General features: G+C 57.4%; 211 protein-coding genes and 4 tRNA genes (2 of these 215 running past the window's edge). 142 read left to right on the top strand and 73 right to left on the bottom strand.

Annotated features, from left to right (window positions below; all coding sequences use genetic code 11):
* The 10 genes from tsaE to KXD86_RS05470 form a co-directional block, all read left to right on the top strand.
* Window positions 1-361, top strand: partial view of a tRNA (adenosine(37)-N6)-threonylcarbamoyltransferase complex ATPase subunit type 1 TsaE gene (gene tsaE / locus KXD86_RS05515; protein WP_218635052.1) — the 3' portion only. The gene continues 137 nt to the left of window position 1, outside the view; 361 of the gene's 498 nt are visible here — the last part of the coding sequence; its start codon lies off the left edge, out of view; it ends in the stop codon at window positions 359-361.
* Between the two features lie 69 nt (window positions 362-430).
* Window positions 431-1,753, top strand: coding sequence for an N-acetylmuramoyl-L-alanine amidase (locus KXD86_RS05510; RefSeq protein ID WP_228739475.1), 1,323 nt, complete (start codon window positions 431-433; stop codon window positions 1,751-1,753).
* Between the two features lie 20 nt (window positions 1,754-1,773).
* Window positions 1,774-3,690 carry a DNA mismatch repair endonuclease MutL gene (gene mutL, locus KXD86_RS05505; RefSeq protein ID WP_218635050.1) on the top strand — a complete coding sequence of 639 codons (1,917 nt, stop codon included), beginning with the start codon at window positions 1,774-1,776 and terminating at the stop codon, window positions 3,688-3,690.
* Between the two features lie 6 nt (window positions 3,691-3,696).
* Entirely contained in the window at window positions 3,697-4,740 is a 1,044-nt protein-coding gene (gene miaA / locus KXD86_RS05500; RefSeq protein WP_228739327.1) for a tRNA (adenosine(37)-N6)-dimethylallyltransferase MiaA, read from the top strand.
* A 33-nt stretch (window positions 4,741-4,773) separates the two neighbouring features.
* Window positions 4,774-5,025 (top strand): RNA chaperone Hfq, encoded by a 252-nt coding sequence (hfq, locus tag KXD86_RS05495; protein WP_218635049.1) that lies wholly within the window; start codon window positions 4,774-4,776, stop codon window positions 5,023-5,025.
* Between the two features lie 115 nt (window positions 5,026-5,140).
* Complete coding sequence (gene hflX / locus KXD86_RS05490) at window positions 5,141-6,439, top strand: ribosome rescue GTPase HflX (protein ID WP_218635048.1); 1,299 nt, start codon at window positions 5,141-5,143, stop codon at window positions 6,437-6,439.
* A 79-nt stretch (window positions 6,440-6,518) separates the two neighbouring features.
* Window positions 6,519-7,703, top strand: a complete 1,185-nt coding sequence (gene hflK, locus KXD86_RS05485; protein WP_218635047.1) for an FtsH protease activity modulator HflK — start codon at window positions 6,519-6,521, stop codon at window positions 7,701-7,703.
* 2 nt (window positions 7,704-7,705) lie between these two features.
* Complete coding sequence (hflC, locus tag KXD86_RS05480; protein WP_218635046.1) at window positions 7,706-8,581, top strand: protease modulator HflC; 876 nt, start codon at window positions 7,706-7,708, stop codon at window positions 8,579-8,581.
* 178 nt (window positions 8,582-8,759) lie between these two features.
* Complete coding sequence (locus KXD86_RS05475; protein WP_218635045.1) at window positions 8,760-9,941, top strand: ATP phosphoribosyltransferase regulatory subunit; 1,182 nt, start codon at window positions 8,760-8,762, stop codon at window positions 9,939-9,941.
* Between the two features lie 83 nt (window positions 9,942-10,024).
* A complete protein-coding gene (locus KXD86_RS05470) occupies window positions 10,025-11,320 on the top strand; it encodes an adenylosuccinate synthase (RefSeq protein WP_218635044.1) in 1,296 nt (431 codons plus the stop codon).
* Window positions 11,321-11,376: 56 nt separating this feature from the next.
* On the opposite strand, the gene cmoB is transcribed toward KXD86_RS05470, so the two are convergent.
* Genes cmoB through KXD86_RS05445 form a run of 5 tightly spaced genes read right to left on the bottom strand, consistent with a single transcriptional unit; the run spans window position 11,377 to window position 14,987 of the window.
* A complete protein-coding gene (gene cmoB / locus KXD86_RS05465) occupies window positions 11,377-12,369 on the bottom strand; it encodes a tRNA 5-methoxyuridine(34)/uridine 5-oxyacetic acid(34) synthase CmoB (protein ID WP_218635043.1) in 993 nt (330 codons plus the stop codon).
* A gap of 16 nt (window positions 12,370-12,385) precedes the next feature.
* Window positions 12,386-13,141: a carboxy-S-adenosyl-L-methionine synthase CmoA gene (gene cmoA, locus KXD86_RS05460; RefSeq protein WP_218635042.1), complete on the bottom strand. Its 756-nt coding sequence runs from the start codon at window positions 13,139-13,141 to the stop codon at window positions 12,386-12,388.
* Window positions 13,134-13,499: a PA3694 family proteiin gene (locus KXD86_RS05455; protein ID WP_218635041.1), complete on the bottom strand. Its 366-nt coding sequence runs from the start codon at window positions 13,497-13,499 to the stop codon at window positions 13,134-13,136. Before KXD86_RS05455 ends, cmoA begins: the two co-directional genes overlap by 8 nt.
* A 33-nt stretch (window positions 13,500-13,532) precedes the next feature.
* Window positions 13,533-14,549, bottom strand: a complete 1,017-nt coding sequence (locus KXD86_RS05450; protein ID WP_218635040.1) for a serine/threonine protein kinase — start codon at window positions 14,547-14,549, stop codon at window positions 13,533-13,535.
* 12 nt (window positions 14,550-14,561) lie between these two features.
* A complete protein-coding gene (locus KXD86_RS05445; protein ID WP_228739326.1) occupies window positions 14,562-14,987 on the bottom strand; it encodes a hypothetical protein in 426 nt (141 codons plus the stop codon).
* A gap of 155 nt (window positions 14,988-15,142) precedes the next feature.
* On the opposite strand from KXD86_RS05445, the gene KXD86_RS05440 reads away from it, so the two are divergent.
* The gene (locus KXD86_RS05440; protein WP_218635039.1) at window positions 15,143-16,252 is read left to right on the top strand and encodes an NAD(P)/FAD-dependent oxidoreductase; all 1,110 of its coding nucleotides are present in this window, start codon (window positions 15,143-15,145) and stop codon (window positions 16,250-16,252) included.
* On the opposite strand, the gene KXD86_RS05435 is transcribed toward KXD86_RS05440, so the two are convergent.
* A complete protein-coding gene (locus KXD86_RS05435; protein ID WP_228739325.1) occupies window positions 16,249-16,992 on the bottom strand; it encodes a ComF family protein in 744 nt (247 codons plus the stop codon). The genes KXD86_RS05440 and KXD86_RS05435 overlap by 4 nt on opposite strands.
* Before the next feature lie 41 nt (window positions 16,993-17,033).
* Here KXD86_RS05435 and bioB point away from each other — a divergent pair, with 41 nt between their 5' ends.
* The 8 genes from bioB (at window position 17,034) to KXD86_RS05395 (ending at window position 25,844) form a co-directional block, all read left to right on the top strand.
* Window positions 17,034-18,110: a biotin synthase BioB gene (gene bioB / locus KXD86_RS05430; RefSeq protein WP_218635038.1), complete on the top strand. Its 1,077-nt coding sequence runs from the start codon at window positions 17,034-17,036 to the stop codon at window positions 18,108-18,110.
* Between the two features lie 20 nt (window positions 18,111-18,130).
* Window positions 18,131-19,306 carry an 8-amino-7-oxononanoate synthase gene (gene bioF, locus KXD86_RS05425; RefSeq protein ID WP_218635037.1) on the top strand — a complete coding sequence of 392 codons (1,176 nt, stop codon included), beginning with the start codon at window positions 18,131-18,133 and terminating at the stop codon, window positions 19,304-19,306.
* A complete protein-coding gene (gene bioC, locus KXD86_RS05420) occupies window positions 19,303-20,169 on the top strand; it encodes a malonyl-ACP O-methyltransferase BioC (protein ID WP_218635036.1) in 867 nt (288 codons plus the stop codon). Before bioF ends, bioC begins: the two co-directional genes overlap by 4 nt.
* Window positions 20,170-20,191: 22 nt before the next feature.
* Window positions 20,192-20,884: a dethiobiotin synthase gene (gene bioD / locus KXD86_RS05415; RefSeq protein WP_218635035.1), complete on the top strand. Its 693-nt coding sequence runs from the start codon at window positions 20,192-20,194 to the stop codon at window positions 20,882-20,884.
* A gap of 51 nt (window positions 20,885-20,935) precedes the next feature.
* Window positions 20,936-21,181 carry a flagellar biosynthesis protein FlgE gene (locus KXD86_RS05410; protein ID WP_218635034.1) on the top strand — a complete coding sequence of 82 codons (246 nt, stop codon included), beginning with the start codon at window positions 20,936-20,938 and terminating at the stop codon, window positions 21,179-21,181.
* A 9-nt stretch (window positions 21,182-21,190) separates the two neighbouring features.
* Window positions 21,191-21,787, top strand: a complete 597-nt coding sequence (locus tag KXD86_RS05405) for a putative metalloprotease CJM1_0395 family protein (RefSeq protein ID WP_312846256.1) — start codon at window positions 21,191-21,193, stop codon at window positions 21,785-21,787.
* A 250-nt stretch (window positions 21,788-22,037) separates the two neighbouring features.
* Window positions 22,038-23,837, top strand: a complete 1,800-nt coding sequence (locus tag KXD86_RS05400; RefSeq protein ID WP_218635033.1) for an acyl-CoA dehydrogenase C-terminal domain-containing protein — start codon at window positions 22,038-22,040, stop codon at window positions 23,835-23,837.
* Window positions 23,838-24,047: 210 nt separating this feature from the next.
* Complete coding sequence (locus tag KXD86_RS05395; protein ID WP_218635032.1) at window positions 24,048-25,844, top strand: acyl-CoA dehydrogenase C-terminal domain-containing protein; 1,797 nt, start codon at window positions 24,048-24,050, stop codon at window positions 25,842-25,844.
* A gap of 76 nt (window positions 25,845-25,920) precedes the next feature.
* On the opposite strand, the gene KXD86_RS05390 is transcribed toward KXD86_RS05395, so the two are convergent.
* The 5 genes from KXD86_RS05390 to leuS all read right to left on the bottom strand — a co-directional run bounded on the left by KXD86_RS05390 (window position 25,921) and on the right by leuS (window position 31,301).
* A complete protein-coding gene (locus KXD86_RS05390; RefSeq protein WP_218635031.1) occupies window positions 25,921-26,556 on the bottom strand; it encodes an endonuclease in 636 nt (211 codons plus the stop codon).
* A gap of 192 nt (window positions 26,557-26,748) precedes the next feature.
* Entirely contained in the window at window positions 26,749-27,012 is a 264-nt protein-coding gene (locus KXD86_RS05385; RefSeq protein WP_218635030.1) for a hypothetical protein, read from the bottom strand.
* Between the two features lie 110 nt (window positions 27,013-27,122).
* On the bottom strand, window positions 27,123-28,130 hold the full coding sequence (holA, locus tag KXD86_RS05380; protein WP_218635029.1) for a DNA polymerase III subunit delta: 1,008 nt from the start codon (window positions 28,128-28,130) through the stop codon (window positions 27,123-27,125).
* The gene (locus tag KXD86_RS05375) at window positions 28,127-28,714 is read right to left on the bottom strand and encodes an LPS-assembly lipoprotein LptE (RefSeq protein ID WP_218635028.1); all 588 of its coding nucleotides are present in this window, start codon (window positions 28,712-28,714) and stop codon (window positions 28,127-28,129) included. The genes holA and KXD86_RS05375 overlap by 4 nt, the downstream gene beginning before the upstream one ends.
* 1 nt (window position 28,715) lies before the next feature.
* On the bottom strand, window positions 28,716-31,301 hold the full coding sequence (gene leuS, locus KXD86_RS05370; protein ID WP_218636735.1) for a leucine--tRNA ligase: 2,586 nt from the start codon (window positions 31,299-31,301) through the stop codon (window positions 28,716-28,718).
* Window positions 31,302-31,506: 205 nt separating this feature from the next.
* On the opposite strand from leuS, the gene KXD86_RS05365 reads away from it, so the two are divergent.
* The gene (locus KXD86_RS05365) at window positions 31,507-32,055 is read left to right on the top strand and encodes a zinc ribbon-containing protein (RefSeq protein WP_218635027.1); all 549 of its coding nucleotides are present in this window, start codon (window positions 31,507-31,509) and stop codon (window positions 32,053-32,055) included.
* Here KXD86_RS05365 and lnt read toward each other — a convergent pair.
* The 5 genes from lnt to miaB form a co-directional block, all read right to left on the bottom strand.
* A complete protein-coding gene (gene lnt / locus KXD86_RS05360; protein ID WP_218635026.1) occupies window positions 32,024-33,586 on the bottom strand; it encodes an apolipoprotein N-acyltransferase in 1,563 nt (520 codons plus the stop codon). The genes KXD86_RS05365 and lnt overlap by 32 nt on opposite strands.
* Window positions 33,576-34,421, bottom strand: coding sequence for a CorC family transporter (locus KXD86_RS05355; protein ID WP_218635025.1), 846 nt, complete (start codon window positions 34,419-34,421; stop codon window positions 33,576-33,578). The genes lnt and KXD86_RS05355 overlap by 11 nt, the downstream gene beginning before the upstream one ends.
* Window positions 34,418-34,891, bottom strand: a complete 474-nt coding sequence (gene ybeY, locus KXD86_RS05350; protein ID WP_218635024.1) for an rRNA maturation RNase YbeY — start codon at window positions 34,889-34,891, stop codon at window positions 34,418-34,420. The genes KXD86_RS05355 and ybeY overlap by 4 nt, the downstream gene beginning before the upstream one ends.
* A complete protein-coding gene (locus tag KXD86_RS05345; RefSeq protein ID WP_218635023.1) occupies window positions 34,888-35,871 on the bottom strand; it encodes a PhoH family protein in 984 nt (327 codons plus the stop codon). Before KXD86_RS05345 ends, ybeY begins: the two co-directional genes overlap by 4 nt.
* Window positions 35,872-35,950: 79 nt before the next feature.
* Window positions 35,951-37,297 carry a tRNA (N6-isopentenyl adenosine(37)-C2)-methylthiotransferase MiaB gene (gene miaB, locus KXD86_RS05340; RefSeq protein ID WP_218636734.1) on the bottom strand — a complete coding sequence of 449 codons (1,347 nt, stop codon included), beginning with the start codon at window positions 37,295-37,297 and terminating at the stop codon, window positions 35,951-35,953.
* A 180-nt stretch (window positions 37,298-37,477) separates the two neighbouring features.
* Between miaB and trmH the strand changes: the two genes are divergently transcribed.
* From trmH to KXD86_RS05325, 3 genes are all read left to right on the top strand, one after another.
* Window positions 37,478-38,188, top strand: coding sequence for a tRNA (guanosine(18)-2'-O)-methyltransferase TrmH (trmH, locus tag KXD86_RS05335; RefSeq protein ID WP_218635022.1), 711 nt, complete (start codon window positions 37,478-37,480; stop codon window positions 38,186-38,188).
* 131 nt (window positions 38,189-38,319) lie between these two features.
* Window positions 38,320-40,347 (top strand): T6SS phospholipase effector Tle1-like catalytic domain-containing protein, encoded by a 2,028-nt coding sequence (locus tag KXD86_RS05330; RefSeq protein WP_218635021.1) that lies wholly within the window; start codon window positions 38,320-38,322, stop codon window positions 40,345-40,347.
* Window positions 40,348-40,349: 2 nt separating this feature from the next.
* On the top strand, window positions 40,350-40,946 hold the full coding sequence (locus KXD86_RS05325; protein ID WP_228739323.1) for a DUF2931 family protein: 597 nt from the start codon (window positions 40,350-40,352) through the stop codon (window positions 40,944-40,946).
* A 20-nt stretch (window positions 40,947-40,966) separates the two neighbouring features.
* Here KXD86_RS05325 and KXD86_RS05320 read toward each other — a convergent pair whose 3' ends face one another.
* The 7 genes from KXD86_RS05320 to gatC all read right to left on the bottom strand — a co-directional run bounded on the left by KXD86_RS05320 (window position 40,967) and on the right by gatC (window position 48,756).
* Window positions 40,967-41,983 carry a nucleoid-associated protein gene (locus tag KXD86_RS05320; RefSeq protein ID WP_218635020.1) on the bottom strand — a complete coding sequence of 339 codons (1,017 nt, stop codon included), beginning with the start codon at window positions 41,981-41,983 and terminating at the stop codon, window positions 40,967-40,969.
* A gap of 81 nt (window positions 41,984-42,064) precedes the next feature.
* Window positions 42,065-43,723: a sulfate adenylyltransferase subunit CysN gene (cysN, locus tag KXD86_RS05315; protein WP_218635019.1), complete on the bottom strand. Its 1,659-nt coding sequence runs from the start codon at window positions 43,721-43,723 to the stop codon at window positions 42,065-42,067.
* A gap of 1 nt (window position 43,724) precedes the next feature.
* Window positions 43,725-44,633, bottom strand: coding sequence for a sulfate adenylyltransferase subunit CysD (gene cysD / locus KXD86_RS05310; RefSeq protein WP_218635018.1), 909 nt, complete (start codon window positions 44,631-44,633; stop codon window positions 43,725-43,727).
* Window positions 44,634-44,802: 169 nt separating this feature from the next.
* Window positions 44,803-45,213, bottom strand: coding sequence for a PilZ domain-containing protein (locus tag KXD86_RS05305; protein ID WP_218635017.1), 411 nt, complete (start codon window positions 45,211-45,213; stop codon window positions 44,803-44,805).
* Window positions 45,214-45,507: 294 nt separating this feature from the next.
* Window positions 45,508-46,959 carry an Asp-tRNA(Asn)/Glu-tRNA(Gln) amidotransferase subunit GatB gene (gene gatB, locus KXD86_RS05300; RefSeq protein WP_218635016.1) on the bottom strand — a complete coding sequence of 484 codons (1,452 nt, stop codon included), beginning with the start codon at window positions 46,957-46,959 and terminating at the stop codon, window positions 45,508-45,510.
* Window positions 46,960-46,981: 22 nt separating this feature from the next.
* A complete protein-coding gene (gatA, locus tag KXD86_RS05295; RefSeq protein ID WP_218635015.1) occupies window positions 46,982-48,439 on the bottom strand; it encodes an Asp-tRNA(Asn)/Glu-tRNA(Gln) amidotransferase subunit GatA in 1,458 nt (485 codons plus the stop codon).
* Window positions 48,440-48,468: 29 nt separating this feature from the next.
* Window positions 48,469-48,756 (bottom strand): Asp-tRNA(Asn)/Glu-tRNA(Gln) amidotransferase subunit GatC, encoded by a 288-nt coding sequence (gene gatC / locus KXD86_RS05290; protein WP_218635014.1) that lies wholly within the window; start codon window positions 48,754-48,756, stop codon window positions 48,469-48,471.
* Window positions 48,757-49,127: 371 nt separating this feature from the next.
* On the opposite strand from gatC, the gene KXD86_RS05285 reads away from it, so the two are divergent.
* The 7 genes from KXD86_RS05285 to KXD86_RS05255 are packed head-to-tail and all read left to right on the top strand — an operon-like array spanning window position 49,128 to window position 58,307.
* Window positions 49,128-50,168 (top strand): rod shape-determining protein, encoded by a 1,041-nt coding sequence (locus tag KXD86_RS05285; protein ID WP_218636732.1) that lies wholly within the window; start codon window positions 49,128-49,130, stop codon window positions 50,166-50,168.
* Window positions 50,169-50,197: 29 nt separating this feature from the next.
* Window positions 50,198-51,091, top strand: coding sequence for a rod shape-determining protein MreC (gene mreC / locus KXD86_RS05280; RefSeq protein ID WP_218636731.1), 894 nt, complete (start codon window positions 50,198-50,200; stop codon window positions 51,089-51,091).
* Window positions 51,091-51,567, top strand: a complete 477-nt coding sequence (gene mreD, locus KXD86_RS05275; RefSeq protein WP_218635013.1) for a rod shape-determining protein MreD — start codon at window positions 51,091-51,093, stop codon at window positions 51,565-51,567. The genes mreC and mreD overlap by 1 nt, the downstream gene beginning before the upstream one ends.
* 2 nt (window positions 51,568-51,569) lie before the next feature.
* A complete protein-coding gene (locus KXD86_RS05270; RefSeq protein ID WP_218635012.1) occupies window positions 51,570-52,172 on the top strand; it encodes a Maf family protein in 603 nt (200 codons plus the stop codon).
* Entirely contained in the window at window positions 52,169-53,647 is a 1,479-nt protein-coding gene (gene rng, locus KXD86_RS05265) for a ribonuclease G (RefSeq protein WP_218635011.1), read from the top strand. The genes KXD86_RS05270 and rng overlap by 4 nt, the downstream gene beginning before the upstream one ends.
* 40 nt (window positions 53,648-53,687) lie before the next feature.
* Entirely contained in the window at window positions 53,688-57,455 is a 3,768-nt protein-coding gene (locus KXD86_RS05260; protein WP_218635010.1) for a YhdP family phospholipid transporter, read from the top strand.
* 12 nt (window positions 57,456-57,467) lie between these two features.
* Window positions 57,468-58,307: a carbon-nitrogen hydrolase family protein gene (locus KXD86_RS05255; RefSeq protein ID WP_218635009.1), complete on the top strand. Its 840-nt coding sequence runs from the start codon at window positions 57,468-57,470 to the stop codon at window positions 58,305-58,307.
* A 19-nt stretch (window positions 58,308-58,326) separates the two neighbouring features.
* Here KXD86_RS05255 and yjgA read toward each other — a convergent pair whose 3' ends face one another.
* The 12 genes from yjgA to KXD86_RS05195 form a co-directional block, all read right to left on the bottom strand.
* Window positions 58,327-58,857: a ribosome biogenesis factor YjgA gene (gene yjgA / locus KXD86_RS05250; protein ID WP_218635008.1), complete on the bottom strand. Its 531-nt coding sequence runs from the start codon at window positions 58,855-58,857 to the stop codon at window positions 58,327-58,329.
* Window positions 58,858-58,892: 35 nt separating this feature from the next.
* Window positions 58,893-60,254, bottom strand: coding sequence for a magnesium transporter (gene mgtE, locus KXD86_RS05245; RefSeq protein ID WP_218635007.1), 1,362 nt, complete (start codon window positions 60,252-60,254; stop codon window positions 58,893-58,895).
* Window positions 60,255-60,369: 115 nt separating this feature from the next.
* Window positions 60,370-60,639 carry an HPr family phosphocarrier protein gene (locus KXD86_RS05240; RefSeq protein ID WP_218635006.1) on the bottom strand — a complete coding sequence of 90 codons (270 nt, stop codon included), beginning with the start codon at window positions 60,637-60,639 and terminating at the stop codon, window positions 60,370-60,372.
* Between the two features lie 7 nt (window positions 60,640-60,646).
* Window positions 60,647-61,531, bottom strand: coding sequence for an RNase adapter RapZ (gene rapZ / locus KXD86_RS05235; RefSeq protein ID WP_218635005.1), 885 nt, complete (start codon window positions 61,529-61,531; stop codon window positions 60,647-60,649).
* Window positions 61,532-61,559: 28 nt separating this feature from the next.
* The gene (gene ptsN, locus KXD86_RS05230) at window positions 61,560-62,030 is read right to left on the bottom strand and encodes a PTS IIA-like nitrogen regulatory protein PtsN (protein WP_218635004.1); all 471 of its coding nucleotides are present in this window, start codon (window positions 62,028-62,030) and stop codon (window positions 61,560-61,562) included.
* An 86-nt stretch (window positions 62,031-62,116) separates the two neighbouring features.
* On the bottom strand, window positions 62,117-62,425 hold the full coding sequence (hpf, locus tag KXD86_RS05225) for a ribosome hibernation promoting factor (RefSeq protein WP_203300215.1): 309 nt from the start codon (window positions 62,423-62,425) through the stop codon (window positions 62,117-62,119).
* Between the two features lie 112 nt (window positions 62,426-62,537).
* Window positions 62,538-64,061 carry an RNA polymerase factor sigma-54 gene (locus KXD86_RS05220; protein WP_228739322.1) on the bottom strand — a complete coding sequence of 508 codons (1,524 nt, stop codon included), beginning with the start codon at window positions 64,059-64,061 and terminating at the stop codon, window positions 62,538-62,540.
* Between the two features lie 158 nt (window positions 64,062-64,219).
* Window positions 64,220-64,945, bottom strand: coding sequence for an LPS export ABC transporter ATP-binding protein (lptB, locus tag KXD86_RS05215; protein WP_218635002.1), 726 nt, complete (start codon window positions 64,943-64,945; stop codon window positions 64,220-64,222).
* Complete coding sequence (lptA, locus tag KXD86_RS05210; protein ID WP_218635001.1) at window positions 64,923-65,480, bottom strand: lipopolysaccharide transport periplasmic protein LptA; 558 nt, start codon at window positions 65,478-65,480, stop codon at window positions 64,923-64,925. Before lptA ends, lptB begins: the two co-directional genes overlap by 23 nt.
* Complete coding sequence (lptC, locus tag KXD86_RS05205) at window positions 65,464-66,114, bottom strand: LPS export ABC transporter periplasmic protein LptC (protein ID WP_218635000.1); 651 nt, start codon at window positions 66,112-66,114, stop codon at window positions 65,464-65,466. The genes lptA and lptC overlap by 17 nt, the downstream gene beginning before the upstream one ends.
* Window positions 66,111-66,680 (bottom strand): KdsC family phosphatase, encoded by a 570-nt coding sequence (locus KXD86_RS05200; protein ID WP_218634999.1) that lies wholly within the window; start codon window positions 66,678-66,680, stop codon window positions 66,111-66,113. The genes lptC and KXD86_RS05200 overlap by 4 nt, the downstream gene beginning before the upstream one ends.
* Window positions 66,680-67,660: a KpsF/GutQ family sugar-phosphate isomerase gene (locus KXD86_RS05195; RefSeq protein WP_218634998.1), complete on the bottom strand. Its 981-nt coding sequence runs from the start codon at window positions 67,658-67,660 to the stop codon at window positions 66,680-66,682. Before KXD86_RS05195 ends, KXD86_RS05200 begins: the two co-directional genes overlap by 1 nt.
* 237 nt (window positions 67,661-67,897) lie before the next feature.
* Here KXD86_RS05195 and KXD86_RS05190 point away from each other — a divergent pair, with 237 nt between their 5' ends.
* From KXD86_RS05190 to KXD86_RS05140, 11 genes are all read left to right on the top strand, one after another.
* The gene (locus KXD86_RS05190) at window positions 67,898-68,710 is read left to right on the top strand and encodes an ABC transporter ATP-binding protein (protein ID WP_218634997.1); all 813 of its coding nucleotides are present in this window, start codon (window positions 67,898-67,900) and stop codon (window positions 68,708-68,710) included.
* Window positions 68,707-69,489: a lipid asymmetry maintenance ABC transporter permease subunit MlaE gene (mlaE, locus tag KXD86_RS05185; protein WP_218634996.1), complete on the top strand. Its 783-nt coding sequence runs from the start codon at window positions 68,707-68,709 to the stop codon at window positions 69,487-69,489. The genes KXD86_RS05190 and mlaE overlap by 4 nt, the downstream gene beginning before the upstream one ends.
* A 35-nt stretch (window positions 69,490-69,524) precedes the next feature.
* Window positions 69,525-69,974: an outer membrane lipid asymmetry maintenance protein MlaD gene (gene mlaD / locus KXD86_RS05180; RefSeq protein ID WP_218634995.1), complete on the top strand. Its 450-nt coding sequence runs from the start codon at window positions 69,525-69,527 to the stop codon at window positions 69,972-69,974.
* 35 nt (window positions 69,975-70,009) lie between these two features.
* Window positions 70,010-70,663 (top strand): MlaC/ttg2D family ABC transporter substrate-binding protein, encoded by a 654-nt coding sequence (locus KXD86_RS05175; protein ID WP_218634994.1) that lies wholly within the window; start codon window positions 70,010-70,012, stop codon window positions 70,661-70,663.
* The gene (locus KXD86_RS05170; protein WP_218634993.1) at window positions 70,660-70,980 is read left to right on the top strand and encodes an STAS domain-containing protein; all 321 of its coding nucleotides are present in this window, start codon (window positions 70,660-70,662) and stop codon (window positions 70,978-70,980) included. The genes KXD86_RS05175 and KXD86_RS05170 overlap by 4 nt, the downstream gene beginning before the upstream one ends.
* A gap of 112 nt (window positions 70,981-71,092) precedes the next feature.
* Entirely contained in the window at window positions 71,093-71,335 is a 243-nt protein-coding gene (locus tag KXD86_RS05165) for a BolA family protein (protein WP_218634992.1), read from the top strand.
* A gap of 28 nt (window positions 71,336-71,363) precedes the next feature.
* Window positions 71,364-72,626, top strand: coding sequence for a UDP-N-acetylglucosamine 1-carboxyvinyltransferase (gene murA / locus KXD86_RS05160; RefSeq protein WP_218634991.1), 1,263 nt, complete (start codon window positions 71,364-71,366; stop codon window positions 72,624-72,626).
* 29 nt (window positions 72,627-72,655) lie between these two features.
* The gene (hisG, locus tag KXD86_RS05155) at window positions 72,656-73,303 is read left to right on the top strand and encodes an ATP phosphoribosyltransferase (protein WP_218634990.1); all 648 of its coding nucleotides are present in this window, start codon (window positions 72,656-72,658) and stop codon (window positions 73,301-73,303) included.
* Between the two features lie 83 nt (window positions 73,304-73,386).
* Entirely contained in the window at window positions 73,387-74,694 is a 1,308-nt protein-coding gene (hisD, locus tag KXD86_RS05150) for a histidinol dehydrogenase (RefSeq protein WP_218634989.1), read from the top strand.
* Window positions 74,695-74,729: 35 nt separating this feature from the next.
* Window positions 74,730-75,782, top strand: coding sequence for a histidinol-phosphate transaminase (gene hisC / locus KXD86_RS05145; protein ID WP_218634988.1), 1,053 nt, complete (start codon window positions 74,730-74,732; stop codon window positions 75,780-75,782).
* 164 nt (window positions 75,783-75,946) lie between these two features.
* The gene (locus KXD86_RS05140) at window positions 75,947-76,690 is read left to right on the top strand and encodes a Nif3-like dinuclear metal center hexameric protein (RefSeq protein ID WP_218634987.1); all 744 of its coding nucleotides are present in this window, start codon (window positions 75,947-75,949) and stop codon (window positions 76,688-76,690) included.
* Between the two features lie 4 nt (window positions 76,691-76,694).
* On the opposite strand, the gene KXD86_RS05135 is transcribed toward KXD86_RS05140, so the two are convergent.
* Window positions 76,695-77,126 (bottom strand): Z-ring associated ZapG family protein, encoded by a 432-nt coding sequence (locus tag KXD86_RS05135; RefSeq protein ID WP_218634986.1) that lies wholly within the window; start codon window positions 77,124-77,126, stop codon window positions 76,695-76,697.
* Between the two features lie 231 nt (window positions 77,127-77,357).
* On the opposite strand from KXD86_RS05135, the gene zapE reads away from it, so the two are divergent.
* From zapE to KXD86_RS05110, 5 genes are all read left to right on the top strand, one after another.
* Window positions 77,358-78,455 carry a cell division protein ZapE gene (zapE, locus tag KXD86_RS05130; RefSeq protein WP_228739468.1) on the top strand — a complete coding sequence of 366 codons (1,098 nt, stop codon included), beginning with the start codon at window positions 77,358-77,360 and terminating at the stop codon, window positions 78,453-78,455.
* A gap of 54 nt (window positions 78,456-78,509) precedes the next feature.
* Window positions 78,510-79,694: a thiolase family protein gene (locus KXD86_RS05125; RefSeq protein WP_218634984.1), complete on the top strand. Its 1,185-nt coding sequence runs from the start codon at window positions 78,510-78,512 to the stop codon at window positions 79,692-79,694.
* Window positions 79,695-80,060: 366 nt separating this feature from the next.
* A complete protein-coding gene (locus tag KXD86_RS05120) occupies window positions 80,061-81,959 on the top strand; it encodes a DUF1302 domain-containing protein (protein WP_218634983.1) in 1,899 nt (632 codons plus the stop codon).
* 34 nt (window positions 81,960-81,993) lie between these two features.
* Window positions 81,994-83,355, top strand: coding sequence for a DUF1329 domain-containing protein (locus KXD86_RS05115; protein ID WP_218634982.1), 1,362 nt, complete (start codon window positions 81,994-81,996; stop codon window positions 83,353-83,355).
* 272 nt (window positions 83,356-83,627) lie between these two features.
* Complete coding sequence (locus KXD86_RS05110) at window positions 83,628-86,318, top strand: LuxR C-terminal-related transcriptional regulator (RefSeq protein WP_218634981.1); 2,691 nt, start codon at window positions 83,628-83,630, stop codon at window positions 86,316-86,318.
* A gap of 12 nt (window positions 86,319-86,330) precedes the next feature.
* Here the strand turns inward: KXD86_RS05110 and yihG are convergent, their stop codons facing one another.
* The 12 genes from yihG to pilB form a co-directional block, all read right to left on the bottom strand.
* Window positions 86,331-87,224: a 1-acylglycerol-3-phosphate O-acyltransferase, YihG family gene (gene yihG, locus KXD86_RS05105; RefSeq protein WP_218634980.1), complete on the bottom strand. Its 894-nt coding sequence runs from the start codon at window positions 87,222-87,224 to the stop codon at window positions 86,331-86,333.
* Window positions 87,225-87,263: 39 nt separating this feature from the next.
* The gene (locus KXD86_RS05100; protein ID WP_218634979.1) at window positions 87,264-88,190 is read right to left on the bottom strand and encodes a glucosaminidase domain-containing protein; all 927 of its coding nucleotides are present in this window, start codon (window positions 88,188-88,190) and stop codon (window positions 87,264-87,266) included.
* A 90-nt stretch (window positions 88,191-88,280) separates the two neighbouring features.
* Window positions 88,281-90,461: a hypothetical protein gene (locus tag KXD86_RS05095; RefSeq protein WP_218634978.1), complete on the bottom strand. Its 2,181-nt coding sequence runs from the start codon at window positions 90,459-90,461 to the stop codon at window positions 88,281-88,283.
* A 131-nt stretch (window positions 90,462-90,592) separates the two neighbouring features.
* Window positions 90,593-91,153 (bottom strand): YfaZ family outer membrane protein, encoded by a 561-nt coding sequence (locus KXD86_RS05090; protein ID WP_218634977.1) that lies wholly within the window; start codon window positions 91,151-91,153, stop codon window positions 90,593-90,595.
* Window positions 91,154-91,263: 110 nt separating this feature from the next.
* Complete coding sequence (gene yacG, locus KXD86_RS05085) at window positions 91,264-91,452, bottom strand: DNA gyrase inhibitor YacG (RefSeq protein WP_218634976.1); 189 nt, start codon at window positions 91,450-91,452, stop codon at window positions 91,264-91,266.
* 47 nt (window positions 91,453-91,499) lie between these two features.
* A complete protein-coding gene (locus tag KXD86_RS05080) occupies window positions 91,500-93,824 on the bottom strand; it encodes a response regulator (protein ID WP_218634975.1) in 2,325 nt (774 codons plus the stop codon).
* A gap of 70 nt (window positions 93,825-93,894) precedes the next feature.
* The gene (gene tsaA, locus KXD86_RS05075) at window positions 93,895-94,638 is read right to left on the bottom strand and encodes a tRNA (N6-threonylcarbamoyladenosine(37)-N6)-methyltransferase TrmO (RefSeq protein WP_218634974.1); all 744 of its coding nucleotides are present in this window, start codon (window positions 94,636-94,638) and stop codon (window positions 93,895-93,897) included.
* Window positions 94,639-94,640: 2 nt separating this feature from the next.
* A complete protein-coding gene (locus tag KXD86_RS05070; protein WP_218634973.1) occupies window positions 94,641-95,738 on the bottom strand; it encodes a hypothetical protein in 1,098 nt (365 codons plus the stop codon).
* Complete coding sequence (coaE, locus tag KXD86_RS05065; protein WP_218634972.1) at window positions 95,731-96,330, bottom strand: dephospho-CoA kinase; 600 nt, start codon at window positions 96,328-96,330, stop codon at window positions 95,731-95,733. Before coaE ends, KXD86_RS05070 begins: the two co-directional genes overlap by 8 nt.
* A gap of 3 nt (window positions 96,331-96,333) precedes the next feature.
* Window positions 96,334-97,209, bottom strand: a complete 876-nt coding sequence (locus KXD86_RS05060; protein WP_218634971.1) for a prepilin peptidase — start codon at window positions 97,207-97,209, stop codon at window positions 96,334-96,336.
* A 66-nt stretch (window positions 97,210-97,275) separates the two neighbouring features.
* Window positions 97,276-98,496, bottom strand: a complete 1,221-nt coding sequence (locus KXD86_RS05055) for a type II secretion system F family protein (protein ID WP_218634970.1) — start codon at window positions 98,494-98,496, stop codon at window positions 97,276-97,278.
* Window positions 98,497-98,498: 2 nt separating this feature from the next.
* Window positions 98,499-100,217, bottom strand: a complete 1,719-nt coding sequence (pilB, locus tag KXD86_RS05050) for a type IV-A pilus assembly ATPase PilB (RefSeq protein WP_218634969.1) — start codon at window positions 100,215-100,217, stop codon at window positions 98,499-98,501.
* A 377-nt stretch (window positions 100,218-100,594) separates the two neighbouring features.
* On the opposite strand from pilB, the gene KXD86_RS05045 reads away from it, so the two are divergent.
* From KXD86_RS05045 to KXD86_RS05035, 3 genes are all read left to right on the top strand, one after another.
* Window positions 100,595-101,020, top strand: a complete 426-nt coding sequence (locus KXD86_RS05045; protein ID WP_218634968.1) for a pilin — start codon at window positions 100,595-100,597, stop codon at window positions 101,018-101,020.
* Between the two features lie 85 nt (window positions 101,021-101,105).
* Window positions 101,106-103,133 carry a sulfatase-like hydrolase/transferase gene (locus KXD86_RS05040; RefSeq protein WP_218634967.1) on the top strand — a complete coding sequence of 676 codons (2,028 nt, stop codon included), beginning with the start codon at window positions 101,106-101,108 and terminating at the stop codon, window positions 103,131-103,133.
* The gene (locus tag KXD86_RS05035) at window positions 103,078-104,829 is read left to right on the top strand and encodes an O-antigen ligase family protein (protein WP_218634966.1); all 1,752 of its coding nucleotides are present in this window, start codon (window positions 103,078-103,080) and stop codon (window positions 104,827-104,829) included. Before KXD86_RS05040 ends, KXD86_RS05035 begins: the two co-directional genes overlap by 56 nt.
* A 42-nt stretch (window positions 104,830-104,871) precedes the next feature.
* On the opposite strand, the gene KXD86_RS05030 is transcribed toward KXD86_RS05035, so the two are convergent.
* Window positions 104,872-106,233 carry an MBL fold metallo-hydrolase gene (locus tag KXD86_RS05030; RefSeq protein ID WP_218634965.1) on the bottom strand — a complete coding sequence of 454 codons (1,362 nt, stop codon included), beginning with the start codon at window positions 106,231-106,233 and terminating at the stop codon, window positions 104,872-104,874.
* Between the two features lie 90 nt (window positions 106,234-106,323).
* Between KXD86_RS05030 and cysQ the strand changes: the two genes are divergently transcribed.
* The 27 genes from cysQ to KXD86_RS04895 all read left to right on the top strand — a co-directional run bounded on the left by cysQ (window position 106,324) and on the right by KXD86_RS04895 (window position 136,412).
* Window positions 106,324-107,082 carry a 3'(2'),5'-bisphosphate nucleotidase CysQ gene (gene cysQ, locus KXD86_RS05025; protein ID WP_218636730.1) on the top strand — a complete coding sequence of 253 codons (759 nt, stop codon included), beginning with the start codon at window positions 106,324-106,326 and terminating at the stop codon, window positions 107,080-107,082.
* 357 nt (window positions 107,083-107,439) lie between these two features.
* Window positions 107,440-108,381, top strand: coding sequence for a glycosyltransferase family 2 protein (locus tag KXD86_RS05020; protein ID WP_218634964.1), 942 nt, complete (start codon window positions 107,440-107,442; stop codon window positions 108,379-108,381).
* 4 nt (window positions 108,382-108,385) lie between these two features.
* The gene (gene rfbB, locus KXD86_RS05015) at window positions 108,386-109,444 is read left to right on the top strand and encodes a dTDP-glucose 4,6-dehydratase (RefSeq protein WP_218634963.1); all 1,059 of its coding nucleotides are present in this window, start codon (window positions 108,386-108,388) and stop codon (window positions 109,442-109,444) included.
* Window positions 109,441-110,340, top strand: a complete 900-nt coding sequence (gene rfbD, locus KXD86_RS05010; RefSeq protein WP_218634962.1) for a dTDP-4-dehydrorhamnose reductase — start codon at window positions 109,441-109,443, stop codon at window positions 110,338-110,340. The genes rfbB and rfbD overlap by 4 nt, the downstream gene beginning before the upstream one ends.
* Window positions 110,341-110,342: 2 nt before the next feature.
* A complete protein-coding gene (rfbA, locus tag KXD86_RS05005; RefSeq protein ID WP_218634961.1) occupies window positions 110,343-111,224 on the top strand; it encodes a glucose-1-phosphate thymidylyltransferase RfbA in 882 nt (293 codons plus the stop codon).
* Window positions 111,224-111,772: a dTDP-4-dehydrorhamnose 3,5-epimerase gene (gene rfbC, locus KXD86_RS05000; protein WP_218634960.1), complete on the top strand. Its 549-nt coding sequence runs from the start codon at window positions 111,224-111,226 to the stop codon at window positions 111,770-111,772. Before rfbA ends, rfbC begins: the two co-directional genes overlap by 1 nt.
* A complete protein-coding gene (locus KXD86_RS04995) occupies window positions 111,769-112,608 on the top strand; it encodes an ABC transporter permease (RefSeq protein WP_218634959.1) in 840 nt (279 codons plus the stop codon). Before rfbC ends, KXD86_RS04995 begins: the two co-directional genes overlap by 4 nt.
* Complete coding sequence (locus tag KXD86_RS04990; RefSeq protein ID WP_228739321.1) at window positions 112,598-113,956, top strand: ABC transporter ATP-binding protein; 1,359 nt, start codon at window positions 112,598-112,600, stop codon at window positions 113,954-113,956. Before KXD86_RS04995 ends, KXD86_RS04990 begins: the two co-directional genes overlap by 11 nt.
* Window positions 113,949-116,795, top strand: coding sequence for a glycosyltransferase (locus tag KXD86_RS04985; protein WP_218634958.1), 2,847 nt, complete (start codon window positions 113,949-113,951; stop codon window positions 116,793-116,795). Before KXD86_RS04990 ends, KXD86_RS04985 begins: the two co-directional genes overlap by 8 nt.
* A gap of 15 nt (window positions 116,796-116,810) precedes the next feature.
* Complete coding sequence (locus KXD86_RS04980; RefSeq protein ID WP_218634957.1) at window positions 116,811-117,758, top strand: glycosyltransferase family 2 protein; 948 nt, start codon at window positions 116,811-116,813, stop codon at window positions 117,756-117,758.
* A gap of 24 nt (window positions 117,759-117,782) precedes the next feature.
* A complete protein-coding gene (locus tag KXD86_RS04975) occupies window positions 117,783-118,121 on the top strand; it encodes an EamA family transporter (RefSeq protein WP_218634956.1) in 339 nt (112 codons plus the stop codon).
* Between the two features lie 29 nt (window positions 118,122-118,150).
* Window positions 118,151-119,911, top strand: a complete 1,761-nt coding sequence (locus KXD86_RS04970; protein ID WP_218634955.1) for a hypothetical protein — start codon at window positions 118,151-118,153, stop codon at window positions 119,909-119,911.
* A gap of 42 nt (window positions 119,912-119,953) precedes the next feature.
* Window positions 119,954-121,009: a UDP-glucose 4-epimerase family protein gene (locus tag KXD86_RS04965; protein WP_218634954.1), complete on the top strand. Its 1,056-nt coding sequence runs from the start codon at window positions 119,954-119,956 to the stop codon at window positions 121,007-121,009.
* Between the two features lie 6 nt (window positions 121,010-121,015).
* Complete coding sequence (locus tag KXD86_RS04960) at window positions 121,016-121,564, top strand: sugar transferase (RefSeq protein ID WP_218634953.1); 549 nt, start codon at window positions 121,016-121,018, stop codon at window positions 121,562-121,564.
* A gap of 49 nt (window positions 121,565-121,613) precedes the next feature.
* Window positions 121,614-123,554 (top strand): nucleoside-diphosphate sugar epimerase/dehydratase, encoded by a 1,941-nt coding sequence (locus tag KXD86_RS04955; protein WP_218634952.1) that lies wholly within the window; start codon window positions 121,614-121,616, stop codon window positions 123,552-123,554.
* 147 nt (window positions 123,555-123,701) lie between these two features.
* On the top strand, window positions 123,702-124,700 hold the full coding sequence (gene pseB / locus KXD86_RS04950) for a UDP-N-acetylglucosamine 4,6-dehydratase (inverting) (RefSeq protein ID WP_218634951.1): 999 nt from the start codon (window positions 123,702-123,704) through the stop codon (window positions 124,698-124,700).
* Window positions 124,701-124,703: 3 nt separating this feature from the next.
* Window positions 124,704-125,864, top strand: coding sequence for a UDP-4-amino-4,6-dideoxy-N-acetyl-beta-L-altrosamine transaminase (gene pseC / locus KXD86_RS04945; RefSeq protein ID WP_218634950.1), 1,161 nt, complete (start codon window positions 124,704-124,706; stop codon window positions 125,862-125,864).
* A complete protein-coding gene (gene pseF / locus KXD86_RS04940; protein ID WP_218634949.1) occupies window positions 125,861-126,565 on the top strand; it encodes a pseudaminic acid cytidylyltransferase in 705 nt (234 codons plus the stop codon). The genes pseC and pseF overlap by 4 nt, the downstream gene beginning before the upstream one ends.
* Window positions 126,555-127,655: a UDP-2,4-diacetamido-2,4,6-trideoxy-beta-L-altropyranose hydrolase gene (gene pseG, locus KXD86_RS04935; RefSeq protein ID WP_218634948.1), complete on the top strand. Its 1,101-nt coding sequence runs from the start codon at window positions 126,555-126,557 to the stop codon at window positions 127,653-127,655. The genes pseF and pseG overlap by 11 nt, the downstream gene beginning before the upstream one ends.
* A 20-nt stretch (window positions 127,656-127,675) precedes the next feature.
* Complete coding sequence (gene pseH / locus KXD86_RS04930; protein ID WP_218636728.1) at window positions 127,676-128,161, top strand: UDP-4-amino-4,6-dideoxy-N-acetyl-beta-L-altrosamine N-acetyltransferase; 486 nt, start codon at window positions 127,676-127,678, stop codon at window positions 128,159-128,161.
* A gap of 15 nt (window positions 128,162-128,176) precedes the next feature.
* Window positions 128,177-129,229 (top strand): pseudaminic acid synthase, encoded by a 1,053-nt coding sequence (pseI, locus tag KXD86_RS04925; protein ID WP_218634947.1) that lies wholly within the window; start codon window positions 128,177-128,179, stop codon window positions 129,227-129,229.
* Window positions 129,230-129,306: 77 nt separating this feature from the next.
* Complete coding sequence (gene tviB / locus KXD86_RS04920; RefSeq protein ID WP_218636727.1) at window positions 129,307-130,569, top strand: Vi polysaccharide biosynthesis UDP-N-acetylglucosamine C-6 dehydrogenase TviB; 1,263 nt, start codon at window positions 129,307-129,309, stop codon at window positions 130,567-130,569.
* A 171-nt stretch (window positions 130,570-130,740) separates the two neighbouring features.
* Window positions 130,741-132,153 carry an undecaprenyl-phosphate glucose phosphotransferase gene (locus tag KXD86_RS04915; RefSeq protein ID WP_376770967.1) on the top strand — a complete coding sequence of 471 codons (1,413 nt, stop codon included), beginning with the start codon at window positions 130,741-130,743 and terminating at the stop codon, window positions 132,151-132,153.
* A 168-nt stretch (window positions 132,154-132,321) separates the two neighbouring features.
* Entirely contained in the window at window positions 132,322-133,566 is a 1,245-nt protein-coding gene (locus KXD86_RS04910) for a lipopolysaccharide biosynthesis protein (RefSeq protein ID WP_218634945.1), read from the top strand.
* A 74-nt stretch (window positions 133,567-133,640) separates the two neighbouring features.
* The gene (locus tag KXD86_RS04905; protein ID WP_218634944.1) at window positions 133,641-134,600 is read left to right on the top strand and encodes a polysialyltransferase family glycosyltransferase; all 960 of its coding nucleotides are present in this window, start codon (window positions 133,641-133,643) and stop codon (window positions 134,598-134,600) included.
* Window positions 134,601-134,723: 123 nt separating this feature from the next.
* The gene (locus KXD86_RS04900) at window positions 134,724-135,851 is read left to right on the top strand and encodes a DUF1972 domain-containing protein (protein ID WP_218634943.1); all 1,128 of its coding nucleotides are present in this window, start codon (window positions 134,724-134,726) and stop codon (window positions 135,849-135,851) included.
* 192 nt (window positions 135,852-136,043) lie between these two features.
* Window positions 136,044-136,412 carry a histone-like nucleoid-structuring protein, MvaT/MvaU family gene (locus tag KXD86_RS04895; protein WP_218634942.1) on the top strand — a complete coding sequence of 123 codons (369 nt, stop codon included), beginning with the start codon at window positions 136,044-136,046 and terminating at the stop codon, window positions 136,410-136,412.
* A gap of 35 nt (window positions 136,413-136,447) precedes the next feature.
* On the opposite strand, the gene KXD86_RS04890 is transcribed toward KXD86_RS04895, so the two are convergent.
* Together KXD86_RS04890 and KXD86_RS04885 are read right to left on the bottom strand one after the other, a co-directional pair.
* Entirely contained in the window at window positions 136,448-137,431 is a 984-nt protein-coding gene (locus tag KXD86_RS04890) for a sensor domain-containing diguanylate cyclase (protein WP_218634941.1), read from the bottom strand.
* Window positions 137,432-137,434: 3 nt separating this feature from the next.
* Window positions 137,435-138,472: a response regulator gene (locus tag KXD86_RS04885; RefSeq protein WP_218634940.1), complete on the bottom strand. Its 1,038-nt coding sequence runs from the start codon at window positions 138,470-138,472 to the stop codon at window positions 137,435-137,437.
* Window positions 138,473-138,788: 316 nt separating this feature from the next.
* On the opposite strand from KXD86_RS04885, the gene KXD86_RS04880 reads away from it, so the two are divergent.
* Window positions 138,789-139,667: a DUF6160 family protein gene (locus KXD86_RS04880; RefSeq protein WP_218634939.1), complete on the top strand. Its 879-nt coding sequence runs from the start codon at window positions 138,789-138,791 to the stop codon at window positions 139,665-139,667.
* 47 nt (window positions 139,668-139,714) lie between these two features.
* Window positions 139,715-141,160: an exodeoxyribonuclease I gene (gene sbcB / locus KXD86_RS04875; protein WP_218634938.1), complete on the top strand. Its 1,446-nt coding sequence runs from the start codon at window positions 139,715-139,717 to the stop codon at window positions 141,158-141,160.
* A 3-nt stretch (window positions 141,161-141,163) separates the two neighbouring features.
* Here sbcB and KXD86_RS04870 read toward each other — a convergent pair whose 3' ends face one another.
* Both KXD86_RS04870 and KXD86_RS04865 read right to left on the bottom strand, forming a co-directional pair.
* Window positions 141,164-143,164, bottom strand: coding sequence for a tetratricopeptide repeat protein (locus KXD86_RS04870; RefSeq protein ID WP_218634937.1), 2,001 nt, complete (start codon window positions 143,162-143,164; stop codon window positions 141,164-141,166).
* A 30-nt stretch (window positions 143,165-143,194) separates the two neighbouring features.
* On the bottom strand, window positions 143,195-144,358 hold the full coding sequence (locus tag KXD86_RS04865; protein WP_218634936.1) for a flagellin: 1,164 nt from the start codon (window positions 144,356-144,358) through the stop codon (window positions 143,195-143,197).
* A 367-nt stretch (window positions 144,359-144,725) separates the two neighbouring features.
* Between KXD86_RS04865 and KXD86_RS04860 the strand changes: the two genes are divergently transcribed.
* The 6 genes from KXD86_RS04860 (at window position 144,726) to KXD86_RS04835 (ending at window position 151,736) form a co-directional block, all read left to right on the top strand.
* The gene (locus tag KXD86_RS04860) at window positions 144,726-146,825 is read left to right on the top strand and encodes a motility associated factor glycosyltransferase family protein (protein WP_218634935.1); all 2,100 of its coding nucleotides are present in this window, start codon (window positions 144,726-144,728) and stop codon (window positions 146,823-146,825) included.
* Window positions 146,826-146,987: 162 nt separating this feature from the next.
* On the top strand, window positions 146,988-147,812 hold the full coding sequence (locus KXD86_RS04855; protein WP_218634934.1) for a flagellin domain-containing protein: 825 nt from the start codon (window positions 146,988-146,990) through the stop codon (window positions 147,810-147,812).
* Between the two features lie 76 nt (window positions 147,813-147,888).
* Window positions 147,889-148,326 (top strand): flagellar protein FlaG, encoded by a 438-nt coding sequence (locus tag KXD86_RS04850; protein ID WP_218634933.1) that lies wholly within the window; start codon window positions 147,889-147,891, stop codon window positions 148,324-148,326.
* 196 nt (window positions 148,327-148,522) lie between these two features.
* Window positions 148,523-149,932: a flagellar filament capping protein FliD gene (fliD, locus tag KXD86_RS04845; RefSeq protein WP_218634932.1), complete on the top strand. Its 1,410-nt coding sequence runs from the start codon at window positions 148,523-148,525 to the stop codon at window positions 149,930-149,932.
* Between the two features lie 30 nt (window positions 149,933-149,962).
* Window positions 149,963-150,361, top strand: coding sequence for a flagellar export chaperone FliS (gene fliS, locus KXD86_RS04840; RefSeq protein ID WP_218634931.1), 399 nt, complete (start codon window positions 149,963-149,965; stop codon window positions 150,359-150,361).
* A gap of 163 nt (window positions 150,362-150,524) precedes the next feature.
* Entirely contained in the window at window positions 150,525-151,736 is a 1,212-nt protein-coding gene (locus KXD86_RS04835; RefSeq protein WP_218634930.1) for an argininosuccinate synthase, read from the top strand.
* A gap of 2 nt (window positions 151,737-151,738) precedes the next feature.
* Here KXD86_RS04835 and KXD86_RS04830 read toward each other — a convergent pair whose 3' ends face one another.
* Both KXD86_RS04830 and KXD86_RS04825 read right to left on the bottom strand, forming a co-directional pair.
* Window positions 151,739-152,758 (bottom strand): AraC family transcriptional regulator, encoded by a 1,020-nt coding sequence (locus KXD86_RS04830; RefSeq protein WP_218634929.1) that lies wholly within the window; start codon window positions 152,756-152,758, stop codon window positions 151,739-151,741.
* Between the two features lie 299 nt (window positions 152,759-153,057).
* Complete coding sequence (locus KXD86_RS04825; RefSeq protein ID WP_218634928.1) at window positions 153,058-154,029, bottom strand: response regulator; 972 nt, start codon at window positions 154,027-154,029, stop codon at window positions 153,058-153,060.
* A 151-nt stretch (window positions 154,030-154,180) separates the two neighbouring features.
* Between KXD86_RS04825 and KXD86_RS04820 the strand changes: the two genes are divergently transcribed.
* The 3 genes from KXD86_RS04820 to KXD86_RS04810 are packed head-to-tail and all read left to right on the top strand — an operon-like array spanning window position 154,181 to window position 156,403.
* Window positions 154,181-154,663, top strand: coding sequence for a YajQ family cyclic di-GMP-binding protein (locus KXD86_RS04820; protein WP_218634927.1), 483 nt, complete (start codon window positions 154,181-154,183; stop codon window positions 154,661-154,663).
* A 9-nt stretch (window positions 154,664-154,672) separates the two neighbouring features.
* A complete protein-coding gene (locus tag KXD86_RS04815; RefSeq protein ID WP_446685651.1) occupies window positions 154,673-156,091 on the top strand; it encodes an AmpG family muropeptide MFS transporter in 1,419 nt (472 codons plus the stop codon).
* 3 nt (window positions 156,092-156,094) lie between these two features.
* A complete protein-coding gene (locus tag KXD86_RS04810) occupies window positions 156,095-156,403 on the top strand; it encodes an MGMT family protein (RefSeq protein WP_218634926.1) in 309 nt (102 codons plus the stop codon).
* 178 nt (window positions 156,404-156,581) lie between these two features.
* Here KXD86_RS04810 and KXD86_RS04805 read toward each other — a convergent pair whose 3' ends face one another.
* Window positions 156,582-157,343: an SDR family oxidoreductase gene (locus tag KXD86_RS04805; protein WP_218634925.1), complete on the bottom strand. Its 762-nt coding sequence runs from the start codon at window positions 157,341-157,343 to the stop codon at window positions 156,582-156,584.
* A gap of 164 nt (window positions 157,344-157,507) precedes the next feature.
* On the opposite strand from KXD86_RS04805, the gene KXD86_RS04800 reads away from it, so the two are divergent.
* The 6 genes from KXD86_RS04800 to gspD all read left to right on the top strand — a co-directional run bounded on the left by KXD86_RS04800 (window position 157,508) and on the right by gspD (window position 164,078).
* On the top strand, window positions 157,508-158,050 hold the full coding sequence (locus tag KXD86_RS04800; RefSeq protein ID WP_218634924.1) for an FxsA family protein: 543 nt from the start codon (window positions 157,508-157,510) through the stop codon (window positions 158,048-158,050).
* Between the two features lie 199 nt (window positions 158,051-158,249).
* Entirely contained in the window at window positions 158,250-158,537 is a 288-nt protein-coding gene (gene groES / locus KXD86_RS04795; RefSeq protein WP_041341247.1) for a co-chaperone GroES, read from the top strand.
* Window positions 158,538-158,615: 78 nt separating this feature from the next.
* Window positions 158,616-160,268 carry a chaperonin GroEL gene (gene groL, locus KXD86_RS04790; RefSeq protein WP_218634923.1) on the top strand — a complete coding sequence of 551 codons (1,653 nt, stop codon included), beginning with the start codon at window positions 158,616-158,618 and terminating at the stop codon, window positions 160,266-160,268.
* A 165-nt stretch (window positions 160,269-160,433) separates the two neighbouring features.
* On the top strand, window positions 160,434-161,225 hold the full coding sequence (gene gspN / locus KXD86_RS04785) for a type II secretion system protein N (RefSeq protein WP_218634922.1): 792 nt from the start codon (window positions 160,434-160,436) through the stop codon (window positions 161,223-161,225).
* Between the two features lies 1 nt (window position 161,226).
* Entirely contained in the window at window positions 161,227-162,081 is an 855-nt protein-coding gene (locus tag KXD86_RS04780; RefSeq protein WP_218634921.1) for a type II secretion system protein N, read from the top strand.
* A gap of 32 nt (window positions 162,082-162,113) precedes the next feature.
* Complete coding sequence (gene gspD / locus KXD86_RS04775; protein WP_218634920.1) at window positions 162,114-164,078, top strand: type II secretion system secretin GspD; 1,965 nt, start codon at window positions 162,114-162,116, stop codon at window positions 164,076-164,078.
* On the opposite strand, the gene KXD86_RS04770 is transcribed toward gspD, so the two are convergent.
* From KXD86_RS04770 to purE, 6 genes are all read right to left on the bottom strand, one after another.
* Window positions 164,068-166,062: a M48 family metallopeptidase gene (locus KXD86_RS04770; RefSeq protein WP_218634919.1), complete on the bottom strand. Its 1,995-nt coding sequence runs from the start codon at window positions 166,060-166,062 to the stop codon at window positions 164,068-164,070. The genes gspD and KXD86_RS04770 overlap by 11 nt on opposite strands.
* A gap of 11 nt (window positions 166,063-166,073) precedes the next feature.
* Complete coding sequence (locus KXD86_RS04765) at window positions 166,074-166,661, bottom strand: LemA family protein (protein WP_218634918.1); 588 nt, start codon at window positions 166,659-166,661, stop codon at window positions 166,074-166,076.
* A 25-nt stretch (window positions 166,662-166,686) separates the two neighbouring features.
* A complete protein-coding gene (locus tag KXD86_RS04760) occupies window positions 166,687-168,747 on the bottom strand; it encodes a putative bifunctional diguanylate cyclase/phosphodiesterase (protein WP_218634917.1) in 2,061 nt (686 codons plus the stop codon).
* Window positions 168,748-169,015: 268 nt separating this feature from the next.
* Window positions 169,016-169,594 carry a superoxide dismutase [Fe] gene (gene sodB, locus KXD86_RS04755; RefSeq protein WP_218634916.1) on the bottom strand — a complete coding sequence of 193 codons (579 nt, stop codon included), beginning with the start codon at window positions 169,592-169,594 and terminating at the stop codon, window positions 169,016-169,018.
* Between the two features lie 73 nt (window positions 169,595-169,667).
* Window positions 169,668-170,786: a 5-(carboxyamino)imidazole ribonucleotide synthase gene (locus KXD86_RS04750; RefSeq protein WP_218634915.1), complete on the bottom strand. Its 1,119-nt coding sequence runs from the start codon at window positions 170,784-170,786 to the stop codon at window positions 169,668-169,670.
* Window positions 170,787-170,857: 71 nt separating this feature from the next.
* Complete coding sequence (purE, locus tag KXD86_RS04745; protein WP_218634914.1) at window positions 170,858-171,349, bottom strand: 5-(carboxyamino)imidazole ribonucleotide mutase; 492 nt, start codon at window positions 171,347-171,349, stop codon at window positions 170,858-170,860.
* A 173-nt stretch (window positions 171,350-171,522) separates the two neighbouring features.
* Between purE and KXD86_RS04740 the strand changes: the two genes are divergently transcribed.
* The 6 genes from KXD86_RS04740 to KXD86_RS04715 all read left to right on the top strand — a co-directional run bounded on the left by KXD86_RS04740 (window position 171,523) and on the right by KXD86_RS04715 (window position 174,405).
* Window positions 171,523-172,500, top strand: coding sequence for a hypothetical protein (locus tag KXD86_RS04740; protein ID WP_218634913.1), 978 nt, complete (start codon window positions 171,523-171,525; stop codon window positions 172,498-172,500).
* Between the two features lie 146 nt (window positions 172,501-172,646).
* Window positions 172,647-173,540, top strand: coding sequence for a DUF2846 domain-containing protein (locus KXD86_RS04735; protein ID WP_218634912.1), 894 nt, complete (start codon window positions 172,647-172,649; stop codon window positions 173,538-173,540).
* Between the two features lie 103 nt (window positions 173,541-173,643).
* Window positions 173,644-173,898: a hypothetical protein gene (locus KXD86_RS04730; RefSeq protein ID WP_218634911.1), complete on the top strand. Its 255-nt coding sequence runs from the start codon at window positions 173,644-173,646 to the stop codon at window positions 173,896-173,898.
* Window positions 173,899-174,097: 199 nt separating this feature from the next.
* A tRNA-Val gene (locus KXD86_RS04725) sits at window positions 174,098-174,173 on the top strand.
* A gap of 69 nt (window positions 174,174-174,242) precedes the next feature.
* A tRNA-Asp gene (locus KXD86_RS04720) sits at window positions 174,243-174,319 on the top strand.
* A 10-nt stretch (window positions 174,320-174,329) separates the two neighbouring features.
* Window positions 174,330-174,405: transfer RNA gene (locus tag KXD86_RS04715), tRNA-Val, on the top strand.
* 45 nt (window positions 174,406-174,450) lie between these two features.
* On the opposite strand, the gene KXD86_RS04710 is transcribed toward KXD86_RS04715, so the two are convergent.
* Window positions 174,451-175,857 carry a 3-oxoacyl-ACP reductase gene (locus tag KXD86_RS04710; RefSeq protein ID WP_218634910.1) on the bottom strand — a complete coding sequence of 469 codons (1,407 nt, stop codon included), beginning with the start codon at window positions 175,855-175,857 and terminating at the stop codon, window positions 174,451-174,453.
* A 179-nt stretch (window positions 175,858-176,036) separates the two neighbouring features.
* Between KXD86_RS04710 and KXD86_RS04705 the strand changes: the two genes are divergently transcribed.
* Together KXD86_RS04705 and KXD86_RS04700 are read left to right on the top strand one after the other, a co-directional pair.
* The gene (locus KXD86_RS04705; protein WP_218634909.1) at window positions 176,037-177,407 is read left to right on the top strand and encodes an acetyl-CoA C-acetyltransferase; all 1,371 of its coding nucleotides are present in this window, start codon (window positions 176,037-176,039) and stop codon (window positions 177,405-177,407) included.
* 98 nt (window positions 177,408-177,505) lie between these two features.
* Window positions 177,506-177,582: transfer RNA gene (locus KXD86_RS04700), tRNA-Met, on the top strand.
* 39 nt (window positions 177,583-177,621) lie between these two features.
* On the opposite strand, the gene KXD86_RS04695 is transcribed toward KXD86_RS04700, so the two are convergent.
* Both KXD86_RS04695 and KXD86_RS04690 read right to left on the bottom strand, forming a co-directional pair.
* A complete protein-coding gene (locus tag KXD86_RS04695; protein WP_218634908.1) occupies window positions 177,622-179,097 on the bottom strand; it encodes an amidase in 1,476 nt (491 codons plus the stop codon).
* Window positions 179,098-179,137: 40 nt separating this feature from the next.
* The gene (locus tag KXD86_RS04690) at window positions 179,138-180,145 is read right to left on the bottom strand and encodes a hypothetical protein (RefSeq protein WP_218634907.1); all 1,008 of its coding nucleotides are present in this window, start codon (window positions 180,143-180,145) and stop codon (window positions 179,138-179,140) included.
* 161 nt (window positions 180,146-180,306) lie between these two features.
* Here KXD86_RS04690 and KXD86_RS04685 point away from each other — a divergent pair, with 161 nt between their 5' ends.
* Both KXD86_RS04685 and KXD86_RS04680 read left to right on the top strand, forming a co-directional pair.
* Entirely contained in the window at window positions 180,307-182,061 is a 1,755-nt protein-coding gene (locus tag KXD86_RS04685) for an autotransporter assembly complex protein TamA (protein WP_218634906.1), read from the top strand.
* On the top strand, window positions 182,058-185,807 hold the full coding sequence (locus KXD86_RS04680; protein WP_312846254.1) for a translocation/assembly module TamB domain-containing protein: 3,750 nt from the start codon (window positions 182,058-182,060) through the stop codon (window positions 185,805-185,807). The genes KXD86_RS04685 and KXD86_RS04680 overlap by 4 nt, the downstream gene beginning before the upstream one ends.
* A 2-nt stretch (window positions 185,808-185,809) precedes the next feature.
* Here KXD86_RS04680 and KXD86_RS04675 read toward each other — a convergent pair whose 3' ends face one another.
* From KXD86_RS04675 to KXD86_RS04665, 3 genes are read right to left on the bottom strand one after another with little or no spacing between them, the layout of a single operon-like run.
* Window positions 185,810-186,493 carry an SIMPL domain-containing protein gene (locus KXD86_RS04675; RefSeq protein ID WP_218634905.1) on the bottom strand — a complete coding sequence of 228 codons (684 nt, stop codon included), beginning with the start codon at window positions 186,491-186,493 and terminating at the stop codon, window positions 185,810-185,812.
* A 3-nt stretch (window positions 186,494-186,496) separates the two neighbouring features.
* On the bottom strand, window positions 186,497-187,255 hold the full coding sequence (locus KXD86_RS04670; RefSeq protein WP_218634904.1) for a gamma-glutamyl-gamma-aminobutyrate hydrolase family protein: 759 nt from the start codon (window positions 187,253-187,255) through the stop codon (window positions 186,497-186,499).
* The gene (locus KXD86_RS04665; RefSeq protein WP_218634903.1) at window positions 187,248-188,249 is read right to left on the bottom strand and encodes an amidoligase family protein; all 1,002 of its coding nucleotides are present in this window, start codon (window positions 188,247-188,249) and stop codon (window positions 187,248-187,250) included. The genes KXD86_RS04670 and KXD86_RS04665 overlap by 8 nt, the downstream gene beginning before the upstream one ends.
* Window positions 188,250-188,454: 205 nt before the next feature.
* On the opposite strand from KXD86_RS04665, the gene lexA reads away from it, so the two are divergent.
* Window positions 188,455-189,066 (top strand): transcriptional repressor LexA, encoded by a 612-nt coding sequence (lexA, locus tag KXD86_RS04660; RefSeq protein ID WP_218634902.1) that lies wholly within the window; start codon window positions 188,455-188,457, stop codon window positions 189,064-189,066.
* A gap of 40 nt (window positions 189,067-189,106) precedes the next feature.
* Window positions 189,107-189,598: a cell division inhibitor SulA gene (locus KXD86_RS04655; RefSeq protein ID WP_218634901.1), complete on the top strand. Its 492-nt coding sequence runs from the start codon at window positions 189,107-189,109 to the stop codon at window positions 189,596-189,598.
* Between the two features lie 72 nt (window positions 189,599-189,670).
* Here KXD86_RS04655 and KXD86_RS04650 read toward each other — a convergent pair whose 3' ends face one another.
* Both KXD86_RS04650 and KXD86_RS04645 read right to left on the bottom strand, forming a co-directional pair.
* Complete coding sequence (locus KXD86_RS04650) at window positions 189,671-189,931, bottom strand: hypothetical protein (protein WP_218634900.1); 261 nt, start codon at window positions 189,929-189,931, stop codon at window positions 189,671-189,673.
* Window positions 189,932-189,978: 47 nt separating this feature from the next.
* Window positions 189,979-190,410, bottom strand: a complete 432-nt coding sequence (locus KXD86_RS04645) for a hypothetical protein (RefSeq protein ID WP_376770949.1) — start codon at window positions 190,408-190,410, stop codon at window positions 189,979-189,981.
* Window positions 190,411-190,748: 338 nt separating this feature from the next.
* Here KXD86_RS04645 and KXD86_RS04640 point away from each other — a divergent pair, with 338 nt between their 5' ends.
* The 23 genes from KXD86_RS04640 to flhB all read left to right on the top strand — a co-directional run bounded on the left by KXD86_RS04640 (window position 190,749) and on the right by flhB (window position 212,699).
* Window positions 190,749-192,110 carry a DUF1329 domain-containing protein gene (locus KXD86_RS04640; protein ID WP_218634898.1) on the top strand — a complete coding sequence of 454 codons (1,362 nt, stop codon included), beginning with the start codon at window positions 190,749-190,751 and terminating at the stop codon, window positions 192,108-192,110.
* A gap of 81 nt (window positions 192,111-192,191) precedes the next feature.
* Complete coding sequence (gene fliT / locus KXD86_RS04635; RefSeq protein ID WP_218634897.1) at window positions 192,192-192,521, top strand: flagellar protein FliT; 330 nt, start codon at window positions 192,192-192,194, stop codon at window positions 192,519-192,521.
* Between the two features lie 71 nt (window positions 192,522-192,592).
* Complete coding sequence (locus tag KXD86_RS04630) at window positions 192,593-194,044, top strand: sigma-54 dependent transcriptional regulator (RefSeq protein WP_218634896.1); 1,452 nt, start codon at window positions 192,593-192,595, stop codon at window positions 194,042-194,044.
* 224 nt (window positions 194,045-194,268) lie between these two features.
* On the top strand, window positions 194,269-195,507 hold the full coding sequence (locus KXD86_RS04625; protein WP_218634895.1) for a sensor histidine kinase: 1,239 nt from the start codon (window positions 194,269-194,271) through the stop codon (window positions 195,505-195,507).
* Between the two features lie 12 nt (window positions 195,508-195,519).
* Window positions 195,520-196,980 carry a sigma-54-dependent transcriptional regulator gene (locus KXD86_RS04620; protein WP_218634894.1) on the top strand — a complete coding sequence of 487 codons (1,461 nt, stop codon included), beginning with the start codon at window positions 195,520-195,522 and terminating at the stop codon, window positions 196,978-196,980.
* Between the two features lie 241 nt (window positions 196,981-197,221).
* Complete coding sequence (fliE, locus tag KXD86_RS04615; RefSeq protein WP_218634893.1) at window positions 197,222-197,599, top strand: flagellar hook-basal body complex protein FliE; 378 nt, start codon at window positions 197,222-197,224, stop codon at window positions 197,597-197,599.
* Between the two features lie 15 nt (window positions 197,600-197,614).
* On the top strand, window positions 197,615-199,321 hold the full coding sequence (gene fliF, locus KXD86_RS04610) for a flagellar basal-body MS-ring/collar protein FliF (protein WP_218634892.1): 1,707 nt from the start codon (window positions 197,615-197,617) through the stop codon (window positions 199,319-199,321).
* The gene (fliG, locus tag KXD86_RS04605) at window positions 199,314-200,357 is read left to right on the top strand and encodes a flagellar motor switch protein FliG (RefSeq protein WP_218634891.1); all 1,044 of its coding nucleotides are present in this window, start codon (window positions 199,314-199,316) and stop codon (window positions 200,355-200,357) included. The genes fliF and fliG overlap by 8 nt, the downstream gene beginning before the upstream one ends.
* Window positions 200,357-201,256, top strand: coding sequence for a flagellar assembly protein FliH (locus tag KXD86_RS04600; protein ID WP_218634890.1), 900 nt, complete (start codon window positions 200,357-200,359; stop codon window positions 201,254-201,256). Before fliG ends, KXD86_RS04600 begins: the two co-directional genes overlap by 1 nt.
* Window positions 201,237-202,634, top strand: coding sequence for a flagellar protein export ATPase FliI (gene fliI, locus KXD86_RS04595; RefSeq protein WP_218636724.1), 1,398 nt, complete (start codon window positions 201,237-201,239; stop codon window positions 202,632-202,634). Before KXD86_RS04600 ends, fliI begins: the two co-directional genes overlap by 20 nt.
* Window positions 202,634-203,077: a flagellar export protein FliJ gene (gene fliJ / locus KXD86_RS04590; RefSeq protein WP_218634889.1), complete on the top strand. Its 444-nt coding sequence runs from the start codon at window positions 202,634-202,636 to the stop codon at window positions 203,075-203,077. The genes fliI and fliJ overlap by 1 nt, the downstream gene beginning before the upstream one ends.
* A gap of 121 nt (window positions 203,078-203,198) precedes the next feature.
* Window positions 203,199-203,504, top strand: coding sequence for an STAS domain-containing protein (locus KXD86_RS04585; protein ID WP_218634888.1), 306 nt, complete (start codon window positions 203,199-203,201; stop codon window positions 203,502-203,504).
* Window positions 203,505-203,531: 27 nt separating this feature from the next.
* The gene (locus KXD86_RS04580) at window positions 203,532-205,298 is read left to right on the top strand and encodes a PP2C family protein-serine/threonine phosphatase (protein WP_218634887.1); all 1,767 of its coding nucleotides are present in this window, start codon (window positions 203,532-203,534) and stop codon (window positions 205,296-205,298) included.
* A 23-nt stretch (window positions 205,299-205,321) separates the two neighbouring features.
* Window positions 205,322-205,669: an Hpt domain-containing protein gene (locus KXD86_RS04575; RefSeq protein WP_218634886.1), complete on the top strand. Its 348-nt coding sequence runs from the start codon at window positions 205,322-205,324 to the stop codon at window positions 205,667-205,669.
* 113 nt (window positions 205,670-205,782) lie between these two features.
* Window positions 205,783-206,991 (top strand): flagellar hook-length control protein FliK, encoded by a 1,209-nt coding sequence (locus tag KXD86_RS04570; RefSeq protein WP_218634885.1) that lies wholly within the window; start codon window positions 205,783-205,785, stop codon window positions 206,989-206,991.
* Between the two features lie 203 nt (window positions 206,992-207,194).
* Window positions 207,195-207,707 carry a flagellar basal body-associated FliL family protein gene (locus KXD86_RS04565; RefSeq protein WP_218634884.1) on the top strand — a complete coding sequence of 171 codons (513 nt, stop codon included), beginning with the start codon at window positions 207,195-207,197 and terminating at the stop codon, window positions 207,705-207,707.
* Window positions 207,708-207,746: 39 nt separating this feature from the next.
* Entirely contained in the window at window positions 207,747-208,745 is a 999-nt protein-coding gene (gene fliM / locus KXD86_RS04560; RefSeq protein ID WP_218634883.1) for a flagellar motor switch protein FliM, read from the top strand.
* Window positions 208,738-209,232, top strand: coding sequence for a flagellar motor switch protein FliN (gene fliN, locus KXD86_RS04555; protein WP_218634882.1), 495 nt, complete (start codon window positions 208,738-208,740; stop codon window positions 209,230-209,232). Before fliM ends, fliN begins: the two co-directional genes overlap by 8 nt.
* Before the next feature lies 1 nt (window position 209,233).
* Window positions 209,234-209,680 (top strand): flagellar biosynthetic protein FliO, encoded by a 447-nt coding sequence (fliO, locus tag KXD86_RS04550; protein ID WP_218634881.1) that lies wholly within the window; start codon window positions 209,234-209,236, stop codon window positions 209,678-209,680.
* Between the two features lie 4 nt (window positions 209,681-209,684).
* A complete protein-coding gene (gene fliP, locus KXD86_RS04545; RefSeq protein WP_218634880.1) occupies window positions 209,685-210,470 on the top strand; it encodes a flagellar type III secretion system pore protein FliP in 786 nt (261 codons plus the stop codon).
* Window positions 210,471-210,478: 8 nt separating this feature from the next.
* A complete protein-coding gene (fliQ, locus tag KXD86_RS04540) occupies window positions 210,479-210,748 on the top strand; it encodes a flagellar biosynthesis protein FliQ (protein ID WP_070965790.1) in 270 nt (89 codons plus the stop codon).
* 3 nt (window positions 210,749-210,751) lie between these two features.
* Window positions 210,752-211,537 (top strand): flagellar biosynthetic protein FliR, encoded by a 786-nt coding sequence (gene fliR, locus KXD86_RS04535; protein WP_218634879.1) that lies wholly within the window; start codon window positions 210,752-210,754, stop codon window positions 211,535-211,537.
* A gap of 25 nt (window positions 211,538-211,562) precedes the next feature.
* The gene (flhB, locus tag KXD86_RS04530; RefSeq protein ID WP_218634878.1) at window positions 211,563-212,699 is read left to right on the top strand and encodes a flagellar biosynthesis protein FlhB; all 1,137 of its coding nucleotides are present in this window, start codon (window positions 211,563-211,565) and stop codon (window positions 212,697-212,699) included.
* A 46-nt stretch (window positions 212,700-212,745) separates the two neighbouring features.
* Here flhB and KXD86_RS04525 read toward each other — a convergent pair whose 3' ends face one another.
* Genes KXD86_RS04525 through upp form a run of 3 tightly spaced genes read right to left on the bottom strand, consistent with a single transcriptional unit; the run spans window position 212,746 to window position 215,478 of the window.
* Window positions 212,746-213,600 (bottom strand): class I SAM-dependent methyltransferase, encoded by an 855-nt coding sequence (locus KXD86_RS04525; protein WP_218634877.1) that lies wholly within the window; start codon window positions 213,598-213,600, stop codon window positions 212,746-212,748.
* On the bottom strand, window positions 213,581-214,837 hold the full coding sequence (locus KXD86_RS04520) for a uracil-xanthine permease family protein (RefSeq protein WP_218634876.1): 1,257 nt from the start codon (window positions 214,835-214,837) through the stop codon (window positions 213,581-213,583). Before KXD86_RS04520 ends, KXD86_RS04525 begins: the two co-directional genes overlap by 20 nt.
* A 2-nt stretch (window positions 214,838-214,839) precedes the next feature.
* Window positions 214,840-215,478 carry a uracil phosphoribosyltransferase gene (gene upp / locus KXD86_RS04515; protein WP_218634875.1) on the bottom strand — a complete coding sequence of 213 codons (639 nt, stop codon included), beginning with the start codon at window positions 215,476-215,478 and terminating at the stop codon, window positions 214,840-214,842.
* A 227-nt stretch (window positions 215,479-215,705) separates the two neighbouring features.
* Between upp and flhA the strand changes: the two genes are divergently transcribed.
* The 14 genes from flhA to KXD86_RS04445 all read left to right on the top strand — a co-directional run.
* Entirely contained in the window at window positions 215,706-217,886 is a 2,181-nt protein-coding gene (gene flhA / locus KXD86_RS04510; RefSeq protein WP_218634874.1) for a flagellar biosynthesis protein FlhA, read from the top strand.
* 60 nt (window positions 217,887-217,946) lie between these two features.
* Window positions 217,947-219,239, top strand: a complete 1,293-nt coding sequence (flhF, locus tag KXD86_RS04505; protein ID WP_218634873.1) for a flagellar biosynthesis GTPase FlhF — start codon at window positions 217,947-217,949, stop codon at window positions 219,237-219,239.
* Between the two features lie 106 nt (window positions 219,240-219,345).
* Window positions 219,346-220,158: a MinD/ParA family ATP-binding protein gene (locus KXD86_RS04500; RefSeq protein ID WP_218634872.1), complete on the top strand. Its 813-nt coding sequence runs from the start codon at window positions 219,346-219,348 to the stop codon at window positions 220,156-220,158.
* Window positions 220,159-220,188: 30 nt separating this feature from the next.
* Window positions 220,189-220,932 (top strand): RNA polymerase sigma factor FliA, encoded by a 744-nt coding sequence (locus KXD86_RS04495; RefSeq protein WP_218634871.1) that lies wholly within the window; start codon window positions 220,189-220,191, stop codon window positions 220,930-220,932.
* Between the two features lie 162 nt (window positions 220,933-221,094).
* Window positions 221,095-221,478 carry a chemotaxis response regulator CheY gene (cheY, locus tag KXD86_RS04490; RefSeq protein ID WP_218634870.1) on the top strand — a complete coding sequence of 128 codons (384 nt, stop codon included), beginning with the start codon at window positions 221,095-221,097 and terminating at the stop codon, window positions 221,476-221,478.
* A gap of 20 nt (window positions 221,479-221,498) precedes the next feature.
* Window positions 221,499-222,284, top strand: coding sequence for a protein phosphatase CheZ (locus KXD86_RS04485; protein WP_218634869.1), 786 nt, complete (start codon window positions 221,499-221,501; stop codon window positions 222,282-222,284).
* A 17-nt stretch (window positions 222,285-222,301) separates the two neighbouring features.
* A complete protein-coding gene (locus KXD86_RS04480; RefSeq protein ID WP_218634868.1) occupies window positions 222,302-224,419 on the top strand; it encodes a chemotaxis protein CheA in 2,118 nt (705 codons plus the stop codon).
* Window positions 224,420-224,465: 46 nt separating this feature from the next.
* Window positions 224,466-225,611 (top strand): protein-glutamate methylesterase/protein-glutamine glutaminase, encoded by a 1,146-nt coding sequence (locus tag KXD86_RS04475; protein ID WP_218634867.1) that lies wholly within the window; start codon window positions 224,466-224,468, stop codon window positions 225,609-225,611.
* Entirely contained in the window at window positions 225,611-226,351 is a 741-nt protein-coding gene (locus KXD86_RS04470; RefSeq protein WP_218634866.1) for a flagellar motor protein, read from the top strand. The genes KXD86_RS04475 and KXD86_RS04470 overlap by 1 nt, the downstream gene beginning before the upstream one ends.
* Before the next feature lie 18 nt (window positions 226,352-226,369).
* A complete protein-coding gene (motD, locus tag KXD86_RS04465; protein ID WP_218634865.1) occupies window positions 226,370-227,152 on the top strand; it encodes a flagellar motor protein MotD in 783 nt (260 codons plus the stop codon).
* A gap of 203 nt (window positions 227,153-227,355) precedes the next feature.
* A complete protein-coding gene (locus KXD86_RS04460; RefSeq protein ID WP_218634864.1) occupies window positions 227,356-228,153 on the top strand; it encodes a ParA family protein in 798 nt (265 codons plus the stop codon).
* On the top strand, window positions 228,146-228,880 hold the full coding sequence (locus tag KXD86_RS04455; protein ID WP_218634863.1) for a chemotaxis protein CheW: 735 nt from the start codon (window positions 228,146-228,148) through the stop codon (window positions 228,878-228,880). Before KXD86_RS04460 ends, KXD86_RS04455 begins: the two co-directional genes overlap by 8 nt.
* Window positions 228,881-229,013: 133 nt before the next feature.
* The gene (locus KXD86_RS04450) at window positions 229,014-229,502 is read left to right on the top strand and encodes a chemotaxis protein CheW (protein WP_218634862.1); all 489 of its coding nucleotides are present in this window, start codon (window positions 229,014-229,016) and stop codon (window positions 229,500-229,502) included.
* A gap of 70 nt (window positions 229,503-229,572) precedes the next feature.
* Window positions 229,573-229,607: the beginning of a DUF2802 domain-containing protein gene (locus KXD86_RS04445; protein WP_218634861.1), read on the top strand. The gene runs 358 nt beyond the window's last position; only the first 35 of its 393 coding nucleotides appear in the window; it begins with the start codon at window positions 229,573-229,575; the stop codon falls past the right edge of the window.

Raw genomic sequence — 229,607 nt, 5'->3', positions numbered from 1 at the left:
GGGCAAGACCACGCTCAGCCGTGGGGTCATGCGAGGGCTGGGTCATGAGGGCGCGGTCAAAAGCCCGACCTACACACTGGTCGAGCCGTATGAGCACCTGAAGCCCACGGCGTACCACTTTGATCTTTACCGCGTGGGAGACCCGGAAGAGTTGGAATACATGGGAATACGGGATTATTTTACGGGCCAGAGCCTCTGCCTGATCGAATGGCCCGAGCGGGGCAAAGGCTTGTTGCCCGAGGCGGATCTTGAAATACACCTTGAGCGCGAGGGCGAAGGCCGTTCGGTGGTGCTCAGGGCGGGTTCAGAACAGGGGGCGGCCCTGCTGAACCAACTGGAAACAGTCGGCCCCGGCCATTGAAGGCGTCGGGCTAAGTCTCTTTGAGAGCAGGACAGCGGTATGAGTAAGGTTGTATCAATCCTTGACAGAATGGTGGGCCTGGCGGCGATTCTGGTGCTGTCGGTTTCGTTTGCTGCCCAGGCGGGCACTCGCGTGGAGGGTGTTCGGGTATGGCCGGCTCCGGATCACACCCGACTGGTGCTCGATACAGCCGGCAAGGTCGCCCACAACGTATTCTCACTGCAGAGTCCGGCCCGACTGGTTATTGATCTCAAGAACACCGACCTGAAGGCGGATTTTGACAAGCTGGACCTGTCCGGCAGCCCGATTCGCCGAATCCGGAGTGCGCCCCGCAACGGCACGGACCTGCGCGTGGTCCTCGATCTGAAAAGCGATATCAAGCCTCGCAGTTTCCAGCTTGAGCCGAATGAGCAGTACGGTCATCGCCTGGTGGTTGATCTGATTGATGAAGGCGGGCGCAGGCTGGAAAAAGCAGCCAAGCCCACGGTCACTCAGAACGCCGACGGTAAGCGGGATGTGATTGTGGTGATTGATGCCGGCCATGGGGGTGAGGATCCTGGTGCAATCGGGCCGCGGGGCACCCGAGAAAAGGACGTCGTGCTCAAGATGGCGAAGACGCTCGCGAGCCTGATCAACGAGCAACCCGGTTACACGGCAAAACTGACCCGTACGGGGGACTATTACATCGGTCTGAGAAATCGGACTTTGCTGGCGCGCAAGTACAACGCGGACCTCTTTGTGTCGATGCACGCCGATGCCTTCCGGACCCCGCAGCCGAAAGGCGCGTCCGTTTTTGCCCTGTCGCAACGGGGTGCCACCAGTGAAACCGCGCGTTGGCTTGCCCAGAGTGAAAACCGGTCGGATCTGACCGGCGGTGTGTCGCTGGATGGCCGCGACGACATGCTGGCCGGCGTGCTGCTCGATCTGTCCATGACCGCGAGCATCAACGCCAGCCTGGGCGTGGGCAGCTCGGTACTGGGCAAGCTGGGCAGTGTCGCCAAGCTGCACAAGTCCGGCGTCGAGCAGGCTGCGTTTGTGGTCCTGAAATCGCCGGATATTCCGTCCATCCTGGTCGAAGCCGGATTTATCTCCAACCCGCAGGAAGAGAAGAACCTGTCGACAGAGTGGTATCGGAACCGTCTGGCCAACGCCATCATGAAAGGCATCGACGACTACTTCCAGAAAACGCCGCCGCCGGGCACGCTGCTGGCGTGGCAGAAACAGCAGGAGCGGGGCGGTAACAGCGTCAGTCATTACCGGATACAGCGCGGGGATACCCTTTCCGGGGTCGCCAGAAGGAATCAGACCACCGTCAGTGAACTGATGCAGTTTAACGGCCTGAGGGACGACCGTGTTATGGTAGGGCAAACCATTCGTATTCCCGCATCCTGATCAAGAGGTTTTCCCGAAACATGCCCCACATTCATTTGCTCTCGCCACGGCTTGCGAACCAGATCGCTGCTGGCGAGGTGGTGGAGCGTCCTGCGTCTGTCGTTAAGGAACTGGTTGAAAATGCCCTGGACGCCGGTGCAGGCCGGGTCGATGTGGAGGTCGAGCAGGGCGGCGCAAAACTCATTCGGGTCAGGGATGACGGCAGCGGTATTGACGAGCAGGATCTGCCCCTGGCGCTCAGCCGCCACGCCACCAGCAAGATCGCCAGCCTGGATGATCTGGAATCGGTGGCGTCGCTCGGTTTCCGTGGCGAAGCCCTGGCCAGTATCAGTTCTGTTTCCCGATTGACGCTTACGTCCCGGACAGCGGCCCAGGAAGCGGCTTCCCGGGTTGAGGTGGAGGGGCGCGACATGGACGCCCGCATTTCGCCCGCAGCGCATCCGGTTGGCACCACCGTGGAAGTTCGCGATCTGTTCTTCAATACCCCCGCTCGCCGCAAGTTCCTGCGTACCGAAAAGACCGAGTTCAATCACGTGGAGGAGTGTGTCCGGCGCCAGGCCCTGAGCCGCTTTGACGCTGGCTTCACGCTGCGCCACAACCAGCGGGTGGTGCAGAGTTTGCGCCCCGCCGAGTCTGCCCTGGACAAGGAACGCCGGATCGGAGCCCTTTGTGGCCAGCAGTTCATCGACAATACGGTGGTGATTGATGCCGAGGCTACTGGCCTGCGGTTATGGGGGTGGGTGGCGTTGCCGACGTTTTCCCGGAGCCAGGCTGACCTGCAGTATTTCTTCGTGAACGGTCGGGTCATCCGCGACCGCCTGGTCGCTCACGCCGTGCGTCAGGCCTACCGGGACGTGCTCTACAACAACCGGCATCCGGCCTTTGTCCTGTACCTGGAGGTCGATCCGGCCACCGTCGATGTGAACGTGCATCCCACCAAGCATGAGGTGCGGTTTCGCGACGGCCGGCTGGTTCACGATTTCATCTTCCGGACTCTGCACAAGGCGCTCGCCGACGTTCGCCCGGACGACCACCTGCGAGGCGCGGTTGCCCAGTCTTTCGGCCGTGAGAACGCGTCTGGGCCCCAGCCCGTCATGCCCGGTCCCGGAATGCCTGATAATGGCTGGTCCGCGCAGCCGGCCAGCGTGGGGGCGGGTCAGCCCGCGGTTCAGGGTAACGCCTTCGGAGGGCAGTACTCGGGCCAGCCGCAATCCCAGCAGGAGTGGCGTGCCAGTGACCAGATGGCGTTCTATAACTCCCTGAACGCCGGTGGTGGGGTTGATCATGGCGCTTCGCCGGCAACCGCCGGTGTGGCTGTGGCAACGCCCACGCCACCGACGGACAGTGAAGAGGAACCGCCACTGGGGTATGCCATTGCCCAGCTTCACGGCATTTATATCCTCGCCCAGGGGCGGGCCGGGCTGATCGTCGTTGACATGCATGCGGCCCACGAGCGGATCACCTACGAGCGTATGAAGCGGGCATTGGCCGAGCAGGACCTCAAGAGTCAGCCGTTGCTGGTGCCGCTGTCGGTGGCGGTGAGCCAGAAGGAAGCAGCGCTGGCGGAGTCCCATGGTGAGGAATTACAGCAGCTCGGGTTGCAGGTCGAGCGGATCGGGCCCGAGACCCTGGCGGTGCGGCAGGTGCCGGCACTGTTGCGTGGGGCGGATACGGAACAACTGATCCGGGATGTCCTCGCTGACCTGATCGAACACGGCCAGAGTGACCGGATCGAGGCAGTCACCCATGAACTTCTGGGAACCATGGCCTGCCACGGGTCCGTACGGGCCAATCGGCAGCTGACCATTCCGGAAATGAACTCTCTCTTGCGGGACATGGAGGCCACGGAACGCAGTGGCCAATGCAATCATGGCCGTCCGACCTGGACGCTGGTCACGCTGTCGGAGCTGGATAAGCTGTTCCTGAGAGGGCGCTGATTGATCATGGCCGCGCAGAGCATCCGGGCAGCAGAACGCCCGCACGCCATCTTCCTGATGGGGCCAACGGCATCCGGCAAGACCGATTTGGCGATCGATCTCTGTTCTCGCCTGCCCTGCGACATCATCAGCGTGGATTCCGCAATGGTTTACCGGGGCATGGACATCGGTACCGCCAAGCCCTCGGCTGACGAATTGGCACGGGCGCCGCACCGGCTGATCGACGTTTGTGACCCCGCTGAAACCTACTCGGCGGCGGACTTTCGGCGGGATGCACTGTCGGAAATGGAGAAGATTGCCGCCGCGGGCCGGATTCCCTTGCTGGTGGGTGGCACCATGATGTACTTCAAGGCCCTGCTGCACGGGATGTCCGGATTGCCGGGCGCAGACCCGGAGTTGCGGCGGACTCTGGAGCAGGATGCAAGCGAGAAAGGCTGGTCCGCGCTGCATCACGAGCTTGAGGAGAAGGACGCCGTTGCTGCCCGCCTGATTCATCCGAACAACCGCCAGCGTTTGTTGCGGGCGCTTGAGGTTGTTCGTCTGACCGGCAAGCCGATCTCGTCATTCTGGCAATCCGAGAGTAACAGTTCGTCCCAAAATCAAGGGGATGGTGTTGAGGATTACACCTATTTTACCCAATGGCAGGCAGACGAAGTCACTTCGCTTCCGTATACTGTGACTCAGCTCGCCATGGCGCCTCAGGATCGGCGAGTGCTTCATGAGAGAATCCAACTGCGCTTCCTGAAAATGCTGGACGCGGGCTTTCTTGATGAAGTGCGGGCGCTGATGGTCAGAGGCGATTTGCACACGGATCTCCCTTCCATGCGTTGTGTCGGTTATCGTCAGGCCTGGGGTTACCTGGCCGGTGAATATGACTATGACACATTTGTAAGCAAGGGCGTTGCCGCCACACGGCAGTTGGCAAAGCGGCAGTTAACCTGGTTGCGCAAGTGGTCCAATGTAGACTGGCTGGATAGCGGAGATGAAGATATCTCTAAGGCAGCCTTGAAAAAAATTGGACTTCGCACCACATTTAATTCTGAAAAATGACGATCTGCATTTACTAAAAACAGGAGAACACACATGTCAAAAGGGCACTCGTTACAAGACCCTTACCTCAATGCCTTGCGCAAGGAACGCATTCCGGTTTCCATCTTTCTGGTTAATGGCATCAAGCTTCAGGGCCAGATTGAATCTTTCGACCAATTCGTGATTTTGCTGAAAAATACTGTCAGCCAGATGGTCTACAAGCACGCTATTTCCACCGTGGTCCCTGCCCGTAATGTTCGCATTCCGCCGCAGGCCCCGGGAGGAGAGGGTGAGTCTGAAGACTGATTTGCCCGGTTCGCCGGTACTGTCACCCGCGTCTCTGAAGAGCTCAACGGCTCGGAAGGGCGCGGGTGTTTGTTTTTAAGGCTTAACAGTTTGACTGTTTCGGAGTTGATAACACTTGTTTGAACGTCCAGACGTCGGTGAACGGGCGATCCTCGTCCATATCGATTTCACTTCCCAGCAAGAGACCGAAGATCCTGAAGAATTCCGGGAGCTGGTCACATCAGCCGGCGTGGAGCCGGTGGCTGAGGTCAACGGCTCTCGTAAACAGCCGAGCCCGAGGCTGTTCGTCGGCGAGGGCAAGCTGGAAGAGATACGCGACGCCATCAGCGCGAACCAGGCGGATGTGGTTCTGTTTAACCATGCCCTGAGCCCGAGCCAGGAGCGCAATATCGAGCGGGACCTGAAATGCCGTGTACTGGATCGGACCGGCGTGATTCTCGATATCTTCGCACAGCGGGCCCGAACCCACGAAGGTAAGCTGCAGGTCGAGCTCGCCCAGCTTGAGCACATGTCCACCCGCCTGGTTCGGGGCTGGACCCACCTCGAACGCCAGAAAGGCGGCATCGGTCTGCGGGGGCCGGGTGAGACCCAGCTTGAAACGGACCGCCGGCTGCTGCGCGAACGCATCAAGTCCATTCACAAGCGTCTTGAAAAGGTGCGGCGCCAACGCAACCAGGGGCGGCGGGCGAGAAAGCGTGCTGACATCCCGACGGTCTCGTTGGTTGGTTATACCAACGCCGGCAAGTCGACCTTGTTCAACCGAATTACCACTTCCAGCGTATATGCAGCAGATCAGCTGTTTGCGACGCTTGATCCGACGCTGCGCCGGTTGGAACTTCCGGATATCGGCCCGGTCGTAATGGCCGACACCGTCGGTTTCATTCGCCATCTCCCCCACAAGTTGGTGGAGGCGTTCCGGGCAACGCTGGAAGAAACAACGCAAGCGTCCTTGCTTTTGCACATCATCGACTGCCATGACAACCGTCGGGATGAGAACATCGAGCAGGTTGAAGAGGTGTTGGCGGAGATAGGTGCGGATGAGATTCCCGCGCTTCAGGTATTTAACAAGATTGATTTACTTGATAATTTCACCCCTCGGGTCGAGCGGAATGAAGATGGAATTCCGGTGAGAGCCTGGGTGTCTGCGTTCACGGGTGAAGGCCTGGATGGTCTCTTCGACGCCATAGTGGAGCGCCTTGCCGAGGACGTTGTTCACTATTACGTGCTGCTCGGACCGGCTGATGGCAAACTGCGGGCCTTGCTCCACGAGGCGGGTTCGGTGTTGAGCGAACAGCATCGGGAAAGCGGAGACGCCGTCGTTGAAGTGCGATTGCAGAACCGGGACTGGCGCCAGTTACTGAGCCGTGCCGGAATGAACGAAGATTCGGTTCGTCTCGACGATGGCCCAGCCTGAAAGTGGGCGGGCTATTGCCGGGACGCTGATAAATCCCTAGTATTTGCAGCCATTCTATAAGTCAGGAACGGAGAGCACTATGGCCTGGAACGAACCGGGTGGAAATCGCAACGACAATGACCCCTGGGGTACCGGTGGTCGTCGCGGCGATGATCAGGGGCCGCCAGACCTCGACGAGGCCCTCAAGAAAGGTCTCGATAAACTGAACAAGATGCTGGGCGGAAAAGGCGGTAAGTCCGGCGGCAGTGGCAGCGGCACCGGTGGTGGCGCGGGTGGCTTTGGAGCCATTCTCGCGCTGGCCGGTATTCTGGTCGCCGGCTATGTGATCTTTCAGTCTTTCTACACCGTTGACGAGCAGGAGCGCGCGGTTGTTCTGCGTTTTGGTGAGTACAACCGGACTGAAAACCCCGGTTTGCGTTTCAAGGTGCCTCTGATCGATGACGTAACCAAGGTGCGGGTAACCAGCGTTCGTACCGCTGAATCCAGCGGTCAGATGCTGACCCAGGATGAAAACCTCGTGACCGTCGATCTGCAGGTGCAGTACCGGGTCGGCGATGCTCAGGCCTACGTGCTGAATGTTCGCGACTCGAATCAGGCACTGGCTTTTGCCACCGACAGTGCCCTGCGTCACGAAGTGGGCAGTTCGTCTTTGGACGATGTGTTGACCGAGGGCCGGGCTGAGCTGTCCGTCCGGGTCGAGCAGCGTCTGCAGCGGTTCCTGGCCGAGTATGGTACCGGTCTGGAGATCGTGCGTGTGAACGTTGAGAGTACTCAGCCCCCACCGGCCGTTCAGGATGCTTTCCGCGAAGTTCAGCGTGCCCGGGAAGATGAGCAGCGCGTCAAGGAAGAAGCCGAAACCTATCGCAATAAGGTGGTTCCCGAAGCTCGAGGCCAGGCCCAGCGCATGATCGAGGAAGCCAACGCCTACAAACAGGAAGTCATCGAGCGAGCCCGAGGCGAAACCGCGCGCTTCCTTGAGCTGTTGGCGGTGTATCAGAATGCACCCACGGTTACCCGTGACCGCATGTACCTGCAGACCCTGGAAACGGTGCTGTCCAGCAGCAGCAAGATCCTCGTGGATACCGAAAGCAGCGGCAACATGATGTATCTGCCGTTGGATCGCCTGACCCAAGGGGGGCTGCCGCGCAGCGGTAACCAGTCCTCAAGCGGCAGTGGCGACCAGATGGATATTCAGTCCCTGACCGATGAGGTCATCAAGGAGCTGCGTTCCAGGCAGGACACTAATGTACGGAGGAGCAGATAATCATGGGACCTAAAGGTGTAGTGGGTCTTGCAGGCGCCCTCATTGTTGTCCTGCTCGTGCTGTCCAGCGTGTACATCATCCCGGAAACGCACCGGGGCGTTATGCTGCGCTTTGGAGAGTTGGTGGAAACCGACATTCAGGCCGGGATCCATTTCAAAGTGCCGGTCATTGATCAGGTCCGGGAGTTCGATATCCGGGTGCTGACCATGGATCTTCCGTCCCGTCAGTACCTGACGGTTGAGAAGAAGCCGTTGGATGTGGATTCCTACATTGCTTGGAAAATCCGTGATGTTGACCAGTTCTATCGTGCCACTGGCGGCGACGAATACCGGGCTCAGTCTCTGCTGCTGTCCCGCGTCGACAATGGCCTGCGTGACGAGTTCGGTATTCGCACCATGCACGAAGTGGTATCCGGGCAGCGCGATGAGCTGATGCACACACTGCGTGACCGGGTCAACGAGACCTCCCTCAACGAATTCGGCATTGAGGTGCTGGATGTGCGGGTGAAAGCCATCGAGTTTCCCGGTCAGGTCAGTGAGAACGTCTACCGCCGTATGGCAACCGAGCGGGAGAAGCTGGCCCAGGAATTCCGCTCTCGGGGCCGCGAATTGGCAGAAGGCATCCGTGCGGATGCCGATCGTCAGCGCACCGTCATCCTGGCTGAAGCGTTCGCAGAGTCCGAGGAAACCCGCGGTGAAGGCGATGGTCAGGCGGCTGCGATCTACGCCGATGCCTATGGCTCAAATGCCGAGTTCTACAGCTTCTATCGAAGCCTGCAGGCGTATCGGAATACCTTCTCCAGCAAGGACGATATCATGGTCATTGACTCCGACAGTGACTTCATGAAATTCCTGAAGGATCCTCAGGGCGGTCGCTGAAGCTCCGCCTCCCGGATCGAAAAACCGGAATACCTCGGTATTCCGGTTTTTTTGTGCCGACCAACCGTGTAAAATTCCGACGGTTTTGTTTCCGGTTTTTGCCGCGGAATTCGCCATAAATCCTGTGTAAACCCCACGGCGCTCTCGCCGAAGCGGGCCTGACGGACAACGTAATCTCATGACAGTATCTGATCGCTGGTTACTGCCGGACGGGGTAGAGGACATTCTGCCGCCCCTGGCCGGACGGATCGAATCCCTGCGCCGGGATGTAATGGATACCTGCCAACGCTGGGGCTACCAGCTTGTAATCCCACCGTTGATCGAATATCTCGAGTCACTTTTCACCGGTACCGGGCACGATCTGGAGCTGCAGACGTTCAAGCTTACCGACCAGCTTACCGGACGCATGATGGGCGTTCGGGCCGACATGACGCCGCAGGCGGCCCGTATCGATGCCCACACGTTGGGGCAGGAGGGCATTACCCGCCTGTGTTACGCCGGCCATGTCCTGCACACCCGTCCCCGGCACATGCTGACGGGCAGAACGCCGATCCAGGCGGGGTGTGAGCTGTTTGGCAGTGAGTCCGAATCCGCCGATATGGAAGTGATCAGCCTGATGCTGGAGACGTTACGGGTGTCCGGTTTGCCCCGTATCCATCTCGATCTGGCGCACGTCTCGATTTATCAGAGCCTGATCGGTGACGCCGATTTCAACCGCGACACCGAAGCCGCCATCTTCGATGCCATGGCCCGCAAATCGGTGCCGGAGCTGGACGAATTGCTGGGTCAGTGCCCGGCAGGGTCAGCCGGGGCACGACTGCGGGAGCTGGCTCGCGTGAGTGGCGGTCCGGAAGCGCTAGTCGAAGCACGGCGGATTCTCGCTGGCGCCTCCGCAGAGCTGGATGCGGCCCTGGAAAAGCTGGGGCGCGTCTGTGACATGTTGTCTCGGGACTACCCTGAAGTGAGCGTCGGTTTCGATTTCTGTGAACTGCGCGGCTACAACTACCACACCGGTCTTGTGTTTGCGGCTTATGTGCCCGGCCACGGTGATTCGGTGGCAAAAGGCGGCCGCTACGATGCCATCGGCAGTGATTTTGGCCGCGCCCGTCCGGCAACGGGTTTCAGTCTGGATATCCGTGCCCTGGTGTCGCTGGGCGAACGCGTCCAGGTTCGGGCAGGGGCGGTCTGGGCGCCGGCCGATGAAGATCCGGCGCTTGAGGGTGTTATTTCCGGGCTCAGAATGACCGAGACCGTCATCCGGGCACTCCCTGAGGATGTCGACGCCGATCCGGCAGCCAGAGGCTGCGACCGGAAGCTGGTGAAACAGGGCGGCCAGTGGGTCGTTGAGAAACTGGACTGAGGCCCATTGGGCGTCGGTGAACTTATTTACAGGTAAACTTGCGAAACGCCTGTCCTTCGGGGCAGCCGCATTGAGAGAGAATCATGGGTAAAAACGTTGTTGTGCTGGGCACCCAGTGGGGTGATGAAGGCAAGGGTAAAATTGTGGACCTGCTGACCGATAAGGTTGCAGCCGTCGTCCGTTTTCAGGGCGGTCACAATGCCGGCCACACACTGGTAATTGATGGCAAGAAAACCGCACTGCACCTTATTCCGTCCGGCATTCTCCGCCAGCATGTTTACTGCCTGATCGGCAATGGCGTTGTGCTTTCGCCGGAAGCGCTGCTGAAGGAAGTCCGCGAACTCGAAGCCAATGGCGTCGCCGTTCGTGACCGCCTGCGCATCAGCCTTGCCTGCCCCATTATCCTGCGCACTCACGTCCGTATTGATCAGGCCCGTGAGCGCGCCCGTGGAAACGACAAGATCGGAACCACCGGGCGGGGCATTGGCCCGGCCTACGAGGACAAGGTGTCTCGCCGCGGGGTGCGTCTGGGTGACCTCTGCAATCCTGGCGATTTCGAGGCCAAGTTGCGGGAAATCATGTCCTACCACAACTTTGTCTTGACCGAGTATTTCAAGGAAGAGGCGGAAGATATCGATGCCGCCCTGGAAGAGCTCAAGCAGATGGCCGAGGAAATCCTACCGATGGCGGCGGACGTGACTGACATGCTTCACGACTTCCGCAAGCGTGGCGAACACATCCTGTTTGAGGGCGCTCAGGGTTCCCTGCTGGATATTGACCTTGGTACCTACCCGTACGTGACCTCCTCGAACACGACCGCTGGTGGCACCGCCACGGGGTCCGGCTTTGGTCCCCTGTTCCTGGACTACGTGTTGGGCATTACCAAGGCGTACACCACGCGGGTTGGTTCCGGTCCATTCCCAACCGAGCTCTTTGACGACATGGGTCAACACCTTGCGGTCAAGGGCAATGAAATCGGCACCACAACCGGTCGCTCGCGCCGTTGCGGCTGGTTCGATGCGGTGGCCCTCCGTCACGCAATCCAGATCAACAGTGTGTCCGGCATCTGCCTGACCAAGCTGGACGTTCTGGACGGTATGGATACCGTGAAAGTGTGCGTGGGTTACAAGACGCCGAAAGGCGAGATTACCCGTCCGCCAATCGGCTGCGACACCTATAAAGATATCGAGCCGGTCTACGCCGAGCTGCCGGGTTGGACTGAAAGCACCGTGGGGCTGACCAGTGTCGAGCAGTTGCCGGAAAACGCGAAGGCGTACATCCGTTTCCTGGAGGAGCAGATCGAGGCGCCGATCGATATTATCTCCACCGGTCCGGACCGGATCGAGACGATCACCCTGCGCCATCCGTTTGGTGAGTGATCGATAGCAAAAAAAACTGCCGCCCTGTGGGAATCTGCCGGGCGGCTTTTTTTTGCCTAGGGTTTCTCGGCGATGACGGTTGCCCGTTTCGGGCCGGGGTAACCCTCGATCGTGCGGGACGGGTCGGCCGGGTCGAGGAAGTCCTTCAGTGAATTGAAGCGCATCCAGTCGGTACTGCGTTGTTCCTCGGTGGTGGTGACGGTAACGTCGACCACCCGGGCATTGCGGAAGCCCGTGCGATCGAGCCAGCGCAGCAGGGTATCGCAGCTGGGCAGGAACCAGACGTTGCGCATTTGCCCATATCGGTCCTCCGGCATCAGCGAGTAGCCTTCCGGGCCATCCGCCACCAGAGTTTCCAGTACCAGCTCACCTCCGCGCCGAAGTGTACCCTTGAGTTCAAGCAAATGATCCAGGGGCGAACGGCGATGGTAGAGCACGCCCATCGAAAAGGTGGTATCGAACGCCTGCAGGTTGTCTGGCAGGTCCTCCATCCGCACCGGCAACAGGTCCACGGGTGCATCGCCCTGATAGCGTTTCACGCTGAGGAACTGGAACAGGAAGAGCAGGCCGGGATCGATGCCGATCACCCGACTGGCGCCTTCGCCGAGCATGCGCCAACAGTGGTACCCGGAGCCGCAGCCCACGTCCAGGATTCGGCGACCTGTCAGGTCGGACAGGTACGGCAGTACCCGGTCCCACTTCCAGTCGGAGCGCCATTCGGTGTCGATATAGGTACCGAAGAAGTCGAATGGGCCCTTGCGCCAGGGCATCAACCCGCGCAGGGCGCTTTCCAGCTGCCCCTGCTGGGGTCCGGTCAGTTTGTCCGGAGTACTGAGTGTAATGGCGGAGCTTTGCAGGTCCGTTTCTGTGCCGGGTAGTTCCGGCAGACTGTTCAGTGCCGCCTGCCAGCGGTCGACGTCACCGTGCGGGGCGTCCTCAAAGCGATGGGTGAGCTGACCGCGAAGCCGGTCGGCCCAGTGGGCGTGGCCTGTCTGTTCAAGCTCCGCCAGTAGTGGTTCGAACTGCGTTTTCCAATCGAAATTTGCCATGATTCTCGAACTGTATTCAGCGACTTTTAATGGCCAGCATGGAGACGAAGTTGAAGCACTGGTACCAGACCAGTACCCGGTCAAACCCGGCTCCCAGCAACCGTTCCTTGTGATCTGCCAGAGTTTCGGGAATCAGGACCTGCTCGATGGCTGTGCGCTTCTGGCTGATTTCCAGGTCAGAGTAGCCGTTGGCGCGTTTGAATTCGTGGTGCAGCCGGGTCTGGATGTCCTGTTCCTCATCGGACTCGAAGCGGATTTTTTCGGACAGGATCAGCACCCCGCCCGGGCGTGTGGCCTCGGCGATACGGGTGAGCAGGTCAGTTCGACGCTCGGGCGGAACGAACTGGAGGGTAAAGTTCAGGGTAGTGACCGAGGCATCGCTGAGCTCTGTCTCCAGAATGTCTTCGCAGCGCAGGGTTACCGGCAGTGAGCTGTCGTCCAACGCTATGTAGTGTTCACAGCGCTCGATCATGGCGCTGGAATTGTCGACCCCCACGAGTAAGCAGTCCGGGTGGGAGATACCGTGACGCATCGCCAGGGTGGAGGCGCCCAGGGAGCAGCCCAGATCATAGCAGTGGGAGCCGGGCTGGGCGTATTGCTCGGTAATGACCTCGATCATCGGAATGATGGTGGTGTATCCCGGAACCGAGCGCCGGATCATGTCCGGAAAGACCCGGGCGACGGATGCGTCGAAACGGAAGTCCTCGGGGCGGCGTTCGGTGGCGAACAGCCGGTCGGTCATCTGCTCCGGAGGTTGGCCTGACTTACCCATCGCGGTCATTCTCCTCCGTTTCGGGCACTGGCGGGGCTGTCGGCGCCGGCCGGCTGCAGCGGACACCGCGGTTTTTGTAGTCGACCAAAATGCCCCGGAACGACGGATCGACGTCCGCGGCAATGGCCAGAAATCCGTTCTCGCAGGCAGCGTGCAACTCGGAGGCCTTCGGTGACATACGGAACGGTTCGTTCGGGGTCACGTGAATGGCCTGAAAGTCGCCCACCGGCATATGGTCCTTGCTTTCTGAATGATCGATCTTGCCGCTGGCTTCCAGCATCACCACCGTGGCAATGGCCGTAACCATGGCGGTCACAATCAAACTGCGAATGGTGTAGCGGGCCTCGTTCTGGCTCATGCTTACCTCATCTGGATGTGGTCAAGGGGTTATTCAGTATTGGCCGGGAAGGGAAATCGATGGCGATTGCAGGGCAGCCAGTTGTTCCCTCAGGGAAAGCACCTGGTCCGACCAGAATCGTGGCTGGGCAAACCAGGGGAAGAAGCGGGGAAAGGCCGGATCGTCCCAGCGCTTGGCCAACCATGCGCAGTGGGCAATCTGCCGGTAGCAGCGCAGGGGTTCGATCAGATGGCGCTCCCGGCGATTGAAGTCCCGGAACATTTCATAGCCTTCGAGCAGTTCACCGAGTTGGGCTCCGCGCTCGGAGTCCTCGCCATTGAGTAGCAGCCACATGTCCTGAACCGCCGGACCGGTGCGACAGTCGTCGAGGTCCACGAACAGCATCTGTTCATCCCGGCACAGTATATTGCCGGCGTGACAGTCGCCGTGCAGTCTTAGGGTGTCCACGGGGCCGGCTTCGTCGATCCGGGCGCCGCAGGCCTGGATAAGGTCCGGAATCAGGCTGTCCCAGGCCGGGCGAAGGTCGCCTGGAATCCAGTTTCCCTCTGTCAGCAGCCGGTTACTGCTCTCGATACCGTCCAGCAGTGACATACCCGGCCGGTGCTGGAACGGCCTGTTTGCGCCGATGTTATGCATCCGTCCCAGCCACTGTCCGAGCCGGTACAGGGTATCCGTGACGCTGACGTCCGGTGCCTGGCCACCGCGTTGGGGAAACACGGCGAAAAGGAAATCGCCGTGGAGGCCCAGTGTGTCGCCGGAGGGCATCGCCAACGGCCCAACCACAGGGATGTCGGCGTCAAGAAGTTCCAGCGTGAACTCATGCTCCTCACGGATGTCGGCTTCGGTCCAGCGGCCGGGACGGTAGAATTTGACGATAACGGGCGGACCTTCGTCGAGACCGACCTGATACACCCGGTTCTCGTAGCTATTGAGGGCGAAGAGCCGTCCGCTGACCGCGAAGCCAGCCGCTTCCAAGGCGTCCAGAATGATGTCGGGAGTCAGCGAGTCGTACGGATGGGGCGATGCGGCCGGTGGCGAGTCATAGGTCATATTGAAAGGTGGTCAGAGCCCTGTGTCGTAATTGGATTTCATGGTCTGGAGATGGTACCAGTTTTCGTCAAGTTCCCAGCGAATCCGATTGATGCCCGTCGCTCCCAGGACGATATCGCCGGCTCGCGCCTGGATATGGGCAAGTTCGCGTTCCGCTTTTTGCCAGGAACGATGGCTGTCGCTGAGGTTGCGCATGTTCGGGAACACGGTGCCGAGCGCCTCCTGGGTCGAGGTGGTATGGGAGCGCAGCGAGCTCATGACGGCCGTGCTGCCTTCCACCCGGAGCACTCTGTGCTGATAGGGATAACTGGCGACTTTTTCATCGGCCTTGAGGCGTTCATTCAGGCTGATGATTTCAAATCCCCGCCATCCCAGCCATCCGACGAACAACGCGGCTACAACCATGACCAGCGCAAACTGCTTCCTGTCAGACATCATTTTCAGGGCTCCATCCACTGCGTCCAGAGCGTCAGTATAACCTGTATGGTTGTCCGCGTAAGCACGGTGGCGGCGTGAAGAAGGGCGATTTTCCAGAACAAACGCGTGATCGGTTATGCTTCGGTACGTCCATGGCATAAAACTGGAGCAGTCGGGTGTCCGAAGAGTCCCTTGCAATTCAAACCGTCGTCATCGGTGCCGGTGTGGTTGGCCTGGCTATCGGCCGGTCGCTGGCGCAAGCCGGCCATGAGGTCATTGTTCTTGAAGCCAATGGCCGTTTTGGCGAGGGCATATCATCCCGCAACAGCGAGGTGATCCATGCGGGCATCTATTACCCGGAGGGCAGCCTGAAGGCTCGTTTGTGTGTGGAGGGGCGCCAGCAGTTGTACCAGTACTGCGATCAGCACAAGGTCGGGTATCGGAAGTGTGGCAAGTGGATTGTGGCCACCTCCGATCGCCAGGTGGAAAACCTCGAGGCGATCCGCAATGGAGCTGGACGCAATGGGGTAGAGCTGGAATTTGTTTCGGGAGTCGGTGTGTCAAACGCACTGCCTGACATCTCCGCAACGGCCGGGCTCTGGTCGCCGGAAACCGGCATTGTCGACAGCCACGCGCTGATGCTGTCCCTGCTTGGCGGGTTTGAAGATGCGGGTGGGCGAATGGTGCCGGGAGCGCCGGTGACCGGTGTGGAAACCTTTGGGCACCGTCACCGGTTGCGGGTTGGTGGCGATATGCCGTGCGTTCTGGACGCCAGTAACGTAATCAACGCGGCGGGTTTGGGGGCCGCCAGGCTTGCTCAGGAGTGGGTTGGCTTGCCAGAGTCGCAGAAACCTCGCCAATGGCTGGCCCGGGGCGTCTACTTTAGCTATGGGGGGCGCCACCCCTTCCGGAACCTGATTTATCCCGTCCCCGAACCCGGAGGCCTGGGCGTGCACCTCACACTGGACCTTGCCGGACAGGCGCGTTTCGGGCCCGACGTGGAGTGGATCGATAACGAGGATTATTCGGTCGATCCCGGTCGGGTTGCTCGATTTACAGACAGCATTCGGCGCTGGTGGCCGGGCCTGGACGAGAGCCGCCTTCAGCCGGCGTACGCGGGGATTCGGCCAAAATTGACGGGGCCCGATGGCGGTGTCTCCGATTTCCGCATTGAGGGGCCTGAGGAGCACGGGGTCGATGGCGTTGTGAACCTGTTCGGAATCGAGTCTCCCGGTCTCACGTCCTGTCTGGCCATAGCCGATCTGGTGACGGCAAAGCTGCGCTAGGCGGGCGTTCGGGCCAGGGCCCAGACCTGTATGTCCCGGGCGCCATGGTCGCGCAGCAGGGCTGCCAGAGCCCGCGCGGTCGCGCCCGTGGTAACAACGTCGTCGACGATGGCAATGCGCCGCGGCAGGGTCCCGTGTATCTCGAAAACCCCTCGAAGATTGTCCAGCCTTTCATGACGGCCGAGTTCCCGCTGCGAGCGAACATTCCTGCTACGGCTCACGAGGCCTGCAGCAACCGGAATGTCCAGCGTTCTGCCGATTTGCTCGGCGATTTCCTGGGCGTGGTTGAAGCCGCGCTGACGCCGCCGCTGCCGGTGCATGGGGGCCGGGACAAGGATGTCAGGTTTCAGTGCGGTGTTCTGGTTGAGAAGATCCGCAAGGTGTTGCCCGAGTCCTGCAATCAGCGGGCGGGCGAACTGACGTTGGCGGTTGTATTTGTAGCGCCCAATCATGCTGTCGACCGGAAACTGGTAACGCCAGGGAATCACTGAACAACCATACGGCGGGAGCTCGGCGAGGCAGTCTCCGCAGGTAAGGCCGTTCGCGGTGTACGGAAGGGGAAGGGCACAGATCTGGCAGTGGCACCGGTTGGCGGGCAGGTCGTGATGGCAGGGCGCGCATAAGCCGTTGAATGCATTGCTCGAAAGGCAGGCGACGCACAAGCCGGCTGCCGAATCGCTGTTAACCTTTAGTTCCATTAAGGTTGACAGCCAGTTCAGGCCCTTTATCATCTGTTTCATCCGTAAACCCAGAGACCGGAAAAGGTTAACAGGACTCTCACATGACCGCTACAGCCACCTCCTCGGAAATTCGCCACGACTGGACGCTGCAGGAAGCGCGCGAATTGTTCGCGTTGCCATTCAACGACCTCCTGTTTCGTGCCCAGAGTGTTCATCGCCAGCATTTCGATCCGAACGAAGTCCAGGTGAGTACCCTGCTGTCCATCAAGACGGGCGCCTGCCCGGAGGACTGCAAATATTGCCCGCAAAGTGGCCATTACAATACCGGTCTCGAGAAGGAAAAGTTGCTGGAGATTGAGAAGGTGGTGGCTGAAGCCAAGGCCGCCAAGGGCAAGGGGGCTTCCCGCTTCTGCATGGGAGCTGCCTGGCGCAGCCCGTCCAAAAAGGATATGCCCTATGTCCTGGATATGGTGAAACAGGTCAAATCCCTGGGGCTGGAGACCTGCATGACACTGGGCATGCTGGAGGAACATCAGGCGAAGGAACTGGCCGATGCGGGGCTGGACTATTACAACCACAACCTGGATACCTCCGAGAAATACTACAGCCACATCATCACCACCCGTACCTACCAGGATCGTCTGGATACCCTGGATAACGTGCGTAAAGCGGGCATGAAAGTATGCTGTGGCGGGATCATGGGTATGGGCGAGGACGATGATGACCGGGTTGGCCTGCTGATGCAGCTGGCAAACCTGCCGCACCATCCGGAAAGCGTGCCTGTGAACATGCTGGTCAAGGTCAAGGGAACCCCCATGGAAGACGTGGAGGATCTGGATCCTTTCGATTTCGTTCGCATCATCGCGGTGGCCCGGATCATGATGCCAGCGTCCCACGTCCGGCTTTCTGCGGGCCGGGAGAACATGAACGAGCAGATGCAGGCACTGTGCTTCATGGCCGGAGCCAATTCCATTTTCTATGGCGAGAAACTGCTGACCACGGCCAATCCAGAGGCCGACGCCGACATGGAGCTGTTCCGCCGTCTGGGCATCCGTCCAGAGCAACGCGAACAGTGTGCCTCCGAGGAGCAGGAAGAAGAGGCGATTGCCGAAGCGGTGGAGTATGAGGCGACCCGCCACATGTTCTACGACGCGACACGGGAATCCGCCGCGTCCTGATAGCATTCCGGGGTGATACTGTGCGTGACTTTGAAGGCGAGCTTGCTCAAAGAAAAGAGGCGGGTCTCTACCGGACCCGTCGCCAGATTACCGGCCCTCAGCAGCCGGTACTGACCTCTGATGGTAGGCCGTTGCTGTCCTTCTGCAGTAACGATTACCTTGGACTGGCCAATCATCCCGCGAACATCGACGCCCTGCGCAACGCCCTGCCTGACACCGGCCTCGGTGGCGCGGCTTCGCACCTGATCTGTGGTCATCACGACGCCCACCATGAGTTGGAGCAACGTCTCGCCCGCTTTACCGGGCGCAGCGCCGCGTTGTTCTTCTCCACGGGTTACATGGCCAACATGGGCGTGATTTCGGCCTTGGCCGGTCGCGGCGATACCATTTTCTCCGACCGCCTCAACCACGCGTCGATCATAGATGGCTGCATTCTCAGTCGGGCCCGGGTCAGGCGCTACGCCCATGGCGATGTGGCGCAGCTGGAAGCGATGCTGGCGCAGACCTCGGGCCACAAATTGGTGGTGACCGATGGCGTGTTCAGCATGGATGGCGATGTCGCCCCCCTGAAAGCGTTGGCTCGGGTGTGCCGGGAGCACGATGCCCTGTTGGTGGTGGACGACGCCCATGGTATCGGTGTGCTTGGCCCCCAGGGGCGCGGCAGCGTTGCCGCACAGGGATTGTCCGAGGCCGATGTGCCGGTGTTGATCGGAACGCTGGGCAAAGCGGTCGGCACCAGCGGTGCCTTTGTGGCCGGATCCTCCACGCTGATGGACTACCTTGTGCAGAAGGCGCGGACCTACATCTACACCACCGCGATGCCGCCGGCGATTGCCGTCGCCACCCGTACCAGTATTGACCTTATAGAGCGTGATGACGATCGCCGGAATCACTTGCAGGCGCTGATTGACCGATTTCGTCGGGAGGCGTCGGCCCTTGGCTATGAGTTGATGCAGTCCCACACGCCCATTCAGCCCATCCTGGTGGGTGACAATTGGAGCGCTCTTGCACTCAGTCGTGCGCTGGAAGAGCGCGGGCTCCTGGTCACTGCCATCCGCCCGCCAACCGTTCCGGAAGGCGAAGCGCGGTTGCGTGTGACAGTCAGTGCAGCGCACAGCCAGGCCGACCTTGATCGCCTGCTGGACGCGCTGTCGGAGTGTCGCCATTTGCTGGCAGAACAGGACGTTGCGGTATGAGCGCGGCAGCTCGCACTCTCGCTGAGCCGACGGACCTGGACGCCGCCGTGGCAGACACAGAAATTGCGGACAAGCTTCTGATTGCAAGGCAGTTTGGTAAAGCATGCGGTACGTACGAGCAGGCCTCCCGGCTTCAGCGCCGGATGGGGGAAGCTATGTGTCGTACCCTCGAATCGGGCTACGAGGGCTCGCGCCCGCTTCGGATCCTCGACCTTGGCTGCGGTACCGGCTGGTTCACCCGTAGGCTGGCAAACCTGTGGCCGTCGGCGCGGGTGACGGGAGTGGATCTCTCGCCAGAAATGATCCGCAAGGCCAGCGAACAGAGCGGCCCGGAGCTTGACTGGCTGGTCGCCGATGCCGACGCGTTGCCTCTGCGCGATCACAGCTTTGATATTGTTTTCAGTAATCTGATGATTCAGTGGTGCGCCGATCCCGGTCAGGTACTGGCCCAGTGTCGACGCCTGCTCAAGCCAGGCGGTAGGCTGATGGTTTCCACCCTGCTGGACGGGACGCTTCACGAACTGGTGGGCGCCTGGGCCGCCGCGGACCCCGGGCAACCTCACGTAAACCGGTTCGAGTCCGAGTCGTTTCTGCGTGAACGAGTAACAGACGAGCTGCCCGGCGCCTCAATCGATACCCGGACACTGCAACTGTCCTATACCTCCCCGATGGCGCTGGCTGCGGAATTGAGACAGTTGGGCGCTGGTTTCAAGGGCGAAACCCGGCGAAAAACGCTGACCGCGCCTGGTCGCGTACGCGCCATGTGCGGCCACTATCCGAAAGAGTCGGACGGCACTGTGATCGCAAGTTACGAGGCTGCATGGGTGCACTGGCGGGCCGCTGAATCGCTCTCTCAATCCTAACCAGTCAGGAACAATCGAAGGCATGGCCAAGAAATCCTTTTTCGTTACGGGCACCGATACCGGCGTGGGCAAGACCATGGTCTCGGCCGCCATTCTCGAGTCGGCGAAGGCAGAGGGCAAGCGTACCCTGGCCATGAAGCCAATAGCCTCCGGCTGCGAGGTAACCGCCGATGGTCTTCGCAATGAAGATGCGTTGGCCCTGCAGAAGGCCATCACGGAACCCCTGGCCTACGATCTGATCAACCCGGTAGCGCTGGAGCCTGCAATCGCGCCTCATGTGGCCGCCGCGCAAGCGGGCAGGACTGTCACAGCCCAGCGCCTGATCGGTTTCTGCCGAGGGCTTCAGATCCGACCGGCAGACCTGTTGCTGGTTGAGGGCGCCGGTGGCTGGCGGGTACCCCTGAACGACCGGGAAACCTACGCGGCATTGCCCCGGGAGCTGGGAATGCCGGTGATCCTGGTGGTTGCCCTGAAACTCGGGTGCATCAATCATGCGCTGCTGACCGCCGAAGCCATCCGGGCCGACGGCCTGGAGGTGGCGGGCTGGGTTGCCAATCGCGTGGAATCGGAACCGATGACGTGTGAGCAGGAGACGCTGAACTACCTGCTCACCCATCTGGGCGCGCCTTGCCTGGGTGTATTGCCATGGCTTGAGAGCGCGGATCCTGTGGTCCTGTCTGGTTACCTGAAAATCGATCCGCTGTTTGAAAATTGACCAAAACTATGGCTTACTGGTGACAATAATTGGTCACTGGAAGTCACTGTCATGATCAACAACACGCTTGCGGTCGGTATTCAGGGTATCCAGGACGGCATGATCGGCATGGAAAATGCCGCCCGGAAGATTGCCCGAGATGGCGTCGATGGTCCCCAGGGAACGTCTGATGGCGCTGGAAGCCTCGTGGAGCCGATCATCGACCTGAAACTCTACGAACGCAGTGTGGAAGCATCCGCACAGGTGGTGAAAACCGCCGACGAGACCCTGGGCACCCTGCTCGATATCATGGCCTGAGCCTCGGTCGTGATTGCTGTCTCTCCGAACATTCCCGCTTTTTCCGTTTCTGGCGCGGCCCGGCCTGCGTCGGCTTCGGACCCTTCGCCGGATACAGCGAACCGTGACAGCCGTTCCGCTTCTGTCCAAAACGAACAGGGGTTAAGTAAAGAAGAATTGAGCCGGCTTTCGGAACTGAAGGCCCGGGACCGCGAGGTGCGGGCTCACGAGGCGGCACACCAGGCCGCAGGTGGCCAGCACGCCGGCGCTGTCTCGTTTACCTTTGAGCGCGGTCCCGATGGCGCCGAGTATGCCGTGGGTGGGGAAGTGTCCATCGACGTGTCGCCGGTGCAGGGCGATCCCCAGGCCACTATTGAAAAGATGCGGATTGTCCGGGCTGCCGCGATGGCACCGGCGGAGCCTTCCAGCCAGGATCGGGCCGTGGCAGCAGAAGCGATGCAGGTGATGCTCCAGGCCCGCACCGAGCTGGCATCCGAGCGCAACGGCGACTCCGGAGATGCCTTGTCCCAGATGGGTGCACAAGCCAGCAGCGCCTACCGGTCTGTATCAGCCCTGGCCGACGAACCGCCAAAACCGACGACCGGTTTCGGCCCGGTTGCCGCCTGAACAACCAGCGTTTTTCCTCCCGAGTTCCAGGTACTCGCAACTGTTTGTATTTGCTTGTGCGCCCCCTTTACGTCACATACCGCAACACAAATTTTTGTTCCGACTATTGACAATTCTGTGCCTGTAAACGTATGTTTCAAACAAGTGTTTAATTAAGGCCGCGGCGCAGCGCGTTGCGGTGTCTGAGCAAACCCAAGGCCAGAAGCTGTCAGACCAGATTCAGCTGAGACCGAAAACCGAGGTGGATTCCATGCCTGAATACAAAGCGCCCCTGCGTGACATCAAATTTGTAATGAACGAGCTGCTGAACAGTGAGCAGCACTACGCAAACCTTGAAGGTGCCGAAGACGCGACTCCGGACATGGTGGATGCCATTATCGGTGAAGGTGCCAAGTTCTGTGAGCAGGTTCTGTCTCCGCTGAACCAGGTGGGTGATAAAGAGGGTTGTACCTGGAGCGAAGACGGTGTGAAGACGCCGACCGGCTTCAAGGAAGCCTACCAGCAATACGTGGAAGGCGGCTGGCCGTCCATGACTGCGGACCCCAACTACGGCGGCCAGGGCCTGCCGCACTCGCTGGGTCTGGTCATGAGCGAAATGGTGGGTACTGCCAACTGGTCCTGGGGCATGTATCCGGGCCTGAGCCATGGTGCGACCAACACCATCGAGGCGCACGGCACCGAAGAGCAGAAACAGACCTATCTGACCAAGCTGATCAGTGGTGAGTGGACCGGCACTATGTGCCTGACCGAGCCGCACTGTGGTTCGGATCTGGGTACGTTGCGCACCAAGGCGGAACCGAATGCCGACGGCACCTATGCCATCACCGGCACCAAGATCTTCATCTCCGCCGGTGAACACGACATGGCCGAGAACATCGTCCACATCGTTCTGGCTCGCCTGCCGGGCGCACCGGAAGGCACCAAAGGTATTTCCCTGTTCATCGTACCGAAGAATCTTCCGAACGAAGACGGCTCTTCCGGCGAGCGCAATGCCGTTTCCTGTGGTTCCATCGAGCACAAGATGGGGATTCATGGCAACGCGACCTGCGTGATGAACTTTGACGGTGCCAAGGGCTGGCTGATCGGACCGGAGAACAAGGGTCTGAACTGCATGTTCACCTTCATGAATACCGCTCGTATCGGTACCGCCATTCAGGGCCTGGGTGCCGCCGAGCTGGGCTTCCAGGGCTCACTGGCTTACTCCAAGGAGCGTCTGGCCATGCGTTCCCTCAGTGGTCCCAAGAATCCGGAAAGCATTGCGGACCCGATCATTGTGCACCCGGACGTTCGTCGCATGCTGCTGACCCAGAAAGCGGTGGCCGAAGGTGCCCGTGCACTGATCTACCTGACTGCACAGCAGGCGGACATCGTTCACAGCGGTAAGACCGAAGAAGAGCGCAAGGCCGCCGATGAAGCGCTTGGCTTCCTGACGCCGATCGCCAAGGCATTCCTGACCGAGATCGGTTACGAAGCCGCCAACCTGGGCATGCAGGTATTCGGTGGTCACGGTTTCATCTCCGAGTGGGGCATGGAGCAGAACGTACGCGATGCCCGTATCGGCATGATCTACGAGGGCACCACCGGTATCCAGGCACTGGATCTGCTGGGTCGCAAGGTTCTGATGACCCAGGGCGAGTCCCTCAAGGGCTTCACCAAGCAGGTGCACGTGTTCTGCAAGGAAAACGCGGACAATGAACAACTGAAGGAATTCCTTGAGCCGCTGGCTGCGTTGAACAAGGAATGGGGTGACCTGACCATGAAGGTTGGCATGACCGCCATGAAGAACCGCGAAGAGGTTGGGGCTGCATCGGTGGACTACCTGATGTACTCCGGCTATGCCGTGTTCGCGTACCTGTGGGCCCGCATGGCCAAGGTTGCCCTGGACAAGATGGCGGACGGTACCTCTGAAGAGATGTTCTACAACGCCAAGGTGCAGACGGCTCGCTTCTACTTCAAGCGTATGCTGCCCCGCGCCAAGGCCCATGCTGAAAGCATGCTGGCTGGTGCGGACAGCCTGATGGACATGCCGGAGGAAGCCTTCGCCATCTAAGGCGCGGGCACCTGAGGCAGTTCAGCAGTGTACGGAAAGCCCGCACTCCAAGGAGGCGGGCTTTTTTCATGAGTTGAGTTCCGCTTTTGAGGTAGAATGGCGGCCCAAAAAAATAATCGAGAGCGGACACATAGCCCGAACAGGCGAGTCTGGCCAATGATGGTCGTTTTGCCGCCTGAAAAGACTGACTGGAATTTTGGAGAGTTATAGATGGCTGATTATCAGGCACCTTTGCGTGACATGCGTTTCGTGTTGAACGAAGTATTTGATGCTCCCGCCCTTTGGGCCTCGCTGCCCAAGGTTGCCGAGAACGTCGATCCGGAAACCGCCGATGCCATTCTGGAAGAAGCCGGCAAAATCAGCGGTGGCGTGCTGGCGCCGCTGAATCGTGAGGGTGATGAGCTGGGAAGCAAGTGGAACGAAGGCGAAGTCACCGCACCGGAGGGCTTCAAGGAAGCCTACCAGACCATCGTTGAAGGCGGCTGGAATGGTCTTGGCGGCAACCCTGAATTTGGTGGCATGGGTATGCCCAAAACCCTGGTTGCCCAGTTCGAGGAGATGATGCAGGGCGCCAACATGGCGTTCGGCCTTGCACCAATGCTGACGGCAGGTGCCTGCCTGGCGCTGGACGCCCATGGCAGCCAGGAGCTCAAGGAGAAATACCTGCCCAACATGTACTCCGGCGTCTGGTCAGGCGCGATGGATCTGACCGAGCCTCATGCTGGAACCGATCTGGGTATTATCCGCACCAAGGCCGAACCGAATGATGACGGCTCTTTCGATGTGACCGGCACCAAGATCTTTATCACTTGGGGCGAGCACGACATGGCCGAGAACATTATTCACCTTGTTCTCGCCAAGCTGCCGGACGCCCCAAAGGGCCCGAAGGGCATTTCCCTCTTCCTGGTGCCCAAGTTCCTGGTCAACGATGACGGCTCGCTGGGTGAGCGCAACAGCTTCAGCTGTGGCTCCATCGAGAAAAAGATGGGCATCAAGGGCTCGGCTACCTGCGTGATGAATTTTGACGGCGCCAAGGGCTGGCTGGTCGGCGAGGAGAACAAGGGTCTCGCCGCAATGTTCACCATGATGAACTATGAGCGTCTGGGTGTTGGTATTCAGGGCATTGGTGCCGCCGAGGCATCTCTGCAGAGCGCTCGTGAGTACGCGATGGACCGTATCCAGAGCCGTGCACCAACCGGTGCCCAGCAGCCAGAAAAAGCCGCTGATCCGATTCTGGTTCATCCCGACGTGCGTCGTATGCTGCTCACCATGAAGGGCTATGTCGAAGGTGGTCGTGCCTTTTCCACGTACGTTGCCCAGTGGCTCGATATCGCCAAGTACGCCGATCCCAGTGAGGAAGACCGTCGCAAGCATGCCGAAGGTATGGTGGCGTTGCTGACCCCGGTGGCCAAGGCGTTCTTGACCGACCGCGGCCTGGATGCCTGCATTATGGGCCAGCAGGTCTTCGGTGGGCATGGCTTCATCCGGGAGTGGGGCCAGGAGCAACTGGTTCGCGATTGCCGCATTACCCAGATCTACGAGGGCACCAACGGTATCCAGGCGCTGGACCTGATGGGGCGCAAGGTCGTCGGCAGCCAGGGCAAGCTGTACGAGCTGTTTGCCCAGGATGTTGCGGCATTCATCGAAGAGAACAGTGCTGACGAAACGCTGCGTCCGTTCCTGGAGCCGCTTTCTGCGGCACTTGAGCGCCTTTCCGATGTCACCGAACATGTGATCAATCAGGCTGGTGACAATCCGGATGCGGTCGGTGCCGCATCTGTGGATTACCTCGACCTGTTTGGCCTGACGGCGCTTGGCTACATGTGGGCCAAGATTGTGAAGGCGGCGGCTCCGAAAGCCGACGGCGACAGCTCCGGCTTCTACACGGGCAAGCTGAAAACCGCGCGTTTCTATTATGACCGCCTGTTGCCGAAGACGGTTTCCCTGGCCGAGGGTATTCGCAGTGGCAGCGAGTCTATGATGGCGTTGACTGCGGAAGAGTTCTGATCGTCGCATTGCGATGAGTGGACAAAAAAAGCAGGCCCTCGGGCCTGCTTTTTTTATGCGGTTTACACGGATTCCGTCAAAGCTGTTCCATTCGGTCCGGCTGGGTGACGAACGGGTTCTCGTTGCCCTGGATTTCCGCAATACGACGATGCCGGGTAAGCTCCGTGTCATCGGGCGGATCGATACGGTTCCAGCCCTGGAATACGGGTGTTGCTCCGAGCCAGGGTAGCCCATACGTATCCACCATGTACGCAACGGTGCGGGCAACATCGCCCTTGACCCGCTCGGGCGGCTCGAAGAATCCGGCACTTTCCCGAATGCCGCACTCATCCACTTTGACGCCTTCCCCGAGGTTTTCGTAGCGAACGTTACGTCGCTTCATCTCAGTACGGTTGCGGGCTGGAACCATGTTGTGAAGGTCTGACGCGATCTGCCGGTAGCGGTTGTCTTGCTCGCATTGCCGGGACGTTCCGCAGTCGAGCGCGCTACGAATATCCGCCAGGGGATAGATGTAGCCATCTGTCATCAGGAAGCCTTTGGTGGCAAAGGTCTTGTCGCAGAAAAAGGAGTTGCCGCCATTGGCGTACAGGTTGCCCCAGAACTCGTTCTTGATCACGGTGTCGGGGTCACTGAAGCGGATGTTCTGGCCGATAACCAGACCAGCGGTGAGCAGAAGTGAGACAGTTGTTATTGTCAGCAAGAAGTTTTTCATACGCCTCTTATACCTCGCAGTGTCTGTAAGCGGCTATGCAAACCAGGCCGTGATGGAGCGTTGGCCTGATATGACCTTAAGGTCAAAAACATGACGCTTCGTTCACTCACACTGTGAAGTATGACACAGAGGCTCTCGGGCAAAGAGCCTCTTTGGTTGAAATTTGTGGCGTTGTGTTAACCGGTTAACACTTTACTTCAGTTTGTTCCGGATGTTCTGGTAGCCACTTTTCAGATCCTCGCCAAGCTTTTGTGCAGTCTGGCGGGCTTCCTGGGACGCATTTTCGGCATCGTGCATGATCTGATCGATCTTGGTTCGAAAGCGGTCCCAATCTTCTTCGAGATCATCCCACTCGTCCTTGACGTCCTCTCGAGCAAGATGCATCTGAACGCGCGCTTCATCGCGATACTGTTTGATCTTTTCGGACAGCTTCTTGAGTTCCTCTTGAAGATTCATATCAGGCACCTCCTTTGATTGACGATGTTTTAACATGCGCCGTGAGGAGAAAAACTGTCAAGAGGGCGGGCACACGTGTCGGGAACTACCTGCCGCAGTATTGATGTAGGTCAGGACTGGGCCGCCAGGTGGGCGGACAGGTCTCGCAAATGGTGCCAGGGCGAGAGGGTATCGAAGCCTTTGGCGGCCCGATCAATCTGGCTGCAAAGTTCAATGGCCTCGTGGAGCTGTTTCCGGTTCAGGCGTCGGGCGGCCTGCTCAATGACGCGGGCGCGTTGGGGCTGGAAAACCCCTCGTTTCTTCAGGAAGGCCGACGGGTTGTCGCCTTGCGCCGCGGTCGCCTTGAGCTCCAGAATCAGGTTCAGGTCCCGGGTGAGCACGGCGAGCAGGCCTAGAGGGTTTTCGCCCTCCTGCTGCAGAATACCAATCATCTTGCCAGCATGGGGCGCCCGCCCGGCGAGCAGTTCGGTGACCAGTTCAAACCCGTTGAAACGAGAGCTGTCCTGCACGGCCTGTTCCACGGTTTCTTCGTCGATGGTCTGGCCACTGCCCAGCAGCGACAAGCGGTCCAGTTCCTGGCTGGCGGCGAGCAAATTGCCTTCGAGGCGCTCGGCGAGCATGGCGAGGGCGCCTCGGGTCAGGCTCAGGCCACGGCTCGAGGCGCGCTGCTGCAACCAGCCCTGAAACTTATCGGCATCCACCGGCCAGACCGGAACATGCAGGCCTTTAGTCTGAAGCTCTTTGTACCATTTCCGCCGGGTTTCCGCGGCATCCAGGCGTGCGCTGATCAGCAACAGAATGATGTCGTCCGGGGGATCCTGCAGCACCCGCTCCAGTACGGCACGTCCGTCACCCAACTTACCGGTGGGAAGGTGGATTTCGATGCGTCGCCGTTCGGCAAACAACGACATCGCGCTGAACTCATCGGCAACGCTGTTCCAGTCCAGTTGGTGATCGGCGTGGAACGTCAGGCGATCCTGAAAGCCCGCATCCCGTGCCGCCTTGCGGATCTGGTCACAACATTCCTGAACCAGCAGGGGTTCGTCTCCGGAGATCAGGTAGACCGGCGACAGGCCTTTCTTCAGTAGCTGGGGAAGCTGGGCCGGCTGGGTTTTCATTGGGACGGGGCACCCTCGTCGGACTCGCCGGCCGCGGACCGGTGCTCTTCACGAATGGTTTCGATGCGTGCCTCCGTCAGTGGGGCGAGGCGGAAAATCACCTGTTGGGCTAGGCGGTCGCTCAGCTGCATCCTCAGCTCTTCTTCTTCACGCTGCCTTGCCAGCACATTGGTCTCGTCGTACCGGTAGCTTTCGGTAGAGGTGAGGCGGGTATCACCGATCATAGGCACACGGTCTGCACTGATCAGTTCAATGCTCACGGACTGGCGGATGGTGTATTCAGCCGCGGCAGCCTGGACCGTGATGGCCGAGGCCCTCCGGTTTTCCCGGAAGTCGCTGAGTTGCATAACAAACGCGGCTTCGTTGGCCGGGCTGAGCTTTACGTCACCCAGTTCCAGTTGGTCAAGCACGGACTGGCAGAGAATCTCCGGTACGTCGTTGCTGCATTCAACGGCGAGCGGCTGGAGCGCCGAGGAAACCGGCGGTGCGCCACGCAACTGAAATCCGCACCCCGCCAGTAAGGCCGCAAGCGTTGCGACCAGAATCAGGGGCGCCGTCGATTTCAGTGAGGGGCGACCGTGCATATCAGTTGGCCACGACGTTAACGAGTTTGCCTGGCACCACGATCACCTTGCGAACGGTTGCGCCCTCGGTAAACCGCATGACGTTCTCATTCTCCAGGGCCAGCTTTTCGAGATCCGCCTTGCTGATGTCGGCCGGTACGTCCTGTTTGGCACGGACCTTGCCGTTCACCTGCAGCACGACCTGGATCTGGCTGCGGACCATGGCCTGCGAATCGGCTTCCGGCCACCGGGCATCCACCACCGGCTCTTCATGGCCCAGCGCCTGCCACAGGGAGTGGCAAACGTGCGGGACAATCGGCGACAGCACCAGAACCGCGGTATTCAGCGCTTCCTGGCGCACGGCGCGACTTTGATCCTGATCGTCGTTCAATCTGGCGACGTCGTTAAGCAGCTCCATCACCGCCGCAATCGCGGTATTGAACGTGAGGCGACGGCTGACGTCGTCGCTGACCTTGGCGATGGTCTCGTGAGTTTTGCGGCGCAGATCCTTCTGGGCGTCGTTGAGTTCGGCCGCATTCAGGGTCGGGGCCGGGCCGCCGGCAGTGTGCTCGCTCACCAGTCGCCACAAGCGCTTGAGGAAGCGGTGGGCGCCTTCAACGCCGCTGTCTGACCACTCCAGCGACTGCTCGGGCGGTGCCGCAAACATCATGAACAGGCGAACCGTGTCGGCCCCGTGCTCATCGATGATGGCCTGAGGGTCGATGCCGTTGTTCTTGGACTTGGACATCTTGGTGACGCCGCCGATTTCCACCGGTTGGCCGTCGTCCTTGTGAAGTGCCCGAATCACCTGGCCCTTGCTGTCGCGCTCAACGGTCACGTCAGCCGGGGCAATCCAGGTGGTTTTGCCTGAATCGTCGGTCCGGTAGTAGGTCTCTGCGAGAACCATACCCTGGCACAGCAGGCGATTGAACGGCTCGGAGCTGGTCACCAGGCCCACGTCCCGCAACAGTTTGTGGAAGAAACGGGCATACAGCAGGTGCAGGATGGCGTGCTCGATGCCACCAATGTACTGGTCGACCGGCAGCCAGTAGTTCGCCGCAGAAGGATCCAGCATGCCCTTGTCGTAGTTGGGGCTGCAGAACCGGGCGTAATACCAGGACGACTCCATGAAGGTGTCGAACGTATCGGTTTCCAGCGTCGCCGGCTGGCCTTCGAAGGTGGTCTTGGCCCAATTTGGGTCGGCCTTGATGGGCGACTGGACGCCGTCCATTTCGACGTCCTCGGGCAGAGTGACCGGAAGCTGGTCGTCCGGTACCGGGCGTTCGGTGCCATCTTCGAGGGTCATCATCGGAATTGGTGCGCCCCAGTAACGCTGTCTTGAGACGCCCCAATCCCGGAGGCGGTAGTTGACTGTGCGTTTGCCGATGCCTTCTGCTTCCAGGTAATCCGCAATTTCGTGGAAGGCTTCCTCGCTGGTCAGGCCGCTGTACTTCCCGGAGGAGACCAGGGTGCCTTTTTCGGTGAACGCGGCTTCCTGAACGTCAATCTCACGACCGTCGCGGGCTGCGATGACCTGTTTGATCGGCAGGCGGTATTTCAGGGCAAACTCGTGGTCACGCTCGTCGTGGCCCGGTACCGCCATCAGGGCGCCCGTGCCGTAGTCCGTGAGCACGAAGTTGGCGATCCAGATCGGAATTTCTTCCTGGGTCAGCGGGTGAATGGCCTTGAACCCGGTGTCGATACCCTTCTTTTCCATGGTGGCGAGTTCGGCTTCGGCCACCTTGCTGTTTCGGCACTCATCGACGAATTCGGCAACGTCACGGTGGCGTTCGGCCGCAGCCTTGGCGAGCGGGTGTTCGGCTGCGACGGCCATGTAGCTCACGCCCATCAGGGTGTCGGGGCGGGTGGTGTAGACCGTCATGCCCTCGTCGCTGTCTTTCAGCGGGAAGGTCAGTTCAGTGCCGACCGACTTGCCGATCCAGTTGCGCTGCATGGTTTTGACCTGTTCCGGCCAGTCTTCCAGCTGGTCCAGATCATTCAGCAGTTCCTCGGCGTAGTCGGTAATCCGGATGAACCACTGGGGAATCTTTTTCTGCTCGACCAGCGCACCGGAGCGCCAGCCCCGGCCGTCCACGACCTGCTCGTTTGCCAGCACCGTCTGGTCGACCGGATCCCAGTTGACCGTGGACATTTTCTTGTAGACAAGCCCTTTTTCATACAGACGCGCGAAGAACCACTGTTCCCAGCGGTAATACTCCGGCTTGCAGGTAGCCAGTTCCCGGTTCCAGTCGTAGCCAAAGCCCAGCTGTTTGAGCTGGTTTTTCATGTACTCGATATTGGCGTGGGTCCATTTGGCCGGCGCTGTCTTGTTGGCAATGGCGGCATTCTCGGCGGGCAGGCCGAAGGCGTCCCAACCCATGGGCTGCATGACGTTCTTGCCCTGCATGCGCTGGTAGCGGGAGATCACGTCGCCGATGGTGTAGTTGCGAACGTGCCCCATATGCAGCTTGCCGCTGGGGTAGGGGAACATGGAGAGGCAGTAGTACTTGGGTTTGCCCGGCTCTTCCTTTACTTCGAAGGTCTTGTTCTCCTCCCAGAAGTTGCGGGCATTCTCTTCTACGTTGCGTGGATTGTATTGCTCGTCCATTCCTGCCATTACCAAAGTTACCCTGTATCAAAATGATGTTCGGAGCGGCCGGACATTCTAACGCACAGAAGGCCTGACAGGTAGTCTGCCAAAATCCCGATCCTGTGCCAGACTGAACAATATCGGAGCATTGCCGAAAGGTCCTGGGCCGGGGTGGCAGGCAGCCGCCTTTCTCTGTTGTTGGTGTGCGTGTTGGAGAGCCGTTATGACTGAACCAGAACGAAACCATCTGTCCGGTAAAGCGCTTGATGTCTACAACCGGATGCTGGAGCGGGTGCAAGCCGGGCTGAAACAGACCCAGGATGCCTCCCTCGAGACGCTGGAGGAGGAAATTCGCAAAGCGATCGAATTCGAGTACGAACTGGAAGAGATGACCCGGGAGGAGGCGGACCTTCTGGGGGCCTATCTGCAACGCGACCTGGAGCATTTGCTGCATTTCGTGGAGGAAACCGGGGAAGGCCTGACCGACTGGCTACAGCTCGATATTTCGCTCCTTGAGCATCAACTGGCCGACCAACTCCTGTCCGTGGCCGACAAAACCCTGGTGGATACCCTGGAGCTCCGGCAGAAACTCGAAAATGAGGACGCCGGTCATTACATCTCCGGCGAAGTGGCCACCGCAGGCATGTTCCGTTGCCTCAACTGCAGCCACATGCGATGCCTGACGGCAACCAGTCATCTGGAGCCCTGCGACGCCTGCGGCTCCCACTACTACGAGCGGGTTACGAGCCGGTGGCCGAGGAAGGAGGAATAACCCGTTCCCGCACGAACACCACCAGAATCAGAGCCAGGGTCAGAACCGGCCAGGAGCCCGTTTGCATATAGGGGGTGCTGCCCTGGGCGGTGAATACCTCGCCGGTCAGGGTCGCGCGCTCAAATTGCGGGATGGTTTCGGTGATCCGGCCACGATTGTCGATGATGGCTGTCACCCCGTTATTGGTGCCGCGCAGCATGTAGCGCCCGGTCTCCAGGGCACGCATGCGGGCTATCTGAAGGTGCTGCAGTGGACCAATGGAATTGCCGAACCAGCCGTCATTGCTGATGGTGAGCAGCAGTTCGGCGCCACGGCTGTTGAAGGCGACAAAGTCGGGGTAGGCCACCTCATAGCAGATAAACGGCATGACGTTGATGCCGTTGGCCTGCAAGGGCCCCTGGTACTCCGGGCCCCGGCTGAAGCTGCTCATGGGCAGGTCGAAGAAGCCGATCAGGCCACGCAGCAGTCCCTGGAGCGGGACGTATTCGCCAAACGGCACCAGCTTCTGCTTGTGATAGATGCCCTCGCCGTTGCCAATGGCCATGATGCTGTTGTGGAACGTGAAATCCTCGATGCGGTCGCTGAAACCATACCAGGGAATGCCGGTGATCAGCGTGCTGTTCTCACCCAATTGCTGATCTATGTGATCAATGATTTTGCCGGCCTGGTCCTGAGGGATCGGAATGGCGGTTTCCGGCCACAGGACCAGGTCGGCGTCCCAGTGCGCTTCGGTCATGCCCAGGTAGGTTACGATCTGGTCCTTCAGGAAGTCCGGATTCCATTTGATCTGCTGGGGAATGTTGCCCTGCATCGCGACAAAGCTGGTCGGCTCGGTGCTGACCTGGGTCCACTCAACACGATTCAGGAATGGGCCAAACAGCCAGGGCGTGACCGCGACGACAAGCACGATCCCTGCTGCCATATGACGGAGATGTTTGATGAGCCACCAGGCAGCGTAGAGTGCAACTGCCGTTAGCGTGATCCAGAAGGTGATGCCGTGGACACCGACCAGCGGTGCCAGCCCGGCAAGTGGGCCGTCGGTGTGGGCCGTACCAAGGTAAAGCCAGGGGAAGCCGGTGAGTAGCCAGCCCCGGAGCCAATCGCCAAGAATCCAGATGGCAGGAAACAGAATCAGCCGGCGGACAGAACTGTCCTTCGCGAGCTTGCCCCAGAACCAGAAGGCAAGCGCATGGAAGAGCGCGAGGCCGGCGACGAAAATCACCGTTAGCAGCACAGAAACGGGGATGGAGGTGTTGCCGTACTGGCTGATGCTGATGTAGACCCAGCTGGCCCCGCTTCCGAAGAGTCCGAGTCCGGTAAACCAGCCGGCCGCGAACAGCCGGTCAGCTCGGAGCGGCACGGCGACCAGCAGTATCAGCAAGATCGAGACCGGCCCGAGCCACCAAAGCTCAAACGGCGAGAACGTCAGCGTCTGCAGGGCGCCAGCGGCCACGAGCGTGGCTGCGCGCAGCCAGCGACTGGCGGAAAGTGGGGAGCTCAGTCCCCTGATTTCTGTAGCTTCACTGCTCACTTCGGGTTACCTGCAACAGACGGATGACTCGGTTATCGGCGTTGGCAATAGTAAAGCGCAAGCCACCGAATGCAACCGTTTCACCCCGCCTGGGCAGGTGACCGAATTCCTTGAGTACAAGGCCGCCAATGGTATCGAACTCTTCCTCGTCCAGTTCGGTTTCGAAGAATTCGTTGAAATCGTCGACCGGCGTAACCGCCTTCACTGCGAAGGTGCCGTCGCCCCTGGCCTTGATGTGGGTTTCCTCGTCAAAGTCGTGCTCATCCTCGATTTCGCCGACGATTTGCTCCAGCACGTCCTCGATGGTAATCAGCCCCGCTGTGCCACCGTATTCGTCGACCACAATGGCCATGTGGTTGCGGTTTTCCTTGAACTCCTTGAGTAGCTGATTCAACCGCTTGCTCTCGGGCACAAACGTGGGCGGGCGTAGGATTTCACGGATCTTTGACCAGTTGAGTTCGTTGTTCAGGGCCAGGGGGAGGAGATCCTTGGCCAGCAACACGCCGATGACGTCATCCTGGCTGTCACCGATGACCGGAAAGCGACTGTGGGCGGAGGAAATGATTTCGCCGAGAAACTCTTTTGGGTCTTGCGACGCCTTGACGGTGACCATCTGGGACCGAGGGATCATGATTTCATCCACCCGCATATCGATCACCTGCATCGCACCCTCGATGATGCTCATGGCATCGGTATCGATGATGCTTTGGGACTCTGCGTCCCGGAGAATTTCCAGCACGTCCTCTACGGACTCAGGCCCGCTGGCAAAGGCCTGTGATATACGTTCCAGCCAGGACTTGTTGCCCTGGCTGCGACTCGACTGATCGTCGCTCATGAGTCTTTTTCCGTTTCCTCTGCTTCGTAAGGGTTGCCGAATCCAAGCTGCGCCAACAGCCGGATTTCAAGGGCTTCCATGACCTCGGCATCTTCGTCTTCGATGTGATCGTAGCCCTGAAGATGCAGCATACCGTGAACTACCATATGCGCCCAGTGCGCCACGAGCGTCTTGTGTTGCTCCGCGGCTTCGTGCTCAACAACGGGCGCGCAAATGACAAGATCTCCCGCCAATGGAACCGTTATACCGGCTGGCGCTTCAAATGGGAAGGACAACACATTGGTCGGTTTATCCTTCCCGCGGTACTCATGATTCAGAGTCTGGCTTTCCAGCGCTCCGACGACACGTACGGTCACTTCGGTCGGGTGATCACCCTGCCAGGCGGCCTGTGCCCAGGTCTGGATCAGCGCCTCCTCGGGCACGCCCGAGCCTTCGAATACGTTCTGGAAATCGACGGTCAGCTCGCTCACTGGCTGGTTCCACTCCCGTCATCAAAAGCGTCATACGCTTCAACGATACGCTGGACCAGCGGATGACGGACCACGTCCTTGGCTTCAAAGCGGGTAAAGCCGATACCGGTCACTTTGCCCAGCACGCCAGCGGCGTGAATCAGTCCGGAATTCTGGCCCCGGGGCAGGTCCACCTGAGTGGTATCTCCGGTAATCACGGCAGTCGAGCCGAAACCAATCCGGGTCAGGAACATCTTCATCTGCTCACGGGTGGTGTTCTGGCTCTCATCGAGGATGATGAAAGAGTTGTTCAGGGTCCGGCCACGCATGAACGCCAGCGGGGCGATCTCAATCACGCTCTTCTCGATCAAGCGCGTGACCTGGTCGAAGCCCAGCATCTCATAAAGGGCGTCGTAGAGCGGACGCAGGTACGGATCCACTTTCTGGGCCAGATCACCCGGCAGAAATCCCAGCTTCTCACCGGCTTCCACCGCCGGACGTACCAGCAGGATGCGTTTGACCTGCTCGTCTTTCAGGGCTTCCACGGCGCATGCCACGGCCAGCCAGGTCTTGCCGGTACCGGCGGGCCCAATGCCGAAATTGATGTCGTGGGTGCGGATGTTATGAACGTATTTCTGCTGGTTCGCGCCCCGGGGCTTGGCCTGAAGCTTGGGGGTCTTGATCACCGTGACGGCGCCGTCAAAGGGCACATCTTCGGGCAGGCGTTCGTAGCCGGTTTCCCGGATGAACAGGTGCACCGTATCGGGCGGAATGTCGTCGGTGGCTTCGGTCTCGCGGTACAGATGGCGAATGACCTCCACAGCGGCTGCAACATGCTCGGTTTCGCCCTCGACGCGAAAATGGTGGCCGCGCCTGCCGACTTTAACCTGCAGTCGGCGTTCGATGTGTTTCAGGTTTTCATCGAACTGACCACAGAGGGTTGCCAGTCGACGCTGGTCGACGGGGTGCAGGTCAAATTGTCTGGAATCGCTGGTGTTCAAAAATGCTCCGTTTTCGTTGGCTCCCCTGGCATTCACCAGAATGGGAGTTTGGGTGCCGGTATGGCTTTGGGCTGCGGCCTCAATAAAGCTCGGAGTTCACGGGCCTGCCACGAAGCGAGTTCGCGTAGGCTTCCACGATTTCAACGTCGATGAAGTGGCCCACTACGTCCGGATTCTCGTGGCGGAAGTTTACAATGCGGTTGTTCTCGGTACGGCCGGCATATTCTCCGGGGTCTTTCTTGGAGAGCCCGGTTACCAGAATGCGTTGAGTGGAGCCAACCATCTTGCGGCTGATATCCATGACATTCTGGTTGAGCCGGTCCTGGAGAATCGCCAGCCGCTGCTTCTTGACCTCGATCGGGGTGTCGTCGGGAAGATCCGATGCCGGCGTACCCGGGCGGGCGCTGTAAACAAAGCTGAAGGACATGTCGAAACCGATGTCGTTGATCAGCTTCATGGTGTCTTCAAAGTCTTTCTCCGTCTCGCCGGGGAAGCCAATGATGAAGTCCGACGAAAAACTGATGTCGGGCCGGATCTTCCGCAGGCGGCGTAGCTTTGATTTGTACTCCAGCGCCGTGTGGCCACGCTTCATCGCGGCCAGAATGCGATCGGAACCGCTTTGCACCGGCAGGTGCAAATGACTGACCAGCTCCGGAACCTGCTCGTAAACCTCGATCATCGAATCGGTAAATTCCACCGGGTGAGACGTGGTATAGCGGATGCGGTCGATGCCGTCGATGGCGGCAATCAGGGTGATCAGCTCCGCGAGGTCCATGGTGTCGCCGTCGTGGGTTTCGCCCCGGTAGGCATTCACGTTCTGCCCCAGCAGATTCACTTCGCGCACACCCTGGCTGGCCAGATGCGCCACTTCGGCGATGACGTCGTCGGCCGGCCGGCTGACTTCCTCGCCACGGGTGTAGGGCACCACGCAGAAGGTGCAGTACTTGCTGCAGCCTTCCATGATGGAAACAAAGGCGGACGGGCCATCGGCACCCGGCTCCGGCAGGTTGTCGAACTTCTCGATCTCCGGAAAGCTGACGTCGACCACGCCGACGCCGTTACCCTTGGCGCGAACCTCGGTGATCATGTCCGGCAGGCGATGCAGGGTTTGCGGGCCGAACACCATGTCTACGTAGGGTGCGCGGTCGATAATGGCCTGGCCTTCCTGGCTGGCAACGCAGCCGCCCACGCCGATGATCAGATCCGGCTTACGGTTCTTCAGGGATTTCCAGCGGCCAAGCTGATGAAATACCTTCTCCTGGGCTTTTTCCCGGATAGAGCAGGTATTCAGCAGCAGGATGTCTGCGTCTTCTGGCGTGTCGGTCATCTCAACGGTTTCGCCGGTACGCAGGAGGTCCGCCATTCGGGATGAATCGTACTCGTTCATCTGGCAGCCGTGGGTTTTGATAAACAGCTTCTTGGCCATGGGTCTCAACGTATTCTGGTGGATGGTGCGCCCGGATTTGCGATTCTGGACTGCTGACGCGATCAAAAAGGAACTGCGTATTATAACGGCGTGCTCATTCTTCAACCACCATTGTCTCGGCTTGTCGCTAGATCAATGTGGTATTATTCCTGTATTTCGTATTTGCAGACCTCAATTGAAATGACGCCTGAACGCCTTGCCCGTATCAAACAAACCCTCGACACCCGTCAGCCCGACCTTCGTGTACTGACCGACCAGGTCCACAAACCGCGCAACCTGTCCGCGATCATCCGATCCTGCGATGCGTTTGGTCTGGCCAACATGCACGTTGTCTGGCCCCGCGAGGGCTTCCGGGCCTTCCGGAAAACCGCCGGAGGCAGCTATAACTGGGTGACCACGCACACTCACCGGACCATGGATGCGGCGATTGGCGAGTTGAAAGGGCAGGGGCACAAGCTCTACGCAGCCCAGCTATCCGATCGGGCGGTGGATTACCGAGAGGTGGATTTCACCGTGCCCTGCACGGTTGTGCTTGGCAATGAGGTGGACGGCGTGAGTGCGGATGCGGCGGAGCAGGCTGACGAGCACATCGTGATTCCGATGATGGGCATGGTGGAATCCCTTAATGTGTCGGCGGCCTGTGCCATCATCCTGGCGGAGGCCCAGCGCCAACGCAAGGCTGCGGGTCTGTACGAGTACCGCCGGCTGCCCGATGACGAGTACCAGCGCCTGTTCTTTTGCTGGTGTCAGCCCACCGTCAAACGTTATTGCGATGACCGAAACCTACCGTATCCAGCGATCGATCCGGACACGGGAGAGTTGGTTGACGGTGTCGGCTGGATGAAAGAAATTCGCAAGCTTCGCCATCCCCACCTGGAGCATGCCGACTAAAACGAGACGCAGTCGTCTTGCTGGATGTGTCTGGATTGATTAGTGTTGCGACGACCCACGATTTGCCAGCAAGTTGAGGTTACTGGGCAAGGATTGCCCGAAGATTGATTACCCAATAGACAAGGACTGTCATGCTCATCAAACCCCGCTCTCGCCTGACTGCGAGAGACCTCCCCTTCGTTGAATCGCCTCATCTGGCGGCCCGCCGAGTGAAGCAGGCGCTGGATTCTGGCGCCAGTCCGGAATTGCGCTTTGATCCAAGCGAGATTCCCGGAGTGCCTATTTACAGTAGCCCGGATACAACGCGTGCAGGTCTGTTGTCTGCGCTGGAAGCCGGTCAGGTGATGCTGGTTCTTGATCCCGGCACATCACACGGTGCTATCAATCCTCCAGTACGCTGGCGCCCCGAATCGTCGATTTCCGCCGGGGGGCGTTGGGTGTCGGACTACGCATCAATGCCCTTTCCATTGTTGTCACAGGAACTCGACCGGTTGAACCGCCTTGGTGAAACGCCTGAATCCCTTGCTTCATCCGGAGCCGTGGGCCTAATGCCCAAGCAAACGGGGCAGAGGGCAGGGGCGACGGATGCCGAGGAAGCGTCCGGCCCGACGGACCGAAAACTGTCGCTGCCCCTCGGAGCGGCGGCCGGCATTGCCCCACTTGCTGAGCCAGCGCCGCGGGCCCCTGAGACTCAGGCGGATGACACCGACTTACCCGTGCACCTCACTATTGGGATTTTTTTGGATGGGACGCTTAATAACGCAAGCAATGTCGAACTGTTCAAGCAGAGAGTGGAGCGAGAGTGTCTTGCGCCTTTGCGCGACGATCCGACGCGCTTGGAAGACTGCCAGAAGCGCTTGCGGCTATTGATGGGAGAGAGCTATGCGAATGCGCCGACGAATATCTTCAAGCTGTGGCGCTTGTACCGTGAGCGGGACAAAGTGGGTCGTGGCCGTCGAGAAGTTGGTTTTTCCGTTTATCAACCTGGCGTGGGGACAGAAACTGGGCAACCCGACTCTTTAATCAGTATGGCTACAGGTATGGGGGAAACCGGAATTCTGGATCAGACAGAGAAGGCATCCGAAGAAATTGCGTCTCAAATAGAAGGCTTAGCCGGCTCTGGTGAAGTTAAAAAATTCACTTTCGATATATTTGGCTTTAGTCGAGGTGCAGCTGCTGCCCGACATATGGCGAATGATTTGCTTCGAGGAAGTGAGGGGGTGTTTTTTAGAAAGCTTTCAGAGCGTGGAATAACATGGAAAGGAGAAGTTCGAATAAGGTTTATGGGCCTGTTCGATACCGTTCCTGGTGTAGTTAACTTGAAGCAGTTTGATCTGCATGCAGGCGACGACCGATATGAGCCGATTCAGCTTTATTTGGACCCGGGCCAAGTTGAAGAGGTGGTGCATCTAACTGCCACAGACGAAAGAAGAGAAAATTTTTCGCTGGTAAGCGTTGCTGATAAAGACAAAAAGTTACCACCGAATTTCACAGAGGTTTCCATGCCAGGTGCGCATTCGGATATTGGTGGTGGATATAGTGAGCTGCAAGTGGAGGAAGTGCTTCTCCACCCTCCATTATCAATTAGAGGAAGTCAGGCGAACTGGCACAGAAATACCATGGAATGGGACAACTTGGTTCAAATTCGCGAAGAAATTCTCGCGGAAGGGTGGATTGGAGATCACAGTCTCAGAATTCCGGATGGAGGACCTCCCGATCTTTGGATAAGTGAAGACAGGAGTGAGCATCCCGCACCTGATGGCCGCGTTGAATTGTCTTTACGCATGAAACGCCATATTCGAGGAGACTATTCGCTAGTGGCATTGAGACTGATGCACAATTTATCCCGAGATGCCGGTGTACCTCTGGATCTTATTGACGAACAAGATGGCCAACTTGCATTGTCTGACCACCTTAAAGCAGTGTTCGGGCATGTATGCGAACAGGTTTCGAACGGAAGAACGCAAATAAAATTGGATTCGCAACAGACAAGCCTATTAAAGCAGCGATACGTCCACTATTCCGATCACTACAACCTTTTAGAGGTTCTATTTAGGGATGAGATCTTTCGTCTCGAGATACCATTCGAGTTTCTTCTGCCCTCCCGACCAAGTCGAACAAGAGAAAGATCTATTTATCCCAACCGGAAAGCGGAGTGAATATGCGACTGCGTAAAGTTTTAATTATTGGAATTGCCATCTTGATTGGTGGATGTTCCACTGTTTCAAACTCCGAAACCGTCGTTTGGTATTTTCAGGTGGCCGCACCTCAACGCTATGAGGTATGGGTAGAGCATCTTGAACTTGAGGCATCTGGTGTGCGCCATTGGAGGCAGGCTCCTGGCATTGTCAGCTGTTGTTGGCAGGGAGAGGGAGGCCCCCGAGGAAAAGGTGGGCGAATGGAGCCATTTCCAGACTACATCGGAATTGAATGGTTTTCCTATGCAGAGCAGGTTTTTTATCAGCGATTGGTTAGCCTGCCAGAGGAATGGAAAGAGCACATGCTTGAACTTGCGCCGCAAAAGAACGCGCATGGAGAGGTATACAAGCCCCGAAATACCCTTGTTCTGGGTTTGGCTCCGGGAGGAGAAATCGTCATATGGATCAAAAATCAACTTGGAAACGAAATTGAGATCGCTCGTCTCCAGGCAAACAAAATCGACGGGGACGCGTCAAACTACCAGTCGCGAAGTCGTGATTACCTTGAACGACACGGGGAATACCTGAAAAAACACGGCATTCCCCTCGAGGGTTGGTGATCGCCAGCTCGATCAGACGATTACTCCTCCCGGGCCTCCAGGTACCGCTGCAACTGCTCCCTGAGGGCTTTCGGCAGTCGGGTGATCGTAAGCGCATCCTTGTCCCGGTCGTAGTAGACCGCCTGGTTGACCAGGTCGGAGGAGAAGGAGACGCTCATGCCGCCGCCTGAGCCGGCAATGCGGACGAGTTTTTTGACTTTGCGGTGGTCGGGGTGGAGTACGCCGCTTTCCGGCAGTTCGGCGGTTTGTGACGCGAATTCCTTGAACCGTTGTGGTTCGTTTTCATCGAGGTAGCCAGACAGCGCCTCGATCTCGACCGGCTCCCCAAGGGCATGCTGTTCCTTGCAGAATTCGTAGGCCCGGCTTCGAACTTCGCCGGCTTTCTCCGGTTCCGAGGATTTGGCGAAGGCCTCGACGGCGTCGAGGAAGGTGACGGTTTCCTTTTCCACATCCACCTGATTGGTGAACCCGGCCAGTCGGATGAACAGCTCACCGGGCTCACCGGTGCCGCGACCGTGAACGAGGGTCAGGTAGTTTTCTGAACCGTTCGCTCCGCGCCAATCATCGAGTTCGATACGCACGGCCAGGTTCAGGCGGGAGAGGCTAAGTACATCGGTGGCGTCCAGCGACTGGTTGCCATCGAATCGCAGGGCGCTATCACTTTCCAGGATCAACAGGTAGACCACTTCGGCGTCCGACAGCGTCTCATGGACAATCATCAGGTGTCCCTGGAACTCTTCCTGGCTTCCCGTCAGCAACTCCTGCCACTGGCCGAAGAGCCGGTCGGTCAGGGAGTTGAAGCTTTGCTTGTCATCCAGGTAGTCTTTCAGCCAGCTGCTGAACGGGCACTCGCCAATGTCCTCCGAAAAACGTCCGTATTTCTTGCCCGGCTTGCTGTTGAACAGCCGCTTCATTTGTTTGTGCAGGGATTCGTAGTCGCCACCGGGTTCCGAAAGGGCTTCCCCGGATTGGAGACGGGCAGGCTGCCCTGGCTGATATTGGCTGGCAAAGGCGGTGCGTAGGTGTTTGATGGCCATGCTCGGATTCTCTTGCGACTCGTGCAATAAAAAAGCCCCGGAGGCGTCACTGGCCTGCGGGGCTTGTGTGCAACCCTGGGGTCAGATGCGCTTGCTCCGGATCAACTGTTGTACCAGTTGGCCGACAGCGGCAGGAATCTCCTGATCGCTATCGGCGGAAACGGACGCAGAGGCTACATCGGAACCGAGGTTGACCGCAACGGCGATGAGGCCGTGAGAGGACAACAGTTGGGCTGTCCGGCGGCGATCGTCGGCACCGCCGGCGTTGTCTTCGGTGACTACGACCGCGGTCTTGCCCTGATCGAAGAGTGCACGCTCAACGGCCAGTGCCAGCGCTGGCGCCTGTTTGCCACTACAGCCAATGATCGCCGGCTTCTGAGCCAATCGACGTTCGCGTTCCTCCGGGCTAACCGGATCGAGCGATTCGAGACCGTCTGCGAGACCGGCGATCATGCCTGCGCCAACGGTGACGTTAGTGAGGCGGTCGATCACGATGAAGCTGCCCGTGGCGTGGTTGCGCTGGTAGGCGTCAAAGGCGATGGGCTGGTTCAGGGTGAGTTCGCACAGACCGATTTCGTTCAACTGAAGCTTGCTGGGGTTGGTATTCTGCTCAAGTGTGTTTACGTCGGTCTGGTGATGGATCTTCTTTACCGTGCCGGAGGTAAAGGTTGGCCCGAGTTTGATGTCGTAGAGTCGACCAGTTTCCAGCGGTGCGTCTGTCATCCAGACGATGTTGGCGTTGAAGCGGTTGTCGACTTCCGGCTCGTCCTCCACCTTGACCAGCATGTCACCGCGGCTGATATCGATCTCATCCGTCAGGGTGAGGGTGACTGCCTGGTCGATGTAAGCCTCTTCAAGGTTTCCATCAAAGGTAACAATGTCTTTCACCTTGCTGGTGCGACGGGACGGTAGTGCCATCACCTCGTCGCCCGGGCGCACCACGCCGGAGGCGATAGTGCCGCAAAAGCCGCGAAAGTTCAGGTTGGGGCGATTCACATACTGCACCGGGAAACGGAAGTGCTCGAGGTTCTTGTCTCTGGAGATCTCGACGGTTTCCAGGATGTCCATCAACGGCTGTCCGGTAAACCAGGGCGTGTTTTCGCTCTTGTTGACGACGTTGTCGCCTTCCAGGGCGGAAATCGGCACGAACCGGATGTCCTTCAGGCCGAGTTTGGCCGCGAATGCCAAGTACTCATCCTTGATTTCGTTGAAGCGTTCTTCGCTGAAATCCACCAGATCCATTTTGTTCACGGCCACCACGATGTGGCGAATGCCCTGGAGCGAGGCAATAAAGGAGTGGCGTCGTGTTTGGGTCAGCACGCCGTGGCGGGCATCGATCATCAGGATTGCCAACTGGGCGGTTGACGCGCCAGTCGCCATGTTTCGGGTGTACTGTTCGTGCCCCGGGGTATCGGCAATGATGAACTTGCGTTTGTCGGTCGAGAAGAAGCGATAGGCAACGTCGATCGTAATACCTTGTTCACGCTCGGCCTGAAGGCCATCGACCAGCAGCGCCAGATCGAGCTTCTCGCCGGTGGTGCCCATCTTGGCGCTGTCTGTTTTCAGGCTCGCCATGTGATCTTCGTAGATCATTTTGGTGTCGTGCAGCAGGCGGCCGATCAGGGTGCTCTTGCCGTCATCGACGCTGCCACAGGTCAGCAGGCGCAGCAGCTCTTTGTTCTCGTGTTGCTTCAGGTAGGCCTGAATATCTTCCGCAATCAGATCAGACTGGTGTGACATCTTAGAAATACCCTTCCCGCTTCTTCTGTTCCATGGACCCGGCTGAATCGTGGTCAATGACCCGCCCCTGACGTTCGGAGCTGGTTGCCAGCAACATCTCCTGAATAATCTCAGGCAGGGTGTCTGCCTCGGATTCGATGGCGCCGGTCAGCGGGTAGCAGCCGAGGGTGCGGAAGCGGACCGATTTCATCATCGGCTTCTCGCCTTCCTTCAGCGGCATGCGGTCGTCGTCCACCATGATCAATGTACCGTCGCGCTCGACAACAGGACGCTTGGCGGCGTAGTAGAGGGGAACGATCTCGATGTTTTCGAGGTAGATGTACTGCCAGATGTCCAGTTCTGTCCAGTTGGACAGCGGGAACACCCGAATGCTTTCGCCTTTGTTGATCTTGCCGTTGTAGATGTTCCACAGCTCGGGACGCTGGTTTTTCGGATCCCAGCGATGGTACTCATCCCGGAACGAATAAACCCGTTCCTTGGCGCGGGATTTCTCTTCGTCTCGACGGGCGCCGCCGAATGCCGCATCAAACTTGTACTTGTCCAGCGCCTGTTTCAGCGCCTGGGTTTTCATCACGTCGGTGTGCTTGGCGCTGCCATGCGTGAACGGGCCAATGCCCTGCTTGATGCCGTCCTCATTCTTGTGGACGATCAGATCGAGCCCATACTCCTTCACCTTGCGGTCCCGGAAGTCGATCATGTCCTTGAACTTCCACGTGGTGTCCACGTGCATCAGGGGGAACGGTGGCTTGCCGGGGTAGAAGGCTTTACGTGCAAGGTGCAGCATGACCGCGGAATCCTTGCCGATGGAGTAGAGCATGACCGGGTTGTCGAACTCGGCTGCCACTTCCCGGATGATGTGGATGCTTTCCGCTTCCAGCTGCTTCAGGTGCGTGAGGTTGTATGTGGTCATGGTGTTCCGTTGCCGCGGTGCGGGCCTTTATGGCTGTGCAAATTTGACCTGTAACTATACCAGAGCCAGCAAGGGTATAAGAAGCGCTGCAACTAGAGTTTGACGTTATAATAATATAGCGACAAAGCGGGAGAGGTCGCTGTCACGGCGGGGTTTTGCAGGCCGGAGATCAGGCCGGATTGCGGGAGTCCGCGAGCAACTTGGCAACGTACCGGTCGACGTAGTCGAAGCCATTGCCTTCGAATTCGGAGAATTGAATACCCAGATGGAACTCATCCCGGGCAACCCGGCGCATATGTACGATGTTGCCATCGGCAATAATAGAGACTGGCTGGGTGGCGACCACGGGCACTGAAAAGCGGGTTTTGACGGAAATCCAGTTGCCCGGTGCAGGGGTTTGTTGATCAGGCAGAAGTGCTTTAACGGCTTCCCGGCTGCAGGAAATCATCACGCCGGTCCTGGACAGGTTGGCAACCGAGCAGGTCAGGCAGGAACCATCGGGCTTTTCCACGGTGATTTCAGTGGAAACATCCACCCGTTGCTGATTGCGAAGATTGGTTTTTATGGCGACTGGTTTCATGTTCACTCGTCTGGCGTGGCTGGTTTCAAATGCGGCTGCCTTTCCCATAAATCCCTTCCAGAAAAAATACTTAAGCCCGATAAATCTTAGTTGTTTACTTAATGATCGGCAAGAAGCGTGTCGTTCATTGTGGCAGATTTGTTACTTATTTCTGAACAAGGCGTCACAGATTTTGACGCACGTCACATGAGGCGGCTTTGCCGGAAGTCAGCGAGTGCTGAGAGGCGGGGGTAGAAAAGGAGTGGAGAAAGACCGGGGCGCAAAGCGATGTCGCCCCGGTCTCAAGGCAGGCTGTCAGTCAGAAAGCTTCTTGACCAGAATCTCATTGAAGAGCTTCGGGTTACCCTGTCCTTTGGATGCCTTCATCAGTGGGCCCATAAAGCCGCCCAGCATTTTCTTGCGCTTCTTGGGGTCTTCCTCGCTCCGGTACTGAGCCACCTGGTCGGGCATGCCTGCCAGAACCTCATCGACCATTTTCTCCAGTGCCCCGGTGTCGGAAACCTGTTTAAGGCCCTTGGCATCGATAATGGCATCGACACTGTCGTTTTCCCCGGTCCACAGAGCGTCAAAGACTTTCTTGGCTCCGGCTGAGGAGATGGTGTTGTCGGCAATTCGCACGATCAGGTCGCCCAACTGGGTGCCCGAGATCGGGGACTCCGCCACGGATTTTTCCTCGGCGTTCAGTCGAGCCGAGAATTCGCCCTGGATCCAGTTGGCAGTCAGCTTTGCGTCCTTTCCATGGCTAACCGCGTCTTCGAAGAAGGCGGCCAGTCTGGCATCGCCGCTAAGCAGTCCGGCGTCGTAGTCGTTCAGACCGTATTGTTCCTTGAACCGCGCCTTTCGAGCATCGGGCAATTCAGGGAGGCGGCTGCGGGCATCCTCGATAAAGGCATCGTCGATTTCTACCGGCAGCAGGTCCGGACAAGGGAAGTAGCGGTAGTCGTTGGCTTCTTCCTTGGTGCGCATCGAACGGGATTGATCCCGGTCGCCGTTGTAAAGGCGGGTTTCCTGTTCAATGACGCCGCCGTCTTCCAGGATGTCCATCTGCCGCTCAACTTCGTGGGCAATTGCCTGTTCCATGAACCTGAAGGAGTTCAGGTTTTTGGTTTCGGTGCGCGTGCCCAGCGTCTCCGATCCTTTCGGTTTAAGCGAAATGTTGACGTCAAAACGCATGGAGCCCTGGGACATGTCGCCGTCGCAGATGCCCAACGACGTCACCAGGCTGTGCAGCTTCTTGGCAAACGCCACCGCTTCTTCGGCACTGGTCATATCCGGCTCGGTGACCACTTCAATCAGAGGTGTGCCGGCCCGGTTCAAGTCCACCCCGGTCATGCCATGGAAATCCTCGTGCAGGGATTTCCCGGCGTCTTCTTCCAGGTGGGCGTGGTGGATGCGCACCCGCTTGGTTTCGCCGTTGGCGAGATCCAGATCGACATAACCGGGGCCGACGATCGGGCGCTCAAGTTGTGTGGTCTGGTAGCCCTTGGGCAGGTCCGGGTAAAAGTAGTTCTTGCGCTCGAATACGGAGCGTCGCTCGATCTCGGCGTTCACCGCCAGGCCAAACATGACCGCGTAGCGGAACGCCTGCTCGTTTGGAACCGGTAGGGTGCCAGGCATGGCCAGGTCAACGGCGTTGGCCTGGGTGTTGGGCTCTGCGCCGTAGGCCGTGCTGGAGCCGGAAAATATCTTGGTTTTGGTGGCGAGCTGAACGTGAATTTCCAGCCCGATCACAATATCCCATTGCATGGTGTCACTCTCCTTTTCGGGCTTATTGCGGTTCACGCTGGTGCCAGTCGGTCACCTGCTGGAATTGATGGGCGGCGTTCAGCAGTCGGGCCTCGGAGAAATAGTCTCCAATAATCTGCAGACCAACGGGCAGTCCGTCCACGAAGCCGGCAGGCACCGACATGGCAGGAACGCCGGCCAGGTTGATGGCGATGGTGAAGATGTCCTCAAGGTACATGGTCACCGGGTCATTGGTCTTTTCGCCGAGCGCAAAAGCAGGGGACGGAGTCGTCGGGCTCATGAGGACGTCAACGTCCTTGAAGGCGTTGATGAAGTCCTGCTGGATCAGCCGGCGCACCTTTTGGGCCTTGAGGTAATAGGCGTCGAAATAGCCGGCGGACAGGGCGTAGGTGCCCACCAGAATGCGGCGCTTCACTTCCGTGCCAAAGCCCTCGGCGCGGGTGCGAGTGTAAAGATCCATCAGGTCTTTCGGATCTTCACAGCGGTAGCCATACCGCACCCCATCGAAGCGTGACAGGTTGGCGGATGCCTCGGCCGGCGCGATCACGTAGTAGGCCGCAATGGCCAGTTTGGCGTTCGGCAGCGACACGTCTTTCACCGTGGCGCCAAGCTTCTCGTACTCCCGGACCGCGGCCCGAACCTGCTCTTCCATGGCGGGACTGAGTTGGTCCGAGAAATATTCTTTGGGCAAGCCAATCCGTAGGCCTTTCAACGGCTCATTCAGAGTGGCGGTGTAATCCGGAACCGCGCGATCGACTGACGTGGAGTCCTTCGGATCGAAGCCGGCCATGACGTTGAGCATCAAGGCGTTATCTTCCGCGGTGCGGGCGATGGTGCCACCCTGATCAAGGCTGGAGGCGAAGGCGATCATGCCGTACCGGGAGACGCGACCATAGGTGGGCTTCAGGCCCGTCACACCGCACAGCGCCGCGGGCTGGCGGATGGAGCCGCCGGTATCGGTGGCAGTGGCGGCCGGCACCAGTCGTGCGGCAACGGCGGCAGCGGAGCCGCCGGACGACCCGCCCGGCACCCGTTTCTCGCCTTTGCTCAGTCCCCAGGGGTTGGTTACCGGGCCAAAATGACTGGCTTCGTTGGAGGAGCCCATGGCGAACTCGTCCATGTTGGTCTTGCCCAGGCACACCGCGCCGGCCCTGCGAAAGTTAGCCGTGACCGTGGCGTCATAGGGTGGTACGAAATTCTCCAGCATTTTTGAGCCGCACGTGGTTCGCACGCCGTTCGTGCAGAAAATGTCCTTGTGGGCAAGGGGGACGCCAGTCCAGGGCGTCGCGTTGCCGGCCGCCCGCTGTTCGTCGGCGGCTTTGGCGTCAGCCAGGGCCTGCTCTTCGGTCACGGTAATGAAGCTGTTATACCGGGTGTCTTCCTGCTTGACGCGGTCAAGGAACTGTTGCGTCAGCTCCACGCTTGAAATCTTGCCGCTTTCCAACTCCCGGGAAAGCTCTGCTACGGATTTGTTGTGCATGATGATTCCTGAAATCGCTGGTCGTCAGATCACTCAATAACGCGGGGCACGAGATAAAGGCCGTTCTCGGTGGCCGGAGCAATGGCCTGGAAGGCTTCCCTTTGATTGGTCTCGGTTACCTCGTCCGGACGCAGGCGCTGGACAGCGTCCAGAGGATGGGCCATGGGCTCGACGTTCTCTGTATCGGCGGCGCTGAGTTGGTCGACCAGGTCAAGAATGTTTCCGAGGTCGTTCTCCAGGGCCGAAATCTGCTCATCGTCCACACGGATGCGGGCGAGCACAGCGACTTTTTCGATGTCCTCACGGGAAATGGTCACGCATTGTCTCCCTGATAAATGAAGTGTCTTTAATGAAAGTCCTTTGAGCCCACTGGCGCCACCTGACATCGGGGCGGCCGGCGCCTGCTTTCCAAAACTCTGCCGAGCCACATATGGCCGCGCCCAAGCGCCTCGTGGAGGTGCTTGCAGGGGTTTCGGAGCGCGTTCTTCGAGCGGCCTTTCACCTTGGATAGAAAAGAAAGAGCGTATGGTAACAGATTCGAACACGGGCGGGAGGGCCCAAGGTATGGGGGGAATGTGTGAACCGTAAGGCGCACGGCCTTTTCGCGCCTTGCCTGCAGGGGTGCTCGCTGCTAAAGTTGCCGCATCTTTTCTGCGACTGCAACTCTCAGGTTGAAACTACACGAATGTTGATCAAAAGACTCCGAGGCTTATTCTCCAGCGACCTGTCCATCGACCTGGGCACCGCAAACACCCTTATTTACGTGCGTGAGCGAGGTATTGTGCTGAACGAGCCGTCTGTTGTGGCCATCCGCACCAATAACTCCCAGAAAATGGTGGCAGCCGTTGGGGCAGAAGCCAAGCGCATGCTGGGGCGTACACCGGGGAACATTACCGCCATCCGGCCGATGAAGGATGGGGTGATCGCAGACTTCGTAGTGACCGAGAAAATGCTGCAGCACTTTATACACAAAGTGCACGAGAACAGCTTCATCACGCCCAGCCCCCGGGTTCTGGTGTGTGTGCCCAGCAAATCGACCCAGGTTGAGCGCAAGGCCATTCGTGAGTCCGCCCTGGGCGCAGGCGCGCGTGAGGTGTTCCTTATTGAGGAGCCGATGGCCGCCGCCATCGGTGCCGGTCTGCCGGTCGAGGAGGCCAGCGGTTCCATGATCGTCGACATTGGCGGTGGTACCACCGAGATCGCGATCATCTCCCTGAACGGCATTGTTTACGCCGAATCCGTCCGGGTGGGCGGTGACAAGTTCGACGAGGCGATCGTGACCTACGTCCGTCGCAACTACGGCAGCCTGATCGGTGACTCCACCGCCGAGCGTATCAAGCACGAAATTGGCTGTGCGTACGAGGGGCTCGAAATTCGCGAGATCGACGTTCGCGGCCGCAACCTTGCCGAAGGCGTTCCCAGGGCCTTTACCCTGAACAGCGAGGAGATTCTCGACGCGCTGCAGGAGTCCCTGGCGCAAATCGTTCAGACCGTGAAGAGCGCACTGGAGCAGTCGCCGCCGGAACTGGCTTCCGACATCGCCGAGCGTGGTATCGTGTTGACCGGTGGTGGTGCTCTGCTCAGAGGCCTGGACAAGCTGCTTAGTGAGGAAACCGGGTTGCCGGTTATCATCGCGGAAGACCCGCTGACCTGTGTCGCCCGAGGCGGTGGCAAGGCGCTGGAAGTGATTGATCGGGGTGGCATCGGAATGTTCTCCCAGGAGGGATAATCCTGTAGGGAGGGATCGCCATTAAGACCATCTTTGTCCAGGGCCCGGTACCGGGTTTCAGACTCTTTCTCATTGTCATCGTATCGGCAACCCTGGTGGTTGCCGATGCGCGTTTCGACAAGCTCTCCTTTGTTCGCAGTACCATCGCGACAGGCCTCGCTCCTGTTTATTGGCTTGGCAACGCCCCCTACGAATTCAGCGACTGGGTGGCTGGTCTCTTCGTCAATAAGGAAGACCTCCAGCAGGAAAACGAGGATCTCAAGGCTCGCCTGATGATTCTTGAGCGGCGGGCGCTCAAATACGCCGCCCTTGCGTCCGAGAACAACGAATTGCGCCGGTTGATGAATTCCTCCGAAGTGCTGGATGACCGCGTCATCGTGGGCGAGGTTGTCGGCGTCTCGCCGGATCCGTTTTCCCACGAAATCATCATCAACAAGGGTGAAAGTGACGGCCTCAGGCCGGGCCAGGCCGTTCTGGATGCCCATGGGCTGATGGGGCAGGTGGTCCAGACCAGCCAGATCACGTCCCGTGTCCTGCTGGTGTCAGACAGCAGTCACGCCGTGCCGGTCGAAGTGGTGCGAAACGGGCTCAGGGCCATTCTGCTGGGCACGGGTGACACCAACGCGCTGGATCTCGTTCACGTTCCGGACACGGCCGATATCCGTGAGGGCGATCTGCTGGTCAGTTCGGGCCTGGGAGGTCGGTTCCCCCGTGGCTATCCAGTCGCAGAGGTCGGGCTGATCAATAAGGAGCCTGGAGAACCGTTTGTATCCATCGAAGCCATTCCCCGGGCGCAACTGAATCAGAGCCGGTTGGTGCTGGTCGTCTTCCCGCCAACCGTGGCCGAGGAAACCCCGGCGGATGACGGCGGAGAAACGGCGGGCGACGCCGATCAGGATACCGGACAGGAGGGAGCGGGCTGATGTTGTCTGTAATCAGTTATCCGGTATTTGCCCTGTCTGTCATCGTGGCCCTGGTGCTGAGCATCTCGTTGTTCCCGGTGGGCTGGTTTGAGTTCCGGCCGGAATGGGTCGGTCTGGTTGTGTTCTACTGGACCTTCCGGGCGCCCGCGCAATTCGGCATCTTGCTGGCCTGGTGTCTGGGGCTGTTGCTGGACGTGCTTGAAGCTACCCCGATGGGCGTCAATGCCCTGGCCATGGGGTTGATTGCGTTCCTCGTTCTGACGGTGCACCAGCGGCTTCGAATGTACCCCATGCCTCAGCAGTGCCTGATGGTGTTCCTGTTGCTGGGCATTAACCAGATGCTCGTTCACTTCATCAAGCAGATGCTGGGCGGCGACGATGCGGGCTTCAGTTATCTGTGGCCAGCGCTGACCAGTGCTTTGGCCTGGCCTGTCTTTTGTGTCCTGCTGGACAACATCAACCGCAAGTTGGGTTAGGCATGGCGTCGATCATCCTTGCATCGGCCTCGCCACGGCGGTCAGAACTGCTGCAGCAGATTGGTGTGACCTTTTCGGTCCAGCCCGCTGACGTGGATGAAACGCCCCGGCCCGGGGAACCCCCAGAACACTATGTGGAACGCCTGGCCAGGGATAAGGCCCTGGCTGTCTCGGGCTCCTCGCCCGGCGTCCTGGTGCTGGGCTCCGACACCTCGGTTGTTCTCAATGGGGTTATCCTCGGGAAACCAGCCAACCGCGACGAGGCGGTCGAGACCTTGCTGACGCTCTCTGGAGCCACCCATCAGGTGATGACCGCCGTGGCTCTGGCTGAAGACGATCGATGCCAGTCTCGGGTGGTGATCACTGAAGTCACATTCCGATCGCTCTCGCGGGCTGAAATTGAAGCCTACGCCGCCAGCGGCGAACCGATGGACAAGGCTGGAAGCTATGGAATTCAGGGTCTTGGTGGTATTTTTGTCAGTAAACTACGGGGCAGTTACAGTGCTGTGGTGGGTTTGCCGCTGCTGGAAACTGCGGCCCTGCTGGCAGATGCCGGTCATCCGGTCTGGGAAAGCTGGCCAAACAGTCTGGAGAGCGGAACATGAGTGAAGAGATCCTGATCAACGTGACTCCCGTGGAAACCCGCGTGGCGTTGGTTGAAAACGGGATGTTGCAGGAAGCCTACATTGAGCGCACCAGTCGCAAGGGCATCGTTGGCAACATCTACAAGGGCAAGGTGGTCAGGGTGCTTCCCGGCATGGAAGCGGCGTTTGTGGATATTGGCCTGGAGCGCGCCGCGTTTATTCATGCCTCCGACGTTGTGTCCCAGTCCGGCGGCGACGAGCCCAGTGACGGGCCGAAGACCGTGCCGGATATCCGGACACTGCTGCGGGAGGGGCAATCCCTGGTGGTCCAGGTTACCAAGGACCCAATCGGTACCAAAGGTGCCCGGCTGACCACGCAACTCTCCATTCCGTCCCGTTATCTGGTGTTCATGCCCGGCGTCAATCACGTCGGCATCTCCCAGCGGATTGAAGACGAAGCCGAACGCACCCGGTTGAAGACCCTGGTGGAAGAGGCGGCGGCCGAAGAAACCGAAGTGCAGGGCGGTTACATCATCCGGACGGCCGCAGAAGCCGCATCGCCCGACGAACTGATCGGTGACATGACCTACCTTCACCGCCTCAGTCAGTCTATCCATGAACGCATTGCCCGCGTTCAGGCGCCGGCAGTGATTTATCAGGATCTCCCGCTTTTTATCCGGACCATCCGCGATCTCATACGCCCGCAAACGGAAAAAGTGCGGATTGATAGCCGGGAGAGCCATCAGCGGGTGATGGAATTTGTCGAGGAGTTTGTTACCGAGTTTTCCGACAAGGTGGAATATTATCCGGGTGAGCGCCCGATTTTTGATCTCTACTCGGTTGAAGATGAAATCCAGAAAGCGCTCAGCCGTAAGGTCCAGCTGAAGTCCGGCGGCTACGTGATCATTGATCAGACCGAGGCGATGACGACCATCGACATCAATACCGGTGGGTTTGTCGGGCATCGGAACCTGGAAGAGACGATATTCAAGACCAACCTCGAAGCGGCCCGGTCGATCAGCCGGCAATTGCGCCTGCGCAACCTCGGCGGCATTATCATCATTGATTTCATCGATATGGAGGATCCTGAGCATCAGCGTCAGGTCCACCGTATGCTGGAAAAGATGCTTGAGCGGGATCATGCCAAGACCAAGATCACCGGGGTCTCGGAACTGGGCCTCGTAGAGATGACCCGGAAACGAACCACGGAGAGTCTGGGGCAGGTCCTGTGCGAGCCTTGTCCGATCTGCGATGGTCGCGGTTTCCTGAAGACCAGCGAGACCGTGTGCTACGAGATCTTCCGGGAGATTCTCCGGGTTAACCGGGCCTACGAGGCCGAGAATTATCTGGTGATGGCATCGCAGAGCGTGGTTGACCGCCTGCTGGATGAAGAGTCAGACAATGTCGCGGATCTCGAGACCTTTATCAGCAAGACCATTCGCTTTCAGGTGGAACCGTTCTACAGTCAGGAGCAGTACGATGTTGTCTTGCTCTGATCCGAGGGCTGTCTGTCGGCGCGGGGAGTAGGCCCATCTGATGTCACCCGCTGATCGCGAGTCCCCAGTACCGGATCATCAGGTTGAAAGTCCGCCGGTCAGGTTCGCCGCGCGGGTGTCCAGCCTTGTCTGGTGGTTTCTTCTGTTCGTGCTGGTGGTCTTTGCGCTGTACGCAGGGGTGGGGCGCCAGCTCACCCGCAATGTTGACGCCTTCGCCGATGACCTCGCCGCCGAATTGTCGACCCGCCTTGGTCAGGATGTCGCCATCGGCAGTCTGTCCTCTCGTTGGTTCTGGCTGGATCCCTCGTTTACCGCGGAACAGATTTCCCTCACCAATCCGGATTCGGGGCTGACCGTTGCCCGTGTTGACCATTTACGTGTCCGGTTCGACTTCCTGTCCTCCCTGAGCCGATTGCGGATTGTTTTTGAGGATTTCGAAGTCGACGGTGTCGAGCTGACGCTGAATCAGTCCCCGGCAGGACAGGTGGGCGTAAAAGGCGCTGATCTGCCAGAGCCCGTTAACAACCGGCTCAAGTACTGGCTCGAACTGGCGGGTGAGTGGCTGTCTGAGCCCTACGTCAAAATCACTCGATTCAACCTAGGGATCCAGGATAACGAGGGGCACCAGCGCCATGTGTACATACCCCAGCTGGATCTCGTCTATCGACAGGGACTTTTCCGGGCGTCAGGGCGCGCCATCAAATCCGGAACGACGGAGCAACTGGCCAGCTTCAGTCTGGTCGGGCGGCATTTCTTCCGGGGTGATTTTACCGGCCAGCTTTACCTGGACGTGAACTCTGGCCGGCTTTTTGACGGTCTGATAGACCAATACCACTGGCGGGACATCCGTGTTGAAGGCTTTGATCTCGGTGGTGAAGCCTGGCTCACCTTCCGCGACGGTCAGATCCTGCAGGTGAGTGGAACCCTGGAAACGCCCTACCTGCAATTGGGGGTTGGGCAGGCTTCCCTTGCCCCCATTGAGAACATCCGAGCGCGTTTTGGCTGGCGCCGATCCCAGGGGGCGCTGTCGGAGACGTCCTCGACCCCGGAGGACGGCCCGCATGAGACCGACGGGCCGGGCGAGTGGCACCTGCAACAGCTTGAATGGACCTGGAATGGCGATGACGTGTCTCCGTTCAGTTTGCGGCTGGCGCCGGAAGCGGGCGGTCTCCGGGTTATTGCCGATGCCCTGCCGCTCGGGCCCACTCGTAGGCTCCTGTCGTTATTGCCACTCGTGCCTCCCAAGGGCGCGGACGCACTGCAGAACTACCGCCCCGATGGTTATCTGGACCGGGTGTCCCTCTGGTTGCCGAGAGCGGAGGCAAACCGATTCGAGTTATCCGGAAACCTCCGCGATATCAGTATCCAGGCCTACGGAGGCGCTCCCGGCATCCAGGGGTTGTCCGGTTCGCTGTACCTGGACCCGGGCGCCGGGTACGTCGACATTCACGACGCCGAGGGTCCGGTGACCCTGGAATTTCCGGAACTGTACGAGGGAAGCTGGACGTTTTCCGAGTTCGAGGGCCTGGTGGCGTGGCAGTTGGATGGCGCGATTACCCGGGTCTTCGCCGACAACCTGCGCATGGCCTATGGCGAGAACACCCAATTCTCCGGCGCGTTTGATCTGAAGCTGGACCGGGAGGGCGAGGATAACCTGGGGCTGCGGGTCGGCGTTGGGAACGCGACGGAGTCCATGTTGGCGGAGTTCGTGCCGTCAAAGGTGGTGAACCCGGAGCTTTATCAATGGTTGACGACATCGATACGGACCGCCGACATTGTGTCAGGCGTCTATTACGGTCACGGGCAGATCGGTTCGGATGCGCCACGAGGCTCGTTCGCCTCGTCCATGCGATTCGATTTCGAGAAGGCGTCGGTGCTTTACGATGAGCGTTGGCCGGAGATCTCGGGGGCACGTGGTCGGGTAGTGGTCAATAACCTGGAAACCACAGTAACCCTTGAGCAGGGGCGGACCGGAGGTCTGACGCTCTCACCCAGCACGGTCAGCGTTATGCCGGAAGCGGGTGACACCGTGGTTCGGGTCGACGCCTCAGCGGAGGTGCCTGGCGACGCTGTGGGCTTCTGGTTGAGCAACAGTCCGCTGGGAGACATGGCGGGCTCCGAGGCTGCATCGCTTGAATTCGGTGGTTCCTACCAACTGAACCTCGGCCTGGACGTACCCCTCGCAGGTAGTCGGGATGTGCTGGTTGAGGCGAGCATCCTGGCCAGCGACGCGTCTGTGGCGTACTCGCCTGCGGGCCTTTCGTGGGAGGGGCTTAGTGGGGAGCTGACTTACCACTCTGTTGATGGTTTTTCAGGGGGACCTCTGACGGCGAGCTTCTTCGGTAATCCTGTGGCCATCCGCTTGGCCCGGAGTGTGTCCGGCGAGGCCCTGTCAGTTCGCCAGTCTGGCCAGCTTTCCATGGCGGACGTACTTTCGGCGACGGGCCTTGCTCCCGATACCACGCTTGGGCTCAGCGGTGTCCTGAGTTATTCCGCCGCCCTCGATGTTGGAGCCGACGCCACGTCCGTGATTAATGTCCGTTCGGACCTTCAGGGCGTCGCCGTAGATTGGCCTGACCCGCTGGCCAAGGGGGCTGAGGAAGCCGCGCCATTGCTGGCAACCATCGACCCGCGAGCGGCAGAGGGCATCCGAATAGCCGGCGATTGGGAGAACCGCGCGTCTTTCGAGCTGTTGTGGACGGACATAGGCCTGGATATGGACATTGGCCACCTTTATCTCGGCGCCCACACCCTTAGGGACATTCACATCGAGACGCTGGACCTTGGCGATCGCTGGGTGGTTAGTACGCGGTCGGAGCGCGCGGTGGGTCGTATGGTCGTTCCTGACGATGGTACGGCCGTTACGGCCGATTTCGAGGTCGTGAGGTTGGTTCGCGACGACGAGGCCCGGGAAGAGGCGCCTGAGCTGCTGTCCATCGAAGAGCAGATCGAGGCGTTTCGCTCACTGGATATGGGCGACTGGCCCGATGTGAACATCACCATTTCCGATCTTCAGTTGAACCGGGAATCCATGGGGCGCTGGGCATTCCAGCTTCGCCCGGAGCCTTACCGGTTGAATGTCGAGGGAATTGAGGGGCGGCTTAACTCGCTCACGCTGCTTGGGGACATGACCTGGAGCATCATTGATGACCGCGAGGTAAGCCGATTCGCCGGTACGGTGACCGGCGGCGCGCTGGCAGATCTGAACGAGCTCCTGGGGGCCGACATTCCGCTCACCAACAAGGCCACCAACATCGAGCTGGATCTGGACTGGCCAGGTCGGCCGGATGAAATCTCGTTTGCCGACATGAGCGGGTCGGTCAGCCTCCGGCTGGATGAAGGCATGATTCTGGAGCAGAACAACACCGCCCAGCTGTTCCGGGTGTTTAATCTCTTAAACGCCGATACCCTGTGGCGCCGTCTCAAGCTGGACTTTTCCGATCTTTATGAGCGGGGGGTCGCCTTTGATGCGATCTCAGGCAAGGCGCAGCTCATAGACGGACTCATCACCATGGATCCGGAACTTCAGGTGGTCGGGCCCTCTGGTGCGTTCAAGCTGAGTGGCTCGACCGACATCGCCAAGGAGACACTCGACATGCGCCTTGTGGTGGTTCTGCCGCTGACCCAGAATTTGCCTTTGGCCGCGCTACTGATGGGAGCGGGCGCGCCGATCGGCGGCGCTTTATTTGTCCTCGACAAGATTCTGGGCGATCCTTTGAGCAAGCTGACCAGCGCGTCCTACGGTGTAACCGGCACCTGGGACGACCCACAGGTAGATCTCCAGCGGGTATTCGATACCGGCGAATAGCAGGAGCCTTATATGACCAACACTGTTTCTGCCCGGGTTGCCGCCATCCAGATGGTGAGTACCCAGGATATAGAGGCCAACCTCAATGAAGCGCGCCGATTGCTTGCCGAGGCGGCCAGCAAAGGCGCTTCGGTGGCGGTGTTGCCAGAAAACTTTGCGGTTCTGGCGACCCATCAGATGGTGGATTGCGGGCGCGTCGAGGCCAGTGACCAATCGGTCATCCGAGCCTTTCTGGCGGAGCAGGCAAAAAACCTGGGGCTGTGGATTGTGGGCGGTTCTCTTCCCCTTGCCGCGCGGCCCGATGGTTCCAGCATAGAAAGCCATGTTAGGGCTACGTGCCTGGTTTTCGACGCGCAGGGGCGGGAAGTGGCCCGGTACGACAAAATCCACCTGTTCGATGCCGTGGTGGATGACGCTCACGGGCAATATCGGGAATCCGACACCTTTGAGCCCGGCGAGCGGGTAGTGACCGTTGACACCCCAGCTGGCAAGCTCGGCCTGGCCATCTGCTATGACCTTCGGTTTCCGGAGCTTTTCCGTGCTCTGAGGGAGCAGGGCGCTGAGTGGGTATGTCTGCCGAGTGCATTCACCTGGCAAACCGGGGATGCCCACTGGCATGCCCTTATCCGTGCCAGGGCCATAGAGAACCAGGTGTGGGTGGTTGCACCAGGCCAGGGTGGCCAGAACAGTGAACGGCGGCGCACCTATGGCCATTCCCTGATCTGCGATCCGTGGGGGAAGGTGGTGACCGAGCTGGCTGAAGGGCCGGGGGTGGTGGCCGCTGAACTGGATTTAGAGCAGCTCAAACAGTTGCGCAAGCGCATGCCCGTCTGGGAACACCGCCGGCTATAGGGCCGGCGGCAGCTGAGGATCAGTGGGTCGATTCGGCGTCGTCAATGCATTCACGCAGGTAGCGGAAGAGCTTGCGGGACTGGCCCGTGTTTTTCTGCTTCTCGACATCTTTCCGCGCGTTTCGTGCCAGATTGCGCAGGTGTTGCATATCGGCGGTCGGGCAATAGCTGAAGAATTCTCCCACCACGGAGTCCCCCTCGGCGATCATCCGGTCGCGCCAACGTTCGGCAAGGTGATGGCGCCGGGTGTGCTCCTCGCTGCCGGCATCGAAGGCATCAATAGCCCGCTTCAGGGCGTCCGGATCGTCTTCCTGACGAATGATTTTGCCAACGTATTGCAGGTGCCGGCGCTTGGCCTCGTTTTGTCGAATGCGGCGAGATTCCTCGATAGCGGCCCGCAGGGTGTCGCTGATCGGTAAGGTGTCGAGCTGGTCATTGCTCAGGTCGAGCATGCGTTTGCCGATGTCCTGCAGCGCATGCATCTCCCGCTTGAGCTGGGATTTGCTCTTGCCAAATTCTTCCTCGTCGTCGTACTGATCATGCTGACTCATGGTGAATCCGTTGCTAGTCGGTCATTGGTCATCGATTACGCGTAAAACACGGTGGCAAGGCCGAGAAAGGCCATGAAGCCGACCACATCGGTAACCGTGGTAAGTATCACGCTCCCTGCCAGCGCGGGATCGATATTTCTGGATTTCAGGAACAGGGGCAGAACGGTGCCCACAAGGGCTGCGGCCACCAGGTTGATGACGAGAGCCGCGGCAATCACCGCTCCGATGAGCAGATCCTGGAACCACGCCGCCGCGGCGGTGGCAACAACCAGGGCCCAGAACAGCCCGTTCAGGGCGCCCGACAGAAACTCCCGGTTCAGCAGCCAGCCGACGTTGGCGCCGCTGATCTGGCCTACCGCCATGCCTCGAATCACCAGTGTGAGTGTCTGGCTGCCGGCAATGCCGCCCATGCTGGCAACAATGGGCATGAGGACGGCCAGAGCCACCACTTTGGTGATGGTTTCCTCAAACAGGCCAATGACCGCCGAGGCGATGAACGCCGTGATCAGATTGATGCCGAGCCATACCGCCCGCCGCCGGGTGGTTTTCCAGACCGGGGCGAAGGTATCCTCATCCTCATCGAGACCGGCCATGCTCATCAGCGAGTGGTCGGCATCTTCACGGATAACATCGACCACGTCATCGATGGTGATGCGGCCCAGCAGTCTGCCATCCTCGTTCACCACCGGGGCCGAGATCAGGTCGTAGCGTTCGAACAGCGTCGCGACCTTGGTATCCGAAAGGGATACCGGGATGGGTTCGATGTCTGTGTCCATGACTTCCCGCACGGTGGACGCGGGATTGGATACCAACATCTTGGTGATCGGCAGCATGCCGATGAACTCGTCGCGACGGCTGACTACGATCAGGCTGTCGGTCATCGGGGGCAGGTTGCGGTGTCTGCGCAGGTAGCGCAACACAACGTCGATACTGATGTCCGGGCGCACCGTAATGGTGTCCGTGTTCATCAGGCCGCCGGCGGTGTCCTCGGGGTAGGAGAGTACCTCTTCGACACGCTGGCGATCCTGCTCATCCATGGTGTCCAGGACTTCCTGGATCACCGTGTCCGGTAATTGCTGGAGCAGGTCGGCGAGATCGTCCGACTCGAAATCTTCGATGATATCCGCCAGTTCCTGGGCATTCAGCTGGCTCAGGAAGTAGCCACGGATATCGTCACTCAGGTACTGGAGGACTTCCCCTTCCAGTTGTTTGTCCACCAGGTTCCAGAGCAGGGCGCGCTGGCGGGGCGGAGACGATTCAAGCAGGTGGGCGATATCACTGGGGCTCAGGCCGCCATTCAGGATGCGGGCAACCTGCTTCAGGGCACCACTGTCCAGGGCCTCGCTCAGGGAGCGAAGACGTTGGCGGGCCTGGCTTTTCTCCAGAATATCGGTCATGGATCACCCACAGTCAGAAAACGCCTGTATTATAGCGGAGTTAGGAGTCAGACGTGAGAGAGAGTTGTAGGTGAATTCCACAGAACGCGACGGCACCCCTCCGGGCACCAAATCCTTACTCGCCCTCGCCGAAATAGTCGTTGATTAACGCCGTCAGGGCGTCAATGGCGGCTTCCTCATCCGGACCGTCGGCGATCAGTTCGACATCGGTACCCTGGCTGGCGGCAAGCATCATCACCTGCATGATGTTTTTTGCGTCCACGTCCCGGCCTTTGCCGCTGATTCTCACGCTGCTGTCGAACTCAGAGGCGGTCGCCACCAGTTTTGCGGTTGCCCGGGCATGAAGCCCAAGCTTGTTGATGATGGTAATGGGACGACGAATCATGGCGCGTTCAGATCTCTCCCCGGGCCTGCAGATGAGGTAGCTCGGTGTGACGAACCTGAACGTTGCTGTAGGTTTCCCGGAAATGTTTGCACAGTTGTTCGCTCACGTACACTGAGCGATGCTGACCGCCGGTACAGCCAATCGAAATGGTCATGTAGCTGCGATTGCTGTCGGCGAAGGATGGCAGCCAGGTTTCCAGGAAGCTGGTCAGGTCGCTGATCATTTTACCCGTGGCCGGTTCCTTCTCGAGAAAATCAATCACCGGTTGATCGGTACCAACGAATTTCCGCAGGCTGTTATCCCAATAGGGGTTGGGCAGACAGCGCACGTCGAACACATAATCTGAATCGAGAGGGACGCCGTGTTTGAATCCGAACGACTGGAACAGAAGGGCGAGTTCCTGATCCTTGCGGCCGACAACACGTTGCTTGACCATGTCTCTGAGTTCGTACATGGACATGCCCGTCGTGTTCACGTAGAGGTCGGACAGCTTGGACAGTGGCTCCAGAAGCTTCTTTTCGTTGCTGATCGCTTCGCGCAGTGAAGTCCGGTCGTCGCTCAGCGGGTGTTTTCTCCGGGTGGCATGAAAGCGTTGCAGCAGAGACTGTTCGTCAGCATCCAGGAAGATGATTTCGACGGTAACGCCGGTTTCCTGCAGTTGATGGTAAATCACCTCGAAGTTGGCGAGCTCCCCGGACAGGTTGCGGGCATCAATACTGACGGCCATTTTGTGGAGCCGCCCGGGCGATTCCTGTGCGGCCGCTTCTCGGGTCAGAGGAAACAGCAGTCCGATGGGTAGATTATCGATGCAGTAGTAACCGAGATCTTCGAGCACATGAAGCGCCGTACTCTTGCCGGAACCGGATCGGCCACTCACGATGATCAGTTTCATGGGAACGCTGTCTCCACTCTCTGGGATGTCACTCGGACGCCGTCGTCATTCGCTTGTACAGAGCGGCGGCGTCATCGCACTGCCGAAGTCCATCGCAGAACGCCCGCTCGTTGAACTTCTCCGCCAGCTGACTGAGCAGTTCCAGGTGCTCGCTGGTGGCCTCTTTGGGCACCACAAGGGCAAACACCAGATCCACGGGCTGGTTATCAATGGCGTCGAAATCGATGCTTTCCTCAAGGGTTAGCAGAACGCCCACCACATGATCGAGTCCCTCCAGCCGGCAGTGGGGTATGGCAATACCCTGGCCGATACCGGTGCTGCCAAGCCGCTCCCGGGACACCAGGTTGTTGAAGATCTGGGTCTCACTGAGCGAATCGTCGTGCCGGTGGATCTGATCGGCAATGAATTCCAGCACCCGCTTCTTGCTTGATGCCGGTACCCGGCACAGGGTCAGCTCCGGTGCAAGGATGTTGTCTATGGTCAGGGATGTGTCGCTCATGAATCGACTGCAATTCCGTTAAAAAAAGGCTGCGGCAGGTTCTCCATGCCGCAGCGCGATGAGATGACATGCTTGAAAACGGGCGGTTAACGAGAGCCGTTTCCGTGCATCCGGTCTACGTTCTTTTCCTTGTGCTTGAGGATCTGTCGGTCCAGTTTGTCGATCAGCCCGTCGATCGCTGCGTACATATCCTCGTTTTCAGCCTTTGCGTGAATATCACCACCAACCACGTGCAACGTTGCTTCCGCCATCTGACGCACCTTTTCCACCTGCAGGGTAACCTGGCAGTTACTTATGTGGTCAAAGTGGCGCTCAAGTTTCTCGAATTTTTCTGAGACGTAATCCTTCAGTGCGGGAGTCAGTTCTACGTGATGGCCTGAAATGTTGAGTTGCATAGGCGTCTCCTGTTGTCATCATGCCGGTCCCCAAAAGGCCGGGCTGAGGGCTGGCGCACACTGCGCCGGCAAAGTTTGGCTCAGGGGGAGCGCTGTTCTTGCCAGTGCTCTCCTAAACCAGTCTTTTTCGCTCGTTAGAGGGTGGAATATGCATCGCTTCCCGGTACTTGGCGACGGTTCGACGGGCCACCTTGATGCCCTGTTCCCCTAGCATGGCTGCAATTTTACTGTCACTCAACGGCTTTTTCGGCGTCTCGGCCGCGATCAGCTTCTTGATCATTGCACGGATGGCTGTTGATGAACATTCCCCGCCTTCATCGGTACTTACGTGGCTGGAGAAAAAGTACTTGAGCTCGAATATTCCCCGTGGCGTGTGCATGTACTTCTGCGTGGTAACCCGGGAAATCGTCGATTCGTGCATTTCTACCGCCTGCGCTATGTCTGAAAGGATCAGCGGTTTCATGGCTTCTTCGCCCTGATCCAGAAAGCCTTGCTGGTGCTCGACGATGCGCGTCGCCACTTTCAACAGGGTTTCGTTGCGGCTTTGCAGGCTCTTGATAAACCATTTGGCTTCCTGGAGTTGATCCCGGAGGTAGGTGTTATCGGCGCTGCTGTCGGCTCGCCTTATAAGAGAAGCATAGCTCGCATTGACGCGGATGCGTGGTGCAATTTCAGGATTTAGCTCGACCCGCCATCTGCCGCTGTGTTTGCGGACGATGACATCGGGGATCACGTAATCGGGTTCGGCGCGATCAATCACATCCCCCGGCCGCGGATTCAGCCCGGTAATCAGGGCCAGGACTTCCCGGAGCTGGTCTTCCTTGAGTCGGCTGCGACGCAGTAACTGGGCGTAGTCACGGTTGCCGAGCAGATTGATGTAGTGGGTGATAACGAGCCGGGCCTGGGCCAGCCAGGGTGTCGCCGGCGGCAGCTGGTTCAGCTGGATAAGCAGGCATTCCTGCAGGTCCCGGGCAAACACTCCGGGTGGGTCGAAATGCTGAAGCCGGTGCAGAACGGCCTCCACTTCGTCCAGTTCAAGCGGGTCTTCCTCGGTTTCATCCAACAGGCCGGCGTGGATTTCGTCCAGCGGACTGGTCAGGTAGCCCCGTTCGTCGACTGCATCCATCAGGGCGTGGGCAATGGCCTGGTCGCGCTCGCTCAGCGGGGTCAGGTTCAGCTGCCACTCAAGGTGGTCCTGCAGCGTTTCACTCGGCGAGTTACGGGTTTCGAAGTCGTGATCGTTTTCGTCGTCGTTGCGGGCGGCGGGGGCAGGGGCGGACTGATAGATGTCGTCCCAAGCGGTATCGACGGGAAGATCGTCGGGAATGTTGTCGGGAATCTCGTTTTCAGAGGCCCAGTCCGGACCATTCTCCGACTCATCCCAGTCTGTACTGGTCTCCGAGCCTGAATCCGCCGCCGTGTCCGCGGCTTGTTCTTCGTGGCTGGTGTCTTCGCTGGACGCGGCTTCGGCCTGGTCGTCGTCCTCAGAGGTTTCCAGCATCGGATTGGATTCCAGGGCTTGCTGGATTTCCTGCTGCAGATCAAGGGTGGATAGCTGTAGTAGCCGGATCGCCTGTTGCAGCTGGGGCGTCATGGTCAGGCTTTGACCCAGCTTTAACTGTAAAGAGGCTTTCATAACCATGGTTCAGGATCCGTCACTCATCAGGCTCTGCTTTACCGTTAGTTCAAAAAAATTGTTGCGTGCCGGTTACTTGCCTCTGTCTGAAAACAGCCTAGCAAGTTCTTTGCCGAGTTTACTTGCTCGGGTTCTTCAACACAATCAGACAGCGTTGTTCACAGTCGGAATTCATTACCGAGGTAAACCTCTTTGACTTGCTGGTTCGCGAGAATCGCTTCCGAGTTGCCGGATGCAATGATGTGGCCCCCCGACACAATGTACGCCGTTTCACAGATGTCCAGGGTCTCCCGCACATTGTGATCAGTGATCAGTACGCCGATGCCCTTATCCCGAAGGTGACGGATGATGTGCTTGATATCGCTCACCGAGATGGGATCAACGCCGGCAAAGGGTTCGTCCAGCAAAATAAAGGCCGGCTCCATGGCCAGGGCCCGGGCAATTTCGACACGCCGGCGTTCCCCGCCAGAGAGCGCCATTCCCATGCTGTCGCGGATGTGGCTAATGTGGAATTCCTCGAGCAGCTCCTCCAGTCTCCTGTCCCGGTCGGCCCGACTCAGGCCTTTGCGGGTTTCGAGGATTGCCATCAGGTTGTCGCGAACCGTCAGTTTGCGGAACACCGAGGCTTCCTGTGGCAGGTAGCCGATCCCCTTTCGGGCGCGCCCGTGCATGGGCAGTGGCGTGACGTCCTGGCTATCGATGGTGATGCGGCCGCGATCAGCCGGCACCAGCCCAACGATCATGTAGAAACAGGTGGTCTTGCCGGCACCGTTGGGGCCCAGAAGCCCGACGATCTCGCCGCTGCGGATCTCCAGGGAGACATCCAGAACCACTTTTTTGTGCTTGTAGCTTTTCGCCAGGTTACTGGCTCTCAGAACTGCCATCGGATCCCTGTGTGCTGCTGGTACTGCGTGGCTGAATGATCATCTCGACACGGCCACCGCCGGTTTCGGTCTTGGTGCCGCCTTCGGCGGTTACCACCCGACGGACGGTATCATAATGAATGACATCACCTCGGAACAGGTTTCCATTCTGCTCAATGATTGCTTCCCGTTCAAAAGTCAGTCGGTTCTCGTCGGCACTCCAGGTGATGTTCAGAGCCCTGGCATCGGTTTCGCCTTCGCCGTTGCGGGTGGGTTGCTGGTATCGGGCGGGCTGGCCAGAGGCTTCGACCCTGCTCAGGCCATCCACGTTGCGATAGAGTACAACCCGTTCCGCCGTGAGCCGAGTCCTGCCTTGAACCAGTTCGACATCACCGGTGTAGGTGGCGATGCCCTTGGCGTCGTCCAGTCGGGCGTTGTCCGCGCTCACCGTGATCGGCAACTCCGAATCCAGGCTGAACGCGCCGGCGGGCCCGGAGAGGGTCAGGGCAAGTGTTATCGCCAGCAGCGTTCGAAGTCGGTTATTTGCCAGTCTCATAGCGTCCTTCCACCTGGGAATTGAGTTCGAGAATGCGTTCGTCGATCCAGGCTCTCATGCCTTTGGCCCGGGTAACGCCAATTTTGTCGGTAATGGTGACCGGAGCGTCGGTGTAGACCGTGCCAAGGTCATTGTCCAGCGTCAGGGTCGTGGTCGTCAGGGTGGCTTCCCGCTCACCGACGGTTCGGACGACCCGCACATGATCGGTCAAATAGAGAATGCCTTCATTCTGCAGCAAGCTGCCGTTCTCCGCCTCGACAATCCATGGAGGAGTGTCCGGCTGGCCAAACAGTGTCGCCCGTGGCGCTTTCATCGTGGCGACATTGCCCTCTTCGAACTGTTCGATCCGCGGGCTGGTGAACTGGATTTTCAGGTTGCCGTCCTCATCATAGGAGGTGTAGCTGCCGTTGATCACGAAACCGTCCGGCTCGGTTTCACCCCGAAGAACCGACGCTTCATCCGACACCATGGGCGGTTCGTCGCTGCGCCACATCAGGAATACGGTCGCCGCGATGGTGCCGCCCAGGGCCAGAGATCGCAACCAGGGACGATGTTCCAGCGTGAGCGTGGAAAACAGGCCGCTTTTCTCTTCGACCTCAACGGTCTCATTCTCGCCGGGAGAGGCGTCGCTCATGCTTCGGGCTCCAGGTATTTCGCCAGGGCATTATCAAGCCTGCCCTGTGCGGTCAGCAACATGTCGCATGCCTCACGGACAGCCCCATTGCCGCCCGTGGCCTGCGTGCAGTAGTGGGCGTGTTCCCGCACCAGCCAATAACCGTTGGGAACCGTAATGCCAAGGCCGGCGTAGCGGATCGCGGGCAGGTCAGGCAGGTCATCCCCCATGTAGGCGATGGCTTCGGGCGCAATGTTCAGGGTGCTGACCAGTTCCTGAAGGGCGACTCGCTTGTCTTCCCGTCCCTGCATCAGGTGTGGGATGCCGAGGTCCCGCATGCGCTTCTCGGTCAGCGGTGATTGGCGCCCGGTAATCACCGCCACGGTAATGCCGGCCGCCATCAGTTGCTTCAGGCCCAGGCCATCCAGGATATTGAAGGCCTTCAATTCGTCGCCGCTGGCGCTGAAATAGAGTTTGCCGTCGCTCATGATGCCGTCCACGTCGAGGGCGATCAGGCGAATGCGGGCGGCTTTTTCCAGGAGTGCGCCGGACCAGTTGGTCCGCAATGGGCTGCTGTGGATGGCCATCAGATCACTCCCGCCCGAAGCAGGTCGTGCATGTTGATGGCGCCGACCAATTCTCCCTGGTCGTCGGTGACGGGCAGGGCGTTAATCTTCATTTCTTCCATGATGTTCAGTGCTTCGGCCGCCAGGTGGTCGGCCTGGATGGTTTTGCCGTTGTGGGTCATGACCTGTTCAATCGGCGTGACGTGAACATCGACGTTCTTATCGAGGGTGCGGCGCAGGTCTCCGTCGGTGAACACGCCGGTCAGTTTGCCGGCTGCGTCCACCACGGTGGTCATGCCCAGCCCCTTCTGCGAAATTTCCAGCAGAGCTCCGCTCAACGGTGTGCCTTCGGGGACTCTCGGAATCCGGTTGCCGGTGTGCATGATGTCGGAGACGCGAAGTAGCAGGCGCCGCCCGAGGCTGCCGCCGGGGTGGGAGAGTGCGAAATCTTCGGAACTGAATCCCCGGGCCTCAAGCAGCGCAACCGCTAGCGCATCGCCCATCACCAGCGTCGCGGTGGTGCTGGAAGTGGGCGCCAGTCCCAGCGGGCAGGCTTCGGTTTGAACGCTGACATCAAGGTTGGCCACGGCTTCCCGGGCAAGGGTGGAGTCTGCATTGCCGGTCATGCTGATCAGGGGGGCGCCCATGCGCTTGATCAGGGGCAGAATGGTAACCACTTCACTGGTGTTGCCGCTGTTGGAAATGGCAATGACCACGTCCTGACTGGTGATCATGCCGAGATCCCCGTGACTGGCCTCGCCAGGGTGGACGAAAAACGATGGGGTGCCGGTGCTGGCCAGTGTCGCGGCAATCTTGTTGCCGATGTGGCCGGATTTGCCCATGCCGGTGACGACCACCCGTCCCTTGCAGGCCATGATGACCTCGCAGGCTTTGATAAAATGGTGATCAATGCGCGCTTCCAGGGCATCAATGGCTTCGCGCTCGATACGAATGGCCTGGATCGCGGAAGTGCGGAAATCCTTTGCGCTCTGTTCAGTCATCGGGATAGGGGCCTGGTCTGCTTGGGTGGTCTCGTAAACTATCATGGTCGGGCTGAATCCCCATTGGCGGGACAGCCGTTCAAGTTACAGCGGAGTATATCATTTTCGATTGCAGACGCTGTGGAGTTACAGAAAGTTCAGGCAAATTGATCAAGCCTTTCAATAGATTTTGCGTTTGATGGATTGAGCTTGGAGGCTCCTTGGAATAATGTAGCCGCTCCTCGAAAGGTAAGGATTATGGGTTCACCCGCATACATTTCACTCAAGGACGTTGTTTTCTCCCGTTCCGGTCGCCGCATTTTCGATGGCGTCACTCTGGATATTCCCCGCGGCAAGATTACTGCGATCATGGGGCCCAGTGGAACCGGCAAGACCACGCTCCTGCGACTGATCGGTGGCCAGCTTCGACCGGATTCCGGCAGTGTTGTGCTGGATGGTCATGAGGTGCCACGGCTGAAGCGTTCAGACCTCTATGCGCTGCGTGAGAGGATCGGCATGCTGTTCCAGAGCGGTGCTCTGTTCACCGACCTCAGCGTGTTCGAGAACGTTGCGTTTCCGCTGCGGGTCCACAGTTCGCTGCCGGAGGATATGATTCACGACATCGTCCTGATGAAGCTGGAAGCGGTTGGTCTTCGGGGTGCCCGACACCTGATGCCGTCCGAACTGTCCGGTGGTATGACGCGGCGGGTGGCACTGGCGCGCAGCATTGCGCTGGATCCCGACCTGATTATGTACGACGAGCCGTTTGCCGGACAGGATCCCATCGCCATGGGGGTGCTGGTCAAGCTGATCCGGGACCTGAACAGCTCCATGGGGCTGACCAGTGTGCTGGTCTCCCACGATGTGCCGGAGTCGCTGAGCATCTGCCATTTCGCCTGCATTATCGCGGACGGCAAAATCATCGGCCAGGGCACGCCCGAAGAGCTTATGGCGCATCCGTCAGAGCAGGTTCAGCAATTCCTGAAGGGGCAGCCAGATGGCCCGGTGCCCTTTCATTACCCGGCAACCGAGGCCGCGACGGACTATGGCCTGACGGGAGGTGTGTCTTGATTGACCGGGTAGTCGCACTGGGTCACCTGGGGCTGACGATCGTTTCGTCTTTCGGTCGCTCCGGACGGTTCCTGGCCGGAGTGCTGTTCGGCGTGCCGCGCCCGGCGACGGGGTTTCCGCTGCTCATTAAGCAGCTATACGGCGTCGGTGTGTTGTCGCTGGCCATTGTCATCGTGTCGGGGTTGTTCATTGGAATGGTGCTTGGGCTTCAGGGCTACACCATTCTGAGTGACTATGGTTCCGAGGCGGCCATTGGCCAGATGATCGCGCTTACGCTGGTGCGCGAGCTGGGGCCTGTGGTTACGGCCCTGCTTTTCGCGGGCCGGGCCGGCTCCGCGCTGACCGCTGAGATTGGCCTGATGAAGGCAACCGAACAGCTTTCCAGCATGGAAATGATGGGGGTTGATCCCTTGCGGCGGGTCATCGCACCGCGCCTATGGGCCGGTTTCATTGCGATGCCGCTGCTGGCCGTCATCTTTTCCGCGGTCGGCATCTGGGGTGGCATGCTCGTTGGCGTGGACTGGCTCGGCGTTTTTGAAGGCTCCTTCTGGGGTAACATGCAGTCGTCCGTGGATTTCGCCGAAGACGTGATGAACGGCGTGATCAAAAGCGTGGTGTTCGGCTTTGTGTGCACGTGGATCGCGGTCTACCAGGGGTATGACTGCGTGCCGACATCGGCCGGGATCAGTGCCGCCACCACCAAAACCGTTGTTTATTCTTCCCTGGCCGTGCTCGGTCTGGATTTTGTGCTGACCGCCGTCATGTTTGGCGATTTCTGACATAACGATTAACGGATAAGTACCGGGAGCCGGTAATGACACAGCGAACCACAGAGATTATCGTCGGGTTTTTCATGATCGCAGGTCTGGCGGCGCTGCTGTTCCTCGCCTTGCAGGTCAGCGGCCTGTCGCCCAAGTCGGCGGAAGACACCTACCGGGTGTACGCGAACTTCAATGATACCGGCGGCCTTACGCCCCGTGGTCGCGTGTCCATGGCCGGGGTAACGGTGGGCACCATCGAGTCCATCAGTCTGGACAAGAATACCTTCCAGGCGCGCGTTACCATGTCCATCAGCTCCGACATCGACAACATTCCGGCGGACAGTTCGGCAGTAATACGTACATCCGGACTGCTCGGCGAACAGTACATTGATATATCCGTTGGTGGTGACATGGAGTCGCTCGCCGACGGAGATACCTTTTATTCCACTCAGTCAGCCATGAACCTGGAACGGCTGATAGGGAACTTTGCATCCGGCCGTTAACTGGCTGGAAGGGACCGATTTCAAAGGAGATTCTGATGCTTGCAGTTAAACACCGCCTTTTCCTGATCCTGGCGCTCGCGACTTTCCTCGTCGGGCCTGCCAAGGCAGGGGCTTCTGAGGACCTGCGGCAGTATGTGGATGAGAACACCCAGCGCCTGGTTGATAAGCTCAATCAGGAGCGAGGTCTTTACGAGAGCGATCCTGAGGCTTTCTACGCCAGCATGGATGAATCTCTGGAGGGGTTTGTCGACTTCCGCCGGATTGCTGCGCGAGTGATGGGGCGATATGCGCGTCAGACCACGCCCGAGCAGCGTGACGAATTTGTCGTCAAGTTCAAGCGGAGCCTGTTTGACAGTTACGCCCAGGCCCTGGTGGATGCGGAAGACTTCAGTATTCAGGTGAAAGAAGCGGTGATCAATCCGCAGGACGATGGCCGTGCTTCGGTGCAGATGGAGGTGACCAGTGCCTCCGGTAACCGGTACCCCGTTACCTATTCCATGTACAAGGCGGACGGCGGCAACTGGATGATGGAGAACGTCATCGTCGAAGGCGTAAACATTGGTTTGGCCTTCCGGGATCGATTTGCGCAGGAGATGGAAGCGAATCGCGGTCAGGTCCAGGCGGTCATTGACGGTTGGGGTGATGCGGTCGAATCCCTGAAGCTTGAGCAGGAAGTTGATAATTCATGACAACACCGGCGCCCCGGGTTGAGATGATCGACAGCGTGCTCACCGTCAGCGGCGAGGTCGATGCCGACTCCGTTGTGGCCTTGCGCCAGCAGGGAGAAAAGCTCCTCCAGACGGTGAGTGTGGACCTGGTTGTTGACCTCGGGAGCCTCCAGACAGCCCACAGCGTGGTGCTGTCCCTGTTGCTTTGCTGGCAACGTCTGGCTAACCAGCGCGGCATTTCCCTTTCCTACCGGGGCGTGAGTGAGCGCCTGGCGTCACTCGCCGCCCTGAGCAATCTCGATGAGCAACTGGCCGGCTTCCGGTCCGGTTCTGCCTGATTTACCCTTCAATAAAGCGTTTCGAGTCTCCGGTTACCGGATGGTAAAGCTGACCCGGAGTCCGGAATTGGTTACAATCTCGCCCCTGATTTCTAACACCCGAGGATTTTTTATGGACGCCACCGAAGTCACGGCGCTGGTCGAAGAAGCATTGCCCGGCTGCGAAGTTCAGGTACAGGTAGATGGTACCCATTATCTGGTTGTCGTGGTGGGTGACGTTTTCGAGGGACTGTCGACGATCAAGCGGCAGCAGCTGATCAACAAGGCGCTGTTCCAGCAAGTCATGGATGGAACGATTCACGCACTGCATCCGAAAGCTTTCACGCCGGCTGAATGGGCCGAGCGCCAGGGCTGATTCGCCCACACAAGACAGGACAATTACAGTGGACAAACTTTTGATCGGGGGGCGAAAGCCCCTGGATGGCGAGATCCGAATTTCCGGTGCCAAAAACGCAGCCCTGCCGATTCTGGCAGCCACGCTGCTGGCCGATGAGCCGGTCACCGTCGGTAACCTGCCGCATCTTCACGACGTCACCACCATGATTGAGCTGCTTGGCCGCATGGGTGTGGAATTGATGATCGACGAGAAGATGAGCGTGGAAATTCACGCCAACACCATCAAGCATTTTCACGCCCCCTATGAGCTGGTGAAAACCATGCGTGCATCCATTCTGGTGCTGGGGCCCTTGGTGGCGCATTTTGGTGAGGCTGAGGTCTCCCTGCCCGGTGGCTGTGCCATCGGCAGCCGCCCGGTAAACCTTCATATTCATGGCCTGGAAATGATGGGCGCGGATATCAAGGTGGAAAATGGCTACATCAAGGCCAAGACCAATGGGCGCCTCAAGGGTGCTCATATTTTCCTGGATACGGTCACCGTGACCGGCACCGAAAACCTGATGATGGCAGCTGCCCTCGCCGAGGGTAAAACCATTCTGGAAAACGCTGCGCGTGAGCCGGAAGTTGTCGACCTGGCGGAGTGTCTGATCGCCATGGGCGCGGATATCAAAGGGCATGGCACGGCGACCATTGAGATCAACGGTGTCGAGCGACTGCATGGGTGTCATTACAATGTCCTGCCGGACCGCGTGGAGACCGGAACCTACCTGGTTGCCGCTGCCGCAACGGGTGGCCGGGTCAAGCTCAAGGATACCCGCGAGGACCTGCTTGAGGCGGTTCTGCTCAAGCTGACGGAGGCGGGTGCCCACATCACCACCGGACCGGACTGGATTGAGCTGGATATGAAGGGCAAGCGGCCGAAGGCGGTCAGCCTTCGCACGGCACCTTATCCTGCGTTCCCGACGGACATGCAGGCGCAGTTTGCGGCTATGAACGCCGTTGCCGAGGGCACCGGTACCATCGTCGAAACGGTGTTTGAAAATCGCTTCATGCACTTGCAGGAACTGATCCGCATGGGTGCGGATATTACTCTCGAGGGCAATGCCGCGATCATCAAGGGTGTTGACCATCTGGCGGGAGCGCCGGTGATGGCGACCGATCTGCGGGCTTCGGCGAGTCTGGTGATCGCCGGTCTGGTTGCTGATGGCGACACCATTGTAGACCGGATCTATCACATTGATCGCGGTTACGAGTGCATCGAAGAAAAACTGCAGCTGCTGGGTGCCAGCATTCGACGCCTGCCGGCGTGACAGAGACCAAAGGGAAACCGGAAGTACGCATGACAGATTCCATCACCATCGCATTGTCGAAGGGGCGAATCCTCGAAGAGACCCTGCCGCTGCTGGCGGAGGCCGGCATTGAGCTGGTCGACGACGTCAAGAAATCCCGCAAGCTGGTGTTTCCAACGACGGATCCCAATGTTCGGGTGCTGATCATCCGGGCCACCGATGTGCCGACTTACGTTCAGTACGGCGGCGCTGACCTGGGCGTCACCGGCAAGGATGTGTTGATGGAGCATGGCGGCGAGGGACTGTACGAGCCGCTCGATCTGAACATCTCCCGCTGCCGCCTGATGACCGCCGGGCCCAAGGACCAGGCGCCGCCGGCCGGGCGCATCAAGGTGGCGACCAAGTTCGTGAATCTGGCTCGTCGCTATTACTCGGCGCAGGGGCGCCAGGCCGATATCATCAAGCTGTACGGTGCGATGGAGCTGGCGCCGATTCTTGGCCTGGCGGATGAGATCGTCGATATCGTGGACACCGGCAACACCCTCAAGGCCAACGGCCTTGAGGCACGAGAGCTGATTGAGCACATCAGCAGCCGGCTGGTGGTGAACCGTGCGTCTATGAAGATGAAACACGAAAAGATAAACCCCATAATTGAAAAGATGTCCGCGGCTGTGGATCGGCGGCGCACTTCGGAGTAAGAAGCGCCTTGTCCGACCACGTCTTCGGGCCCATTCCGGAAATCAACCCGAGTACGTCATAAATTCCTTGAAGGATTTGATAGATGACCGATATCAACATCAAACGATTGAATGCCTCCCAGCGTGACTTCGACAGTGCGCTGGCCAAGCTGTTGGCCTGGGATGACAGCGTTGATCATCAGGTGAATGAATCGGTTCGTCACATCCTGCGTGAAGTGAAAACCCGCGGAGACGCTGCGGTGCTGGAATTTACCGAGAAGTTCGATCGTCTCAAGGTTGATGGTGTTGCCGAGCTGGAAATGGATCAGGGGCGCCTGCAAAAGGCGCTTGACGCGATCCCCCAGGACCAACGCATCGCACTGGAGAAGGCGGCCGACCGTATACGCGACTATCACGAGCGCCAGAACCAGCCGTCGTGGCAGTACGAGGATGAAGATGGCACCGTGCTTGGCCAGAAAGTGACACCGCTGGACCGGGCAGGACTGTATGTGCCAGGTGGCAAGGCGGCCTATCCTTCATCGGTGCTGATGAATGCAATTCCCGCCAAGGTTGCCGGTGTCAGCGAGGTGGTCATGGTGGTTCCGACGCCGGATGGGGTGGTGAACGACATGGTTCTGGCCGCCGCTGCGATTGCGGGTGTTGACCGGGTGTTTACCGTCGGTGGCGCCCAGGCGGTGGGCGCGTTGGCCTATGGCACGGAAACCATTCCTGCCGTCGACAAAATCGTAGGGCCGGGCAACATTTTTGTTGCCACGGCGAAACGTGAGGTCTTCGGTACCGTCGGTATCGATATGATTGCCGGCCCGTCTGAAATCCTGGTGATCTGCGATGGCCAGACTGACCCGGACTGGATCGCCATGGATCTGTTCTCCCAGGCGGAGCACGACGAGCAGGCCCAGTCGATCCTGATCAGTCCGGATGCGGCATTTCTCGATGCAGTCCAGGCCAGCGTCAACAAGTTGCTGCCGACCATGGAGCGTTCCGAAATTATCGCGGAGTCCATGGGCAGTCGGGCGGCCCTGATTGAAGTCGCTGATTTGAGTGAGGCGGCGGCGGTCTCGAATCGCATTGCGCCGGAGCACCTGGAGCTTTCGGTTGAGAACCCGGAAGCGCTGGTGGAAGAAATCCGCCACGCCGGAGCCATCTTCATGGGTCGATTCACGGCGGAGGCACTGGGTGACTATTGTGCGGGGCCGAACCACGTTCTGCCGACCAGCGGGACGGCACGATTTTCTTCGCCCCTGGGCGTTTACGACTTTCAGAAGCGCTCGTCGATCATCGGCTTCAGTGCCGCCGGTGCCGACCGCATGGGCCGGGTAGCTTCTGTCCTGGCCAGAGGTGAAGGGCTGACTGCTCATGCCCGGTCGGCCGAGTATCGTATCAACGACTGAGCGCACGCCATTTATCGCCCCGGAGTCTGCATTCCATGAGTAAGTTTTGGAGTCCCAAGGTCAACGACCTGGTTCCGTATGTGCCAGGTGAGCAGCCTAAAATGGCCAATCTGGTCAAGCTGAACACCAATGAGAACCCGTTCGGCCCGTCACCGCGCGTGCTTGAGGCCATTCAGGCAGAGTTGAACGACAATCTCCGCCTATACCCGGATCCGGAGGGCGAAAGCCTTCGCCAAACCATTGCCGGTTATCACCAGGTCAAGCCCGAGCAGGTTTTCCTCGGAAACGGCTCGGATGAGGTTCTTGCCCACATTTTTTACGGCCTGTTCCAGCATGGTGAACCGGTTCTGTTTCCAGATGTGACCTACAGCTTTTATCCGGTCTACTGCGGTCTGTATGACATCGAGGGCAAGAAAGTTCCGCTTACGGATACTTTTGAAATCGACCCCGATGATTACAAGCAACCCAACGGTGGGGTTATTTTCCCGAACCCGAACGCGCCAACCGGACGATACCTGGAACTGGCCAAAGTGGAGGAGATTCTGAGGGCCAACCCTGAGCGGGTCGTGGTGGTGGATGAGGCCTACATCGATTTCGGTGGGGAAAGCGCCATCGCACTGGTTGACGCCTATCCCAACCTGTTGGTGTCACAGACGTTGTCCAAGGCCCGTTCGCTGGCCGGGTTGCGTGTCGGCTTTGCGATTGGTCACCCGGACCTGATTGAAGCCCTGAACCGGGTCAAGAACAGCTTCAACAGTTACCCGCTGGATCGGCTGGCGCTCGCTGGCGCGAAAGCCGCCTATGAAGATGAGGCCTGGTTCCAGAAATGCTGCAATGGCGTGGTTGCCGAGCGTGAGCGTCTGACCGGCGCGCTTGAGGAGCTTGGCTTTGAGGTGCTTCCTTCAAAAGCAAACTTTGTCTTTGCCCGTCATGCGTCTCAGTCCGGTGAGGTCCTTGCTCAGGGCCTGAGAGAGCAGGGCATCATTGTTCGCCACTTCAGTAAGCCTAGAATCAGCGAGTTCCTGCGGATCACGATTGGAACTCCTGAGCAGAACGATGCTCTGATCAGGGGGCTTCAATCACTCTAGCCTTTCTTCTGGGTGGATCGGCAGAGCCGGGATGACCGTCCGGGAACCGCTACGAGCACGTCCATGTGCGCTTGTTTCCGGCCATCCTTGGCCTCCAACATTCCCGCACGGTCATCCCGGCCCTGCCGGCTGACCTCTCAGGGAAAGTCAGTAAAGGAGAAATTATGGCCAACCGTAATGATATTCTTCGCGTAATCGACGAGTGGCTTGAGCCGGACAACTTCCAGGACTATTGCCCAAACGGCCTGCAGGTCGAGGGCAAAGACGACGTCCGGACAATAATCAGCGGCGTTACCGCGTCGCGAGCGCTCATTGACGCGGCGATTGAAGCGAACGCAGACATGATTCTTGTCCACCACGGCTATTTCTGGAAGGGTGAGGATCAGCGTATCCGGGGCATGAAACGTGATCGTCTGAAGCAACTGCTGGATCATGACATCAATCTGGTCGCGCACCACCTTCCGCTGGATGACCATCCGGTTTACGGCAACAATCGCCAGTTGGCGGATGTGCTGGGCATTGAAAACCCACGGCCGCTGGGCGGCCTGGTCTGGGAGGGCGAACTCCCGGAAGCGATGGACCCGGAGAGTTTTGATGGGGTCATTGCGGCGAAGCTGGGCCGTTCGCCGCTTCGGGTCGGAAACGGCAAGCCTGCGATCAAGCGGGTAGGCTGGTGCACGGGCGCAGCCCAGGGGTTCATTGGAATCGCACTTGATGCCGGGCTGGACGCTTACATCAGTGGTGAGATTTCAGAGCCTACGACGCACACAGCCCGTGAGTGTGGCATCCATTACTACGCGGCGGGGCATCATGCGACCGAACGTTACGGCGTGCAGGCGCTTGGCAAGGCGTTAGCCCAAGAATTCGGGTTGACGCATCAATTCATTGACTGCGACAACCCGGTCTGATTGATCAGGCCTTCTCTTTCTTGGGGAGGCCGAAACCTTCCGCCAGCGTGCCTGAGGCATCCGGATCGGTTTTAGGGGCGTAGTCGCGCGGCGGTTCGACGCCGTCGTCGCTGACTTCCTCGAGGCGTTTCCGGGAGGTTTCCTGAGCCAGCTCCTCCATCCATTCCTCATCATTGCAGAGCCGGTTCGCACCGCGCGCCATGTGCTGGTTGACGTCACGGTAGGCGTCATTGAAGCGACGCAGCAGGTGGGCCGACTCCATGAAATGCTCGTTCACCTGGGCCTGGTAGCGGGTGTATTCGCTTCTCAGTTCTTCGATCTGCTGTTCCGCCCGACGCTGTCTAAGCGTGGTTCCCTGCCCAGAGCGGCCAACAAGTACCCCGATGACGATGCCCACAATCAATGCGGCAATCGCTGCCAGAATCAGGTTTGTCATATGCTGTGTCGTCCTTTTACCTGGAATTTAGCCTCGCACCTCTTCCGAGTATAACGCCCGAAGAGCGATCAGCCCATGATTGTGTCCTGCGCCAATCGTCGTATTGCTTCAGAAATGCCCGGCGTGGCGAAAAATCGCGAAATGCGCGACAATACGGCGCCCAAATTTTTACGACCAACTTCCGGGAACTCCTCAATGACAGAAGTTATGTCCGCAGACGTCAGTGTGAACTTGACCCCTTGGGAACGTTACCAGAAGGATCTTGAACGCCCGGAATTTCAGAAGGATCCGGCGCAGGAGGATGCCGTCAGGCGTCTTCAGTCACTGTACGACAAACTGGTTGAGGCGGAAAGTGAACGCAAAGGCGCAATGGCCAAGCTGCGCCGAAAACTGAAGAAAGGCAAGGAAGAGCCAATTAAAGGCTTGTACTTCTGGGGTGGCGTTGGTCGTGGCAAAACCTACCTCATGGATACGTTCTACGAGTCGTTACCGTTCGATCGCAAGATGCGAGTGCATTTTCATCGATTCATGCAGCGTGTCCACAATGAGCTCAAGTCGCTGAAAGGTGAGAAGAATCCGCTTGATCTGGTGTCAAAGAAATTTGCGGACGAAGCCCGGGTTATCTGTTTCGACGAGTTTTTCGTGTCTGACATTGGCGATGCCATGATTCTGGCAACCCTGATGGACGGTCTTTTCGGCCGTGGTGTGACGCTCGTATGCACCTCCAACATTGTTCCGGATGGCCTGTACAAAGATGGCCTGCAGCGGGCTCGGTTTCTGCCGGCAATCGCGCTGGTCAAAAAACACACGGATGTTGTCAACGTCGATGGCGGTGTCGACTATCGCCTGAGAACGCTGGAGCAGGCCGAGCTGTTTCATTCCCCGCTTGATGCGGCGGCGGATGTCAGCCTCAGGACCAGCTTTGATGCCTTGGCGGTCGAGGCCGGTAAGCACAGCAAGAGCATGGAAATTAACGGCCGGAAGATTCCTGCCCAAGCGCACGCGGACGACGTGGTCTGGTTTGATTTCAAGGATGTCTGCGATGGCCCCCGAAGTCAGAATGACTACATCGAGCTGGCCCGTCAGTTCCACGCCATCATCATCAGCAATGTGCCGATTCTGGGCGGCGAAAAGGATGATCAGGCGCGGCGGTTCATCAATATGGTTGACGAATTCTACGACCGCAACGTCAAGGTGATCATGTCGGCGGCTGCCCCGATTACCGAACTTTATTCCGGTGGTCGCCTGGGCTTCGAGTTCGAGCGCACCGAATCCCGACTGCTGGAAATGCAATCCCGTGAGTACCTTGAGGCGCCTCACAAGCCCTGATAACAACGACAAAGCCAATACCCGTTCCAATGTAAATGACAGAGAGATCTTTGTATGAGCAACGATAACGTAGTGATTGTCAGTGGTGTCCGAACCCCGATGGGCGGGTTCCAGGGCAGCCTTTCAGCGGTCAGCGCGCCCGAACTTGGCGCCATTACCATCGCGGAAGCGGTCAAGCGCGCCGGCCTCCAGCCTGCAGACGTGCAGGAAGTGATCATGGGTAACGTGCTGCCTGCCGGCCTGAAGCAGGGTCCGGCACGTCAGGCTATGCGCAAGGCCGGTCTTCCGGATCATACCGGCGCCACCACGATCAACAAGCTGTGTGGCTCCGGCATGAAGGCTGCCATGTTTGCCCATGATCTGATCAAGGCAGGCAGCAACGACATCATGGTGGCCGGTGGCATGGAGAGTATGTCCAATGCGCCTTACATCCTGCCCACCGCCCGCAAGGGGTATCGCATGGGACCTGGCGACACAGCTCAGGATCACATGTTCCTGGATGGTCTGGAAGACGCCGAAACCGGCCGTCTGATGGGCGCTTTCGCCCAGGAAATGGCGGACAAGAAAGGGTACACCCGGGAAGACATGGACGAGTACGCCATCAACTCCCTGAAACGGGCCCAGCGCGCGATCAAGGAAGGCCTGCTGAAGGACGAGATCATTCCCGTGACGGTTAAATCGCGCAAGGGTGATACGGTGGTCGAGGATGATGAGCAGCCCTTCAACGCCAACATTGAGAAAATCCCGACGTTGCGCCCGGCCTTCAGCAAGGATGGCACGGTCACCGCTGCCAATGCCTCTTCCATCTCCGACGGGGCTTCTGCGCTGGTACTCATGCGGGAATCCGAGGCCGAGAAGCGTGGCCTCAAGCCGTTGGCACGAATTGTGGGCCACAGTACCCAGTCCCAGCATCCCTCTGAGTTCACCTGCGCTCCGGTTGGCGCCATCGAAACCCTCCTTGGCAAGACCGGGTGGTCGAAGGAAGAGGTTGACCTGTTCGAGATCAACGAGGCCTTTGCGATGGTTGCCATGATGCCGATCCGCGAGCTGGGTCTCGATCCGGAGAAAGTGAATGTGCACGGCGGTGCCTGTGCCCAGGGGCACCCGGTTGGCTCTACCGGCTCCCGTTTGCTGGTTACGCTGATGTACGCATTGCAGCGCTACGGCAAGAAGAAGGGCATTGCCGCCCTGTGTATCGGTGGTGGTGAGGCAACCGCCATGGCGATTGAATTGCTGTAACTTGCAGTCTGAGTGGCTCGGGCGAGGTTAGCCCGGGCCACTCACATCCTTTTTCAACGGTTCCCCTTGCTTTATTCCCTTTCGTAGAATCCCTCGCACAGACCCGCGCGTGGATCCGGCTGTGTTCAGGAAAATCCCATCAAACCAAAGTGGTTGCATCCAAAATAGTTGTCTATAGTGAAGCGGTGCGAGGAAACCCGCTGGTTAATGGGGTGTTAGGGCAAAATCATACTTTTGACTGATCAAAGCGCTCGACAGCGTTAGCTATAGTGCCAACATCACGAGCACTGTGCATGAAGCCTCCAATACATCGTGAACACCAATAATCAGAGCAGCGACTCAGAACAACAATGGAGTAGCCTTCCAATGACAAGAAAAACTCAGCAATGGCAGCGTTGGACCAAATTACCGCTGGCCGTGGCAGTAGCCGCCGGAATGTCCGGCCAGGCCGCCGCTTACTCATTCTACATGGGGGATGTCGAAGCCCAGTTCAACACCACGCTGTCAGCGGGTGCTGGTTGGCGACTGGAAGATCGCGACAAGCGACTGATTGCCCAGGGTAACCTCGGGCCAGAATACGCTCCAGGTGGTGAGCTGCAGAACATCGGTGCCTCTACCAACAACTACGACGACGGTAACCTGAACTTTGAGAAGGGCGATACCTACTCGAAGATCGTCAAGGGCAACAGTGAACTGTTCCTGAACTACAACGTCGACAGCGATGTGCTTACGCGCGTTGGTGGTCTGCTTCGTGGCCGGTACTGGTACGATTTCGAACTCAAAGACGAGAGTCGTGCCGTTGATTTCGTTGGCCAGCAGCGTGAACTGAACCAACAGGCCAAGGATAACGCCTCTGGCGGCGAGTTGCTCGACGCCTACGTCTTCTCAGACTGGTACTTCGGAAACGTCCCGGTCAGCCTGCGTTACGGTCGTCAGGTGTTGAGCTGGGGTGAAAGCACGTTCATCCAGGGCGGCATCAACGTGATCAACCCCGTGGACGTGCCAGCGTTCCGTGCTCCCGGTGCCGAGCTGAAAGATGCCCTGCTGCCAGTGGAAATGTTCTACGCCTCCGCAGGTGTGACCGAGAACATCACCCTGGAAACCTTTGTTCAGGCCGACTGGGAACCGGTAAAACCGGATGACTGCGGCACCTTCTTCTCCACCAACGACTTTGCCGCTGACGGCTGTGGTCCGGTGCTTCTGGCCGGTCAGTTGCCTGATTCCCAGGCGTTCGCCCAGGGCTTCATCGCACCGCGTCTTGGTGACGAGGAAGCCGATTCCAAAGACCAGTTCGGTGTGGCCATGCGCTGGTACGTGCCAGCCCTGAACGACTCAGAACTTGGTTTTTACTACATCAAGTACAACAGCCGTCTGCCGTACGTCAGCGGTCTGGTCAACAACCCGTCCAGTCCGAGTGCGACTCAGGCGAATGATCCCTCATTGCCGTCCGCAACCTTCCCGAGCTACTTCATTGAGTACCCGGAGAACATCAACCTGTACGGCGTCAGTATCAACACCACCGTGAGTGGCTGGTCATTGGGCGCAGAATACAGCTTCCGTGACAACGTGCCGCTGCAGTGGAACGCCTTCGAGCTGATCTACGGTGGTCTCCAGCAGCGCGGCCCCAACGGCGAAGTTCTGAGTAAGCTGGAAGCCCAGCGTCTTGAAGAGAGCGGTGGCGCCAACCTCGCGGGCAAGGCGGTTGCGGGTTATGACCGCTTTAATGTGTCTCAGGCACAGTTCACCCTGATCAAGTTCTTCGACCAGGTTATGGGGGCCAGCCGACTGTCCTTCATCACGGAATTCGGTGCGACTTACATCCATGACCTGCCGGAATACGACGAAGCGCGTTACGGCCGTTCGGGCACCTACGGCATCGGAACCCTGCCGGTTGTTGGTGAGAACTTCACTGGCGATTTCTGTCAGGCCGGTGCCAATATCAACATCAACTACTGTAACAACGAAGGCTTCACTACGGACTTCTCCTGGGGTTACCGTGCGCGCTTCGTTTGGGATTACCCCAACGTATTTGCAGGTGTAAACCTGCGTCCACAGCTGGCCTGGTCTCATGATGTACAGGGTTACAGCCCTCAACCGGGCGGCGCGTTCAACGAGGGCAGCAAAGCGGTTGGCCTCTCCCTGGAAGCGATTTATCAGAACAAGATCACCGGTAATATCGGTTACACAAACTTTTTCGGCGGAAAGCCGTATAACGAGTTAACTGACCGTGATTTCGCAACCGTGAGTGTTTCCTACTCATTCTGATACCGGAACGAATTCGTTTGACGAGGTACTATAAATGAAACTAAACAAGAAACTACTGGCCACGGGCGTACTGGCTGCAAGTGTGTTTGCAGGCCAGGCCTATGGTGCGGTTTCTGCCGAAGAAGCAGCCAAGCTGGGCAATTCTCTGACTCCGATCGGTGCGGAGAAGGCCGGCAACGGTGGCGCGATCCCGGCATGGGACGGTGGTCTGAGCACGCCGCCTGCCGCCTACAAGGGCGACGGTCGTTACGTGGACCCGTTTGCGGACGAGGAGCCCAAGTTCGTGATCGATCAGAGCAACGTGGATCAGTACGCGGACAACCTGTCTGCGGGCCAGATTGCGATGATCAAGCGTTACGACGATTACTTCATGCCGGTCTATGAGACCCATCGGACGGCCACCTATCCGAAAGAGATCAACGACCAGACCATTGAGAATGCGACTGAGGTCGAGCTGATCAAAAATGGTAACGGTCTGGGTAACTACACCGAAGCCACACCGTTCCCGATCCCCCAGAACGGGCTTGAGGCAATCTGGAACCACATCACTCGCTATCGTGGTGGTTCTGTCGCCCGGAACGTCGGTCAGGTGACCCCCACTGAGGGTGGTGACTTCTCGGTGGTCAAGTTCCAGGACGAGTTCACCTGGCGTACGGCGCTTCAGGATTTCGAGCCGGGCGAAGACCCGAACGTTCTGTTCTATTTCAAACAGGCGATTACCGGTCCGGCCCGTCTTGCGGGTAACGTCCTTCTGGTTCACGAAACCATCGACCAGGTTGCGGAGCCTCGTCGCGCGTGGGTCTACAACGCTGGCCAGCGTCGAGTTCGTCGGGCACCTCAGGTAGCCTACGATGGACCGGGTACCGCAGCTGACGGCATGCGTACTTCCGATAACTTCGACATGTACAACGGTGCGCCGGATCGATACAACTGGGAACTGGTTGGCAAGAAGGAGATGTACATTCCCTACAACTCCTACCAGCTGGTTGACCCGAGCCTGAGCTATGACCAGATCATCAAGGCCGGTCACATCAACCAGGATCTGACGCGCTATGAGCTGCACCGCGTATGGCACGTTCGTGCGACGCTGAAAGAAGGCGAGCGTCATATCTATGCCCAGCGGGACTTCTTTATCGATGAAGATACCTGGCAGGCATCCGTCATTGATCATTACGACGGACGCGGTGAGCTGTGGCGTGTGGCCGAAGCGCACGCCATGCAGTTCTACGATCAGGACGTGCCCTGGTATGCCATCGAAGTGCTGTACGACCTTCTGTCCGGTCGTTACCTGGCGCTTGGCTTGACCAACGAAGAAGAGAATCCGTACGAGTTTGGTGCTGAGCGCCAGTCTCGGGATTACACGCCGGCGGCTCTCCGTCGCGCGGGTACGCGTTAAGCGTCAAAAATGTGTTGAAACGGCGGGCCCAGAGCCCGCCGTTTTTGTTTGTGCCCGGAATGACCCTGCGATAACCGGGTAAATGCTAGAAAACCGCCACCGGTAAAATCGTTTTACGTCAAAATTTTGCAGGCCGCCCCTCAATTGGTTTAACCTTCCTCTCATACTAAAGGCGTACCCGATGCCGGACGCTACTCAAAAGTTAGTGCAGTAAACCATTTGTCGGTTTCAGGAGGTTTAATCCTCTGGCCGATGTTCAAACGGGGCAGTGCGTGAAACCATTCAATGATGGCTGTGCAGCCAATGATGAGTTCCAGTCAGCGAACAGTGGTCTTCAGCGAGGCGAGCTGGTCAGGGACTTGCTCAGGCAGCGGTTACAGGTACCCGTCGTGCCAGAGGGAGCACTGCAACGGCCGGCGTTGAATCGGATCATTGTCGACGCGTTGGTTCCACGGGGGGCGCTGTTCGTTGAGGCCCCGTGTGGGTTCGGTAAGTCTCACGCCGTGAGCGCCGGACTGGTATCTGCAGGCCTTGAACCGGATAATTTTCGCTGGGTTGCCCTGAACAGTCAGGACAATTCCCCTTCTCGGTTTTTGACCCTCGTCTCAATCGCTCTCGATCTACCAGAGACGTCCGAGAGCAGCCTTCAGGGTGGCGGGACCTATTCCGATGCCCTCGCCATGATGTTGGTCGCCTTCGAACGTCAGCCAGCGTCTCGCTTCAAGGCGCTCGTTCTGGATAATGTGCAGAATCTGGGGAACCCCGCTGTGGTTGCGTTGCTCCAGCAGCTGGTAACCGATTTGCCCCAGAACCTGTCGATCATACTGATCTCTCGCCGGGCGTTGCCGTTCGAGACCCATGGCCTCGAGCTGGAAAATCGCCTGATTCGGCTGGGCGCCGATGCCCTCGAATTCAGTCGCTCGGAGACGTTTGAGTTTTTTGCTCCGTTGTTGGATTCCAATCAGCTCTCCAGCATTGCCATTGATAATCTCTACGACATGACCGAAGGGTGGCCCACACCGCTCGCGCTTTATCGTCGGGAGATCGCTCGTAATGCTGACTTGAAGCCGGTTCAGGAGACCAGCAGCATCGAACGGTTCCTGAAAGAATCGGTGCTTGGCAATCTGACCTCCGCCCAGCGTCGGTCACTCAGAATAATGGCCGAGTTGGAGCTGTGTTCCGATGAGCTCTTCCTCGCCCTCGCGCCTGCCATGCCGGAAGTCGGCTTTGTGCCGTCTCAGGCCATGGAGCATGGCTTGCCGCTGAAAGTCATGTCTGGTCGCGGTCGCTGGTGCCGTTTCAATCCGCTGTTGCAGGAGTGGCTCAAAGCCCCGGTCCTTGCGGGTTATTCCGATCGCATGGGCTACGCCAGCCGATGGTTTGGCGAGCGCGGGCAGTTTCCGGAAGCGTTGAAGTACGCGCTGCTGAGCGGCGAATCTGATGAGGTGGTTCGCATCGCGTCTGAGGGGTCGGAGGCGTTGTTACTGGGGCAGGACACCGCCTCTCTGCTCCGGCTGCGCAAGAGCCTGCCAAGTCAGCTTTTGGACCGGAGTGCCCGGCTGCGCATTGTATATAGCTGGGTCCACGCCATCGGGGGGCAATTTCGGCAGGCCAGGGCCCTGATTGACGGGTTGGGAAATCCTGGGCTGAAAGAACACGCTTCCCGGATCTGTGCGCTCAGGGCCTTTATCCTGAGAGGAGAGGGCAGTGTTGGTGCGGCTCTCGACATGGCCAACCAGGCGCTGTCGGCCGGAGATCTCTCCACTCAGGGCCAACTGGTCACCCAGATGGTCCGATCCAGCGCGTTATGCGCCTCCGGCCAGTTCCAGGAAGCGAGGGATGCCAATCGCGCTGCAGCGAGGCTGGCCCGCGAAGCTGGTGACTCGGGTTCAGAGGCGCTGGCGGTCTATGCGCATGCCCGAATAGAGCTTGGAAAGGGCTCCCTGAGGTACGCCGAACAATTGTTGCGGACCGGTCTGGATACGGCGATGCACGAACTGGCCAGGCCGGCCCGCATTGGTGAAACCCGGCTGCAGTTAAATCTCGTGTTGGTGCTCTGGCACCAGGGACGATACAAGGAAGCCGATCGGCTGCTGGTGACCTGTGGTCGGCATGCGGAGCAGACGCGTGACCTGGGGCTGCTGCTGGCCATGGCCATCCGTGTCCTGATGTGCCGCGCCGACGGCCGTCTTGATGACGCGTTTGTCTGGATTGGCAGGGCAGAGCGCACCATGCATGCCTGGCAGGTTGATGAGTCGCTGTTCGTTCCTGTTCTGGAGGCGCTCAAGGCAAGTTGTTGGCTGGCATTGAATCAGGTGGACAGTGCGGCGCAGGCGGTCGCCAAGCTGGAGCCCTATCGCAACGCCGGGTGTGTGCCCGAGCTGTTCCCCATGATGCCGGGGCTGTTGGATTGCATGCAGGTTCGGTTGGATCTGGCTCGGGGCGATTTTGTACGGGCCCGGAAAACCCTCCAGGGCATTCGCAATCGCTATGAAGACGCGATCCCGTGGGGCGTTGAACTGCACATCCGTCTGCTGGAGGCCGTCCTGGCGCAAGAAGAGAAAGGCGCCACGGTGGCCCAGAAGATTCTGGCGACTGTGGTCGCGGAAGCCTCCCGTGAACATTTCATCAGCCCATTTGCCGAGCTGCGGAATGAACTCCAGGAACTTGTTCAGAAGGGGTTCGGTCAATTCCCTGATGGGCCCTTCAAAGAGGCGTTGGGTCGTCTTTACCAGGTGAAGGATGAGGTGGAAGCCCCAGATGCGCTGGCGGAGCCCATCAGCGATCGTGAGCAGGGAGTTCTGGAACTGATTGCCAAGGGGCTTTCAAACCAGGAAATCGCCGATAAGCTGCACATCTCCCTTCACACTGTGAAAACCCACGCGCGGCGAATCAATGCCAAGCTGGAAGTGAAGTCCCGCACCCAGGCCATTGTCCGGGCCAGAGAGCTCGGCCTGCTCTGATCAGTCTCTTTTCTAGGCGCTCTGCAGTGCCTGGATCCGCCGATCCTTCTCCGACCAGACGTCGCTGACCCAGCGCTGGAAAGCCACACGTGTTTCCCGGTCGTTCTCGTAATCCATGCCCAGAAAGTGGTCAGGAATTTCCCGCAGGCGCACGTCAATCACGATTCGCCGGATCCGGCCACACAGGTAATCCCAGAAGCCAGCCTTGCCGTCAGGATAGACAATGGTGACATCGAGCATCGTATGAATCATTTCACCCATCGCCTGCAGGACAAAGGCGGTCCCACCAGCCCTCGGTTTCAGGAGGTGTTGGTAGGGTGAATTCTGACTTTGATGCTTGGCGGGTGTAAATCGGGTGCCTTCCATGAAGTTGAAAATGGTGACTGGAGTGAAGCGAAACTTCTCGCAGGCCGCCTGGGTTGCAGCCACGTCTTTGCCCTTGAGTTCCGGGCGCCGGGCAATCTGTTCTTTGGTGTGCCGATGCATGAACGGAAAATCCAATGCCCACCAGGCAACGCCGAGGAAAGGCACCCAGATCAGTTCTTTTTTGAGGAAGAACTTGAGCAGAGGAATGCGGCTGTTCAGGACGTACTGAATGGCAGGGATGTCCGCCCAGGTCTGATGATTGCACGTGACGAAGTACCACTGGCTCTGTTCGAGGTTGTCGATGCCCCTGACATCCCAGTCCACCTTATGCAGCAGGTCCATCAGTACGTTGTTAAAGCCAATCCAGAGCCATGCAATTCGGTTGAGGATAACGGTGCAGGCCTTTCGGACCGCCGCAATGGGGAAAATCAGCTTACTGATGGCAAACACCAGGAGGACAGGAAAAAGGACAAGCGTGTTGCAAAGGATAAGGATGGCCGCCAGGGTTCCCTTTAGCGGAGCGGGCAAAAAATCGAGCATGCCGGAATGTCTCTGGAAGTTGAACAATAGGTCTTGAGATCAGCCTTCGTTGGCGCCTTTATCCTGCGCCCTCTGGCCGGGTAGCAGTTCGGTTTCGGGGTTCGCGGATGCAAGCTGCTGGAGGCGTCCCGGGGTCAGATCCCGGATCACGTCCCGGAAATCGTTGTCGTAGAAGGACAGGTTGTTGTAGTGAATCATGGCCCGGATCTCCTCGACATAGTCCGCCCCTCGTTCGGAGTACCCGAGAAGGCCCTGCGCCATCTCAACGCCCGAAAGCGGATCGTTTGCGCGGCGGTCTTTAAGCCGAATATCCCGAAGCGACTGATAGGTAGCATGACGATTCAGGTTCTGGATGTAGGCTCGAACGGACCGATAAGGTGAGGAAAATTTGGCGACCTCATGGTTGGCGCCCTCGACCCGGCCACGAGGAACGAGACCGCAGCCTTTCGAGAAACACCATTGCCCGAACAGGTTGTTGCCCTTGGTCGCAAACCGCGAGGTTCCCCAGGCCGATTCATTTGCGGCCTGGGCAAGGATCAGTGAGGGTGGGATAACGTCAAGCCGCTTTCGGAGAAGGGCAAACTGTTCATCGCTTCCCGGATCGGCCTCAACCCGCAAGCGCTCGGCTTGGGCGGTTAACCATTGCTGTTCGTCTTCGGACAGGTTGGATTTACTGGCAAGGCTGTCCAGGTAGTCAAGTTCAATCAGAATCCGGGAGTTCGCCAGCACGATACGTGGGTACAGGAATGAGAAAAAAGCGGCCTTCTTCTCCGTGGTATCCTGAATCCCGGCAAAATCCGGCAGCTCATCGTGGGCCCAGTTGGGCAACGACGGCAGGGATGCAAGCGGCAGTTCGGAACCGTAGCGGCTGGTGTCCATGCCTGATTGCGGCACATAAAAGCCGCCGCCAATGGCAAAGGCGATAAGTGGAAGAACCAGTAGCAGGGCCCGTTTGCCTGAAGACATAAAACCTCTCGTCAGAATCGATATGGTAGCGATTATAACAGGTTATACGGGCGAGTCTGCGTGTTGGCTCAGGGCCCATGAGGCCCTTGTTCAGGGGATCCGGGTTGCCATCACCAGGCCGATTTGCTCCTCGCCGCCGACGGTGTCTCTGAGGCGCAGGTAGAACTGATCCTGGTCCTCGGTGAAAAAGCCTTCCAGCGTCAGGATCGCGCTCGGACCAACAAACTTGGCTTGCCCATTACCGGCTGATGTGTCGTACGTGAGTGCAATGGGACTGCCCTCGCGAAGCTCCGGTGGGGTTACAGTTTCAACGCTCACCGTGTGAACGACGTCCAGAGTACGAGGGGTCAAAGTGGCGGTGCTAGGGCCGGTTAGAGTGAGTAACGCATTCTCAAGGTGCGAGAGGTGATTGGTATCCGAAGTCATGCCGAGGCGAACGCCCTGAAGGCGGTAGCTGCCACTGGTCGGTGCCGCCGTTGAAGTCTGGGCGGCGGCGATGAGGAGGCCATCCCCAAAGCCGCTGTCGTCCAGGTTAAAGGCGAGCAGGCTTCCATCAGGGGTGCTGGCTCCGATTCCGAGGTCGGGTTGTTGGAAGTCACCGGAGGCGGTCGAAACATCCAGGTTCAGGCGCCCGATGTTGGCATCGCCGTCGCTGAGCCGTGATGTCCGGTTGCTAATGGTCCAGGATTCAAGCCGGGTGCCGGTGTTGTCCGTGGTAACGGTTCCGGTATTGTCTCGGCTAACCGTGGTAACGCGCTGGCTCTGAGTGATGGTGCTGCCACTGATCTGCCAGGTGCCGAAACCTGTTTCGAAAGTAACCGGCGTGTTGGTGTCACCGAACTGAGTGGCAAGGTAAAGCACGTTGTAGTCCCGGCCGTCGAGACTATCGAGACTGAATCCGCGCTCACGCAGGAGATCGAGCTCCAGGACAGACAGGTAGTGATTTTCCAGAGTTTCCTTGCGTTTGAGTTCCTCGCCGGATACCTCCAGTTCAATCGCCTTGCCCGCGCTGAAGTAGCCGCTGACCACCCGGTCGGGGCCGGTTGTGTCAGACACGGGTTTACTGGTGTAGGCGTCAAGATAATACGGGTTTCGAGTCCAGCCGATGATGCGCGAACTGCCCCGACCGGTGATGCTTTGATACAGCGCTCGACCGGCCAGCAGGCGGGTATCCGCGACCAGCGTGGCCGCGCCGGGGGAAGAGGCATGGGTATTCAGCTTCCACAGATCCGAGCCCCGGACAAAGAAGTTGTTGCCAGCCTGATGAATCAGCGCTTCCCGGGCATAGGGGATGTCACTGGCCAATGAGGTCACGCGGATGTTGAAGGCGTCGAAGCTGGTCAGCGTTAGTGCCGGGTAGACGTACCCCTCGCCGAACTGGTCTTCCAGTCGCTCTTCCTGAGCAGTCCGGGCACCCCATTGTCCGGAGTTGGTCAGCGAAGGTTCAAGGTAGGTTTGTCCCAGCTCGACCCCGAAAAACACGGAGTTATAGTCCGCGGAACTGGCGCTGATCTTCCCCGAAGAGCTTTCGTCCAGAAGGGCATAATCCGCCATGGCCGCGACATATCGGGCGAAATCGCCCCGGTCAGAAAGCAGGTCCAGTGCTGAAGCCAGGCTGGCCGTGGATGGAATATCAATCTCGAAGTCGTGGACCTGGTCGGCCAGGGTGGACCAGACATATTTGTTCAGGCAAAGCTCGCCGCTGGCATCGGCGACGCAATCCAGAATGCCCTGAAACTGGCCCGGGGTGTAACCCGGTAGGGTATTGCGTACCAGGTATTCGGAGAAGGGATTTATTTTGACATCGCGGTCGGCATCAGCGGCCAGCGCGCGCAGCCTGACATTGCCGTAACTGGCATCAATGAGTACATCCGGGCCCAGGGGCAGGCCGTTGTCAAAAGCGATGATGGTGAACCCATTGTCATCGGTGCGCGTCGATACCGGAACCGAGCCCAGGTTCTGTAGCGCCGTGTTGGTTGTGTAGACGCTGACCCGGTCGGGCTGCACGATTCTCAGGTTCCGACGGGTCAGTTCTGCGTCCGGAGCTACGCCGCCGGGCACCTCCATGGTGATCCGCACTTCGTTCGCTTCAAGCCCCGCCGTATTGGTGGAATCGCCGGTACTGCCCGGGCTGAAGCTGTCCACGGGGTTGTTGCCATTGGCGAAATCGTTGGGGTCGTTCTGCGCACCGGTAATGGCGTCATCTCCCCCGCCACATCCGCCGAGGAGCAAAAGAACGGTTGGAAGAATCAAACCGGAGGTTAATCGCATGCCATGCTGTCCGTGCAAAGAATTCAGAACGACAGTCTAGCAGCGGGCAGAATAGGAAAGCGTGAGGAAAGGCACGAAAAAAAGGTGCCCGGAGGCACCTTTGAGTAACGGTTCTGGTTATCGCAGGAAAATCAGAAGTAGATCTTCATGCCTGCCATAACACCGTCATCAAGATCCACATCGCCCCGGAATGGGCGATCCAGATCGGTATTCAGGTAGCGATAGCCGGCAAAGACTTCGGCGTTCCGGATCACGCGGTAGCTGCCGCGCAGTTCCAGGTTGGTCAGATCGTCTGAGTCGCCGAACGACAGGATGCTGGGCGCGTAGTGCAGGCTTCCTGTAAAGGACAGCCCCGGAACCCGCGGGACGTTAACTGTGGCGTAGCCGCCGAGTGCAATGGCGCCGCCGTCAACCGGGTCTGCGTCCCAGGCATAACCACGCATGCCCAGACCCGCCGTGGTGGGCAGGTTGCCGATCGCCGTGCGACCCTGCGCGTGGAAATCGAGGTTAAGGATGTCGAGGCCACCCTCACGATAGGTGTAACCCGCGCCCATCTGGAGGTCGTCGTTGTTGCCCAGGAAGTTCACCTGGCCCTTTACAGAATCATCGGTGAGGCTGAGGTCCACATCGCCGGCGAAGACCGGAGCGGCAGCCAGTGACAGAACCATCACGGAAATACGGGACACTTTCATGCATGCACCTTTCGTAAGTGATTAAAATAGTTGGCGTATGTTAACGGGCATGCCTCAGGGGCTCAACTTAAAAGGCGGTAAGCCCCCATTAATCTGCCCCTGTGGGAGGTTCAATGACGGGTATCGTCGCCACCCTGATCCAGATCGTCAGGCGACACGTTTTCGGCAGGCACCCGGTACTCTTCATTGGCCCAGGCGCCAAGATCAATGAGTTTGCATCGCTCGGAGCAGAATGGGCGATAGGGATTGGCATCCGTCCATTCCACGGATTTTTTGCAGGTGGGGCATTCGACGTTCATGGTTGCCTTTCGTACGGGTAAAACGGATCCTCTTGCCCGCGAGTTCTTCAGGAAGCTGCGGACGCTTTACAGTATTGTTCCAGTACTGCCCGTAGCATTTCAATATTGACAGGCTTGGCAACGAATGAATCCATGCCGGCGCGCCGGCATTTTTCTTCATCTTCTTCCATGGCACTGGCCGTCAGGGCGACCACTGGCACCCGAGGGCGACTGTTTGAACTTTCCCACTCCCGCAGACGCCGGGTGGCTTCAAAACCATCGACCCGGGGCATGATGCAATCCATGAAAATCAGGTCAAATGGGTGCCATTGCCAGAGACTTGCGGCCGCTTCTCCGTCATTGGCCGTCATCACGTCACAACCGAGCTTCTCAAGCAGACGGCGGGTGAGCGTGCGGTTAACGGGGTTGTCCTCGACCAGCAGAACCTTCATGCGACCGCAGGGCAGTTCCCGTCGGCGAGAGGAGTCGCTGACCGCCTGAAGAGAGAAGCGGGTCAGGAAACGTCTTTTCTGTTTGGCCGCATCCGCAAACAGCTGGTTGAGAATCGGTGTCAGGCACGACTCTCGCAGGGATTTGCTGAGAAAGGCATCAGCGCCTGCCTGGCGGAAATGCTCAGCGTCGCCCCGTTGGGGATTGGAGGACAGGATTAGCAAACGCATGTCGCTCCAAAGAGGGTTGCCACGTATCTGGCGACAGAGCAGGTCGCTGTCCATGTCCGGGACAAAACCATCGAGCACAATCGCATCGAACGGTTGCTGGCTGTCAAAGGCCTGACGAAGCGACGTCAGGGCCTCACCGGCGGATTTGACCGCTTCGATGTGGACTTCATGACGGGACAGCATCTCGAGGGTGATTTTCCGGGACAGCTCGTAGGAGTCCACCACAAGGATGCGCCGGTTCTTGACCATGCGGGTATCGGGGCGCACCCGGGCGGAGCTTTCCGGGGCCACAGGCAGTGTGATTTCGATCCAGAAGGTCGAGCCTTCGCCCGGTCGGCTTTCGAGATCCAGCGAGCCGTCCATCAGGTTGACCAGTTGTCGGCAAATGGTCAGTCCCAGGCCGGCACCCGGAAGTTGGCGTTGAAACCGTTGGCCAAGCTGCACATAGGGTTCGTACACCAGTGGAATATCTTCTGGATTGATGCCCACGCCGGTGTCTTCGACCGCCAACCGCAGGCGGGCCTGATCATCCCGTCGGCCAAGGACCTCGATGCTGATCAGCACATGGCCTGAATCGGTGAACTTGATGGCGTTGGAGGTCAGGTTGAGCAGAATCTGGCGAATTCGCACAGGATCGCCTTTCAGCGCCCATGGCAGGTCTTCGTCGATGCGCAGTTCCAGGGCCAGGCCCTTTTCCCGCGCACGGGAGCCGAGCATGTGGACGAGATCGTTCAGGGTTTCCCGAAGGTCGAACGGGATATCATCCAGCACCAGTTTGCCCGCTTCCATGCTGGAGATATCAAGCAGGTCATTGATGATGGCTGACAGGCCTTCGGAGGCACTCAGCAGGGTGTGAACGTACTCTCTCTGGTCCTGGTCCAGTGGCGTATCGGTGAGCAGGTTTGCGTAACCCAGAACGGACTGAAGAGGAATTCGCAGTTCGTGGCTGACGTTGGCGAGAAACTGGTTTTTGGCGTGGTTCGCCCTGATTGCTTCGTCCCGTTCGCCCTGGGACTGGATCGTGGTCTGGCGCAGGGAGCGTGTATCCTCAAGGATCTGCAGACGCATCTTGTTCAGCGCCTGCTCGAGTTCCGTCAGCTCATCCGGAGTTTTGGGGGCTTTGCGCTTGAGCTTCAGTGGATCGACGAGCGCATCCAGATTGAGCCTTGCGGCGTAATCGGCCATGGTTTCCAAATGCCGGGACAGGGTCATCCGCACGATAACGAGCAAGCCCAGCGTGCCGAGCATGACCACGATGGACTGGAACAACAGATTGAGAAGCGCCCGATCTCTCAGGTCATGATAAATGCTTTCAACGGAGGAGGTCAGGGTAAGGGTGCCAACTTCCTCCGGGCTTCGGAAGCTCGACCGGTCGAAGACCAGGGGAAAGGACTGGGAAATGACGCGGCCTTCCGGCAACGTGCCGGTGGTAAACTCATCGCCGGTTGACGTGAGGACGTGCGCATGAGCAATAGCCGTGACGGCTTTCATGTCGTCGAGGCTGTTGGCTACTTCGCTGTAGTTCATCAGCCAGATATTGTTGCTCATACTGCCTGAAATGAGCTCGGCAGCCTTGGCCTGGGTGGCCTCAAGATCTTCCTTGCGGCGCTCGAATTCGCCGATCATCTGTACGCCAGTAGCGACAAGCGAGAACACGAGGCTGAACAGTAGCACGTACACCAGCAGTCGGGCTGCCAGCGGCCGAATTCCCATGCGTTTTAAAAACCGGTTTGAAGGCAATGCACGAGTTCCCTGTGTCGACTACTTAATCACCAATCGGAGTTTAACAGACAGTCAGTACTTCGACACGTTCCTCTGAATTTTGCCTTGCAAAGCGGAAGCGTACATTTAGATCGTAAAGATGAGCGCCGTAGATCCGGTCTTCTTCCCGGCCTCGCCGAAACGACGGCCTCGGGTCGTAACTGACCACGTCCTCAATCAGAAGGCGAAGGTCCGGGTAGGCCTCCGGGTTAAGCGTTTCGAGCTGTAGCTCGGCCTCGGGCAGGAACGTCACCGGCAATCGGTCGGTGGGTGGTGCGTCGGCCCAACCCAGGGAAGCGTCCGGCACGGAGTCCGCGAAGGGTAGATAGGGCTTGATGTCGAGAATGGGCGTGCCTTCGATCAGATCGTGATCGCTGATGCGCAGGATCAGTCGACCGTCCTTGCGAACCAGTCCCCGGTTCCGGACCACCGATAGCCCAAGGCTGTTGGGCCGGAACGGTGAACGGCTGGCGAAAACGCCCATTTTTTTGTTGCCACCCAGCCGGGGTGGACGTACCACCGGTCGCCATTCTGCTCGAACCGCTTCATGAAACTGAAAGGTCAGCCACAGGTGGCTGGCGGACTCCAGACCCCGGAACGCATCCTCCCGGTCGAACGGCGCCTCTATCACGAGTTCGGCGTGCGCGTACCGGGTCAGGCCCGGTTGGCGGGGCACACCGAATTTGTCCTGAAAGCAGGAGCGAGTGTAGGCAATCGGTGTTAGCGTCAGCGCTTCGGAGGCTGGTCGGGACGGATGTCGGGGCATGGTTAATCTAAATAGGGTCGCTGAAGGCTGCCGGAAAAGAACAATTCTACCCGGAAAACCACCGAAGCCCGATCCTTGAAGCTGTCTTCCCGGGGGAAGTCGAGTGCGGGTATCACTTCTGCGTAGACCCAGTCACTGTGAAGGCGATAACGCCAGGTCACGTCCGCGAAATACGAGGTGGTCCGCCACGTTGGCTTGCTTTCGCCCAGAATGCCCAGTCGCGGTGTGAGCGTGGATCGGTTGTTCAGTCGTTTGTCGACACTGAAAATCTGGGCCGCGACAAATTTCTTTTCATCGTGAATCCATTCCAGTTCCGATGAGGAGATGAAGTACCAGCCTTTGCCAACCTGCCGACCGGCGGTCAGCCAGGTGCGCTCACCCCAGCCATCGTTGTGGTAGTAATAAAACCGTTGCTGCGCTCTCAGGATCCAGTCTTCATCAAGGCGCCAGTTCTTTTGCGCCGTGGCCCGCCAGAAAGCGTCGGGAGGGAGCCGAAGCCGGACCCCGACGTCGTTCGAGAAATTGATGGCATCACCGATCTCGGTCAGATAGCGAAGTGCCCCGGTCGCTTCCGTGTCCGACCGTTCGTCCTGGGTTAGCTGCCGGTCGCGCTGTCGTTCTTCCAGGGGGATGAGCTCTTCGCTTTCACTCTCGATCACGAGGCGGAGTTTGCGGCGAGTCGTGGGAATATCCAGTCGAAACCGGGCTTCGGGTTCAAACTGGAACGGAGCGCCGTATTCGGATTCGGTCGCGAAGCCGATTCGAAGGTAACTGGCGTTGTTTGGTAACCCGTACTCCGAACCTGAGAGCGTGCGATCCGCCCATTGCCCGAATCTCGAGACCTTGGGATTCTGGGTTCTTCCCTGAAGGAGTACCCAGTTGCTGAAATCTAGCCAGTAGGAGTCGCGCGGTTCGGCCCAGTAATCCTCCGGAGAAAAGTCATAAAAGGATAGTGGCAGGGTTTCGGGTGACAAGATATCGGGCACCGACCGTTCCTGCACCTCGAACACCGGTTCGGCTGCCTGGGCATGGGTCAGGGTGAGACACAGGGTTGCGGCTGCAAGGCCAGTCAGCCGCGCGAGAAAAGATTGGTCAGACAAGATCCACCAAAATCCTTTTGTGCAAGTCACGGACCTGACGCTCCACGTCATCGATCGGGCGGTTATTGTCAATTATAGCGTCGGCCTTTGCCAGACGCTGTTCTCTTGGCATCTGCGCGGCAATGATTCGCTCCACCTGCTCCCGGGAGTTGGTATCACGGGCCATGGTGCGTTCGATCTGCACGTCGACGGGCACATCGACGACGACGGCACGATCCACCAACTGGTGTTGATCGGTCTCAAATAGCAAGGGAGATACCAGGAGGACGTAAGCCTGGGTGTCATTGTCCGGTTTTAACTGCCGAATCAGTTCCTCTCGGATAATCGGATGCAGCAATGCCTCAAGCCACGCCCGTTCCTCTGGGGCGTCGAAGACGATGGTCCGGAGGCGGGCGCGGTCCAGAGCCCCGTCGCCGGTCAGGATTTCTGCCCCGAAATGCTCGGCAATGGCCTTGAGCGCGGGTGTGCCCGGCTCAACGACGTCGCGGGCAACGTCGTCTGCATCCACCCAGTGAATCCCCAGATCGCCAAACATTCTGACGACGGTTGATTTCCCGGAACCGATTCCGCCGGTAAGTCCCACAATCGCCATCAATCAAACACCCAGAAAACCAAACCAGAAGCGCTGGATGTCAGCGCCAAACCACAGGCAAAGCAGGCCTGCTGCGGCCAGATAAGGTCCAAACGGAATGGGGACTTCCCGGCCGTGCTTCCTGAAGACCATCAGGCTGATGCCAACAACGGCACCAACGACGGACGAGAGAAGAATGACCGCCGGCAGCAATTGCCAGCCAAGCCACGCCCCGAGTGCGGCCAACAGCTTGAAGTCTCCATGGCCCATGCCCTCCTTGCCGGTCACCAGCTTGAACAGCCAGTAAACCGACCAAAGCGACAAATAGCCAGCCACGGCTCCCCAGAAGGCGCTGGTAAAGTCCGTCAGCACGCCAAAGTAGTTGAGAACAAGCCCCAGCCACATCAGCGGAAGGGTGATGTTGTCCGGCAGGAGCTGTGTGTCGAAATCGATGACCGTCAGTGCAACGAGCGACCAAGTAAGCAGCAGCGCCCAGAGCGCGGCTTCCGAAGGGCCAACAAACGCGATGGTTCCCACCGAAAGAAGGGCGGTTACCGCTTCAATGGTCGGATAGCGTGGCGAAATCCCCGTTTTGCAGGAAGAGCATTTGCCGCCCAGAAACAGATAGCTGATAACCGGGATATTCTCCCAGGCCCGAATGCTGTGTCCGCAGGAAGGGCAGGTGGATGCGGGCTTCGAGAGGGTAATGGCGGCTTCGTGCGTGCGCTGCTGCTCGGGTACTTCCAGGAACTCCTCGCACTGGCAGCGCCAGTCCTGGTGCATCATCTTCGGGAGGCGCAGGATGACGACGTTCAGGAAGCTGCCGATGCAGAGGGAAACGAGAATGACGGAGAGGTAGAATAGCCAGGGAGTGGCTAGAAATGTATCTACTGATGGCATGAGTAGTCCAGTAAAAACGAAAAAAAACCGGGCTAGAGTGCCAGCCCGGCTGCGTTCTTTTTATGTTTAGCCTACAACCTGACCCATCTGGAAGATGGGGAGGTACATGGCGACGATAAGGCCGCCAACGAGAACGCCCAGTACAGCCATGATCATCGGTTCCATAAGAGCCGTCAGGTTGTCGACCATGTCGTCGACCACTCCCTCATAATGTTCAGCGACTTTTGAGAGCATCTCGTCAAGGTTGCCGGACTCTTCGCCGATTGCAGTAAGCTGGACGGCCATCACAGGAAAGATGTCCTGTTGGCGCATTGAGGCCTGAAGCTGTGTACCACTGGAAACATCATTCTTTATTCGGTCGATTGCATCCCTGTATACAGCGTTTCCGGTTGCGCCGGCGACCGAATCCAAGGCGTCTACGAGAGGGACGCCCGCTGCAAAGGTCGTTGATAAAACTCGACCAAATTTGGCAACTGCAGATTTATCGAGGATTTCACCCATGATAGGGATTTTTAGCACATATTTATCCACGAGGTCAGAAAAGCGTTGTGAGCGGCGAATGGCCTCTTTGAAGAGAAAAATGGCGCCTACAATGCCTAGGAGCACCGGAAACCACCACTTTTGTAGCCATTCAGACAAATTGATTACCATTTGAGTGAAAACTGGTAGGTCTGCACCGAAGCCTTGGAAGAGGGCCTCAAACTGCGGCACGACCTTTACAAGCAGAATTGCAGTGACCACTATTGCAACTACGACAACTGCAGCAGGGTAAGTCATTGCTTTTTTGACTTTTTTCTTGAGCAACTCTGTTTTTTCAAGATAAGTCGCAATTCTCTCAAGCATTTGCTCGAGTGCCCCTGCTTTTTCGCCGGAATCAACCAAGTTACAGTAAAGATCGTCAAAGTATTTCGGATGCTTACGTAGTGCGCCCGCAAAGCTGGTTCCCGATGAGATGTCGTTTCGGACAGTCATTACCAGCTCTTGCAGGCCTTTGTTCTCGAGACCATCAGCAACAATGTCGAAGCTCTGAACCAGTGGCACCCCCGCTTTCATCATCGTAGCTAGCTGGCGAGTAAGCATAGCAATATCAAACGGGGTGATCTTTTTGCTGCCACTAAATAACGGCTTCGATTTCTTTTTAACCTTTTCTGGAATAATCCCCTGTTTGCGGAGTTGAGCTTTGACAAGTGCAAGGTTCGCTCCAGTAAGCTCACCCTTGGACTTATTGCCTTTTCGGTCTTTCCCTTCCCAAACGTATGATTCCAGTTTTTGTGCTTTCTCTGCCATGCTTAGTCCTTCGTCACGCGGTTAGCTTCTTCGAGACTGGTCACGCCCTGTATCACTTTTAAAAGTGCTGAATGGCGGAGATTTCGGAAGCCTTCTGCCTGAGCCTGTTTTGCGATTTGGATGGAGCTGGCTTCTTCCATAATCATGTTTGCCAGTTCGTCTGAAATCTTTACCACCTCGTAGATGCCGACGCGCCCTTTGTATCCACCATTGCATTTATCACAGCCCTTGGGCCGGTACAACGTGAAGCCTGTATCAATTTGTTCTTGTGTGAACCCTTCTGTTAAAAGCACATCGGATGGAATGTCCGCAGCCTGTTTGCAGGCATTGCATAGGCGGCGTCCGAGCCGTTGCGCGATGATCAGGCTAACCGAAGTCGCTATGTTGAATGCAGGAACGCCCATGTTCATCATGCGCGTGAGGGTTTCGGCTGCACTATTGGTATGCAGCGTGGACAATACGAGGTGGCCTGTCTGGGCTGCCTTAATTGCGATATTGGCTGTTTCAAGATCGCGAATCTCACCCACCATGATGACATCCGGATCTTGTCGCAAGAACGCTCTTAGTGCTTCAGCGAAACCCAGGCCAACTTTTACGTTTACGTTAACTTGGTTGATCCCCTCGAGATTAATTTCTGCAGGATCTTCGGCGGTGGAAATGTTTCGCTCGGTGGTGTTTAGGATGTTCAGGCCGGTGTATAGGGAGACTGTCTTGCCGGACCCTGTCGGTCCTGTCACAAGGATCATGCCTTGGGGTTGTTCTAAGGCTTCGAGATAGAGTTGCTTTTGATCTTCCTCGTATCCAAGTACGTCAATGCCAAGTTTGGCTTGGCTTGGGTCCAGGATTCGAAGAACAATTTTCTCGCCCCACAGGGTTGGCAGAGTGTTAACTCGAAAATCGATGGCTTTCGTCTTCGAAAGCTTCATCTTTATCCGGCCGTCTTGCGGTACTCTGCGTTCCGATATATCCAGTTGCGACATTATCTTCACTCGAGCCGAGATTTTTGGGGCGAGCTTTATTGATGGACGAGAGACCTCTTTCAAAATGCCGTCAGTTCTGTATCGCACTCGGTATGCTTTTTCGTATGGTTCAAAATGGATGTCGGACGCACCTCCCCGAATCGCGTCTAGTAACATCTTGTTGACATACTTGACGATCGGAGCATCGTCAACATCGCCTGCGCTTACCGCACCCTCATCCTCTTCCTGCTCCCCACCTTCAGTCTCCACGCCCTCGAGATCTGCGTCGTCAAGATCACCCATGGAGGTGTCCTGGGACTCGAGATATTTATCGATGGATGCGCGCAATTTTTCGTCGTCAACGAGAACGGCATCCGTACTCAGGCCGGTATTGAATTTGATCTCATCAAGAGCCTGGATATTGGTGGGGTCTGATACCGCAATGAATAGCCGGTTGCCTCTCTTATATATCGGTAGGGCGCTATGTTTGCGGATGAGTTTCTCGTCCACAATCTTTTCAGGCATCATTTCCGGTGCAAATGATTCCAGTTCGAGTACCGAAATCCCAAACTCCAGAGCGGCGGAGAAGGCCAGCTTTGAGCTGTCTGCCAGCCCGTTCTGAGAGAGGTAGGTGATCAACGGAATGCGGTTTTGTGATGCCTGAACGAAAGCGTCCTTTGCAGCGGCTTCATCAATCAGGCCGTCCTCTACAAATCTTCTCGCAAGCCCGGTCAGGGTGATTTTGCTGTTGTTTGTTGCCATGGGAGCTCAGTTTTGTGGCTGTAGATCTTTGGGGTGTGGAGGTCGTTACCTGAACGACTAAATAACACCGAGTTTATTGATAACAGCTCTCCAAGGAAAGTAAAAGGCGGTCTTTTGCCGGTTTGTTAGGGGTGCTGGCAATGCCAAGTGTTTTGCTGACGAAAGGTGACGCACTGTGTCACTTAGTGCTCAAAAATCTCCGCTAAGTCCAGAGCTATGGTCGAGGCTGTCAGGTTTCTGTCTTCCGTGGTGCCTGTATCCTGAAGGGATTTAACGATTTTTTTCACTTCGACAGATTGTTGGCACGATAAGCGCATAGAGTTAGCTCAGCCGAGAGTGACACTCTCGCTATAAAATTAAATAGAAGGAGTTCAATCATGAAGCAAGTCCAGCAAGGTTTCACGCTTATCGAACTGATGATTGTTGTAGCAATCATCGGAATCCTGGCCGCGGTCGCTATCCCGGCTTACCAAGATTACACCGCACGTGCACAGGCCTCTGAAGCTGTGAGCCTGCTGGGTGGCTTGAAAACTCCCGTGGTTGAATACTACCAGACGGTTGGTTCTTTCCCGGCTGTTAGCGATCTTGGTACCGTTGTTACCAGTGGTAAGTACGTTGCTAGCATTTCCCAGACCAGCACTACCTCATCCACTGCCGTTTACACCGCGACCTTCGCAGCAACCGGTGTTAATGCCAAGCTTCAATCTACAACTGTAAACCTGACCTATGACTCTGGCACGCAGAAGTTCACGTGTGCGCCGAATAGTGCTCCTTCATCTCTGATGCCCTCTGGCTGTAACTAAGATTCTTCAGTTATAGTTGAGTTCAAAGGTGGGGGCTTCGGCCCCCATTTTTCATGTGCTTAGGTGTGTTTGCGAGGTGAAGCTTGTGCGGAAGACGCAATTGAGAAAAGTTGGCGCAATTAACTTGTTTTTCTCGCTAACGATTTTGGTTTTGTTTTCGATCAGGCAGGTATTGGTTGCGTCGGACCTCGCCCTAAAAGAAACGGAGCTCGCCGGGCAGATTCTCAGTGACTTTCTTGGAAGTGTTGGAGCCGTTACAGATCTCTCGCTTTTTTTGGTGGCTCTCTTATTTCTGCACCTTATTCTTGCTGCGGCCGCCGCTTTTGTATCGGGCTTTTTCCTCGTCTTGACTCGGGTTGGTGCGTGGACAGCCAGCTCGCTCGGGTTTCTTCTCGTTTTGTTGTTGGTATTGGTTTGGGATGCAATCCTATACCCAAATTCCCTTGCGGGTTTTATGGCAAATACGCCCTTTGCTACGCCGCAAATTGCCGTAGGTTTATCATTTTTGGTTATTTTGCTGATGGCGCTGGGGTTTGCCCTTTCAGTCCGTCAGGCTCCCTTGCTTTGTTCAGTTCCCGGAATCGTGCTGGCTGGGGCCTTGTGGCTGTTGATTCCAGGGCAAGAAAGGGTTCTTCCCGAGGCAGAGCGGTCTCATCCGAACGTCGTCATTATTGGTATCGATGCGCTTCGCCCAGACCACCTGGGGGCGCGTTATGAAGGGTTCTCACTGACGCCCAATATCGACGGTTTCGTGAGCGACAGCGTTAATTATTCCAATGCCTTTACTCCTGTGGCCCGAACTTACAGCGCGTGGTTTGCATTGCTGTCTGGCCGCTATCCGACGAGTACGGGGGTTCGATTCAATTTGCAGCAGTTCAATGACGCCCAATTAGCCGATACCGATCTTCAGGCCCGGCTTAAAGATCAGGGCTACCATACTGTTTATGCAATGGACGAAAGAAGATTTAACAACATTGATGAGCGCTACGGATTTGATTCTGTGGTTGGCCCTAAAATTGGCGCCGCCGATTTTTTACTCTTCCATGCTGCCGAAATACCCTCAATTGCCTTCGTTGCTAACACCGATCTTGGTAAGAAGCTCTTCCCGTTCATTTATATGAACAGAGGCGTCCATTCGACCTACATGCCCGAGGTGTTTACACAGAACCTTCTGGATGAGGTTGCGCAGCACAGGGATAAGCCGCTATTTTTGGCAACTCACCTGACCTTGCCTCACTGGCCTTACCTGTATAGGGATCTGACCCCCGACGCGCGGATTCCTTATGATCCAGAACAACCCCAGCATTATTTGTATCAGCTTATGCTTCAGGAGGTGGATGATCAATTTCAAGATTTAATGGATGGACTTGAGCGCATCGGGGTCCTGGATAATGCGCTGGTGTTTGTGGTGTCGGACCACGGTGAGGGCTTCATGTTAGAGGATGACGCACTCGAGGCGGGTCTCGAATCCATAACATTTCCTACCAGTGGCCATGGGCACGGGACAAACGTACTGAGTGAAGAGCAGTTTAATGTTGTTATGGCAGTCCAGGATCGCAGAGATGGCTATCGGGCGCACAGTGACGATAGTCTGGTGTCTTTGCTGGACATCGCCCCGACCGTTTTGAAATGGCTGGATGAAGATGCAGACATTTCTACGTACTCGGGGAGCCCCCTTGCAGCGGTGGTTGAATGCGAGGGCTGTGAGTCGGCATCAGAAATTTTCATTGAGAGCAGCGTTGCAACCAATGCCATGTATCAAAGTCAGTTAGATGCAATGCAAGTGATGGCAGAGGGTATTGGTTTTTATACGGTTACTCCCGAGGGCTTAGCAATCACGAGGCCGGAATTCGGCGAGCTCCTGCGGTCCAAGCAGCGTGCCGTTGTCTCCGATGACTTCATCGTTGCCCATTTTCCAGGCCTGACAGAGGGCTTTTTGGTCGTGGAGCGTGGTAAAGGTACGTGGTGGCCCTCTTCTCAGTATGGTGGTGACAAACCCAGTGAAGCGGCCACCCTGATACGAAGGCTTTGTTCCTTTTACAGTGACGATCAAGGCTTTGATCAGCAAGGTCTATGCAAACCTTTTGATAGCGAGATCGCCGTTAATGAATAGTCCTGGATTCAGATCGGCCCTTTTGTTCGGTGTCTTTCCATTTCTTCTTCTTGTTTCGGGACTTTTCTCGCAGTTCTTTCTGGCCGTGTTTAGCTCTTATGCCTTGGGAGTGGTAGCAGCGAGTATTGAGCTGATTGCGGTCGCTTTTTGGTTGACTAACGGGCCAACATTTACGTTGATGAAATCCCGGGCTTTCCGGATAGGTGCGGGAATTTGGGTCGTCGTTGGCTTTTTATCTGCAGTTTTGGCTCAGTACAACGTGACGGCAGCTATTTTCGCTCAGCTCCAATGGTTGTTACATCTGCTGTTCGTGCTTGCACTCGTCGATCTCTTTCGGAAGACGGAAGAGGCTTTTTTGCCCATGCAGTGGGCTGTCATCGCAACCTCGTTGGCTGTGGTGGGATTCTACCTATCTCTGTGGTTTTCTCTCGAAAGCCCTGAGTCATTCGACTGGTTTGGTTCTCCGATTCCATTCCCTCATATAAGACATTTTGGGTACATAGCTGCTCTCGCCTGTTTGGTAGCTGGAGTGCACTATTATGAATCCGGCCTAAAACAAGTTGGCGGGGCCATCTCATTGGGAGTTGTAGTTGTGTTGTTTGCAGCTCTCGTTTGGGCAGGAGGTCGCGCATCCATTGGTGCCGTTCTGGTTGGCTGGGGTGTATTTGCGGTCTATTCATTGCGGGCCGGTATACCTTGGGCGCGAATTGGAATGCTGGCAGTTGCAATGTTTGCCGGTCTCCTTCTTTCGAATCTGTTTGCCGTTGATGATGAGAGAATGGGGTTGTCGATGGCTCATGGAAAAGAGGTTAGCGAGCTTTCGGTTAATCAGTTTACATCTGGGCGATTGGAAATCTGGAGACGAAGTATTGAAAACGTTATCGAGTATTCGATTCCGTTTGGCGTTGGGCCCAGTAACTTCAGGTACGCTCCAAGCTCTTTTTCCGGTACGGAGCAGGCACATTCTGTAATCTTCCAATCTATCAGTGATTGGGGGGTATTGGGAGGTAGTGTTTTTCTCGGGTTTCTCGTTTTCCTGGTTTGGTTGGTATTGAAAAGCCTGATTAAGAGGGGAGAAGCGGCAGGTGGATTCAAGCTTGGAGTTGCTATCGCTTCAGTGTCGGGTTACCTCTTTCTTGGTTTATTTGATGGTAATTTCTATTACAGTTGGAGTCTGCTACTTGTATTGCCTGCAGCGGCGTGGATGCTGAGTCGAGAACTTAAGTGCACGGAATCTCAGGCTGTGGAGGCTCCCGTAAGCGAACGCAGTCCGATGAAAGCTGCGGCCGGTGTATCCTTTGCTGTTTGCCTGCTAGCTACTCTCATTCTTGGGGTAAATGCGACTACCGTGTTTTCAAAGCCGGAGCCCGAAGTGCGCTCCTGGCAATCAGAGCTGGTTCTGACGTTTCCAGTGATTACCATGAATGTCGATCAATGGCTTAAACCTTGGTTGAAGGCGGATACTCAGCAAGGGCTGCGTTTGCTGGGATGGTTGAAGCGGTACCATCGTGAGGGATATAAATTTTACCTCGTCGAAGCTGAAATGCTTGATCAGATTGGGAAACCCACGCTGGCGAAGAAAACGGCACAGCAAGCCTATGACCTTGCCGGGCCCTATAATCACTCTCGGGTTACCGATATGCTCATGGATGGCGGGTTCGAAAAATGGATCCAGTCGCCCGGAGTAGTGAAATAAAACAATGCACAAGGCGCACTGTGACACAGGGCAGTGCGCTTTCTAGATGTCTATCTCCTCGAACAACTCCGGTACCTCAACATCCCACCCAAACTCCTCACATATCCGCTTTCGCATCACATCACTCGCCACCATCTCTCCGTGCGTTACAAATACCTTATCTGGCTTTAGTGTCCCTTGGCTGAGCCATTCAAGAATTTCTTTGTAATCCCCATGGGCTGAAAGCGAATCCAAATTGAAAATATCCGCCCTGACGGGCCAATACTCTCCATGAATTTTCACAGACTCTGCACCATTTACCAAGGCGTCACCACGCGTACCTGGAGCCTGGAACCCGGCGAACACAATACTGTTGCGTTCGTTGGGCAACAGCGTCTTCAGGTGGTGCAGTACCCTGCCGCCACTGGCCATACCGCTGGCGGAAATAATCACGCAGGGGTAGCGCACGGCATCCAGTGCAATGGATTCCTCCACCGTCCGAACAAACTTGGTGCTGTTATCAATCAGCTCACACTGCGCCGTGCTGAGCTTGTGCTCTTTGTTGTGTTTGCAGAAGATCTCGGTGGCCTTGATTGCCATTGGGCTATTCAGGAAAACCGGAAGCTTCGGAATCCGTCCTTCACCCATAATCTTGTGGATCACGTAGAGCAACATCTGCGCCCGGCCAACCGCGAACGCCGGTATCAGCACAATGCCGCCCCGGCCCGCGGTTCGGGTAATAATGTCGGCCAGTTCTTTCTCGGGATCAGTCGCTGCATGCCGACGGTCGCCGTAAGTGGATTCGCAGATCAGTACGTCAGCCTCTTTTAGCGGTTCCGGAGCCCGCATGATGACGTCGTTCTGACGGCCTACGTCGCCGCTGAATACCACCGTGCGATCACTCTCCTTGTGATGCACATGCACACAGGACGAGCCGAGAATGTGCCCGGCCGGGGTAAAGGTCACCTCCATACCCTTCACTGGCTCAAATGGTTCGTGGTAATGCAGGGATTCGAAATGTTTGAGCGCCTCCCATGCATCCTTTTCTGTGAAGAGAGGCTCTGGTTTCTCGTGTTTCGAAAACTTTTTCCGATAGGCATACTTGGCGTCCTCCTCCTGGAGAAAGCCCGCGTCAGGCAGTAGCACTTTGCACAGGTCATGGGTGGCCTTCGTGCAGTAGATTTTGCCCTTGAAGCCGTTCTTTACCAAGGCGGGCAGGTATCCCGAGTGATCGATGTGAGCGTGGGTGAGCACCACTGCATTGACCGTTGCAGGTTTTACCGGAAACTCCGCCCAGTTCCGGCGCCGGAGCGTCTTGACGCCCTGATACATGCCGCAGTCCACCAGTAATCGGTGTTTCTCATCGGAGAGCAGGTAGCGGGATCCGGTCACGGTTCCGGTGGCACCGAGGAAGCGAAGTTTCATAGTGGCATCCTTCTGACTCTGAACTGAGGGAATGTTATTATGAAGAAGAGTAGCTCACTTCGTTTTGATCTGAAGCAGGAAGCGAAAAGCATGCATTACAGCTCGATCCTTGAGGATGTTATACAAGTGGCCGATAAGGCCAGTGAGCGTGTTCTTCACATTTACCAGTCTGATTTCAAGGTGAGTTATAAGGAAGATGAGTCGCCCATCACCGCGGCCGACATCGCCAGCCACGATGAGATTGTAAAAGGCCTGCGTGGAATCAGCCGGGACATTCCCATTCTCTCGGAAGAGGGTGCCGACATCCCCTGGGAAGAGCGCAGGCATTGGCGTCGGTTCTGGTTGGTTGATCCGGTTGATGGAACCAAGGAATTCACTCAGCGCACGGGCGAGTTCACGGTGAACATTGCGTTGGTTGAGGATGGGGAGCCAGTGCTTGGGGTTGTGACTGTCCCTGCACTCAAGCAAGCCTATTGGGGCATAAAAGGGCAGGGCGCCCACCGTCGTGATCGGACGGGGCGCATCCATGAGATTCATGTGGTAGAACCCAAGTCGGCCAGGCGCGTCGTTGCCAGCAAGAGCCACCTGAATTCAGAAACTCGCTCATTCATTGACCGCTTGGGTGACCATGAGCTGGTGCAGGCTGGCAGTTCCCTGAAGTTTTGTCTTATCGCGGAAGGTCGTGCTGACCTTTATCCCCGGCTGGGCCCGACTAGCGAGTGGGATACCGCAGCGGCTCATGCGGTTCTGATCGCTGCAGGCGGCAAAGTTCGCACCTTGGAAGGTAAGCCTCTTCACTATGGCAAAGAGAATCTGTTGAATCCCCATTTCGTCGCAGAGGGTGGATGACTTTTGGCGCAGCGGTCGTTTGAGCGAAAAGCAGTGCGAGACTGGCCTTAAACGTATCTGCAAAATCAGCAGGTCGTCTGCTTAAATGCCAAGGCAAGTTCCTTGGTATCATGCAGTCCCTGTGACCTTCCGTAAGACCAAACAACATTTCACAGTTCACTCATTTGCGTATATAGCGTTGACCGGTACAATTACGCCCTTCTTCACAAGTGAAGCGTGCCACAACTGGGCTAACAACTGACTTTATCAGCAGGGAGGCATTAGTTTGACTGTTCCAGGGGCCAGTCGATATGACCAGATATGGTCCAAAAGTTCAGCCACTATATACGTTCGTTAAACGAAAATTCGGGAGTCAAGTTGAGTAGTGCCTGCCTAGAGACACCGTCGGTGGCGGTGTTGATGTGTACTTATCACCCAGGGATTTATTTTTCTGAGCAGTTGATTTCCATCGCGGAGCAGTCACTGTCTCCGTCTTCGGTGTGGGTATCTGACGACAGCATTTCGACAGACGTCACGGCCCGAATTTCGGAGGAGTTGGAAGGAGCCGGGTTAACGGGGGCGAAAATTGTGGCAGGGCCTCGAAAGGGATTCGCTGCAAATTTTCTATCAATTTTGTGCCATCCCGAGGTAGAAGGTGACTATTTCGCTTTCAGCGACCAAGACGATATCTGGATGCCAGACAAGCTCCAGGTCGCGGTCGATCAACTTTCCCGGGTGCCCGCTGAGCTGCCTGCTGTGTATTGTGGTCGCAGTCTGCTGGTTACGGACGGCAACCAGGAACTGGGGAGCTCTCCTTTATTTGGTCGGCAGCCCTCGTTTGCCAATGCGCTGGTCCAAAGCATCGCAGGTGGCAACACCATGGTGCTGAACAACTCTGCCCGAGAGCTTCTTCGCAGGGCAGGGGAATGCGAAATAGTGAGCCACGATTGGTGGGTATATTTGTTGGTCAGTGGTGTAGAAGGCATTGTCATCTATGACGCCAAGCCGACGATTCGCTATCGCCAACATGATGGAAATCTGGTGGGGGGGCATACATCGCTCATGGCTCACTTGAACCGTGTGCGGCTTTTGCTCTTTCACGATCGGTTCAAGAGCTGGAACGAGATCAACGTCGCCTCGCTGCAAAAGGTCAAGCATTTGCTGACAGCTCGAAACCGTCAAGTGCTTGAGGATTTTGTTTCTACCCGTTCAGGGGGAGTGTTGCGGAGGCTTCGACATCTGAGAAAATCGGGTGTTTATCGGCAAACGCTCATGGGAAACTTCGGATTATTGATTGCAACGTTAACCGGGAAAATTTAACGCTATGAGTATCTTGGTAACCGGCGGAGCCGGCTTTATTGGCAGTAATTTTGTGCTGGATTGGCTGGCCCGGTCTGACGAGACCGTGATCAATCTGGATCTGTTGACCTACGCAGGTAACCTCCAGAATCTTGAATCCCTCGAAGGGGATAACCGTCATGTTTTTGTTCGCGGGGACATTGGAGACCAAACCCTGGTTGCGAAGCTGCTGGAGGAGCACAAGCCTCGGGCGGTATTGAACTTTGCGGCGGAAAGCCATGTCGATCGTTCGATCCTTGGCCCGGGTGAATTTATTCAGACCAACATCGTGGGAACCTTTAACCTGCTGGAGTCAGTGCGGGCATACTGGAGCAACCTGGGCGCTAACGAGAAGGATGCTTTCAGGTTTCTCCATGTTTCAACCGATGAGGTGTACGGTACGCTTGAGCCGAATGATCCCGCGTTCACGGAAGATCACCGCTATGCGCCGAACAGCCCTTATTCGGCCAGCAAGGCTGCCAGCGATCACTTGGTGCGATCTTATCTGCATACCTATGGGCTGCCTGTTCTTACCACTAACTGCTCTAACAACTACGGCCCCTATCATTTTCCTGAGAAGCTGATTCCTCTGGTGATTCACAACGCTCTGGCGGGCAAGCCGTTACCCATATATGGGGATGGCCAGCAGGTGAGGGACTGGCTCTATGTGACGGACCACTGTTCCGCGATTCGTCGAGTACTGGAGAGCGGTGAGTGCGGAGAGACCTACAACGTGGGTGGCTGGAACGAGAAGGCAAACCTCGAGGTTGTCCATACCTTGTGCGCGATTCTGGATGAGTTGAAGCCGAAGGCGGACGGGGCGTCTTATTCTGAACAGATTACCTATGTGAAGGACCGGCCAGGCCATGACCGGCGCTATGCCATTGACGCCCGAAAGCTGGAGCGAGAACTGGGCTGGACTCCGAGTGAAACCTTCGAGAGTGGTATTCGCAAAACTGTGGAATGGTACCTGGCGAATCAGGATTGGGTAGCGAATGTCACCAGCGGCCATTACCGGGAATGGGTGGAGGCCCAGTATTCATGAGTATTCTGCTTTTCGGGGCTACCGGACAGGTCGGAACTGAGCTCATGAGAACCTTGTTGCCTCATGGGGGCGTCGTGCCTCTCACGCGTAACGATGTGGACCTCACGGATCCCGTTGCCATCAGGCACGCCATCGACGCGCATGCACCGACCATCATCGTCAACGCGGCGGCGTATACGGCCGTTGATAAAGCCGAATCCGAGCCGGAACTTGCATTGGCGATTAACAGGCATGCCGTCGCTGAGATGGCAAAGGCTGCGAAATCGACCGGCGCACTGCTTATTCACTTCTCCACTGACTACGTTTTTGATGGCGAGGGGGACCAGGCATACGCGCCGGATGCGCCAGCAGCACCGCAAGGCGTATATGGCCGAACCAAGCTTGAAGGTGAACAGGCGATTTTAAAGAGCGGTTGTGACTACCTGATTTTCCGAACCAGTTGGGTTTTTGCGAGCCACGGGCACAATTTCGTTAAAACTATGCTCCGACTGGGGCAGGAAAAGAGCCAGCTTCGAGTGGTGGCTGACCAGGTTGGCGCTCCGACATCGGCGGAACTGATCTCAGATGTAACGTCATTGGCCATCGGAAGCTATCGCGCGGGTCAGCTTATAACCGGGATTTATCACCTGACCGCGGGAGGGGAAACGTCGTGGCATGGCTTTGCCTCGTTCGTGCTCAAGCATGCCAAAGAGCTTGGTCTGTCGCTCTCGTTGGACCCTGACGGCATTGAACCCATTCCGACATCCGAATTTCCGACACCCGCGCGGAGACCCGCAAATTCCCGTTTAAGCTGTGAGACGCTTGAGCGAGCTTTGAATGTTCAGATGCCGGATTGGCGGCTCCACGCTGCGCGAGCGGTCGAACAGTTGATGCAACTTGAGAAAGGAAAGGGATAGCCATGAAACGTAAAGGTATCATTCTGGCCGGTGGCTCCGGCACGCGCCTTCACCCGGCCACACTCTCTATCAGCAAACAGCTGTTGCCGGTTTACGACAAGCCGATGATCTACTACCCGCTCAGCACACTGATGTTGGCTGGGATTCAGGACATCCTGATTATTTCAACTCCACAGGACACCCCGCGGTTCGAGCAACTGCTCGGCGACGGCAGTCAGTGGGGACTGAATATTACCTACGCTGTTCAGCCGTCACCGGACGGCCTCGCTCAGGCTTTCGTTATTGGTGAACAGTTCATTGGCAATGACCTCTCTGCCTTGGTGTTGGGAGACAACATCTTTTACGGTCATCACTTCAATTCTCTGCTGGACAGTGCAATGCAGCGGGAGAATGGGGCCACGGTATTTGCCTATCACGTCCAGGATCCCGAGCGATATGGCGTGGCGGAGTTTGATGACGATAACAAGGTCTTGTCGCTGGAAGAAAAGCCGGCCCAGCCAAAATCCAGTTACGCTGTGACCGGTCTTTACTTCTACGACAACCAGGTTGTGGGTATGGCGAAGTCGCTGAAACCCTCAGCGCGCGGTGAGTTGGAGATTACAGATCTCAACAGAATTTACTTGGAGCAGCAGCAACTGAATGTAGAGATTATGAGCCGCGGGTACGCCTGGCTGGATACGGGCACTCATGATTCGTTGCTCGACGCCGGCCAGTTCATCGCCACACTGGAGCATCGCCAAGGCCTTAAGGTGGCGTGCCCGGAAGAAATCGCGTTTCGCAACGGCTGGATCGATGCGGCCAAACTCGAAGAGTTGGCGCAGCCCCTAAAAAAGAACGGCTACGGCCAGTATTTGCTGCGAACCCTGCACGACAAGGTATTGTGATGAAAGCAACACGACTTGATATCCCGGAAGTTATTCTATTTGAGCCTCGCGTTTTCGGAGACGAGAGAGGTTTCTTCTTCGAGAGCTTTAACCAAAGGCAGTTTGATGAGGCGGTCGGTTATTCTGTGGACTTTGTTCAGGATAACCACTCCAAATCTGCGAAAGGAGTGCTGCGTGGCTTGCATTATCAGATGCCCCCTCATGCTCAGGGCAAGCTGGTGCGGGTAGTGCAAGGCGAAGTGTTTGATGTGGCCGTGGATATTCGCAAAAGCTCTCCAACCTTCGGAAAATGGGTAGGTGCAACGCTTTCTGCCGACAACAAGCAGCAACTGTGGGTTCCGCCGGGTTTTGCGCACGGCTTTATCACGTTATCTGAAACCGCGGAATTCCTATACAAGACCACTAATTACTACGCTCCGGACAGCGAGCGGGCGATCATATGGAATGATCCCGACATAGGGGTGGTCTGGCCTGGGGCATTTGAACCGTCGCTCTCCGGCAAAGACAGTGTGGCGCCGTTATTCAAAGATGCAGAGGTCTTTGAATGAATCCAAATGCACCACAGCCAACGTCCTTGTTGGCGTTGTTGCGGTCCGTCGTCAGTAATCGAACCCTGATCACCCAAATCACCAAGCGTGAAGTGGTGGGGCGATATCGCGGTTCGATTATTGGCATCGGATGGTCCTTTCTGAACCCGTTGTTGATGCTGGCGGTATTCACCTTTGTGTTCTCTGTCGTATTTAAGGCGAAATGGGGTGTTTCCATGGGCGGAGAGGAAGAGGGGAAGGGCGTTTTTGCTGTCGTTCTTTTTGTAGGATTGATAGTTCATGCCCTTTTCGCAGAGATTCTGACCCGCTCACCGTCGCTGATATTGGGGAACGTAAATTACGTGAAGAAAGTGATCTTTCCCCTGGAAATACTTCCGGTCACTGCCGTCCTCAGCGCTTTATTTCATACGGCGATTAGTTTGCTCGTCTGGCTCGCTGCCCACGTGTTGTTGATAGGCGTACCTGGTTGGCAGATTGTCTTCCTACCTTTGGTACTGTTCCCTCTGGTCTTATTGTCTATCGGTGTTGCCTATATTTTGGCTTCCCTTGGTGTTTTTTTAAGAGATATCAGTCAGACCATGGGTATTTTGGCTACGGTGCTATTGTTTCTTTCCCCGGTGTTCTTCCCAATCGAACGTTTGCCTGAGCAGTACCATTCGTTGTTCCTGGCGAATCCTTTGACATTCATTATTCAGCAGTCCCGAGAAGTTTTAATTTGGCGCCACGTGCCGGATTTTGCGGGGTTGCTGTTATACACAGCGGTTGCGTCTGTCGTGCTTTTGGTAGGGTTTGCGTGGTTTCAGAAGTCCAGAAAGGGATTCGCTGATGTGCTCTGATGTTGTTATCAAGGTTCGAAAACTTAGCAAGTGCTTCCAGATCTATGAGCAGCCCAGAGACCGCTTAAAACAAATGTTGTTGCCCCGTTTCCAACCTCTGATAGGGCAGAGCCCAAAGCAGTATTTTCGTGAGTTTTGGGCATTGGAGGAATTGTCTTTCGATGTGACGCGGGGAGAAACAGTAGGGATCATTGGCAGAAACGGTAGTGGAAAATCCACCCTCCTTCAGATGCTATGCGGGACGCTCACCCCTACAAGCGGCGAGGTAGAAATCACTGGTCGCGTAGCGGCTTTGTTGGAGCTCGGATCAGGCTTTAATCCGGAATTTACGGGCCGAGAAAACGTTTATATGAACGCGTCGGTTCTGGGCTTATCCAACACTGAAGTTGATCGGCGTTTCGAAGATATCGTAGCGTTTTCTGAAATCGGCGAATTTATTGACCAACCCGTTAAAACCTATTCCAGTGGAATGATGGTTCGTCTGGCATTCTCGGTCATTGCCCACGTTGATGCGGACATTTTGATAATAGATGAAGCGCTCGCTGTTGGAGATGCATTTTTCACCCAAAAGTGTATGCGTTTCTTACGAAAATTTATGAAGCATGGGACTGTTCTTTTTGTTAGCCACGATACAACAGCTGTTCGTAACCTATGCAACCGCGCACTTTGGCTAGATAACGGAAGGCTTCTAATGGAGGGCGCCCCGAAAGATATATCTGAAAAATATCTCGAGGCCTTTTATGAATCGCAGCAGGGTAAAGGTTTAAAACTGAAAAAGGCTAGTGATAAGCAAAACAACCCAAGTCGCCCGTTTAAAGATCAGCGTGACGAATTTATTAATCAAAGTAACCTGAGAAACGATATAGAAATTTTCCAGTTTGACCAAGATGCTTTGGGTTTTGGCACTGGGAAGGCTCAAGTTACTAATGTGCAATTTACTGATAGCGAAGGCTCCATTTTATCGTGGGTTGTCGGGGGCGAGGACGTGGTCCTGCAGGTAGAGGCGAAATCGCAGGTTCAAATGCAAAGCCCTATTATCGGCTTCTTTGTTAAGGATAAACTTGGTCAAGAGGTTTTTGGAGATAATACCTACCTGAGCTTTTATGATGACCCCGTCCAGTGCGGAGCTGACGCACGATTAGTCGCAGAGTTTAAATTCCAGATGCCACGGCTCGCCTCCGGTCATTATTCGATTACTGTTGCCATCGCGGATGGGAACCAAGTCGAACATATCCAGCACCACTGGATCCATGACGCTATAACATTTCGTTCGGAAGCTACAAGTGTAGTAAGTGGAACCGTTGGCATTCCAATGAAAGAGATCGATCTCAAGGCACACAATGACTGACGTATACGAGCACCTTATCGAGAGTGCAGCTTTTAAACCATTCCCTTTCAACGAAAACAGTGCGTGGCTGGGGCATCTTCAATTTGCTGATTTTATAATTAGAACGCATAGGCCCAAGGTTTTGGTCGAATTGGGTTCCCATTGGGGGCATTCTTATTTTGCGTTTTGTAAGTCAATAAAAGAGAACTCAGTATCCTGCAAAAGTTACGCGGTAGATACGTGGCAAGGTGATCCGCACGCAGGTCATTATGGTGATGAAGTTTATAATTTTGTAAATTCACATAATGAAGAAAATTACAGGGCGTTTTCTCGTTTGTTGAGAATGACGTTCGATGATGCTCTAAACTACTTTTCTGATGCATCCGTAGACCTCTTGCATATTGATGGATTGCATACCTACGAAGCGGTAAAACACGATTTTGACACTTGGTTTCCTAAGCTTTCGCCAGGCGCCATCGTGCTGTTTCACGACATTAACGTCCGCGAACGTGGCTTTGGTGTATGGAAGTTTTGGGAAGAACTCTGTGAGAGGTATCCCAATAATCTCGCTTTTCTGCACTCTCATGGTTTAGGAGTCTTGCAGTTGCCCGGTAATGGTGAAGACTCCGTGCACTCTTGGCTCTCAGCTGTCGATTCTGACAAGGAAAAGTTCGCTAGGTATTTCTCCGCTATAGGAGGTTTGGAGCAGCAACGATTTGAACTGCTGTCGGTCAGCGGCGAGCTTCACGCTAGATCAAACCAAGTTGAAGAACAGAAGCGGCTAACTGAGGAATATCATAAGGAACTCCTTTCCATTAACGCCGAATTAGACATTAAGCAGAAAGGGTTGGAATCGGCGCATAAGGAGCTTGAGGCTACCAAAATTGCCCTCAAGGATGTTCTAAGCTCCACCAGTTGGAAGGTTTCAAAGCCCGTGCGATTCATAGGGAAGGGGCTTCGCCGAATCCGACATATAGCTACGCTTTTACTAATGACATCCAGGCTGGCTGGTGGATTGCGGCCGGCAATTCGAAAAGCTTTTAACCTTTTCCGAAATGAAGGCTATCGGGGTGTTCTAAGAGGATATCGTTACGTTGCAACGCGTGCCGCGGATCCCCAGCACCTTCAACGAAACGACTACCAGGAGTGGATTCGACGCTACGATTCACTCGACGATCGCGGTCGGGTTCGGATGGCCGAAGAGATTGAGGAATGGAAGACTAAACCCCTTATTTCCCTAATTATGCCTGTGTATAACCCGAACCTAACATGGCTCCAGCTCGCAATTGATTCGGTGAAGAGTCAGATCTATGGTAACTGGGAACTGTGTATTGCTGACGACCACTCCAATAAGGTGGGCGTGAGAGAATTCCTGGAGAAGCTTGAGAGTGGCGACAGCCGAATCAAAGTCGTATTCCGGGAAAGGAACGGGCACATTTCGCAAGCATCTAATAGTGCTTTAGGCATTGCAACTGGTGCTTGGTGCGCACTGATGGACCAAGATGACATGCTCAGTGAACAAGCACTTTATTGGGTTGTGAAAACCATCAATGAACAGCCCAAGGTCAAACTTTTCTACTCCGATGAAGATAAAATAAACGAAGCGGGAGAACGACATAACCCGTATTTTAAATGTGATTGGAACCGTAGCCTTTTTTATTCTCAGAATATGATTTGTCACCTCGGGGTGTACGAGCGGTCTATTGTCGATCAGATAGGCGGCTTCCAAGAGGGGTTCGAAGGTTCTCAGGATCACGATCTAGCTTTGCGTTTTATAGAGAACATTGACGAGAGCGAGATCTGTCATATCCCCCGAATTCTGTATCATTGGCGTGTCCACTCGGCTAGTACAGCAGGGGGAGCAGATGCTAAGCCCTATGCGTTGGTTGCGGGAGAAAAAGCTATTCAAGCGCACCTTGAGCGCATAAGTGTACAGGCAGACGTAACCTCAGACTCCTATGGTTACCGAGTGAAATATCTGCTTCCAGAAACATTGCCATTGGTTTCAATAATTATCCCTACCCGGAACGGGCTGGACTTGGTCCGAACCTGCATTGAAAGCATCGTTAATAAAACCCGCTATTCGAACTATGAAATAATCCTGATAGATAATGACTCGGATGATCCAGAGTGTCTTGGGTACTTTGCCAAAATCCAAGAAAACTACTCGTTTATTCGAGTGAAGCGTGATGATCGACCTTTCAATTATTCGGCGCTCAATAATTCGGCGGTTGAGATGGCAAATGGCGAGATTATTTGTCTGATGAATAATGACATTGAAGTCATTGAGCCGGATTGGCTGTCCGAGATGGTGAGTATTGTTCTTCAGCCCAAGGTAGGTGCGGTTGGTGCTAAGTTATTGTATCCGGATGATACCGTTCAGCATTCTGGTGTGGTCATAGGTCTGGGCGGTGTCGCTGGCCATGTGCACTCTAGATTTAATAGCAACGACCCCGGTTATTACAGTCGCTTAAATGTGATTAACGAATATTCCGCTGTGACTGCGGCTTGTCTGCTAGTGAAAAAAGCAGATTATGAAGAAGTGGGCGGACTCAATGAGGCTGATCTGTCCGTCGCATTCAATGATGTCGATTTTTGCTTAAAACTTAAGGCGATCGGACTAAGAAATGTTTGGACTCCCTATGCCTTACTCTACCATCACGAATCGGCCACGCGTGGATACGAGGATAACCCCGAAAAGGTAGCGCGGTTTAATCGAGAGGCTGAGTATATGAAGAAGTCTTGGCCAGGATATATTGCGCATGACCCCTGCTATAGCCCCAATCTGACGCTTAGAGCCAGCGACTTTACTCTGGCCTGGCCGCCAAGAACAGATGAGCGAACCGTTCGAGATATCTAAGGTGGTGATAGATAGATGACAAAAGTCGCTGTAGTAATTCCTTGTTATAGAGTTCAAAAGCATATCTGTGGTGTTATCAGCTCAATTGGCGATGAGGTCCAGAGTATTTATGTTATAGATGATGCTTGCCCCGAAGGGTCTGGGGACTTTGTACGAGACAATGTACTTGATGATCGCGTCACAGTTGTCTGGCATGAAGAGAACGCTGGCGTTGGCGGCGCTGTACTGACAGGGTATGCGAAGGCCTTATCCGAAGGCGCTGATATCGTAGTGAAAATTGACGGTGATGGCCAAATGGATCCATCACTTATTAACGAATTCGTTGCTCCCATAGCTCGAGGCGAAGCTGACTACACCAAGGGAAACCGCTTTTATGATCTTGAGAAGGTCAGTGCGATGCCTAAGTTGCGTCTGTTTGGGAATGCTGTTCTCTCTTTTATGACAAAATTTTCTTCAGGTTATTGGAACATTTTTGACCCGACAAATGGATATACCGCGATTCATAAAGACCTGATTACGCATTTGCCTTTTTCTAAAATTAGTAAAAGGTACTTCTTTGAAACAGATATGCTCTTCCGTCTAAATACCTTGCGAGCGGTTGTTGTTGATATCCCTATGGACGCACGTTATGAAGACGAAGTTAGCAATTTAAAAATTTCAGATATTGTTGGTGAATTTCTTCGAAAGCATTTGAGAAATTTTTTCAAACGGATTTTTTATAATTATTATTTACGAGATATGTCCATAGCATCGATTGAGTTGCCTGTAGGGATTCTGATGATAATGTTTGGAATCTTTTATGGGGTTGCAAACTGGACAGTTAATTCAGGGGTTGGTGTGGAAACGTCTGCAGGTACTGTTATGCTCGCGGCGTTACCGATTATTATAGGGCTCCAGTTGATTTTGGCCTTTTTAAGTTTTGATATGTCGTCTACACCCAGACGAATTGTCCATAGGCGTTGAATGTTTTATGAGTAGGTTTTTCAAATGATATATTTTGTTGCAGTTGTTTGTGTGGTTGGTATAGCTAGCGGCCAGTTGTTGTTTAAAGCTAGTGCCATGTCTTTTGAGGTGGCGAATAATTACTTTGACAAAAAAGGCCTGCTAATCCTTGCGTTGGCCTTATTTGTATACGGGTTCACAACTCTTGCTTGGGTGTGGGTTCTTCAAAAGCTTTCGCTTGGCAAAGTTTACCCATTTATGGCGTTGGCTTTTTTAATTGTGCCGATCGCCAGTTATTTCGTATTTCACGAGAGATTTACAGCTCAGTATTATTTAGGCGTTGTTTTAATTATGGTTGGTATTTACTTTACCGTAAAGGCCTAAATATGATTCAGTTTCAGGTGCCCCATCTAATGAAGTTGTTTTTTTCCTTGCTGAGTATAGTCTCGGTGGCCTTTGTTATTTATCGGATTGGCTTAGATGTTTGGGTCGCTCTTTTTTTCTTGCTACCAATTTTATATTTTCAAAACATAGCTCTGTCGTTTCCTCCATCGGCTGGCGCGAGACTCGAAAAACCAAAAATAAATTTTGGTTTAATTTTGGTGTTATTTTGTGCTTTCGTTTTCGTTTCTGTCAATTTCAAATATGGGTATGTTCTACCTGCGCACGATCCCATAGCGATTCCATTACTTTCTAAGCATATTTTCGATGGGGCCTTGTCCCTTGAGGTTTTTCCTCAAGGTAGTTCTGCCTACTCGTATCCTCCAGGCTATCCACTCTTGTTGGCCCCGCTGTGGTTGATACTGCCTGCTAAAGACTTATATTTCGCTTTTAAGGTCATCAACCTTCTGGTTGTTTCTTTTATTCCTTTTGCTTGGGCTTGGATGATTGGTCGTTTATTCTTTCGTAACTTTTCATTGCTTATCCTTACCCTGCTGAGTTATTTGGCATTTTTTGGCCTCGAGAGAACACTTGGTTTTGCACTACCATTTGCTGGAAAGAATGCAGTTTTGCTAGGGCTATTGTTGGCTCCAGTGGTTTGTGTAGGAATGATATCCTGCTCTTTTGAAAGGCGTATCTGGGCGCTATTGATTTTACCTTTTTTCGGCTTGGTGTTAATACATTATTCAATGTTACATCTTCTTGCCGCCTTGATAGGTGGCTATGTCTGCGCAGAAGCCGTTGCTGGAAAGATCCGGACGAATCAAGTACTTCGGCTTCTTGGAATTGGGGTTTCGGTATTTGGACTGTTACTTTTATTTTTAAGTGAAGCCTTATTTGATCCGCGCTCTGCAGGGTTCAGTTGGACTCCTATCTCGGGATTAAGTTCTCTGTTGAGCATGCTTGTATCGAGTAGTCCCGGCATTGTCATTTTTATGGATGCTGATTTTGGTTTGTCAGGTTCACCATTTCGCGGTGTTTTGTTGATTTTTATCAGTTTTTTGTCTGTTCTTGCTGGCGTAAGGTTTAATCAAAAAGGCTTGATCAGGGCGGCGCTCTTCTCAATTTTTTCGATCTTGTTCGCGTTGCTTATGGCATTTAGCATTGTCCCCACGGGATTGTCGTTGGACTTTGCCCGGTGGTTTTTATGGGCTCAACAGGCAATGGTATTTTTAGTTTTTCTGATCGCGCTCCACCTGACCCTTACGAAATCCCATGGTTGGCTGAAGGCGGCCACTAGCTTGGTTTTATGTTTCGTTCTTGTTTTCGGATTTGTTCAGGCTAGAGCTGATTTCGCAGTTTTCAAAGCAGTAAACAAAGCTCAAATAATAGAGCGAGCTGACATTGCTGCAATGACTGCTGTTATCGAACGGACGGTGGGTGAAGGGGAGTGCTCGCTAATAAGCGACTCGATGGCATTTCCCGAACGTTTGATTGTCATCCAGCGGTCCAAAGTGTGGGAATATGCAGAAAGCGCATCCAATTGCGTCTTCCTCAATGGATCGTGGATGCAACCTGGCGTAGCCGGAGGTAGAAAACTTGATGGATTTCCATCATCGAGGGCTCTGGAAGGTGCCCTTGAGAAAGGAACCGTTCTGTTCATTGGCCCCAAAAACAGGCTGATGAGCTATCAGGAATCTCTGAGTACAGTTGGTCTCCACATCGGCTCCTCACTGATTGATCAAGTCGGAGGGGTCGAGGTGTGGTTAGTCTTTGGTTCCGATAGCAATTGATTAAGGGCTTCCCAATAAGACCGGCTGAACCGTTCGACGAGGATGGCAAGTTTCGGTGACCGCCTCGTCCGTTTGGGCGGTGAAATTCTTGAAAATTTCTTTGTGACGAGGGCGAGCGCTATTAGTTCCACCGTTTTAGTAACAGGAGCCACTGGGTTTGTAGGCGGGGCGTTGGTTCGCGCACTCCTTTGCGAGGGTTTTAAGATACGCTGTCCAACGCGTACGCCCAAACTTGGTATGCCTGAAGGTGTAGATCAGGTGACGGGATGTGATCTATGCAATGATGATAATTGGGGCCAGGTTCTGATCGGCGTAGATTTCGTTGTTCATTGTGCCGCACAAGTTCATGTCATGAATAATCATTCACTAGATCCTATGGAGGAATACAGTCGGGTGAATGTCGAAGGTACCCTGCGAGTAGCCAGGCTAGCAGCGAAAGCGGGCGTTAAGCGGTTCTTATTCTTGAGTTCCATTAAGGTACTGGGCGAATCAACAGCAGCGGGCGCCCCATTTCGTGAAGAAGATGAACCGGCACCGAAGGAAGCCTACGGTCGGTCAAAGTTAGAAGCGGAGAAAGCACTTTTTGAGCTTTCGTCCGAGACCGGGATGGATGTAGTAGTCGTCCGCTGCCCGCTAGTTTATGGTCCAGGTGTTGGCGGCAATTTCAGGGCTCTGATGCGGCTCTCTGATTCGGCGATGCCTTTGCCTTTTGGAAATATCCGTAATCTGCGCAGCATGGTGTTTATTGGGAATTTGGTTGACTTTTTAAGCCACGTTTTGAAAACACCCATAGCGTCAAACCAGGTATTTTTAATCAGTGATGGCGAGGATATTTCGACTCCTCACTTGATTCGGGCTATTCGAGAGGTGCTCGGGCGACCTTATATGCTGTGGAGCTTTCCATATTCATGGATTCGGGTGCTGGCTCGAATTGCTGGGAAAGAGGCTGTTTTTTCAAGATTGTTTGACTCACTTCAAGTGGATTCGAATAAGTCTCAGCGTTTACTGAAGTGGTCTCCGCCATATCCGTTGTCGGAAGGGTTAGCCGCAACGGTCCGAGCCTATAAGGGGCAAAAATCGACGGCGGGCTGGGTGTAGCAAATTATGTTTCGCTTTCTTGATATTATTTTTGCATCTCTGGGCTTAGTAACCGCGTTCCCCCTGATTGGAGTGCTTTTGATTGTTGGGTATTTCGATACGGGCTCGCCGATATTCCGGCAGCAGCGCGTGGGCAGGGATGGCAATCCATTTGTGCTGGTTAAATTCCGGACGATGCGAGTCGGTACACTCTCAGTGGCCAGTCATCTGGCCAGTTCTGAGGATATTACATCTTTCGGTCATTTTTTGCGGAGAACCAAACTGGATGAGTTACCCCAGCTCTGGAATGTGTTGAAAGGAGATATGAGCTTAGTGGGGCCTCGTCCGTGTTTGCTGACTCAGAAACAATTGATCCATGAACGGAAGATTCGAGGAGTGCTTTCGGTGCGCCCCGGGATTACTGGTTTAGCGCAGGTTCAGGGAGTTGATATGTCTGTGCCGGAGCGTTTGGCTGAAATTGATGCCATAATGCTGGGAAAATTGACTGTGGCAACTTATTTCAAGTACCTCATTCAGACCGTAGTAGGAAAGGGGCGCGGAGATCGGGTGTTGTGAGGTTGCTAGGAGCTATGAGACCACAAAACTGTCAGGATGACCGAAGGCCATGTTCGAATACTTTCTGAATTTGTCCCGCCCGCGCAAGCGCGTTATCTCTGTAGGCGTCGATGTATGTGGCTTGTCTGTCTCCCTGTGGGTGGCATTCGTACTTCGCCTGGATAACTTACTCTGGTCTCCGGATCAGAGACAGGTTGCGGTTTTTGCGGCAACCATTGCGCTCACTATTTTTGGATTCATCCGTCTTGGGTTGTATCGCGCCATTGTTCGTTACATGAGCGATAAGGCGTTCCTCACTATCCTTTACGGTATTGGCATTTCTGCGGCTTCGTTGATTGTCCTGGGCCACTGGTTTGAAATTTTTCTTCCTCGCTCGGTACCTTTGATTTATGCGCTTCTGTCTTTCAGCTTTGTTGCAGGCAGCCGGATGTGGGTGCGGGTGATGCTGAATCGTCCCAGTTACCGGAATAAGGAGCGCGTTGCGATCGTTGGGGCGGGACCAACAGGTGTTCAGCTGGCCAATGCGTTGTCGACAGGCATTGAATATCAGCCTGTTGTTTTCATAACGTTGGATAGCTCAAAGCATAAGGCGCTCATCCATGGCGTGCCAGTAGTTGGTTTGGACCACATGGAGTTTGCAATCAGAAAGCACCGGGTTCGTAAATTGTTATTGGCACTCGAGCCCGCCACGAAGGTCAATCGCAAGCAGCTGATTGGTCGGCTTGAGACTCTGGGGGTTCCAGTTCAGCGTACACCCGGCGTTCAGGAGCTGATCTCAGGTCAGGCCAGAATCAACGACATCCGAGACCTTGAGCTTGCTGACTTGCTCGGGCGCGACCCTGTTGAGCCGGATAACGCAATGGTGGCCGCCAGCCTCTATCAAAAATCCGTAATGGTGACGGGCGCGGGCGGATCGATTGGCTCAGAGCTATGTCGCCAGATCATCCGGCACAAGCCCAAGTGCCTGGTTCTTTTTGAGCAAACCGAGTTTTCGCTGTACCGGATTGAGCGTGAGTTGGCCTCGATTAACCAGATCAACGGCTTGGGTGTGGAACTGCATGCAGTCCTGGGAAGCGTTGTACATCGCCGACGGTGTGAAACTGTGATGCGTTCGTTCGGTGTTAGCACGGTTTACCATGCAGCTGCTTACAAGCATGTTCCCCTTGTTGAGCACAATGTGATCGAAGGGGTGCAAAACAACGTGTTTGGCACGGCTCATGCTGCTGAGGCGGCAATTTCAGCCGGCGTCGAACGCTTTGTTTTAATCTCGACAGACAAGGCGGTTCGCCCAACGAACGTAATGGGCGCCAGCAAACGAATGGCCGAACTGGTACTCCAGGGCTTGGCTGCCCGACAGAGCAGCACCGTATTCTCAATGGTTCGCTTCGGAAACGTGCTGGGCTCCTCCGGTTCTGTGGTTCCCTTGTTTAGAGACCAGATCCGGGATGGCGGTCCTGTCACAGTTACCCATCCGGACATCATCCGTTATTTTATGACTATTCCGGAAGCCAGCCAGCTAGTTTTGCAGGCAGGTAGCATGGGGCGCGGCGGCGAGGTTTTTGTCCTGGATATGGGGGAACCCGTTAAGATTGCTGATTTGGCCAGGAAGATGATCCATCTGATGGGCCTGACCGAGAAATCGGAGGAAGTTCCCGATGGGGATATCGAGATTGTATTCACGGGTTTGCGTCCCGGGGAGAAGCTCTACGAGGAATTGTTGATTGGTGATAACCCCCAGGGGACTCAGCACCCAAGAATCATGATGGCCCGGGAGGTATCGATGTCCCCGGAGGATCTTAAGGTTACGCTGAATGGGCTGCTGGGCGCGAGTCAGGAATTTGACTGTAGCCGTGTTGTCGAAATACTTTGTTCCGCACCGACTGGCTTTGCGCCTACAGGTGAGGTGGCCGACTTGGTTTGGTGCAATAAAGAGAAAGTGCCAGCGGTTGTGTCCTCAGAGATTACCAATATCAGGCGCTTTCCGTCCTGAAGTGAGACAAGTAGCATTGGCGCCAGGGTCAGTATGGGGGGCAGATCAACAAGATCTTGCCCCTTTTTTCTTTTATCATCGGACTGAGGTAATGCTCATACGCGAGTGCCTGATCCAAAACATCTGAACCGAGGCGATTCGATACAAATGTTCAACAACAGTTCTATCCTGGTCACCGGCGGCACAGGCTCGTTTGGTCACACCTTCGTGCCTATGCTCCTCGAGAAATTCAATCCGAGGCGCGTCATTGTTTTTTCCAGGGATGAGATGAAGCAGTGGGAGATGGCCAAGAAATTTGCCGGCGATCACCGGGTTCGTTTTTTCATCGGTGACGTTCGTGACAAGGATCGCCTGTATCGTGCCCTGGATGGCGTCGACTACGTGGTACACGCCGCCGCGACCAAGATTGTCCCGACGGCCGAATACAACCCGTTCGAGTGCATCAAGACCAATATCAATGGTGCAATGAACCTCATTGATGCCTGTATCGATAAGGGCGTTAAGCGCGTTGTGGCACTTTCCACCGACAAGGCAAGCAGCCCCATCAATCTGTACGGCGCGACCAAACTCGCCTCGGACAAGCTGTTTGTTTCCGGTAATTCCTACGCGGGCAGCCACGATACCCGCTTTGCAGTCGTGCGGTACGGCAACGTAATGGGCTCTCGAGGGTCGGTCATTCCGTTTTTCATGTCGCTCAGGGAAAAGGGTGTTCTGCCGATTACCGATGAGCGAATGACGCGTTTCATGATTTCGCTGGAGGATGGCGTTGAACTGGTCTGGCACGCGTTTGAGGATATGGAAGGTGGTGAGATCTACGTGAAGAAGATTCCTTCCATGAAGGTGACGGATCTAGCCCGGGTGGTCGCTCCTGAAGCGAAGCAGGAGATCGTCGGTATCCGCCCCGGCGAGAAGCTGCACGAACAGATGATTGGTGCAGAAGACGCTTACTACACGTACGAGTATCCGGAACACTTCAAGATCCTGCCGGCGATTCACGATTGGAGCTCGGACGCGAATCGGATCAAGGACGGCAAGCGGGTCCCGGAAGGGTTTATCTACTCCAGTGACAATAATTCCGAGTGGATGTCCGATGAGGAGTTGCAGGCCTGGATCGATTCGAACCGGGAAAAGATCGGGAGCCTGTGATCCATGATTCCCTACGGTCGGCAGGAAATCACCCAGCAGGATATTGATGCTGTTGTTGAGGTTCTCCAGTCAGATTTCCTGACCCAGGGGCCGAAAGTCCCGGCCTTTGAACAGAAAGTGGCCGAACACGTCGGCGCCCGCTTTGGCGTGTCAGTGAACAGTGCGACCTCCGCGCTGCATATTGCGAGCGCGGCTCTGGGGCTGTCGGAAGGGGATTGGCTTTGGACATCGCCTGTGACGTTTGTGGCATCCGCCAATTGCGGTCTTTACTGCGGGGCCAGGGTGGATTTTGTTGATATCGATCCCGCAACCTACAACCTCTGTCCCCGGGCACTGGAACGCAAACTGGAGCGCGCGAAGGTTGAAGGCAGGTTGCCCAAGGTCGTGGTAGCGGTTCATTTGTGTGGGCAGCCCTGTGACATGGCCGCGATCAAATCCCTGGCCGATCGCTATGGTTTTCGGGTGATTGAGGATGCCTCCCACGCCATTGGTGGGAAATACCGGGGCGAATTCATCGGGAACGGTCGCTACAGCGATATCACAGTATTCAGCTTCCATCCGGTCAAGATAGTGACCACGGCGGAAGGCGGTATGGCCGTGACCAACGACCCGGAACTTGCCGCGAGTATGGAGCTTTTGCGAAGCCACGGGATTACCCGGGATCCAGACCGAATGACGCACGAACCGGACGGCCCCTGGTATTACCAGCAGGTGGGTCTTGGGTTCAATTACCGAATGACCGAGCTTCAGGCAGCACTTGGTCTGAGCCAGATGGATCGGCTCGACAGTTTCGTTGCCCAACGTCACGAGTTGGCGAAACGCTATGACACCCTTCTTGCCGATCTTCCACTGACAAGACCGTTTCAGCATCCTGACAGCTATTCGGGGCTCCATCTTTATGTCGTGCGCTTGCATCTCACCGCCGCCGGGCTCTCCCATCGGCAAGTCTTTGAATCCATGAGAGAGCAGGGGGTCGGTGTCAATTTGCACTACATTCCAGTGCATACGCAGCCCTACTATGCCGCCATGGGATTTTCGCCGGAGGACTTTCCGGAAGCCATGAATTACTACGGGGAGGCAATCAGTCTTCCCATGTTCCACGGCCTGACGTTTGAGCAGCAGGACACCGTGGTGGCTGCATTAACGAAGGCGATCACTGCATGAAGGTCGCGATAATTCCAGCGCGCGGAGGTAGTAAGCGCATACCTCGAAAGAACATCCGGCAGTTTTGCGGAAAGCCCATGATTGCCTGGACCATTGACGCCGCAAGGCGAAGTGGGTGTTTCGATCGGATCATCGTTTCAACAGACGATGATGAAATCGCAAAGGTCGCTAAAGAACATGGCGCGGACGTCCCGTTCAGGCGACCGGATTCGCTGTCTGACGATCATGCAGGCACGATTCCCGTGATTCGACACGCAGTTTCCTGGTTGCTGGACAGCGGTTTTCCGGTGGATTATGCGTGCTGCATTTATGCCACCGCGCCGTTCCTGGCATCGGAAGACCTTCAGCAGGGTGAACGGAGATTGCTTGAAGCCCGGTGCAGCTTTGCCTTTTCAGTGACAAGTTATGCCTTCCCCATCCAGCGGGCGTTGCGGTTGCAGCCAGGAGGCCGGGTGGAAATGTTTTACCCGGAGCAGTTTGCAACGCGCTCCCAGGATCTGGAAGAGGCGTGGCACGATGCCGGTCAATTCTACTGGGGAACGGCGGATGCGTGGATTGAGGAGCGCGTTATCTTCAGTCCGGATTCCGTAGCCGTGCCGGTTCCTCGATATCGGGTTCAGGATGTGGATACCCCGGAGGATTGGACGTCTGCGGAGTATATGTTTGAAGTGTTGAGAGTCAGAAACAGCCATGGCGGATAGAGCGCTTGTCGTTTTCCGAGTCGATGCGTCTCTGGACATTGGTACCGGCCACGTGATGAGGTGCTTGACACTTGCCGATGCCCTCCGTGCAAACGGCTCTCGCTGTATCTTCATTCTGCGAAACCTGCCGGGCAACCTTGAAAACGTGGTAAGGGGCAGAGACCACGAGGTCAGGATGCTTCCGGAGCGCAGTATATTGGCTACCGAAGCGCTTCCCGGTCACGCTGGCTGGCTTCAGACGGACTGGCAAACAGACGCCGCGGATACCATCGCCGCCATGGACGGAGTGCAGCCCGACTGGTTGGTGGTGGATCACTACGCCATTGATGGCAGGTGGGAACGTGCCCTCGCCGGCAACGCGCAGTCGTTGTTGGTGATTGATGATCTTGCCGACCGAGCCCATGCCTGTGAGATGTTACTGGACCAGAATCTGGGGCGAAGGCAGAGCGATTATGACGGTTTACTGCCTCAGTCTACGGTCAGGTTGATAGGTCCCCAGTACGCTCTGTTGAGACCCGAATTCGAACAGAGTCGAGCATACAGCCTTGCTCGGCGGCAATCCGGTGCGGTTGAAACTATTCTAGTGAGTATGGGTGGCGTTGACATTGAGAATGTAACGGCCGATGTTCTGGGCGCCCTGGATGGCATTGAAGAACTGTCGCCCTGTCACGTTATCGTCGTGTTGGGAGCGGGTTCCCCCCACGCCGAGCAGATCTCCGGTCTGGTTCAGCAAATGCGCCTCGATGCGCGACTATTGGTGAACGTTGGAGATATGGCTTCACTGCTGTCTGATGTCGATCTGGCCATCGGCGCCGCAGGAGGCTCTGCCTGGGAGCGGTGCTGTCTTGGATTGCCGTCCTTGTTGGTTGTGATGGCCGACAACCAGAAGCAAGGCACGGATGCGCTGGACAAAACCGGGGCAGCGCTTTCAGTCGGGGATAGAAGACATGTGTCGGAACATTTGGCTGGCGCTGTCAGGCTGATGCTCGACCCTGCGAAGATCCGCGCCATGAGTGATCGGGCGGCTTCATTGTGTGATGGGCAGGGGCCCAGCCGGGTGATCAGGCAAATGGTTGGAGAGACAGAGTGAGAGTTGGTGAGCTAAGGCCAATGGTTGCCGGGGATCTTGATCGTGTGCTCGCCTGGCGAAACCATCCGACTGTCCGTCGGTACATGTACACCAGCCATGAAATTGCGCCAGAGGAGCATCAGCGTTGGTTTGAACGGGTAAGCAAAGAGCGTGGCGTTTCACCACTGATCTATGAAGTGAACGGCACCCCCCTCGGCTTCGTCAGTATTTCTTCAACACGCTGGCAGGGAATAGCCGACTGGGGATTTTACCTGGCGCCAGACGCCGAGAGTGGGACCGGTCGCGGACTGGGGCAGGCTGCGCTTCAGCATGCGTTTGAATCCATGAACTTACATAAGCTGTGTGGGCAGGCACTGGGCTTCAACGAGCGATCGATCCGTTTCCATACAGCGTTGGGGTTCACGCGTGAGGGCACGCTTCGGGATCAGTTCTTCGACGGTGAGCAGTATCATGACATTATCTGTTTTGGGATTCTTGCCGCAGAATGGCGGAATCCGGATTCGTAACCAATAGGCGTATTTATGACTGAGGCGACAATAACCATCGACGGACGGGACATTTCCCGACATCAGCCGCCGTATATTATTGCGGAACTGTCGGCCAATCATAACGGCAAACTTGAAACCGCGATGAAAATCATTGACGAGGCGGTCAGAGCGGGAGCGGACGCCGTCAAGCTGCAAACCTATCGCCCTGACACAATTACCCTTGATTCTCATGGCGAGGAGTTCTGCATCAAGGGCGGTCTGTGGGATGGTCGAACGCTTTATGAACTCTATGAAGAAGCGCATATGCCGTGGGAATGGCACAAGCCGCTTTTTGATCATGCCCGCAAGCTGGGTATTACCATTTTCAGCTCACCGTTCGATACCACTGCGGTCGATTTGCTCGAGGATCTCGGTGCCCCGGCCTACAAGATTGCGTCGTTCGAGGCAGTGGATTTGCCACTCATTGAGTATGTCGCCCGCACCGGCAAGCCGATGATCATTTCGACGGGAATGGCCGATGCAGAAGAGATTCGCGAAGCGGTGGACACCGCCAGAGGCGCCGGTTGCACCCAGCTGGCTATCCTGCACTGTGTGAGTGGGTACCCGGCACCGGCTGAGGATTACAATCTGCGTACCATCGTTGATATGCAGGAACGTTTCGGACTGGTTACCGGGCTTTCCGACCACACTCTTGATAACACCACGGCCATAGCCAGTGTTGTTCTCGGTGCGTCGATTATTGAAAAGCACTTCACCCTTGATCGCCAGGGGGGCGGACCGGACGATAGTTTTTCACTGGAACCGGAAGATCTGGCTGCGTTATGTCGGGACAGCAAGACGGCGTGGAGCGCCCTGGGACAGGTAGATTACGGCAGGAAGTCCAGCGAGCAGGGTAACGCCCAATTCCGACGTTCCCTCTATTTTGTCGAGGATATCAAGGCCGGGCAGATGATCTCCTCAAGCGACATTCGAAGCGTCCGCCCGGGCTTTGGTTTAGCGCCAAAGCATCTTAAAGACGTGGTAGGCCGGACTGCGACTCGAGATATTGAACGGCATTCTCCGGTCAAGAGAACGGATTTTCAGTAGGGATCAGGGCCGCCCCGGGTTTGATGGGTGCAGGCGTTAAGCACTGTTCAGATGTCATCATGGCAAAGGGACTTAAAATGAAGAATATTGCTGTTATTGGTCTTGGATACGTCGGCCTGCCGCTTGCCGCAGCATTTGGTGAGCAGCGTTCGGTGAAAGGGTTTGATATCAATAGTAAGAGAATTGCCGAACTGAGGGATGGGGTGGATTATACTCGTGAAGTCTCACGGGAAGAGTTAAAGAGTGCCTCAAAGCTTTCGTTTACCGATTCTCTTGAAGAGATTCGTGACTGCGAAATATATATCGTTACTGTTCCTACCCCGATTGACGAGTACAAGTCTCCGGATTTGAATCCGTTGATGCGGGCAAGCGAGAGTGTCGGTAGAGTTCTCAAAAAAGGCGATATTGTCATTTACGAATCCACGGTTTTTCCTGGCGCGACTGAGGAGGTTTGTGTCCCGATTTTGGAGCGTGAATCCGGATTAACCTTTAACAGCGATTTCTTCGCAGGGTACAGCCCAGAGAGAATTAATCCTGGGGATAGGGAGCATCGCGTTACAACCATCAGGAAAGTAACGTCGGGCTCCACGCCAGAGATTGCGGATGAAATCGATGCGCTTTATGCGAGTATCATTACAGCCGGGACTCATAAGGCCAGCTCTATCAAAGTTGCCGAAGCAGCGAAGGTGATCGAAAACACCCAGCGTGATCTGAATATTGCGCTGATGAATGAACTGTCGATGATTTTCTCCCGGTTGAAGATAGACACACACGAAGTGTTAGCCGCTGCCGCTACCAAATGGAATTTCCTGCCTTTTAAGCCGGGACTCGTCGGTGGGCATTGTATTGGTGTGGATCCCTACTATCTGACGCATAAGGCCCAGGCGATCGGGTATCATCCAGAGATTATCCTTGCCGGTCGGCGGGTAAACGACAAGATGGGCGCTTATTCGGCGGCTGAATTGGTTAAAGCAATGATCAAATCCGGACATACGGTTTCGACTTCCCGGGTTTTGATAATGGGGTTCACCTTCAAGGAGAACTGCCCGGACCTTCGCAATACCCATGTTATTGATGTGGTGAGAGAATTGCAGGATTTTGGTTGTCTGGTCGATATCACAGATTGTTGGGCCAGCTCTGATGAAGCGGAGCATGAATACGGAGTGTCGCTTGTTGGAGAGCCTCGGTTGGGGGAGTATGACGCCCTCCTCTTGGCTGTACCTCATCGGGAATACGCCAATAAGTCAGTCCAAGAATTGCGGGATTATCTGAAGGAAGATGGCATTTTTTTTGATCTCAAAGGTGTCTTTCCCTTGGGTTGCTCTGACCTGAGGCTTTGACCTTGAGGAAATATATACTGCTTGAGATGCCTGCTTTTTCGCTGACGACTGGGAACTGAGATCTGGGGAAGTGTTCTGCGTCATTTTTCGCTACTTCCCCCCAATAATCTATAACTGCACGGTTATTCTCCGTCTAAGCCATCGTTGAGCAGAACTTTTCATATGAGCCGTATGACACATCGATATCAATCTCCGCTGGCACCGGGAGTAAGGGCGACAGACAAGTTAATATTCTGGTCGCATTGGGCTTTAGCGACGGCTATTCAGACCTCCCTGTTAATTTTCCTCACTTTAAATAAAACCTCCGATGTGGCATCCCATTACCGGCTTCTGATCATTGTCTCGTCCCTCATCTCTGTACCGTTATGTGTTCTTTTCCGTGCCTTCAGTAGCCAGAACGGATACTTGATTGGCTTGGCCAGATTCGCAGCTGCCTGGGCAACACTGATGGCAACTCTTACGTTCCTGGCGTTTGTTACCAAAACCAGCGAGCTGTTCTCACGGGAAGTTATTCTTCAATGGATCGTTGGAGGAGCAGTCTTACAGGGGACAGCGCTTGTAGGTCTTCAGAGTGTATTCCTTCGGCTAGACCGAAACCATAGAAATTCAAGGCCGTCTTTGATCATCGGTACAGGGCGGCTGGCGCTGGATCTTGCGACCAAACTTAGTCATGAGCGAGGGGAGGTAATGCTTGGTTTGGTCAGTCTCGGCACTGCAGCACCGTTTAATGGCGAAGAAAATTCACAATTCCCGACGCTGGGAGCTGTGAGTGAGTTGCGCAGGATACTGAAGGATAATGATGTCAGTCGGGTCTACATTGCATTACCTGCAAAAGAAGCAGATCAGATAGAAGACCTGTATGTCGACCTGCTGGATGCTCAGGTCGATGTGGTTTGGATTCCTGATTTTGCCAACCTTAAGCTTTTGAATCACAGTGTTCATGACCTGGGCGGAATGCCTGCAATTCACCTCAATGAGAGCCCTCTGACATCCGATCCGGGTGCCGCGTTGATGAAATCCTTCCTCGAGCGTGGTCTTGCTCTGTTTGGCCTGGTTATGCTGGCACCGTTACTTATAGCCTGTGCTTTGGCTGTGAAGCTGTCATCGCCGGGACCGGTTCTTTTCCGGCAAGAGCGTCACGGTTGGAACGGTGCCATCATCGAAGTGCTGAAATTTCGATCTATGAGAGTTCATACAGATAACCAGTTAAAGCAAGCTCAAAAAGGTGATCCAAGAGTTACACCGGTCGGGCGCATTCTCAGACGGACATCGCTCGACGAACTCCCGCAGTTAATAAACGTGATCAAAGGAGACATGGCCTTGGTTGGCCCGCGTCCTCATGCGGTGGTTCACAATGATTATTATTCTGACAAAATTATCGCTTATATGGCACGACATCGAATCAAACCCGGTATCACTGGTATGGCCCAAATTAGCGGTTACCGCGGAGAGACGGAAACTCTTGAGAAAATGCAGAAGCGAGTAGAGCTGGATTTGGCCTACATCAACCAATGGAGTCTTTGGTTAGATATGAAAATATTGCTGAAAACTCCTCTTTCGTTATTCTCGGATGATATATATTGAATCGGCCTAGATTTGCCCATTTTTATATTGCGAGCCTGGACTACTGATCGCAGATCTTGGAGGAAAAGTTTTGTCATTTATTGTGTTCGCTTTGGTTTTCATTTTAACGGGAGAAATCGGGAGCGATAAGATTCCAAATTCAGAGCAGAACGCTGCTTTCCGGACCGGATGAAACGTGCATTGATTGGCCGGTTTCTTAATCTTGTCCTTAGGGGAGTAACACTTGTCAGTAAATTTTTGCTGATTGTTCTGCTGGCTCGTTTCCTTGAACCGGCTGATCTGGGACTCTTCGGTCTTTTGACCGTAACCATAAGCTACTCAATTTTCCTCGTAGGTTTCGATTTCTATATTTTTACCACCCGTGAGATTCTCAAGAGCTCTGCGAATGACCGTGGGCGACTGTTAAAAGGCCAGATTGGTTTTAGCCTAATTCTTTACTGTGTGTTCGTGCCGTTGTGTGTTTCGCTGTTTACTGTCGGGCTCCTACCATGGTGGTTGTTACCTTGGTTTCTAATTCTTTTAATTTTCGAGCATGTGGCTCAAGAGCTTAACCGCATCTTGGTGGCGCTATCTAGGCAAGTTATTGCTAGCTGGGTTCTTTTCTTTAGGGCGGGAGCCTGGTGCCTTGTGGTACTGGCCATCATGTATCTTGATCCTGAATATCGAAGTCTACAGACGGTTCTGGTCAGTTGGATTATTGGCAGCGTAATGGCAGTGGCAGTCGGGCTCTTGGTAGTTTTTCGTCAGGGCTTAGGAGGGTGGCAACTTCCCGTAGACTGGAACTGGGTAAAAAAGGGGGTCCGGATTACGGTGCCCATGCTGATCGCAACTCTCGCACTCCGTGGTATTTACACTTTTGACCGTTATTGGATCGAGGCGTTAACAAACCTTGAAGTGCTTGGCGTTTATGTTTTGTTCATGGGTATCTGTAATGCATTGCTAGCATTCATGGACGCTGCCGTGTTCACCTTCCTTTACCCAGCCATGATCGTTGCCCATACGAATCAGGATGCGCGAGGTTTCAGAATCAAATTCCGGCAACTAACCGCACAAACCATCACGTTGACACTGTTTTTCTCGATGGTGGCGTGGATAGTGGTTCCCTTTCTACTTGAATGGCTTGATCGTCCGGTATTCTCAGAATATCAATACCTTTTTTTGTGGTTGTTGGTGGCGAATATGCTTACTGTGCTGGGAATGATTCCACACTATGGCCTTTATGCGCAGGGCAATGATAAGCCATTGGTCGTAAGCCATATAGCAGGACTGATTGTTTTCGTTCTTACAACCGCGCTATCAACACTATTTAGCGGCGAGCTGGCAGTGCCTTTGGGGTTAATTGCTGCCTCCGGCTTCATATTGTTTTGGAAGACCCTGCAGTTTTTCCGGCTAACACCTCCCCTATGGCGATGAGCTCGGTCCGGCGTAATTGCCCACCGTTCGGATAGAAAAACTATGACAATACCTCAAAATGGTTACACAATAAGATGAGCGTCATTAATTTAGTGGTTGGCTTTACTCCTTATCATTCACTGTATGCAGAGTCATTTTTGGGTGAATTAAATGGAAAGACCTATTGCTTTTTTTCAAAAAGGCATCCAGATATCAGTTCTTTTCCTCAAGTTAAAATGATTGGAAGTAGAAAATCTTCCTTGTTGTCAATTTTTATTTATAGTATTTATGTTCGATTTTGGTTGCTTAGAAAGTTTAAGATAAATTTATATTGTCCTCACCCGTGTAATATTGCAGTGAATTATCTTTTTTTTAGCGGAAGGTGCTCCTCTGTCACCGTTTATGAAGATGGTGTTGCCAATTATTATGATGCAAGTCGGTCTGAGTGGACGCTGCCATTATATAAAACTGTTCTTTCTGCTCTGTTGTTGATGCCTTTTAGAAGCTATGCAGGTCATATTACCGGTTGTGACGAAATGTTTGTTGATCGGCTTTTTGTAAGTAGGCCAAAGTCCATTGTTAAGTCCTCGAGATTTCGACGGGTTTGTCACTTTGGATTGAAGTTAAAGGTAGGAAAGAGTGTCGGGAAAAAGGGAAAAATACTATTTCTTGATCAGCCTGTTCAGATTCCTGATGATCAGAAGGAGGAGAGGGTAAAGTTGGCCTTTGGCCAATTGAAACCTGGGGTGGAGGTTCACTATAAACCCCATCATGATTCCGTAAGCGATTTTGATTTCATGAAGAAACTGCCATCCAGTAAAGCTAAAATGCCAGCTGAGCAGTTGGTGGCCGTTGATGATTTTTCAGTTGTTGTAAGTTTTTACAGTTCGGCACTTTTAAATATTTCCACCATTTTTAAGAATGTGCGCTGTTACTACATTGTAGCAGACGAGAAGATGATCGAAGTCGATGGAAAAGCGATTAGAATATATGATTTCCTTGAACACTATGGTATATCTCCATTACATGGTTCCGAGCTTTTTGACGATTCATAATGTGGCTATTAATCCTGTTAGGGTTTTAGATGCAGAATTCTTGAATAATATTTAAAGTGTTAAGCTCGGTGATCTTCAAATTTTTTTAATGGATATGCTTAAACAGGAAGCTTTTAAAACAAGATGAAAAAACTGTATATCCTTGGCACTCGTGGTATACCTGCGAGGCACGGCGGCTTCGAGACGTTTGCCGAAAAGTTGTCCCTCTATTTGGTCAATCGTGGTTGGCAGGTTTTTGTGTACTGTCAAGAGGACGGTGATGGTCAAATATATGAAACTATCTGGAGCGGTGTAAATTGTGTTCATGTCCCGGTTAAGGAAGGGGGCGTCTTTGGGAGTGTCATCTTCGATTGGAAGGCGTCAAAGCATGCACTAAATCGTACTGGTATTTTTTTGACGCTTGGGTATAACACCGCTTCATTCAACATACTTCAGCGATTCGGCAAGCAGGTAAATATTATAAATATGGATGGAATCGAATGGCGGCGGGAAAAGTGGGGTAGTATCGCGAAGCTTTGGTTTTGGCTGAATGAGCGAGCCGGTTGCTGGCTTGGAAATCACCTTGTGGCTGATCATCCCGGAATCAAGGAGCATCTCTCTAGTCGCGTCCGTAGCGATAAGATCACAATGATTCCTTATGGTGGGGATGAAATTGGTTCTGCCGACTCCGATTTGTTGAAGGCTTACGAGCTGACGGCGGGAGGGTTCTCAGTGATTATTGCGCGGCCAGAACCAGAAAACTCTTTATTAGAGATGGTGCGGGCTTTCAGCCGAAAAAAAAGGAATCATAAGCTAGTTGTGCTAGGTAACCTTGAGCAAGACTCAAGTTCTTATCATCGTTCTGTATTGGATGCGGCTTCAGAAGAAGTCGTTTTCGTTGGCGCCATATACCAAGCGCCTGTTGTTCAAGCGCTGAGGTTCTACTGCCGATTCTATCTACATGGCCATCGGGTTGGAGGAACGAATCCATCTTTAGTAGAGGCTATGGGTGCCGGCTGTGCAATCATTGCGCAAGATAATCAGTTTAACCGCTGGGTAGCGGGCGAGGGAGCTGTTTATTTCGAAGATGAAGACTCACTCGATTTGTTACTTCGCCAACTCTCAAATGATAGTAGTCGCCTGAGCTATATGAGGCGTGCATGTAAGGCAAGGTTTTATGAATGTTTTACTTGGACGAATGTCTTGGCCCAGTACGAGGAATTGTTGTTGGATTGGTACCCGGAAGAGACGTACTGTCAAAGCCAGCATTAGAGTTTCTTAATTGCTGAGGATTTTTAGTGGCTTGCTGTCATTTCGAAGGCAAAAAGCTTTTAAGATTGGTCTGGGTGCAATTCCTGAGATTAAGAAATAGAAATTTATTTTGCGATTTTCATTCGTTTTAACTAATATCCCGCTTTGTAAGACTTCTATTCTAGAAAGCCGTTTTCAAAGGGTTTTAATTCCATGGCAAAGATTAACGATTATTATCAGAAAAAACAGCTTATGGAAAAGCTTGCTGCAGAGCTGGAAAAGCTTGAAGAAGATCAGGCTCTGAAAGGTGAACTGGAGTTTGAAAACAAGGTCCGTGCGTTGATGAAGGAATATGACAAATCACCGAAGGATGTCCTTCAGATTTTGTCTGCGATTGATCCCTCTGTGGCCGGCGCTAAAGCGGAGTCTGCTGCTGGCAGCCGCCCGAAGCGCCCCCTGAAGACATACAAGAATCCGCACACCGGTGAAATTGTGAAAACCCGTGGCGGCAATCACAAGACTCTGAACGCGTGGCGTGATAAGTACGGTAAGGAAGCCGTGCAGAGCTGGCAAGAGAACTAAGTCCAGTTTGTTTATTTGACTAAAGAAAAGCCCGGTTAATGCCGGGCTTTTCTTTTATCTGATTCGCCGTATACCCGCACACAATTCCTGCCACTCGCTTTCGCGGTGTATAGCGCTTCATCCGCCTGCTGCATCCATTGCATGTGATTCTCCGGGCTGTCGGTTAACTGGGCGACGCCCATGCTAATGGTGTACCGAATTGGTGCGACGCTGGTATCAACCACGCTTTGCTCGATCTGTTCCCGAATTCTTTCGCAGATAACTTTCGCACCTTGCGCGTCGGTTTCCGGCAGAATGATGCCGAATTCCTCGCCACCGTAACGTCCGGAGGTGTCTGATTGCCGCAAGCCGCCCTTTGTCACATTAGCGGCGTGCTTGATGACGTCGTCACCGGCAAGGTGGCCGAAACTGTCGTTTACTTTTTTGAAATGGTCGATGTCGAACATGACCAGTGACGTTGGGTGCCCGTACCGCCGATAGCGTTCGTACTCTGCGTCGACCAGGTTTTCCCACGTGCCCCGGTTGAGTAGCCCCGTCAATCGGTCGGTCATGCTGAGTTTTGCCAATTGCTCGTTAGCCCGCTCAAGCGCTCGCTTGCTACTGGCGATGTCGGTGACGTCGTACACCATCAGGCAGACTTTCTCGACCTGCCCGGAGGGCCCGGACAGCGGGCTGATGGTGAGGTTCTGGAACATGAATTCCTCGGTGCCCGTGATAGGCCGGGTATTGCGGAATTTGAACAGGTAGGGGCGCTGTTCCCAGGAGGTGAACGCCCTTGTGTTCAGTAACGCAACGGCATCGACCTTGCGGGTGAGCCAGGCCTTTGGGATATCCGGGAAGACATCAAAGAGGACCTTCTCTCGGATCCGGCTGGCGGTAATGCCACTGTGGTTCTCCATGAATCCGTTCCAGGCCTGGACCCTGAAATCGAGATCGAGAACAACCAGACCAACTTCGACGGATTCAAGCATGTCCACCAGCCAGTGGAAGGAATCGGCGTCTACGCCTTGGAATGCCATTGATCAGTCCACCAGGTATTTGAGACGTTGTTCGAGGAAGGGCACGGAATCCTCGGTAAGCAGGACCAGCAAATCGCACTGGATGTCACGATCTTCCAGTACGTAACTGACCTCAATGCACAATAGACGTTCCTCGCGGGAGCTGTGATGCTCGAGGAGATCCGCAATCTGCCGGTGTTGCCCGAGCACGGTAGGATGTCCGAGCCCGAGATTCAGGTCCAGTTGGTCACCAATGCCCTTGAGGAACGCACCGAAGAGGATGCTCGACATATCCATCAGTACTTCAACGTTGACGGCTTCTCCCTCAAGCTCTTCGTAGTGCAGCATCTCCGCCATTTCTTTAAAGCTGGCATCGGCAAACAGCAGCAGGGCTTCTCCGGCGATGCCGGCTCCCGTGAAGCCCTGACAGACCGCGGAATAGGTGTCGTAGTTCTGGGCGGCGGAAATGGCCATGTGCAATTCCGAATTGGCGATGAAGGCGACCCTGGGAATCGGTTGCTTGACGAAGACCTTTAGCAGCCGTGCGAGCAAATCGGAAGAGCGGCCCATGGCCACATTGGCCACTTCCTGCAGGTAATCGTTCAGGGAGATCGAGAGTTCGGGTTCGGGGGCGGAAGTGGTCGTGCCGGTTTTGAGCGCGGTGTCGTTCAGCGCTGTGTCCTCAACCTCGCCGGGCCTATAGAACCCGTAGTCTTTCAGCAGTGTCAGCACGATGTCCGCTTCCGTCGGCTTTTTGATGAAGTCGATGGCGCCGAGTTTTCGGACACGCTCCCGGGCTTCGGGCTGGATATCCCCCGAGACCACGATGGTCAGCACGGGCAGGTCTTCCTCGCGGACAGTTTCCAGCACCTGGTAGCCGTCCATTGCCGGCATGTTGAGGTCCAGGAACATGAGTTCGGCCTCCCCGGCCCGCAACGTCGCCAGGGCTTCCTCTCCGTCCTTCGCGTACGTGATGTCTGCCTGCAGGCCATGGGGCAGGGCTTTGGCCATTTGCTTTCTGGCAAGCGCGGAATCGTCGCAGATGAGTATCCGGGTGGTCATGTGTTTTGGCCGACGGCAGAAGGATGAATCGGGGAAGTATAACAGGACGTTGTTTTATGTACATATTTGCTACATCTCTGTGAAATTTTGTGAATCCGGTCATGCTTGGTGAGTTGTGCCGGGTTCCGTCCGTGTTGATTGTGACAGGGCTCACTCTATTGGCCGATTCGCCTCGGCTATAGTGCTTCTGCGGCAAATAAAAGAAGAACCGGAGTGCCAGGTAAAGCCGCCTGTCAGCCTAACGATCAAAAAAACAGGGCGACAGCAGGGTCGGGCGTCGAAACTGACTCTAAAACACTAATCAGAGACACAAGCTATGACACACCAAGCGTATGGATGCGCTGCCCTTGCCGTGCTCTGTCTGGGTATGACGCCCGTTGCCCAGGCCGAGCTCAAGCCCATGTCTGATGAAACCATGGGCGAGGTAACCGGGCAGGCTTTTATGCAGGTCGAAAACATCTCGGTTCCGACCGACTCGGAGCATCAGTTCACCCGGATGACGCTGGGTATTGATGTCGAGACCCGGGTTAACATTGATGACGCGACAGTGGGTGAGATTGATGGCGGTGTGGATTTTGCCGCCTCGCACGTCGCCCTCGGTCACATTGCCCGCCAGGATGGTGAACAATACAACGGCAAGGTATACAGCGCGGGCGAAACCGTTCCCTTCGAAGCCGTTCAGCCCTACATCGAATTGGCCGAAGACGCTGACGGTCTTGCCGGCTTCCGCATGGGCTTCCAGCAAGCCAGGGGGTCCGTTTCCTCCCTGACCTCCAGCTTCAGTGGCAATATCGGCCTGAAAATAACCGACAGCGGAGGCACCGTTCACGACGCAGCCCTGTTTGATGACGCCGGTCTGGCCACCAACTATCGGGCGACGCAGATTGGCATCGCTGACTCAGCAGACCCGACGATGTGCGGCGAGTGTGCCTCCATCAGCAAAGTCCAGTCATTGTTCGTGGGTACCGAAAACACCGACGGTACCACCGGATTCACCGACGATTTCTTTATCGGCTTTCAGCGTGAGAACGTTGAATGGCAGAGTCCCGACGGTGCTAACGTCATCAATGCCGGCAAGGGGGTATTCATCAACTTGCCGACCAGCATGACGGTAGAGATGAGCCAACTCTCTGGATCTACTGGTCTGCCACGCCTGCGAACACATCAGACCGATATGGGGTCGCAGTTGTTTTAAGTGTTAAACTCCTGCTCAGTTGAACCACCACAGGCAGGAGTTTTCCCTTGATTCGCTCGTTCTACTGGCACGATTACGAAACCTTCGGCGTAGACCCGGTCCATGACCGTCCATCCCAGTTTGCCGGTGTAAGAACAGACGAAAATCTCAACATCATCGAAGATCCGCTGGTGATCTACTGCAAGCCGGCGGACGATTACCTGCCGTCGCCGGAAGCCTGCCTGATCACCGGCATCACGCCCCAGAAAGCCCTCGAAGACGGATTCCCCGAGGCAGAGTTCATCGCCCAGATCAATGAAGCGTTCAGTCAGCCCGGCACCTGCGTGGTTGGCTACAACAGCCTGCGATTTGATGATGAAGTAACCCGCCATACGCTCTATCGGAATCTGAGGGATCCCTACGCCCGGGAATGGCAGAACGGCAACTCCCGCTGGGACATCATCGACATGGTCCGGCTTACCTACGCGCTTCGCCCGGAAGGTATTAACTGGCCACGGAAAGAAGACGGCAGCCCGAGTTTTCGCCTGGAGGAACTGACGGTCGCCAATGGTATTGCCCATGAAAGTGCACACGATGCGATGTCCGATGTGCAGGCAACGATTGCGGTGGCCAGGTTAATCAAGGAGAAACAGCCCAAGCTGTTTGATTTCGTCGTGCAGAACAAGGACAAGCATTCTGCCCGTGCCATGCTGGATACTGTTTCCATGAAGCCGGTATTCCACGTTTCTGCCAAGTACCCTGCGGCTCGTGGCTGCTGTGCGATGGTGGCGCCGATGGCCGAGCACCCGACCAACAAGAACCTCGTGATCGTTTACGATCTCCGGGAAGACCCCTCCGAGCTCATCGCCTCTACACCTGAGCAGATTCGTGAGCGGGTATTTACCTCCCAGGCTGAACTGGGGGAGGGCGTTAGCCGCTTTCCGCTCAAGGGAGTCCAGCTCAACAAGTGCCCGGTGCTGGCGCCGGCGAACATGTTGTCGACCCTGTCTCCGGAGCGGTTGGAAGAGCTGGAGCTGGATGGCGAGGTGTTGCGGGCCAATCTCGCGCTCTTGCGCAAGGCGCCAGATCTGGCGGGAAAGATTGCGCAGGCATTTGACCAGCCTCACGAGAGCGACCTGACGGATCCGGATGAGCAGCTCTACGCAGGCGGCTTCATCGGCAAGACGGACCGGGAGAAACTCAACTGGCTGTTGCAGCAACCGGTAGAAAGTCTGGGTGAGCAGGAAATCGAGTTTGAGGATGATCGATTACGGGAAATGCTGTTCCGTTACCGTGCCCGTAACTATCCGGGCTCCCTTTTGGGGGAAGAGATGGAGCGCTGGGAGGAATTTCGCTCCCAGCGATTAATGCATCCGAAGAAAGGCTGGCGATCGCTCGAAGCGTTCGCTGGTGAGTTGCAGAGGCTGGCCGCCGATCCGGCACTGACGCCGGAGAAGCGGCACATTCTTGAAGATCTGCACCTGTACGGGGAATCCTTGATTCCCTATGTGTGAGGCCTAGCGGCGCTTACAGAAGTAGACGCTCAGGCCCTGCCCAACCAGGCTCTGGACTTCACTGCCCAGGGCTTCCGCCTGGATCTGTTTTTGTACGGGCTGGGTGGCCAGGCTGTGGCCATCTGCGTCCCGTGCCTTGACCAGTTTCCAGTCCACTTCGTTGCTGACCATTGCCATCAGCTGCTTCAGTTGGGACGTATCCTGGGGGCAGAACCATCGGTCGCGGCAGGCACCGAGATTGAAGAAGTCATCATCGTTTGCCAGATCTTGCCAATGACCATCCTGGTGGCTGGCGAGCACCAACTGACGCAGTTGGCGAACGGTTGCGTGATCAGGCTTCAGGGCGTGATCCGCTATCAGCGAGCGGATGTGCTGGTCGCCGCGCGTCTGCTCGGTCACGGTGGTATGCAGGTGCACCACTGCACCGGATGAGGTGGCATCGTTTACCAGCGCCGCCAGCGACAGGCTGGTCAGGTTGGCTGAGGGCAACCGGCCAACTTCGATCCAGTGAACCTGATGGCCATCGGCAACGAATTGCTGAGCGATGGACCAGGGCCAGAAAACGACATTCTCAATCCCCAGCTCGCCGGCCATGCGGGTGCCTTTGGCAACATTCGCCAGGGATTCGTCCACGGCAATGACTTCTACATCGCTCAGGTATCGGGCCAGTTCCATGGCGCGCTGGCCAGACTGGGCACCGCAGACCATGATTCGGACGGTATCCGGAAGATGATCGGTTGGCAGCCTGAGTTCCGTGGCCATGAGGCTCTTCAGGCTGTTCTCGGCACGGAACGCCAGTTGAGACCAGGCCGGCCAGGCCTGAGGCGTGTCAACTTTATCCAGGGCAAGCTCGTCGGCTTTCTCCGCGAAGTTCTGCTTGATGGCCTCTTCGCTGGCCCGTTGATAATAGCTGGCGGCGAGAACCGGCTGCAGCGCCAGCGGCCAATCAGTGAGGTTCCACTGGCCAAGCTGAACGGCAAAGCCCTGATGGAACAACGCGCCGTACATGGCGCTGATGATCAGCGAACCGATCATGCCATCCTGGGAATCCGCCATGGCAAGCTGGGCCTGGATGCTATCGTTAATCGCCGTTACCAGGCGCTCTTCGTCTTCCTGTGCGGCCAGGGCGTAGCCGGTGCGATCAACATACTGCCCGATGGCCAGTGCCAGTCGTTGCAACGGGTCGCGCAGCTCAACCGTTTGAGCGACTTCCGCAATGATGGCCCGTCGCAACAGCGTGACCAGGTTTTCGATGGCCGCACCGGGCATGAGCGTTTTCTGCAGGGCCAGAATCAGCAGTTCGTCTTCGCAGGCGGCATCGAGGATGATTTCCGCACTGGCGTTATCGAGATCGTACTGCTGGTGAATGATCGCACCCACAAACCGACCAAGCTCCTGGTGGGGAAGGCCTTCCTGGCGAAGCAGGGCGATGGCGTCCTGGGCAAGATCGCCGTCTGCCCGTTCCACGTTGAGGTGAAGCGCGCAGTTCAGCATGCCGCTGTAGACAGACGCCCATTCGGCACCCGTCTCGAGGAGCTTCCGGTAGTGCAGGTAAGCCACATCGAACTGGCCCTGAAGGCGCTTGGCATGGGCAACCCCACAGAATGCGGCGGCCGATTGGCGGTCCAGCTCCAGCGCCTGGAGGAAATACTGCTCGGCCAGGGCAGGGCGCTCACTCTTCAGCGCCCAATAGCCCAGGTTGGCGTATTGCTGCGGTTGCTCTGAATCCGCATTGAGGCTGGCATTGAACAGCAGTTGTGCCTTTTCCAGTTGGCCATCGTCCAGTTCAACGCGTCCAAGCAAGCCCAGCGCACCGGCATTCTCGGGTTCAAGTGCCAGTGCCTGTTCCACATAGCTTCGACATTCCTGCCGCGCGTTCAGCCGTTGAATGTGGCTCGACTCGCCGCTGTTGGAGTCGGTATAGGCTACGTTGGCCTGCAGGAGCAGGCGGGCAGCGTGTGCACCCCGAGCGTGGGGGTCTGTTATGTGATGCTGTGCTTGCATGGGAACACCTCAATCCTTCAAGTCAGAACCTTAACCCTGGAGCAGCTGGAGTACCTGCTGGGGACGGGCGTTTGCCTGGGCAAGCACCGACAGACCGGCTTGCTGCAGTACCTGGGTACGGGCAAGTTCGGCCGATTCGGCGGCGAAGTCCGCATCCCGGATCCGGCTGTTTGATGCCGAGAGGTTTTCAGACGTGGTGCTCAGGTTGGCAATGGTGGACTCGAAGCGGTTCTGAACCGCACCCAGCTCTGCGCGAATCCCGTTAATGGTGTCGATCGCGTAGTCAACGGAGATCATGGCCAGATCCGCGCCGTCCTGGGTTGAGATGTCGGTATCGTTGGCGGATACGGTATTGGCAGCCGCTGTTGCGGTCACCGTTTGGGTAGTCCCGCCCGGATTAATGGCAACAGTGAAACCCTCGCCAAATTGAGACGAAAAGATGAGTTCATCGTTGCTTCGGTTCATGTTCACTTCGACACCGGTTGTCGGTGACTGAGCGTTGATCTGGCCAAGAACATCCTGGAGAGACCCAGCGCCCGTAACGTTGACGGTGGTCAAAGTGCCGTCAATGCCTGTGATGTCAAAGGCGATATCGACGGTGCGTCCCTCATCGAAGATGGTTTGGAGAGTGTCCCCAGCACCGTCTGTGAGTGCGAGCAAGCCGGTACTCTGATTGATGGTCGAGCCGAGCTGTGAGCCGCGGGCATCAAACCCTGACACGCTGATGGTCTCACCCGCGTTGGCGCCCACCTGGAAGGTCTGGGTCAGCAGGCTGCCATCAAGGATCTTCAGGCCGTTGAACGAGGTCTGGGCTGCGATCCGGTTGATTTCCTGAATCCGCTCCTGCACTTCGGCGTTCAGCGCCTGGCGGTCTGAGGGGCTGTTGGAGGCGTTGGCCGACTGAACGGCGAGTTCGCGAATCCGCTGAAGGTTTGCGGTGATTTCATCGAGAGCGCCTTCGGTAGTCTGGGCCAGGGAGATGCCGTCGTTGGCATTTCTCTGGGCCATGTTCAGACCCGTAATCTGGGACTGAAAGCGTTCTGAGATGGCCAGGCCCGCCGCGTCGTCTTTCGCAGAGTTGATTCGAAGCCCCGAGGAGAGACGCTGCAAGGCGACGTTGGCGTCGCTCTGAGTTGCGTTCAGATTCCGCTGGGCATTGAGTGATGCAATATTGGTGTTGATTATCTGAGGCATCTCTTTTCTCCTCGGTTTGATTTGCCGGACAACTTCCTGTGCCGAATCGGTGATGTGCCGGCCAAAAGTTGTTTACCTGAGCAGACGAAAGCCAATAACGTGCCAAAACACGGTAAATATCTGTAGTGTCATGAAAATAATAGAGAAATTATGATGGCAATGATTTCTCTACACGGGTCGGCCCCATGAGGGCAGCGTTTATGGGCAGAATTTTGCCGCCTGTTTTCCACGCCCCTTAACGGGAAGATTTTGCTGTCTGTTTGGTGAATCTGGTATTACTTGCCCTTTCTGGCGAGCTTGATGTCGTCCCGGGCCCGTTCGCCCCTGGTCTGCTCCGAGCGGCTGAATCCCGATTGAGGAAGGTTTGATGTCTGGAAATGATGAAGATGTTGCAGTGCCGTTCATCCGGCGCAAGCAGAAAAACCTGGCGTACTTCCAGAAGTACCGTCCGGAGATTTTCGAGTATTTCGCCAATTATGAACCGAATCATTGCGAACTGATTGTCACGCCTGGCCGGGACGATGTGGATCTGCTCGATTCCGGCCGGTCCGTGTATCGTCACCTGGCTCGCGAGTACTCCGACTCGGAGGTCCAGGAGTTCATCAGGAACAACCCGCCGGAAAAGCCGATTGTCAGCATGGAACCGCCATACCTCCAGGCTCGGGAAGGGGCCCGGATTGCGTCACAGTTTGTGCGGGAGAGCCTTGCGATGAGCAAGGTGACGCCGTCGAGCTTTAAAGGTTATTACCGGGGTAACGTGTTGCCGTCGGTGGTTTTTCTGGGGTGTGGACTTGGTTACCACATCGAAAGCCTGACCGCCCGGGCGGAGGTGATCGACGCGGTCGTGTTCGAGCCGGATCCCGATCGATTTGCACTGACGTTATTTACGGTCGACTGGGAGGAAATCTGCTCTCGTTTCAGAGGAAAGGGACGATCAATCTCCTTTTGTATAGCAACCAACCCGTCTGAGGAGAATGTCCGCAGGGTCCTCGGATCGAAGGTGGCGGAGATTGTCCCTCTGTATCCGTACCTGAGCTGGTATTACAACCATCTTGCCAATGTGGAGCTTTATCGCATCGCCAAGGACCTGGAAAAGGACCTGCCGGTTGTCGGTGCCAACTGGGGCAATTACGATTTTGAACTCCGGGGCTTCCGAAACGTGTTCCATAACCTGAAGCTGAGAGGGGCGCACGTTAAGCCCTATCAGCTTGAGGAATCGCACACGCCGGTGGCCGTTGTCGGCAGCGGGCCATCTCTGGATGCCCGCATCGAGGGCCTCAAGGCCAATCGGGACAAGCTGATCGTAATGAGCGCCGGGACGGGGCTGCGTGCACTGCTGAGTCACGGCATCAGACCGGACTTTCACGTCGAGCTCGATGCCGATTACATGATCTATGAAATGCTCAGTGATATTGACGAGCAGTTCGGCCTTGAGGGCATCACCTTGCTGTGCACGGTCAGCGTAAACCCGCTGGTGCCACCCTTATTCGAGAATTACCGCTTTTATTTCTCCAACGAATACTACATCCCGGCGTTCCTCGGCTTGAACACGGATGCCATACCCGGTTGCTCGCCAACCTGCACCAATGCGGCGCTGGCCCTGGCGTTCGCTTACGGATTCCGGAATCTTTTTCTGTTCGGTACCGACTATGGTTACCAGGATAAGTCTCAGCACCACTCCCGATTCTCCGTCTATGGCCAGGAATCCAGGACTGACTTTGCGTCGCGGTTCCAGCGGGAAACTGCCAGCGACACCGAAGCACGGCCGAAGTTTGAGACAGAAGGCGTCAACGGAACCACGGTGATTACCCAGGGAGACTATTTCACCGCCAAGCGAGCGGTGGAGACCTACTTGGCCGACCGCAGGAATCAGGGGCTCAATTTTTCTGTCAGAAACTGCTCAGACGGTGCGTTAATCGACGGTGCCGAATGGTTGTCACACGAGGCATTCGGCGAGTCGCTGGAGGCTGCTTCGGTTGAGAAGCGGAACACGTTGATAGAAGCAGTGGAAGCCTGCGCACTGGAGATGCCGGATTACGACACGGACCAGATTTTCGGCGCTGTGTCCAAGGAAGTTTCTGATACCGCCCGGGAATTCCTGTCGGTCCTGAAGAACAGTCGCCTCTCCGGACGCAAGGATCTGATTGTTGTATGCAACCAGATAAGGGATTACCTGAACCGAGTTGGCCCCGGCAGTGGCAGGCGATCGCCTGTGGTCATCCAGTTAATGGGATGGCAGATTCTGAAGGGAACCATTCAGCGCTTTTTGCAGATGGGGCTCTGCCATGGGCTGGCCCACAAGGATGAGGATTTGCAGCCCTTCCTGGAGCACTGGGGCAATACCTTTAAAGTTTTTCTGGAGGCATTGCCCGACCATTTTGCATCGGTCATTCTGTCCGAACGCCGGCCAGGGGATGACCCCTGGGTGACGACTCGCCTGATGAACGCCGAACCGGATAGAACCTGATTATTGCGGTTTAACAATTTGTTACATGAAAATGTGAGGGAACCCTAAAGCGATGGGAAACGCTGCCGTTAAGTGCAATAACAGGGCAGCGTTCCCAAAAAAGAAGAACTGGGGGCTGGCCTTTCTAAAGTGTCGAAAACACAATTTTGAAGGGGAAGCATCATGGCTCTCGGAATCAACACCAACGTCGCATCTCTCAGTGCCCAGAACCAGCTGAGCAAGTCTCAGGGTCTGAGCGATCAAGCTCTTGAACGTCTGTCTTCTGGCCTGCGGATCAACTCCGCGAAGGATGACGCAGCCGGTCTGGCTATCTCAACCCGCTTTGACACCCAGATTCGTGGTCTGACGGTTGCCCAGCGTAACGCCAACGACGGTATCTCCATGGTTCAGACTGCAGAGGGCGGTCTCGACGAGACGGTTCAGAACCTGCAGCGTATCCGTGAGCTGGCTGTACAGGCCGCTAACGGTTCCAACACCGATGCCGACCGTACCCTGTTGCAGGCTGAGGTTTCCCAGCGTGTATCCGAGATCACCCGGATCGCCGACGACACCCAGTTCAACGGCCTGAATGTTCTGGACGGCAGCCTGGGTTCTGGTGTGGCCTTCCAGGTAGGTGCTAACGCCGGTCAGACGATCACCATCGACTTCAACTCAACCATGAATGCGACGGGTCTCGGCCTGAGCGGTATCTCCATCTCCAGCGCGGGTGGCGCGAGTGCGGCACTGGCAACGATCGATGGCGCTCTGTCGGAAGTAAACGCCTTCCGCGCCGATCTGGGTGCGGTGCAGAACCGCTTTGAAAGCACCATCAACAACCTCGGTACCAACATCGAGAACCTGAGTGCTTCCAACAGCCGCATCGTGGACGCAGACTTCGCTGCTGAAACTGCGAAGCTGGCCAAGGCAAACGTACTGCAGCAGGCCGGTATCTCGGTACTCGCGCAGGCGAACGCTCGTCCCAACCAGGTACTGTCCCTCCTCCAGTAATAAGGGGCAGCCGGAGTCAGCCGGTCCTTCCTTGGGAAGGGCCGGTTAACTCCATGTAGGGATAGCGAGGTGGATCATGAATGACGTAAACCTGAACAGCCCGGATTTGAAGCTGGTTCGCACCAGTGAACAAGCTCCGGCTCGGGCGTCCGTGTCACCTCGAGCAGATGGCAGAAATGTCTCCGCTCAAGAAGCTTCGTCCTCGGGAGCGACATCCGCGGCTGTTGCGCCAACCCCCTCATCTCAGGTTGCTCAGGCTCAAGCACAAGAGAGCCGTCGGGTGATTGATCGCGACGATGTGGGGCGTGCGGTTTCGCAGTTAAATGACTTTGTCCAGAACGTGCAGAGAGATCTTCAGTTCGAAGTGGACCAGGAACTTGGGAAAACGATCGTAAGGGTCGTGGACCAGGAGACTCAAAAAGTCATTCGGCAAATTCCGGATGAGGTTGCATTGAGGTTGGCAGAGAACTTGCAGCAGGATGAACCGCTAACGCTGTTTGATTTGAAAGTCTGACTCGCGAGTTGTTCAACCAACGCTGTGGATCTGCGTTAGCGCCGCCGCCCTTAAGGGGTTGGCGGCGTTTTCGTCTATGCTGGGTCCGCAATCGCGTTACAAACGGTTACTGAAAGGCACTGGGAATCAGGCAAAGTTTTGCCGCTTCGTGCCGTTAACTATAGAAAGAACAGGCAAGCCTTGCAGGAGGCTCGATATGGCAGGAATTTCATCGCTGGGTGCTGGCTCCGGAATCTTCAGTGCCGATCTGGTTGACCAGTTGGTCAGCGCAGAGCGACAGCCCGTTGAGCTCCGTTTGAATCGCCGGGAAAGCGAAGCCCAGACCAAGATATCCGCGTTTGGAGCGCTGAAGGGGGCCCTTGAGGCGCTTCAGAAGCCGCTCGAAACACTGTCAACGTCGGATGGTCTGAAGGCGCTGACTGCCAACTCGTCCAATGATTCGGTCGCAACGGTGAACGTTGACCCGTCGGTTGCCAGCCGGGGGTCATACAGCGTCAACGTAACGCAGCTGGCTCAGGCTCAGTCGCTCGCTTCGGGCACCTTTGCCGACACGGATACCACCACGGTTGGCACCGGCACGCTCACGTTCACCGTAAACGGCGTCAGCACTGACATCACCGTAGACGGCAGCAACAACACGCTGCAGGGTCTTGCCGACTCGATCAATGACTCCAATGCCGGCTTGTCAGCGGGCATTGTCGACACCGGCAGTGGCTTCCGCCTTGTTCTGTCTTCTGACGAGAGTGGTCTGGACAATGCGATCCAGGTGTCGGTGGCGGACAGCGATGGCAACAACACCGATGCCTCAGGGCTGTCGCAGTTTGCCTTTGATGGGACCACCTCCAATCTGACTGAAACCGTTGCCGCCAAAGACGCGTTGCTGGAGGTTAATGGTATTTCGGTCAGCCGGTCCTCCAACACGATTGAAGATGTTGTGCAAGGCGTAACCTTCGACGTGAAGTCCGTAGGCACGTCCACGGTGAAAGTTGAGAGGGACCCGGATGAGGTCGCCGGCCGGGTGCAGGAGTTTGTCGACAAGTACAATGCCCTTCAGGACATTATCGACAAGGCCTCCGGCTACAACGCCGATACCGGCGTGGGTGGCATTCTCTCGGGTGATTCTACGATTCGGAACATTGAGCGTGATTTGCGTTCAGCGCTGACGACCGTGCCCGCTGGCATGGAGAACAGCACCGTTCGCACCCTGGCGGATCTCGGTATCAAAACCGAGCCCAGTACCGGAAAGCTCGAATTTGATGCCGAGGTGTTCAAGGAGAAGCTCGAGGCGGATCCCGAGGCAGTGACGGCACTGTTTTCGGAGCAGAACGGCGTCGATGGTATCGCCGGAAAAATTGAGGCGACCATTGAGAACTATCTGGCCAGCGATGGTGCTATCTCAGGACGTACCAAGGGCCTGAATAACGCGCTGGATCAAATTCAGGAACAGAGGGATCGCCTTGATCTCCGGATGGAGACCTATCGCGAGCGGTTGGTTGCCCAGTTCTCGGCAGCCGACTCGCTGATCGCTCAATTGAACAGTACGGGCAATTACGTCAGCCAGCAGCTGGCAGCAATTGCACCTCAGCAATCCAGCGGCAAGCAATAGTAAACAGCGCTGAACTCTAAGAGGTTACCTATGAACGGCCTTCAGCAATACCAGCGAATCAACACCCAGACCAGCATTACCGATGCCGATCCGCACAAACTCATCCAGCTCCTTTACCAGGGGGCCCTTGAGCGCATCAACATGGCCAAGGCGAAGCTGCAGGCACGGGATTATGACGCCAAAGGCAAGTTGATCCTGAAAGCGATGGACATCGTGGCGGCGCTTCGGGGGTTTCTGGACAAGGAGCAGGGTGGCGAACTGTCCGAGCGTCTTGACGCACTCTATGAGTACATGGAGCGCACGCTTTGGGAGGCGAATGCCCGAAACGACCTTAACCGTCTGGATGAGGTGGCCCAGTTGCTGCGCTCCATCAAGGAAGGCTGGGACGGTATCCGGGACGAGGTTGTTGCCCAGCAGCAGGCTGGCTGAGCCGAACCGCTTACGGTACGTGTCCTGAACCGGCCGGATCCTCCTGGGGCCGGCCGGGGTTTCATGTTGTCATGCCTTGGCCCAATAGCCATTCCCCCCGCTCTCCCGTACAATATGCGCCTTATTTTCGATACATCCATTCTGTTCAGTCTGGAGCAAGGGCATGTCTGACATTAAAAAGGTGGTGCTGGCCTATTCCGGTGGCCTGGATACTTCCGTGATCGTGCGGTGGTTGCAGGATACCTACAACTGTGAGGTGGTGACCTTCACCGCTGATATCGGCCAGGGCGAGGAAGTGGAACCGGCGCGGGCGAAAGCCGAGGCGCTGGGGGTAAAGGAAATCTACATCGAGGACCTGCGCGAGGAGTTTGTGCGCGATTACGTGTTCCCGATGTTCCGCGCGAACACCATCTACGAGGGTGAGTACCTGCTGGGTACCTCCATTGCCCGCCCGCTGATCTCACGCCGACTGATCGAGATCGCCAATGAGACCGGCGCCGATGCCATCTCCCATGGCGCGACCGGCAAGGGCAACGACCAGGTGCGTTTCGAGCTGGGTGCCTATGCCCTCAAGCCAGGTGTAAAGGTGATTGCGCCCTGGCGCGAGTGGGACCTGAACTCGCGCGAGAAGCTGCTGGCGTACTGCGATGAGCGCAACATTCCGGTGGAGAAGAAGAAGGGCAAGAGCCCGTACTCCATGGATGCGAACCTGCTGCACATCTCCTACGAAGGCATCAACCTGGAAGATCCCTGGGCGGAAGCCGAGGAAGACATGTGGCGCTGGAGCGTTTCCCCGGAAGCGGCCCCGGACAAGCCGACCTACGTTGAGCTGACCTACAGTAAGGGTGACATCGTCGCCGTCGATGGCCAGGAGATGAAGCCGCACGTGGTGCTGGAGACCCTGAACAAGCTGGCGGGCGAGAACGGCATTGGCCGTCTGGATATCGTCGAGAACCGTTATGTTGGTATGAAGTCCCGCGGATGTTACGAGACCCCGGGCGGCACCATCATGCTGCGGGCTCACCGTGCCATTGAGTCCATCACCCTGGACCGTGAAGTGGCGCACCTGAAAGACAGCATCATGCCGCGCTACGCCGAGGTGATCTACAACGGTTACTGGTGGTCGCCGGAGCGTGAAGCGCTGCAGGCCTTGATCGATCAGACTCAGACCTATGTGAACGGTACCGTTCGACTGAAGCTCTACAAGGGTAATGTCGATGTTGTCGGCCGGAAGTCTGACGACTCCCTGTTTGACGAGAAGATCGCCACCTTCGAGGAAGATCAGGGTGCCTACGACCAGAAAGATGCGGAAGGCTTTATCAAGCTGAACGCCCTGCGTCTGCGTATCGCCGCTGGCAAAGGCCGCGCGCTCTGACGTCAGTCTCTGGACGCCCGGAACTCTCCGGGCGTCTTGCCTTTTACGGCCTTGAACTTGCGGTGGAACGACGTGGTTTCACTGTATCCCAGCCGTAATGCAATGTCCGGAATTGCCAGCTCGCTGTTGAGCAGATAATCCTCCGCCATTTTCAGCCGAACCTCATCCAGAAGTTTCTGATAGGACACCCCATCCTGGCTCAGTTTGCGCTGCAGGGTGCGACTGGTCATCCGCAGATCCTCCGCCACCATGTCCTGCCGCGTGATCCCGTGCATGAGTTGCTGCTGGATGCTGTGCTTTACCCGGGAAATCAGATCGCTGTCGGTATCCAGGGCGGCAAGCTGGGTAAGCGCGTGGGCCTCGAGGGTTTTCCGCAGCAGCGGGTCCGGTTGTCGCAGGCGCGTTTCCAGCAGATCCTTTTTCAGGCTAACGCTGTCCTCGTCGGCACCGAACAGGACAGGGCAACGCCAGCGTTCCTGATAGGCCTGCTCCAGCGCCTGGCCCGGGGATGGCCGCCGCAGGCAAACACGGGAGGGTGAGGCGGTGCGGTTGTCGGCCAGCCATCGGGCATAATTCACCCAGGACGAAAATACATTGTCGACCAGGTGAGGGCGTACGACGGGATCGGTGAAGTGACAGGTCCAGGTGAGCGTGATCTCATCGCCATTGATGGCAAGGCTGGTGGTGCCCATGTCACCAACGAGTTTTTCGAACGGGGCAATCCGGGCCACGGCTTCCCCCAGCGTGGCGCAGCTCATGGTGATGTAACCGAGAACGCTGTAGGAGCCGGGTTGTACGAAATCGCCAGTTTCCAGCCCGAGAATCGGGTTGCCGGTCTGTTCGTACAGGAGATGGATGAACTTCTGGAGTTGCTCGCCCGGGATGCGGCCGTCGTCCGTCGCCAGGATGTCCGGGTTCAGTCCCGTCCGTTTGAACAGGGCATCGGTGTCCTCGCCGGCGGATTCGGCGGCGCGAACGTATTGCCGCAAGGCTGCGACAGAGGCGGTTCCAAGGGATGTCATGGCTACAGCACGGCTTATTTGAATCGTTATGGGCCGAGTATACCGGAATTTGGAAACACACAATAAAAAGGCCAGCTAGATCAGCTGGCCCAAAATAAGGAAAGAACGAAAGTGCCTGAAAAATTCGTTAATCCGGTGGATCGTTTTCCCCATTTGGCGGCGGAGGTACTGCACGGCTCCTCCGCCATGGGGGATACTGCTTAAATCCACAATTGCAGAATAGGGCTTTCGCTCGGCCGTGTCTGTTTGTGATGTGTGTCGCACTGTTACAGATTGTTCGAAAAGTGGTCAGCTGGGTATCACGCGTCCTCGGTGATCTCCGGCGCCGTTTCTGTAAATCGCCGGGTTTCATAGGCATCCACCAGACCCTGAACGGCGGTGCGCTCCATCTCCTGTACTGACGGCGTGCCTTTCTGGGCATCGGCCCGGCAAAGCACCATGCCCGCTTCCACGGAGATATAGCCTGCGGTGGTTTTAAGTGCCTTGTGATTGATGCCGTCGAATACCCGTCGGAACGCAGTGGTTGTGCAATGGTCGCTGTTGGGGAAGTACGCAATGATGGCGAACTGGTTGTCGCCCACCCGGCACAGCACGTCAATCGGTCGAATCAGGGTGCTTAGGCGCCGGGCGATGCCAACGGCCAGTTCGCTCATCACCGTTGGTGGATGCTTCCGTTTGAGATCTTGCCAGTTGCGAATGCCGCACAGTACATAGGCGCATGAGCCACCCCGGGATTCGGCATGGCGCAGCATTTTGGCGAGGCGTTCGCGGCCATACTTGTTGTTACAGAGGCTGGTTTCGAGATCGATGATGTTGGTCGCCTCGAGTTCCCGGTTGTTTTCAATCAGCAGGGAATTCGCTTTCAGCAGTGTGTTCTGGCGATCGGCCATTCGATCTGCGGCGAAGATCCGCGGGATCAGCTGCTTGGTCATGTCGGACTTGTAGATGAAGTCGTCCACGCCCCGGTCGAACGCTTCGGAGAGCGCCTCGACGCTCTCCCGCGCCGTGAGCAGAATCACATAGGTGTAGTGGTTGTTCTGCTCGTCCTGTTGCCGGACGTGATCTGTGAGCTCCAGGCCATCCATTTCCGGCATCAGCCAGTCGGCAATCAGGACGCTGACCGGGCGCTGTTCGATCAACTCAAGTGCAGCAGTGGCGTTGTTGACGATGCGTACGTCGCGATAACCGGCATTTCGCAAGGTACGGCCAACCACCATACTGCTGAATTTGGCGTCATCTACTACGAGTATGGGTAGGTCCAGGTTTGGCATTGTTATCTACTTCTCACCAGTCCATTGTCGAATGCGGCGCCCTTTGCCAGATGCGGTCCGGCGTGGGTCTTGCTATGCTTTGGCACCTTGACCATTCGGGAATAAATAAAGGCCACAGTATACCCCCAGTGGCTGCCGGAGAATAACGACCATGCCTTCTTTTGACATAGTTTCTGAAATTGATATGCACGAAGTCACCAATGCGGTGGACCAGGCCAAACGCGAGCTGGGCAATCGCTGGGATTTCAAGAACGTGCAGGCGGACATCGAGCAGGATGACAAGGGCATCACCATCAGTGCCGAGCAGGACTTCCAGCTTGAACAACTCATGGAAATCCTGCGGATGGCCTTTGCCAAACGCAACGTGGACAGCCGCGCGATCAGCGAGGACGGTGAAAGCAAATCCGGCAAGCTGGTAAAGCAGCACCTGGTCCTGAAACAGGGCATCGAGACGGACATGGCGAAGAAGATCGTGAAGATGATCAAGGACGCCAAACTCAAGGTGCAGGCCAGTATCCAGGGCGACAAGGTCCGGGTGAACGGCAAGAAGCGGGACGACCTGCAGACTGCCATTGCCATGTTGCGCGAGGCAGATCTGGATATTCCGTTGCAGTTCAACAATTTTCGAGACTGATCCGGAGACTTGACCATTCTTTCCAGCGACCGCCGCGCCCTGCTCAGGGACACCTTCTACACCTACACTCGCTGGCAGGTCATCGCCCTCCTGTTTCTTGGGTTTTCGGCAGGGCTTCCTTTCCTGCTGGTGTTCTCGACCCTGAACGCGCGTTTGGCCGATGTGGGCGTGGAAACCGCCACCATCGGCTTTTTCAGCTGGCTGGGGATAACCTATTCCATCAAGGTTTTCTGGGCGCCGGTGGTGGATCGGCTGAAGCTGCCCGTATTGGACCGGTTGCTGGGTAAGCGCCGAAGCTGGATCATCCTGGCTCAAGCAGGTATTGCCGGCGGCCTCTACCTGATGGCCAATGTTGACGCCACGACGGCACCGGAAATGATGGCCCTGTGTGGTCTTATGGTCGCGTTTTCCTCGGCCACCCAGGATGTTGCCATTGATGCCTATCGCATAGAAATCGCCGAAGAACGGCTGCAGGCGGCGCTGGCGGCCACCTACATCTTCGGCTACCGGCTTGCACTACTGGTGGCCGGTGCCGGCGCGCTGTATCTGGCGGAATTCTTTTCCTGGCAGGTGTCCTACCAGGTAATGGCCTGCCTGGTCGGTGTCGGAGCCCTGACGGTGCTGATTGTTCGCGAGCCGGCGGTTAACCACTTCGCCGCCGCCCAGGACATCGCCCACAAAATCGAACAGGAAGCGGAAAAGCGTGGCCACCTCAATCCGCGCCTCGCACGACTTGTCGGCTGGTTCTATGCCGCCGTCGCCGGCCCGTTCCTCGATTTCTTTAAGCGCTACAAAGAGCTGGCGGTTCTTATCCTGGTGATGGTCGCGGTTTACCGGATTTCCGACATTGCCATGGGGGTAATGGCTAACCCCTTCTATCTGGACTTCATGGGCTTCAGCAAGACCCAGGTGGCGGATGTCACCAAGATCTTCGGTTTCTTCATGACCATCGCCGGTTCGCTGGCCGGTGGGGTTATGGTGGTGCGGTACGGCGTTCGCAGGATTCTGTTGCTGGGGGCAGTGATGACTGCAGCAACCAACCTGCTGTTCGTCCTGCTTGCCCAGTACCCGCCGAACGTGATTACGCTGGCGGCCGTGGTCAGCGCCGACAACCTGAGCGGGGGCATCGCCAACGTCGCGCTCATCGCCTGGCTGTCCAGCATGACCAGTGCCTCCTTCACGGCAACTCAGTACGCTCTGTTCAGTTCCCTGATGACCCTTCCCGGCAAGTTCCTTGGCGGTTTTTCAGGCATGGTGGTGGCCGACTTCGGGTACGCCCAGTTTTTCTTCGTGGCCGGCGTCATGGGTGTGCCGGCCATACTGTTGGCGATCTTCATGATCCGCCAGGGGGAGCGCCTGGATGCGCTGGCACCACGAAAGGCCGAGCAGGTCGAGCCGGACGAGAAAGCTGCATTAAAGGAGTCCTGAGTCATGGAGCCAACCAAGGATCAAAAGATCTGGCAGGTGGTTCTCTCCATCCCGAAGGGCAAGGTGGCAAGCTACGGGCAGGTCGCCGACATGGCCGGCTTGGGGCGCCAGGCCCGTTACATCGGCCGTGCCCTGGGAAAGCTCCCGGCAGGCCATTCTGTGCCCTGGTATAGAGTGCTGCGCACCAACGGCCAGATCGCCTTTCCCGAAGGTTCTCCGACGTATCTAAAGCAAAAGGAATTGCTGGAACAGGAAGGCGTAGAAGTCGTCGATGGAAGGGTATTAATGCGCCAATTCCGTTGGCAGCCCTAGTTATCAAAGTCTTTTCAGCGAAAAGGATGCAGTTCATCGGTCGTGGGGTGGGAAGCCTTTTCTGCCGGAACAAAGATGTCTGAGCGCAGCGAGTTCGTGTTCCAGAAGAAAAGGCTTCCCATCCCACGGCTAGCCCCCGTCATTCGAAGGCTAGCGAAAAGGCAGGCAAGAAAAAGGATTAGAGCCGAAGCGCCCCATCAACCTCAATCATCCGCCCCGACACATAATCGTTCTCGAAAATAAACGCCGCCGCCGAAGCAATCTCCTCCGGCTTGCCCATGCGCTTGAGAGGAATCCCCGCGGTCATCTTCTCCAGCGCTTCCGGTTTCATGGAGGCGGTCATCTCGGTTTCGATAAAGCCCGGCGCAATGCCCATGCAGCGAATGCCATAACGCGCCAGCTCCTTGGCCCACACTGGAACCAGGGCAGACACACCCGCCTTGGCGGCAGAGTAGTTGCTCTGTCCCATATTCCCCGCGCGGGAAATTGAGGCAATGTTGATGATCACGCCCTGGTCGCCGTTCTTGATCATTTGGGTAGCCGCTTCCCGGCCGCACAGGAAAACACCGGTGAGGTTGACGTCAATAACCGACTGCCATTGGGACAGTTCCATGCGCTTCTCAACCTGGCCATCCTTGACCTTGACCATCAGGCCGTCCCGCAGGATGCCGGCGTTATTAATCAGACCGTTGAGCTGGCCGAAGTCGCTCACAATGGCCGCGAAGGTTTGCTCGACATCTTCCTCCTTCGCCACGTTGCAGACGTAGCTCTTTGCCTCCACCCCCGCGGCTTTGCAGGCGGCTACGGCTTCGTCGAGTTTCTCTGGCATAAGATCGATGAGCGCGAGCTTTGCGCCCCGGGCTGCCAGGAACTCGGCCATGGCGCGACCCAGGCCCTGACCGCCACCAGTGATTGCGATTACGGAATCTTGAAGTTTCATGTTTTGCCCTAACTACTGTTATCAGGTGGTTTACGTTTGCCGTGTGTCCCAAATCCGCCGCTCGGCGTGATTGCATTGAGCCACTGGTGTGGCTTCTTGTCCAAAACAGAGGGGCTGGGAGTATACCAGACCTTCTTAAATTCCTTTCAGACCGTGAGGGCCTGATGTCTGTGTTTCTGTTTCTCTTCATTGTCATGCCGATCGCCGAGATGGCGGTGCTCATCAAGGTCGGGGGCATAATCGGCGTGTTGAATACCGTTGGATTGGTGCTGTTGACCGCGGTCATTGGCGCCTGGCTGCTGCGCCAGCAGGGGCTCGCCACGCTGCTGAGAGCCAATCAACGCCTGAATAGCGGAGAGTTACCCGCAAAAGAGGTGGCTGAGGGCCTGATTCTGGCCGTGGGCGGTGCGCTGTTGCTGACGCCGGGCTTCATTACAGACACGATCGGCTTTCTCTGCCTCATACCGGGCACCCGTCACTGGCTCGCTGCGCAGGCCTTGAAGCGGATGGTGGTTTCCGGCCAGAGCCGGGGCTTCTATTTTCGCGCCGGAGGTGGCCAGAGTCCCTTTGGTCAGGACCCGTTCGGCAATCGTGAGAATCCTTTCGGCCAGCAGCGCCCGTTTGACCGTGATAGTGATGGCAACATCATCGAGGGCGAGTATGAGGACGAAACCGAATCTGACCGGGATCGCATCGAAAAAAAGTGAAAAAAAGTTGTATTCGGGGTGTTGAAAACCCCTACGCCAACCCCACATAAGTTGCACAAGTTCGCTGCAGGCTGATAACGGCTGGAAAACAGCAGGTTAGGCAGCCGGGCAATTTGGCCGGATGACGCTTTGCAAGTCCGACCTTTTTAAACAGCAAATGTCATTGCCACATTAATCTGACTACTGGAGAAACCGAGCAATGAAAATTCGTCCGCTACACGATCGTGTTGTCGTGCGCCGTAAGGAAGAAGAAGAGAAAACTGCGGGTGGCATCGTGCTGCCGGGTAATGCCAAGGAGAAGCCTTCCCAGGGTGAAGTGGTTGCTGTCGGCAACGGTCGCATCCTGGACAATGGCGAAACCCGCGCGCTGGCGGTCAAGGTGGGTGACACCGTGGTCTTTGGCCAGTACGCCGGAAACACCGTAAAAGTCGACGGTGAAGAACTGCTCATCATGAGCGAGAACGACATTTACGGCGTGCTTGAGTGATCGCTCCGGCGACCGGCACAAACCCTCATTAATCCGATTGATTCAACAACTTCGGTTTAACGAACAGGAATAGAAGACATGGCAGCTAAAGACGTTAAATTTGGTGATAACGCGCGCAAGCGCATGGTCGCAGGCGTCAACGTTCTGGCAGACGCGGTTAAAGTGACCTTGGGTCCCAAGGGCCGTAACGTGGTTCTGGAAAAGTCCTTCGGCGCGCCAACCATCACCAAAGATGGTGTTTCCGTAGCGAAGGAAATCGAACTGTCAGACAAGTTCGAGAACATGGGCGCCCAGATGGTGAAAGAAGTGGCTTCCCAGGCCAACGACACGGCTGGTGACGGCACCACGACTGCAACCGTTCTGGCCCAGTCCATCGTTAACGAGGGCGTGAAGGCGGTTACTGCCGGCATGAACCCGATGGACCTGAAGCGCGGCATCGATAAGGCCACCACGGAAGCTGTGAAGGCAATCCGTGATATGGCGAAGCCGTGCGACGACAGCAAGATGATTGCTCAGGTCGGCACTATCTCTGCCAACGGTGATGAGACCATCGGTAGGATCATCGCCGATGCGATGGAAAAAGTGGGCAAAGAAGGCGTCATTACCGTTGAGGAAGGCCGTGGCCTGGAAGACGAGCTGGACGTGGTTGAAGGTATGCAGTTCGACCGTGGCTTCCTGTCACCGTACTTCATCAACAACCAGGACAACATGTCTGCCGAGCTGGAAGACCCGTACATCCTGCTGGTCGACAAAAAGATCTCCAACATCCGCGAGCTGCTGCCGGTGCTGGAAGCTGTAGCCAAGGCTGGCAAGCCACTGCAGATCATCGCTGAGGACATCGAAGGCGAAGCGCTTGCAACTCTGGTTGTGAACAACATGCGCGGCATCGTTAAGGTCAACGCTGTGAAGGCGCCTGGCTTTGGTGACCGTCGCAAGGAAATGCTGCAGGACATCGCGATCCTCTCCGGTGGTACCGTGATTTCTGAAGAAGTCGGCCTGACTCTTGAGAACACCACCCTGGATGACCTTGGCACAGCCAAGCGCGTTAACGTCACCAAGGAAAACACCACGATCATCGGTGGTGCCGGTGCACAGGCAGACATCGAAGCTCGCGTTGAGCAGATCCGCAAGCAGATCGAAGACAGCTCTTCCGATTACGACAAGGAGAAGCTGCAGGAACGCGTGGCCAAGCTGGCCGGCGGTGTCGCCGTCATCAAGGTTGGCGCCGGTTCCGAAGTGGAAATGAAAGAGAAGAAGGCCCGTGTTGAAGACGCGTTGCACTCCACCCGTGCTGCGGTGGAAGAGGGCATCGTGCCTGGCGGCGGTGTTACCCTGATCCGTGCCATCGCGGCCCTGGACAAGGTGGATGCCATCAACGAAGAGCAGAAAGCCGGTGTTAACATCCTGCGCCGCGCCATGGAAGCTCCGCTGCGTCAGATCGTCTACAACGCCGGTGGCGAGTCTTCCGTTGTGGTCGCCAAGGTGCGTGAAGGCGAAGGTTCCTTCGGCTTCAATGCAGCCACCGAGCAGTACGGCGACATGCTGGAAATGGGTATCCTGGATCCCGCCAAGGTAACCCGTTCAGCCCTGCAGGCCGCTGCTTCCGTTGCGTCCCTGATCATCACCACCGAGGCGATGGTTGCGGATGAGCCGCAAGACGAAGGCGCCGGTGGTGGTATGCCGGACATGGGCGGCATGGGCGGAATGGGAGGCATGGGCGGCATGATGTAATGCCGACCTGATCCCGGTCGCGTCTTGGAACGCCAAGGCGCCGCCCGATCGACCTCAAAAACCCCGCGTCGGTTCGCACTGACGCGGGGTTTTTGTTTTTTCTCATGAACTTGCCTCGGGCCTTTGTTAGACTCGGCTACCGACCAATTGTCTTTGTGTGGCCCGATGAGTGACGCCGAACCCAAATCCTTTCTCCGCCCTGGCAAGGTGATTCTCCTTGTCCTGTTGGGGCTGGTCGTCTATGCGGTGGCACTGGTGGTTTGGATACCCGCAGGATGGGTCTGGCACCAGGCTTCGGCCCATGTTCCCCTTCCGGAACAGGTGCAGGTCCGACAGGTTTCCGGCCAGGTCTGGAAGGGTGCCGCGGGAATGATGGTGGCAGGCTATCCGGTGCGTGTTGACTGGCATCTTGGCTGGCCGTCCCTGACCGACCTGTCCTTACCGGTCGACATTTCTGTTGCTTCGTCACAATCTTCGGTTGAGGGCGATGTTACGATTAGCTGGCCGGAGCGGGCCGAGCTCAATGCCCGTGGCCAGGTCGTGGTCAGCGAGTTTGAGGAGCTGATTCGCCGGAGTGGTGGTGCCATGATCGAGGGCAACGTCACCATTGATCGGTTGAATCTGGTGTGGGCGGATGGCCGAATTGAGCGTGTTGACGGTTTTGCTCGATGGGCTGGGGGGCTGGTCAAGTGGCCCATGGGTAACCAGACAGGCCAGGCACGGTTCCCGCCCATGCAGGCCAACCTCGACACCACTCAAGGTGGAATCGCGTTGACCGTGGCAGAGCAGGATGGTACCGGCCCGGCGGCGGAGACCAGCATCCTCTGGAATGGCATGATGGAAGTCCGGGTCTACAAACGCATGGTGGATCTGGCCGGTCAACCCTGGTCGGAATCGGCCAGTCCGGATGATGTGGTTTTCCGGGTCAAGCAACCATTGCTGCCGGGAGCGCGTTGATATGGCATTGATGGATGTTCAGGTTCAGAGCCGTATATCCCGGGTTCTTGCGAACCTGCTGTTGCTGGCGCTCGCCGTTTACATCGGGATTGCCCTGGCCAAGGTTACCTGGCTTTTTGCCTGGGATGACAAGCCAGTGCCCGTGGCTCCGGTTTCAGAAAGCGGAAGCATGGGTGGCTCCGGCCAGGGTCTATCGTACCCCATGGCAAGTTTTGATTTTTTTGGGCGGCCGGCCGAGCAGCGTGGCGTTGCCGAGGTCGTCAAACGATCGGCCCCGGAAACTGGCCTGCGGCTGCGTCTTGAAGGGGTTCTCGTAGGACAGCGTCCGGAAGACTCCGGTGCTATAGTTGCAGGAAGCAACGGGGAAACCGCGTACTACCGGGTGGGGGACATGCTACCCGGCAACGCGGAGCTGGCCGAAGTCGAGCCAAGTCGCATCCTGATTCGTCGGGGCGGTCGTTACGAATCCCTGACCTTTGAAGAGCCGGATTCGGAATCCCTGGTTGCAGAGGCGCCTGATGAGCCTGCAGACTCCTCTCCGGATGCGTTTCTGGAAAATGCCCGGGCCGAGCTGGACAGTCAGGGGGTCGCTGCGCTCAATGCCTATGGGTTGAGCCCGGCCGATCAGAGTGGCACGTCCGGGTACGTGTATGACGGTTCCAATGCGATGCTCAATGCCGTCAATCTCCAGGCCGGCGATGTAATCACCGCCATCAACGGGCAGCGACTGGGAGACATAGAACAGGACAAATCCCTGCTTGAGAGCTGGCGAGGACAGTCTCAGGTGGACATAGAAATCGAACGTGACGGATCCATCCTCACCATAAGTTATGCCATACCCGAGCAGTGGCGCTGATCGGGTTCATCGATACAGGACGAAATCGCCGCATGTATAACCACAAGACCAATTTGTTGCGGGCTGTTGCCTTGCTTATCCTTCTGCCAATCATGTCCCTGGCCTACGGGCAGGAGGAAACCTGGCGGTTAAACCTGAAGGATGCCGACATCCGGGCGTTTGTGACTCAGGTTGCGGATATCACCGGCTACAGTTTTGTGGTTGATCCCAGGGTCAAGGGGAAGGTCACGGTGCTCTCCAGTGCCCCCATGAACAAGGACGAGATCTACGACCTGTTTCTGGCGGTGTTGAACGTCCATGGGTTTACCGCTATCCCCGGTGACGAAGTCATCAAGGTGGTTCAACAGGTCGATGCGAAGCAGTCGGCGGAATCCCTCTCCCGGTTTGAAGAGATTCCCTCCGAGCAGTTGATCACTCGGGTCATTCAGATCGATAACGCCAACGCCCTGGAACTGGTCCCCATTCTGCGTCCCCTGGTCGCTAAGTATGGCCACCTGGCCGGCGTGGCCGCTGCCAATGCGCTGATCGTCAGCGACCATTCCTCCAATATCCAGCGAATTGAACAGATTGTTCGCGAGCTCGACAGCCCCTCCAAGTATGAGGTGGAAGTGATTCAGCTCGATGAGGCGTGGGTGGGTGACATGGTGACCCTGTTGCAGGAGCTCGCTCCTGACGAACTGGGCAAGGCCGGTGGTGAGAATGCCGCGCGCAAGTACAGCGTCACCGCGGACGAGCGCAGCAATCGGCTGATTCTCCGGGGCGACCAGACGTTTCGGGACAAGATGCGTAGCCTGATCCGGCAGCTGGATCAGCCGTCAGCCACCGGTGGAACCACCAAAGTCCTTCGCCTGAAACACGCCGATGCCAAGAACCTGTCCGAGATACTCAAAGGCGTGATGGGCGAGCTGGTCAAAGAGGAGTCTGGCGGCTCGAACGGGTCGTCTAGCGGCAAGCCCAGCGCCAATTTTGCGGTCTTCGCCGACGAAGGCCTGAATGCCCTCGTAGTCCGTGGCGAGCCATCACTGATGCAGGAAGCCGAGCAGATCGTTGCGCACCTGGATGTCCGGCGTGCCCAGGTTCTGATCGAGGCGGCCATTGTTGAAATCAGTGATGAGGTAGGCGAAGACCTGGGAGTGCAGTTTGCCGTGGGTGACCAGTCCGGTAACTCCACACCCATCGCCGGCACCAACTTCAGCAACGTCGGTCGCAGCCTGAGCGAGGTGATCAACGCGATCGTGACGGACACGCCCATTGGGCCCGCTGCTGGTGGTATTACCATTGGTGCGGGGCAGGACGATTCTGACGGCGTCACCTGGGGTATTCTTCTCCAGGCCCTGTCCACGTCCGCCGCGGCCAATCTGTTGTCCACCCCAAGCATCATCACCCTGGACAACCAGGAATCCGAGATCATCGTGGGCCAGAACGTACCTTTCCGGACCGGGCAATCCACGGTTACCGGGGATGGAACCACCAACCCCTTTACCACCATTGAGCGCCGGGACATTGGTCTGACCCTGAAAGTGACGCCAACCATCAGTGCTGACGGCCTGGTCAGGCTGGTGGTTGAGCAGACCACTGAGAACGTCGCCGACAGCATCGAGAACGCCTCTGACATCGTGACCAACAAGCGCGAAATCAAGACCACGGTGCTGGCGGATGATGGCGAAACCATTGTGTTGGGCGGTTTGATCCGGGACGACTACCAGATCAACAAGAGCAAAGTGCCCCTTCTGGGTGACATTCCCTTCCTTGGCCGGCTGTTCTCATCGGAGTCTGAACGTCGCGTGAAGCGGAACCTGCTCGTGTTCCTTCGCCCCACCATCATGCTGGGCAAGACCGAAGCGGTTGCAGCAACGGACGATAAGTTCCAGGAGCTGTGGGACGTAAACCTGAATATCCGGGAAAAGCTGGATCTTCCGGAGGTTGACGCCAACCCCGACATCGACGTGCTGTTCGATGGCCGCACTCGGGAGAGGCTGCGCGACACTAGCAAGTGAGCGGCGGCATCGGGCAGTCCAGCTGATCCGCCACCAGCCTCATCAACTCGTATTCCCTGACGTCAACCTTGCCGTCGTGGGTGATGCAGTACTCACAGGCGTCGATGATGGCCGGTTTCAGCAGCGGTGACAGCCCATTCAGTGCGGTCAGCGCCTCCCGCAACTGCCGCATGGTGACCTTCTCAAGAACCGGCTGATTCCCTTTGCTGACGTTCGTGAAGCCTGCCAGGGCCTCCCGATAGAGCCGTTCGGCTTCCGTGTTGTCCTCGGTTCCGGCCCGTGCAAGCAGGCTCAGTAACCTCTGGATGGCCGGCATAACCGGCTGGAATTTGCGGTATCGAACCGGCATTTCCCGGCTGGCCCCGTTCCCGAGGTGCCTTGAGAGAAAACTGGTCAGCGCCAGCTCGAACAGGGTGACCCGGTTATCGGCAACCACCAGTTTCTGCACGTTGGCGATCAACCCTTCCCGCTCCTCCGGATCCAGCTTGCGCAGGGCCGGCATTGCCAGTTCGAGGGCAGGAAAGCGGACCTCATCGCCCTGCGTTTTCAGCGTCGGCAGAAGCTTGTCCAGTAGGTCCCGTTCCACACCCAACAGCGGGTGAGCAGGAATCAACGCCAGTCGGTCTCCCTGGTGTTCCCGGGAGAGTCCGTCAAGGACCAGGGCATAGCAGAGCTGGACTGCGCCGGGGCGTGTGTACAGCAGGTTGCGAAATGTGGCGGGTAGCCGGTTCAGAAACCGGGTCGCAAAGTCCTCGCCCTGACGGGTCACGGTGCCGACTCGTTGGGATAGTCGCTTGCCATGGTGGGAGGACTCGGGTGCCGCCGATGCCAGTGGCGAGGTGCTGGCTCGATTGGGCGGTTGCGACGTCTCGACTGAGGCATTGGCGAACCCGGATGCCTGGGCGGGCACTCTGCTCCTGGTGGCGGAACGAAGGTCGGCGCCGGTTTCCGTATCGCGGAAACGGCTGCGGAGTCGCGCCAGCATGCCGGGTTGAATGCTGTTGATGCGCTCCTCTATGGGCGGGTGGGAGGCCAGAAGCGAGGAAAACTTCATCCGCGCGCTTTCGCCAAAGCACATGTGATTCATGTCGGTGGCATGGCTGGTGGTGTCCAGATACCCGCCCTTGAGTCCGATTTTAAACAGGGCGCCGGCAATCCCCTCGGGATTGCGGGTGAACTGTACCGACGAGGCATCGGCCAGCATTTCCCGTTGCCGGGAGACGGCGGCCTGGATCAGCCGACCGAAGAACACGCCGACGTAGCCAATCACCAGTAACGCAATACCGATCAGGCCCATGGCGGCCTGACCGCGACTGTCGTTGGACGATCTGGAAGCGCGGTGGCTGCTGTAAAACGAGATGCGCAGCAGGAAGCTGCCAATCTGGCCAATCATCAGGATGCCGGCAAGAATCGCGATCAGTCGAACGTTCAGCCGCATATCGCCATTCAGGATGTGACTGAATTCGTGGCCAACCACGCCCTGAAGCTCGTCACGGTTGAGTTGGGTGAGGGCCCCATGGGTGACCACCATCACCGCTTCACCGGGCGTGTAACCTGCGACAAAGGCATTGATGCCGGTTTCCTGGTCCATCACGTAGAGTTCCGGCACCGGAATGCCGCTGGCGATGGCCATCTCCTCGACAACGTTGCGGAGTTTGCGCTCGTCGCCATCGCCAGTGTCCGGGTCAATCAGTCGAGCGCCCACCATTTTGGCGACCCGCGCGCCTCCGCCCGCCAGGTCGATCCAGCGAACCAGGGAGCTGACGCCAATGAGGGTCACAACGGTGGCTGAGGTTATCAGACCGTGGCTGGAGAGCAGCCAGTCCTGGAAGGCCAGCCCCGAGGTTTCACTTCGGGTCACAAAATACCCGACCAGACTGACGGCCAGCGTGATCAGAACCACCGCTGTAAGGAAGAGAAAGACAAGCAGGCTGGTGTTGCGCCGGGCACTGGCCTGGCGCTGGAAAAAACCGGGATGGGCCATGGTTCAGAGCATCAGAAGGCGACTTTAGGGGCCTGCCGGGCCTCCGGAGACTCGAGTTCGAGCTGTGAAGTTTCCTTGAACGCGAACATCCCGGCGATAAAGTTATTGGGGAACTGCTCGCGGAAGATGTTGTAGCTCATTACGCCGTCGTTATATGCCTGACGGGCAAAGGCCACCCGGTTTTCGGTGCTGGAGAGCTCTTCCATCAGCTGTTGGATGGTCTCGTTCGCCTTGAGGTCCGGATAGTTTTCCGCCACCGCGTAGAAATTGGCCAGGGCCTTGGTGAGGAGATTTTCCGCACTGCCCAGACGCTGGATCTTGGTGCCATCTCCCGGGTCCCGGGCGGCGTCCTTCTGGGCGCTGACGGCATTGTTACGTGCTTCCATTACCTGGGTGAGAGTGGATTTTTCATGGTCCAGATAGGCCTTGGCAGCCTCCACCAGGTTGGGGATCAGGTCGTGTCGACGCTGCAGCTGCACGTCGATCTGGGCAAAGCCATTCTTGAACTGGTTTCTCAGCGACACCAGACGGTTGTAGATGAAAACCAGATATATCACTGCGACGGCGATTACAATCAGACCGATGACGGTAGTTCCCATAGTTACTCCCAAGGGGCTTTAAAGTTTAGGCGTTATTTTCCGCGAACTGGCTGTGAAATCCCTTAATGAAGGTCTCAAATTCGCGTGATTGAAGTGGTTTGCTGAAGTAATACCCCTGTGCCAGCTGGCAACCTCGCTGGCTGAGGTAATACTCCTGTTCTGCCGTTTCCACGCCCTCGGCGACAACGGATAGGTTCAGGCTCTTGCCGAGGTCAATGATGGTGTTGGCAATCCGGGTATCTTCTTCGTTGACCAGCAGATCGCGGATGAACTGTTTGTCGATCTTGAGGTGTTGGACCGGCATCTGCTTCAGGTAGGTAAGCGAAGAATAGCCGGTGCCAAAATCGTCCACGGCGATGCTGATTCCCGCCCGGTTCAGGCGGTGCAGTTTCTCCACGGCATCCGAGAGGTTGGTCATAAAGCTGGTTTCGGTGACTTCCAGCTCCAGCCGTCCGGCCGGAATGTTGTGGCGCTGGAGGGTTTCCAGAATGTCCGTCACGATGCTGGGCTGGCGCAGCTGGACCGCTGACAGGTTAACGGCAATACGCAGGGGGGAGCCCTCCGTTGCCCAACGGGCGGCCTGCCAACATGCCTGCTCAAGCACCCATTGGCCGATCTCGACAATTGATCCGTTGGACTCGGCCACCGGAATGAAATCGTCAGGTGGCACCAAGCCCCTTGTTGGGTGTTCCCAGCGAAGCAATGCCTCGGCACCGATGACCCGTTTGCTCTCAAGGTTGACCTGAGGCTGGTACACCAGGTGGAACTGGTGGTTGGCCAACGCTTGGGAGAGGTCTTTCTCCAGCTGCTTCCGGTTGCGGATTTCCTGGTCAATGCTGGCAACATAGAACTGGAAGTGATCTTTCCCGTTCTGCTTGGCCAGTGTCATGGTCTGTTCGGCACTCTGCAGCAACCGGTCCGCCATATCGGTATCCGATGGGAAAAGGGCCACGCCGAGGGTTGCGGTGGTCGCAACGTTCTGGTCTTCCACCAGCATCGGTTCTCCAATGCAGGCGAGAATTGTCTCGGCTGTATCAGCTGCCTGGAATCCGTCTCGCAGCCCTTTTTCCACAATCACGAACTGGTCGCTACCCAGCCGGGCGATGGTGAATCGGGTGCTTCCCAGCCTGGCCACAAGCCGGTCGGCGACGGTCTGCAGGATCAGGTCGCCGGTGCGGAAGCCACACTGTTCGTTGACGGACTTGAAGTCATCAATGCCACAGACGGTAAGCGAGAGCACATTGTTGCGCTTCCTCGCCTCCTTGATGTCCTGTTCGAGCAGCTCCATGAAGGTGTCACGGCTTGGAAGGCCGGTGAGCTGGTCGTAGCGGGAAAGCCGGCTGACCCGGTCTTCTGCTTCACGATGCCGGGTCTGGCTGTCGCCAATGGCCACCAACAAATTGTTGGTGGCGTTTACCCAGAGCCCGAGCTCGTCACGTTGGTGACCGGCAGGAATGTCAACGAGGCGATCATCCGGATGTTCCGGATCAACCTGCTTGACCGAGCGCACGATGCGCAGGAGAGGGCGGGTCAGAAGCAGGTGGAAAACGAAATAGAGCACCATCCCGAGAATCAGCGCGGTAGCCACGCCGGAGGCAAAGGTCACGGTGGCCCGGTCGAGCCAGGTTCTCGCCGCAGGTGCGGTGTCGTAGTGAACTTCGAGGAAGCCGTACACGATGTTGGGGTCACCGTCCCGAATAAGCGGGGTGCGGTACAGTCGTTCGGCGTCGAAAATGGGATCGGTGACAGGGCGGAAGGTTGTCTGTTCCAGTGGTCGGTTTCGGTTGCCCAGGGCCTCGCCGTCCGGGTGGGTGATCCGCGCCAGTCGCACCGCCTCGAGGGCAAAGAGGCCGTCAACCACTTGCTGGGCCAATTCCGAATCGATGCTGAAGACTGCCTGGGTTGCAGCGTCCCGGACCATGGCAATGGTCTGGTCGGCCTGGCTATCGAGGTCCACGGAAACGCGTCTCGCGTCCAGGATAACCTGCACGGTGCTGACTATGACGCCGCTCAACAGGGCTATGGCAAGAATCCACCAAAAAATCCGATAGCCCAGGCGATGTTCAACCTCGAAGGAGTTTTTCATTCAGGCCTGTTTGTCATCCGTTTCTTCGGGAGGTCATGGTCGCATAATTCCCGTGACTTCGGGAGCTACTCGCCCGATTGGTTGTCAGTAGCGTCCAGGGTCGGCGTAACCTCGTTGAGTATCGGCGATTTTTTCAGAGAATGCAGGGCGGGCGTGTATCAATTTGTTAGGTTTTCGTTCCTCTGGATACACAAACGCCCGCTACGGAGCGGGCGTTTGTGTTGCAGCGGTCTTCAGCTGCGGTCTGTCAGTCATTCTGCATGTCTGATCAGGCCAGGTTTTCGTTCACGAAATCCCAGTTGACCAGATTCCAGAAGGCTTCCAGATAGTTCGGGCGGGAGTTGCGATAGTCAATGTAGTACGCGTGCTCCCAGACATCGACGGTCAGTACGGGCTTGTCAGCACCGGTCAGCGGAGTTTCCGCGTTGCTGGTGTTGACGATGGCTACGCTGCCGTCGGCTTTCTTAACGAGCCAGGTCCAGCCGGAACCGAAGTTGTTGGCGGCCTTGTCGTTGAACTCTTTCTTGAAGTCTTCAAACGAGCCAAACGCCTTCTCGATGGCGTCCTTGGCTGCGCCGGTGGGTGCGCCACCGCCGTTCGGGCTCAGGCAGTGCCAATAGAAGGTATGGTTCCATACCTGGGCGGCGTTGTTGAACAGGGGGCCGCTGGCGCTCTTGATGATGTCTTCAAGGGACTTGTTGGCGTTGTCAGTACCTTCAACCAGGCCGTTCAGCTTGGTCACATAGGTGTTGTGATGCTTGCCGTAGTGGTACTCCAGGGTTTCCTGGGAGATGTGCGGTTCCAGAGCGTTCTTTTCGTACGGTAGTGCGGGAAGTTCAAATGCCATGAGGTCGTTCTCCCTGTCTCTCTGTTTTTACGTGGATGTACAGTGGCCCAATATAAGGGCGATTTGAGCTATATCAACCCCTTGGTGTTAAAGAACTTTTAAACTCCGGACTGCCGGGGAGGAACTGCGCGCAATTCCGCACGCGCCAGACCAGCTCCTCGTAGCTGTCCGCCAGAATGTTCACATGGCCAAGCTTACGGCCCGGGCGCTCACCCTTATTATAGAGGTGCAAATGCGCGTACGGCAGTTCCAGTATGCGCTCTATGTCACCGTGCTCACCGATGATGTTGATCATGCAGCTTAAGCCCCTTGGCTCGGTGTTTCCAAGCGGATGGCCGCTGACCGCGCGAATGTGATTCTCGAATTGGCTGGTCATTGCGCCTTCGATGGTCCAGTGCCCCGAATTGTGAACCCGTGGCGCCATTTCATTCGCCACCAGCCCGTCGGCGGTCTCGAAGAGCTCAAGAGTCAGTACGCCAACGTAGTTCAATTCGTTCAATAGTGCCCGGATATACCGCTCGGCGTCTTCCTGGATGGATTTGTCGAGGTCGGGTGCGGGCGCAATGGAGTACCTAAGGATGCCTTCGTGATGGGTGTTTTCTGCCATCGGATAGAACGCCAGGTCCCCGTCCTCGGCGCGCACCGCGATCACGGATACTTCGCGCTTGAAGTCGACAAACTTCTCGACGATCAGGCGAGGATGCCCGATCGAGGCCCAGGCTTCGGCGGCGTCTTCGGGGCTGCGCAGGACAGCCTGGCCTTTGCCGTCATAGCCTTCGGTGTTGGACTTGGCCACTACCGGGCAGCCAAGCTCCTCGGCGGCGGCCTGCAGGGCGCTGGCGCTGTCGGCGATTCGCCACGCCGGGGTGGGAATGCCCAGCTGGCCAAACAGGGTTTTTTCCAGTTCCCGGTTCTGGCAGATCTGCAAGGCGCGCGGACAGGGGTGAACCGGTTTCACCTCGGCCAGCTTCTCGGCAACGCTCACGGGCAGGTGCTCGAATTCGTAGGTCACGCGATCTACCCGTGACAGGAAGTCATCCTGATACTGCCCCTCGCGGTCAATGATGACCTCACCGAGACCTGCGCTCGGGCTTCCTGACATGTCGTAGAAAACAAAGGTCTTGGCCAGTGGATAGCCGGCCAGCGCAAGCATGCGTCCAAGTTGGCCTGCACCTAAGACACCAATTCTCATCTTCATTCTCCTGCCAGCGTGCGGCAAATTTAGCAATCAGTTACGGCGGTTTCGGGGGACGATGGAGCGGTCTACTGCGCTCTCGGGTCCGGGTTGTCCAGGATCGTTTGTGTCTGGGTGGCCCGGAACGCGTCAACCTTTTTGCGCACGTCGTCATCCGCGGTACCGACAATCTGGGCGGCGAGCAGGCCGGCGTTGGTGGCCCCCGCTTTGCCAATGGCCAGGGTGCCCACCGCAATACCGCCCGGCATCTGGACAATGGATAGCAACGAGTCGAGACCGTTCAGTGCCTTGGATTCCACGGGAACCCCCAAAACCGGAAGCGAGGTCTGCGAAGCGACCATGCCCGGGAGGTGCGCAGCGCCGCCGGCACCGGCGATGATCACTTTCAGGCCCCGGTCCGAGGCGGTCTTGGCGTAGTCGAACAGCAGATCGGGGGTGCGGTGAGCCGAGACCACTTTGGTTTCGTAGGCGACGCCAAGCTTCTCGAGCATTTGCGCAGCGTGTTCCATAGTGGGCCAGTCCGATTTGGAGCCCATGATGAGTCCAACAAGCGGCTGCATAAGCAACGGTCCTGTGATAATTGGAAAGCCGGCCATTGTATGTTTTGGCTACTTACCATGCAACAAAGCCCGAACAGTCCGGGGCCCGCGAAACAAGGCTCCATTTCACCAAGTTTATAAGTGCATGTATTATCGGGTCTTGAGGTAAGGCCCGTCCATATTCAGGAGTTGTAATGGAACCCATCCGTCCAGATGATGATGAACTCAGATCCGAAGCCCCGATTATCCGCGCAGAGCGCGACGATCCGAAGCCGGCCAAATCGGAAGGCCCTTCCCGGGCAGAAGGCGCCTCCCGGGCTGGCGGAGGAAAGCAGTCGCGAGGCAACGGCTCCGGACACGGTGGTGGTAAGGCCGGCGGCGGTAAGCCTCTGTTGTGGCTCGTTCTGATTGCGGTCGCCGGGGCTGCGGGCGCTGGCTGGTATTCCCAGAATCAGCGTATCCAGGCTCTGGAAGGGCAGCTGGAGGAGGCGGATTACTGGGCCCGGCAAAGCAAGCTCGCGTTGGCTCGATTCCAGGGTGAGCTGTCGGAGACAGGCGAGAGCCTGCAGGAGCGTGGCGCGTCACTTTCGGAGCAGATTGCCGCCAACGATAAGGCGCTGGAATCGGCCAACAGCGAAATCCGGAAGTTGTGGGTGGTCGCGAACGAGCGGAACAAGGCGCGCTTGAATGAGCACCAGGAACGGCTGTCCACCATGGAGAAAGGCCTCGCGGAAAACGGCGAGGCGTTGGCGGCATTGGAGACCACGGTCGATCAGGTAAACAGCTCCTTGGCAGCCGATATTGCAGCCCTGAAGGAGCAGACCCAAACCTCCGTTGTGGCGCTGCAGGAAGCGACGCGCGAGGCCACGGATCAGTTGACCAGGCTCAGTCAGCAGATGGCTGACGTGGATCAGGTGGTTGAGAGCCGGATCCGTCGCTTCGAGCAGGAGCAGAAGCTGGGTATCAGCGGCATGGAAGGTCGAATTTCGGCACTTGAACAAGAGGCCGACTCTCTCGCCGGAGAAAGCAGTGTCCGGTCGCTTCAGAACGAGGTCGAAAGCCTCAAGCGCACGGTTCAGGCAATCGACTCGTCCCGGGCGCAGCTGACCTCTCGTCTGGTAAGGCTGTCTGAAGAAGTGAACATGCTGCGCTCCCAGGTCTCGCGCAACTAGTTTCGCTCAATTAAGGGGCGGTGCGGGTTCGAGGGGGACAGGCGTTTGTAACGGTTTGTATTCATCCCTTTGCGGTAGCTCTCATTTCTGACATCGAGCTGTTGGTATCATCAGGCAACTCGCGGAAAGAAGAAGAGTGAACAACAATGAAAACCCAAACGCCCCCCGTCGTTCCGACTGGTATCCGGCTGCCCGCCCTGGTCGCCCGGGTTCTGATTGCATCGGTGTTGACGCTCAGTTCCGGTTGCACGATCTACCAATCCATCGGCAAGAGCGTCGGTGCGTTCCTGCACCCGGTGTCGGGCCCTGATTTCGTGCACATCCCGAACGATCAATGGGACCGGGACAACGCGCTGCTTTACTTCTATCGCACCCACTCCCAATGGGCGGCCGACGAGATTGAGTCGCCCAGTGTGTACATCGACGACAAACACTACTTCAACATCCGCAACGACAGCTACACCTGGCTCGAGGTCAGCCCTGGTGAGCGGCACATTGCCATGCGGCGGCCGCTGCTTGGCCTTGAAGGTCTGAATTCCTTCAGTCTGAGCCTGATTGCCGACGCCACCCTGAAGGTTGAGCCGGGGCGCATCTACTACCTGCGGTACAACGAACTGACCGAGCCCGAGCAGACTCACCCGGACCTGGATCCTGAGCATCCCCTGACCCAGGGCGATCTGCAACTGGTGACCAGAAGCTATGCCATGCAGGCGGGTGAGATCGTCAGCACTCGCTTCCTGAACAGTGATCTCCTGGCTCCGAACCATGCAGCCACCTCGATTGTCGAGACCAACGAGGACATGGATTACGAGCGCAAGATGGTGATGCTTGAAGAGGAGCGGGAGCTGGAGATTGAACGCCTTAAAGAGGAGGGCAAGTACCAGTCAGCGTCCTGGTTCTGGCCCTTTAGTGGTGGCCCCACAGTTCCCCTCGAATCCGAGAAAGAAATCGACCAGCTTGAGCGCGAATACGCAGAGCTCGAACGCGAGCGGGAGCGTCGGGAAGAAGCGGAATCGGGCGGAGGCTGGTGGATCTTCTGACGGATTGGCCCAAGCGACACGGAGTGTGAGCGATTTCACAATTGTCGAGTCGGGTTACCATTACTACACTGACATCGGTTGAAACATTCAGGAAGTCAAAACCATGTCCTTTAAGGATTCAATACAGGGCAGGCTTGAGAAGCTTGCCCATGAGGTCGTGCCTCAGTTGCTGGACACCTGGAAAGACGTTCAGAAGCGGCTGGATGATCTGAATTGTTCACTGGCCAATCGGGCGGTGCCGGAGGGAAGGCGCTCCAAAGTCAGCGAGCTTTCGCTTCGTCAGAAAGCCGAGCGGGCGGGCCAGGGGCGGTCCAACCTGAAGGTTGTAAAGCGCGCTCGGAAGACGTCCGTCAAGTAATGCTGGCCGATCAAAAAATGCCCAATTTTTAATGGGTTGGAAGTTTTTTCGGGTTTTTCCCGGAAAATATTTGACACCGTCAGTGAAATGCTTAAAATGCGCGTCTCACTTGGTTGAGACAGCATCGCTGCCTTAGCAATCAACGCGACGCGTTGCGAGTGAGAGCCTTTGAATGGCTTTCAACGGAAAGCCCGAAAGTGGGTGGTTAGCTCAGCTGGGAGAGCATCGCCCTTACAAGGCGAGGGTCACTGGTTCGATCCCAGTACCACCCACCACTTTCAAAGTGCATCACCGGATCACCCCATCCGGTTTTAGATTCGGACCCATAGGGTCAGGATTGATGCGGAGCGGTAGTTCAGTTGGTTAGAATACCGGCCTGTCACGCCGGGGGTCGCGGGTTCGAGTCCCGTCCGCTCCGCCATTTTATTCCCGGGTGGTTAGCTCAGCTGGGAGAGCATCGCCCTTACAAGGCGAGGGTCGCAGGTTCGATCCCTGCACCACCCACCAGAATTCCTGAAAAAGGCAGGCCCTCGGGCCTGCCTTTTTTGTTGCCTATTTGCCGATCAGCGACTGACCGCACACTCTCACCACGTTGCCATTGACCCCGTTGGATGCCGGATTGCAGTACCAGGCAATAGCCTCCGCCACATCCACCGGCTGACCTCCCTGGGACAGGCTGTTCATTCGCCGTCCGGCTTCGCGGATGGTCACGGGCATCGATGCGGTCATCTGGGTTTCGATAAACCCGGGGGCAATGGCGTTGATCGTGATGCCATTCTTTAACTGCTTCGCCATGGCCTCAACATACCCGATGACACCGCTCTTGGCCGTGGAATAGTTGGTTTGTCCGAAATTTCCGGCAATACCGCTGATGGAAGAAATGCACACGATGCGGCCGTTTTCGCGCAGCAGCTCACGGTGAGCGAGCTCTTCATCAATCGATTCTTCGGCACTCAGGTTGACGGCAATGGTCATGTCCCAGAAATGCTCGGGCATATTACCCAGCGTCTTGTCGCGGGTAATACCGGCGTTGTGGATCACCAGATCGACACCCCCGAAGTGCTCCTGGATGAAATCGGCGATGAGCTTGGGGGCGGCCTTGTCCGTAATGTCGCAGGCCAGCGCCTTGCCGTTGATGGCATCGGTCACTTTCTGCAATTCCGCCATTGCCGGCGGAATGTCGAGACCAATCACCGTGGCCCCGTCGCGGGCCAGTGTCTGGGCGATGGCGGCGCCAATTCCGCGCGAGGCGCCGGTCACCAGGGCGACCTTGCCGGTAAGTGGAGCGACCGGGTTGGTAGCCGGTGCGGCGGTGCTCTTGCCAACGCGAACAACCTGGCCTGAGACGTAAGCCGAGCGGGCGGACAGGAAAAAGCGAACGGTCGATTCCAGTTGTTTCTCGGCCCCGGGCGCCATCCACACCAGGTTGGCGGTTGAGCCCTTTTTACCGATCTCTTTGCCGACGCTGCGCACAAACCCTTCCAGGGCCTGCTGAGCGGCGGCCTGAGGTGCTTTTCGGCACGTAGCGGGGTTCTGGCCAATCACCAGGACTCGCGCATTGCCCCCGAGCTTCTTGATGGTCGGGTGAAAAAAGTCGTATACCGCTCTCAGCTCATCGGGGTTCTTGAGGCCGCTGGCGTCAAAGATCAGGGCGGAAAAGGTCTGCTCGACGCTCTGGGTCAGATCCAGTGCCTTGGCTTTGTTGCCAGCCTTTGCCGAGTCGTTGAGCGAGTCGATGCCGGCCGCGTGGTGCAGCGTGGCTGCACTGGCGCCCAGAATGCCGCCCAGTGTCGAAATGATTTTTCCGCCGGTGCCTGCACCAAGGAGTACGTCACCCTCGATAAAAGGTTGGTCCAGGCGGTTCAGGCGCTTGAGCGGAACCGGAGAGGGCAGGCCCAAAGATTGAGCGGCGGTCTTGCCCACCGGCGTATTGACGAATTTAAGATAGAGGTCAGACATGGGTTCTTCCTTGTGGTTGCTATGGGGCATCTTGGATGCGAATCGACCTACAGGGTAAAGAATCGGCCAGTTTTTGTATTGACTCAACGCATGGCGCGCGTTGTCAGGCATGCCAATGAGCGACTAGTCTTTCCGGTTAGACTGCGTTCAGGTTTAACACTTCCAGTAAGGACAACATCATGGCACAGGCACCGAAAACCACTCAAAAGAAAGCGCCCGGATCCTCAAAGTCCGCATCGGCCAAGCCCGCGCCGGCGAGGAAAAAGGCAGCGCCCGGCAATGGCGTCCGCCGCGTTGCCGTTCTTGGCGGTAATCGCATTCCGTTTGCCAAGTCCAACACCGCCTACAGCAAGATCAGCAACCAAGAGCTGCTGACCTCTGCCTTGCGAGGTCTGGTGGATCGATACAGCCTCCAGGGTCAGCGTCTGGGCGAAGTGGTGGCCGGCGCCGTGATCAAGCACTCCCGGGACTTCAACCTGACCCGGGAATCGGTTCTCAGTTGCGGGCTCGCCCCGGAGACACCGGCCTATGACATTCAGCAGGCCTGTGGCACCGGGCTTGAAGCGGCTATTCTGGTGGCCAACAAGATTGCGCTTGGGCAGATCGAATGTGGCATCGCCGGCGGCACGGACACGACCTCTGACGCTCCCATCGGCGTGGGTGAGGGCCTTCGCGAAATCCTTCTGGACCTCAACCGCGCCAAGACGGCGAAAGAGCGGCTGAAGATTATTGCCCGCTTCCGGCCCGGACATCTGGTTCCCGAGATTCCGGAGAATGGAGAGCCTCGTACGGGCATGTCGATGGGCGATCACGCCCAAGTGACGGCCCGGGAATGGGGAATTCCCCGCGAAGATCAGGACCAGTTGGCGATGGAAAGCCACCAGAAGCTGGCCAAGGCCTATGAAGAAGGATTCTTTACCGATTTGATGACGCCCCTGGCCGGGCTGGAGAGAGATAACATCCTCCGGCCTGACACCTCCCTGGAGAAGTTGGCCACCCTGAAACCCTGTTTCGACCGTGAGAACGGCACCATGACAGCCGCCAACAGCACGGCCCTGACCGACGGGGCGTCCTGTGTCCTGCTGGCCAGTGAGGAGTGGGCCAAAGCCCACGGCTACGAGGTAAAGGCCTGGCTGACCTTTTCGGAGGTGGCCGCCGTGGACTTCGTGGATAAGAAAGAAGGGCTGCTGATGGCACCGGCGTATGCGGTGCCGAGAATGTTGGCGAAAGCCGGGTTGAGCCTGCAGGATTTTGACTTTTACGAGATCCACGAGGCCTTTGCGTCCCAGGTGCTTTCCACCCTCAAGGCCTGGGAAGACCCCAAATTCTGCAAGGACCGCCTGGGGCTGGAGAAGCCGCTGGGGAGCATCGATCGCACCCGGCTCAACGTCAAGGGCAGCAGCCTTGCCGCTGGCCATCCGTTCGCCGCCACCGGTGGCCGAATCGTGGCCACCCTGGCGAAACTGCTGGAAGAAAAAGGCAGTGGACGCGGCCTGATTTCCATTTGTGCCGCCGGCGGGCAGGGGGTTACCGCGATTCTGGAGCGCTGAGTTTCAGAAAATACCAATTTGGCTTTGACAGGCCCGGTTCCAGCCCTTATCATGCGCGCCACGTTGATCGGGGATACCCGGTCAAACAACCAGTTTGATGCGGGGTGGAGCAGTCTGGTAGCTCGTCGGGCTCATAACCCGAAGGTCGTAGGTTCGAATCCTGCCCCCGCTACCATCATAAAAAAGCCGACTTTTCAGTCGGCTTTTTTATTGCCTAGAATCCGGCGGGCGGCTGAAAGCCCGCCAACCCCGCGTCCTCCAGCAACTGCCCGAACCGTATCGTCGTCAGGTCCTTCCCGGGTGCTCCGATTACCTGAACGTTAAAGGGCAGGCCCTCCCTGGTTTGCCCCACCGGCACTGAGGTTGCAGGCAGGCCAAGGAGCGTGGCCAGGGCGATCCAGCAGAACTGATCCATGTAGGCGCGGGGTTGCCCCGCCACCATGATCCGACGCTTGAACACGGGCTGGCTGTGGTCGTGTCGAATGGCTGTCGTGGGAGTGATCGGCGTGAGCAGAACGTCGAATTCCTCGAACAGGGTTTCAATCTCGCCGCGCATTTTCTCCCGAACTTCGTTCCAGACGGCCCATTGGTGCGCCGCCTGATTGACGCCGCGTCCGTACTCGCCAATAAAGGGCGTCACCGGCCCGAAGAGTTTCAGCCAATTTTCGAATCGGGCAATCAGCTTCATCTGGCGGCGCTGGGCGGGCTTCAGGGACGTTGCCAGCAGACTTCCCAGGAGGTTGAAGTAGGCGGGCAGAATATGTTCAAGATTTAGCAGTTCGTGGTTGGGCTCGGCCACAAGCGCGCCCCGCTCTTCCAGTGCCTTCGCCAGGCCTTTGTAGCCGCGGCGGAGCTCATCGTCGATGGGGCAGAGCGGATCATCGAACCAGAGCCCGACCCGTGCCTGCTCCAGGTGATCCAGAGCGGCGGGCTCCATGTTGAGTGACCAGCTTCGACGTTCGACGGGCCGGGGGCCGGCGATAATGCCAAGCAGGAGCTCCAGATCCTTGCTGCACCTGGCCATGGGGCCGCCTTCAGCCAGATCCGGCCTGGAACGGGTGCCCGGAGGCCCCGGGATATGACCCCGGAAGGAGACCAGTGAGCGGGTGGGTTTGTGGCCGAACACGCCGCAGAAATGCGCAGGTGTACGAATCGATCCCGCCAGGTCACTGCCGACCTCCAATGGGGTCATGCCACTTGCCAGCGCCGCAGCCGCGCCCCCCGAGGACCCGCCCGGAGTATGCGCCAGCTGGTAGGGGTTGCTGGTCACGCCGAACAGCTTGTTGTAGCTCTGTAAATCCGTGGCGTACACCGGGACGTTGGTTTTGCCGAGGATGACGGCGCCTGCCTCTTCAAGCCGCTGGGCAACGTCTGCGTGTTGCTGGGGCACGTGTTGCTTCAGCGCCGGCGCGCCGGCGGTGGTAGTCATCCCCGACACTTCCCAGGTGTCCTTTAGCGTCAGGGGCAGCCCCTGTAGGGCCGCCGGTGCTTCGCCAGCCGCCAGTTTCCGGTCGGCAGCCCTGGCCTGCTCCAGCGCCCGGCTCTCGTCCAGCGTGACCACCGCATTGACCGCTCCATTGTGCTGCCGGATGCGTTCCAGAAAGCGTCGGGTCAGGGTTTCGCTGGTGAGCTTGCCGGATTTGAGGTCCGCCAGAAGCGCATGGGCGGGCTGGTAATGCATTGAATCCATGACGTTTTAGCCTTGTTTTTGGTTCAGGAAGGGGCGGAAATCAGGGCAGGTTCTCGCGCCAGTACTTCACGCGAACCTGCGCTTTGACGGCATCAATGATCTCGACGATGAGGTTGATCAGGGCCTCGTTCTCGGCTTCACCCTCCGGCACCTGTTCCGGGTTGGGCAGGAACACGTTGACGATGTCCTCAATGAAGGCGTGGTTGGACGCCGAGGCGAGGTCCTCGAGGATCTGATGGATCACGTTGGCAACAATGTCGCCGACCGCCTCTTCGAGGGTCTCCTGAATGGTGGGACCGACCACGGGCAGGTACTTCAACCGGGAAAGTTCAAGGTTCTGCTTGAGGGCGTTGTCCACCCGGTCCTCCAGGTAAGCGCGCAGCGCGCCCCGGTTGGGGACGTAGCCTTCCTGGGCGGCTTGCGCAACGCGGGTGGATATCCAGTCAGAGAGCATGGCCCGCCGGGGGTAGAGGATGTCTTGCTGTATTTTGTCGAACAGCGGCGAGCCTCGGCGGACCTCCTGCTGAACGCCGCTCAGAACTTTCAGCACGATTCGGTCGGACAGCTCCTCCATGAACGCCTCGTAGTAGAAGTTCACGAAGCGGTAGAGCTTGGTGCTGGTGACATCGATGATCTTGTACTGGTGAAGTCGATAGATGATGGAGATGACCCGGAGAATCCGCAGGAAGCGCAGACTGCCCACGGGGATACAGCCGACCAGGTCGTACCAGTGGATAAACGGGTAGAAGTACCACCGGTCATAGATGTTCGCTTTGATCGCGTATCCCCAGCGCAAGAAAAACTCGCCCAGAAAGATCGAGACGAAAATCATGTCGTAAAAGATGAAACGGTCGTGGATCGGGTGGTACAGGGTCTGCAGGCCCGGCGTGTATTCCTTGAGAAGATCCTGGACGGCGACGAAGTTGTAGATGGAGTCCCAGATGATAAAGGCCAGGTTGATGATCAGCAGACCCAGCATCAGGAAGTCAATGATGAACCAGATGAGCTGATGGCTGGACTTCAGATTCTCGCGATTGATGTGGAGCATTCAGGACTTCCGGTTGCCTGTCAGGACGTTATAAGTTTTTGACAGATTAGCTTATTTTACTCCTGTCGACGACTCACCGTGGATTAACTTGACCACCTGCAGTTAAACTCCCACGCTTGAATGGACGGTTCGTTTACGACTCTCAACCCTGAAATAGCCGGATGCTATCTAGAAACCACGTTGTTACATCAAGCCGGATCCGGCTCCTCGCGCTTCTACTCCTCTGGGTGCCGGTGACGGCGTTTGCCCAGCAGGTCGAGGTAAAGGTTGAAGGTGACTTTCCGGAACTCGAGGAAAACGCGGAGGCCTTTATCGGGGAGGTGGAAGGGCGCAGTGAGAGTAACCTGCATCGCTACGCCTCGACGGCCGTCAATCAGGCCGGTCGGGCACTGCGGGCCCTGGGGTATTACAGTCCGCAGATAAGTTGGCGCGTCGACCAGGGCGATGCCGAGGAACCTGCCCGGCTGGTGCTGGAGATTGTGCCAGGCGAGCCCGTAAAAGTGGTTTCCCGGACGGTGGACATCCGGGGTGCTGCCGCCTCCGATACCGAGTTTATGGATGATCTGCCAAAGCGCCCTGCCGAGGGAGATGTCCTGAATCACGGCGAGTATGCCAACCTTCGGGACACTATCCAGGCCCGGGCCCGTCAACGCGGCTATTTTGATGGCGCCTTTGTTGAGAAGACCTTAAAGGTCAATCCCGAGACCCGAATTGCCGAGATCACCCTGATCTACGAGAGCGGGGAACGTTATCGCCTCGGTGAAGTCTCATTTGCAGAGGGTCATTGGTTCGAAACCAGCTTGCTGGAGGACTTTGTCACTTTTGAGCCGGGTATCCCGTACCACACCGATGAAATCGCCAAGCTGAACCGCGACTTGTCCAACAGCGGATATTTCTCCGGGATCAACATTGATGCAGTGCCTTCCCGGGCCGTTGACCGGGTTATTCCTGTCAGTGTTGCCCTGACCCGTCGAGACCCGCGTTCGGTTGCGGCCGGCGTCGGCTTCTCTACCGACGTTGGCCCCCGTTTTAAGGGCAACTGGCGCGAGCACTGGATCAATCCCATGGGGCACCGACGGGGCGCTGAAACCGAGCTGTCTGCTCCGCGCCAGAATGTCAGTGCCTGGTACGAGTTGCCACTGGACCCTCCGATGACGGACCTGATTCGCCTGACGGCCGGCTATCAACGGGAAGACATCGAGAATGTTGAGTCGGAATTGCTGACCTTTGGCCAGCAGTGGCAGCACGAACTGGACAGCGGTTGGCTTCAGGTGCTGTCGATGCGGTGGGAGGGTGAACGCTTTAATATCGGTGATGATGAGACTGGCACCAGTAGTCTGTTCCTGCCGGGGGCGGGCTATTCCAAACTCTACGCTGATTCGGCGCTCGACCCCTCGAAAGGGTATCGGTTTCAGTTCGACGTCACAGGAGCCCATCGTGCCGTGTTGTCGACGGTAGATATTCTGCACGTCAACGCGTTGGCCAAGGGGTTATACACCCTGTTCGATAACCACCGTTTTCTTGGCCGCGTTCAGGTAGGTGCCTTAGCCACCAGCAATTTCGAGGATGTGCCGCCGTCGCTGCGTTTCTTTGCCGGTGGTGATCAGTCGGTCCGTGGTTATGGCTATGAAACCCTGTCCCCGGAAAACGACAACGGGGTGCCGGTCGGCGGACGTTTCCTGTTGGTGGGCAGTGGTGAGTATCAGTACCAGTTTGCCAAAAAGTGGCGGGTGGCCTTGTTCGTGGACCACGGCAACGCCATCAATGATCCTCTGGACCCGCTCGCGACGGGTGCCGGTGTGGGGCTTCGCTGGATCAGTCCGGTGGGCCCCCTGCGGCTGGACGTGGCCAAGGGTCTGGACCGGGAGTTTGGAGGTGGCTGGCGTATTCACTTCTCAATGGGACCTGAATTGTGACCGATCGCAAGGACCAACACGAGGATCAGCAATCGCAGGCTCCCCGGCGGCGCCGATCAGCCTGGTTCTGGCTGTTGCTGGGGCTTGGCCTCCTGATCCTGTTGCCTGTCCTGGTCATGGTTGCGATTCTGTTGATCCTGAGGTCGGAGACCGGCACTGCGTGGGTCATTGATCAGATCCCTGGCCTGGAGGTCAGCGACGACACGGGATCCCTGCTGGGGCAATGGCAGGCGACGACAGTTGTCTGGCAGGGTTACGGCGTTGACGTATCCGTGGAAGCGGCGCTGATCGACTGGTCCCCTTCGTGTTTGCTCAGGAAGCAGATCTGTCTGGATGCGCTCAGTGCCGGGAAGATCGATGTCAATGTCGAGCCTGCCTCTGATGAAGAGGAAAGCGGGCAGGGCGTCAACTTGCCGGATCTGGACCTGCCAGCGGGGCTCCGCATCGGCAAGGTTGATCTCGGGGCGTTCAGCTTCAACGAGGCCCGGATTTGGGATCGATTGGAGCTGTCGGCCGGTGGCTCGGGATCGGACTGGCGGATCGAGCGGGCCTTTTACCAGTTGGATGACTATTCAGTGACGGTCTCCGGTCACCTCGAGACCCGGCGAGACTGGCCGGTGGATCTGAATGTCCAGGCATCCTTGCCGCCCCCATCCGGCGACCGCTGGTTGCTTGATGTGAACCTGGGGGGGAGTGTCCGGGATCTCAGGTTATCGGGGCAGAGTCAGGGATACCTGGAGGCGCGACTGAACGGCCAGGTGTCGCCACTGGATTCGACCTTGCCGGCAGAAGTCCGTATCACCTCAAAGCAATTCCTCGCACTCGAAACGCTCCCGGCAACCCTCATGCTGCAGGACTGGGCGGTTGAGGCCGCTGGCAGTCTTGAGTCAGGCTTCCGGACGCGGGCCAAGGCAACGCTGCCGGGGACCCAGGGCCCCATCGGTGTGACCCTGGAAGGCGTGGTGGGTACGGCTGCAGCCCGAGAACTGGAACTCGTCCTGTCATCGGATGCGTCGGGACATGCCCGGGTTACCGGGGAAGTGTCCTGGCAAGATGGCCTGGAAGCGGACGCGCAGCTCTCGCTGAACCAGTTTCCCTGGTACTCGCTGATCCCGGACCTGGAGGAGCCGCCGGTTCGACTGAACCGGCTCGACGCGTCGGTATCCTGGTCCGACGGCCGGTATCACGCCGATCTGGAGGCCGATGTGGATGGCCCTCAGGGAGCCGCGACGCTCTCCTCGGTGGTGGATGGTGACGCCAGCCAAACCAGGCTGACCGACCTGAATGTCGTGACCGGTGCCGGATCCCTGTCCGGTGGGGGTACGGTGAGCTTTTCCGGCCCCCTGTCCTGGGACGCCGCCCTGGAGCTCGATGGTTTCAATCCGGGCTACTGGGTGCCGGCGCTCGAAGCCAGTCTCAGTGGCAGCATTGAAACTTCCGGATCCCTGCGTGAGGGCCAGATTCCCGCTATTCAGGCCCAATGGGATCTCGGCGGGCAGTGGCAATCCCAGCCCGCGGAAGCCCGCGGATCCCTTGACTCGTCGAGGGGTAACTGGGACGTGTCCGGCCTGGAGATGACAGTGGGAGAAAACCGTCTGGAAGGGGCTGGCACCTGGGGCGAGAAACTGGCCGGCAGGCTTCGCCTGAGTTTGCCGGCGCCCGGTCAATTACTGGCTGACCTGACGGGGCAGGTGGATGCCGAAGTGACGTTAGGCGGCACCCCGGATGCGCCTACCGGAGAGCTGACTCTCGATGCCCGGGACTTGGGCTGGCAGGATACTCTGTCGATTGCCAGCCTGGATGTGAACGCGGCTCTGAAGCGGGGTTTCAGCCTCACAAGCCGAGCCGAGGCACAGGGCATTGAAGCAGCGGGCCAACGACTGGAGGCGTTGGCATTGAACGCCTCCGGAACGAAGGCGGATCACGAGCTGGACATCTCGGCCATCCATGCGGAAGCCACCGTGCGTTTGTTGTTTGCCGGAGGCTTCAACGAGGGCTCGTGGAGTGCCTGGGCGGGCTCACTGGCCCGGGGGCGCATTGACGTTCCGGAACAGAATCAGCGTTGGGACCTGGAATCGCCAGCGGCACTGGCCTACACGGACAATGGCGAACTCAGGTTTGGTGCTCACTGCTGGCGCTGGCAGCAGAGTACCGTGTGCGCAGAGGATCAGACCCTGTTGCCCACCCCAAATCTTGCCTACCGGATTGACGGCTTCCCGACGGCCGCTCTCGATCCACTAATGCCGGAGGGGCTTCGCTGGCGCGGGGTTCTTAACGGCGAGATTGATGTGACCATGGCGGACGACGGGCCGCGAGGACAGGTCAGGGTAGACGCCGGCAGCGGGAGCTTCGAGCTCCTCGTGGAAGAAGAATGGGAATCATTGGACTACGACCGTTTTGTCACCCAGCTGAACCTGAAGCCGGAGATAGCCGAACTGGATCTGCAGCTTTCTGGTCCTGACCTGGGGAATCTTTCGGTCGATGTCGCGGTTGATCCTCGTTCGCCCGATCGTCAATTGGAAGGGCAGTTCCAGCTGGACAACCTTGATATCGCCTTAGCCGGACTGTTTGCGGGCCTCGAGGAGGTGTCCGGTCAGATCAATGGTCAGGGCAAACTGTACGGCCCATTGATGAAGCCGGCCGTTGATGGGGAACTTGCGCTCACGGACGGTCGCGTGGTTGATCCGAGCTTAGCGGTTCCACTGGAAGAGATTGTTGTCAGTCTCGGGCTGAACGGATACTCCGCGACCATCAGCGGCAGAATCCAAAGCAATGCTCGCAGCCAGACCAGGCTCAGTGGCAACGTGAATTGGGAGAATGCGCCGGAAGGGCGGCTGAACATCGACGGTGAGCGCATTCCCTTCAGTCTTGAACCCTACGCACAGGTGGAACTCGCGCCGGACCTGACCATTGCGTTCAGGGAAGGTGAGCTGAACGTGTCCGGCAAGTTGGCGGTGCCGCGGGGCAGCATCGAGATCAAGGGCCTGCCGGCCCAGGCGGTGTCGGTGTCGGAAGATGAAGTGATTGTTGGCGTGAAGCAGGAAGAGCCGGCCATCCGTACCCTCAATATGGATGTCACTGTGGTGGTCGGAGAAGACCGGGTGAGCTTTGCCGCCTTCGGCGTCACCGGAGATCTTGAGGGCACGCTTCGGATCGGCAACGAGCTGGATACCCGTGGCACCCTGCAACTGGTGAATGGACGCTATGAAAAGTTCGGCCAGGAACTCGAGCTGCGAAAGGCCCGAATACTGTTCGTGGGTAATCTCACGCAACCCTACCTGGATGTTGAGGCAATCCGCACGGTCGATTCTGTGGTGGCCGGCATTCGTTTGAGTGGCCCCGTACAGTCCCCGTCCACGGAAGTGTTTTCCAACCCGGAGATGCCGCAGACGGACGCTTTGTCCTATCTGATTCTGGGCCGTCCGCCCCAGAGCCGAGGGGATGAGGGGCAAATGAGCGGGGCTGCGTTATCACTGGGGCTGACCCAGGCGAACAAGTACACCGGCAAGCTGGGTGAGGAATTCGGGATTCAGCAGTTCATGCTGGAATCGGAGGGCAGCGGTGAGCAGACCTCTGTGGTGGCCAGCGGTTACCTGACGGATGAACTCAGCGTGCGCTATGGCGTCGGTATCTTTGAGCCCATTACCACCGTGGCTCTGCGGTATGACCTCGGGCGGTATTTCTATCTGGAAGCGGCCAGTGGGCTAGCCGCTTCGCTGGATATTTTCTATACCCGGGATTTTTGATCTCAATCCAGTTCAAAGGTGGCGTTGACCGTTGCGTGGACTTCTCGCACCCCGACCTCGGATACCGTATCAGCGGATCCCTTGGCTTCCGCCATCATCATTGGAATCGGCCGGAAGCCCCCGTTGATGGTGATGCTCACGACGTCACCGCAGGATTGCTGGAGTTGCTGTGCCACGAACTCGCAGCGGGACTGGGCATCCGCAATGGCTTTGGACAGCGCTTCCCGCTCGAGCCCGGTCTCATCGGAGTGGAAGAACTGATTGGGCCCAAGGTGGTAGTTCAGCCCGATGGACTGAGCTTGTTCAAGCAACGGGTTCAGCAGGGACAGGTCATCAATGTGGAACGTGACCGTTTGTGAGGCCACTGCCCGTGTCTCGGGTTCGTTGCCCCGTTCGCTGCCCGGCAGGGTCCGGTTGTACAGGTTCACGGTGGCGTCCGTGTAATCCTGCAGCCGATCCTGGTACGGACTGATGGCTTCACGCCACTGGGTCATCATCGCCGCCACCTGCTCCGTCGCCTGCTGCGGCATTTTATGCTCGGCACTGGCGGTGAATTGCAGGCGGGCGCTGTCTGGCTGATAGCGCACGCTGCCCTCGCCGCTCAGGGTCACTTCGCCAGCCATTGACAGGGCAGGGACCAGTGCCAGCGCTACGCCCAGGCCTGATACGCGCTTCCGTATGTTCATGGGTCATTCCTCCTCTGAATTCCTGTTGGGATCGGGCGTTCCGGAATCCGGTTCCAGGCGGCCCAGTTTGAAGTCCAGCGCTGCCTGGACGAATTGTCCGAAAATACGGCGATGTCCTCCATGGTATAGCAGATATTCCGGGTGCCACTGCACGCCCATCAGCCATTGATCGTGGGTATTCTCGATGGCCTGGACAAACAGGTCGTTATCGACGGCGACCACTTTCAGGTTTCGTCCCAGCCGTTTGATGGCCTGACTGTGAATTCGATTGGCGCCGATCATGGACGACTGCATGATGCGGCCAAGCCTGCTGGTCTTCACCACCCTGACCGTCTGCATGGGCAGGAGTAGCGGGCGGTGCCGGGTGTGCACCCGAAAAGGTGTCACATTCTGGCACAGGGAGCCCCCGTGGAACACGTTGATAAACTGGGCCCCTCGGCAGATTCCCAGCACTGGAATTCCGATCCGCTCCGCTTCCTCAAGCAGTCGCTGATCGGTGGCATCCCGTTTGCGATCGTAATTTGCCGTGACCTGCGGTTGCTGGCCATAGCGCTCCGGGTGGACATGGGTTCCCCCGGAAAGCACAAGGCCGTCCAGCAGGGAAACGTCGGTCCGTGACCCGGGCCGGATATAATGGGTTCGGGCACCCTGCATCCTGATGCCCAGGCTGATGAGGCGGTGTGCTGTCCCCTTCCTTGCCGGGCCGCTGATGCCGATGGTCAGTCCCGGAAGTTCCTGTTCGGGTTCCCTGAATTCAGACATAACCCCTACTTTGTAGCCAGTCGGCGGATGTATCGAGCCAGCTGTGGGTTAGGTTGTGCAGGCTGATTCTGTTCCCTTCCCGGAACAACGCCCGGAGCTCGGCCAGCTCGCTGGCATTGGATGCAATCTGCTCGAGAATGACCCAGTCGTTCCAGACGCTGGAAAAATGCCACGAGGGGTTATCAATGTCACAGTCGGGCAACCGGTAATGCAGGGTGGGGCGGCTCTTGATCCTCGGATCATCGACATACTGTCCCAGAAGGCCGGCATCGAGATGGGCAAACAGGGGCAGCAGATCCAGGGCCCGGTTACGGGTCGGATTGTATTCCAGGTAATCCCGCATCAGCGTTTCCTGATCCGGGGCGTAATCATCCTTCATGAGTATATCGGTGTACCGACTGCTCCACGGCTCGATGTACGTGGTGAATTTCCGGCTGATGTCCAACTGATGACGGGATTTGAGCCACTCGTACAGGGCGGCAAAGGCCTGGAGATAGCGAACCAGGGTATCAGGGGCCAAATCCGGGAGTTCCGGATTCAACTGGAGTCCGAAGGCATAGTAGATGGCTTCGCGGCTCCCGAGCGCGCCTTCCTCCCGCAACATGTCCGTGAGTGCTTCTATCCGGGGGAGTTCGGAGAACGGAATGGGCGGGCTGATGATCTCAAGTGGGACAATGCGTTCCGCTGCCGCATCGATCACTTCCATGGCCTGACCTCCCAGTTCCCGTATCGAGTCGGGCAGCCGGTCATCGGCAAGATCGAGATCCTTGATCGGGTCCGAGTCGAGCTCAACGGTAAAAGCGCCCAGATCGGTATCCAGTTTGGTGACATAGCGGGAATGCAGGTCGGGCTCGGTCTCCAGAAAACGAGCCATGAAGTTCACCAGGGTTTCGTAACCCAGGCCGGAAAGTTCGATTTCAATTCCAACGCGGCGTTCTTTGCCGTCGTTGGTCCGAAGGATGTCCGGCATCTTGCAGCCACTCGATTGGCTCATAGTTCTCCCTAACACGCAAATTTCAGGTGTTATCACCATACCACACTCCCTGAGGGTGGCATGGTTAAGCCATTGACAGAAAAAAAGCTCTGGGGCTTTACACTGGATAAAACACTGTATATAGTCATTTTACTGTATATAAAAACAGGGCTGGCCGGGCGGGTTCTCCGGCCGGCCCCCGGGATCCCCCTGATGGAGTGGCTCAATGAAGCTGACAGCAAGGCAATCTCAGGTACTGGACATAATCCGGCGCTATCTCGATGAGACGGGTTATCCGCCCACACGAGCGGAAATCGCCGCGGAGCTTGGGTTTCGGTCTGCCAATGCGGCGGAAGAGCATCTGCGTGCGCTAGCCCGCAAAGGTGCCATCGAAATGGTCCCCGGTGCCAGCCGCGGCATTCGCTTGCCTGAGGCGGAGGAAGATCTCGGGTTGCCCGTGATTGGCCAGGTAGCGGCCGGTAGCCCCATTCTTGCCCAGGAACACATCGAAGATCATGTCACCCTCCAGCCCAGTTTCTTCTCGCCGTCAGCGGACTATCTTCTGCGGGTGCGGGGCATGAGCATGAAAGATATCGGCATTCTGGATGGTGATCTGTTGGCCGTGCACCGTACCCAGGACGTCCACAACGGCCAGGTGGTTGTGGCCCGGGTTGGCGAGGAAGAAGTAACGGTCAAGCGGTTCCGCAAGGAAGGGTCAAAGGTGTACCTGATCGCAGAGAACGAGGAGTTCGACCCGATCGAGGTGGACCTTACCGAGCAGCAGCTGTTTATCGAAGGCTTGGGAGTGGGTGTGATCCGTCGGTCAGATCTTCACTGATCGGCTGAGTTGCCACAGACAGTATGAGAGCAGGTGAACCATGGAACAATTAAGCTTCAATCAGAATCTGGCTTATCAGCAAGGTGCGATGTCCTACGCGGTACCGCCGTCTGCGGCTCCAGAGAGGCGTTCCGTGATTCGTGCCCGTCGCAGGTCTGATGCCAGCGATGCGGCAGTGGCTGGCAACGTCACGGAGATCATTCTGCCGGAAGGCCAGGTCGAGAATTTCCAGTTGCTGCTGCCGATGCTGACGCAATTAAATCAGGAAAAGCGCTGGCTTGCCTGGATCGATCCACCCCAGGCGCTCGTCAGTAAGTGGCAGAAGATGCACGGCATTGTCGCCGGTGAGTTGCTGGTTCTTCGATCGACCGGCGACCATTCCGCACAGGAACTGGCGGAGATGGCACTGAGTGCAGGAACCTGCCACGCGGTTGTGATGTGGACGCGCAAGCTCGGCCATTCGGCCTTTCAGGCCCTCCAGCGGGCCTCTGCCAATGGCAACAGCCATGGTGTCGTTCTTCGCCAGCGTTGAGTCCAGGGAGCGTCACGCTTTGTCGTGACGTGATTCAGGCCTTCGGTGCCCCTCGCCCCCGGGGCTTGTTGATCAGTGGAGGGTGTAGGAAGGCTGGGGGTCGACTGCGTCCAGATCCTCATCCTCCCAATCGATGTCATGCGCGACATTTCCCACCGCCTCGATACCAGCGGCAATCATGGCCTTGGCCACATTCATATCGCGGTCTTCCATCATTTCCCGGGCTTCTTCGGAGAACGAGATTTTCACAAGAGGCGCGCTGTCGTCGTCGATACGACGCAGGGCATAATCGCCATTGCTCAATTGTACAATTTCAAAAAACGATGGTGACATTCGGTAAACCTTTCAATTAGTGAGATCTGGAAGGGTGTGGTGATCGGTTACCACTCACTGTGTTGCTCTTCCAGATCGTCGGCAAAATTTTTCATTGCGCTCAGCGTGCGGCGGAGCGCCTGGGCTGAACGGTCGGGCCCGGTATCGGCAGAAATCGCAATAATGTTCTCTGCACTGACCGATTTTCGGGTCGCCGGAGGCCGGCTCTGGGACATTTCCAGCTGGTCCAGATGGTTCCACCAGCTGCCCGACGCCTTTTCCAGTTCCCGCAGCCGGGCGATGTCTCCAGGGTGCTCTCCCACCAGCGAAGCCAGTTCCTCCAGGGTTGCTGGCTCTTCGTTCCGCTTCTGATATAAGCGGGCAATCATGACCAGCAGCAACTGTCTGGATCGGAGCAGGAGCTCAATCGTTCCTTGAATGGCCGCCTCGCGCCCCAATGCCAGCTCTGCTTCGTTGGCGGGACGATCTCCTGTAGCCACGGAATCATTGTCAAGCTGACTCAGAAGTGTTCGCGCAAGGAACAGTTTCTGTGAAACCAGTGAATGCCATTGCGAGGCCATGAGGTACCTGCGATCACGGAGCGGTCGTTTCAACCCGGAAAGTTAATTGCCAAGCATAACATTTTTAGCCCTAGGTTTCTTCCCCTCTCTGGGCGCTTTTCATTTCACAAGAAAATACAAACATTCACTTGAAACGGGCGTTTGAATTTGGCAAAAAGGCGCTCCGGTTTTGCCTGCTGTACGCATGGCCGTCTGCTGGTGTGCCTTTCAAATGACAGCACCCCAGCCAAACTGCATCATTTTTGGAGGTGTTAGGGATGCGGAACCATCTTGTTGTCGCAGGAATTGCAGCGGTATTGTTCGGGATGTCCGGGCACGCCCTGTCCAAGGTACCCCAGGCTGAAGCCGACCGGCTCGGCAAGGATCTGACCCCGGTTGGTGCAGAGCGCGGGGCCAACACCTCTGGAACCATTCCCGAATGGACGGGTGGCCTGACAACCCCTCCAGAATCCTGGCGAAAGGGCGAGGTTGAGACGAACCCGTTTCCGGGCGACCAGGCCCTGTTTGTGATTACCGGTGAAAATTACCACCTGTACCGGGACAAGCTCTCTGATGGCCACATCAGAATGATCGAGCAATACGGTCCGGAGTTTTTCATGCCGGTCTATGAAACCCGGCGTACCGCTGCGTTCCCGGAGCATGTCTATGGCAAGTTGCGGGAGAACGCGGTGAAGGCCGAACTTCTGGACAATGGCAACGGCGTCCGGAATACCATCATGACGAGCCCGTTCCCGATCCCGGATAACGGTCTGGAAGTCATATGGAACCACATCCTGCGTTACCGGGGCACCGAAGTTGCGTTCCGCAGCGCCTCTGCAACCCCGCAGACCAACGGTTCCTACAATCCGGTGGTGAACGACTACGAGTATTTCTTTGCTTACAGCAAGAAGGGCGCGGAGTTGGAGGAGATTGACAACAAGATCTTCTATCTCAAGACCGACACTATCTCGCCGTCAGCGCTGGCAGGCACGATCACCCTTGTGCACGAGACACTCGACCAGATTCGTTCGCCGCGCCTGGCATGGCGTTATGATGCTGGCTCCCGTCGCCTTCGCCGATCCCCCAATCTTGCCTACGAGACCGATCTTCCCAACTCGTCCTCTCTTCGGTCAGTCGATCAGAAGGACATGTACAACGGGGCACCCAACCAATACGACTGGACCCTGAAGGGCAAGCGCGAACTGTACGTGCCCTACAATGCGTATCTGCTGCACGATGAGGACGTCACACCTGACGACGTCATTCGGCCCAATCACATCAATCAGACCCTCGCCCGCTATGAATTACACCGGGTCTGGGTCGTGGAGGCAAAACGGCGCACAGGAATTGGCCATATTTATGACCGTCGGGTCTTTTATGTTGACGAGGACAGTTGGCAGATTCTGGCTTCGGAAGAATACGACGAGGCCGGCAATCTGTGGCGGGTTTCTGAAGCTCATAACATCAGCTATTACAGTGAGCCGGTGTTCTGGACTACCATGGAGATGACGTACGACCTCAAGGCCAACCGTTACTATATCGATGGCCTGAGCGACGGTTTCCCGGCATACGACTTCAATCCAGCATTCCGTGGCAGCGATTTCACGGCGTCGGCAGCGCGACGGGACGCTCGCCGCTGATTGAAATCGAGTGTCGGGGGCAGTGTGAGCTCTCCTGTCCAGCCCGGGGGGCCCTCACCGACACTCGACAGGAGCACACGCATGTCTGATTCCCAGTCCCATCTGGACAATGTGGACCAACTGATGGCGAACATGGGGCGAGCCTTGAGCGCCCAAGACTGGGACGAGCTCGCCCGCCTCAATGGTCAGGTCAGGTCTTTCATCGAGCCTCTGATGACTTCGCTCGAAGCGGGTGCCCTGGAGGCCGAGCCGGTCCGCACCCGGCTCCAGGAGCTTCAGCAACTGATCGACGCGGCCAACCAGGGCGCAACGCAAGCCCGGCAGGAGGCGCAGGACGCGCTCAAGGGTGTTAACCAGAATAAACAGGCAGCCAAGGCTTACCAAAACATTTCTTCCAGTCGCCCCAAATAGCGTCATAAAATTGACTCCGACGCTCTTACAGTCTTAAATACGGCAGAAATCCATCAAGAGATTGTTTGTGAATGTCCAAAAATAACAAGGTGCTGGTGCTGAGTGACAATGAGTCAAGACGCCGGGACATGGTCACGATTCTTGAATTCATCGGTGAAGAAGAAGTGGTTGCCGGTGAAGATGCCCTTGGCCTGCTGAAATCCGGCGACGTTGAACGCCTGGCGGAGGTTTCAGTCGTCGTTGTCAACGGGGAGGACAACGACGCGGCGGAGGCAGTCACAACGGTTTGCTCAGCCGTGCAAGGCGTGCCGGTGCTGATGGTGGGAGACCCGTCACTCAAGGGCGTCTCGGAAGAGCACGTGGCCCGCGTTATTGCCCGTATGGAATGGCCCCTGAATTACACCAAGTTTATCGACTCACTCTACCGGGCGCAGGTCTTTCGGGACCAGTACGGTCGTTCCCGTGAGCGGGGCCAGCAGCGCGGTCTGCAATTGTTCCGCAGCCTGGTGGGCACCTCCCGCAAAGTGCATCAGGTACGCCAGTTGATGGAGCAGGTCGCCGATAAGGACGTCAGTGTTCTGATCACGGGTGAATCCGGTACCGGCAAGGAAGTTGTTGCCCGTAACCTGCATTACCATTCCGCCCGGCGCGACAAGCCCTTTGTTCCGGTCAACTGCGGTGCCATTCCTGCGGAGCTGCTGGAAAGCGAGCTGTTCGGTCACGAGAAAGGGGCCTTCACCGGTGCGATCACGGCACGGGTAGGCCGGTTTGAGATGGCCGAGGGTGGCACCCTGTTCCTGGACGAGATCGGCGACATGCCCCTGAGCATGCAGGTGAAGATCCTCCGAGTCCTGCAGGAGCGGACCTTCGAGCGGGTGGGCAGCAACCGTACCCAGTCCGCGGATGTCCGAGTTATTGCCGCCACTCACAAACACCTTGAGGACATGATCGAAACAGGCGAATTCCGGGAAGACCTGTACTACCGACTGAACGTGTTCCCCATCGAAATGCCAGCTTTGCGGGATCGGGTGGAAGACATCCCCCTGCTGATCAACGAACTGATCTCCCGGATGGAGAAGGAAAAGCGCGGCTCGCTGAGGATGAATTCGGCGGCCATCATGAGCCTCTGCCGTCACAATTGGCCCGGCAATGTCCGGGAACTGGCCAACCTGGTGGAGCGGCTGGCGATCATGCATCCCTACGGCGTGATCGGGGTACAGGAGCTACCGAAAAAGTTCCGCTACGTGGACGACTACGACGAGAACCGGCCGGTAGAGGACGCGGGCATGCCGTCAGGCGTACCTGGTCTGATCGGGCTGGATGCGCCGGCGTTGTTGCCGGTTAATGGCATCGATCTCAAGGACTACCTCTCCAATCTGGAGAAGCAGTTGATTCAGCAAGCGCTGGACGAGGCCGGCGGCGTGGTTGCCCGGGCTGCCGAAAAGCTTCGGATTCGGCGAACCACCCTGGTCGAGAAGGTCCGCAAGTATGGTCTGAGGGAGGAAGAATCCGAAGAGACCTGATTTCACTTCCTCACTACCCGGAGTCAACGGCGTCAAAGGTTTGTAACCTGCGACGCCGTTCTTGTTTTTAGCCGACGTAAAACCGTCATTGGCTTGCTGCCTTTTTTTCTTTCTCACTGATATTTATAGGAAAACCTGAGTTGGCACGGTGCTGGCTTAAGGGCCTGTAAACGAATAATCCGAATGGTGCGGCCTTGATGGTTGGGCCGGTCAGGGGGGAAGCAATGAGTCAGGCACATTCTGTGGTTCAATCCGGCGCGCGAGAGGCCCAGACCAACGCCGCGGCGGACGTTAATGACAAGGTAACGGCACTGTTTCCACAGCAGGACGATGAGGCTGTCGATTCTGCCCTGGAATTGTTCAACCGGATGTCCCGGCAGATTACTGACTCCTACCGGACGCTCGAATCCCGTGTTAACCAGCTGTCTGGCGAGCTCACCCAGGAAACCATGCAGCGTCAGCAGGAGCTGGAGGCGAAGGAAGAGTTGGCAGACCAGTTGTCGACACTGCTCAAGGCGCTTCCGGCCGGCGTTGTGGTGCTCGACAGCCAGGGGGTTGTCACCCAGACCAACCCCGCCGCCATTGCCCTGTTGGGCGAGCCGCTGGATGGTGAACGCTGGATCGATGTCATCCAGCGCTGCTTTGCGCCCCGCCGGGACGACGGTCACGAAGTCTCTCTCAAGGATGGCCGCCGGGTCAGCATTGAAATCCGGACCATGGAGAACCAGCCCGGACAGCTCATCCTGCTGACCGACCTGACCGAAACCCGGCAGTTGCAGTCGCAGCTGGCCCACGCCCAGCGCCTTTCTGCCATGGGCAAGATGGTGGCATCCCTGGCACACCAGATCCGCACGCCACTCTCGGCCGCCATTCTATACGGCGGGCACCTGAGCCAGGACGACCTCGATGAGGAAATGCGCCAGCGCTGCGCCTCCCGCCTGATGTCCCGTCTGACCCATTTGGAGCAGCAGGTCCGCGACATGCTGATTTTCGCCCGGGGCGAGACCCGTCTCGCGGAAGAGCTTTCCGCCGGGACCCTCGTTTCAGCCCTTGGTTCCGCTCTTGAGGGTCTCAAACTTGCGCCCGGAACCGACGTATCGGTCATCGACGAGGTTCCCGCCGAGAGCCGCCTGATGTGCAATCGGGACGCGTTGGTTGGTGCCTGCACCAATCTTGTCAATAACAGCCTTGAGGCCGGTGCCACCTCGGTCGCGGTCCAGGTCATCGCCGAGCGCGGTGAGCTGGTGATCCGCGTGGTCGATAACGGGCCGGGATTCGAGCGCTCGGAAACCAGCCGGCTGATGGAAGCGTTCTACACCACGAAGTCCCACGGCACCGGGCTCGGTCTGGCCGTGGTCCAGGCCGTGGTCAAAGCTCACCAGGGGCACTTCCGCATTGAATCGCCGGAGCAGGGCGGCGCAGTTGCCACCCTGCGTTTACCGCAACTGAATAATAACCACTGATCGGAGGCAACCATGGCCAAGGCCCAGATTCTGATTGTTGAGGACGACCATGACCTGCGCGAGGCACTGGTGACGACGCTGGAACTGGCCCGTTTCCGGGTGCGGGAGGCGTCGAATGCCCAGGAAGCGCTGGCTCGCCTGGCGGAAGCGCCGGTGGATATGGTGGTTAGCGATGTCAATATGCCAGGGCTGTCTGGTCATGAGCTGCTCGCCGAGGTCCAGCGTCTGTACCCGGGGCTGCCAATGATGCTGATCACCGCCTATGGGCAGATCGATCATGCGGTGTCGGCCATGCAGGCGGGGGCCATTGATTACCTGGTCAAGCCGTTTGAGCCCCAGGTTCTGGTTGAGGCCGTGAGCAAAGTGGTGGGCGGTGCCCGTCAGAAAACCTCCGATGCGCCAGTGGCGGAGGACCCGATCAGCAAGCGGATGTTCCAGCTGGCCACCAAGGTGGCCGGTAGCGATTCCACGGTGATGATTTCCGGGGAGAGCGGAACCGGCAAGGAGGTCCTCGCCCGCTTTATTCATCAGCAATCTCCCCGGGCGGATCAACCGTTCGTGGCCATCAATTGCGCGGCCATCCCTGAGAACATGCTGGAGGCGATCCTGTTCGGCCATGAGAAAGGCGCCTTCACCGGTGCGGTGGCATCGTCGCCGGGTAAATTTGAACAGGCCAACGGCGGGACCATCTTGCTCGACGAGATCTCCGAAATGGATCTGGGGCTTCAGTCCAAGTTGCTGCGGGTCTTGCAGGAGCGGGAAGTGGAGCGCGTTGGTGGCCGCAAGACGATTTCCCTGGACGTTCGCGTGGTGGCGACGACCAACCGGGATCTGGGCGACTATGTCCGCGAGGGTAAGTTCCGGGAAGACCTGTACTACCGTCTGACCGTCTTCCCCATGCACTGGCAGCCTTTGCGGGAGAGACCGCTGGACATCATGCCGCTGGCCTCGTCGCTGTTGAAAAAACACTGTCAGAAAATGAAATTGACCGGCATTACCTTCGCCGCTGACGCCAGGAACGCGCTGGTGAATCACGGCTGGCCGGGCAACGTGCGGGAATTGGACAACGCCATCCAGAGGGCACTGGTGCTGCACCAGGGCAACGTCATTCACGCCGGTGACCTGTGCCTGGAGCTTGGCATTACCGGCAGGTCGGACAGTGCGACGACGCCAATGCCATCGCCATCATCTTTTGCCGAGCGTCCGTCAAACGGGGCCGAGTCCAACGCCGTCGAATCGTCGGCGGCGTCCTATCAGCAGCCAGCCGGGGATGATTCGTTTGCCGCGGGATCCCTGGGCGATGATCTGAGGCAGCAGGAGTTCCGTATTATTATCCAGACGCTCAAGCAGGAGCGTGGGCGTCGAAACCGCGCGGCTGAGCAGCTTGGCATTTCTCCACGGACCCTCCGTTACAAACTGGCTCAGATGCGTGATGCCGGCATCGATCTCGATTCCGAATTGGCCATGGCCTGATCTCTGAACAGACTCCTTCGTTGGGCACTCCTTGGGGTGCCCTTTTTTTGTCCCATCGATTTGTTGATCGCCGATGTCAAAAGACCGTCACGGGCCGATTTCCTGTCCGAAAAAATCTCATTAAGGTAATGAAATATATAGATAAACCTTACTTGGCCTGGTGATTGCTAAACGATCTGTAACGAGAATTCCATGAAAAAGTCCGCCACCCCACGCCCGGCGGCGGAATCGGGAGAGAGTTATGGTTCAGCGTGCCGACATCAACAGTGTTCTGTCCGACATCCGCTCACTGCGTTCACAGATGATGCAGAACCAGCAGATTCAACAGGATCAGTCGGTGCGAGGTCGAATTGACGGTCCGCGCCAGGTTCCGGGAACCCAGGAAACGCAGGAAGTGCCAAGCTTCAGCGATATGCTGGGCAAGGCGGTGAATAACGTGAACGAACTTCAGCAGAACACCAGTGAACTGCGGACGGCCTACGAAATGGGGGATCCCAATGTGGACATCACCCGGGTAATGATCGCCGCCCAGAAATCCTCTGTCTCCTTCGAGGCGCTGACCCAGGTACGTAACCGGGTGGTCCGTGCGTACGAAGACATCATGAACATGCCGATCTGATAACGGAGCAGAGACATGGCCAGCGTTCCTGCAGAATCCTCCTCGACAAATATGCCCGCAGCTCAGCCATCGGATGCGCCGGATGGCGGCAGCGATATGTTTTTGGGGTTCAATCGCCTGAATCTGCTGCGGCAGATTGGCCTGATGATTGGTCTGGCGGCCAGTGTCGCCCTGGGCGTTGCTGTGGTGTTGTGGGCGCAGGAGCCTAACTACCAGCCAGTCGTCGGGAATCTGTCGTCGTACAATCCTCAGGACGTCACCGCGATTCTCGAAAGCAATGGAATTGACTACAAGATGGATCCCCGGAGCGGCGCCCTGCTGGTGCCCTCTGACCAGGTCTACAATGCCCGCCTGAAGCTGGCCGCCGAAGGGGTGACCGATGAGAAAGTCCTGGGTTACGAGTTGCTTGATCAGGACCGTGGTCTCGGCACCTCGCAATTCATGGAAACCGTCAGTTACCGCCGTGGCCTGGAAGGTGAGCTCGCGCGCACCATCGGCGCCATGCGCGGAGTTCGCAGCGCCCGTGTTCACCTGGCCATCCCCGAGCGATCGGTGTTTGTACGCGATGCGCGTGAGCCCTCGGCTTCGGTATTCCTCGAAGTCTTTGCCGGCCGTCGTCCCGAGCAGGAACAGATCAACGCGATCGTGAACCTGGTGGCCGGCAGCATTCCGATGATGAAAAAAGACAACGTCACCGTGGTCGACCAGAACGGCAGCTTGCTGACCGGCATGGACGGCCAGGGTGAGACCGACCGGATGCAGGATCAGTACGAATACACCTCGAAGGTCGAGGAGCGGTTGACCCGCCGGGTGGCGTCACTGATTGCCCCCATCGTCGGCGAAGGTCGTTACCGGGCCGAGGTGTCGGCGGATCTGGACTTTTCATCGGTGGAGCAGGCAGAGGAACTGTTCAACCCGGAACAGCAGGCGGTTCGCAGCGAGCGGGAAATGAGCGAGCAGCGAGTGCCCGGTGGCGGACCGCTGGGCATCCCGGGGGCCCTGTCCAATCAGCCTCCGGCGGATGCCACGGTTCCCGAACAGGCGAACGCCGATGCGGACGACAATGAGCCGACCGCCCAGCCGGTTGACGTGCGCCGCGAGTCCACCCGGAATTATGAGATGGATCGGACCGTCAGTTATGTGCGCCAGGAACTGGGTCGAATCAAGCGGGTGACCGTTGCACTGGCCGTGGACGACATGAAAGTGGTGGACCCGCAGACCGGTGAGGTGAGCTACCAGCCTTGGCCGGAGCAAGAGTTGCAGCGCCTGAGCATGCTGGTGCGCGACGCCGTCGGTTATTCCGCCGCGCGCGGTGACAGTGTTACGGTGATGAACACGGCCTTTGCCCCGGAAGAGTCGATTGAGTTTCAAGCGCCGAGCTTCTGGGAGCAGCCCTGGTTCTGGGATCTGATGAAACAGGTGTTGGCGGGACTGGTCATTCTGGTTCTGGTACTCGGCCTCTTGCGCCCGACCCTGAAAAGTCTCTCCGGCGGAGGTCAGCGTGAGCGGGGTGGTGCTGCCGGTGATCGTGGATACGGCGAGTTGGACGGCATCGACGGAGGCGCAGAGCTGCGCGAGGCAATGTCGGCCCAGGACGATCTGCTTTTGCCCGGTGCGACAGACAGTTATGATAGACAACTCAATGCATTGAAAGGCTTGATTGCGGAGGACCCGGCCCGGGTGGCCCAGGTCATGCGCCAGTGGGTGAATGTCGATGACTGACCAAGACAACCAGCAGGGCGTGGCAGCGCCCCAGAAACCTCAGCGCAAGATCCCGAGGGTAGAGCAGGCTGCGATTCTGTTGATGTCCCTGGGTGAGGCGGATGCGGCCGAGGTTCTGAAGCACATGGGCCCCAAGGAAGTCCAGCGCGTGGGCGTGGCCATGGCCCAGATGAAGGACGTCAGCAAAGACGACGTCACCTTCGTTCTGAACCAGTTTGTGGATGCCGTGGGTGGCCAGACGGGCCTCGGCGTTGGCAACGACGATTACATTCGCGCCATGCTCACCCAGGCCTTGGGCGACGACAAGGCCGCGAGCCTGATCGACCGCATTCTGATCGGCGGCAACACCACCGGTCTCGACACGCTCAAGTGGATGGAGCCCCGTGCCGTCGGTGACATTATCCGTTATGAGCACCCGCAGATTCAGGCCATTGTGATTTCCTACCTGGATCCCGACCAGGCCGCCGAAATTCTGGCGACACTGGACGACAAGGTCCGGCTGGACGTGATGATGCGTGTGGCCTCATTGGAGAGCATACAGCCCCAGGCGCTGCAGGAGCTGAACGATATCCTGGAGAAACAGTTCTCCGGCGGTTCGGCGGCCCAGACCAGCCGGATCGGTGGTATCAAGCGGGCGGCGGACATCATGAACTTTATGGACCGCAGCATCGAAGGCAACCTGATGGATTCCATCAAGGACATGGACCCGGATCTGGCGTCGACGATTGAAGACCTGATGTTCGTCTTTGATAACCTCAAGGACATTGACGATCGCGGCATTCAGGCGTTGCTTCGCGAAGTGTCCTCGGAAGTTCTGGTTGTTGCCCTCAAAGGTGCCGACGACGCGGTCCAGGAGAAAATATTCAAGAACATGTCCAAACGCGCGGCCGAATTGTTGCAGGACGACCTCGAGGCTAAGGGGCCGGTCAAGGTCAGCGAAGTCGAAGCGGCCCAGAAGGACATTATCACGGTGGCACGACGCATGGCCGAAGCGGGTGAAATCTCACTCGGTGGTGCTGGCGAAGAAATGATGTGATGAAAGACTCGTCCAAGGACCTCAACCGGATTCCCAAGGAACAGCTCACAGCCTACGAGCGCTGGGAGTTGCCGTTACTGGACGGTCAGGGCAATGAAGTGCGGGAAGAGGAGCGGAACGTCAAACCCCTGACGGCCGCTGATATCAGTGAGATTCGCCGGGCCGCCAGGGAAGACGGCTATAACGAAGGCCGTGAGGAAGGTTACCAGGCCGGACTGGTCGAGGGCCGCGAGCAGGGTCGCGAAGAAGGGTTTCAGGTGGGCACGGCGGAAGGCCGTGAACAGGGCGAAAAGCAGGGGTACGAAGACACCCGCAAAGAAATGGACACCAAACTGGATCGCCTGGAACACCTGATGGGCGAACTGGTTTTGCCGATTCGTCGCCACGAGGACGAGATCGAAAGTGCGCTGGTGAATCTCACCACGGTGCTGGCCCGGGCGGTCGTGTTTCGGGAACTGACCATCGATTCCTCCCAGATTCAAAGTGTCGTCCGCAGGGCCCTGGAGGCTCTGCCATCGACCGCAGACAACCTGCGCATTCATGTCCACCCCGACGACGGCAACCTCGTTCGGGATGTACTGACGCGCCTGGACACCCAGGCCTCGGTCATTGAAGACGGCGACGTTCTGCCGGGCGGCTGCCGGGTGGAAACCCGACACAGCCTGGTGGACTTTACCGTGGAGAAACGATTCCAGCGGGCGGTTCAGGGCATGTTGGAGCAGAACTCGGAAGCCGCTGCGAGCACGGAGGCCGAGGATATGGATGCCTTGATGCGGGATCGGACCGATTTCCAGCGTGATGTACTGAACTCGACCGACGCCGGGGAGAAAGAGCAAAGCTCGCGCCCGGACGAACGTAATGATGATACGGGTGACGGCGATGACCTCACGCCTGGCTGATCGCCTGAACCGGTTTCAGGACTTTGTCGCAGAGGATCCCGAGCCCGAACTGTCCGGGCGTTTGACCCGGATGGTCGGACTGACACTGGAGTGCGTCGGTTGCCCCATGGTGGTCGGGGATCGCTGCGTGATCCAGGGGCAGGGTGCCGGCAGTGTTGAAGCCGAGGTTGTCGGGTTTGAGGACGACAAGGTCTACCTGATGCCGCTCACCGCCATTGAGGGCCTCAAACCCGGTGCCCGGGTGGTGCCGGTTTCGGCGGCCAGTCGCGTCCCGGTCGGACCGCAGATGCTGGGTCGGGTTGTCGACGGAAGCGGTGAGCCACTCGATGGTAAAGGGCCGCTGCAGGCCGAGACTCGGGTGTCGTTGTCCGGTGACATTATCAATCCGCTGCATCGGGCGCCGGTCCGGCAATCCATGGACGTGGGTATTCGCGCCATCAATGCGCTGCTGACGGTCGGCCAGGGCCAACGTCTGGGGCTGTTTGCCGGCAGTGGCGTAGGCAAGAGTATGTTGCTGGGCATGATGACCCGGTTCACCGATGCCGATATCACCGTGGTGGGCCTCATCGGCGAGCGGGGGCGTGAGGTCAAGGAATTCATCGAGGATATTCTCGGCGAGGAGGGCCTCTCGCGCTCTGTGGTGGTTGCCTCTCCGGCCGATGACTCGCCGCTGATGCGCCTGCGGGCGGCAATGCTGACCACGCGTATTGCCGAGTATTACCGGGACCAGGGCAAGCGGGTGCTTTTGCTGATGGATTCGTTGACCCGGTACGCCCAGGCCCAGCGGGAAATCGCATTGGCGGTGGGTGAACCGCCTGCCACCAAGGGCTACCCGCCCTCGGTCTTTGCCAAGTTACCGCAACTGGTGGAACGCACGGGCAACGGCCGACCTGGCGGTGGTTCGATCACCGCCTTCTACACGGTCCTGACGGAGGGCGATGACCAGCAGGATCCGATCGCAGATGCGGCCAGGGCCATTCTCGATGGCCACATTGTGTTGTCCCGCCGTTTGGCGGAGGAAGGCCATTATCCCGCCATCGATGTTGAAGCCTCGATCAGCCGGGTCATGCCCCAGGTAACACAGACCGAACATTTCGCCAGGGCGCAACGTTTCAAGCAGGTCTATTCACGCTATCAGCAGGCGCGGGACCTGATCAGCGTTGGCGCCTATGTCAAAGGGTCCGATCCGGAAACGGATTTCGCCATTGCCCACATCGGCAACATGGGCCAGTTCCTCCAGCAGGGATTGAACGAGAGCGCGCCATTGCAGGAAAGCATCGAGCAGCTGCTGGCGGTTGTGCCGGAGCGCCGCTCCCCCGAACGCCTGAAATCGGCCGCACCCAGTACCCAGGTAAGTACTGGCCGGGGTAATGGCTGATGCTTCGTTCCCGGCGTCTGGAAGTGGTTCTGTCCCTTGAAGAGCGTAAGGAGCAGGAGGCCCTCGAACGAATGGGGGAAGCCCGCAAGCTGGTCGAGCAACAGAGGGAACAGGTCGACAACCTGAATCGGTACCAGCAGGAATACCGTGACCAGATCCGACACAGCCAGCAGGGTGTCGTGCCCGTGAGTCGCCTGCAGGCCTGGCAGGCGTTCATTGCCCAGCTCGATCAGGTCATCATCCAGCAACAGAAACAGCTGGATCAGGCCGGGCAGGTGTTTGAAACCCGTCGGCTTGAGTGGCAGCAGGCCTGGGAACGTCGGCGGGGGATGGAGAAATACATTGAAACCTGTCGCCGCCAGGAGCAGCGGGAACAGGACCTGCGCGAGCAGAAACTGGCGGATGAGGCGGCAGGCCGCGCCTTCGCCCGCCGCCAGCGATAAATTTGCCTTGCATCAACTCACTGCGGATGCAATTTAGTCTCGTTGGGCTATCCTTACCCGGAGATGATCCATGTAAAACCCGGCGGTCAACGCTGCTCAGAACACCTTCGGAGGTTTCGGAATGCCGATTCAGACACGTCGCGGAGAGGATGGCCAGACCCTGATTATCAGTATCGAGGGCCGTTTTGATTTCAGTACCCACCAAGCCTTCCGTGATGCCTATGAGCATGGCGATGAAACAATCCGCAACTACGTCGTAGATCTGTCTGAAACCACCTACCTGGACAGTTCCGCACTGGGAATGCTGTTGTTGTTGCGGGATTATGCCGGCGGCGACGGTGCCCGAATTGCCATAGAAAACTGCAACAACGACGTTCGTCGAATCCTGTCCATCTCCAATTTCGAGCAGCTGTTCGCCATCAGGTGATCCACTCCTACTGTCCGGGGCCTCATTGTGGACGACTCTGTTGCTGAAACCAGGGCGCTCAAGATTCTTATCGCCGATGACAGCGACACCGATCGCCTGATCCTCAAAACCCTGGTCAAACGGCTGGGCCACCGGGTGTTCGATGCCAGCAACGGAGAGGAAGCCGTCAGACGTTTCCGGGAATCCGATCCGGACATCGTATTGCTAGACGCCCTCATGCCGGTCATGGATGGCATGGAGGCGGCTCGCCAGATCAAGCAGCTGGCCGGTGAACGGATGGTCCCCCTGATCTTCCTGACTTCGCTCTCCGAAGCCGGGGAACTGGCGCGGTGCCTGGAGGCCGGCGGCGATGATTTCCTGAGTAAGCCGTACAACCGGACCATCATCGAGGCCAAGATCAACGCCTTCAATCGCATGCGGTTGATGCATCAAACGCTCTCGAATCAGCGCGACATGATCCGAGAACGCAATCAGCAACTGTTGGAAGAGCAGAAGGTCGCCAAACGGGTTTTTGACAACGTCGCCCACACCGGTTGCCTGGATGCGTTCAACATTCGCTACCACGCGTCGCCGCTCACCATTTTCAACGGTGACGTTCTGTTCGCCGCACCGCGTCCGGCCGGTGGGATGCTGATTTTCATCGGTGATTTCACAGGCCACGGCCTGCCAGCCGCCATTGGCGCCATGCCGATGGCCGAGATTTTTTATGGCATGGCCAGTAAGGGGTTCAAGAGCGGGGATGTACTCCGGGAAATCAATCAGAAGCTCAAACAGATTCTCCCCACGGGCATGTTCTGTTGCGGCGGTATGATTGAGGCGGATTTCAAGCTCAACCAACTGCGATTCTGGAATGGCGGTTTGCCGGATGGTTGGCTGATTCGGGCAACGGGGGAGCATCAGATTCTGCCCTCTCGGCATTTGCCGCTGGGAATATTGGCGCCGGATCAGTTTGATGCCGATATGGAAATCCTGGCCGCCGAGCCTGGTGACAGACTTCTGATGATGACCGATGGGTTTCTGGAATCCCGTAATGCCGCGGGCGATGTCTTCGGGGAATCCGGGATCTGCAAGGCACTGGAATCGCAGGGCGAGGGCCAGCACCCCTTCGATGCACTGATGGGCGCCGTGCACCAGTTCCGCGGACGTGAGGGCGACGGCGATGATCTCACTCTGTGCTGCCTCGAAATGGTGGACGAGGCAGGTATTTCTGCCATTCCGGACCGGACGCCGCCCTCAGCCCGGCCCGGCCCTACCGAATGGCACTGCGTGTACGAAATTCGCGAACAAACGCTGGGGGATTTCAGCCCGTTGCCGCTGTTGCTGCATATCTGCATGGAAGTCCCGGGCCTTCGGCGCAAGAGTGGCGAGATCTACACATTGCTGGCAGAACTGTACAACAATGCCCTTGAGCATGGAGTGCTGGCGCTGCCCTCGGAATGGAAGCATTCGCCCGAGGGCTTTGGGCGTTACTACGAAGAGCGTCGGCGCAGACTGGCGCGGATTGAGGGACATTACATCCGCTTCAGCCTGCACCATTCCATGAAACCCTCGGGTGGCCAATTGCGTGTCATTTGTGAGGACAGCGGGCCGGGCTTTGACTTCAGGGATCACCCTATGTTGAAGGAGGGTGAGAATTCGGGAATGGCTGCCAGGTACGCCGGGCGCGGCCTGTTATTGTTGAAACGATTGTCAGAATCCGTCACCTTCCACCAACGGGGCAATCATGTCGAAATCGTCTACGACTGGGATTTTTCCGGAGCCTCGTCGGAACGGGCGTCAACAGACCGGCACTAGCCGGCACCAGACAGGGGGTTGGTATGACCAGGACACCACACCTTGACGAAGAAGCACTGGCTGAGCTTCAGGATGTCATGGATGAAGAGTTTGAAGTGCTGATACACACGTTTCTTAACGACTCCCGGGAACGGATCGCGGGACTCAAACAGGCGGTTAACGGTCAGGACGCCGATGCGCTTGCCCATATGGCGCACAGCTTCAAAGGTAGCTGCATCAACATTGGAGCACCACAGTTGGGCGAGCTTTGCCGGGTTGCCGAAACGGCGGGCAAGGAACAGCGACTGGAAGACGCCCCCGCCACGGTCGACGCCATTGAGTCAGAATTCCGGAACGTCACAAACCTGCTTGAGGATTTGCTGGTTCGTTAACGCCCATAAGCCGTCTGGCATCGCTTTTGCACACCTATGGGAAACCACCCGTCAAACGGCTTCAGGCCGGCAAGAATCGGGTGACCACGAGACAAAAGCGGCAAGAGGTTGCCATGCCCCAGATGGTTCTTCCCCAGACTCCCGCTCCCGGGATGCAAAAAGACGCCAGCATCGCCAGACCCGGTTCCGGAAGAGAGCCGGACGGCGAGAGCCGGTACGAATCGGTGTCACGGACGGAACAGGAGCGGCTGAACCGGCAGAAGAGTGAGCGCCGGGACGACGCCCAGGCCCGGGACAAGACTGCGGCCGACAAAACCGGGGGCGCCGGAGCGGATCGGCATGCCGCGGCATCGTCCGACCCGGCCCAATCGAAACCCGGGAATGCGAAAGCAACGGCCAAGGCCGACGCCGGAAAAACCAACACGCCCGAGACAGCCGGCCAGGCATCAACCGACACGGCCTCAGAGATGGACGTGAGCTCCACACCGCTCACGTTTGCCGAGTTGCAGGCGCTGTTGCTTCCTGCCGGTGGTCAGACCGGAGCCGTGTCCCCAGCAGCAGCCTCCAGTACCAATACAGTGTCCCAGGCGCTGAATCCCCTGATGCCATCCGGTGGCCCGCTCAATGGCGTTATCGCGGGTAAATCCGGCCAGGCCGGGGCCGCCGGCCAGGCTGCACCCGGCGTAACGGCGGGCCTGCAACTGACCGAGGCGTTGGCAGCGACAATCGGCTCCGAGAGCGGTCGGCCCGCTGATCCGACCAACCTCGTTGCCTCCGGTCGATTCCAATCTGCGCTGGAAGTCGCCAGTCAGCAGCCGGCGAATGCTGCCGCCGCCAAGTTGTCAGCAGACGCCTCGGTGCCGTTGAAAAGTTACGCCACGTCCATTGATACCCCCGTCGGGCATGCCGAGTGGGGCGACAAACTGGTGGGCAAGCTCAGTTGGCTGACCGCCAGGAATATGTCGGTGGCAGAGATTCACCTGACGCCGCCGGACATGGGGCCGATGGAGGTCAAGGTGCGGGTTCAGAACGAACAGGCCAGCATCACCGTTCACGCCACCAACCCTGTTGTGCGCGAACAGCTTGAACAGCATTCGCATCGGCTTCGGGACATGCTGGGCGACCAGGGGTTGAATCTGGCCCGGTTCGATGTGTCCGATTCGCCCCAGCAGCGCGGAGGCGAACAGGGGACTGGAGAGGGTCAGGACGGTGATGCGGGGCATCGCGCCGGCAACCCGGCGGTGGCCGAGGTGGATGATCCCGATGTTCAGGCCGGCAGTCTGGATCTGAGTTGGAAGGGGGAGGTCGATATTTTTGCCTGAGCGCGTCACGGGTGTGACGCCTCATCAGAAAACCGCTATCCATTCAAAAACTTCCCTCCAAACTGTTTTGCCCATCCTCCCGAGCAACGCTAAACTGCGGTTCTGAACGGGATGGATGGGGCTTCTGGCCCATCCTTTGCATTCAACTCATAAAAGTCGCGGAATATCACTCCGTCTGACGAAATTCTGGCAAAGCGGATACTATGGCTGAAAATACTGCGCCCGATGCGGCCCCCGCCAAGAAAGGCAAGCTGAAGCTCATCATCATGTTGGTGGTGGTCGTCACTCTGGCGGTCCTGCTTTCCGTTGTGGGGACGCTCTGGTTCCTGGGTGGGTCTTTGCCAGGCATGGAGGAAGACGCGGGAGCAGGCACCGACGAGACCGTGGAAGAAAGCTTTGTACCCAGTACTTATGTCGAGCTGGAAAAAGCCTTGGTCACGACGGTTCAGGCGGAGGGGCGCCAGCGGTATGCCCAGGTTCACCTGGCAATGGAAGCGACAGACCCGCAGGCGCTAACGGCGGCTCAGTTGCACCTGCCGCTGATCCGGAGCCAACTGGTCATGGTGCTGGGTGGCAGCAAATTCGATCGGTTGCAGACGCCGGAAGGACGGCGGGGGCTGGCCGACGAGATGTTGACGACCGTCAACGCCGTACTTGAGCAGGAAGGTGAGCCCGCGATCAAGCGGGTGCTGTTCAGAAATTTTGTTGTGCAATAGGACCCATCTCGGGCAAGGCATTTCAGGGGCAGGACTACTATGCAGGACTTGTTGTCACAGGACGAAATCGATGCCCTCCTTCATGGGGTGGACGATGGCGATATCGATACCTATGAAGAGACGGACGACACCGGCGTAAAGTCCTATGACCTCGCCAGCCAGGATCGCATTGTCCGTGGTCGGATGCCGACCCTGGAGATGATCAACGAGCGCTTTGCCCGTTATACCCGGATCAGTCTGTTCAACCTGATGCGCCGCAACGCCGATGTGTCCACCGGTGGCGTGCAGATCATGAAGTTCGGGGAGTACATCCACACCCTGTACGTACCCACCAGTCTCAACCTCTGTAAGGTGCGCCCGTTGCGTGGCACCTCCCTGTTCGTTCTCGACGCCAAGCTCGTGTTCAAGCTGGTCGACAATTTTTTCGGTGGAGAAGGGCGTCACGCCAAGATCGAGGGGCGGGAATTCACGCCGACCGAGACCCGTATCGTGCAGATGGTGCTGGACCAGGTCTTCCACGACATGAAAGAGGCCTGGCACGCGGTCCTCAAAGTGGAGTTTGACTACCTCAGCTCGGAAGTGAACCCGGCCATGGCCAACATTGTCAGCCCGAGCGAAGTCGTGGTGGTCAGCACGTTTCACATCGAGCTTGATGGCGGTGGCGGAGAGCTGCATTTCGCCTTGCCGTATTCGATGATCGAGCCCATCCGGGATGTGCTGGATGCTGGTGTTCAGAGTGACATTGATGACGTCGACGAGCGCTGGGTCAACGCCCTGCAGGAAGATATCAAGGACGTCAACGTACCGGTGAACACCACAGTCTGCCGGCGCCGTATCTCGCTGCGGGAGATCGCCAAGATGAAAGCCGGCGACATCATTCCCGTTGAAATCCCGGAATATCTCACAGTGACGGCAAACGGCATTCCGATTTACAAGGCCACGATGGGGACGCGAGACGGAAAGCTGGCACTGCGAATTCATGAAAGGGCATCGCTGCCCAAGGTCAAGAAACAACTGAAGGTGGGACGCAATGGCTGACGACAAGAAAGACGAGCAGCAGCTCAGCGAAGACGAGAAGCTGGCAGCGGAGTGGGAAGCGGCCATGGAAGAGTCCGGCGACAGTGACGACACGGGCTCCCCCGAGGACGAGTGGGCGGCTGCCATGGCAGAGGCCGGAGAGACCGGTAAGGACGACGACGTTCAGACGGCTCCTATGGAGGAGTTTGATCACGTAAGACAGCCTTCACAGGGCTCCGGGCCCGCCCCGGATATGGACGTGATCCTGGACATTCCGGTCACCATCTCCATGGAAGTGGGCAACACCCAGATTCCGATCCGTAACCTGCTGCAACTGAACCAGGGTTCGGTGATCGAGCTCGACCGGCTCGCCGGGGAACCACTGGATGTCCTGGTCAACGGCACCCTGATCGCCCACGGTGAGGTCGTCATGGTGAACGAGAAGTTTGGTATCCGCCTGACCGACGTGATCAGCCCCGGTGAGCGCATCAAACGGTTGCAGAAATAACATGTGGTCAAAGCTGGTTGGGCTGTCGGTGCTTTTTCTGGCCAGCCCGGTGTTCGCGGAAGAGGCCGTCAAGGCCGAGCAATCTGCACCGGTTCGCGCTCCGGATACCATGGGCACGCTGGTGAGCCTCGGTATCGGACTGCTGGCCGTGATCGCGATTATCTACGGTTGTGCCTGGATCATTCGCCGCATGAACGGCATGACCGGCATGAACAACAACGCCATCAAGGTGGTCTCGGTGATGGCCCTGGGAGCGCGGGAGCGGCTGGTGCTGATCGAGGTGGGTGGCCAACAGATGCTGCTGGGCATTACACCGTCGACGATCCGCACGCTCCATGTGTTCGATGAGCCGGTGGTTGATGCCAGTAATCCGCCCACTGGCGATTTCGCCAGAGGGCTTCAAGGCATGATTGGCAAATCCTGGACTTCGCCCACAAGGAACGATTGAGCCCATGATTGCCCCGATGTTCAACCGGTTTCTCCCGATTCTGATCCTGTTGCTTGGTACGTTCTGGGCGCCTGTGTCACTGGCACAGGACGCTGGCGGCGCCAGCGGCATTCCCGGCATTCCCGCCTTCACCGTCGAACCCGGGGAAGGCGAGGGCGTTCAGGAATACTCGGTAACACTGCAGATCCTGGCGCTGATGACGGCGCTGACCTTCCTGCCGGCGATGCTGATGATGATGACCTCGTTCACCCGCATCATTGTGGTGTTCGCCATCCTTCGCCAGGCGCTGGGCTTACAGGCCACGCCTTCCAACCAGATCCTGCTCGGGCTGGCGCTGTTTCTGAGTATCTTCATCATGAAGCCCGTGCTGGAGGAAGCCAATCGGGTGGGGTTGCAACCGTACCTCCAGGAGGAAGTAACATCCCTCGAAGCGGTGGAACTGGCCAGCCAGCCGTTCAAGAAGTTCATGCTTGAGCAGACCCGGGAAAGCGATCTGGCGCTGTTCATGCGGATGGCGGATGAGCAGTACCAGACTCCGGACGACGTGTCGTTTTGGGTACTGATGCCTGCATTTGTCACCAGTGAGTTGAAAACCGCTTTCCAGATTGGGTTTATCCTGTTCATCCCGTTCCTGATCATCGATATGGTGGTGGCCAGCGTCCTCATGGCCATGGGTATGATGATGCTGTCGCCGATCATCATTTCCCTGCCGTTCAAGATCATGCTGTTTGTCCTGGTGGACGGCTGGGCCCTGATCATGGGAACGCTGGCAGCCAGTTACGGAATATAGGGGGCGTTATGACTCCGGAAACCGTTATCGATATTCTTCGCGAGGCGCTCTGGATGATCGTGTTGCTGTCGTCGGTGATCATCGGGCCGGGGCTGGTTATTGGTCTGGTGGTCAGTACCTTCCAGGCGGCGACCCAGATCAACGAACAGACCCTCAGCTTCCTGCCGCGCCTGCTGGTGACCCTGATCGTCATCATCGTCATGGGGCCGTGGATGCTGACCCAGCTCCTGGATCACGCCAACCGGCTGATTTCCAGCATTCCCTACCTGATCGGCTGACGGATGATACCAGCCGAGTTCAGTGCGGATCTCCTTGGGCAGTGGGTAGGCCAGCACCTCTGGCCCCTGTTCCGCATTGCCAGCTTCCTGATGGTGATCCCCATCTTCGGCACCCAGCTGGTCCCGGCCCGTGTTCGCCTGGGGCTCGCCTTGCTGATGACCATTCTCATCGTTCCATTGATTCCGCCGGTACCTCAGGTGGAAGCCCTCAGTGCCGATGCCGTGGTGATCACCCTGCAGCAGATCCTGATCGGCGTCGGTCTTGGTTTTGCGCTCACCGCCCTGTGGCAGCTTTTTGTCGTGGCCGGCCAGATGATTGCAATGCAGATGGGCCTCGGCTTCGCCTCCATGGTGGATCCGGCCAACGGCGTCAACGTTCCGGTGCTGTCCCAGATCTACACCATCACGATTACCCTGCTGTTCCTGGCCATGAACGGGCATCTTGCGGCCTTCGAAGTGTTCATCGAAAGTTTCCGCACCCTGCCGATCGGTCTTGAGGGCCTGGGACAGGGCGGTATCTGGGAACTGGCGCACCGCATCAGCTGGATGTTTGCCTCCGCCATGCTGCTGGCCCTACCGGCGGTGACGGCGGTGCTGATCGTCACCATCTCCTTTGGTGTAACCACCCGGGCGGCGCCCCAGATGAACATTTTCGCCCTGGGTTTCCCGATTGGCCTGATTTTTGGATTGTTTGCGATATGGGTCCTGCACGCCAACTTTCTGCCGCACTTTGACCAGTATACGCGGGAGACCTTTGATTTCATGCGGCAGTTGCAGGGCCAGCCCTAGGCACCAACCCCAAAGACGCTGAGCCATGGCCGAAGAGAACGACAACAGCCAGGAAAAAACGGAAGAGGCCACGCCCCGAAGGCTTGAGAAAGCCAAGGAGGAGGGGCAGACGGCCCGTTCCCGTGAGCTCGCTACCATGGCGGTTCTGATGGCGGGGGCTGGCGGCTTGCTGATGTTCGGCACCAGCCTTGGTGCGACGCTTGAAGGCATCATGCGCGACAGTTTCGTGCTTGAGCGCTCGGCGATCTTCGATACCCGGCACATGAGTGTCCAGCTCATTGCCTCCGCCAAGGAGGCTGCCTGGGCCCTGTCTCCCATCCTGGTTGTGCTGTTGATCGCCGCCATCTTCGGGTCTATCGGCATTGGTGGTCTACTGTTCAGTGGCAAGGCAATCACGCCGAAACTGAACCGGATGGACCCGATCAAGGGTCTTGGCCGAATGTTCTCCGCGCGCTCACTGGTGGAGCTGGTCAAGGCCATTGCCAAGGTCAGTCTGGTCATGGCCCTTGCGGTCCTGATCCTGGACCTCAGAACCGAGGATCTCCTGAGTATTGCCGAAGAGCCCGCGGTTCCGGCGATGGAGCACGTGCTCTGGACGCTCGGCTGGAGCTTTTTCCTGCTGTCCTGCGCGACCATCATCATTGCCCTGATCGATGTGCCGTTCCAGATTTACGACCATCAGAAAAAGCTTCGAATGACCAAGCAGGAGGTCAAGGACGAGTTCAAGGACACCGAGGGTAAGCCGGAAGTCAAAGGCAGGATTCGCCAGCTGCAGCGCGAAATGGCCCAGCGTCGCATGATGCAGGATGTACCCACCGCGGACGTGGTCATCACCAACCCGACCCATTACGCCGTGGCGCTGAAGTACGACCAGTCAGCCATGGGGGCGCCGGTCGTGGTGGCCAAGGGCGCTGACGAAGTCGCGTTCAAGATCATGGAGATTGCCCGCGAGCACAAGGTGGAAGTCCTCCGCACGCCGCCCCTGACCCGGGCGGTCTACCACAACACCGATATCGGCGAAGAGATTCCCGACGGCCTCTACATGGCCATCGCCCAGGTACTCGCATACGTGTTCCAGCTCCGCCAGTTCCGCAAGGGGCGTGGGCCGAAACCGGGCATGCCTGACCTACCGATTCCTTCTGATCTTCGGCGGGATATCTAGCTTGCCTTCCGCATCTGACCTGTAAGCCTGGGGGGAGGTGGTGATCTCAAGAGTGGGCTTCGAGTACCCGAACCATCGGCTCGCCACGACTTTCCGGAATCGGCAGCGTCCCATACCAGGACCGTGGATCATGGACCTTGGTTGAGCCAAACCCGCATGAAAGGAAATGGTCGCGCGCCTCGTCGTCATTCCGGAAGTGGAACGACACCTCGCTTCGTGTGGCCGCGCCAAGGGCTGTGCCGAGCGCTCTCAGGGTGCCGTCCAGCAGTGGCTGTTTCGGCCGGTAGTAGCTCTCGGACAGGTAAACCGAGCCGGGACGCTTTGCCATGGCGCCAGCCAGACGCCGCCAGAAGTCACTGATTACAGCCAGCGAGAAGTAACTGGTCAGCCCCTCGGTAATGATAATCACCGGCCTGGCGTTGTCGAAGACCCGATCAATGACCTGCTCCAGTTGGTACTCGCCATGCTCGGCCAGGATATCGATCGGTGTGACCTGATGGTGGTCTCCCAGCCGGCCCGTGGCGAGCAGGCGCAGGGCCTTGCGACCGGCCATGTCCGGCAGGTCGGCCTCGACCATGTGGATACGGGGGTGTCGTTTGCGCAGGCGAATACCCCGGGGGGACATGCCACAGGCGATCTCAAGTACCTGGCCGATTCCCTGGTCGGTGATGGCCCGGTCAATCAGGTGGTCGATGATCAGGTGGCGCTGAAGCAGGAAGGTTCGGATGTTGCCCCCGATGGCAGCCTTGCTGGCGGCTTCGAAGGGCGTCATCAGGTGATAGAGCCAACGCCCCTCTCGGGTGGCGAGGGTATCGTCGGAAAGCCCGTACCGGTGCCAGACGGCACCGGTGTAGAGGGCAGTGAAGCTTATGCCCGAGCTGTCAGTCGGTTTGCTGCTCATAGATCGCTTTGCCCCATGCCTCGCGACTGCCGGGCAGGATCAGGTTCAGGATGATGGCGGCGACCGCACACAGGGCAATGCCCTCGAGATGCCCCAGCACCATTCCACCAATGCCGAACACCAGAGTGACGCCAACGATCACCAGGTTGCGGGACTGGGCAAGGTCAACCTGGTGGCGAATCAGGGTGTTGAGGCCCACGACGGCAATGGAGCCGAACAGCAGGCACAGGATGCCACCCATGACCGGAACCGGAATGGTCTGCAGGGCTGCGCCGAACTTGCCCACGAACGCCAGAATAATGGCGACAACGGCGGCCCACCACATGACCTTCGGGTTGAAGTTCTTGGTCAGCATGACTGCACCGGTGACTTCCGAATAGGTGGTGTTGGGTGGCCCACCGAGCAGGGAGGCTGCGCTGGTTGCCAGGCCGTCGCCAAGGAGGGTGCGGTGCAGGCCGGGCTTTTCAAGGTAGTTCTTGCGGGTGACGTTACCGATGGCCAGCACGTCGCCGATGTGCTCAATGGCCGGCGCGATGGCAACCGGAATCATGAACAGGACCGCGCCCCAGCTGAACTCCGGCGCGACAAATTTTGGCATGGCCAGCCACGCGGCTTCCTGGATAGGCGTAGTGTCGACAATGCCGGCGAAGGCGGAGAGCACGTACCCGGTGATGACTCCGAACATGATCGGAATCAGGCGGAAGATGCCCTTGGCCCAGACCGACATGACAATGGTCACGGCCAGGGAAGTCATCGCGATCCAGATGGCGGTGTCGTAGGGGATTAGCTGGGTTGCTCCATCTCCGGTGCGGCCTGAGGCCATGTGGACGGCGACCGGGGCGAGGCCCAGGCCAATGGTCATGATCACCGGCCCGATCACCACGGGCGGCAGCAGGGCGCGGACAAAGCCGGTGCCACGGAGACGCACCAGGCCACTGAGAGCGATGTAGAGAATGCCGGCCGCCATCAGGCCACCCAGGGTTTCTTCCATGCCAAATTTGCCCTTGGAGGCGATAACCGGCGCAATAAAGGCGAACGACGATGCCAGGAAGATGGGGATCTGGCCGCCGGTGACGACGTGAAAGATGAGGGTGCCGAGGCCGGCGGTAAAGAGCGCGACATTCGGGTCGAGGCCGGTGATCAGGGGCATCAGTACCAGGGCGCCAAATGCGACCAGAAGCATCTGCGAGCCGGCGATGGCCTGTTTCCAGACCGGGTCGTTGCTATGATCCTGCATGTTCAGACGTCCTTCTGTTTGGTGCCGAAAATCTTGTCGCCGGCATCGCCAAGGCCAGGCAGGATGTAGCCTTTCTCGTTCAGGCGCTCGTCAACTGAGGCGGTATAGATAGAGACGTCAGGATGCTTCTCAAGCACCTTGTCGACGCCCTCTGGTGCTGCAACCAATACCAGTGCACGGATTTCAGTGCTGCCCGCTTTTTTCAGGAGGTCGATCGTGGAGATCATTGAGCCGCCGGTGGCCAGCATCGGATCCACGATCAGTGCCATGCGCTGATCCAGCTCACCGACCAGCTTTTCCAGGTAGGTGCTGGCCTCAAGCGTCTCTTCGTTGCGGATCTGGCCAACCACGCTCACGCGGGCGACCGGGATCAGACTCAGAACGCCATCCAGCATCCCCAGCCCGGCTCGCAGGATAGGAACGATGGTGATTTTCTTGCCGTGGATCTGTTCGACGTTGACCGGGCCGGCCCAACCCTCAATGGTTTTCTCCTGAAGATTGAAATCCTTGGTGGCTTCGTAAGTCAGCAGGGCGCCAACCTCCTGTGCCAGTTCACGAAAATTCTTGGTGCTGATGTCCGCCCGGCGCATCAGGCCAAGTTTGTGTCGGATCAGGGGGTGTTTAACCTCGTGGATTGGCATGGGGTCACCTGTGTCTCTGGTTGATCTGTCGTGGTTTTGCAGCGCGTTCAAATGGCGCAAGGATACCGTATCTGAGAAGGAACGTCAGGCGACACCGGGAGAAAGCTCGGGGAAATCGGGTAAGGAGTGGTACGGATCTTGCGAAGCCTCCGTTAAAAGGCGCTAAGGCGTCAGACTTTCGACCCTGAAACCCTCTTCAGGTAAAGCCAAGCGGAGAAGAGTCCTGCATGGACAGAGCATTAGTCCTTAACAACGTCAAATCCCTGACGCGGGGAAATCTGGGCATTCCCATTATGCTGATGGGGCTGCTCGGCATGATGATCCTGCCGATGCCCGCGTTCCTGCTGGACGTTTTCTTCACTTTCAACATTACCCTGTCCATCGTCATCCTGCTGGTGTGTGTTTACGCCATGCGCCCTATGGAGTTCGCTTCCTTCCCTACGGTGCTGCTGGTGGCGACGCTTCTGCGACTGGCCCTGAACGTGGCTTCCACCCGCATCGTCCTGCTGGAAGGTCATGAGGGCGGCGACGCTGCAGGTAAGGTGATCGAGTCTTTTGGTGCCGTGCTGATTGGTGGCAACTACGCCGTGGGGCTCGTGGTCTTCGCCATCCTGATGATCATCAACTTCCTGGTGGTGACCAAGGGTGCGGGTCGGGTCTCCGAAGTCAGCGCCCGCTTTACCCTCGACGCCATGCCGGGCAAGCAGATGGCCATCGACGCCGACCTGAACGCCGGCTTGATCAACCAGGACGAAGCCAAGCACCGCCGCTCGGAGATTGCCCAGGAGGCGGATTTCTACGGTTCTATGGACGGTGCCTCGAAGTTCGTGAAAGGCGATGCGGTTGCCGGTCTTCTGATTCTTGCGATCAACATCATCGGTGGTGTCGCCATCGGTATGCTCCAGCACGATCTCACCTTTGGTCTGGCCATGCAGCGTTATGCCCTGCTGACGATTGGTGACGGGCTGGTCGCTCAGATTCCGTCGCTGCTGCTGTCCACCTCCGCCGCCATCATGGTTACCCGGGTAACCTCAAGCCAGGACATGGGTGGGCAGATTCTCAGCCAGATGTTCAGTGCGCCCAAGGCGTTGGCCATCGCGGCCACCATCCTGCTCATTCTGGGCCTGATCCCGGGCATGCCCCATGTGGCCTTTCTGGGGCTCGGCAGCCTTGCCGCCGCAGCGGCCTGGTATATCTGGAAGCACGATCGCCAGACCGTTGAGGAGGACGGTGTCTTTCCGAGCCGGGGCGGGGCTGCTGGCATGCCGCGGTCCAGCGGGCAGGACCTGCCACCGGGCGGGGACGGTGCCGGCGATCCGGGCCGCCAGTTGCCGGCACCCGGAGAGAACAAAGAGTTGGGCTGGGACGACGTTGCTACCGTCGACATCGTCGGACTGGAAGTGGGCTACCGGCTGATTCCCCTCGTGGACAAATCCCAGGGCGGCCAGCTTCTGAGCCGGATCAAGGGCGTGCGCAAGAAGCTGTCGCAGGACCTGGGCTTCCTGATGCCGTCGGTACACATTCGCGACAACCTGGACCTGATGCCCAACGTTTACCGCATCACGCTGATGGGCGTGACCATCGCTGAGGCTGAGATCCATCCGGAGCGGGAGCTGGCCATCGACCCGGGGCAGGTGTTCGGGAAGGTCGAGGGAATCCAGGGCAAGGATCCGGCGTTCGGGCTGGATGCCATCTGGATTGAGCCCGACAAAAAGGACCAGGCCCAGACTCTGGGCTACACCGTGGTTGATGCCAGTACCGTAGTTGCGACCCATCTCAACCAGGTGCTGCAGAAGCATGCCCATGAGCTGCTGGGGCACGAGGAAGTTCAGAAGTGGCTGGATCAGTTGGAAAAGACGTCGCCGAAGCTGGCGGAGGAGCTGGTGCCGACCACCGTGTCCATCAGCTTGTTGCTGAAGGTACTGCAGAATTTGCTCAAAGAAGAGGTCCCGATCCGGGACATGCGCTCGATTGCCGAGGCCATCGTCAATGTGCATCCCAAGAGTCAGGACCCGAAACTGCTGACCACCGTGGCCCGGCAGTCCCTGCGCCGGATGATCGTCCAGAGCATCTGTGGCAACGAGTCCGAAATCCCGGTTATTACCCTCGATCCGGATCTGGAACAGTTATTGCTAAAGTCTGTTCAGCAGAGTCAACAATCCGGCGGTCAGGATGACATCGGACTGGTTCTGGAGCCGAACATGGTGGAGAAGCTGCAGCGGTCGCTGCAGGAGAGTGTTCAGCGCCAGGAGATGCTGGGCAAACCGGCGATCCTGCTGGTGTCCGGTCCGTTGCGACCGGTACTGGCGCGGTTTGCGAGCTACGGGGTAGAGCGGTTGTACGTGCTCTCCTACCAGGAAATACCGGATAACAAACAGATCACTATCGTGGCGTCCGTCGGTCAGTAACGACGCGGACCACAACGCGGTCAGCGCCCGCAGGGGGTTGCCGGTGGAGGAAGAGTCAGTATGAAAGTAAAACGGTTTTTCGCTCAGAGCATGTCAGAGGCGCTGAAGCAGGTCAGTGAGCAGATGGGTCCGGATGCCGTGATTCTTTCCAATCGTCGTGTTGACGGCGGCGTCGAAATCGTGACGGCGCTGGACTACGACGAGAATATGGCGCGCCAGCGACTGGGCGACAAAGCCGAGTCTGCCACCAACGGTTCGCGCCTGGCTGAAATGCAGGCGGATCAGCACCGCCGGCTGGAGGACGAATTGAACCGGTCCCGTGATCGCATCCGTGAGGTCCGGGAAAAGCGGGCGAAAATGGGCGCCTCCTATTCCGATGGTTCGTTTGCCGCGTTGAACGAGGCAGCGTCTTCTGGGTTCGAGGAACCGGCGACCTCGCCGTCGGCCAGTGCTCGTGGGTATTCCGATGAGCTGGCCCAGATGCGGGCAGAAATCAGCTCGCTCAGGGATATGATGAGTGGTCGCGCCGCCGAGCCGGCAAAGCCGGTGAGCAATGCGGTGCAGCAGCGACTGGCCGAGCGGCTCCAGGAGTTCGGTCTGAGCGCCGACCTGTCAGGCTCGTTGTCCCGGCGCCATAAGGGTGGTCGTCTGGAAGACGGCTGGAAGCAATCCCTGAAAATGCTGGCAACCGGTGTCCGTACCTCACGCCAGGAATGGCTGGACGAAGGCGGAGTCTATGCACTGGTCGGTCCGACCGGTTCCGGCAAGACCACCACCATTGGCAAACTGGCGGCGCGCTATGTTCTGCGCCATGGGGCAGACTCGCTGGCGCTGGTCACGACGGACCGCTACCGGGTGGCCGCCCACGAGCAGCTGTTCGTATTCGGTCGGATTCTGAACGTGCCGGTTCGTGTCGTCGATGAAAGCCACTCGTTGGACGATATTCTGGACGAGTTGTCCGACCGGCACCTGGTGCTGATTGATACCGCGGGCCTGACCAGTTCTGACAAGGGTTACCAGGAACAGCTGGCGGAGTTGGCGCGCAGCCACCACAATATCCGTACCCATCTGGTGGTGTCTGCCACCAGCCAGCCGCGTATCATGAAATCCGTGTGGCATTGCTATAAGATGGCAAATCTTGCGGGCTGCGTGATGACAAAGATTGACGAAGCCCTGACACTGGGGGAATCTCTGGGATTCGTGATGGAAACCGGATTGCCGGTGGCCTATTACACGGACGGGCAGAAAATCCCCGAGGACCTGCACCACGCGGAGTCCATTCCCCTGGTGCGATTGGCCGTGGAACGGCTGAAGCGCCTCCAGCAACAGCAGGCCGTTGCCGAGGGGGCCTGAGCGGGGAAGGACCTTTACCGGATGACGGAGAATCCGGCGCGCAGAATTGGCGCCGTTCAGAGACACGACAAGCCTTCGGTATAACTGGCGAGAGACAAGAAACAACATGAGCAAAGCACATCCGGTACAGGTGATTGCGGTTTCCGGCGGCAAAGGTGGGGTCGGCAAGAGTAACGTGTCGGTCAACCTCGGTATTGCCCTGGCGCAGAAAGGTCGCCGCGTGGTCATTCTGGATGCCGATCTTGGTCTGGCCAACATCGATGTTCTGCTCGGAATAACGGCTAACCGGAACATTGCCGATGTGCTCGCCGGAGAGTGTGATCTCAAGGACATCCTGGTCAACGGTCCCGGTGGCATCAAGATTGTTCCGGCCTCGTCCGGCACCCAGCGGATGACCCACCTCAGCCCGATGGAGCATGCCGGCCTGATTAACGCGTTCAGTGAGCTGGGTGACCAGATTGATGTGCTGATCGTCGATACGGCAGCGGGTATTTCCGAATCCGTCGTCAGCTTCCTCCGGGCTTCCCAGGAACTGCTTTTTGTGGTCTGCGACGAGCCCACCTCCATCACCGATGCCTACGCCCTGATCAAGCTCATGAACCGGGAATACGGCACGAACCGTTTCCGTATCCTCGCGAATCAGGTGCGAAATGAGCAGGAAGGCCGACACCTGTTTGAGAAGCTCAGTCGGGTGACCGAACGTTTTCTTGATGTCGCACTACAATATGTGGGTATGGTGCCCTACGACGAAGCCGTCAAAAAAGCGGTACAGCGGCAGCGAGCGGTGTTGGACGCCTACCCGCGCGCCAAGGCATCCCTCGCGATCAAGGCTCTGGCCGACAAGGTCGACAACTGGCCGTTGCCGTCCTCGCCAAGAGGTCACCTGGAGTTCTTTGTGGAACGGCTCGTCGAAGTCTGAATCTGATCCAGTCAAAACAACACCGGATACATGACATTGGCGAAACATCTGGGAATCTATCAGCAGTCGGATGCGAAAAGTCCTTCTCGACTCATTGAAGAGCATGCGCCGCTGGTCAAGAAAATAGCCCTTCATCTCATGGCCAGGTTGCCCGCCTCGGTGCAACTGGATGATTTGATGCAGGCGGGCATGATCGGACTGCTCGAATCTGCCCAACGCTACAGCTCCACCAAGGGCGCTACCTTCGAAACCTACGCCGGCATTCGGATTCGGGGTGCCATGGTGGACGAGATCCGCAAAGGTGACTGGGTGCCCCGCTCGGTCCACCGAAATGCCCGCCGGATATCCCAGGCCATCAAGGCCGTCGAAGACCGACTCGGTCGCGAAGCCCAGGACCAGGAAGTTGCGGAGGAACTGGGTATGGAGTTATCCGAGTACCACGCCTCGCTTTCCGATGCCAACAGTGGACGACTTTTTAGCCTCGATGAGCTCAATGAATCCGGTGAGCTGCCGATAGAGGAAGCAGAGACCAGTGATAATCCGCTGGACGGTCTGGCATCCGATGCGTTCCGGCGCAACCTGGCCGTGGCCATTGAAGAGCTGCCGGAGCGCGAAAAGTTGGTCCTGAGCCTGTACTACCAGGAAGAGCTGAACCTCAAGGAAATCGGCGCCGTTCTGGGTGTCAGTGAGAGCCGTGTCAGCCAGATTCACAGTCAGGCCGCGCTGCGACTGCGAGGACGTCTCGCAGACTGGCGCCGGGATGCAGATGACTGAACGTGTGCACTCTGTGTCTGGCTCATAGAGCTGTGTAGTTTTTGGTAACCGGCGCTTTACACGAACACCAAAGATCAGACAATAAGTGCTTAAAACAGCGGCCTGCTAGATTTCGAACTCAAAGGTCAAACGAAATCCGGGTGTTACAAACTGGAGGTCCCATTGGACAAGAACATGAAAATCCTGATTGTGGATGACTTTTCCACAATGCGACGGATCATCAAGAACCTGCTGCGTGATTTGGGTTTCAGCAACACCGATGAGGCGGACGATGGCAACACAGCCCTGCCGATGCTGAAAAGCGGAAAGTACGATTTTCTGGTGACGGACTGGAACATGCCGGGAATGACGGGGCTGGATCTGCTGAAGTCCGTGCGCGCCGATGAGAACCTGAAGACGTTGCCCGTGCTGATGGTAACGGCCGAGGCCAAGCGGGATCAGATTGTGGCTGCCGCACAGGCCGGGGTGAATGGCTACGTCGTCAAGCCGTTCACCGCAGCCGTCCTCAAAGAAAAGATTGAGAAAATCTTCGAACGCATTCAGTAAGCAGAGGTCGGATGGCTCTCATGAGCGACAGCAACAAGAACCATCGTAGCCTTGATCCGGAGGCGACGGAGAAGCTCAAGCGTCAGAGCGCCGAGTTGGCCGCAAGCCTGGAGGCCGGAGATTACGCTCAGGCCATGACCGTGATCAATGAACTCAGTGAGGTTAGGGACCAGAGTCTCTACCGCGAGGTTGGCCGGCTGACCCGAAGTCTTCATGAAGCGATCCGCAACTTTCAGGTGGATCCGCGCAGCGCCGAACAACAGGAAGCGCTGTCAAAAATGACCGATGCCTCGGACCGGCTCGAGTATGTGGTACGGATGACCAGCCAGGCGGCCAACCGCACCATGGATCTGGTGGAGGAGACCATGCCTTTGGCCCACTCCGTCCGCGATGAAGCCTCAGCGCTTCGGGATGAATGGCAGCGATTGCGTCGCCGGGAAATGCAGCCAGCCGAGTTTCGAGAGCTTTATGGTCGGATCGACCAGTTCTTTGTCAGCCTGACAACGGACGCGGATTCGATATACCGGAATCTTTCGGAAATTCTGCTGGCCCAGGATTTCCAGGACCTGACCGGGCAAGTGATCCAGAAGGTCACCACCCTGGTGAAAGAAGTAGAAGAACAGATGCTCAGCCTCGTGGTTATGGCGAGCCATGTGGACCAGATAACCGGCACCGTACACCAGATTGACGAAATCCAGGTTTCGGCAGAAGAGGGTGTTGGCCCGCAGATCAAGGCTGATGAGCGTGACGATGTGGTTTCGGGGCAGGATGACGTTGATGACCTGTTGTCCAGTCTCGGATTCTGAATTAATAGGGAATACTCATGGCGTTTGATGCTGATGATGAGATTTTGCAGGACTTCCTCGTGGAGGCCGGCGAAATTCTCGAGAAGCTGTCGGAGCAACTGGTCGATCTTGAGCGACACCCCGACGACAGTGATCTGTTGAACGCCATTTTCCGCGGCTTTCACACGGTCAAAGGTGGCGCGGGTTTCCTCCAGCTCGATGCCCTGGTGAATTGCTGCCACTCCGCCGAGAACGTCTTCGATACCCTGCGCAACCACAAACGCAAGGTGGATGCGGAGCTGATGGACGTGGTCCTCGAGGCTCTCGATCACGTCAACGCCATGTTTGAACAGGTCCGGAATCACGAGGACCTGACGCCCGCCCCGGATGCACTGATTGCTGCCCTCGATGCGTTCGCGGAGCCTCAGGGCAATGCCGGTCAACGATCATCAGAAGTCCCCGCCGAGACCGGGCAAGGCGGCGCTGAAGAGGGCGGTGATATCACCGACGATGAGTTTGAACAGCTGCTGGACGCCCTTCAGGACGGGGGTGACGTAACCTCGGGTCAGCCCGCCAGTGCTGGTGAGTCCTCAGGTGCGCCTGCCGGGGACTCCGGTGATGACGAGATCACCGATGACGAGTTCGAGGCCCTGCTCGACCAACTTCATGGCAAGGGCCAGTTTGCCGGCGCTCCGGCGCACGATGAGCCTGCTGCCGGCGCCGGGCCGGCCGAACCGGCGTCGTCGGGTAAAGACGATGACCTGATTACCGACGATGAGTTCGAAAAGCTACTGGACGAACTGCACGGGAAGGGTAGTGGGCCCACCGCCACCGATACTGAGAAGGCCGCCGGAGCCGGGTCGTCTGCCGCTGAAGCGCCGAAAGCGCCCGCAGCCAAGCAGAAAAAGGACGAAGCGCCGGGGTCCGCCGAGCACTCCGCGCCGGCGACCAAGGCCGCGGCGCCAGCCACTCCAGCCAGAGATGCGGCGCCGGCGGCGGAGACCACGGTGCGGGTGGATACCAAGCGTCTTGACGACATCATGAACATGGTCGGCGAACTGGTACTGGTGCGAAACCGGCTTCAGCGGCTGGGTGCGGCCAGTGATGATGAACACATGCAGAAGGCCGTATCCAACCTGGATGTGGTGACGACTGATCTTCAGTCCGCCGTCATGCAGACGCGCATGCAGCCCATCAAGAAGGTGTTCGGCCGATTCCCCCGCGTGGTCCGTGACCTTGCCCGAAGTCTGAAAAAAGAGGTGAACCTCGTCATGCACGGCGAGGAGACCGATCTGGATAAGAACCTGGTGGAGGCCCTGTCGGATCCACTGGTTCACCTGGTGAGGAATTCGGTCGATCACGGTATCGAAGCACCGGACGTCCGCGAGAAGGCGGGCAAACCGAGGCAGGGTACCGTTACCTTGTCAGCCGAGCAGGAAGGGGATCATATCCTCCTGTCCATCGAGGACGATGGTGCGGGTATGGACCCGGAAGTGCTGCGTCGTAAGGCCGTTGAGAAGGGTATCTACGAACAGGATGCAGCGGACCGGCTGACCGACAACGAATGCTTCAACCTGATTTTTGCCGCCGGTTTCTCGACCAAGGAGCAAATCTCCGATGTCTCCGGTCGCGGAGTCGGCATGGATGTGGTCAAAACCAAGATCGGCCAGCTCAATGGCCAGATCAACATCGTGTCCGAGCGGGGCAAGGGCTCACGGATCATCATCAAGGTTCCGCTCACCCTGGCGATCATGCCAACGCTGATGATCATGCTCGGCGACCAGTCGTTCGCCCTGCCGCTGGTGAACGTCGTGGAGATTTTCCACCTGGATCTGACCAAGACCAACGTTGTCGACGGGCGCGAGTGCATCGTTGTGCGGGACAAGGTGTTCCCGCTGTTCCACATCAAGCGGTGGCTGGTGAAAAACGCCGCCCGTGAGGACGAGCCGGAGAATGCCCACGTCGTGATCGTGGCCATGGGCACCAAACAGGTTGGTTTTGTCGTCGATCAACTGGTGGGCCAGGAAGAAGTCGTCATCAAGCCGTTGGGCCGGGCGCTGCAGGGTACGCCGGGTATGGCCGGTGCAACCATAACCGGCGACGGGCGTATCGCCCTGATTATTGATGTTCCCAGCCTGCTGCAACATTACAGCTGACCAGGCCAGGGTGGAGCGAGAGATTGGACTTCGTTAGGAGAAATGGATGACAGTTTCTGTCCTGGTCGTGGATGATTCAGGGTTCTTTCGAAAACGGCTCACGGAAATTCTGACCGGCTCGGGCCAGATCAAGGTGGTGGGCGTGGCCACCAATGGCCGCGAAGGTGTGGAGCTCGCTGAAAGGCTGCGGCCGGATGTCATCACCATGGATTACGAGATGCCGATCATGGACGGTATTTCGGCGGTACGGGAGATCATGAAAAAGAACCCCGTACCGGTATTGATGTTTTCGTCGCTGACCTATGAGGGAGCCAGGGTCACCCTGGATGCGCTCGAAGCTGGGGCCGTGGATTTCCTGCCGAAGAACTTTGAGGAAATTGCCCGGGATAGCAGTCAGCTTCAAAAAATTCTCATTGATCGGATTCTGGATGTGGCCCAAAGCCGGCCGGGAGCGCGATCAACGCCGGCTCCCAGCGCCGCCCCCTCCTCACCGGCCCGGCGTGAGACCGCCCCTCCAAGCCCGCGCCCGACGTCCCCGCGGCCAGCCATTGCGCCCAGATCGGCACCGCCGACCGACGAGCCGGAAGCGCCCAGACGGACCGCCCGGCGGGGCGCCGCCAGGCATTACAGCGTTGTTGGTATTGGCACCTCCACCGGCGGGCCGGTGGCTCTGCAGCGGGTGCTGACGTCGTTGCCGGCCTCGTTTCCTGCGCCGATCGTTCTGGTTCAGCACATGCCGGCGAGTTTTACGCCGGCATTTGCCGAAAGACTCAATAAGCTCTGCAAGATCCAGGTGCGTCAGGCTGAAGACGGAGACGTGCTCCGACCGGGCCTTGCCTTACTCGCTCCGGGCGGCAAACAGATGATGATCGAAAACCGCGGCGGACAGGCCCGGGTACGTATCCTGCCCGGTGATGAGCGCCTTAACTACAAACCCTGTGTCGATGTCACATTCGGCTCGCTGGCCCGAAGTTTCCCCGGCAAGACCCTGGGGGTCATCCTGACGGGCATGGGCTCGGATGGTAAGGATGGCTGCCGGATGATGAAGCAGACCGGATCGGTTGTCTGGTCCCAGGATGAAAAAACCTCGGTCATCTATGGCATGCCGATGGCGGTGGCCCGGGCAGGACTCAGTGACGAAGTTCTGGCACTCGAAGAGATCGGGCCGCGACTGATGGAAGGGGTCGCCTGATGGATATCCTCAGTCTGCTCGGTATCGTACTCGCCTTTGCGGCCATCCTGGGTGGCAATTTGCTGGAAGGTGGGGCACTGGGTTCCCTGTTCAACGGTCCGGCAGCGCTCATCGTCGTGGGTGGAACGCTCGCGGCGACCATACTGCAGACATCGTGGCCGGTGTTGAAGCGGGCATTCACCCAGGTCCGTTGGGTGTTCGTGCCGCCGTTTATCAGCATGGAGGATGGCATCGGCAAGGTCATAGACTGGAGTGTGAAAGCGCGCAAGCAGGGGCTGCTTGGTCTTGAGGGTCTGGCGGAACGTGAGCCCGAACCGTTTGCCCAGAAGGGCCTTCAATTGCTGGTGGACGGGGCGGAGACCGAGACCATCCGCAGCATCATGGAAGTGGATCTCGAGTCCCGGGAGCAACGGGACCTGGAGTCGGCGAAGGTGTTCGAGGCCATGGGCGGATATTCGCCCACCATTGGCATCATTGGTGCGGTGATGGGCCTGATCCAGGTCATGACCAATCTGGAAGACCCCCAGTCTCTGGGGAGCGGGATTGCCACTGCCTTCGTGGCGACGATCTACGGTGTCGCCCTGGCGAACCTGCTGTTCTTCCCGGTGGCGAACAAATTAAGGGGCATCATCCGCGACCGAACGCGGTACCAGGACATGATGATCGACGGCATCATTGCCATTGCCGATGGTGAGAACCCGAAATCCATTGAAATGCGACTGCGGGGCTTTCTGCAGTAATCATGGGCAGGCCAACTTATGCGGCGGCGTAGGCAACCCCAGGAAGATCTCCACAACAAGGAACGCTGGCTGATTTCCTATGCGGATTTCATCACCCTCCTGTTCGCGTTTTTTGTGGTCATGTACTCCGTTTCCTCCGTTAACGAAGGCAAATACAAAGTCCTCTCCGAAACCCTGACCGGCGTGTTCAATGCGCCGCAGCGATCCGTTGAGCCGATTGCGGTGGGCGAGCAGCCGCCGCGATCTACCGCGACCCCGTCCGATGCCGTGATCCCGCCGGCAGTCACCGAGGCCCCGCGTAATTCAGAGAGTGATGCCCAGGCCCGAACCGAAGCCCTCCGGACCATGGCCGACCAACTTGCTATGGAATTCGATGAACTGATCGAGCAGGGTGTGGTGACGATGGAGACCAGCGACCGATGGCTGGAACTCAATCTGCCGAACAGTCTCCTGTTTGGCAGTGGAGACGCCGAGCCGCACTACGATGCCTTTGAGGTGGTGCAGAAGATCGCCAGGGTTCTGCGCGATCGTGATAACGCGGTCAAGGTGGAAGGGTTTACGGACAACCAGCCCATCAATACACCGAGATTCCCCTCTAACTGGGAGCTTTCAACCGCCCGGGCAGCCGCGGTGGTTCGAATGCTGACGATGGAAGGGGTCGAGCCGGAGCGGATGGCAGCGGTCGGTTATGGTCGGTTTCAGCCGGTTGCCCGCAATGATACCAACGAGGGCCGGAGGCGAAATCGGCGGGTCGTTCTCCTGATTTCCCGTGATGCCAGTGTCCGTGGCGCGATGCGCTGATACCGGTTTCGCAGCCCATCTGTATGGCTGCCTTGGCATGGTTCCTGTATTACTCCGAGGTAATGAATTCCGGCCGGCAAGCGATTGCCGTTTCATCTCATTTTGCGGGCTCTCAGGGGTCAAGTTGCCGACGAACCGGCCGATAAACCGGGAGGCAGCGGGGTGAGTCCGGCTGCAATGACGTTTTCTCTGGAGAAACAAGCGTGCGAATCTGGGCTGTAGCCAATCAAAAGGGCGGTGTGGGTAAGACCACTTCCGTGGTGGCGTTGGGCGGTTTACTGGCCGAACGTGGCAAGCGTGTGCTTGTGGTTGATCTTGATCCCCACGGTTCACTCACGAGTTGGTTCGGATACGACCCGGATACCATTGCCCACAGCGTGTTCGACCTTTTCCAGCACCAGGGCAAGGTGCCCGTGGGGCTACCGGCCCAGCTGATCACTGAAACGAGCTGTAACGGGATGTCCCTGCTGCCTGCCAGCACCGCTTTGGCGACGCTGGAGCGTCGGATGGTGGGGGTCGAGGGCATGGGGCTGATCGTCTCCCGCGCGCTGGCGCAGTTATGGGACGATTTCGATTACGTGCTGCTGGATAACACACCATCGCTCGGGGTGTTGATGGTGAATGCGTTGGCGGCCGCCCAGCACCTGGTTATTCCGGTACAGACCGAATTTCTGGCCATCAAGGGCCTCGAGCGGATGCTGCATACCCTGAAAATGATCATGCGGTCCCAGAAAAACGAGCTGCCATACACCATCGTTCCTACGCTGTACGATCGCCGTACCCAAGCGTCGGTGAAGAGCCTGAATCTGCTTCGAAAAACCTACTCGGACAGCCTCTGGCGGTTTGCCGTTCCTGTGGATACCAAGTTCCGGGATGCCAGTCAGTCAGGCGTTGTGCCATCGGCGCTGGATGCGGAAACCCACGGTGTACGCGCTTATGCCCACCTGCTTGAGGACTTGCTGGCCCGCACCGGTTCCGTGAAGGAGCGTCAGCATGCCTGACGAAAAATTGACGAGACTGTCTGACCCGGCCAGCGCCATCGCCAGTTATCTGGATGACCTCCTGCATACGGCGACGGATAGCGCCCTGCTGGAAGAGTCGGTCGTAGAGGCTCCGGCACCTGAAGCCAGCCCGCAGGTAGACGAGCCGCCAGTCCCGGAGCCGGTCATCGAGAAGGCGCCGGCTCCGGAAACGCCGGAACCCGAGCGTGTCACCGGACCGCAGACCGAGTTGCAGCCGGCAGCCTCCGAACCGCCATCCCGGCCCGATTGGTCCGGTGCTCCGTTCGAATGCCTGATCTTTACGGTGGCCGGTCTGCAGTTGGCGGTTCCGCTGATTCTGCTGGGCGCGATTCATCGCGTTGAAGAGGAAATCCGGCCGATCCCGGGAAGCCCGCGCTGGTACATGGGCATACGGCCTGATCGGGATCAGAACCTGAGGGTGGTGGATACCGCCGAATGGATCATGGCGGGACGAGTGCCCGAGAATGCCCGTGACAACTATCGCTTTGTTATTCGACTGGACAACAGCGAATGGGGACTGGCCTGTGACGACGTGGCGCAGTCCTTCACGCTGAAACCGGATGAGGTGCGCTGGCGAACCGCCCGAAGCAAGCGACCCTGGCTGGCCGGAACGGTCATCGATCACATGTGCGCCCTCATTGACGTGCGCACCATGGCCGACCTTCTTGTCCGGGCTGAACGTGAGCACCATCTCGACCTGAGTTGAGAAAAACGCGGTTACCGAATGAAACTGTGCCACGCTGGCACGGATTGTGCCCCCGAATATAGTATTGGGCACTGATGATGATTTTTTGACGATCAGGTTGCCCGCCGGGCAGCCACAGAGGAGATACAGTGCTATGGCAGCCCCGAGCGGACAACACAATCAGGTCCAGGACGATCAGGTACTGCAGTACGTGACCTTCCGTCTGGATGACGAGACCTACGGTCTGAACGTCATGCAGATACAGGAAGTGCTGAGATACACGGAGATAGCGCCTGTACCGGGTGCTCCCGATTATGTCCTCGGCATCATCAACCTGCGGGGCAATGTTGTCACGGTCATCGACACCCGTCGCCGGTTTGGTCTGGCGGATGCGGAAGTGACCGACGCGACCCGGATCGTAGTGATGGAATCCGCTAACCAGGTAATGGGTATTCTGGTGGATTCTGTGGCTGAGGTGGTCTACCTGAAGTCCAGTGAAATTGAGACTGCACCGAACGTGGGTAACGAGGAAAGTGCCAAGTTTATCCAGGGCGTGTGCAACAAGGATGGTGAACTGATCATCCTGGTTGAATTCGACAAAATGTTGTCAGAGAACGAATGGGCTGAAATCGCCGCACTGTAAACGGGAAATCCCCGCTCAGTAGTGCTCCGGATGGACGCCTTTCGTCATTAAACTACGGGAGACGTCCGTCATGTTTGCAGAAATTCCGTCCTACCTCCCCTGGGG

This window comes from Marinobacter arenosus (assembly GCF_019264345.1).
In the GTDB taxonomy this organism is placed as follows: domain Bacteria; phylum Pseudomonadota; class Gammaproteobacteria; order Pseudomonadales; family Oleiphilaceae; genus Marinobacter; species Marinobacter arenosus.
Note: the sequence above shows the minus strand (reverse complement) of the source record. Positions and strands in the feature narration are given on the sequence as shown.

What these genes read in the sequence shown, in the direction of transcription:
- KXD86_RS05470 (WP_218635044.1), top strand. Translation starts at nt 10,025, where the DNA reads ATGGGTAAAAACGTTGTTGTGCTGGGCACCCAGTGGGGTGATGAAGGC.
- KXD86_RS04870 (WP_218634937.1), bottom strand. Translation starts at nt 143,164, where the DNA reads ATGCAAGCACAGCATCACATAACAGACCCCCACGCTCGGGGTGCACAC.
- fliS (WP_218634931.1), top strand. Translation starts at nt 149,963, where the DNA reads ATGAACGGCCTTCAGCAATACCAGCGAATCAACACCCAGACCAGCATT.
- KXD86_RS04995 (WP_218634959.1), top strand. Translation starts at nt 111,769, where the DNA reads ATGAATCCAAATGCACCACAGCCAACGTCCTTGTTGGCGTTGTTGCGG.
- KXD86_RS05305 (WP_218635017.1), bottom strand. Translation starts at nt 45,213, where the DNA reads ATGAAACCAGTCGCCATAAAAACCAATCTTCGCAATCAGCAACGGGTG.
- fliR (WP_218634879.1), top strand. Translation starts at nt 210,752, where the DNA reads ATGATACCAGCCGAGTTCAGTGCGGATCTCCTTGGGCAGTGGGTAGGC.
- KXD86_RS04770 (WP_218634919.1), bottom strand. Translation starts at nt 166,062, where the DNA reads ATGGCCCATCCCGGTTTTTTCCAGCGCCAGGCCAGTGCCCGGCGCAAC.
- KXD86_RS05355 (WP_218635025.1), bottom strand. Translation starts at nt 34,421, where the DNA reads ATGAGCGACGATCAGTCGAGTCGCAGCCAGGGCAACAAGTCCTGGCTG.
- KXD86_RS05450 (WP_218635040.1), bottom strand. Translation starts at nt 14,549, where the DNA reads ATGACCTATGACTCGCCACCGGCCGCATCGCCCCATCCGTACGACTCG.
- cmoB (WP_218635043.1), bottom strand. Translation starts at nt 12,369, where the DNA reads ATGGCAAATTTCGATTGGAAAACGCAGTTCGAACCACTACTGGCGGAG.
- KXD86_RS05395 (WP_218635032.1), top strand. Translation starts at nt 24,048, where the DNA reads ATGGCTGATTATCAGGCACCTTTGCGTGACATGCGTTTCGTGTTGAAC.
- KXD86_RS04905 (WP_218634944.1), top strand. Translation starts at nt 133,641, where the DNA reads ATGAGCGTCATTAATTTAGTGGTTGGCTTTACTCCTTATCATTCACTG.
- KXD86_RS05135 (WP_218634986.1), bottom strand. Translation starts at nt 77,126, where the DNA reads ATGACAAACCTGATTCTGGCAGCGATTGCCGCATTGATTGTGGGCATC.
- KXD86_RS04455 (WP_218634863.1), top strand. Translation starts at nt 228,146, where the DNA reads ATGCCTGACGAAAAATTGACGAGACTGTCTGACCCGGCCAGCGCCATC.
- ptsN (WP_218635004.1), bottom strand. Translation starts at nt 62,030, where the DNA reads ATGAGCGACACATCCCTGACCATAGACAACATCCTTGCACCGGAGCTG.
- KXD86_RS05165 (WP_218634992.1), top strand. Translation starts at nt 71,093, where the DNA reads ATGGACGCCACCGAAGTCACGGCGCTGGTCGAAGAAGCATTGCCCGGC.
- fliT (WP_218634897.1), top strand. Translation starts at nt 192,192, where the DNA reads ATGTCTGATTCCCAGTCCCATCTGGACAATGTGGACCAACTGATGGCG.
- KXD86_RS05320 (WP_218635020.1), bottom strand. Translation starts at nt 41,983, where the DNA reads ATGGCCATCAAACACCTACGCACCGCCTTTGCCAGCCAATATCAGCCA.
- KXD86_RS04475 (WP_218634867.1), top strand. Translation starts at nt 224,466, where the DNA reads ATGACAGTTTCTGTCCTGGTCGTGGATGATTCAGGGTTCTTTCGAAAA.
- rfbA (WP_218634961.1), top strand. Translation starts at nt 110,343, where the DNA reads ATGAAACGTAAAGGTATCATTCTGGCCGGTGGCTCCGGCACGCGCCTT.
- hflK (WP_218635047.1), top strand. Translation starts at nt 6,519, where the DNA reads ATGGCCTGGAACGAACCGGGTGGAAATCGCAACGACAATGACCCCTGG.
- KXD86_RS04820 (WP_218634927.1), top strand. Translation starts at nt 154,181, where the DNA reads ATGCCTTCTTTTGACATAGTTTCTGAAATTGATATGCACGAAGTCACC.
- flhB (WP_218634878.1), top strand. Translation starts at nt 211,563, where the DNA reads ATGGCCGAAGAGAACGACAACAGCCAGGAAAAAACGGAAGAGGCCACG.
- mutL (WP_218635050.1), top strand. Translation starts at nt 1,774, where the DNA reads ATGCCCCACATTCATTTGCTCTCGCCACGGCTTGCGAACCAGATCGCT.
- KXD86_RS04990 (WP_228739321.1), top strand. Translation starts at nt 112,598, where the DNA reads ATGTGCTCTGATGTTGTTATCAAGGTTCGAAAACTTAGCAAGTGCTTC.
- KXD86_RS04585 (WP_218634888.1), top strand. Translation starts at nt 203,199, where the DNA reads ATGCCGATTCAGACACGTCGCGGAGAGGATGGCCAGACCCTGATTATC.
- upp (WP_218634875.1), bottom strand. Translation starts at nt 215,478, where the DNA reads ATGCCAATCCACGAGGTTAAACACCCCCTGATCCGACACAAACTTGGC.
- KXD86_RS04675 (WP_218634905.1), bottom strand. Translation starts at nt 186,493, where the DNA reads ATGAACATACGGAAGCGCGTATCAGGCCTGGGCGTAGCGCTGGCACTG.
- hfq (WP_218635049.1), top strand. Translation starts at nt 4,774, where the DNA reads ATGTCAAAAGGGCACTCGTTACAAGACCCTTACCTCAATGCCTTGCGC.
- KXD86_RS04525 (WP_218634877.1), bottom strand. Translation starts at nt 213,600, where the DNA reads ATGAGCAGCAAACCGACTGACAGCTCGGGCATAAGCTTCACTGCCCTC.
- KXD86_RS04625 (WP_218634895.1), top strand. Translation starts at nt 194,269, where the DNA reads ATGAGTCAGGCACATTCTGTGGTTCAATCCGGCGCGCGAGAGGCCCAG.
- lptB (WP_218635002.1), bottom strand. Translation starts at nt 64,945, where the DNA reads ATGGCAGTTCTGAGAGCCAGTAACCTGGCGAAAAGCTACAAGCACAAA.
- flhF (WP_218634873.1), top strand. Translation starts at nt 217,947, where the DNA reads ATGAAAGTAAAACGGTTTTTCGCTCAGAGCATGTCAGAGGCGCTGAAG.
- KXD86_RS04865 (WP_218634936.1), bottom strand. Translation starts at nt 144,358, where the DNA reads ATGCCTCAGATAATCAACACCAATATTGCATCACTCAATGCCCAGCGG.
- KXD86_RS04975 (WP_218634956.1), top strand. Translation starts at nt 117,783, where the DNA reads ATGATATATTTTGTTGCAGTTGTTTGTGTGGTTGGTATAGCTAGCGGC.
- KXD86_RS05175 (WP_218634994.1), top strand. Translation starts at nt 70,010, where the DNA reads ATGCTTGCAGTTAAACACCGCCTTTTCCTGATCCTGGCGCTCGCGACT.
- rfbC (WP_218634960.1), top strand. Translation starts at nt 111,224, where the DNA reads ATGAAAGCAACACGACTTGATATCCCGGAAGTTATTCTATTTGAGCCT.
- pseF (WP_218634949.1), top strand. Translation starts at nt 125,861, where the DNA reads ATGAAGGTCGCGATAATTCCAGCGCGCGGAGGTAGTAAGCGCATACCT.
- KXD86_RS05030 (WP_218634965.1), bottom strand. Translation starts at nt 106,233, where the DNA reads ATGAAACTTCGCTTCCTCGGTGCCACCGGAACCGTGACCGGATCCCGC.
- KXD86_RS04960 (WP_218634953.1), top strand. Translation starts at nt 121,016, where the DNA reads ATGTTTCGCTTTCTTGATATTATTTTTGCATCTCTGGGCTTAGTAACC.
- fliG (WP_218634891.1), top strand. Translation starts at nt 199,314, where the DNA reads ATGACTGACCAAGACAACCAGCAGGGCGTGGCAGCGCCCCAGAAACCT.
- KXD86_RS04740 (WP_218634913.1), top strand. Translation starts at nt 171,523, where the DNA reads ATGGAACCCATCCGTCCAGATGATGATGAACTCAGATCCGAAGCCCCG.
- KXD86_RS04705 (WP_218634909.1), top strand. Translation starts at nt 176,037, where the DNA reads ATGGCACAGGCACCGAAAACCACTCAAAAGAAAGCGCCCGGATCCTCA.
- KXD86_RS04480 (WP_218634868.1), top strand. Translation starts at nt 222,302, where the DNA reads ATGGCGTTTGATGCTGATGATGAGATTTTGCAGGACTTCCTCGTGGAG.
- KXD86_RS04665 (WP_218634903.1), bottom strand. Translation starts at nt 188,249, where the DNA reads ATGAGCCAATCGAGTGGCTGCAAGATGCCGGACATCCTTCGGACCAAC.
- KXD86_RS04750 (WP_218634915.1), bottom strand. Translation starts at nt 170,786, where the DNA reads ATGAGAATTGGTGTCTTAGGTGCAGGCCAACTTGGACGCATGCTTGCG.
- KXD86_RS04985 (WP_218634958.1), top strand. Translation starts at nt 113,949, where the DNA reads ATGACTGACGTATACGAGCACCTTATCGAGAGTGCAGCTTTTAAACCA.
- KXD86_RS05125 (WP_218634984.1), top strand. Translation starts at nt 78,510, where the DNA reads ATGAGCAACGATAACGTAGTGATTGTCAGTGGTGTCCGAACCCCGATG.
- pilB (WP_218634969.1), bottom strand. Translation starts at nt 100,217, where the DNA reads ATGGCAACAAACAACAGCAAAATCACCCTGACCGGGCTTGCGAGAAGA.
- KXD86_RS05115 (WP_218634982.1), top strand. Translation starts at nt 81,994, where the DNA reads ATGAAACTAAACAAGAAACTACTGGCCACGGGCGTACTGGCTGCAAGT.
- fliM (WP_218634883.1), top strand. Translation starts at nt 207,747, where the DNA reads ATGCAGGACTTGTTGTCACAGGACGAAATCGATGCCCTCCTTCATGGG.
- bioD (WP_218635035.1), top strand. Translation starts at nt 20,192, where the DNA reads ATGGCCAAGAAATCCTTTTTCGTTACGGGCACCGATACCGGCGTGGGC.
- KXD86_RS04710 (WP_218634910.1), bottom strand. Translation starts at nt 175,857, where the DNA reads ATGTCTGACCTCTATCTTAAATTCGTCAATACGCCGGTGGGCAAGACC.
- lexA (WP_218634902.1), top strand. Translation starts at nt 188,455, where the DNA reads ATGAAGCTGACAGCAAGGCAATCTCAGGTACTGGACATAATCCGGCGC.
- rapZ (WP_218635005.1), bottom strand. Translation starts at nt 61,531, where the DNA reads ATGAAACTGATCATCGTGAGTGGCCGATCCGGTTCCGGCAAGAGTACG.
- KXD86_RS05090 (WP_218634977.1), bottom strand. Translation starts at nt 91,153, where the DNA reads ATGAAAGTGTCCCGTATTTCCGTGATGGTTCTGTCACTGGCTGCCGCT.
- KXD86_RS05330 (WP_218635021.1), top strand. Translation starts at nt 38,320, where the DNA reads ATGCTCATCAAACCCCGCTCTCGCCTGACTGCGAGAGACCTCCCCTTC.
- KXD86_RS04570 (WP_218634885.1), top strand. Translation starts at nt 205,783, where the DNA reads ATGCCCCAGATGGTTCTTCCCCAGACTCCCGCTCCCGGGATGCAAAAA.
- KXD86_RS04495 (WP_218634871.1), top strand. Translation starts at nt 220,189, where the DNA reads ATGACATTGGCGAAACATCTGGGAATCTATCAGCAGTCGGATGCGAAA.
- yjgA (WP_218635008.1), bottom strand. Translation starts at nt 58,857, where the DNA reads ATGAGTCAGCATGATCAGTACGACGACGAGGAAGAATTTGGCAAGAGC.
- fliQ (WP_070965790.1), top strand. Translation starts at nt 210,479, where the DNA reads ATGACTCCGGAAACCGTTATCGATATTCTTCGCGAGGCGCTCTGGATG.
- KXD86_RS04955 (WP_218634952.1), top strand. Translation starts at nt 121,614, where the DNA reads ATGTTCGAATACTTTCTGAATTTGTCCCGCCCGCGCAAGCGCGTTATC.
- KXD86_RS04650 (WP_218634900.1), bottom strand. Translation starts at nt 189,931, where the DNA reads ATGTCACCATCGTTTTTTGAAATTGTACAATTGAGCAATGGCGATTAT.
- KXD86_RS04695 (WP_218634908.1), bottom strand. Translation starts at nt 179,097, where the DNA reads ATGGATTCAATGCATTACCAGCCCGCCCATGCGCTTCTGGCGGACCTC.
- fliP (WP_218634880.1), top strand. Translation starts at nt 209,685, where the DNA reads ATGATTGCCCCGATGTTCAACCGGTTTCTCCCGATTCTGATCCTGTTG.
- KXD86_RS04670 (WP_218634904.1), bottom strand. Translation starts at nt 187,255, where the DNA reads ATGTCTGAATTCAGGGAACCCGAACAGGAACTTCCGGGACTGACCATC.
- trmH (WP_218635022.1), top strand. Translation starts at nt 37,478, where the DNA reads ATGACGCCTGAACGCCTTGCCCGTATCAAACAAACCCTCGACACCCGT.
- rng (WP_218635011.1), top strand. Translation starts at nt 52,169, where the DNA reads ATGAGTGAAGAGATCCTGATCAACGTGACTCCCGTGGAAACCCGCGTG.
- KXD86_RS04450 (WP_218634862.1), top strand. Translation starts at nt 229,014, where the DNA reads ATGGCAGCCCCGAGCGGACAACACAATCAGGTCCAGGACGATCAGGTA.
- lptA (WP_218635001.1), bottom strand. Translation starts at nt 65,480, where the DNA reads ATGAGACTGGCAAATAACCGACTTCGAACGCTGCTGGCGATAACACTT.
- holA (WP_218635029.1), bottom strand. Translation starts at nt 28,130, where the DNA reads ATGAAAACCCAGCCGGCCCAGCTTCCCCAGCTACTGAAGAAAGGCCTG.
- pseC (WP_218634950.1), top strand. Translation starts at nt 124,704, where the DNA reads ATGATTCCCTACGGTCGGCAGGAAATCACCCAGCAGGATATTGATGCT.
- cmoA (WP_218635042.1), bottom strand. Translation starts at nt 13,141, where the DNA reads ATGGGTAAGTCAGGCCAACCTCCGGAGCAGATGACCGACCGGCTGTTC.
- KXD86_RS04765 (WP_218634918.1), bottom strand. Translation starts at nt 166,661, where the DNA reads ATGGGAACTACCGTCATCGGTCTGATTGTAATCGCCGTCGCAGTGATA.
- groL (WP_218634923.1), top strand. Translation starts at nt 158,616, where the DNA reads ATGGCAGCTAAAGACGTTAAATTTGGTGATAACGCGCGCAAGCGCATG.
- gspD (WP_218634920.1), top strand. Translation starts at nt 162,114, where the DNA reads ATGTATAACCACAAGACCAATTTGTTGCGGGCTGTTGCCTTGCTTATC.
- KXD86_RS04620 (WP_218634894.1), top strand. Translation starts at nt 195,520, where the DNA reads ATGGCCAAGGCCCAGATTCTGATTGTTGAGGACGACCATGACCTGCGC.
- KXD86_RS04485 (WP_218634869.1), top strand. Translation starts at nt 221,499, where the DNA reads ATGAGCGACAGCAACAAGAACCATCGTAGCCTTGATCCGGAGGCGACG.
- tviB (WP_218636727.1), top strand. Translation starts at nt 129,307, where the DNA reads ATGAAGAATATTGCTGTTATTGGTCTTGGATACGTCGGCCTGCCGCTT.
- KXD86_RS05060 (WP_218634971.1), bottom strand. Translation starts at nt 97,209, where the DNA reads ATGCCATCAGTAGATACATTTCTAGCCACTCCCTGGCTATTCTACCTC.
- KXD86_RS04880 (WP_218634939.1), top strand. Translation starts at nt 138,789, where the DNA reads ATGACACACCAAGCGTATGGATGCGCTGCCCTTGCCGTGCTCTGTCTG.
- KXD86_RS05220 (WP_228739322.1), bottom strand. Translation starts at nt 64,061, where the DNA reads ATGAAAGCCTCTTTACAGTTAAAGCTGGGTCAAAGCCTGACCATGACG.
- KXD86_RS05140 (WP_218634987.1), top strand. Translation starts at nt 75,947, where the DNA reads ATGGCCAACCGTAATGATATTCTTCGCGTAATCGACGAGTGGCTTGAG.
- KXD86_RS05325 (WP_228739323.1), top strand. Translation starts at nt 40,350, where the DNA reads ATGCGACTGCGTAAAGTTTTAATTATTGGAATTGCCATCTTGATTGGT.
- KXD86_RS04655 (WP_218634901.1), top strand. Translation starts at nt 189,107, where the DNA reads ATGGAACAATTAAGCTTCAATCAGAATCTGGCTTATCAGCAAGGTGCG.
- KXD86_RS04860 (WP_218634935.1), top strand. Translation starts at nt 144,726, where the DNA reads ATGTCTGGAAATGATGAAGATGTTGCAGTGCCGTTCATCCGGCGCAAG.
- hisG (WP_218634990.1), top strand. Translation starts at nt 72,656, where the DNA reads ATGACAGATTCCATCACCATCGCATTGTCGAAGGGGCGAATCCTCGAA.
- KXD86_RS04685 (WP_218634906.1), top strand. Translation starts at nt 180,307, where the DNA reads ATGCTATCTAGAAACCACGTTGTTACATCAAGCCGGATCCGGCTCCTC.
- KXD86_RS05240 (WP_218635006.1), bottom strand. Translation starts at nt 60,639, where the DNA reads ATGATTCGTCGTCCCATTACCATCATCAACAAGCTTGGGCTTCATGCC.
- pseH (WP_218636728.1), top strand. Translation starts at nt 127,676, where the DNA reads ATGGTTGCCGGGGATCTTGATCGTGTGCTCGCCTGGCGAAACCATCCG.
- hisD (WP_218634989.1), top strand. Translation starts at nt 73,387, where the DNA reads ATGACCGATATCAACATCAAACGATTGAATGCCTCCCAGCGTGACTTC.
- KXD86_RS05365 (WP_218635027.1), top strand. Translation starts at nt 31,507, where the DNA reads ATGACTGAACCAGAACGAAACCATCTGTCCGGTAAAGCGCTTGATGTC.
- KXD86_RS04850 (WP_218634933.1), top strand. Translation starts at nt 147,889, where the DNA reads ATGAATGACGTAAACCTGAACAGCCCGGATTTGAAGCTGGTTCGCACC.
- KXD86_RS05445 (WP_228739326.1), bottom strand. Translation starts at nt 14,987, where the DNA reads ATGATGTCTGACAGGAAGCAGTTTGCGCTGGTCATGGTTGTAGCCGCG.
- KXD86_RS04895 (WP_218634942.1), top strand. Translation starts at nt 136,044, where the DNA reads ATGGCAAAGATTAACGATTATTATCAGAAAAAACAGCTTATGGAAAAG.
- pseB (WP_218634951.1), top strand. Translation starts at nt 123,702, where the DNA reads ATGTTCAACAACAGTTCTATCCTGGTCACCGGCGGCACAGGCTCGTTT.
- KXD86_RS05375 (WP_218635028.1), bottom strand. Translation starts at nt 28,714, where the DNA reads ATGCACGGTCGCCCCTCACTGAAATCGACGGCGCCCCTGATTCTGGTC.
- KXD86_RS05190 (WP_218634997.1), top strand. Translation starts at nt 67,898, where the DNA reads ATGGGTTCACCCGCATACATTTCACTCAAGGACGTTGTTTTCTCCCGT.
- KXD86_RS04855 (WP_218634934.1), top strand. Translation starts at nt 146,988, where the DNA reads ATGGCTCTCGGAATCAACACCAACGTCGCATCTCTCAGTGCCCAGAAC.
- KXD86_RS04520 (WP_218634876.1), bottom strand. Translation starts at nt 214,837, where the DNA reads ATGCAGGATCATAGCAACGACCCGGTCTGGAAACAGGCCATCGCCGGC.
- KXD86_RS05170 (WP_218634993.1), top strand. Translation starts at nt 70,660, where the DNA reads ATGACAACACCGGCGCCCCGGGTTGAGATGATCGACAGCGTGCTCACC.
- fliE (WP_218634893.1), top strand. Translation starts at nt 197,222, where the DNA reads ATGGTTCAGCGTGCCGACATCAACAGTGTTCTGTCCGACATCCGCTCA.
- fliN (WP_218634882.1), top strand. Translation starts at nt 208,738, where the DNA reads ATGGCTGACGACAAGAAAGACGAGCAGCAGCTCAGCGAAGACGAGAAG.
- rfbD (WP_218634962.1), top strand. Translation starts at nt 109,441, where the DNA reads ATGAGTATTCTGCTTTTCGGGGCTACCGGACAGGTCGGAACTGAGCTC.
- mreD (WP_218635013.1), top strand. Translation starts at nt 51,091, where the DNA reads ATGTTGTCTGTAATCAGTTATCCGGTATTTGCCCTGTCTGTCATCGTG.
- KXD86_RS05435 (WP_228739325.1), bottom strand. Translation starts at nt 16,992, where the DNA reads ATGAAACAGATGATAAAGGGCCTGAACTGGCTGTCAACCTTAATGGAA.
- KXD86_RS04830 (WP_218634929.1), bottom strand. Translation starts at nt 152,758, where the DNA reads ATGACATCCCTTGGAACCGCCTCTGTCGCAGCCTTGCGGCAATACGTT.
- KXD86_RS05260 (WP_218635010.1), top strand. Translation starts at nt 53,688, where the DNA reads ATGTCACCCGCTGATCGCGAGTCCCCAGTACCGGATCATCAGGTTGAA.
- KXD86_RS04835 (WP_218634930.1), top strand. Translation starts at nt 150,525, where the DNA reads ATGTCTGACATTAAAAAGGTGGTGCTGGCCTATTCCGGTGGCCTGGAT.
- fliJ (WP_218634889.1), top strand. Translation starts at nt 202,634, where the DNA reads ATGCTTCGTTCCCGGCGTCTGGAAGTGGTTCTGTCCCTTGAAGAGCGT.
- lptC (WP_218635000.1), bottom strand. Translation starts at nt 66,114, where the DNA reads ATGAGCGACGCCTCTCCCGGCGAGAATGAGACCGTTGAGGTCGAAGAG.
- KXD86_RS04980 (WP_218634957.1), top strand. Translation starts at nt 116,811, where the DNA reads ATGACAAAAGTCGCTGTAGTAATTCCTTGTTATAGAGTTCAAAAGCAT.
- KXD86_RS04640 (WP_218634898.1), top strand. Translation starts at nt 190,749, where the DNA reads ATGCGGAACCATCTTGTTGTCGCAGGAATTGCAGCGGTATTGTTCGGG.
- hflC (WP_218635046.1), top strand. Translation starts at nt 7,706, where the DNA reads ATGGGACCTAAAGGTGTAGTGGGTCTTGCAGGCGCCCTCATTGTTGTC.
- cysN (WP_218635019.1), bottom strand. Translation starts at nt 43,723, where the DNA reads ATGTCACACCAGTCTGATCTGATTGCGGAAGATATTCAGGCCTACCTG.
- groES (WP_041341247.1), top strand. Translation starts at nt 158,250, where the DNA reads ATGAAAATTCGTCCGCTACACGATCGTGTTGTCGTGCGCCGTAAGGAA.
- KXD86_RS04690 (WP_218634907.1), bottom strand. Translation starts at nt 180,145, where the DNA reads ATGCTCCACATCAATCGCGAGAATCTGAAGTCCAGCCATCAGCTCATC.
- KXD86_RS04915 (WP_376770967.1), top strand. Translation starts at nt 130,741, where the DNA reads ATGACACATCGATATCAATCTCCGCTGGCACCGGGAGTAAGGGCGACA.
- sodB (WP_218634916.1), bottom strand. Translation starts at nt 169,594, where the DNA reads ATGGCATTTGAACTTCCCGCACTACCGTACGAAAAGAACGCTCTGGAA.
- KXD86_RS04600 (WP_218634890.1), top strand. Translation starts at nt 200,357, where the DNA reads ATGAAAGACTCGTCCAAGGACCTCAACCGGATTCCCAAGGAACAGCTC.
- KXD86_RS04885 (WP_218634940.1), bottom strand. Translation starts at nt 138,472, where the DNA reads ATGACCACCCGGATACTCATCTGCGACGATTCCGCGCTTGCCAGAAAG.
- cysQ (WP_218636730.1), top strand. Translation starts at nt 106,324, where the DNA reads ATGCATTACAGCTCGATCCTTGAGGATGTTATACAAGTGGCCGATAAG.
- KXD86_RS04800 (WP_218634924.1), top strand. Translation starts at nt 157,508, where the DNA reads ATGTCTGTGTTTCTGTTTCTCTTCATTGTCATGCCGATCGCCGAGATG.
- yacG (WP_218634976.1), bottom strand. Translation starts at nt 91,452, where the DNA reads ATGAACGTCGAATGCCCCACCTGCAAAAAATCCGTGGAATGGACGGAT.
- KXD86_RS05270 (WP_218635012.1), top strand. Translation starts at nt 51,570, where the DNA reads ATGGCGTCGATCATCCTTGCATCGGCCTCGCCACGGCGGTCAGAACTG.
- KXD86_RS05045 (WP_218634968.1), top strand. Translation starts at nt 100,595, where the DNA reads ATGAAGCAAGTCCAGCAAGGTTTCACGCTTATCGAACTGATGATTGTT.
- KXD86_RS05475 (WP_218635045.1), top strand. Translation starts at nt 8,760, where the DNA reads ATGACAGTATCTGATCGCTGGTTACTGCCGGACGGGGTAGAGGACATT.
- KXD86_RS04900 (WP_218634943.1), top strand. Translation starts at nt 134,724, where the DNA reads ATGAAAAAACTGTATATCCTTGGCACTCGTGGTATACCTGCGAGGCAC.
- tsaA (WP_218634974.1), bottom strand. Translation starts at nt 94,638, where the DNA reads ATGCCCCGACATCCGTCCCGACCAGCCTCCGAAGCGCTGACGCTAACA.
- fliO (WP_218634881.1), top strand. Translation starts at nt 209,234, where the DNA reads ATGTGGTCAAAGCTGGTTGGGCTGTCGGTGCTTTTTCTGGCCAGCCCG.
- fliD (WP_218634932.1), top strand. Translation starts at nt 148,523, where the DNA reads ATGGCAGGAATTTCATCGCTGGGTGCTGGCTCCGGAATCTTCAGTGCC.
- pseI (WP_218634947.1), top strand. Translation starts at nt 128,177, where the DNA reads ATGACTGAGGCGACAATAACCATCGACGGACGGGACATTTCCCGACAT.
- yihG (WP_218634980.1), bottom strand. Translation starts at nt 87,224, where the DNA reads ATGCTCGATTTTTTGCCCGCTCCGCTAAAGGGAACCCTGGCGGCCATC.
- KXD86_RS04735 (WP_218634912.1), top strand. Translation starts at nt 172,647, where the DNA reads ATGAAAACCCAAACGCCCCCCGTCGTTCCGACTGGTATCCGGCTGCCC.
- KXD86_RS04910 (WP_218634945.1), top strand. Translation starts at nt 132,322, where the DNA reads ATGAAACGTGCATTGATTGGCCGGTTTCTTAATCTTGTCCTTAGGGGA.
- fliI (WP_218636724.1), top strand. Translation starts at nt 201,237, where the DNA reads ATGACCTCACGCCTGGCTGATCGCCTGAACCGGTTTCAGGACTTTGTC.
- KXD86_RS04890 (WP_218634941.1), bottom strand. Translation starts at nt 137,431, where the DNA reads ATGGCATTCCAAGGCGTAGACGCCGATTCCTTCCACTGGCTGGTGGAC.
- KXD86_RS05055 (WP_218634970.1), bottom strand. Translation starts at nt 98,496, where the DNA reads ATGGCAGAGAAAGCACAAAAACTGGAATCATACGTTTGGGAAGGGAAA.
- KXD86_RS05200 (WP_218634999.1), bottom strand. Translation starts at nt 66,680, where the DNA reads ATGGCCATCCACAGCAGCCCATTGCGGACCAACTGGTCCGGCGCACTC.
- KXD86_RS04565 (WP_218634884.1), top strand. Translation starts at nt 207,195, where the DNA reads ATGGCTGAAAATACTGCGCCCGATGCGGCCCCCGCCAAGAAAGGCAAG.
- fliF (WP_218634892.1), top strand. Translation starts at nt 197,615, where the DNA reads ATGGCCAGCGTTCCTGCAGAATCCTCCTCGACAAATATGCCCGCAGCT.
- miaA (WP_228739327.1), top strand. Translation starts at nt 3,697, where the DNA reads ATGGCCGCGCAGAGCATCCGGGCAGCAGAACGCCCGCACGCCATCTTC.
- KXD86_RS04970 (WP_218634955.1), top strand. Translation starts at nt 118,151, where the DNA reads ATGAAGTTGTTTTTTTCCTTGCTGAGTATAGTCTCGGTGGCCTTTGTT.
- KXD86_RS05095 (WP_218634978.1), bottom strand. Translation starts at nt 90,461, where the DNA reads ATGCGATTAACCTCCGGTTTGATTCTTCCAACCGTTCTTTTGCTCCTC.
- mlaD (WP_218634995.1), top strand. Translation starts at nt 69,525, where the DNA reads ATGACACAGCGAACCACAGAGATTATCGTCGGGTTTTTCATGATCGCA.
- KXD86_RS04760 (WP_218634917.1), bottom strand. Translation starts at nt 168,747, where the DNA reads ATGAAAAACTCCTTCGAGGTTGAACATCGCCTGGGCTATCGGATTTTT.
- KXD86_RS04575 (WP_218634886.1), top strand. Translation starts at nt 205,322, where the DNA reads ATGACCAGGACACCACACCTTGACGAAGAAGCACTGGCTGAGCTTCAG.
- KXD86_RS05390 (WP_218635031.1), bottom strand. Translation starts at nt 26,556, where the DNA reads ATGAAAAACTTCTTGCTGACAATAACAACTGTCTCACTTCTGCTCACC.
- purE (WP_218634914.1), bottom strand. Translation starts at nt 171,349, where the DNA reads ATGCAGCCGCTTGTTGGACTCATCATGGGCTCCAAATCGGACTGGCCC.
- KXD86_RS05400 (WP_218635033.1), top strand. Translation starts at nt 22,038, where the DNA reads ATGCCTGAATACAAAGCGCCCCTGCGTGACATCAAATTTGTAATGAAC.
- cysD (WP_218635018.1), bottom strand. Translation starts at nt 44,633, where the DNA reads ATGACCACATACAACCTCACGCACCTGAAGCAGCTGGAAGCGGAAAGC.
- KXD86_RS05255 (WP_218635009.1), top strand. Translation starts at nt 57,468, where the DNA reads ATGACCAACACTGTTTCTGCCCGGGTTGCCGCCATCCAGATGGTGAGT.
- KXD86_RS04470 (WP_218634866.1), top strand. Translation starts at nt 225,611, where the DNA reads ATGGATATCCTCAGTCTGCTCGGTATCGTACTCGCCTTTGCGGCCATC.
- mgtE (WP_218635007.1), bottom strand. Translation starts at nt 60,254, where the DNA reads ATGACCGATATTCTGGAGAAAAGCCAGGCCCGCCAACGTCTTCGCTCC.
- KXD86_RS04630 (WP_218634896.1), top strand. Translation starts at nt 192,593, where the DNA reads ATGTCCAAAAATAACAAGGTGCTGGTGCTGAGTGACAATGAGTCAAGA.
- KXD86_RS05510 (WP_228739475.1), top strand. Translation starts at nt 431, where the DNA reads ATGGTGGGCCTGGCGGCGATTCTGGTGCTGTCGGTTTCGTTTGCTGCC.
- rfbB (WP_218634963.1), top strand. Translation starts at nt 108,386, where the DNA reads ATGAGTATCTTGGTAACCGGCGGAGCCGGCTTTATTGGCAGTAATTTT.
- KXD86_RS05080 (WP_218634975.1), bottom strand. Translation starts at nt 93,824, where the DNA reads ATGGGAATTCGGCCGCTGGCAGCCCGACTGCTGGTGTACGTGCTACTG.
- KXD86_RS05100 (WP_218634979.1), bottom strand. Translation starts at nt 88,190, where the DNA reads ATGTCTTCAGGCAAACGGGCCCTGCTACTGGTTCTTCCACTTATCGCC.
- KXD86_RS04805 (WP_218634925.1), bottom strand. Translation starts at nt 157,343, where the DNA reads ATGAAACTTCAAGATTCCGTAATCGCAATCACTGGTGGCGGTCAGGGC.
- KXD86_RS05120 (WP_218634983.1), top strand. Translation starts at nt 80,061, where the DNA reads ATGACAAGAAAAACTCAGCAATGGCAGCGTTGGACCAAATTACCGCTG.
- bioC (WP_218635036.1), top strand. Translation starts at nt 19,303, where the DNA reads ATGAGCGCGGCAGCTCGCACTCTCGCTGAGCCGACGGACCTGGACGCC.
- motD (WP_218634865.1), top strand. Translation starts at nt 226,370, where the DNA reads ATGCGGCGGCGTAGGCAACCCCAGGAAGATCTCCACAACAAGGAACGC.
- KXD86_RS04825 (WP_218634928.1), bottom strand. Translation starts at nt 154,029, where the DNA reads ATGCCAAACCTGGACCTACCCATACTCGTAGTAGATGACGCCAAATTC.
- hpf (WP_203300215.1), bottom strand. Translation starts at nt 62,425, where the DNA reads ATGCAACTCAACATTTCAGGCCATCACGTAGAACTGACTCCCGCACTG.
- KXD86_RS04780 (WP_218634921.1), top strand. Translation starts at nt 161,227, where the DNA reads ATGGCATTGATGGATGTTCAGGTTCAGAGCCGTATATCCCGGGTTCTT.
- bioB (WP_218635038.1), top strand. Translation starts at nt 17,034, where the DNA reads ATGACCGCTACAGCCACCTCCTCGGAAATTCGCCACGACTGGACGCTG.
- KXD86_RS05455 (WP_218635041.1), bottom strand. Translation starts at nt 13,499, where the DNA reads ATGAGCCAGAACGAGGCCCGCTACACCATTCGCAGTTTGATTGTGACC.
- KXD86_RS04500 (WP_218634872.1), top strand. Translation starts at nt 219,346, where the DNA reads ATGAGCAAAGCACATCCGGTACAGGTGATTGCGGTTTCCGGCGGCAAA.
- coaE (WP_218634972.1), bottom strand. Translation starts at nt 96,330, where the DNA reads ATGGCGATTGTGGGACTTACCGGCGGAATCGGTTCCGGGAAATCAACC.
- KXD86_RS05385 (WP_218635030.1), bottom strand. Translation starts at nt 27,012, where the DNA reads ATGAATCTTCAAGAGGAACTCAAGAAGCTGTCCGAAAAGATCAAACAG.
- KXD86_RS05410 (WP_218635034.1), top strand. Translation starts at nt 20,936, where the DNA reads ATGATCAACAACACGCTTGCGGTCGGTATTCAGGGTATCCAGGACGGC.
- leuS (WP_218636735.1), bottom strand. Translation starts at nt 31,301, where the DNA reads ATGGACGAGCAATACAATCCACGCAACGTAGAAGAGAATGCCCGCAAC.
- pseG (WP_218634948.1), top strand. Translation starts at nt 126,555, where the DNA reads ATGGCGGATAGAGCGCTTGTCGTTTTCCGAGTCGATGCGTCTCTGGAC.
- flhA (WP_218634874.1), top strand. Translation starts at nt 215,706, where the DNA reads ATGGACAGAGCATTAGTCCTTAACAACGTCAAATCCCTGACGCGGGGA.
- KXD86_RS04810 (WP_218634926.1), top strand. Translation starts at nt 156,095, where the DNA reads ATGGAGCCAACCAAGGATCAAAAGATCTGGCAGGTGGTTCTCTCCATC.
- gspN (WP_218634922.1), top strand. Translation starts at nt 160,434, where the DNA reads ATGAGTGACGCCGAACCCAAATCCTTTCTCCGCCCTGGCAAGGTGATT.
- hisC (WP_218634988.1), top strand. Translation starts at nt 74,730, where the DNA reads ATGAGTAAGTTTTGGAGTCCCAAGGTCAACGACCTGGTTCCGTATGTG.
- gatB (WP_218635016.1), bottom strand. Translation starts at nt 46,959, where the DNA reads ATGCAATGGGATATTGTGATCGGGCTGGAAATTCACGTTCAGCTCGCC.
- gatA (WP_218635015.1), bottom strand. Translation starts at nt 48,439, where the DNA reads ATGCACAACAAATCCGTAGCAGAGCTTTCCCGGGAGTTGGAAAGCGGC.
- KXD86_RS04730 (WP_218634911.1), top strand. Translation starts at nt 173,644, where the DNA reads ATGTCCTTTAAGGATTCAATACAGGGCAGGCTTGAGAAGCTTGCCCAT.
- miaB (WP_218636734.1), bottom strand. Translation starts at nt 37,297, where the DNA reads ATGGCCAAGAAGCTGTTTATCAAAACCCACGGCTGCCAGATGAACGAG.
- KXD86_RS05195 (WP_218634998.1), bottom strand. Translation starts at nt 67,660, where the DNA reads ATGACTGAACAGAGCGCAAAGGATTTCCGCACTTCCGCGATCCAGGCC.
- KXD86_RS04965 (WP_218634954.1), top strand. Translation starts at nt 119,954, where the DNA reads ATGGCAAGTTTCGGTGACCGCCTCGTCCGTTTGGGCGGTGAAATTCTT.